Genomic DNA, 228228 nt, shown 5'->3' on the forward strand with positions numbered 1-228228 from the left:
CGTTGGCCTGCTGCTCGTTGTTGTCGCCGATGATCGCCCGGTCGACGTCGCCGTCGGCCACGATGCCGGTGTTGGTGCCGGTCACCACGGGCGCCTCGAGGTCGCCGTCGACGCTGACCGCGCCGTCGCTGTTGAAGAGGTTGTCGCCCTCGATGTCGCCGTCGACGACCTGCGAGTTGGCCCCGGTCGCGGCGTTCACGTCGTCGGCCTCGCCGACGGCCACGGCGCCGGCGCCGGACGCGTTGGCAGCGTTGCTGTCGACGTCGATGTCACCGTCGAAGTCGTCGCCGACCTCGACGTTGGTGCTCTGGTCGAGGATCTCGGTGATCACGTCGTTGTCGTTGTTGGTGACCTGGGTGACGTAGGTCAGGTGCTGCACGACCTGCTCCATCGACTGCGGCCCGGAGGTCACGTGCTGGGCCGGCGGGGAGTAGCCGCCGCCACCGCCACCGCCGCCGCTGGTGTAGCTCTGCAGCGCGCTGCGGGCGTCGGCCGGGAAGCCGGGGTCGCCGCAGGCCTGCTGCACGATCGCCGGCATGTCCAGACCGGACAGGTCGTGCTCGGTGATGCCCGAGGCGACCAGCTCGCCCTGCGGGTTCTGCGCGAACTGAAGTGCCTTGGTGGGGTCGCTCGCCAGCTGCTTGACGAAGTTGACCAGGAGGTTGGTGAGCTCGACGTTCTGCATTTCCGGTTCCTCCTTCTGAGGATGTCTCCCGGCCTGTCTGGCGGGTATGGAAATAGCGTCGCGGCTGGCCCACCCCCCGGACATCGGGAAGACCCCCCTGGCTAGGGGGAGGGGATAGGGGGATCGGCCGGTACACAGCAGACCGCGAAATCGACCTCTGATGACGCAGAGTGTCAGGAATTGAGCAGGGATTTCAGCGCGGCGACGAACTCGGCTCGATCGGTGGCGCCGACCTTGACGCGGATGCGGGCCACGTGGTGCTCGACGGTCTTCGGCGAGATGTAGAGCTGCGCCCCGATCTCCTTGTGCGTGCGGCCGTCCAGCACCAACCGGGCCACCTCGACCTCGCGCTCGGACAGCCCGGCCGAGTTGCTCTCGCCGGAGCCGGACCGGTCCTGCTCCACACCGGACAGTTCGCGGGCCACCTCCAGCAACCGGCGGGCGGCGGCCGGGTCGGCGGTGCGGATCGCGGCGTGTCCGGCCAACCGGGACGCCTCCCAGGGCAGCTCGGCGGCGGCCAGCCCGTCGACGGCCGCCACCACCGCGGCGACGTCGACCGCGCCCGCCATCGAGCGCTCCCAGACCACCGCGGCGGCCACCTGCGCGCGCTGGCGCGGCTGGGCGGCACCGGCGGCGGCGATCGCGGCGGCGGCGGTCGCGACCGCGGCCGGATCGTCGGCTGCCACCGCGAGCTGGAGCCGGATCCAGCCGACGGCTACCGCCCAGGCCGGTGGGCTGTCCAGGCCGGCGACCGCGGCGTCCAGTGTGGTCAGCATCGGCACGATCCGCGCGGGTCGGCGCAGCCGGATCGCCGCGACCGCGAGCTCCTCGACCTGCTCCGCCTGGAACAGGTCGAACGCCTGCCGGGCCAGCACCGGCTCGACGCTGGCCCACGCCTCGCGCAGCTTCGCGATGTCACCCGAGCGCCGGGCCAGGCCGGCGCGCAACGCCGCCGCCAACAACACCTCTCGACCGGGCAGCCCGCTGCCCAGCCGCCGCAGCTCCGCCGCCGCGGTGTCGTAGCGGCCCGCGCGCAGTCGCACCCAGGCCAGCAGGAGCCGGTGCCGCTGTGCGCCGACCGGTCCGCCGACGCCGCGCTCCAGCGCCCGGCCCAACAGGTGCTCGGCGGTGGCGGCATCACCCGCGGCGACGGCGACGACGGCACCCCAGGCGTGCGGCGTGTCCGGCAGCACCACGGCCGGCGGCGTCCGCTCGGCCGCCTCGGCCGCCTCGATCAGCAGAGGTACGGCCGCCGCCGGATCAGCGCCCGCAACGACGACCGCCTCGGCCAGGAGCAGCAGGGGTCCCCTGTTGGAAGGGTCCCCGGTCAGCAGGTCGCGGGCCGCGGCGGCCCGGCCGAGGGCGACCAGGGGTGGCACGGCCAGCAACGGGCCGGGTGGTGCGGCTGCCGCGAGCACCTCTGTCGCGCGGGTCGGCCGGCCGTCGTGCGTCGCGACGGCGCCGGCCACCAGGGCGAGGCGGTGGGTGTCGCCACGCGCGTGCGGGTCGACCGGCAGCCCGACCAGCGCCGCGGCCTCGGCCTGACCCGCGGCGACCAGGGCCGGTTCGGCGCCCGCGTCCACCGCGTCCGCGTACCAGCCGATCGCGGCGGCCGGGTCGGTGAAGCGCAGGCGGTCGCCGGCGGCGCGGAAGACCTCGGCCCCGGTGCGGATCCCGGCGGCCCGCAGCTGGGTCGCGGCCGCGACCGGATCGGCGCCCGAGGCGGCCAGGGCGGCGGCCACCCGGCCGTGCACCCGGCGGCGCTCGGCCGGCGCGAGGTCGTCGAGGAGTGCGGCCGCGACGGCGGGCACCGGCCGTTCCGAGCCGGGCACCAGGAACCCGAGGTCGCGCAGCGTGCGCAGGGCGTCCGCGAGGTCGTCGGGGCGCTGACCGGTCGCGTCGGCCAGCACGTCGTCGGCCAGGTCGAGACCGAGCGCGAGAGTACGGGCGACCTCGGCGACGCCGGCGGACGCCGTGGTGAGCCGCCGCTGCACGCGGGGGAGCAGACCGCCGCCGGCGAGCAGAGTGGCGATCGCCGGCCAGCCCCCCGACGGTTCGTGCAGGTCGGCGCGTCCGGTCAGGGCCGCGACACCGGCGGCGTCGAGCGGACCGAGCTGCTCGACGCCGTCGCGGGCGGCGAGCTCGTCCAGCTCGGCCAGCGCGGGCCGGTCGACGGTCGGGCGGCGGCCGAGCAGCACCGGAACCTGGCGACGGGCCACATCGGACAGCGCCCGGAGCGTCGCCTCGTCGAGCCGGTGCGGGTCGTCGACCACCACGGCCGCCGCGGACGGCGGGACGGTGGGCCGGTCGGGAGTCACCCAGACGGCGTCGGGCGGGGCCAGGGCGCGCAGCCGGTGCGTACGCCCGGCTCCGTCCACCCCGACCACGACCGCCATAAACCGTCAGCCTGCCAGAAGGTCCGTCGGCGCCGCGCTGACGGATACCTGACCTAGGTCTGCACCGCCGCCTCCCCGGTGCGGCGCAGCTTGTGCCAGCGCAGCCGGCCACCCGTCAGGGCGGTGACCAGCGACTGGATCAGCACGAGATACATGAGCTGCCGGTACGCGAACTGTTGCAGCGGCAGCGTCCAGAGTGGGGTGAGCCGCTCCTTGTCGAGCTTGAACGCGACCACGCCGGTCACCACCTGCATGCCGAGCATGGCGAGCCAGGCGAACACGGTCTCCAGTCGGCCGGCGAACAGCACGCCGTAGACGGCCAGCAGGTCGATCACCGGCGCGAGCAGCGGCAGGGCGATGCTGAACAGGGCCAGGAACGGCAGCCCGCGCCGGCCGAAGCGGCCCGACGGCCCGTCGTCGACCAGCGACCGGCGGTGCTTCCACATCGCCTGCATGGTGCCGTAGCTCCACCGGTAGCGCTGCCGCCACAGCTGGCTCAGCGACGCGGGGGCCTCGGTCCAGGCGCGGGCGCGGCCCTCGTACACCACCTTCCAACCGGCGCGGCAGAACGCGATCGTGACGTCGGTGTCCTCGGCGAGGGTGTCGTCGCTCATCCCGCCGATCGCCAGCAGCGCGCCCTTGCGCCACGCGCCGATCGCTCCCGGGACCGTGGGCATGCAGCGCAGCGACTCGTACAGCCGGCGGTCGAGGTTGAAGCCGATCACGTACTCGATGTGCTGCCAGCGGGCGACCAGGCTGGCCCGGTTGCCGACCTTGACGTTGCCGGCGACCGCGCCCACCTCGGGGTCGGCGAACGGCTGCACGAGCTGGCGCACCGAGTCGCTCTCGAACACCGTGTCCCCGTCGACCATCACGACGATGTCGGTGGTGGCCGCGGCGACGCCGGTGTTCAGCGCGCTCGACTTGCCGCCGTTGGGCTTGCGGATGACCCGCACGTTGGGCAGCTCGAGCGACTCGGCGATGTCGGCGGTGTCGTCGGTGGAGCCGTCGTCGACGACGATCACGTCGATGCCGCCCGGATGGTCGCCGCCGGCCAGCGACCGGACGGCCGACTCGATGCCCTCCCGCTCGTTGTAGGCGGGCACGATCACCGTGACCCGCTCGGTCACCGGCGGTCCCCACGACCAGTCGCCGCGGCGCCGCCGGGCCTGGGTGCCGGAGAGCACGAAGAGCAGCAGCGTGCGGATCATCGTCAGGGCGCCGACGACCAGGAACAGCACCGCGAAGAAGTCCAGGGACCAGTCCGCGATCCGGATCGCCGCGGCCAGGGCCAGGCCGCGCTGCTGGTCGGCGGCGGTGGCCGGCGGGTTGGGCAGCACCGTCGGCGCGGCGCCGGTCTCCGGGTCGGTCAGCGCGCGCCGCAGGCCGTCCGAGACCGTGACGAAGCTGTATCCCCGGGCCTGCATCATCGGGATGAACCGGTCGAGCGCCTGCACGGTCTGCTCGCGGTCACCACCGGCGTCGTGCAGCAGGATCACCGCGCCGTCGTCGCCCTGCGGCACCATGCTGGCGACGATCTTGTCGACGCCCGGGCGTTCCCAGTCGCGGCTGTCCAGGTCGTTGACGACGGTGACGTAGCCCATCCGGCCGGCGTTGGTGACCAGCTCCCACGCGGAGTCGTCGATCGCGTCGGCGCGCGACGAGTACGGGAACCGCAGCAGCGAGCTGCGCACCCCGGCCGCCTCGGCCAGCGCGAGCTGGGTCTGCGAGTACTCCATTCGCCGGCGCCACTCGGGGAGCGTCGCGACGTCCGGGTGGGTGAAGGTGTGCACGCCGAGCTCGTGGCCCTTGCCGACCAGGTCCCGGGCCAGCTCGGGATAGCGGACCACCTGGGACCCGATCACGAAGAACGTGCCGTCGGCGTGGTAGCGGTCCAGCGTGGCCATGACCTGCGGCGTCCACCGCGGGTCGGGGCCGTCGTCGAAGGTGAGCGCGATGGTCCTGGGCGGCAGCCGGTAGGAGCGGGCGTCCTCACCCGGCCGCGCGTTGATGATCGGGCCACCGCTGAGGATCTGCTCGGGCACCGACTGGCTCTCCCCCTCGGTGGTGAGGTGGTCGGGGGTGAAGCGGGCGTTCGCGTACGCCTCGACCAGCAGCAGGCTGACGAACACGAAGACCAGGACCGCGGCGACCACCCACTTGGGCTTGGGCACGACCCGGCGAGCGGTCCGCCTGGGTGGCGGCGGATCCGCGGGTACGACCGGAGCCGCGCTCGCCGGTGGTGGGGGCGGCGCCAGCATCACCGCGGTCGACGCCTCCTCGGGCCGACCGCCGGTGCGCTGGCTCGGCAGCACGCGGGTGGCCAGGTTGAGCGGCCAGCGCGGGGGCGGGCCGCCGGGCACGGAGGCGCGGCCGGTGGCCGGCGGCTCGGGGATCGGGATCGGCTGCGTGTCGGCGTCCGGGTCGGGGATCTCGTCCAGCGGCGGATACTCGGCGCGCGGTGGGCCGATCTTCATGCCGGCCGGGACGCTGGCCATCCCGCGGACGGGCTCGCCGGCAATGCCGGCGAGCCCGTCCGCGGGATCACGGGTCGGTGCGCTCATGCGGCGCTGACGGTCGCGGTGGATGCCGGCTCGGCCGTGGCGGTCGTCGCCTCGGTGGTCCGGGTCGCCTCGGGAGCGCTGTCACCACCGGAGCCGGTGCCGCCGGTCGGGTCGCCGGTGCCGTCGTCGCCGGTGCCGACGGGCGTGCCGGTGTCGGAGCCGCCGCCGTTCTCCGGGCCGCTGCCGGTGCCGCCGCCGGTGCCACCACCGGTGTCGCCGCCGCCCCCGGCACCGCCGCCGGACGAGCCGCCGCCGCTCTCGGAGCCGCCGCTGTTGTCGGGGCCGCTGCCCGTGCCGCCGCCGGATCCGCCGCCGGTCTCAGTGCCGCCGCCGTTCCCACCGCCACCCGTGTTGCCGCCGGTGTCGCCGCCACCGTTCCCGCCCGGGTTCTCGATGACCGGTGGTGTGGTCGGCGTCGGTGTGGGCTCCGGGGGCGGGGGCGTGGCCTCCGGCGGTCGGGTCGGTTCGCCCGTGGCCGGTGGCGGCGAGACCGGGGCGGTGCCCTTGGTCGGGCTCGGCGTCGGCCGGGACGCCACCGGGATCGTCGAGGTGCGCACGCCGGGGCCGCCCGGCGCGGTCGGTGGCGGCAGCGGCGCGACGAACGGGCCCGGGTTCGGCGGGCGGAAGGCGGTGCGCAGTGTGGTCTCCGCCGGGGTCCCTTCCCGATCGGGCTGCTGCACTCGGTCGGGGAACGGCATCAGCGCGTGCGGCAACGCGGGACCGCCGGCGATGCTGACCCCGACCAGCGCGGTGTAGCCGAGGCAGACGGCACCGATCCCGTACGCCGCCCAGCGCACGAGACGGCGTCGGCGGCCGGTCTCGTCGACGAAGATCGGCGGCGCGGCGTCCTGCCCGAGGGTCACACCGAGCGGGCCCGTCGGGTCTGCGGCGGTGACGATGATGTCGGTTTGGGGTTCCTGGTCCGGAATCACGCGGGGAAGCGTAGGAAGCACCCTCCGCGATGAGGAGAGGTGCGTCACTCGCCTGAGCGTCGTCGGCCCAGTTCGTAAAACTGCCCGAACCGGCCGTCACCATCACAAGTAACCCGCGCGGGGAGTGTCGCGGAGCGGCTTCTCGCCGCCGTGACCAGCATGGACGTCCAACGTCAACGTCGGTGACGGGCACCGGGTGCGATAGGCCCTGTCCAATAAGCGACACATGTGAGTCTTGTTCGGCGGTGCTCGCGTCGGGAATCCGACCGCACATCTACCCCGCATCACCCGTTGTGCCAGTGATCGCCGCTCGTTAAACTCCCATGTGCGCGCCCCTATCGCCCGCTTCCCCCGTGGCAGGCGATCGGGGCGCGCCCTTTCTTTTCCCCTCCGGCGGCCGGCTCGACGACGTGGGGCTCAGCTCAGCCGTGCTTTGGTGGACGTGCCGAAGCGCTCCGCGACCAATGATTTGAGACCTGCGGGGAATCGATCTTTGGATCGCAGGTGCGGCGCCAGCAAAGCGCGTTGGGCGGCTGCGTCGCCGGCGAAGGCGGCCACCGACTCGGCCGGGTGGGAGTTCGCGACCGCCAGGATGGCGCCCGCCGCGCCTACCGCGCCGGCCATCAGGACCAGGGCGCTCGAACCCACGTAGACCGCCCGATCCCAGACCGCCAGCTCTTGCAGCAGGCGCTCGGCGGAGCCGGTCGAGTCCTTGAGGCCGGCGATCGGCAGGTCCGGCAGCGCCGGCACGGGCACGTCGCCGCCCGCGGTGCCGGGGAAGTGGTACGCCAGCACCTGGGCGTCGCCGGCCGCCTTCGCCGCGGCGTCGTAGTAGGCGTGCAGGTCGCCGGGACGGCGGGGCGGAGCCACCAGCACCGCGTCGGCACCGGCGCCGACCGCGGCCTCGATGCGCGCCGCCGCCGCACCCCGCCAGGCACCGCTCGCGCCGGTCACCACCGGCACCGAGGCGGGCAGGGCGGCACGGACCGCGGCGGTGAGGCCGGCCAGCTCCGCGTCGGTCAGCGTGTCGGCCTCGCCGGTGCTGCCGCCGACCAGCACGGCGCGGACGCCCTCGCCGGCCAGCCGGGCGGCGTGTGCCGCGGTGGCGCGCTCGTCGATCGCGCCGTCGTCGTCGAACAGGGTCACCAGCGCCACCGCGACGCCGGTCCATAGCGGATCGGTCACGACCACCACGCTATATCCAGCGGGACCCCAGCCACATCCGTGCGGACCAGTCCGCGTACGGCATGACGTCGCCGACGAAGACCTTGAAGAAGTAGGCGAAACAGAGCACGACCAGCACGAGGTACGCGCCGGCGATCACGCCGCCGATCAGGCGCCGGTCGGCCAGTTTGCGCGCGGCCTCTGGCGTCGTCGCCACCGCTGGCCGGCCCGCCGGGTACATGATCGCGCCGAGCACGTAGACCACGGCCAGGACCATGAACGGCAGCGCGGGTGCGGTGTAGAAGGAGAACATCGTGCGGCCGTTGTCGATCGCGTACCAGAACCAGGGTGCGAGGCCGAAGAAGATCATCAGCAGGATCGCGCCGGCCCGCCAGTCGCGGCGGGCGATGCCCAGCCAGACCAGCGCGGCCAGGGCCGGAAGGAACGACCACCACAGCACCGGCGTGCCGAGCAGCAGGACCTCCGAGGCGCACGAGTCGGCGCCGCAGGTGCCGGTGTTCGACCAGTAGAACGCCACCGGCCGGCCCAGCAGCAACCATTGCCAGGGCCAGGACTGGTACGTGTGCTTGGTGTCGAGCCCTTCGTGGAACTTGAAGGCCTCGGAGTGGTAGTGCCACAGGTTGTGCAGCGCGCCGATGACCGGTGGCTCGGGCCGGCCGCTGTCGGCCAGCCAGTGCCGATAGAAGCCGTCGTCGGTGAGCAGCCAGCCGCTCCAGCTGGCCACGTAGACGAGGGCGCCGACCACGACGAACATGCCGACCCAGCCGAGCTCGTCGAGCAGCGTGTCGCGGATCGGGTGGCGGGCGCCGACGGTGCGTCGGGCGCCGTACTCCCACCAGAGGATAAGCAGCAGGAACGCCGGCAGGAAGAACAGCGCGCTCCACTTGACCGAGACCGCGCAGCCGAACAGGACGGCCGCCGCGAAGCGCCACCAGGGAAACGCGAACGGCAGGCGACCGGCGCGACCGAGGCGGGTCGGGTCCAGGCCGGCCTCCATCGCCGTCAGCCAGCGCCGCCGGCGGCTGTCGCGGTCGGCGACCAGGGCGCCGAACGCGGCGAGGATGAACAGCAGCAGGAAGATGTCGAGGATGGCGGTGCGGGACAGCACCAGGTGGAAGCCGTCGAGCGCGAGCAGCAGGCCGGCGGCGGCGCCGAGCACGGTTGAGCCGAACATCCGGCGGGCGACCCGCACCATGATCAGCACGGAGACGGTGCCGGCGACGGCGGCGGAGAAGCGCCAGCCGAGCTCAGGGGCGGCGGTCCACAGGTGGCCGGCCGCGCGCACGTTGCCGTCGGCGTCCTGGTAGCCGAACAGCCACTCGCCGATGGAGATCAGCCATTTGCCGAGCGGCGGGTGTACGACGTACGAGGCGACGTTGTCCTTGTAGTTCCACTCGACGCCCTTGCTCAGCAGGCCGTAGGCGTCCTTGGCGTAGTAGGTCTCGTCGAAGATCTTGCCCGGCGGGTTCGACAGGCCGACGAACCGCACCAGCGCGGCGACGGCGACGACGAAGCCCGTGACCGCCCACGACCACGGGTCGCGGCGCGCGTCGAACGGCAACAGCCGGCGCCGGACGGTGTCGGGGACCGCGCTGGTTCGGGCCGGTATGGCAGAGGGAGCCTCCGGTGCCTCGGCCTCGTCGGGCCCGGCCTCGGGGCTCGCTACGCTCGTCGCCGCCAGGGTCACCCCGCGATCGTAGGCTGCCAGGACCGAATTGGGGTGTTCGGCAGGCAGGCTTGGAGCAGGCCGGTTGGATACGAGGGGGAATGAGATGCCGGAAGACAGCCGGAATGGCCGGTTGATTCTGGTTGGTGCGCCGCTCGGAAACCCGGCCGACGCCTCCACCCGGATGCGTGACGCCCTGGCCGAAGCCGACGTGGTGGCGGCCGAGGACACCCGGCGGCTCGTCCGGCTGGCCCGTGATCTCGGCATCACCGTCGCCGGCCGGATCGTCTCCTACTTCGAGGGCAACGAGGAGCGGCGTACCCCGGAGCTCGTCGAGACCCTCCGTGACGGCGCTGTGGTCGCCCTGGTCACCGACGGCGGGATGCCGAGCGTCTCGGACCCCGGCTACCGGCTGGTCCGTGCGGCGCTCGACGCCGGCCTGCCGGTCACCGCAGCACCTGGCCCGAGTGCCGTGACCACGGCCCTGGCCCTCTCCGGTCTGCCCACCGACCGGTTCTGCTTCGAGGGCTTCCTGCCTCGCACCGGCGGCGCCCGCCGCGCCCGGCTGGCGGCGCTCGCGGCTGAGGAACGCACGCTTGTGCTGTTCGAGGCGCCGCACCGGCTCGCGGTGATGCTCGCCGACCTGGCCACCGCGTTCGGCGCCGACCGGCCGGCCGCGGTCTGCCGGGAGCTGACCAAGACCTACGAGGAAGTCGTGCGCCGGCCGCTGGGCGGGCTCGCCGCGTGGGCGGCTGAGGCCGGCCCGAAGGGTGAGATCACTCTGGTGGTCGCCGGTGCACCGCCGGCGTCGGCCACCCGACCGCCCGACGAGACGTTGCGGGCGGAGGTCGCCGAGGCCGAGGCCGCGGGCAGCTCACGGCGTGACGCGATCGCGGCCGTCGCCGAGCGCCACGGTGTCCGCAAACGCGAGGTCTACGCGATCGTCCACGCGCCGGGTCAGTAGGCAGCGGCCAGGAACCCGATCGTGACCAGCAGGGGCGCGGCCATGCCGAAGACGGCGGCCGTGCGCCGGGCACGCCGGTCCTCGAGCCGCAGCGCTCCGGTCGCGAATACGATGCCGAGGCCGCACAGCAGCACCAGCAGCAGTCCGAGCAGCCAGCGCAGCGTCATGACGGTGCCGTCGGTGAGGTAGGCCGTGGCGCTGCCGGCGTGCACCATCTCGGCCCGCACCTGGGTGCCGGGCGCGGCCTGGGCGCGGGTGGCGCCGACCACGCGGATGCCCTCGGTGGTGAACCGTCCGTCCGCCGAGGTGAACGAGCCCTTGCAGCGCTGGGTCAGGCCGGAGCCGACGCAGCCGGTGACGGTGGCCGTGCCGCTGTCGCCGCGCCCGACCGCGAGCCAGATCGGGTCGGCGGTGACCCACGCGAAGAACGTCCCGAACAGCGCGAGCACCACCAGCAGGGCGAGCGCGGCACGCAGGCGACGCGCCCTGCGCGGGCGGCGGGAGGGGCGCGCGGCGTGCCGGGTGGGCCGGGTGGCGGAACGGGCCTTGGCGGCCAGCCGCGCCGGCGACCAGGCGTCCCGGTCGACCTCCTGCGTGGTCAGCCCGTGCGCGGGTGGGGTCGAGTCCCGCACCGACGCCTCGATCACCCCGCCGCTGCGCGCGCGGGCGGCACCCTGCACGGCGGCGGCGAGGCCGTTGACCGCGGCGGGCTCGCGCGTGGGTGCCGGGATGGTCGCGCGTCCGACCGCGTCCCGTGCCGGGTCAGACTCGTTGGCGGGTACGGCGATCTCCACCTCGTACGCGAGCGGCTCAGGCTCGCCGGCGGTCTCAGGTCGTTCGGGCGTAGCGCTCACGAATCTCATTGGACAACGCCTCACGTCACCCTTCGTGCAGGTAAAGGGCGTGTCGGCGGATAAATCCGGACAATGCGGAAGAGGGTGCCTGGGCTCGCTGGCCGGGCTCCGTCGCGGCTTACTACCCTTGCGCCCATGAGTCACGTTCTCGCCGCGGTCGCCTGGCCCTACGCCAACGGCCCGCGTCACATCGGCCATGTTTCCGGCTTCGGCGTCCCCGCCGACGTGTTCAGCCGTTACATGCGCATGGCCGGGCACGACGTGCTCATGGTGTCGGGCACCGACGAACACGGCACGCCGATCCAGGTGCAGGCCGACAGCGAGGGGCTGACCCCCCGCGAGCTGGCCGACCGCTACAACCGGGTGATCGTCGAGGACCTGCACGGGCTGGGCCTCTCGTACGACCTGTTCACCCGCACCACCACCGGCAACCACTACCAGGTGGTGCAGGACCTGTTCGACGGGCTGTACCGCAACGGCTACATCATCGCGAAGACCACGCTCGGAGCGATCTCGCCGTCGACCGGCCGCACCCTGCCCGACCGCTACATCGAGGGCACCTGCCCGATCTGCGGGTACGGCAGCGCGCGCGGCGACCAGTGCGACAACTGCGGCAACCAGCTCGACCCCGAGCAGCTGATCAACCCCCGGTCGCGGATCAACGGCGAGACGCCGGAGTTCGTGGAGACCGAGCACTTCTTCCTCGACCTGCCCGCGGTGGCCGAGGCGCTGGCCGCCTGGCTGGACACCCGGGAGGGCTGGCGGCCCAACGTGCTGCGCTTCTCCCGCAACCTGCTCGACGACCTCCAGCCCCGGGCGATCACCCGTGACCTCGAGTGGGGCGTGCCGATCCCGCTGGACGGCTGGCGCGACCGCTCCGACAAGCGCATCTACGTCTGGTTCGACGCCGTCATCGGCTACCTGTCGGCCTCGATCGAATGGGCGCGCCGCACCGGCGACCCGTCGGCGTGGAAGAAGTGGTGGTCGGCCGACGGCGAGGGCAAGGACGCCGCCGCGTACTACTTCATGGGCAAGGACAACATCGTCTTCCACTCGGTGATCTGGCCGGCGATCCTGCTGGGCTACTCGGGCCAGGGCTCGCGCGGTGGCTCGCCCGGCGACCTCGGCGCGCTGAACCTGCCGACCGAGGTGGTCTCGAGCGAGTTCCTCACCATGGAGGGGCGCAAGTTCTCCTCGTCGCGGCAGGTCGTCATCTACGTGCGCGACTTCCTGGAGCGCTACGACGCCGACGCATTGCGCTATTTCATCGCCGTGGCCGGGCCGGAGAGCCAGGACACCGACTTCACCTGGGCCGAGTTCCTCCGCCGCAACAACGACGAGCTCGTCGCCGGCTGGGGCAACCTGGTCAACCGGTCGATCTCGATGGCGGCCAAGAACTTCGGCGCGATCCCGCCGGCGGTGGACCTGACCGAGGCGGACGAGGCGCTGCTCGCGGTGGCCAAGGCCGGCTTCGGCACGGTCGGCGGCCTGATCGAGAAGCACCGGCAGAAGCAGGCGATCGGCGAGGCGATGCGAGTGGTCGCCGAGGCCAACAAGTACCTGTCGGAGCAGGCGCCGTGGAAGCTCAAGGACGAGGCCGACAAGCCGCGGATGGGCACCATCCTGCACGTCGCGCTGCAGGTCGTCAGCGACGCCAACACGATGCTGACGCCGTTCCTGCCGCACTCCGCGCAGAAGGTGCACGAGCTGCTCGGCGGCACCGGCACGCACGCGCCGATGCCGTCGATCGAAGAGGTCTCCGACCTCGACGGCGGCCCGTCCTACCCCGTGCTGACCGGTGACTACACCGTCGGCGCGCGCTGGGAGTCGACGCCGATCGAGGCCGGCCGGCAGCTGGCCGCTCCCAAGCCGGTGTTCCGCAAGTTGGACGCGTCGATCGTCGAGGAAGAGCTGGCGAGACTCTCCTAGATCTCGTACCGGTTGTCGACCAGTTGGCGGTCGGTTACCTCGCTGAGCGGCGCCCAGGTCTCGTACACGCCGCGTTCGTAGCACTGGGCGCCGAGGCGGGCGACCGCCTCCGGGTCGGGGCGGCACAGCCGCAGCCGCAGCCAGCCCGACTCCTGGCGCAGCACCAGGCACGGGGAGTCGCGCCAGCGGCCGTACTCGTTGCGGCGGACCAGACTTTCCACCGGGTAGCGGGCCGCCCTGGTCATCGCCAGCACCCGGAACTCGCCCGGCGGGTCGGCCACCGCGACGCACTCCTCGCCGCGGTAGGTGCCGACCAGGTGCACCGCCGACTGCTGGTCGCCCAGCTGCACGTACTCCTGGTCGGGTGGAATGCCCGGAAGCTCCGAGAGCAGCGGACGCCAGCGCGGGCCGGCCATCCGCAGCCAGCCGCGCTGCTCCGGCTGGAAGGTGTAGAGGATCGCCTCGTCACCGTCGGCGGTGTAGGCCACCAGGGTCGCGCCGGCCGGCATGGGCAGGTCGGTGAAGTTGCTGGTCACGAACTCGGGGATGACGTGCCGGCCGCTGGGCGCGAAGCCGGTGCCGAGCACGGGCGCGCCCATGCGGTCGTGCGCCGGCATGCTGACCAGGCCGGGATACCGGTCGTACGAGGGCAGGTCGAAGTCGGACGGGTCGACCGCCCGCCACCGCAGGGCGAACGCGATGTCCTCGCGGTCGCGCCCGTTGTCGGCCTCCGTGCGCAACAGCGTCAGGTCGGCCGGGGTGCGCAGGTGCGCGACGTCGTACTCGCGGTAGCAGAACCCGTGCGGCAGCCGGCCACGCAGGTACGCGGCCACCTGCTGGGCCGAGAGGTGCTTGACCATCCGGGTGCCGCGCCGGATGTGCGCGCTGGCCCGCAGCGACACGAGGATCGGATCACCGGCCGCTGCCGGGTTCTGGCTGCGACTGTGGATCTCGTGCCAACCGACCGCCCGGCTCAGCGGGAGGGTCAGCGGGTCGTCCGGCTCCTCCGGACCGTCGTGGTGCGCCCGGTCGGGGTGGTGCGGATCGGCCGGCCGGCCGTTGACCGCGGTGACCTCGGTGACGTGGGTGTAGCGGTGGAAGGGGTGGCGCGCGCCGGGCCGGGTGTCGGGCTCGAAGCCCTCGTTGCGGTCGGTGCTGAACAGTTCGTACGCGGCACCCCTCGCGATCTCCACCGCCGGGTACGTCAGGTCGCCGAGGGTGACTCGCAGATCGGTAGTGGAGCCCGTGCGCTCCTGGGGGGTGACCGCCACCTGGCAGACCCTAAGTGCGCCGCCTGATCCAGCCATGAACAATTCGTGAACTTCTGCCGTGCGGCGTCGCACGCGGGCGCACACCGTCTATGTGTGATGCTGACCGGCGATGAGCGAGCAACGGAACGAGTCGCGCCAGGAACGTGCCGCCCGCCGTGCGGGGGAGTTCCCGCCGCCGCCACTGCCGTTGGCCGTGCCGGTGGCCGACAGCCACACGCACATCGATATTACGGTAAGCGAGGCCGGCGGCGGCGGGCGCGACGTCTTCGGTCCGGACCCGGTGTCGGGTGCGATCGCGGCGGCGGCCAACGCGGGCGTCGACCGGCTCGTCCAGGTCGGCGTCGACGTCGAGTCGTCCCGTTGGGGTCTGGCCGTGGCCCGGGAGCACACCGCGGTCGTGGCGACGGTGGCGTTGCACCCCAACGAGGCACCCCGGCTGACCAACCTCGACGAGGCGCTGCGGATCATCGAGGGCCTCGCGGCCGACGAGCGGGTCCGCGGCATCGGCGAGACCGGCCTCGACACCTTCCGCACCGGCGACGAGGGCCGGCCGGCGCAGGAGGCCAGCTTCCGGGCGCACATCGCGATCGCCAAGCGGTACGGCAAGACGCTGGTGATCCACGACCGGGACGCGCACGCCGACGTGCTCCGGGTGCTCGACGAGGAGGGTGCGCCCGAGACCGTCGTGTTGCACTGCTTCTCGGGCGACGAGGAGTTCGCCGCCGAGTGCGTCCGGCGCGGCTACCTGCTCTCCTTCGCGGGCACCGTGACCTTCGGCAGCGCGGCCGCCCTCCGCGCCGCCGCCGTGGTGACCCCGGCGGACCAGATGCTGGTGGAGACCGACGCGCCCTACCTGACCCCGATGCCCTATCGCGGCCGGCCGAACGCGTCCTATCTGATCCCGCTCACCGTGCGGGCGCTGGCCGAGGCCAAGGGTGCCGACGTCGACGAGCTGTGCACCGCGATCTCCGCTGCCACCGGGCGCGCCTTCGGGCACTGGTGACGATGACGCTCACGACGCTGGACCCGGGCACCGCGCTGGTGGTGATCGAAGGTGCTGGTGCGGCCGGCGACGCTGACCGACGCGTTCCGGGCGCACGGGCTGCCGGTCGTCCGGGTCCGGGTGTCGTACGCGCGTCGAGCGGATCTTCCCACGGCTCGGTGAGACCGGGACGACCGCGGAGATCATCGAGTTGCTGGACCGGACCCGGCCGTGGCGGCGGTCAGCGGTCGGAGAGCACCGAGAGCACGTTGCCGGCGGGGTCGGTGAACCACGCGATGTCCGGCCCCTCGCCGCGCACGATGCCCTTCTCGTCGTGCGCCATGCCCTCGTACCGCTCGAACCTGATGCCCCGGCTCGCCAGGTCGTCGACCGCGGAGTCGATGTTGGCCACGGGGAAGTTGAGGATCGTGAACGTCGCCGGCTGGTGGTTGGCCTTCGGATAGACCAGCACCTCGGCACCCGCGCCGATGTCGAGCATGAGCATCCCGTTGAGCTCGGAGACGGGGAGGCCGAGCGTGTCGCCGTAGAAGTGCTTGGCGGCGGGGATGTCGTCGACCGAGAAGCCGCTGAACGGTCGGGTTGGCGTGAATGACATGGATGGCCCTTCCGACGAGTCGTCACCCGATCGTCACACGCTCCGCCTGGACGCGCAGGCCTTCCTTATAGGCTCGGCGCCGTGACCGAACTGCTGGGGCCGGCCGAGATCCGTGCACTCGCCGGGCGGCTCGGAGTGGCGCCGACCAAGCGGCTCGGGCAGAACTTCGTGCACGACCCGAACACCGTGCGGCGGATCGTGGCGGCCGCCGACCTCGCGCCGGACGACGTGGTCGTCGAGGTGGGGCCGGGGCTGGGCTCGTTGACCCTCGGCCTGCTCGCGGCCGGAGCCCGGGTGCACGCCGTCGAGATCGACCCGGTGCTGGCCGGTGCATTGGCGGAGACCGCGGCCCAGCACGGCGCGCCCGACGGCGCCCTGACCGTGCACGCGGCCGACGCGTTGCGGATCACGGCCGGGCCGCTCGACCCCGCGCCGACCGCGCTGGTGGCCAACCTGCCGTACAACGTGGCGGTGCCGGTCGTGCTGCACCTGCTCGCCGAGCTGCCCACCCTGCGGCACGGCCTGGTCATGGTGCAGAAGGAGGTCGCCGATCGGCTGACCGCCGGCCCGGGCGGCAAGGTCTACGGCATTCCGTCGGTCAAGCTGGCCTGGTACGCGTCCTCCCGCGCCGCCGGCCGCGTCCCGCCGAGCGTGTTCTGGCCGGTTCCCAACGTCGACTCGGGCCTGGTCGCGTTCACCCGGCGGGAGCCGCCGCGGGCCGACGTACCCCGCGAGGATGTTTTCCGGGTCGTCGACGCCGCCTTCGCCCAGCGCCGCAAGACGCTGCGCGCCGCACTGGCCGGGTGGGCCGGTGGTGCCGAGCGCGCCGCGCAGGTGCTGGTGGCCGCCGGTGTCGATCCCGGCGTCCGGGGCGAGGCACTCGGCGTGGGGGCGTTCGCCGACATCGCGGCAGCGGCCAACGTGACCTCGGCGGCCCCCGAGTAGGCTGACGCCGTGCTGAGCCGGGACATCACTCCGTGACCGAAGCGTGGGAGCCGGAGGACGACGAACGCCCTCGGCTGGGAGCATCCGGCCCGGTCAAGGTCAGGGTCCCGGCAAAGATCAACTTGCACCTGGGTGTCGGCCCGGCGCGCCCGGACGGCTATCACGAGCTCAGCACCGTCTATCACGCGATCGCGCTGCACGACGAGCTGACCGCCCGCCGCGGTGACACGCTCACGCTGACCATGGAGGGTGTCGGCACCGGCGAGCTGGCGCTCGACGAGAGCAACCTGGCGATCCGGGCCGCCCGCGCGCTCGCCCGGCACGCCGGCGTTCCCGCCCATGCCCGCCTCCACCTGCGCAAACAGATCCCGCTCGCGGCCGGGCTGGCCGGTGGCAGCGCCGACGCCGCCGCCGCGCTGGTCGCCTGCGACACGCTCTGGGGCACCGGGATGAGCCGCGACGACCTCGCCTCGGTCGCGGCCGAGATCGGCTCCGACGTGCCCTTCCTGGTGTACGGCGGGACCGCGCTCGGCACCGGCCGCGGCGAGACGGTCAGCCCCGTGCTGGCCCGCCCGACCACCTGGCACTGGGTGGTCGCGATCGCCGACGGAGGCCTGTCCACCCCGGCCGTCTACGCCGAGCTCGACCGGCTGCGTGCGTTGCGGGCCGCCCCGCCGCCGCTGGGCAACGCCGACGACCTGCTCGCCGCGCTCCGCCAGCGCGACCCCGAGGTGCTGGCCGGCGCGCTCGGCAACGACCTCCAGGCCGCCGCCCTCTCCCTGCGCCCGCAGCTCGCGGACGTGCTCAAGGCCGGCCGCGCCGCGGGCGCGCTGGCCGGCATCGTCTCGGGCTCGGGCCCGACCTGCGTCTTCCTGGCCTACGACGCGTCGGAGGCCAACATGATCGCCACCTCGCTGGAGCAGGCCGGCGTCTGCAAAGAGGCCCGCACCGCCACCGGCCCCGTGGCAGGAGCCCGGGTCGTCTGATGGCCAACATCGTCAACTTGGACCGGGTGTCCAAGGGCTACGGCGCGGCCGGGCCGCTGCTGACCGGGGTGTCCGCCGGGATCGACGACGCCGATCGGATCGGCGTGGTCGGTCTCAACGGGGCCGGCAAGTCGACCCTGCTGCGGCTGATCACCCGGCAGGAGGAGCCCGACGACGGGCGGGTGACGCTGCGCCGCGACCTGCGGGTCGGTGCGCTGCCGCAGACCATGAGCTTCGTCGCGGACGCCACCGTGCGGGACGTCGTGATCGGCACCGCCTGGCTCGCCGAGAGCCTGGGCGCGGAGCACGAATGGGCCGGTGACGCCGGCGTACGGGCCATCCTCGACGGCCTCGGCATGGCCCACCTCGGCCTGGACCAGCCCGTCGGCCCGATGTCCGGCGGTGAGCGGCGCCGGGTGGCGCTGGCCGCGCTGCTGGTGCGCCCGGCCGACCTGCTGGTGCTCGACGAGCCGACCAACCACCTCGACGTCGCCGGCGTGGACTGGCTGGCCCGGCACCTGCTCGGCCGCAAGGGCGCGCTGGTCGTGGTCACCCACGACCGGTGGTTCCTCGACGCGGTCTGCACCAGCACGTGGGAGGTCGCCGACCGGACCATCCGGGCGTACGAGGGCGGCTTCGCCGCGTGGACCCTGGCCCGGGCGGAGCGCGAGCGGGTCGCCGCGGCGACCGAGGCCCGCCGGCAGAACCTGCTGCGCAAGGAGATCGCCTGGCTGCGCCGTGGCCCGCCGGCCCGCACCTCGAAGCCGCAGTTCCGGATCGACGCGGCCAACGCGCTGATCGCCGACGTGCCGCCGCCGCGCGACACGCTCTCGCTCCAGCGGCTGTCCACCGCCCGGCTCGGCAAGCAGGTCTACGACCTGGAGCAGGTCTTCCTGACGGCCGGCGACAAGCCGATCCTCGACGACCTGACCTGGCAGGTCGGCCCGGGTGACCGGGTCGCGCTGCTGGGCGCCAACGGGGCCGGCAAGACGACGCTGCTGCGCCTGCTGGCCGGCCGGTCCACGCCGCACGCCGGGCGGTTCACCGTCGGCGCCACGGTCAAGCCCGCGTTCCTCTCGCAGGAGCTGTCCGAGCTGCCGGGCGACCTGCGCGTGCTGGAAGCGGTCGAGGAGGTGGCGCGGCGGGTCAACCTGGGCGGCCGCGAGATCTCCGCCGCCCAGCTCGCCGAGGTGTTCGGCTTCGTCGATCGCCCGTCCGGCGGCGGCACCCGCACGTCGAGCCTGTGGACGCCGGTCAGCGACCTGTCCGGTGGCGAGCGGCGCCGGCTCCAGATGCTCCGGCTGCTGGCCGGCGAGCCGAACGTGCTGCTCTTCGACGAGCCGACCAACGACCTCGACACCGACACCCTGGCCTCGCTCGAGGACCTGCTCGACTCGTGGCCGGGCACGCTGGTCGTGGCCTCCCACGACCGCTACCTGGTCGAGCGCGTCACCGACGTGGTCTACGGGATGTTCGGCGACGGCCGGCTGGTGCACCTGCCCGGCGGCGTCGACGAGTACCTGGACCGGGTCACCGGCCCGGGAGCCGCACCGCCGCTGACCCCGCCGGCCGGTGCCGCGCCGGAGCGGTCCGGATTGTCGGCCGCCGAGGTCCGCGCGGCCCGCAAGGACCTGGTCCGGCTCGAGCGCGCGGTCAGCCGGCTGGAGGAGCGCGAGACCGCGCTGCACGACCAGCTGGCCGCCCACGCCACCGACTACGCCAAGGTCGCCGAGCTCGACGCCCAGCTGCGTGACCTGCGCGCCGAACGCGAGCGCACCGAGGAGGAATGGCTGGCGCTGGCCGAGCGGGTCGACGCCGGGTAGCCCCCGATTCGCAGGTGGCCAGCCGGTTGAGCCACAATCTCTTCGACCGACGACATCGGCGCTGGAGGCAGACGGACCATGCACAACCCCATCAACCACCCCGCGCGCTCGACCTACCGGGTGCTGGCCGGGCTGATCGGGCTCTACCTGGTCGTCTTCGGCGGCATCGGCGTGGCCACCACCGGCGGCGACGGCCTGTTCACCCAGGACGCCGGGCGGGTCCTCGGCCAGGGCAGCAACCTGGCCAACGCGCTGATCAGCCTGGTGGTCGGGGCGATCGTGGTGATCGGCGCCATCGTTGGCCGCAACATCGACGTGGTGGTCAACCGGGTCTTCGGCTGGGTGCTGATGGCGCTGGGCCTGGCCACGCTGGCGACCCTGCGCACCGACGCCAACTACCTCGGCCACACCCTGGCGACCAGCATCGTGATGATGTTGCTGGGCCAGATCCTGCTGCTGGCCGCGATGTACGGCAAGGTCGGCTCGGTGGACGAGCACCAGGCGTGGCAGCGGGCCCGTCTGGAGTTCTGAGCCCGAAGAAAGCGGCTTAGCCCCACAATTGGGGCATGGCGCACTTCCCGCTCAACCACCCGCTCCGGCCGCTCTACCGGACGCTGGCGGGGCTCACCGGCACGTACATCCTGATCTTCGGCTGCGTCTCGCTGACCAAGACGGTCGGCGAGACGCTGTTCGCTCGGGAGAGCAACTGGGCACTGGGGCTGCGTACCAACCTGGCGTTCGCGATCGCCTCGGTGGTCTGGGGTCTGATCGTAATGGTCGCCAACCTGATCGGCGGCAACGTCGGGCACTACACGAACCTCGCCGGCGCGGTCGTCTTCATGGTCACCGGGATCTACATGGTGGCCTTCATGCAGACCCCGGCGAACTTCCTGAACTTCTCGGTCTCGACCGCGGTCGTGTCGCTGATCTTCGGCCTGGTGCTGCTGCTGGCCGGCATGTACGACAAGACCGGGAGCCCGGAGCGGGCGCGGAGCGAACAGGCCTTCAAGACCACCTCGGCACCGCGGGCCGCGCCCCGGCGCTAGCGCTCCTTGACCACGAGGCCCGGCTTGGACTCCAGGTGCGACAGGCCGTTCCAGGCGAGGTTGACCAGGTGGCTGGCAACCACGTCCTTGCGGGGCTTGCGCACCTCCAGCCACCAGCGGCCGGTCAGCGCGACCATGCCCACCAGCGCCTGCGAGTAGAGCTCGGCCAGCTTCGGGTCGAAGCCTCGGGACTTGAACTCGGCACCCAGGATGTGCTCGGCCTGGTGCGCCAGGTCGTTGAGCACGCTGCTGAAGTTGCCGGTCGACGACATCAACGGCGACTCGCGCACCAGCACGCGGAAACCGTCGGTCTCCTGCTCGATGTAGTCCAGCAGGGCGAGAGCCGCCTGCTCGAGCAGCTCGCGCGGGTGCCCGGCGGTCAACGCGTTGGTGATCCGGTCCAGCAGGGAGCGCACCTCGCGGTCGACGACGACCGCGTAGAGGCCCTCCTTGCCACCGAAGTGCTCGTAGACAACTGGTTTGGAGACCTTGGCCCGTGCGGCCACCTCTTCGATCGAGGTGGCGTCGAAGCCACGCTCCGCGAAGAGCTGACGCCCGATCGTGATCAGTTGCTCACGACGCTGGGCCGCGGACATCCGGACACGGGACCGGCCGCCCGCCGGGTTGGTCGGGTCGGCTACCACTCGTGCATCCTGCCAGCCGCCCGGTGCGAGCCGCTGACCCGCACCGGGACGGCCATCAGATCAGGCGTTCGTCTTGACGAGCTTCGCGGCGATCCGCTCGGGCTTGGGCCAGCGCACGTCGTACGCGGCGCCGACCTTCTCGAAGAGCCAGATCGTGCGGGCCGAGATGTCGATCTGGCCCTTCAGGACGCCGTGGCGGGCCGAGGTCGGGTCGGCGTGGTGCAGGTTGTGCCAGCTCTCGCCGAAGGACAGGATCGCCAGCGGCCAGAAGTTGCTGGCCTTGTCGCCCTGGCGCACCTCGAACGGGCGCTCGCCGTAGACGTGGCAGACCGAGTTGATCGACCAGGTGACGTGGTGCAGGACCGCGATCCGGACCAGGCCGGCCCAGAAGAACGCGGTCAGGGCGCCCGTCCAGGACATGGTGACGAGGCCACCGACCAGCGCCGGCGAGAGCGTGGAGATCACGACGAGCAGCGGGAAGAGCCGGTCGACCCGGGCGATCGCCTTGTCGGCCATCAGGTCCGGCGCGAAGCGCGCCCGGTTGCCCAACTCGCGGGAGAACAGCCAACCCACGTGCGCGAAGAACAGGCCCTTGGTCAAGCCCCAGACGCCACCCCCGAAGCGCCACGGCGAGTGCGGATCGCCCTCCTGGTCGGAGAACGCGTGGTGCCGCCGGTGGTCGGCGACCCACTGGATCACGTTGCCCTCGATCGCGAACGAACCGGCCACCGCGAGGGTCACCCGCAGCCAGCGCTTCGCCTTGAACGAGCCGTGCGTGAAGTAGCGGTGGAAACCCACCGTGATGCCGAGTCCCGAGACGACGTAGAGGACCAGCGCGATCGCCGCGTCGGTCCACGACAGCCAACCGCCCACGGCGGCGACCGGGATGGCCGCCAGCACCGCGAGGAACGGCAGGACGACGAAGAACCAGAGTGCGACGAGCACTCCGATCGGCTGCTTGCCCTCGGTGAGTGGCTTCGGGCCGGTGGATGTCTTCGTCTGGTCGGGAGTAGTCGCGGTGATGGTGGTCATGGCACCTCGCAGCGGGTGGGGTGATCAAAAAGTTACGCTTACGTCACCGTAACTTACGGACCCGTAGTTAGCACCTGGTGCAACGCATTATTTAGGTTGGGCTAACTCCTGCGGGGGAACCTGTCACCGTGTGTCTGAAAGAGCGCGACAGGCTAGGCTTACCCGGCTTGATGGGACGTGGGGTAACGGCAGCCCGCCGGACTTTGAATCCGGAAGGTCCTGGTTCGAATCCAGGCGTCCCAGCTCTTCCCGGGTCGCGACGCCGACGGGCGCTCTTTCGGATGACCACGAATCCCCGAGCGTGTGCCCGACTACCATGAGGCCGCACGCTGACCGCCGTCCGACGGGAGCCCCCTCGTGACCGAAGCCCGCACCGTTGTCATCCTCGCCGCGGGTGAGGGAAAACGGATGAAATCGGCTCTGTCGAAGATGCTGCATCCGCTGCTCGGCCGCACCATCGTCGGCCACGTCCTGGAGGCGGCCGCGTCCGTCGGCGCCGAGCGCACGCTGGTCGTCGTCGGGCACGCCGCGGACCAGGTCGAGGCACACCTCGCCGAGGTCGCGCCGCACGCGACCGCGGTGCTCCAGGCGGAGCAGCACGGCACCGGCCACGCGGTGCGCATCGCGCTCGACGCGGTGCCCGACGCGACCGGCACGGTCGTGGTGCTCAACGGCGACGTGCCCCTGCTGCGCGGCGCGACGGTCGAGGCGCTGGTCGCCGCGCACGAGAGCGCCGGCGCCGCCGCGACCGTGCTCACCGCCGAGATCGCCGACCCGACCGGGCTTGGCCGGATCATCCGTGACGAGACCGGTGGCCTCGAGCGCATCGTCGAGGAGCGCGACGCGAGCCCGGCGGAGAAGGCGATCCGCGAGATCAACGCCGGCATCTACGCGTTCGACGCCCGCCTGCTGCGCGCCTCGCTGGCCAAGCTGACCAGCGACAACGACCAGGGCGAGGAATACCTGACCGACGTGCTCGGCCTGCTCGCCGCCGCCGGTGAACCGGTCGCGGTGCACATCGCGGACGACGCGCAGGAGACGTTGGGCTGCAACGACCGGGTCGAGCTGGCCGGCCTGCGGGCGCGCCTGCGCGACCGGGTCAACGCCGACCTGATGCGCTCCGGTGTCACCATCCTCGACCCGGCCACCACCTGGATCGACGTGACGGCGACGGTCGAGCGCGACGCGATGATCGACCAGAACACCCAGCTGCGCGGCGCGACCCGGGTCGGCCCCGGCGCCGTCGTCGGGCCGGACACGACGCTGATCGACACGATCGTGGAGGCCGGCGCCACCGTGCTCCGGGCGCACGCCGTGCAGGCCGAGGTCGGCCCGGGCGCGAGCGTCGGCCCGTACGCGTACCTGCGCCCCGGCAGCCGCCTCGCGGAGAAGTCGAAGGTCGGCACGTTCGTGGAGACCAAGAACTCCGAGATCGGCAAGGGCTCCAAGGTGCCGCACCTGTCGTACGTCGGCGACGCCACGATCGGCGAGCACAGCAACATCGGCGCGGCATCGGTGTTCGTCAACTACGACGGCGTCAAGAAGCACCGCACGGTCATCGGCAGCCACGCCCGCACCGGCTCCGACAACATGTTCGTGGCGCCGGTCGAGGTCGGCGACGGTGCCTACACCGGCGCCGGCACGGTGGTCCGTCGCGACGTACCTCCGGGTGCATTGTCCGTTTCCGGCGGTCAGCAGCGGATCTTCGAGGGATGGGTCGAATCCCGACGTCCGGGCACAGCTGCGGCCGAAGCGGCCAGGCAAGCACGTGACCAACTGCACGTGACCGAAGACGGTCATGCCGCCGCCGACGCTCCGGGTGATACTTCAAGCGAGTAAACATCCGCCGAACTCACGGAGCGCCTCACCCATGGGCAGCATCGTCGCCGAAAACCGCAAGAGCCTGATGCTCTTCTCCGGCCGGGGGTTTCCCGAGCTGGTCAACGAGATCGGCGAGGTGCTCGGCGTGGCGCCGACGCCGACCGACGCCTACGAGTTCGCCAACGGCGAGATCTTCGTCCGCTACCGCGAGTCCGTCCGGGGCTCCGACGCCTTCGTCGTGCAGTCCGCCGGTGAGGGCGTCAACAAGTGGGTGATGGAAACGCTGATCATGGTCGACGCGCTCAAGCGTGGCTCGGCCAAGCGGATCACCGTCGTCCTGCCCTTCTACCCGTACGCCCGGCAGGACAAGAAGCACCGCGGTCGCGAGCCGATCTCCGCGCGGCTGGTCGCCGACCTGCTCAAGCAGGCTGGCGCCAACCGGATCCTCACCGTCGACCTGCACACCGCCCAGATCCAGGGGTTCTTCGACGGCCCGGTCGACCACCTGTTCGCGATGGACATCCTGGCGGGTTACGTCGAGCGCAAGTACGCCGGCCGCCCGATGACCGTGGTCGCCCCGGACTCGGGCCGCGTCCGCGTGGCCGAGCGCTGGACCGACCGGCTGGGCGGCTGCCCGCTGGCCTTCATCCACAAGACCCGTGACCCGCTCAAGCCCAACCAGGTGGTCGCCAACCGGGTCGTCGGTGACGTCGAGGGCCGGGTCTGCCTGATCGTCGACGACATGATCGACACCGGCAGCACGATCTGCAAGGCCGCCGAGATCCTGCACGACAGCGGTGCCGCCGACGTGGTGGTCGCGGCCACCCACGCGCTGCTCTCCGACCCGGCGACCGAGCGGCTCAAGAACAGCCGGATCAGCGAGGTCGTGGTCACCAACACGCTGCCGCTCCCGCCGGAGAAGCGCCTCGACAAGATCACGTCGCTGTCGATCGCGCCGCTGCTGGCCCGCGCCATTCGCGAGGTCTTCGACGACGGGTCCGTTACGACATTGTTCGGCGGTCTTAGTTAGCAGAGCCGGGTTGAGCTAGGGCTCAACCCGCCTTCGGCGGGTTGAGCTAGATAGGGCGGCCCCGGCGGTAAGGTGCCCCGCCGGTCCGGTAGAGTATTGAGGTTGCCACGGCGAGGGTGACCCAGCTGGTTCTCAATTGCAGCCACGGGCGCCGTCATCGACGCGGTGTCCGGGCCAGCCCGCGCGCCTCCTTCGCCCGGCACCGCCGCCGCTTGCACGCAGCCCAGACCAAGATCCAGGAGTTTTCCCGTGTCCGAGGTAAAGATCGCCGCCGAGCCCCGCACCGAGTTCGGCAAGGGTGGTGCCCGCCGCACGCGCCGTGCCGGCCTGGTGCCCGCCGTCCTCTACGGCCACGGCGAGAAGCCCAAGCACATCGCGGTGCCCGCCCGTGAGTTCGCCGCGGCGATCCGCCACGGTGGCGCCAACCAGCTCTTCGCGCTGGAGATCAGCGACGGCACGCAGGCCCTGGCCCTGCCGAAGGCGATCCAGCGTGACCCGGTGAAGGACACCTTCGAGCACATCGACCTGCTGCTCGTCCGCCGTGGCGAGAAGGTCACCGTCGACATCCCGGTGCAGCTCCTCGGCGAGGCGGCGCCCGGCACCCTGGTCGTGCACGAGAGCGACACGCTGTCGGTCAGCGCCGACGCGACCCGCCTGCCGGACCACTTCGAGGTCTCCATCGAGGGCCTCGAGGCCGGCTCCAAGATCACTGCCGGCGACGTCACCCTGCCGGACGGCACCGAGCTCATCGCCGACCCGGAGACCACCATCGCCGTGATCAGCGTCGCGCCGAGCGCCGAGGCGCTCGAGGGCGAGACCGCTGAGGGCGAAGCGGCCGCCGAGGGCGAGGAAGCGGCCGAGGGTGAGGCCGCGGCCTCCGAGGAGCCGGCTGCCGCCGCCTCCTGAGCACGATTTGGTCTGCGCGACAAAGGCCCCTTCCGGCACGACCGGGAGGGGCCTTTCGCTAACTGGTTGTGTCCCTGGGGAGAATTGAGAGCGTGGAAGCGACAGCGCCCTTCCTCGTGGTCGGTCTTGGCAACCCTGGCAAGGAGTACGCCAAGAACCGGCACAACGTGGGCTTCATGGTCGTCGACCTGATCGCCGAGCGGATCGGCGCGAAGTTCGGCCGACACCGCCGCGCGGTCGCGGACGTCGCCGAGGGGCGGCTCGGCTTCGGCGGGCCTCGCCTCGTGCTGGTCAAGCCGCTGACCTACATGAACCTCTCCGGGGGGCCCGCGGTCGCGCTGGCCCAGTTCTACAAGGTGCCGCCGGAGCAGATCATCGCGGTGCACGACGAGCTGGACATCCCGTACGGGCAGATCCGGGCGAAGATCGGCGGCGGCGAGGGCGGCCACAACGGCCTGCGCTCGATGTCGAAGTCGCTGGGCACCAAGGACTACGCCCGGGTGCGGTTCGGCATCGGCCGGCCGCCGGGCCGGCAGGACCCGGCCGACTACGTGCTCAACGACTTCTCCGCCACCGAGCGCAAGGAGCTCGAGTTCCTGGTGGACCGGGCCGCGGACGTCGCGGAGGCGGTCTCCAGCAAGGGCGTTGAATGGGCACAAAACGCATATAACGGATCCTGATCAAGGGCGTATCGCCTGCCCGGTTCCGCCCGTTGTGTCTTAGGCGGCACAACCGGGGAGGCGCGGATGGAACGTGGGCGGTTCGATCCGGCGGCGGTGCGCGACCTGATGGAACGCGGCCTCGACGCCCGTGAGCGAGTCGCCGTCCAGCCGCAACGCCCGGTCCGGACCGGCACGCGCACCACGCCACGCGCCGCCGAGGTCGACCGAGACACGTACACCGCGTCGCGCGGCGCCGAGGTCAGCCCGAGCGCGACCCACCAGCCCGCGGCCGTCGACCGCGACACGCGCACCGCGCCGCGCCGCGGCGAGCTGGAGCGCGGCGCCGCCCGCGCCGCCGAGCTGGAGCGCGGCGCCGCCCCCGGCGGGGAGTTGGAGCGCCGCGCGCCGCACCCGCGTGCCCCCGCGGCTCCACCGCGCCGCTCCCTGCTGCGCCGGATCCCCGGCCGGCACGCCGCCCTGTCCCGCCGGGCCGCGTGGGAGTCGCGCTACCTGCGTACCCTGCTGGTCGCCGATCTCCTTGTCGGCGCCGCCGCCGGCGGGCTCGCCTTCAAGCTGCGCTTCGGTGACGGGGTCACGAGTTACAACCAGGACTATCTGGTGCTGTCCGCGGTGCTGCCGCTCGCGCTGGTGGCGTCGGTCGGGCTGGCCCGGGCGTACGAGGCGAGGTTCCTGTTCGTCGGCACCGACGAGTACCAGCGGGTGATCCGGGCGGGGCTCGGGCTGATCGCGGGCGTCGCGATGGTCTCCTACGCGCTGGAGATCCAGCTGGCCCGCTCGTACGTGCTGATCGCCCTGCCGGCCGCCACCTTCGCCACCGTCGCGGTCCGGTTCGGCCTGCGCAAACGCCTGCACCGCGCCCGCAAGCGGGGTGACTGCCTGCGGCGGGTGATCGTGGTCGGGCACGAGCTCGCCGTCATCCACCTCGCCCGCCAGCTGTGCCGCGAGCGCTACCACGGGCTCGAGGTGGTCGGCGCCTGCCTGCCGCCCCAGCACGACGGCGACATCGGCCTCCCGGTGCTCGGGACCTTCGACGACGTCGCGCACGCGGTCGACGCGTCGGGCGCCGACACCGTGATCGTGCTGTCCTGCCCCGAGATCGACGGGCAGACCCTCCGCCGGCTGGCCTGGCGGCTGGAGCGCGACGATATCGACCTGATCCTGGCCAACGCGCTGATCGACGTGGCCGGCGACCGCACCACGATCCGGCCGGTCGACGGCCTGCCGATGCTGCACGTGGAGCACCCCCGGCTGGAGGGCGCGGCCCGGCTCGTGAAGGAGGTCGTCGATCGGCTGGGCGCGGCGGTGCTGGTGGCGCTGCTGTCACCCGTGCTGTTGGTCGTCGCCCTCTGCATCCGAATCGACTCCAAAGGCCCGGTACTCTTCCGACAGGTACGCACCGGTCGCGACGGCCGGGAGTTCCTGATCTACAAGTTCCGCAGCATGTACCTCGACGCGGAGGCGCGGCTGGCGGAGCTGCGACACCTCAACGAGCACGACGGCGTCCTGTTCAAGATCCGCAACGACCCGCGGATCACCCCGGTGGGGCGCCGGCTGCGCCGGTTCTCGCTCGACGAGCTACCCCAGCTGTTCAACGTGCTGCTCGGCCAGATGTCGCTGGTGGGACCGCGGCCCCCGCTGCCGCACGAGGTCGCGCAGTACGCCGACGACGTGCGACGCCGGCTGGCGGTCAAGCCCGGGATGACCGGGCTGTGGCAGGTGTCGGGCCGGTCCGACCTGTCGTGGGAGGAGGCGGTCCGCTTGGACCTGCGCTATGTGGAGAACTGGTCGCTCTCCCTGGACCTGGTGATCCTGATGCGTACCCTGGCCGCCGTCGTGCGCCCGAGCGGCGCCTACTGACCGATCTAGGAGAGACCCCCTCATGACTCCGCCGGTGATTGACGGCGCGTTCGCCCGCTGGCTGGCCGGGCGCGCCGGGGACCTGCTGCTGCGCACCCGGGACGAGGTCGGCTTCGCTGATCCGCACGCCTTGAAGGCGGCCGGTGACAAGCTGTCACACGAGCTGATCCGCACGGAGCTCGCCCGTTGGCGGCCGGCGGACGCGGTGCTCTCCGAGGAGGACCGGGACGCTCGCGGCACCGGCACCGACCGGCTGGCCGCCGACCGGGTCTGGATCGTCGACCCGCTCGACGGCACGCGCGAGTTCAGCGAGGAGGGCCGCGACGACTGGGCGGTGCACATCGCGCTCTGGGGCCGGCGCGGCACGAGCCCGCACAAGCTGCTCGCCGGCGCGGTCGCGATCCCCGCCCAGCACCGGACGTTGGCGACCGACTTTCCGCCCGCGTACCCGCCGATGGGTCCGCACCCGCGGCTGCGGCTGGCCGCCAGCCGGAGCCGCCCGCCTGCCTTCCTGCACGGACTCGCCGAGGACCTGGACGCCGAGTTGGTGCCGATGGGCTCGGCCGGCGTGAAGATCGCCGCAGTGGTCGGTGGCGAGGTCGACGCCTACGTGCACGGCGGCGGTCAGTACGAGTGGGACTCCGCCGCGCCGGTAGCTGTGGCGACGGCCACTGGCCTGCACGCTTCCCGGATCGATGGATCCGCGCTGAAATACAACGAGACCGATCCCCGGCTCCCGGACGTGGTGGTCTGCCGGAAGGATCTCGCACCACGGTTGCTCGCGGCGCTGCGGCAGCACATCCCGGGGTAAGCTCGCTCGGGAAAAACCTAGTGAACTACTAGACAATCCGAAGGGGTTCCATGCCGCCGGCTTACCGGGTCTCCCACCTCGCGGCGCTCGAGGCGGAGAGCATCTTCGTCATGCGCGAGGTCGTCGCCGAGCTGGAGCGCCCCGTGCTGCTCTTCTCGGGCGGCAAGGACTCGATCGTGATGCTCCGGCTCGCCGAGAAGGCCTTCGCCCCGGCGCGCATCCCGTTCCCGGTCATGCACGTCGACACCGGCCACAACTTCCCCGAGGTGCTGACGTACCGCGACCGCCGGGTTGCCGAGCTCGGTCTGCACCTGGTGGTGGCCAGCGTGCCCGAGGCGCTCGAGTCGGGACTCGTGGTCGAGCCGAGCGACGGCACCCGCAACCGGATCCAGACGCCGGTGCTGCTCGACGCGGTCGAGAAGTACCGCTTCGACGCGCTCTTCGGCGGCGCCCGGCGTGACGAGGAGAAGGCCCGCGCCAAGGAGCGGGTGTTCAGCTTCCGCGACGAGTTCGGCCAGTGGGACCCCAAGAACCAGCGGCCCGAGCTCTGGTCGCTCTACAACGGCCGCCACCACACGGGCGAGTCGATCCGGGTGTTCCCGCTGTCCAACTGGACCGAGCTGGACGTCTGGCACTACATCGCGCAGGAGCGGCTCGACCTGCCGTCGATCTACTACGCGCACGAGCGCACGGTGATCTCCCGCGACGGCATGCTCTACGCGGTCAACGAGTTCATCGCACCGCGCGGCAACGAGCAGCCGTTCACCGCGAAGGTGCGCTACCGGACTGTCGGTGACGCCTCCTGCACCGCGGCGGTCGAGTCCAGCGCGGACACCGTCGAAAAGGTGATCGACGAAGTGGCCGCCACCCGGATCACCGAGCGCGGGGCGACCCGCGGCGACGACCGGGTCAGCGAGGCCGCGATGGAAGACCGCAAGCGGGAGGGCTACTTCTGATGTCGGCACCGACGATCGCTGCCAGCGAGCAGCGCGCCATGGACCTGCTCCGGTTCGCCACCGCGGGCAGCGTCGACGACGGCAAGTCGACCCTGATCGGCCGCCTGCTCTACGACACCAAGTCGCTGTTCACCGACCAGCTCGCGGCCGTCGAGGCGGTCAGCGCGGCTCGCGGCGACGAATACACCAACCTGGCGCTGCTCACCGACGGCCTGCGGGCCGAGCGCGAGCAGGGCATCACGATCGACGTCGCGTACCGCTACTTCGCGACGCCGCGGCGGAAGTTCATCATCGCCGACACGCCGGGGCACATCCAGTACACCCGCAACATGGTGACCGGAGCGTCCACCGCCGACCTCGCGCTGATCCTGGTCGACGCGCGCAAGGGCCTGGTCGAGCAGTCGCGCCGGCACGCGTTCCTCTGCTCCCTGCTGCGGGTGCCGCACCTGGTGCTGTGCGTCAACAAGATGGACCTGGTCGACTGGTCGCAGGAGGTCTTCGACCAGATCGCAGACGAGTTCACCGCGTTCGCCGCCAAGCTCGAGGCGCCCGACCTCTCGGTGATCCCGATCTCGGCGCTCAAGGGCGACAACATCGCTTCGCGCTCCGAGAACATGCCCTGGTACGAGGGCCCGTCGCTGCTGCACCACCTGGAGCACGTGCACATCGCCTCCGACCGCAACCTGGTCGACGTGCGCTTCCCGGTGCAGTACGTGATCCGGCCGCAGTCGACCACGGTCACCGACTACCGGGGATATGCGGGCCAGGTCGCCTCCGGCGTGCTCAAGCCCGGCGACGAGGTGATGGTGCTGCCGTCGGGCCTCACCAGCCGGATCGCCGGCATCGACACCGCCGACGGGCCCGTGGCCGAGGCGTTCCCGCCGATGTCGGTGACCGTGCGCCTGGAAGACGAGATCGACATCTCCCGCGGCGACCTGATCTGCCGACCCAACAACGCGCCGGCGGTAGCCCAGGACATCGAGGCCATGGTCTGCTGGCTCGACGAAAGCCGGCCGCTGCGGGTCGGTGGGAAGTATTCGTTGAAGCACACGACGCGGTCGGTGCGGGCGGTCGTTCGCGGCCTGCACTACCGGCTCGACGTCAACTCCCTGCACCGCGACGAGGAAGCCGGCGAGCTGAAGCTGAACGAGATCGGCCGGTTGAAGCTGCGCACCACAGCACCCCTGCTCGCCGACGAATACCGCCGCAACCGCACGACGGGTGGATTCATCCTCATTGACGAAACCACCAACCGCACCGTTGCCGCCGGCATGATCGTCGAAGCCAGCTGAGCGATCGATTCAAAGACGATCATTACTCGGGTTCGCGGTGGTGCGGACCGTTCCTCCCGCGAGGGACCGCTCCGCTTCGCTCCGCTGCCAGGTCCGCGTTGGCCAGTCCCGGCGGCGGGTGGTCGCGTGGGCTCGGGCCGCGGCCGGGGCGGCGGGTTGCCGCGTTGCTCGTGGTCGTGCGGGTTGGGCTAGGTGGTATGGGCGGTGCGGCCGCGAGCCCGTCGGCGGCTGGGCCCAGCGCGGCGACGGCACCGTCGAGGGTCTGCCGGACCACCCCGCGGTAGGCCGCCCGGCGGGCTCAGCCGGGGCGGCGGGTGGCCGCGACAGCGAGGATCGCGCCCAGCAGCAGCGGTGGGCCGTGGATGTTGCGTAGCGCCGTCAGAGCTGTGCCCACCCCCAACGCGGCCACCGCGACGATCTTGCCCAAGGTGCGGTTGCCGCGGCCCTGTTCGCCGCCCATGACCAGAGCGATCTGCACGGCCGCTCCTCCGGCGGCACCGATGTAGAGGGCTGTTTCCGAGGCCGTGCCGAGAATCGCGACCGACCACCAGGCCACGCCCGCCGGCAGCCAGAGGTGGCGCGGGCGGAGCTCCGGGTCGGTGGCGTCCGCCCGCCAGGCGGCGGACGGGCGCAAGGGGCGGGTAAGCAGCGCGACCGTCAGGGCGCCGGCCAGCCCGCAGATCGCGATGGAGTTGCCGCCGCCGAAAGGTTGCCAGGCCAGCGCGATGCCCTCGGCCGCCAGGCCGCAGCCGAAGTAGCACGTTGCCCAGAGCCAGCGGCGCACGGTGAGCTCGGCCAAGGCCCCGATCAGGAGCAGGAACAGCAGGTTCGAGATCGTGCCGAACCAGCCGCCGTCCTGCACCAGCAGCGACGTGAAAAGCCGCCACACCTGGCCGTCCCGGATCGCGGGCGTCCGTTGCAGCGTCGTCAGCACAGCCGGGAAGGCGAACTGCGACAGGCTGAACGCCGCCGTGACCGCGAGGACGGCCAAGGTGAGGGGGATCCGCCGCGCGGCGGTCACCCGACGCGTTCCGCCCCGGCACCCGGGCGGGCGGCGAACCAGACCGGCTCGGTGAAGCCCCGCCCGGCGTAGGCGGCGGCGACCGCGGCGGCCACCCGCTCCGTGTCGGCCGCGTCGACCAGCGCCAGCACGCAGCCGCCGAAGCCGCCACCGGTCATCCGGGCGCCGTACGCACCCGCGGTCAGCGCCGTCGACACCGCGAGGTCGACCTCCGGCACCGTGATCTCGAAGTCGTCGCGCATCGAGGCGTGCGAGGCCGTCAGCAGCGGGCCGATCTCGCGCACCCGGCCGGCCCGGAGCAGGGCGACCGTGTCCAGCACCCGCTGGTTCTCGGTGACCACGTGCCGCACCCGACGGCGCATCACCTCGTCGGACAGCGCGGCCAGCGCCGCGTCGAGGTCCTCGACGTCGCGCAGCGCGGGCACACCGAGCGTGGCAGCCGCCTCCTCGCAGGCGCGCCGCCGCGAGGCGTACTCTCCGCCGGCGTGCCGGTGCGGTGCCCGGGTGTCGACGACCAGCACGGCCAGCCCGGACGCGGCGACGTCGAACGGGATCTGTTCGATGGCCAGCGAACGGCAGTCGAGGAAGAGCGCGTGCCCGTCGACCGCGCGGATCGAGGCGGACTGGTCCATGATCCCGCAGGGCATGCCGACGTAGTCGTTCTCGGCCCGCTGCGCCAGCGCCGGCCGGTCCTCGACCGGCACGTCGAGGCCGCCTAGGTCGGCCAGGGCGGTCAGCACGGCCGACTCGAGCGCGGCCGACGACGAGAGCCCGGCGCCGGCCGGCACGTCGGAGGCGACGGCCAGGTCCGCGCCCGGCACCTCGTACCCCTTGGATCGCAGGGTCCACACCACGCCGGCGACGTAACCGGCCCAGCCCTCGACGCGCCCGGGATCGTCGGCCTCCGCCGCGCCGAACTCGACCGTCTCGCCGGTCTGCTCGGACCACACGCGCCACTGCGGCTCGGGCCGGGCCGCCGCCGCGACCACCACCCGGTGCGGGAGTGCGAAGGGGAGCACAAAACCGTCGTTGTAGTCGGTGTGCTCACCGATGAGGTTGACGCGTCCGGGCGCGGCCCACAGCCCGGCCGGTTCGGCGCCGAAAGCGGATGAGAAGCCCGCGGCCGCGCGGGAGGGGACGTCGCTCATGGCCTGCATCCCATCACAACCGTTCGGCGGGACGAGCAGGACGTGTCTACGATCGCTTCATGCAGGACCAACCCGGCACAGCCGGGCCCCGTCGGCGCTTTCCGACGGGGCGTCCCCAACGCAATCCCGGCCCGGTCGCCCGGCGTCTGGCCCGCCTCGTCGTGCGGACGGCCGATGGCCTGACCGCGGCGCTCGGCGCCGACCCGTCGGCGGGGCGTGAGCAGATCAGCGAGGCCGACCTGCGTGACCTGGTCGCCGCCAGCACCCGCCTGGACCCGGTCGAACGCCGGATCATCGACGAGGTGCTGGTGGCGCGCGACACCATGGTGCGCGAGGTGATGCGGCCCCGCACCGAGGTCACGTTCCTGTCCGCGCGGCAGACGCTGACCGAGGTCGCCGAACGCGTCCGGCTCGAGACCCACACCCGCTATCCCGTGGTCGACGGCACGCAGGACGACGTGGTCGGCTTCGTGCACCTGCGCGACCTGCTGATCCGCCCGGACGGCGACGGCCGCCTGACCATCGGCGAGCTGACCCGCGAGGTGAAGCGGATTCCGGCGAGCAAGCGGGTGCTGGTCGCGCTTACCGAGATGCGCCGCGAGCGGCACCACCTGGCGGTGGTGATCGACGAGTACGGCGGCACCGCCGGCATCGTCACCCTCGAGGACCTCATCGAAGAGGTGGTCGGCGAGATCCACGACGAGTACGACGTCGAGCCGGATCCCATGCCCGGCCGTCCGTCCGATCTCGACGGCCGCCTCAACCTCGCGGACTTCGCCGAGCGTGCTGGCTTCGACCTGCCGCCCGGCCCGTACGAGACGGTCGGCGGTTACGTGATGGCCAGCCTCGGCCGGGTGCCCGAGGTCGGCGACGAGGCCTATGTCCCCGGCGACGAGGGATGGGTGCTGCGGGTGCTCGAGCTCGACGGCCGCCGGGTCGCCCGGGTCGCCATCCACGCCGCCCCACCGCAACCGGCCGCCGAGCCCGCCCAGGTGATCGCCACCATCCCGATGCCGATGCTGCCCACCCGTGAGTCGGCCACCGCACGCGACTAGTTGACCTGGAGCTTCTGCCAGTTGGTGCCGTCGTGGGAGAACGCGGCCCAGCTGCCGCTGAAGAGCCCGTAGACGACATAGCCCGCGTACGTGCGCCGGATCGCACTGGCCTGCGGCAGGTCGTCGATCGGGTCGAAGGTCCGGCCCTCGTCGTCGCTTACCCACCACGAGCCCGGCTTCCCGTTGGGATGCAGGGCCAGCAGGCGGCCGTCGAGCAGCGGCACCAAGTCGCCGGTGAACGGTGCCGGCTCCCCGCCGGAGGCCAGCAACGTCGCGGTGAAGTGCTTGCCGTCGTCGGTCGAGTGGTAGATCCCGAGCACCTGGCCGGCCTCGTTGTGGGCCACCGCGTAGGCCTCGGTCCCCAGCGTGCTGACGGTCACCGAGTCCGTCGGGTCGGCCGGGGCCGGCAGCGTCGTCGTCGTCCAACTGCGGCCGGAGTCCCGGCTGACCGACACGGCGGGGCTGGTGCCGACCAGACCGCCGACCCACCAGGCTCCGTCGGCGGTCGGTGCCGGCGCGACCCAGCGGGCCGTCGACAGCTGGGGCTGGTTGCGCAGGTCCCCGAGCCGCCCACGGTCCCAGCTCCACACGACCACCTGGCCGCCCGGCTGCTCGACCCTGGGCAGTTGGTCCGGCCCGATCTCGGCCTGCTCCGACTCCACCGGGTTGTTGACGATCTGCCAGCTGGACCCGTCCGCGGACGACCGGTCAAGGTCGCCGTCCAGCAGCCAGTGGCCGCCCGGGAAGGCGACCAGGTCGACGGGTCCACTGCCCGTCGGTGTGACGGTGGCCCGCTGCCAGGACAGCCCACCGTCGGTGGTCCGGGCTAGCTCCGGGCAGCGCGGCACGCAGCCGGCGGCCGCGAAGCCGTTGTCCCGGTCGGCGAACTCCACCTCGGCGATCTCGCCGTCCAGGCCGTAGACCGGTGCGGGGGAGAGGCCGACGATCTCGATGCCGCCGCCCCGGTAGACCGGCGCGATGGGCGGCGGGTCCGTCGCGGTGACACTGGGTGGGCCGTCGTGCTGCCAGGGCCGGGCGGCCAGGCCGACGACGCCGAGCACGGCGAGCGCGGTGGCGCCGGCGGCCGCGGCCCGTCGGCGGCGGATCCGGGTCGCGCGCCGGCGGACGACCGCCAGCGGTGGCTGCTCGATTTCGTCGAGCAGGGCCGAGCGGGACCGGGCGAGCTTGGTTTCAAGATCGGGCACGGGTCACCTCCGTCCGATAGCCGTCCAGCAGGCCGGCCAGCGCCGTGCGCGCCCGGGACAGGCGTGACTTGACCGTGCCGGTGGGCACGCCGAGCACGGCGGCCACCTCCTCGACCGGCAGGTCGGCGTAGTAGTGCAGCACCACCACCTCGCGGAAGCTGGCCGGCAGCGCGGCCAGGGCGGCGCGCAGGTCCGCGCGCTCGGGGCCGGGTGCCGCCTCCACCATCCGCGCGATCGGGCGGTCGCGGAGCAGGATCGCGTCCAACAGCTTGCGCCGCCGCCAGCGGCGCCGGACCACGTTGACCGCGACCGTGCGCAGCCACGCCTCCGGGTTGTCCACGTCGGCGAGACCCCGCGGCCGGGCCAGCGCCCGGGCGAATGCCTCCTGCACCACGTCCTGTGCCTCCGTCAGGTCGGTGGTGAACGCGTAGACCTGCGCGACCAGGCGGCGATAGCAGGCGTGGTAGAGCTCCTCCATCGCCTGCTCGCCCCGGTCGCGGGTCACCCGTGCACCCTCGTCGTGCGCCAATCGCCGTCCTTCCGGTTCTGGCCACACCGTACGAGTTCCGAGGGGCTGCCGGGGTTCCCCGAGAGGGCTGGCAGAATTGCCGGCATGTCCGACGCCACCCCGAACGCCGCCCGGCCCCGGGTCCTTTCCGGGATCCAGCCGACCGCCGACTCCTTCCACATGGGGAACTACCTCGGCGCGATCCGGCAGTGGGTGGCGTTGCAGGAGACGCACGACGCCTTCTACTGCGTGGTCGACCTGCACGCGATCACGGCGGGCCACGACCCGGCGGTGCTGCGGGCACGCACCCGGGCCTCCGCCGCGCAGCTCCTCGCGCTCGGCCTCGACCCCGAGCGCTGCACCCTGTTCGTGCAGTCGCAGGTGCCCGAGCACCCGATGCTGGCCTGGGTGCTGAGCTGCATCACGGGCTTCGGCGAGGCCAGCCGGATGGTGCAGTTCAAGGACAAGTCGGCGAAGCAGGGCGCGGACCGGGCCAGCGTCGGCCTGTTCACGTACCCGATCCTCCAGGCCGCGGACATCCTGCTCTACCAGGCCGACGCGGTGCCGGTCGGCGAGGACCAGCGCCAGCACCTCGAGCTGACCCGCGACCTGGCCGGGCGGTTCAACACCCAGTTCGGCAAGACCTTCACGCTGCCGGCGCCGTTCATCGTGCGCGACACCGCGAAGATCACCGACCTGCAGGAGCCGACCGCGAAGATGTCGAAGTCGTCGTCCTCGCCCGCCGGCATCATCGAGCTGCTCGACGACCCGGCCAGGTCGGCGAAGAAGATCCGCTCGGCGGTCACCGACACCGGCCGGGAGATCGTCTACGACCCGGCCACCAAGCCGGGCGTCTCCAACCTGCTCACCATGTACTCGGTGCTGGCCGGCAAGTCGATCGACGAGCTGGTGGCGGCGTTCGAGGGCCGGGGCTACGGCGATCTGAAGAAGGAGCTCGGCGAGGTGGTGGCCGAGTTCGTCAAGCCGATCCAGGAGCGCACGAAGGCCTACCTGGACGATCCGGCTCAGCTCGACAAGCTCCTCGCCATGGGCGCCGACAAGGCCCGGGTGGTGGCCTCGGCGACGCTGGCCACGGCGTACGAGCGGGTGGGCTTCTTCCCGAGCCGCGGCGCCTGACGCCTGCCACCGCGGATCGGCTAGATCCGCAAGAATGTCCCGTGTGAACGTCTTCGCACGGCTCGAGGCCAGCATCAACCGGGGCCTCGACCGTGCGCGAGCCCGCTCGGGTGCGTTCGACCACTTCTACCGCACCGCCGACCGCTTCGGCTACGTGCTGGGCGGCCGGCTGGCCGCGGCGATCGCGTACTACGGCTTCTTCGCGATCTTCGCCTTCGCCCTGGTCGGCTACGCGGTCTTCGGCTTCGTGCTCAACAACGGCCAGGTCAACGAGGCGGTCGTCAGCTTCCTCACCGACAACCTGCCGTTCCTCGACATCAACAACGTCGAGGACGCGGTATCCGGCGTGCAGACCACCGGGCGCCCGATCGGCATCGTCGGCCTGGTCGGCCTGGTCTTCACCGGCATCGGCTGGGTCGAGGCGATCCGGTCCTCGCAGCGACTGGTGCACGGCTTCCAGCAGCAACCCGGCAACCTGGTCGTCCGCCGGATCATCGACGTCGGCGTGCTGATCATCGTCCTGGTCATGTTGATCGTCTCGGTCGGTGCCGTCGACGGGCTCAAGACCCTGCTCGTCTGGGGGATCGGCGACGGTGGCACCTGGTTGATGGCGCTCACGTACTTCCTGACCGTGCTGGTCAACCTGGTGATCGCCTTCGCCCTGCTGTGCGCGATCCCGCGGATCCGGATGAGCCCACGCCGCCTGGTGATCCCGCTGATCATGGTCGGCGGCGGCCTGACCGTGCTCAACTCGGTCGGTCGGCTCTACGTGAACTGGGTGCGCGACAACGCGGCGTACGCCCTGGTCGGTCCGGTCGGGTTGTTGATCTACCTGTACCTCTACAACCAGATCCTGATCTGGGCCGCCGCCGTGGCCGCCACCGACACCCACGGCACCGTGCGCGATCTGGGTGCCGCCCCGCCGGAGCCGTTCCCGCCGCACACGGTCTCGCCGGTCGACCATGACGAAGATGACCCGGAGAACGGACACCCAGGAGCGGCCGGCAGCGCATGATGGTCGGATGGGTGCACTGGTGACCTTGCGGCTGCCCGACGACTCGCCGCTACACGAGCTGCCATGGATCATCACGTTCGGCCCGCTGGGCGACGACGAGGAGTGGGAGCCGGTGGTGAGCGGGCCGTACGAGCGCCCGCACGCGCTGGCCCTGGCCCAGTCGATAGTCGCCGACGAGGAGCTCATGGCCGTCGTCGAGCCCTGCATGCCGCACATCTCGGCGGAGGAGATCCGCGGTGAGATCGAGGCCGCCCGAATCTCGGCCTTCCGCGACGACCGCCCGGCCGACGGATCGCTGGACGACCTGGACCTCGAGGACGAGGACGGCGACGCCTTCGGTGAGGACGAGGAGGGCTACGCGGCCGCTCCGCCCACCCCGGACCAGGTGATGGCCGGCTGGGGCCGGATCGCCGCCAAGCTCACGGCACCCAGGGCCGACAACCCCTGAACGCGGTGGTGCCCCGGCGGACCGAAGTCGACGCCGGGGCACCGTACCCACCACACCCCCACCACAGGGGCCTCGTACGTAACGGGTTACCCCAACGCCACCGGTTTCAACCATGCCGCCGCGTCAACGGGCAGAAAATCTCCGTCGAAGGGCTCGCTGGCGACGATGGGCGTGCCGTAGCGGCGCACGTCGACCGGCTCGCCGCCGAGGTTGACCACGCAGGCCAGCTCGCCCCGGCGGAACGCGAGCACGCCCGGTTCGGCCTCGGTCCACGTCAGCTCGCCGCCGCCCAGCGCGGGCTCGGACCGGCGCAGCCGCAGGGCCGCCCGGTAGAGCTCCAGCGTCGAGCCGGGGTCGCCCTCCTGCGTGGCCACGGTGTGCGCGGTCCAGGTGGCGGGCGCCGGCAGCCACGCGCCGGCCGGGCCGAACCCGAACGGGGCCGCCTCGCCGGACCAGGGCAGCGGCACCCGGCAGCCGTCGCGGCTCTCCCCGGTGCGCCGGAACGCCGGATCCTGGCGCAGCTCGTCGGGTAGGTCGAGGACCTCGTCCAGGCCGAGCTCCTCACCCTGGTAGAGGTAGGCGACGCCGGGCAGGGCGAGCATCAGTAGGGCCGCGGCCCGAGCCCGGCGCAGGCCGAGCGCGCCGCCGCCGTACCGCGTGACGTGCCGTTGCTTGTCGTGGTTGGACAGCACCCAGGTCGTGGGCGCGCCGACCAGCGTCGCCTCGGCCAGCGCGGTGTCGATCACCTTGCGGAACGAGTCGACGGACCAGGTGGCGTGCAGGAAGTCGAAGTTGAAGACCTGGTGCAGCTCGTCGGGGCCGACGTAGCGGGCCAGCCGTTCTGGGCTGGACGCCCAGGCCTCGGCGACCGCCATGCGGCCGCCGGGGTAGCTGTCGAGGATCCGCCGCCAGACGCGGTAGATCTCGTGCACGCCGTCCTGGTCGAAGTACGGGAGCCGGGTGCCCTCGAGCAGCCGGCTCTGACGCTGGTTGCGGCCGGTCTTGCTGCTGTAGCCGACGTCGGGCAGGCCGGGTGCCTTGATGTTGCCGTGCGCCACGTCGACCCGGAAGCCGTCGACACCCCGGTCGAGCCAGAACCGCAGGATGTCCTCGAACTCGGCGCGCACCTCGGGCAGCTCCCAGTTCAGGTCGGGCTGCTCGGGGTCGAAGATGTGCAGGTACCACTGGCCGTCGGGCAGCCGGGTCCAGGCGTCGCCGCCGAAGATGGACTCCCAGTCGTTGGGTGGCTCGGCGCCGTCCGGGCCGCGGCCGTCGCGGAAGATGTAGCGCTCGCGCTCGGGCGAGCCCGGCCCGGCCGCGAGGGCCGCCTGGAACCAGCGGTGCGCGCTGGAGGTGTGGTTGGGAACGACATCGATGATCACGCGCAGGCCGTACGCGTGCGCGTCGGTCAGCATCGCGTCGAAGTCGGCGAGGTCGCCGAACATCGGGTCGACCTCGCGATAGTCGGTCACGTCGTAGCCGCCGTCGACCATCGGCGACCGGTAGAACGGCGTCAGCCAGACGGCGTCGACGCCGAGGTCGCGAAGGTAGGGCAGACGGTCGCGAAGGCCGGCCAGGTCGCCGATGCCGTCGCCGTCCGAGTCGGCGAAGCTGCGCACGTAGACCTGGTAGACGACCGCGTCGCGCCACCAGGTTGCGCCCGTTTCATCCGCATAAGTCGCCGGTTCTGTTGGCACCGGAGAAGCATGCCGGATCAAAGGCTGACTCTGCAAGGACCCGTCAGGGCTTGCGCAAGCTTCGCAAGGGAACCGGGTCAGGCCGTTCTGGCGATCGCGGTCGACGACCGGACGACCAGCTCAGGGCGGAACAGGTACTCCGAATGGGGTGCCGCGTGCCCTTCGATCTCGTCGACGAGCGCTCGTACCGCCGCGACCGCCATCGCCTCGACCGGCTGACGGACCGTGGTCAGCGGGGGATCGGTGAACGCCATCAGCGGCGAGCCGTCGTAGCCGACCACCGAGACGTCGTCCGGGACCCGCAGCCCGCGGCGTCGCACGCTGCGGATCGCGCCGAGCGCCATCATGTCGGAACCGCAGACGATGCCGGTGACGCCTGCGTCGAGCAGCCGGTGGGTGGCCGCCTCGCCGCCCTCGACGCCGAACAGGGACAACGAGATCAGGCCGTCGAGCTCAGCGTCGTCGGCGCTCACCAGGGTCCGCATCGCGGCTCGGTAGCCGGCGATCTTGCGTCGCACCGGGAGGAACCGGTCCGGCCCGCTGATCAGCCCGATCCGCCGGTGGCCGAGGCTGGTGAGATAGGACACCGCGAGCTCCGCGGCCGCCTGCTCGTCGGGTGAGACGAACGGCGCGGCCAGCCCGTCGACGAAGCCGTTGACCAGCACGATGGGCAGCTCACGGGCGACCAGCCGGCGATAGCGCTCGGGGTCGCCGGTGGCGTCGGCGTGCAGGCCGGAGACGAACACGATGCCGCTGACCTGGCGGTCGAGCAGGATCTCGACGTACTCGTCCTCGGTCGCGCCGCCCGGGGTCTGGGTGCAGAGCAGGAGCGTGTAGCCGCGCTGGGCCAGTGCCGACTCGATGGTCTGCGCGAACTCCGGGAAGATCGGGTTGTTCAGCTCGGGCACCACCAGGCCGACCAGGCCCGCGCTGCGTCTGCGCAGCCGGGCCGGGCGCTCCAGGCCGAGCGCGTCGAGGGCCGCGAGGACGGACTCCCGGGTGTCCGGGGAGACGCCCGGCTTGTCGTTGAGCACGCGGGAGACGGTGGCCTCGCTGACCCGTGCGCGGAGCGCGATGTCGGACAGGCGGGCACGCATGGCTGCACGATATCCGCTGGTCTTTCGCGTCTTGCGCAAGCCCTTGCCGTCAAGCAACAAACTCGAAACAAACTCGGCTACGGGATGAGCGTGCGTACGCCGTCCATGTAGGCGCCCGGGCCGGGGCCGCCGGTCAGCACGCGTTGCAGGGCGTAGCCCGGAACCATGCCGAACAGGGCGGCGCCGACCGCCTCCACGTCGGTGTCGGGCGGCAGTTGGCCGGCATCGCGGGACCGGGTGGCCAGCAGCACGAAGTGGCCGCGCATCCGGCCGTAAGTGTCGGCGACGAACTCGGCCAGCGTCGGGTCGTGCATCGCTTCGGCCCAGACCTGCAGGGCGATCCGGATCAGCCCGTCCGGGCCGGTTCGCCGGTCGACGAACAGGATCGCCCGTTCGACCGCCTCGACGGGCGACAGCGGTGGCTCTTCGGTCGCGAGCTCCTCGAACATCGCCGACGCCTCGCTGAGCACGGATTCGGCGATCGCGGTGATCAGCTCGTTCTTGCTCTTGAAGTAGCGGTAGACCGCGCCGACCGACAGGCCGGCCTCGTCGATGACGTGCACCATCGTCGTGCCGTGGAAGCCCTGCTCGCTGAAGCACCGCTGGGCGGCGTCGAGGATCTGCTGGCGCCGTCCGGCGAGGTGGGCGGCTGAGACGCGTGGCATGGCGCACATCCTAAAACGAACGCTCGTTCATTGACGGCGGGGAACCGTCGATGGGATGCTCGACGCATAAAAGAACGAGCGTTCGTTTTAAGAAAAGGGGATGTCATGCTTCGCCAGGCTCGCCCGCCACTCGTGACCGCCGTCCTGATCGGGGTCGGGATCGTGGTCGCGCAAGCTCTGCTCGTCCCGCTCTTCGCCGGACCCGCCGCCAACCTCGGCCCGCGGGACCTGCCGGTGGTGGTCGCCGGCCCGGCGCCCGCCGCCGACGCGCTCGCCGCCCACCTGCCGCCGGGCGCGTTCGAGATCACCCGCGTGCCGGACGCGGCCGCCGCCGACGCGCTCCTGCGTGACAACCAGGCCTACGCGGCCTTCGTGGTCGGCCCGTCCGGACCGGCCGTGCACACCGCCAGCGGGGCCGGCCCGACCGTGGCCCAGCTGGTCGGCCAGGCCGCCGCGGGGATGAACGCACCGGTCACCGACGTCGTGCCCGGCTCGCCGGACGACCCGCGCGGCGCCGGCTTCGCGTCCGGGTTCCTGCCGTTCGCGCTCACCGCGCTGGCCGCCGGCGCTGCGCTGGCCCTGCTCGTCCGCGACCGCTGGGCGCGGTTCACCGGCGTGCTGGTGTTCGGCGTGCTCGCGGGGCTGGTCGGCCCGCTCGTGCTCCAGCAGTGGCTGGGCGTGCTGACCGGTGACTACCTGCTCAACGCCGCCGCCATCGGGCTCTTCGCCACCGCGGTCGCCGGCATCGTGGCCGGGCTCGGTGCGGTGCTCGGCCGGCCCGGCATCGCGCTCGGCATGCTGACCGTGTTCCTCGTCGGCAACCCGCTGTCGGCGGTCAGCGCGGCGCCCGAGCTCCTGCCGCAGCCATGGGGCGCCATCGGCCAGTTCCTTCCCGTCGGGGCCGGCGGATCGCTGCTGCGGGCGACCGCGTTCTTCGACGGCGCGGGTGCCGCGGGGCCGGCCTGGGTGCTCGGCACGTACGCCCTCGTCGGTTCGCTGCTGGCGGTGGTCGGCGGCGTACGCCCGAAGCGGACAGCACCCGCCCGGGAGCCGGCCGACAGCGTGGCGGTCGCGGCCTGAGCGACAAGCGTCAACAAGGGTCCCTTCCCATGCGGAAAGCGTTGGGAAGGGGCCCTTCCTGACTGCCCGGGCGATTTCGTTCACTTGGAAGTCACGCCTGCGTAACGGCCATCCAACAGTTGATTCTGGATTTTCGTTCCGCGCGGTAGCTGGGGCTACGCTCCCGAGACGTGAACTCACCGCGCATCCCTTGCGGTGTGAAATGGGAAGGGAGACCGTCTTGCGCTCTATGCGTGGGATGCGGATCGTCTCGATACTCGCGGTGGGTGGCCTCATGGCTGGCCTCGCCGCGTGTGGTGACGCTCCGGAAAGCAGCAGCGGCACCGGCGACAGCAGCGCCGCGCCCGCCGCGGGCACCTATAAGGCGTGCATGGTCACCGACATCGGCGGCATCGACGACCGGTCGTTCAACGCGTCGGCCTGGAAGGGTCTCGAAGAGGCCAAGGCCGAAAGCGACAAGCTGGCCGAGCCCAAGAACGTTTCGTCCAAGGCCGAGGCCGACTACGTGCCGAACCTGACGCAGTTCGCCCAGCAGGACTGCAACTTCACCCTGGCCGTCGGCGGTCTGATGGGTGACGCCACCAAGCAGGTCGCGGCGGCCAACGCCGACAAGCAGTTCGCGATCGTCGACTCGGCGATCCCGGGCGCGACCAACGTCTACTCGATGCAGTTCGACACCGCACAGGCCGCGTTCCTCGCCGGCTACCTGTCGGCGGGCTACTCGAAGACCAAGAAGGTCGCGACGTACGGCGGCCTTCCGATTCCCCCGGTCACGATCTTCATGGACGGGTTCGCGGACGGCGTCGCCTACTGGAACCAGCAGAAGAACGACAAGGTCCAGGTGCTCGGCTGGGACAAGGCCGCGCAGAAGGGCCAGTTCGCCCAGAGCTTCACCGACCAGGGCAAGGGCAAGGCGCTCTCGGACGGCTTCGTGGCGCAGGGCGCCGACGTGATCATGCCGGTCGCGGGTGGCACGGGCCTCGGCACCGCCGCCGGTGCGGGCACCAAGTACGCGGTGGTCTGGGTCGACGTCGACGGTTGCGAGAGCGCGCAGCAGTACTGCTCCTCGTTCCTGACCACCGTCGTCAAGAACATCCCCGAGGCGGTCAAGGAGGCGGCGGTCAAGGGTGCGGACAGCACCGGCATGCTGACCGGCTCCTACCTCGGCACCCTCGAGAACAACGGCGTCTCCATCGCGCCGTACCACGAGTTCGACAGCAAGGTCAGCCCCGAGCTCAAGGGCGAGGTCGACAAGCTGAAGGCCGACATCATCGCGGGCACCGTCAAGGTGACCTCGCCGGCCCAGCCGAAGTGAACTAAGTCCGGCCGAACAGCCGGTCCCACCACGGTGGGACCGGCTGTTCCCCGGCCGGTCCCGATCGTGAACAATTCTCCGCACCACACCGTCTGAAGGAGGTCACGCTGAGACTCGAACTGCGCGGCATCACCAAGCGCTTCGGCGACCTCGTGGCCAACGACGACATATCCCTGACCGTCGAGCCCGGCGAGATCCATGCCCTGCTCGGCGAGAACGGCGCCGGCAAGTCGACCCTGATGAACGTCCTCTACGGGCTGCTCCAGCCCGACGAGGGCGAGATCCTGGTCGACGACAAGCCGGTGCGGATCCGCGGTCCGCGCGACGCGATCGCGGCCGGCATCGGCATGGTGCACCAGCACTTCATGCTCGTGCCGGTGTTCACCGTCGCCGAGAACGTGATGCTCGGCGCCGAGCAGACCACCGGTGGCCCGATCGGCTTCCTCGACCGGCGGCGCGCCCGCAAGCTGGTCCGAGAGGTGTCCGACCGCTACCGCCTCGAAGTCGACCCCGACCGCACGGTCGAGGACCTCGCGGTCGGCGTGCAGCAGCGCGTCGAGATCGTCAAGGCTTTGACCCGCGACGTCGACCTGCTGATCCTCGACGAGCCGACCGCCGTGCTGACTCCGCAGGAGACCGCGGACCTGCTCGAGATCATGCGGACGCTCAAGGCCGCCGGCAAGTCGATCGTCTTCATCACGCACAAGCTCAAAGAGGTCCAGGCGATCGCCGACCGGATCACCGTGATCCGGCGTGGTCGGACCGTCGGCACCGCGACGCCCGACACCAGCGAAGAGGAGCTCGCCTCGCTGATGGTCGGCCGGTCCGTGCTGCTCCGGGTCGAGAAGGGTGCCGCCGAGCCCGGCCCGGCCGTGCTCGAGGTCGCCGGCCTCGCCGTCAACGACGACCGGGGCCACCGCGCGGTCGACGGCGTCGACCTGACCGTGCACGCCGGTGAGGTGCTCGGCATCGCCGGTGTCCAGGGCAACGGCCAGACCGAGCTGGTCGAGGCGATCATGGGCTTGCGCCCGGTGGTCGCCGGCAGCACCACGATCGAGGGCCGTCCCACGCTGGGTCTCTCGACGCGCGACATCCTGCGGGCCGGCGTCGGCTACGTGCCCGAGGACCGCAGCGTCGACGGTCTGGTCAAGGACTTCACCGTCGCCGAGAACCTGGTTCTCGACATCTACAACACCGAGCCGTTCGGCACCCGCTGGGTGGTGCGCCCGGAGGCCATCGCCGAGAACGCCCGCGCCCGGATCGAAGAGTTCGACGTGCGCACCGACGCGGCCGGCAACGCCGCCGTGGGCACGCTCTCCGGTGGCAACCAGCAGAAGGTGATCGTCGCCCGGGAGTTCTCCCGCCCGCTCAAGCTGTTCATCGCCGCCCAGCCGACGCGCGGCGTCGACGTCGGGTCGATCGAGTTCATCCACCGGCAGATCGTCCACGAGCGCACGGAGGGCACGGCGGTGCTGCTGGTCTCCAGCGAGCTCGACGAGGTGCTGGCGCTCGCCGACCGGGTCGCCGTCATGTACCGGGGGCGGGTGATCGCCGTGGTGTCGCCGGACACCCCGCGCGAGGAGATCGGTCTGCTGATGGCCGGCGTCACGACGGAAGGCGCCGGCATGGTGAAGGACGGGCACCCCGATGACTGAGCAGACGACGGCGACCGCGGAGGACCTCGCCGCCGCCGGTGCCGACCAGCTGCCGCCACCCAAGACGTTCGCCGGGCGCTACCTGCGCTCGCTGTGGACCGCGAACACGTTCACCGTGACCGTCCTCGCCGTGTTGCTGGCGCTGGTCATCGGCGGCATCCTGATCGCGATCTCCGACGAGAACGTCCGGGCCACCACCTCTTACTTCTTCAGCCGGCCCTCCGACTTCTTCAGCCTTTCCTGGGACAAGGTCAGCGACGCGTACGCCCAGTTGTTCAAGGGCTCGATCGTCGACCCGGCGGCGGTGCAGGCCGCGGCCAACGGCACCGGCAAGTGGGAGCGGGTGTTCTTCCCGATCTCGGAGACGCTGACCTACGCGGCGCCGCTGGCGCTGACCGGTCTCGCGTTCGCGCTGGCGTTCCGCGGCGGCCTCTTCAACATCGGCGTGCAGGGCCAGGCGATCATGGGTGCCGTCGGCGCCGCGCTCGCCGGGTTCCTGCTGCCGCTGCCGGTGGGCATCCACCTGGTCGTCGCGCTGATCTTCGGTGCCGCGGTCGGTGGCGCCTGGGGCTTCGTGCCCGGCTTCCTCAAGGCCCGCACCGGCGCGCACGAGGTCATCACGACCATCATGCTCAACTACGTCGCGCTGTTCTTCCTGGGCTGGCTGATCGTCCAGAAGGGCATCCAGGACCCGGAGCGCTCCGACGCCATCAGCAAGCCGGTCGACGACTCGGCCCAGCTGACCCACCTCCTCGGCTTCGTCGGCCCCAGCCTGCGGGTCAACCTCGGCATCGTGGTCGCGGTCCTGGTGGTCGCCGCGGTCGCCTGGATGCTGCGCCGCTCGACGTTCGGCTTCGAGCTGCGCGCGGTGGGCCTCAACCCCGAGGCGTCGCGCACCGCCGGCATCGGCGTCGGCTCGACGTACGTCCTGGTGATGACGGCCGCCGGCGCGCTGGCCGGGCTCGGTGGCGCGACCATCGTGATGGGCACGGCGGTCAGCCTGACCGGAGCGGTGATCGGCAGCGTCGGCTTCGACGGTCTGCTGGTCGGCCTGCTCGGTCGGGCCAAGCCGTGGGGCGTCTTCTTCGCGGCGCTGCTCTTCGGCGCGCTCCAGGCCGGTGGCAACCGCATGCAGTCGTTCTCCGGGATCTCGCTCGAGCTGGTCGGCGTGATCCAGGCGCTGATCGTGATCTTCGTGGCCGCGCCCGCGCTGGTGAAGACCGTGTTCCGGCTCAAGCCGGCCAAGGTCAGCGGGCTCGGCACCGGCATGTCCAAGGGATGGTGAGACCGTGACGGCCAGCACCGTCGACGCGGCCCAGGCGGTCGTCGAACCGACCCAGTACTGGACCCGGCAACGCAAGGTCGGTGTCGGCCTGGCGGTCGCCGGCGTCCTCGCCGCTGTGCTCTTCGGCGCGCTCGCGACCGGGCGCAGCGCCGAGTTCACGCTGGCCGAGACCATCAGCGGCAGCGCGGTCGGGATCGACGGCCGGATCGGCGCGATCCTGTTCGGCGCGATCGCCGCGCTGGCCGGCGCCGCGATGCTGGTCACCACCCGCCGCCTCTTCAGCTGGCTGTTGGCCCTCGGCATCGTGGCCACGCTGGTCTCGTTCCTCTGCTGGCAGCTCTCGCAGGCGCCGGACAACCTCAACACGATCCCGCTGGGCAGCGTCGCGCGTAGCTCCGTGACCCTGGCCCTGCCGCTGGTCCTCGGCGCGTTGGCCGGTGTCCTCTGCGAGCGCTCCGCGGTGATCAACGTGGCCATCGAGGGACAGTTCCTGATGGGCGCGTTCGCGGCGGCGATGTTCACGACGCTGGCCGGCAGCGTGTGGATCGGCATCCTGGCCGCCGGGGTCGGTGGTCTGATCATCGCGCTGCTGCTGGCCGTGCTGGCGATCCGCTTCCTGGTCGACCAGGTCGTGCTGGGTGTCGTGCTCAACGTGTTCGCGCTCGGCCTGACCGGCTTCCTCTACGAGCAGCTGATGGCCAAGGACCAGGCGCGCTACAACCAGCCGACCTTCGTGCCGGAGTGGGACATCCCGGGCCTGTCGAAGATCCCGCTGCTCGGGCCGGCCCTCTTCAAGGGCAACATCTTCCTGTACGGCGCGATCGTGCTGGTGATCCTGATCCACGTCGGGCTCTTCTACACCCGATGGGGCCTGCGCACGCGGGCGGTCGGCGAGCACCCGGCGGCGGCCGACACCCTCGGCGTGAAGGTGCTCGCCCTGCGCTACCGCAACGTGCTGGTCGGCGGCCTGGTGGCCGGCTTCGGCGGCGCGTACTTCACGCTGCTGTCCACCACCAACTTCAACAAGAACATGACGTCCGGACTCGGCTTCGTCGCGCTGGCCGCGCTGATCTTCGGCCGGTGGAGCCCGATCGGCTCGATGCTGGCGGCACTGTTCTTCGGCTTCTGCAGCGCGCTGGCGGTCAGCCTGGGCTCGATCAACAGCCCGATCCCGAGCGGCTTCCTCAACATGCTGCCGTACCTGGCCACGATCGTCGCGGTCGCCGGTCTCGTCGGCCGGGTCCGCGCGCCCGCCGCGGACGGGACGCCCTATATCAAGGGTTAGGGTCTGCTCATGGAGATCGACTGGGTGGCGCTGCGAGCCGCTGCCGTCGAGGTGATGGGCAACGCGTACGCGCCGTACTCGGACTTTCCGGTCGGCGTCGCGGGTCTCGTCGACGACGGCCGGGTCGTGGTCGGCTGCAACGTGGAGAACGCGTCCTACGGGGTGACCCTGTGCGCCGAGTGCGGCATGGTCTCCGCCCTGCACGCCTCCGGTGGTGGCCGGCTGGTCGCGGTCTCGTGCGTCGACGGCGCCGGCCAGCCCCTGATGCCCTGCGGCCGCTGCCGCCAGCTCCTCTTCGAGCACGGCGGCCCGGACTGCCTGGTCGAGGCACTGCCCGAGCCCCTGCGCGTCGGCGAGCTGCTGCCGCACGCGTTCGGCCCGGCCAACCTCGACCGCGGCCGCGGCGCGATCCCCGAGGTCCCCGAGCGGCTGGCCCGCTGGCGGGGCCGGGGCACGGTGTTCGTGCACACCGACAGCGCCGGCGGCGAGCTGGTCTGGACCGGCTACTGGGAGCGGTCGGCCGGCGAGGGCGAGGAGAAGGGCATCCTCGAGGAGGCGCCGACGTGGTCGGCCGCCCGCGAGGGCATCGAGTGGGCCCGCGCCCGCACGGCCCGCATCGTGATCGTCGACGAGGCCGGCGACACCTGGTGGGCCGGCGAGGGCGAGCCGCCCTCCGAGATCGGAAAGCGGTGGGAGCAGGCGTGAGCGAGCGAAGCGAGCGAACCATTTGGCTCAGCACGCCGGGCGAATGCCCGACCGCGCGAAGCGCGGTCGGAGCATGAGCTTTGCTGCGGTTGACGTCATCCGGACCAAGCGGGATGGCGGGGTGCTCTCCGACGACGCGATCGACTGGGTGGTCGACGCGTACACCAAGGGTGTGGTCGCCGACGAGCAGATGTCGGCGCTCGCCATGGCCATCCTGCTGCGCGGCATGACGCCCGCCGAGATCGCGCGGTGGACCGCCGCGATGATCGCGAGCGGTGAGCGGCTCGACCTCTCCGCGGTGGACCGCCCGACCGCCGACAAGCACAGCACCGGTGGCGTCGGCGACAAGATCACGCTGCCGCTCACCCCGCTGGTCGCCGCCTGCGGCGTCGCCGTGCCGCAGCTCTCCGGCCGCGGCCTGGGGCACACCGGCGGCACGCTCGACAAGCTGGAGTCGATCCCCGGCTGGCGTGCCCGCCTCGACAACGCCGAGTTCATCGCGCAGCTGCGCGACGTGGGCGCGGTGATCTGCGCGGCCGGCGACGGGCTCGCACCCGCCGACCGCAAGCTGTACGCCCTACGCGACGTCACCGGCACGGTCGAGGCCATCCCGCTGATCGCCAGCTCGATCATGAGCAAGAAGATCGCCGAGGGCACCGGCGCGCTGGTGCTCGACGTGAAGGTCGGCTCCGGCGCCTTCATGAAGTCCCTCGACGACGCGCGCGAGCTCGCCCGCACGATGGTCGACCTCGGCACCGCGCACGGGGTGCGCACCGTCGCGCTGCTCACCGACATGTCCACCCCGCTGGGTCTGGCCGTCGGCAACGCCGTGGAGGTCACGGAGTCGGTCGAGGTGCTGGCCGGCGGCGGCCCGGCGGACGTGGTCGAGCTGACCCTGGCCCTGGCCCGCGAGATGCTCGACGCGGCGGGGCGGCCCGACGCCGACCCGGCCGCGGCGCTCGCCGACGGGCGCGCGATGGACGCCTGGCGGTCGATGATCCGGGCGCAGGGCGGCGACCCCGACGCGGCGTTGCCGACCGCGCGCGAGACGCACACGGTCACCGCGACGGCCGACGGGTTCGTGTCGGCGGTCGACGCGTACGCGATCGGCATCGCGGCCTGGCGGCTCGGTGCCGGCCGGGCGCGCAAGGAGGACCCGGTCTCCGCGGCGGCCGGTGTGGTGCTGCACCGGCGGCCGGGCGACCCGGTGCGCGCGGGCGAGCCGCTCTACGAGCTGCGTACCGACGATCCGAGCCGGTTCGAGGCGGCACTTTCGGCCGCCGCCGAGGCGGTGTCGATCTCGGCCGAGCCGCCGGCAGCGGCGCCGCTGGTCATCGATCGCCTCGCCTGACATTCCGCTGGGCGCTCGAAACGGCTATCCTCGCTGGCCAGGGGGATCACCGACGCCAGAGGAACGAACGCCGTGTCCGTGTCTGCTCCCGACCCACGACCCATCAGGGCCGCCAGCGTCGATGAGCTGCGCCGACTCCGGCTGCCGACGCCGCCGGCCGGCTTCCCGTTGGTGTGGGAACCCGGCGACGAGGTCGAGCTGCGGCACACCGGTGACATCGAGGCGCGCACAGCGATCCTGCATCTCGTGCTGGCCCGCTGCTTCGGCATGCCGCCGCAGGCGGCGATGAGCTGGCTGCTCACCTCGCACCTGGTCGAGCTGGTCACGCCTCCGGAATGGCAGTTCGTGGTGGCCGAACGCGGTGACCGCCGGTCGTTCGTGCTGCACCACGACGCCATCTTCGCGCTCGCCTGGCTGCTCGGAATGAGCAAGCACCTGGACCCGACGGCGCCGACCGACGAGCGGCTGATGGATGCGTTGCCGCACCTTCCGGAAGGCGAGACATTCCGGGCATGGCGCTCGCGGATCCTGGCCGCGCCACGGGATGCCGCCGAGGCCGCGGCGATGCTCGACTTCTACTACTGCCTCGACTGGAGCTATCTGGAGGCGGAGCGCCGGGGGATGAACCTGCCCGGGGTGATCGACGCCAACGCGATCGGGCAGCGGCGCTGGGCACTGGAGTGGGCGGTGGTCTTCCGCGGCCCGTACCACGACCCACCGGGCGGCTGGGAAGAAGTGGATCTCTCTACCTAGGTGTCCACACATCCAGCTTGACCGCTGCGGTCACGTCGACCGGGGTGGGCAGCTCGATCGTCGCGGGGTCGCGGTGCCAGGCGCTCGGGCCCATCCCGACCACCGTGGCAACCTCGTCCTGGTCCAGCCGCATGGTCGAGCGCAGCGAGCGCCGCCGGCTCAGCGTGAAGTGCGCGTCGAGGCTGGCCGCCAGCCGTTCCTCCTTGGCCGGGTCGACACTCAGCAGACCGAGCGCCGTGACGAGCTCGGCCAGGTGGTCCGGCTCCGGCGTGACCACCAGCAGCCGGCCGTCCGGGCGCAGGACCCGATGGAACTCCGCGCCGTTGCGGGGCGCGAACACGTCCAGCAGCACGGCGGTGTCGTGGTCGGCCAGCGGCAGCCGGCCCCAGGCGTCGGTGCGCACCGCGCCCGCGCGCTCGTGCGCCCGGGCCGCCCGACGCAGCGCCGGCTTCGACGCGTCCAACACCAGGCCGTGCAGGGCGGGGTTTTCGTCGAGGACGGCCGCCAGGTGCGCTCCGGTGCCCCCGCCGACGTCCACGGCGATCCCCGCGGTCCCACCGGCCGCCTCCGCCAGGGCGGTCGAGACGAACGCGTAGTGCCCCTTGGCGAGGAACGCGGCGCGTGCGGCGACCATCTCCGGCGTGTCACCGGTGTGCGGCGAGCGGCCGGCGCTCAGGTCCGCGTACCCCTGCCGGGCCAGGTCGAAGCTGTGCCCACGGGGACAGCGCAGCGTCCGCTCGTGCGGGCTCAGTGGTTCGCGGCACACCGGACAACGCAGGTACGCCACAACGTCGCGGTTCATCCATCCTCAGCCACTAGGGTCTTTCCATGGTCCCAATCGGCATGGAAGAGATCGTCAAGGCCCCCAAGGCGCTGCTGCACGACCACCTCGACGGCGGGCTGCGCCCGGCGACGATCGTCGAGCTGGCCGCCGAGGTCGACCACACCCTGCCGACCACCGATCCCGGGGAGCTCGGCCGGTGGTTCGTCGAGTCGGCCGACTCCGGGTCGCTCGAACGCTACCTGCAGACGTTCGACCACACCGTCGCCGTGATGCAGACCGCGTCGGCGCTGCACCGGGTCGCCGCCGAGTGCGCGCTCGACCTGGCCGCCGACGGCGTGGTCTACGCCGAGGTCCGGTTCGCACCCGAACAGCACCTGGAGCGCGGTCTTACGCTCGACGGGGTCGTCGAGGCGGTGCTCGGAGGTTTCGCGGCCGGCACCGAGCAGGCGGCGGCCAAGGGCCAGCAGATCCGGGTCGGCACGCTGCTCACCGCGATGCGGCACGCCGCCCGGTCGCAGGAGATCGCCGAGCTCGCCGTCCGCTACCGCGACACCGGTGTGGTCGGCTTCGACATCGCCGGCGCCGAGGCGGGGTTTCCGCCCACCCGGCACCTGGACGCGTTCGAATACCTCCAGCGCGAGAACTTCCACTTCACCATCCACGCCGGCGAGGCGTTCGGGCTGCCCTCGATCTGGCAGGCGATCCAGTGGTGCGGTGCCGACCGGCTGGGGCACGGCGTGCGCCTGGTCGACGACATCACCCCCGGTGGTGACCCGGTGCTCGGCCGGCTGTCCGCGTACGTGCGTGACAAGCGGATCCCGCTGGAGCTGTGCCCGTCGTCCAACGTGCAGACCGGTGCGGCGCCGTCGATCGAGCAGCACCCGATCGGGCTGCTCCGCGACCTGCGCTTCCGGGTCACCGTCAACACCGACAACCGGCTGATGAGCGGCACGTCCATGTCCCGCGAGATGGCGCTGCTCGTCGACGCGTTCGGTTACGGCTGGAGCGAGCTGCAGTGGTTCACCATCAACGCGATGAAGAGCGCCTTCATCCCGTTCGACGAACGGCTCAGCATCATCAATGAGGTGATCAAGCCCGCGTACGCCAAATTGGCCTGACAGCCGTCTTCGCCACACGCGTATTCCGGCGTTTCGGAAGTCCAATCCAGACTTAACGGCTTTTTCTCATCGTCCCTTCGTACTAATCCACCGTGCGCTTCCCCTATAAGGGGCATTGCGCCATGGTCGGTCCTTGGCCGGATCATCGGAAGAAGTACCGACGGCCGGAGATCGACGCTCACCTAGGGTGACGCGGGGCGAACGCGTTGCTGACAAACGGACTGAACATCGCATCAGTACGGCGATCACGGACAGGGTGGGCTTTCTCTTTCCCCGGCCGACGTGATGGAATGCCGGGGGTCCGACCCGCCCGGGTCGGCCGATCGGCGGTGCCCGTGCGCAATTTCCTACGGCGCCGAACCGGAGGGCGGTGACGTGAGCAAGCGGCCGAAGACGGCGAATTCCTTCATGTCGCGTCTCCGCCGGCCAGCCGGCCGGCTTCGTGATCTGCCGATCTGGTCGAAGCTCGGCCTCATCATGATCGTCCCGACCCTGGCGACGATCGTGGTTGGCACCAACGGCCTGATCGACCACATCGACACGTCGGAGAACGCGGACCAGGCACGTGACCTCGCCGTTGTGGTGGAGGCGTCTGGGGATCTCGTCCAGAATCTGCAGAACGAGCGGGCCGCGGCGGCGATGCTGCTCGGTGCCGAGGGCAAGACCGCCATCACGAAATACAAGACGGCGTTCGAGAGCTCGCAGCAGGCGGTCGACCGGGTGGTCAACAGCTACTCGACTCAGCGCGCCTCGCTCAACGACCTGCCGACGAACTTCACCACCACGCTGGCGCAGATCGACGACGGCCTCCAGGGCCTGCCGGGCGTGCGCAGCCAGGTGACGAGCAACAAGTTCGCGTTCACGGACGCGGCCCGGGCCTACAACGCCCTCGTCGACAACCTGCTCAACCTCCGCGACGGCGCCGCCCAGCTGGCTGCCAACACCTCGCTGAGCGAGCGGATGCGTGCGGTCGCGGCCGTCGCGCGGCAGAAGGAGTTCCTCTCCCAGGAGCGCCTCGTCGTGCTGCAGGCCTACAGCGCCGGCGGCATGAACCAGAACCTCAAGAAAGAGTTCATCGCCTCGCAGACCGGCCAGCTCCAGGCCGCCGAGACGTTCATCTCGGTCGCGACGGTGACCGAGGAAGAGCAGTACAACCAGACCGTGGCCGGCTCGGACCTGCGGTCGTCGACCGCGTTCGCCGGCTGGATCACCGGCGTCATGCCCGCGAACGGCGCTCTCGGTGAGGCGCCATTCAAGATCGACTCGTGGGACAGCGCGCTGCTCGGCCACAGCCGGTTGATCCGCAGCGTCGAGCGCCGCCTCGACAACACCGTGGTCGACACCGCCACGACCCTGCGTGACGACGTGCAGCGCCAGGTCCTCATCGAGACCGGCCTGCTGCTCGCCATGCTGCTGCTGGCCATCCTGTTCGCGTGGTTGGTCGCCCGGTCGATGGCGCGGTCGCTGCGCGAGCTGCGGCACGGCGCTCTCGCGGTCGCCCAGTACGGCCTCCCGCAAGCCGTGTCCCGACTACGTGACCCGGCGCTGTCGACCCAGATGTCGCCGGCCCAGCTGGCCAACCAGATCGCCGAGCCGCTGCCGGTCCGCAGCAAGGACGAGTTCGGCCAGGTGACCGAGGCGTTCAACGCGGTCCACCTCGAAGCCGTCCGCACCGCGGCCGAGCAGGCCGCCCTGCGTGCCTCCGTCGCGACGATGTTCGTCAACCTCGCCCGCCGTTCGCAGATCCTGGTCGACCGTCTGATCGGTCACCTCGACCGGCTCGAGCGCGGTGAGGAAGACCCGGACCGCCTGGCCGAGCTCTTCCAGCTCGACCACCTGGCCACCCGGATGCGCCGCAACGACGAAAACCTCCTGGTGCTCGCCGGCGCAGACTCGACGCGTATCCAGCGCGAGCCGGCCGCGCTGATCGACGTGCTGCGCGCCGCGCAGTCCGAGGTCGAGCACTACACCCGGATCGAGTTCGGGGTCATCGACCGGGACATCGAGGTCGCCGCGCACGCGGTCAACGACCTCGTCCACCTGGTCGCGGAGCTGTTCGACAACGCGACCGCGTTCTCCCCGCCCGACTCGAGCGTCATGGTCGAGGCCCGGCGGATCGGTGAGCACGCGGTGCTCTACGTCGAGGACCGTGGCATCGGCATCACCGCCGACCAGCTCAACGACCTCAACGAGCGGCTCGCCACGCCTCCGATGGTCGACGTGGCGGTCTCCCGGATGATGGGCCTGGTCGTGGTCGCGCGGCTGGCCGCACGGCACGGCGTCAAGGTCGAGCTGCGTCCGGCCTCCGACCGCGGCACCGTCGCGGACGTCGCCCTGCCCACCTCGGTGCTGGTACCCCGCGGCCTCACCGGCCGCTCGGGTTCGGGTGCGTTCGAGCTGCCGGTGCAGCAGCCGGCGCAGCCGCAGCAGCCGTCGCGTTCGCCGTTCCCGGCGCCGCTGGCGCTGGAGAGCGGGCCGATGACGCGGTCCGACCGGGAGCTGGCCGGCGCGAGTGGCGGGCTCGCCAGCGCGTTCGGTGGCCGCCCCGGCGACGCGCCGTCCAACGGCTCCAACGGCTTCGGCTCCAACGGCAACGGCAACGGCCGCTCGGGCGGCACGATGCCCGCCTGGTCCGACCTCACCGGTGCCGGTCCGCAGGGCGGAGGTCGTCCCAGCGACCCGTTCGGCGGCCCGCGCGACGAGTCGCTGCCGAACCGCCGTCCGACCGATGGCTGGGCGATGGAGGGCGAGGTGACCGCGGGGCCGCAGTCGCCCGCGATCCCGCGCCAGACGCCGCGCGACAACGGCACGTCTCCCGTGTTCTCGGCTCCGCCGATGATCTCGGTGCCGCCGGTCATCTCCGTGCCCCCGTCGTCGCCCGGGCCCGCGGCCGCGCCGCGTCAGCCCGAGCCGTGGGAGCAGGGTGGCCCGACGCTGCCGCCGAGCGCGCCGGCCGGCCCGCCGATCGCCATGCCGGACAGCCCGGTCGTTCCTGGTCGGTCCGGTGGTCTGCCCGGGCGTCCGACCGGCCAGCCGGAGAGCCCGAGCACGCCGTTCGCGCAGCCGCCGGCGGCTGTTCCGCCGCCCGCCGCGGCACCCCAGCCGGCAGCTCCGTTCGCCGGAGGCAGTGGCTTCGCGGGCTCGCCCGCGGGTGGTCAGGCGCCGCCGGCGTGGCCGCCGGTCGCGGCCGAGCCGCAGCCGGCCGTCGACCACCTCGCGGCCGCCGTCGACATGACCGCCGAGCTGCCCCGGGTCGAGCGCCCGGCAGCGGCTCAGGCGGCCCCGGCCGCTCCCGCGGCCCAGCAGCAGCCCGCCGTCCCGCCGATCATTCCGGCCGCCAACAAGGCCCGGTTCGCCGACGAGACGATGGAACTGCCGATCTTCCGCGAGCTCGAGTCGGCGTGGTTCCGCACGCGCCGGGCCGCAGCGGAAGAGAGCTCGCTGACCACCTCGGCTCCGAGCACCGCGGCAGCCGCCCCGGCGGCCACCGCGGCGCCGTCGACGGCCGACGCGAGGGTGGGCGGCGGTGGAGCCACCGCGGCACCGACGCAGCAGTTCGCCACCGTCGAGGCCACCCAACGGCTCACCAGCTCGCCGCAGTCGCGGGTGGCGCCGGCCGGAGGCAGCGCGACGGGCAGCGGCCTGCCGACCCGTCCGTCGGCGCCGAGCGGACCTCCGCCGCAGCAGCCGCACTCGAACGGCCTCTCCGACGCGGCCAACGGCAACGGTGCCGCCCGTCGGCCCGAGCCGCAGGAGTCGTGGCAGACGGCTGCCGACGACGGATGGCGGGCAGCTTCCGCCATCTCGGAGATGGAAGTGAACGAAACCACGACGGCGGGCCTGCCCAAGCGGGTTCCGATGGCGCAGCTGGTGCCGGGCGGGGTCGACAAGTCCGCCACCTCGGTGCAGAAGCGCACGCCGGAAGCTGTCCGCGGGTTGCTCTCGGCATACCACCGAGGTGTGCAGCGCGGTCGCACCCAGCCCAAGGACGAAACTTCGGATACGACTCCGGCCGGGCAGCCCTCCCAAGCTGGCCACGGTCCGGGTGCCGGGAGCGGTCAGAAGGAGCACGAACGATGACAACCACGCAAGATCTCGGGTGGCTGCTCGCCAACTTCGCCGACCGCGTGCCGGGTGTCGCACACGCGATCGCGGTTTCCGCGGACGGTCTGCTCCTCGCCTCGTCGCGGGACCTCCCGCGCGACCGGGCCGACCAGCTGGCCGCGATCTCGTCGGGTCTGGTCAGCCTGACCCAGGGCGCCGCGCGCTGCTTCGAGGGCGGTGCGGTGCTGCAGAACGTGGTCGAGATGGACAACGGGTTCCTCTTCCTGATGTCGATCTCCGACGGCTCCTCGTTCGCGGTTCTGGCCGCTCGCAGCTGCGACGTCGGCCAGGTCGGCTACGAGATGGCGTTGCTGGTCGACCGGGTCGGTGACGCACTGACCCCGGCGCCGCGCACCGCCGCAGGAATGCTCGGCTAGTCGTTCCGGCGACGGAACGGCGCACCACAACAACACACATACACGACGGGTCCCGACCGATCGGGCCCGCGGCACGGATGCGAAGGGGGTGAGTGGCGATGACCGACCGGGACGAGCCAACCGGCGCGTTGGTGCGGCCGTACGCCGTCACCCGCGGACGCACCAGGCCGCGGCTCGAGATCGCGCTCGAGGCACTCGTCGAAACAACGGTCCGCGGCCGAACCGCCAACTCCACCAAGGGTGGGGGAGGCCGCGAGCACCAATACATCGCCGCGTTGTGCGACGGCCGGTTGCAGTCGCTCGCGGAGATCGCGGCCCGGATGCAGCTCCCGCTGGGTGTTGCCCGGGTCCTGATCGCCGACATGGCCGCCGACGGGCTCGTCGCGGTCTACGAACCGACCTCACTGGAAGACACGAACGATGCGGTGGGCACTGAACTGCTGGAGAGGGTGCTGAGTGGACTTCGCAGGCTCTGACGTGACGCACCGCCCGAGCGCTGGCCGTGTGACGTCGGCGAAGATTGTCATCGCCGGCGGGTTCGGCGTCGGCAAGACCACGCTGGTCGGGTCGGTGTCGGAGATCACGCCGCTGACGACCGAGGCGATCATGACCTCGGCCGGCGTCGGCGTCGACGACACCCGGCAGGTGCCGGGCAAGACGACGACGACCGTCGCCATGGACTTCGGCCGGATCACGATCGACCGTGACCTGATCCTCTACCTGTTCGGCACGCCTGGCCAGACGCGGTTCTGGTTCATGTGGGACGAGCTGGTGCGAGGTGCGATCGGGGCGATCGTGCTGGTCGACACGCGCCGACTAGCCGACTGCTTCGCGGCTATCGACTTCTTTGAGCATCGCCGCCTTCCCTACCTGGTGGCGATCAACTGTTTCGACGGGGTGCAGTACCACGACCCCCAGGACGTCCGCGACGCGCTCGCGATCTCCAGCGACGTCCCGGTCGTGGCCTGCGACGCCCGCAACCGCGAGTCGACCAAGCACGTGCTGATCAGCCTGGTCGAGTACGTGCTCAGCATGCGCCGCTCCCGCGCGGTCGCCCCGGCCTGATCCGGGCCACCCTCACCCACACACAGCAGCAGAAAGCCCCACCGCCTCGGCGGTGGGGCTTTCTGGCGTGTCGGGGAGGGTCAGCTGACGCGGATCCAGGCGCCGCCGGTGACCTGGAAGACGGCCAGCGAGTCATCCGCCATGCCGCCGTGGTTGATCGGCTGGAACTCGTAGGAGCCGGCGATGCCCTCGGTGATGAGGTTCTCCAGGTAGACGCGGATGCGGCCGCGGTCGACACTGCGGCCCAGGCGGGCGGCGTTGGCGATCAGGCGCACCGCGTCGGAGCTGTAGGGCGCGAAGCCGCGGAACGCGCCGTGCTTCTGGATGTAGCGGTAGATGAAGTCGCGCCGGTCGAGGTCGGCCATGGTGGTGTCGGTCAGCGACGTGCCCGCCAGCGACGCGGGGTGCACGGCCAGCGCGCCCTCGGCCTGGTCCTGCTTGTCGGCGTCGGAGAGCGTGTCGTCGGCGACGCCGCCCGGGTCGAAGATGATCTGGCCGCCGTAACTGGCGTTGCGCAGCGAGGACATGGCCGCACCGGAGTCGGGCGCCTGCGCCCAGATGATGACGACTTTCGGGTTCTTCTCGACCACCTTGGCGACGGCCGAGTCGACATTGCTGCCCGTGGGCGGAAGCTCGGACTCGACCTTGATTTTGCCGGCAAGTTTGCTTCGCAGGGCGGCGACGCCGGTCTTGCCGTAGGCGCCACCGGAGTAGATGACACCCACTGTGCTGAGATTTTGGGCGTCGAGCAGGTCGCTCATCATGTCCGCGACGTCTTTGGCGTTGGGCTGGAGCTTGTAGATGTAGGTGCGCGCGGTCAGCGGCGTGACGAGGTTGTCGGCCGATCCGAGGGAGATGAACGGCACCTGCTCGGTCTGCGCCACTGTCAGCATCGCCAGCGAGGTCTCGGCCAGCACGCCGCCGAGCAACGCGTGGACGCCCTCTTTCTGGATGAGCTCCGTCGTCTGCTGCGCTGCGGTGTCGGGCCGGCTGCCGTTGTCGCGGTAGATCATCTTGACCTTGCGGCGCAGGTTACCGACCGGCACGCCCTCTTCGTTGAGCGTGTCGACGGTGATGCGTAGAGCCCGCTCCTGCAGCACGCCGTGCGCCGCGCCAGGGCCTGTCAGCTCGAGGCTGGCGCCGATGATGAGCTCTTCGGAGCCTCGGGTCGTGGGGCCGGGACTGTTGGTGTCATCGGACCCGCAGGCGGCGGTGAAGAGGGTCCCAGCGGTGCCGACGAGGAGGCCCCGTCGGGTCAGCTGGGTCCGGCCGATCGCCGGCTTCGCCATCTGGTGCCGCCTTTCAACAGACCGGCGACGCCCGTCGCCAGATACCACGCGGGTATGCTCCCGGGCCGCTAGGCCCGCAGTCAAATCACAGTCGTCCCTGTCAGGAACTCACGACCGCGCCGACCGGTACTCGTATTCCTGGCTCTCGTCGCGTCCACCGTGGTCACGGCTGAAGTCCCAGCCACCGGCCGCCTCGCGACCCGGACGACCGCCGACCGCGTAGCCGCCGATCTCCTGGCCGCGGCGCCAGCCACGGAAGTAGCCGGTGGTGTGCGCCGCGATGCTCGCGGCGTCGCGCACGATCCGCAGCGGTCGCTCGTCACGCAACGGCGAGCCAGGCACCAGGTTGGCCTGGGGGACGCGCTTCGGCAGGCCCGACTGCGTCTCGAGGCCCACCGACGGCGAGGAGGCCTTCTCGGCCGCGCGCCAGCCGGTGTCGGCGACCGAGGCCCAGGCGAGGTCTTCGCTCTCGTCGGGGTGACCGGTGAACCAGGCGGACCGGGCCGCGGCGAAGATCAGCAGACCCTCGTCGCCCTCGTCGTCGGAGACCGGCGGTGCACTGATGCCGACCGGGAGCTGCGGGTGGCTCCCGGTGTCCATCGGGCTCTCCACCAGACGCAGCGAAGGCGTCTCGTAGCGCGCGGCGTAGTCGTCGCGGTTGCGCCGGTCGTCGCGACCGCGCGACCGGTTCTCCCGCGGGCTGTCGTCACGCAGGGCGCGGTCAGCCAGCGGTGGCGGCTCGACCAGGCGCAGGATCGGCGGCTCCGGCGGCATGTCGTCGGCCAGCCACGGCGGCGGCACCCGGTCGTCGCCGATGGACGAGTAGGTGGGCCGGTCGAGCTCGCTCGGGGGCAGCTCGCTCAGGTCCGGGAAGCCGTTGGCCCGGTCGTCCGCGGTGTTGTCGACGAGCGGCCAGTTGGCCCGCGCGCCCGGCTCAGGGCGCGGTGCGGGCACCGGGACGCTGAGGTCGGTGGCCTGGAAGCCGGTGACCGGCGGCTCTGGCGGTGGCGGCGGCGTGGCGGCCGGACGGCCGTTGGCCCGCGGCGGGATCACGGTCGGGCGCTTGCGCTCGGCGCGGGCCGAGTTGATCGCCGCGTTGGTCAGTGTCGCGCGGAACGGCTCGCCGGCCTCGGCCGGGGGCACGGTCGGTCGCTGCGCGGGGATCGGCGTCATGCCGGGCGGTGGTGGCGGCGAGGAGATGGGCTTGTTGGCCGGGCCGGCCGAGACCGGGCGGCCCGGCAGCGGCACCCGGGTCGCGGCCGGCGACTGTGGTGCGGGCGGCAGATGCGGAGCCGGGGGCTGGTGGGTTTCCGGCAGGTGCGGCGTGCCGGGCAGGCGCGGCGCACTCGGGAATCGGGTCGCGGCCGGCGACTGCGGCGCGGCCGGCAGATGCGGCGCGCTCGAGAACCGCGACGCCGCCGGCGACAGCGGTGCGACGGGCAGGTCGTCGGATGCGGCCGGCTGCGCGCTGCGCCGGCGTGACGCGGCCGGCAGTCGCGGCGCGGCGGGCGACGACGGTGCGGCCGTCGGTCGCTGCAGGGTCGCCGGGGTCGGCGGGTCCGGCAGCTGTGTCGCGCCGGTGTCGTCCGTCGCGCTGGTGGGCTGGTAGCGGCTGGTGCCGTCGAAACCGGTGGACCAGGCGTGGCCCGGGCTGCGCGACGGCATCGGGGTGCCACCCGCCGGCGTGGGCGCGTTCAGCGCCGCCGCGGGCGGCTCGGCCGAACGGGCGGCGCCGCGGGCCGCGCGCGACTCGCTCGAGCGGCTCGTGCCGCGAGTCTCGCCGGCGCGACGCGGCGCGTTCGGCGGCCGCGACGGGCTGGCGGCACGCGCGGGCTCGGCCGGCTGCGAGGGCTCGGCGAACGGCGCGGAGGCCGTCGTGGAAAGCGGAGTCGGTGCGGTCGGCGGCGGCGCGACGGGGGCCGGAGCGACCGGCGGGGTGGTCAGCGCGCGCGGCGTGGTGGCCGCCGCGGCCGGTTCGGGGCGGTGCCGGCGGCCGGTGCCGCGTTCGGGCAAGGGCAACGGCAGCGCGTGCAGCCCGGCCGGCGTCTGCGCGGCGGACTCGGTCGGCTCGGCCTCAACGGCGCGGCGCATGGGCCGGCGCGGCACGGCGACGATCGGGGTCGTGCGGGCGGCCAGCGTGGCCACCAGCGCCGCGCAGCCCTCGTCGCACGAACGCACGGCGGCGACGGCTTGTCGCACCGCGTCGGCCGAGGCGCTGGCGAGGCTCTTGTTGACGGTGCCGCGGCGCGGTGTCTCGGCGATGGCGACCCGCAGCGCGGTGATCGCCTCGGTGACGGTCGTCGCGTCGCCGACGCCTTCGGCGGTCAGCCGTTTGACGACGGCCTCGGCGGCTGGCGGCAGGTCGCGACCACGAGCGGCGGTGCCGGAGACCATGCCGGGCTCGGGCAGCGCGTCGAGGACCGCGAGCGTCAGCGGCTCGGCCGGGTCGGAGTAGGCGCGCAGGGCCGCGGGATAAAGCTCGCGGAGCACCTCGCGCAGGGTCGCGGCGGCGGAGTGCCGGCCGCCGGCGAGCGCGGAGTGCGCGGCCAGGATCGGCCGGTAGGGAACGAGGTCGCGGGAGACCGGGAGGCCGACGGCGAAGATGGCGCCCGCTTGCAGCGCCCGGGCCAGCCCCACCGCGCGGCGCTCGGCCGGGGGGGACTCCATCTCTTCGATCGACTCGTCATCGGCGAACCGCTCGGCGAAATCGTCGACCGCGTCGTCGTCGGCGATGGCCAAGGGGCGACCCGCCGCGCTGAGCAGCGACGTCACCTCGTGGTCGTCGCTGTCGGCCGCGATCGCGGCCGAGCCCGGGCCGTTGGCCCGCTCCGCGAGCAGGGCACCAAGCTGGGCGTAACCCGCCGGGTCGTCGGTGATCTCGCAGACGTCGAGCAACCGCCCGGCGTCGTCGACAACAGCAGCCGTCAGGCCGGTGCCGGCACCCGCCGGCCGACCCGATGATTCCGCCGATGCGAGACCGCAGTACACCCGCACGAGCGCCACGTTGTCGTCCTCCTCCCCGGGCACATCTCGTGTGCCAAGGACTGATGGTCCCTGGTTAGGGGTCAGTCGCGCCAGTCCACAGCGGCAGAGATCTTGCCGATAATCGTGCGCCAGCCCAAACTTGCCGTTTGTGCCCCGATTTTCCGGAGTCGGCGCCGTGCCATGAAGCCGCTGATTCCGCCGTTGACCACGCCACGCAGTGCTTCGTCGAGGTCGTCGAGGCTGTTGCCAGGAGACAGCATGTCGAGTACGGAGGGCAGGCGCAACGCGTACGAGAGGTCCCGTGCGACCTCGCCGGCCTCGATGATGAGCGGCGGGTCCCAGCTGTCGTGGCCGCCGCGCAGGTTCTCCACCACGAGGTCGAGCTCGTAGGAGTCCTCGTCGAGCGGGGCGATGTTGACCGGCTCGACCCGCTCGGCCACGGTCGCCCAGGTGTCGACCTGGGCCAGGTCGTGCGGCGCGCCGGAGCGGATGAAGCTGACCAGGCCCTCGGCGCTGCGGAACAGCAGGAGCTTGCCGCGGTGGGTCAGGAAGACGGGGACCTCTTCGGCCTCCTCCTCTTCTTCCTCTTCCTCCTCGGCGGCCTCGTCGGCTTCGGCGGTCTCTTCCTCGTCGGCCGAGTCCGCGTCGTCCAGGTCCTCGTCCTCGTCGGCGTCGTCACCGCGGGCCTTGCGGCGCTCTTCGCGGCCGGCCGCCTCCGCCTGCTCGGCAAGCTCCTCGTCGGTGAAGAGGTCGGCGTCGTCGTCCTCTTCCTCCCGACGGGCCCGCGCGGAGAACGGGTCGTCCTCTTCGCGGTCCGAGGTGTCGGTCGGCGTCAGCTCGTTGGACATGCGGTAGGCGCGCAGGGTGTATCCGGTGCCCGAGGGCAGCGCGATCTCGATCGGGTCGATCCGCAGCTCGTCCCAGAACGCGCGCTGGTCGGCCGGATCGACGCCGTCATCGGTGTCGGCGGCGCTCTCCACCTCGACCGGCTCGTCGGCCGCGGCGGGCTCAGGCGCCTCGGGCGCGTCGCCGCCGGCCGTGGTCTCCTCGACCTCGGCCGCTGGCTCGTCCTGGGACGGCGACTTGGCCTTGGACCGGTTGGACTGGCGCGCCACGCTGACCTCCGGGAGTGGTGTGTTTCGGGCGTGCGTTGGTGACTTCGCGCACGAACACCTTAGTGTGCGCCCGTGGGATCCGACGCCCGCACCCCGGGTGGTGATCCTGGCGCCGCCGCGTCTCTACGAGTAGGCTTCCTACCTATGAAGGCGCAGGCGCTGCACGGCCACCTCGACGCGCTGCTGCTCTCGGTCCTCGAGGGCGGTCCGTTGCACGGCTACGCCGTCATCGAGGCACTCAAGGCCCGCAGCGGGGGCTCCCTGAACCTGCCGACCGGCACCGTCTATCCGGCGCTGCGCCGGCTGGAGCGGGCGGGTTTCGTCGACAGCACCTGGAGCACGGTCAACGGCCGCGAGCGCCGCACCTACGAGCTGACGAGCCCGGGCCGTCGAGCACTGGCCGGAGAGCGGGCCAGCTGGACCGAGTTCAGCTCGACCGTCGGCCGTTTCCTGGGCGTGGAACCCACCTAACGAGACCGGGCCGCGTCGAGGCCCGTCGCGGCCGAACGGCCGATCCAAGTGGCCGCGATCGCCATCACGCCGCCGCCGACGATCATGGGCGGCCAGGTGAGCGCGCCGGTCCACATGCCGGCCGACCAGCCGAACAGCGCCAGCGCTCCCGACCCGAGCAGGGTGAGCACCGCGACCAGGCCGGCCATCACACCGCGCAGCACGTGGGTCGGCACCGTGCGGCCGCGGCGGGTGGCCAGCCACAGGGCGAGGCTGCCGAGCACCGCGACGGCGACCGCGACCCGGGCCAGAGCGTCGACGCTGTCCGACAGCAGAAGATAGGCCTCCGGGGGCCGCGGACCCGACCACGGCGCCCCCCGCCACATCAGGTCGCTGCAGAAGGCCGACACCCCGAACACCGCGATGACGCGCAGCCCGAGCACCCGGGCGGCCGACGCGGCAAGCTCCGCCTGGAACGCGGGCGCCACGTCGTCGACCCCGCCGAACTCGGCGATCGCCTGGCGTTGCGCCGCCGTCGCCGGCTGGCCGGCCGCGCGTAGGTCCGCCACCGCGTCGTCGAGGCCGTCGCGAGCCTCGGCCAGCATCCGGCGCTTGAGGCCGCGCGGCCCGGAGAGGGCGCGGTCAAGCCGCTGGAGGTGTTGGTCGACAAGGCTGGCGGAGCCGGAGTGCATGGCACCCACTTTCGCATCGGGTCGCCCCGACGTGCCTCCGGTGGTTGCCCCTAAGTCGCGACCGCGAGGTAGCCCTGTTCGTCCGCCTGCTGCGTCGACCACTGGTCGCGGTACCAGCCCGGCCGGGCGACCAGGTCCGCGTGGCGGCCGCGTTGGGTCACGCGACCCGCGTCCAGCACCAGGATCTCGTCGAAGCCCTCGAGCCCGCTCAGGCGGTGGGTGACGAGGACGATCGCGCCCGCGGTGGCGGCCAGCACGGCGGCCAGCACCGCGTCGGCCGCGGCGGGGTCCAGTCCTTCGGTCGGCTCGTCGAGCACCAGCACCTCGGGCCGCAGCAGCAGCGCCCGGGCCAGCGCGAGCCGTTGGCGCTGGCCGCCGGAGAGCTGGCCGCCGTCCTCGCCGACCTCGGTCTCCCAGCCCAGCGGTTGGTCGCGTACCCAGTCGAGAAAGCCGGCCGCGGTGGCCGCTGCGGCGAGGTCGTCGTCGCTCGCGTCGGGACGGGCCAGCAGGAGGTTGTCGCGCACCGGCGCGTGGAAGAGGTGTGCGTCCGCGAACAGCCCGCCCACCCGCTGCGGGTCACCCGCACCGACCACCGTGCCGCTGTCGGGTCGAACCGCACCGGCCAGGACCCCCAACAATGTGCTCTTGCCGGCGCCGCTCGGACCGACCACGGCCACCCGCCGCCCGGCCGGCAGCCGCAGCGTGACGTCGCTCAGCGCCGGCGCTGCGCCCGCCCGGTAGGTGACCGACACCTGGTCGAGGCCGGGAACACCCGCCGGCCGTGGGCCGGCGTCGAGGGACGGGGCGGTCAGCAGCGCGGAGACCCGAGACAACGCGGTGCCGAGTTGGGTCCGCTGGCGGGCCGCGCCAACCAGCGCCAGCGCTGACTCGACCGCGGCGATGCTGCCGACGGCGAGCACGCCGACCAAGGTTCCGGACGTCCCGGCGTGCAGCGCGGTGAGCACCACTCCCGCCGCGGTGGCGCCGGCGAGCAGGACCCCGGCTCCGTCGACGGCCCAGCCGACCAGGGCCAGCCGCCGTTCCAGCCGGGCCAGTTCGGCGGCTCGCCCCGCGGCCTTCGCCAGCGCCGCGTCAGTCGCGCCGAACGCCGTCAGGTCGGCCGCGCCGGCGGTCAGGTCCACCGCGTCGACCGCCAGCGCGCCGCGCAGCGGCGCCACCTCGGCGGCCGTGCGCCGGGTCAGCGCCGACGCCAGCCACGGCAGGACCACGCCGGCGAGCAACAGCCCGGCGGCCAGCGGCAGGGCGGCCAGCGGGCTCAGCACCCCGGCGCCGAGCACTGCCAGCACCGCGACCAGGCCGGCAGCGGCGCCCGGCACGAGCACGCGGAGCAGGAGGTCCTGCACCGCGTCCACATCGGACACCAGTCGGCTGAGCGCGTCGCCGGAGCGGTCGGTGGCCCGCGCCGGGCGGGTGGACAGGGTCGCGAAGATGCGGGCGCGTACCTCGGTGATGATCCGCAGAACCGCGTCGTGGCCGGCTAGCCGCTCGGTGTAGCGCAGCACGCCGCGCGCGATCGCCAGCGTCCGGACCGCCACGATCGCCACCGTGAGGGCGGCGACCGGCGGTTGCCCGGCGGCGGTGATCAGCAGCCAGGTCGCGGTGGCCATCAGGGCCAGCCCGGCTAGCTCGGTGCCAGCGGCCAGGAGCCCGGCACCGACCAGGCGGCTGAGCCAGGGGCGGGCGATCCGGAGCACGGCCCGTTCGGCGGGGGTCACGTCAACCACCGACCCCGGTCGGCAGGGCCGGCACCGGGCGGACGATCTCGGTCACCTTGCCGTCCTCCACCCGCAGCACGCGGTCGGCGACCGTGAGCAGCGCCGGGCGGTGCGCGACGAAGACGCCTGTGCGCCCGGCGAGCAGGTTGATCGTGGCTTCGACCACGGCGCCCTCGGACGCCGCGTCGAGCCGGGCCGTCGGCTCGTCGAGGAGCACCAGCGCGGCCTGGTCACGCAGGAACGCCCGGGCCAACGCGATCCGCTGCCGTTGGCCGCTGGACAGCCCGTACCCCCGCTCGCCCAGCATGGTCTGCCAACCCTCGGGCAGCGCGTCGACGACCTCGTCGAGCGCCGCGGCGGTGGCCGCCTTGGCCAGGTCCGCGTCGGCCGGTGCGCCGAGCCGGACGTTGTCGGCCACGGTCCCCGCGAACAGGTGCGCGCGTTGCGGCACCCAGGCCACGGTGCGGCGCCAGGCGTCGAGGTCGGCGGCGGCCAGGTCGACGCCGGAAACCAGCACCTGGCCGGTGGTCGGTCGCACGAAGCCGAGCAGCAGGCCGAGCAGCGTGCTCTTGCCCGCGCCGGAGGGGCCGACGATCGCCACCCGCTCACCGGGCTGGATGGTCAGGGTGACGTCGCGCAGGGCGGTCGTGCGGTCGTACTCGACGGTCACGCCGGACAGCACGATCGGCCCGGGGCGCGCGACCGCCGTGCCCACCGCGGGCGCCGGCTCGTTCGGCAGCGCGGAGAGCGCGTCGTCGAGGGCGGTCAGCCCTTCGAGGCTCGCGTGGAACTTGCTGCCGGCGGCGCGCAGCGGCAGGTACGCCTCGGGGGTCAGCAGCAGCACGAGCAGCGCGACCTCGAGCGTCATGCCGCCGGACAGCAGCCGCAGTCCCACGGGCACGGCGACCAGGGCCACCGAGATGGTCGCCACCAGCTCGAGCACCAGGGCGGAGAGGAACGCGATGCGCAGGGTGCGCATGGTGGCCCCCCGGTGTGCGTCGGCCATCCGGCGGACCACGTCGACCTGCGCCTGAGCCCGGCCGAACGCGCGCAGCGTGGGCAGCCCGCTGAGCATGTCGAGGAAGTGGCCCCCGAGCCGGGACAGCCGCCGCCACTGGCGCTCGGTGGCGACCTGCGCCTGCCAGCCGACCAGAGCGCCGAAGATCGGGATGAGGGGGATGGTCACCGCGACGATCACCGCGGAGGTCCAGTCGGCGAACACCAGCCGGGCGAGGACCGCGATCGGAATGGTGACGCCGAGTACGAGCTGGGGCAGGTAACCGGTGAAGTACGCGTCCAGCCCGTCGAGGCCGCGGCCCGCCAGCGTCGCCAGCGACCCGCCGCGCTGGCCGGCGAGCCACGCCGGGTCGCGTCGGGTGACCGAGCCGAGCAGCTCGACCCGCAGCGCCTGCTTGACCGCGGCGGCGCTCCAGGCGGTGACCGCGCCCTGTGCCCAGGACAGGCCCGCCCGGGCGGCGACCAGCCCGACGAAGAGGCCGAGGGCGGTGCGGTCGAGCCGTCCGCCGGCGGCCGCGGCGAGCACCGCCGCCAACGCGGTGGCCTGGAGCACGACGACGACCGCGGTCGCCACACCGCACAACCCGAGCACGGCGAAGTGGCGTCGGGTGGCAGGCACCCGACGCAACAGTCGCGGGTCGAACGGTCGGCGGCGGCTCACCAGTAGACCGGGGCCTTGCCGTCGATCCGCCCGCGGAAAACCCACCAGGACATCGCCTGGAAGCCTATAAGCACCGGAACGAACGGCACCGCCACCCAGGCAAGCAGCCGCAACGTCGCAGGTGCGGCGGCGGCTTCGGCCACGGTCAGCGTCGCCGCCGGGTCGACCGTCGACACCAACGCGGCCGGATAGCGGCCCAGGCCGACCAGCAACACCGGTGCCACCAGGGCCAGCGAGCTCGCGACGAACGCCCAGCCGGGCCGGCGCTCAGCCAGCAGACGGGCCGCGAGCAGGGCAAACACCAGGAGCAGCAGGGGTACGAGCGCGCCTGGGTGCACCGCCGCCCGGACGTCGGCCGACAGCGAGCCGAGCAGCGTGGCCAGCGCCACGGCGCCGAGCGCGACCGGAACGAGCCGCCGGACCAGCCGCGCCCGGTCCGCCGCCTGCCCCTTCGGCATCCGCAGCAGCAGGAAGGTGGCGCCCTGCACTGCGACGAGGGTCACCAGTGTGATCGCCGTCGCGGCGACGAACGGGGTCGCCAGATGGCCGATGCCGGCGACGTGCCCCGAGGCGTCCAGCGGCAGTCCCTGGAGCAGCCCGCCGAACAGCGCACCCCAGCCGAGGGCGGCGAGCGCACTGCCGGCCACCACGACCCGGTCCCACCTCGCGCGGGCCGCCGGCTCGGCCGGACGGCCGCGTAGCTGCACGCCGACGGTCACCAGGAGCACGCCGACCAGCGCCGCGACCACCGCAGGGTAGTAGCCCGACAGCAACTCGCCCTCCAGCCGGGGGAACGCACCGAAGAGGATGCCGAGGGACGCGACGAGCCAGACCTCGTTGCCGAGGAAGAACGGGCCGACCGCGGTGAGGGCGGCCCGCCGTTGCCCGTCGTCGCGGATGCCGGACAGCAGCAGGCCGACACCGTAGTCGTAGCCGCCGAGCACCAGGTAGCCGGCGAAGACCAGCCCGAGGGTGGCGTACCAGGCGAGTTCCATCTCTTTCCCCTAGCGGGCCAGGGCCGGCTCGGGCCGGCGCTCGTCGTCGTCTTCGGCGGTGACGTCGGCCAGCGAGCGGCCGAGGGCGGGATCGGCGGCGCCGCGGGCGGCCCGCTTGGCGATCAGCACCCAGTTGGTCACGGCGAGGGTCAGCAGCAGGGCGGTGAAGCCGAGGAAGGACGCCAGCATCACGCCTCCGCTGATCGGGCTGACGGCGTCGTCGACCTTGAGCAGCCCGTACGCCGCCCAGGGTTGCCGACCCCCCTCGCGGGTGAGCCAGCCGAGGATGGCGGCGACGAACGGCAACGGCAGGGAGAGGCCGACGATGACCAGCGGGAACTTCAGCCGGACGATCCAGTCGCGATAGAAGAGGGGCAGCATCACGAAGGCCCAGGCCAGGGTGAACCCGATCAGGATCATGAAACCGAGACTCGCGTTGGCGTACGCCGGTGGCAGGTAGTCGCCGGGTCCGAATCGCGCTGTGAAGTCGGCGACCGCCTGCGCCTTGGCCGCGTCGTCGCCGAACTTGGTCGGCTGGACCTCGCCCACGGCGCCGAACTGGGCGAAGCCGAAGCCCATCAGCGGCACGCCGGCGATGGTCACCGTGACGAGGCCGATCCACAGCGACTTGCGCAGCAACTCGTAGTCGGGGCTGCGGCGCAGCATCAGCCAGGCGCTGATGCCGGCGAGCACCATCCCGCCGGTGAGGACCGCCGCGGACGTGACGTGACCGAGGGCCATCGTGAAGGTCGGGTTGGTCAGCAGGGCGGTGAAGTCGGTCAGGTGGGCGACGCCGTCGCGGACCTCGTATCCGACCGGGTGCTGCAGCCAGGCGTTGGCGGCCATGATGAAGAACGCCGAGAGGTACGCCGTGATCGCCACGCCGTAGAGCAGAGCCAGGTGCACGCCGCGGCGCAGCCGGTGCCAACCGAAGATCCACATGCCGAGCAGCGTCGACTCGAGGAAGAACGCGAGCAGGGTCTCCAGCGCGATCGGCGCCCCGAACACGTTGCCGGTGTAGCGCGAGAGGCCGCTCCAGTTCAGGCCGAACTGGAACTCCATCACGATGCCGGTCGCGATGCCGAGCACGTAGTTGATCAAGTAGATGGTGCCCCAGAAGCGGACCATCCGCTCGTAGACGGGTTTGCGGGTGACGAACGAGGTGGTCTGGAGATAGACGAGCAGCGTCACCAGCCCCAGCGTCACGAGGACGAACAGGAAGTGGATCGAGGTCGTGGTGGCGAACTGCAGGCGGGCGAGCGGCAAGGGGTCCATGGCCACCCCTCCGAGGGGGATAGTGATGTTCGCTTGTTATAGCGACTCTACACGTAGCATCACTACCTATCAGTCCTACGTCCTGTAGTAGTCATGGATATGACTCTACTACAGGATGTCGTAGGTTAATTCACCCGTTCAGGAGAGGAAGAGCGCGACCGGCAGCGCGGCCAGGGCCGTGGTGCCGGTCAGGGAGACCAGGGCTGCCAGCGGGGTGGGGCCGAGCGGCGCGCGAAGCCGGCGCACGCGGGCGACGATGTCGTGGTCGGCGGCGGCGAGCATGCCCGCGGGCGTGACCCGCGACGGCGCGGTCGCGAACCGGGCGAGCGCGGCCGCCAGCAGCTCGTCGGTGTGCAGGCGGCGGGCGCGGTCGTCGGCGCGCATCTCGACCAGCAGCGCGACGGCGGCCATGGCGCGGACCATCCAGCTCACCCCGGGCAGCGCGCGGACCAGTGCGGAGAACGGGAGCAGGACGAGGTCGTGCCGCTCCTTGGCGTGCGCCTGTTCGTGGCTGAGCACCGCGGCGAGCTCGTCGCGGGGCAGCAGGCTGAGCGCGCCGGCGCTGATCACGACGCGCGGGCGGAGCCCCGGCACGCAGTAGGCCGCGGCACCCGGGTGGTCGAGCACCAGCGCGCCGGGTGCGGCCGGGTCGGCCCGGGCGACCAGGGCGAGGAGGTCACGCTGGCGTTGCCGCGCCTTGGCGGCGTGCCGAAGGCTGGAGCCGGTCGACCAGAAGAGCACCACACCGATGCCGAGCCCGACGCTGATCAGAGCGAGGTGGCCGACGCCCAGCTCAGCCGGGAGACGGCCGCCGGCCAGGTCGTGCGCCAGCATCCGGATGGCGGTGCCCGGCGGTCGGCCGTAGGGAGCGAGGCCCAATGAGATCGGAATGCCGATCGCGGACAGCCCAACCGCGAGGCCGATGCCCTGCCAGCAGAGGATGGCGACCGTCGGGCTGGTGGCCGGCCAGCGGGACTTGAGCATTACCCAGGCCGCGAGATAGCAGCCCAGCACCGCCGCGCCGAAGTGTGCGGTGTAAGACATCGGTCAAGCCTTGTCTTTGTCCAGGGCGGCGCGCAGCACCTCGGCCTCGTCGCCGGTCACCGACCGGGCGAACCGCACGAGCGCCGCGTCTTTCTCTCCGGCCATCTCGAGCGCGTCGAGCATGAGCTGCGCGATGTAGGCGTCGCGCCCAGCGGCCGGGCGGTAGCTCCAGGCCCGGCCGGTGCGCTCGCGCTCGACCATGCCCTTGCCGGCGAGCCGGTCCAGCACGGTCATGACCGTGGTGTATGCCAGGTCACGCCCGTCGAGCGCGTCGACGACTTCACGGACCGTGGCAGGGCCGGACCGATCCCACAGGACGTCCATCACCGCCCGCTCGAGATCTCCCAACCGCGTCACGCGTCGATCCTACCCTGCGTAGTAGCAAACCGGCGGACCGCGGTGCCGGCCACGGCCGCGACCAGTCCCACCGCCAGCGCGATCACCGGCAGGTCGGTCGGGATGCCGAGATAGACCGTGATGCCGAGGATCCGCGACAGACCCCATGGGAGCAGGGCGAGCTGGTCGTTCCAGATCGTCAGGGCGCGTTCGAGACCGATGGCGGCGATGCCCGCGGCGACGACGGTCAGGGCGCCGCCGGCCGCCGCGACGGTGTTGCCGATCGCCCGCAGGCGGCTGCCGGCTGTGCTGGCGGTTCGTGCGTCCTGGGCCAGCGTGACCGCGACGAAGAGCCAGCCGAACCCGGCGAAGGCGACGGTGATGTACGCCGCCCGCGCGGTGGGCGCGGTCCAGAACTCGAGCCAGTAGTGACCGGGGCCACGGACCGCCAGCACGGCCGAGAGCAGGGCGGTCCGGAGCAGGATCACTCCGCCGATGACCGCCCAGATCCGGTTGTCGGTCAGCGCGCGGGCGATCAGGGCGAACACGACCCAGGCGGTCAGCACCAGGACCAGGTGGGCCGGTGCGGCGAACCAGGTGTGGACCAAGCGGCTGGTCAGGAGTATCACGGCGGCGATGGTGATGACGATCGCGGTCGTCACGGGTGGTTGCGGTCGTAGCCGCCATGGGTGGGTGGCGCCGACCCAGAGGGCGCGGCAGGCGGCGTTGCGGTTCGTCGCGCCGGCGATCAGGACCAGCAGGATCAGCACGAGCAGGACGCGGGCCAGCCAGGCCATCGCGGGGTCGCGGCTGGCCCGGTCGGTGCCGAGGTCGGCCGCGGTGAACTGGTAGGCAGGCAGGTCCCGGTCGCCGCCGTAGCGGGCCAGGTGCGCGGCCCTGCGGGTCTCGTACGTGGCCTGCGCCGCCTGCCACTGCCGGCGGGCGGTGGCGTCGCCGGTGTCGAGCCACTGGGCATGGCGCAGCGCGGTCGCGCGGTAGGCCGCCAGCGTCTCGAAGAGGTCGACCTGGAAGTCGAGGGTGTCGGTCAACCGTTGCCGCAACGCGGGGTCGCGATAGGTGGCCGGATCCGTGCCGGCGACCAGGTCGCGCATCTCGACGGCGAGCGCCACGGCCCGGTCTCCGCCGTTTATCGCCTCGTCGAGCCGATCCCGGCTGACGGCGTAGATGCTGTCGAGCGCGGCCGAGTCGCCGGTGACGATGTCCCACTCGAAGATCCACATCATCGGCGGTGGTTCGAGGCCGAGGGCCTTCACCTGCTTGTCGGCGTACGGTCCGATGTAGAGGCCGGTGGTCACCGCCGTGCGGGACAGGGCCAGCATGCCCGTGATCGCGCGCTCGGTTGCCGGGTCGGTGCTGAAGGTCTGCCTGACCCAGTCGCGGGTGATCTCCTCGGCGGGCGTCTCCGGACCCCAGGCCAGCCGGGCGGCCGCATAGGTGTTGAGGTCGTACAACTGCCAGAAGCCCTCGCGCAGGTAGAGCGAGGTCGGACCGGCCCGCAGCGGGCCGCCGTCCTGGGTCCAGGTCCACATGCCCTCGACACGTGGGTTGGCGGCCAGGAAGGTGCGCAGCGCCTGCTGATGCAGCGCCGTGAGGTCGTTGGGCAGCGAGCCGAACCCCTCGAACTCGCGGCGCGACTGGAACTCGACGATGCGGCGCTGGCTGCCCGTCAGCAGGGTCGGGTTGAGCGGCAGGTGGCTGTAGAAGTCGCCTGCCGCGTATTTGGTGGAGACGACCAGGTGCGGATCGTCGATCGTGCCGAGCACGTCGGCGTAGGACGCCGGATCGGTGTGCAGGTCGCCGACGGCGCCGACGCCCACGGTCCAGCTGCGGAAGATGATGTCGCGGCCGCCCCGGCCCGCGGTCTCGAGCAGCGCGGTCAGCATCGCCCGCACCGCCTCGGGTGTGGTGACGGCGAGCCGCGACTCGTAGTCCCAGCCCCGCTGCCGGTAGACGGCCCCGCCTTCGCCGATCCGGATCATCAGGCCGCTGGCATAGGGCATCCGCTCGAAGAGCTCGGCCAGCCCGGCCTGGTAGACCGCCCACAGCTTCGGATCGGTCGTGTCGAGGCCGCCGGTGGTGCGCGTCAGGAAGCGCTCCAGGGGCGGGGACAGGGCGAGCATGTCGGTGAGCAGGTAGACCTTCATGCCGCTGTCGGCCGCGTACCGGAAGATCGGTGCGAAGGCCGCCACCAACGCCTCGTTGCGTCCAATGTGGTCATCGCTGTCGTCGTAGACGCCGAGACCTTCGAACGTCACGTATTCCAGGAAGCCCGGGATGACGATGCCGTTGTAGCCCTGGCTCAGCGAATGGTCGACGAACTGCCGGAACTGGGCGCCGATCCGCTCGGCGGCGGCCTTGTCCACCCACGGTGCCTCGGGCAGCAGCGCCGAGCCCACGACGTCGGTGTTGAGCGAGTAGTCGGTCGCGTCGGGCGCCGCCTCCCGGCCGACCGCGCCGGCGTCGGTGAGGCGCAGCCCGAGCCGGGGTGTCGTCACCGTGTCGCCGACGATCGCCGCACCGGACCGGATGCGGTCCGCGACCGCGTAGAGGCCGGCGGCGGTGCCGGCCGGGGACCCGCCCGTGACGGTGATGCCGCCTGCGCCGCTCGTCAGCCGATAGGTCTCGGGCGAGTCGACGCCGGGAACGACGGCGATCCGCGCCGTCAACTGGGCTGATCCCTTGCCTTCCCGGCGGATTGTCGGTCGTGGCCGGCCACGGGCCGCCATCGCGTCGGCGACGACACTGGCGGCGCGGGTGACCAACGGGTCGTCGGGGACCTCGATGGCTTCGATCAATGGCGGCGCGGCGAGCTGCTCCCGCGCGGTGCCGGTCGTGACCCGCTCGACCGGGACGTCGGCATCGGCGTAGCTCAGGCCGAGCGCGCCGTCGACTCCATAGGCCACCAGGCCACCGGCGGCGAGCAGGATCGCGACGGCGGCCCCGACCACCCTCCGCGCCCACCACCGATCGCCTGTCATGCCGGTGATACTAGGAAGAGGGTCTGACGTTTTCTCGCCCTCGATCCTGTTGGTAATCATCGATTACCGTTGTCCCGTGGCTGGCGACGGCGTGCGGTTGGGCATCGATTACGGCACGTCCAACACGGTCGCCGCGTTGGCCCAGGCGGGGCGGGAGCCCCGGACCGTGTTGTTCGACGGTTCGCCGCTGCTGCCCAGCGGGGTTTGCCTGGACGGCACCGGCCGGCTGCTGGTCGGCCGCGACGCGTGGCACACGGCGTTGTCCGTACCGGCGGCGTTCGAGCCCTTTCCCAAGCAGCGCATCGGCGACGGCGCCGTCCTGCTCGGCGATCGCGAGGTGCCGGTTGCCGAACTGATCGCGGCCACCCTGGCGCGCGTCGGCCAGGAGGCGGCGCGGATAGCGGGCGAGCCCGTGACGTCGGTGACGCTGAGCTTTCCGGCGGCCTGGGGCAGCGAACGGCGGCGCGTGCTGGCGGAAGCCGCCGAGCGGGTGTTCTCGCTCGTCGAGCTGGTCGCGGAGCCGGTGGCGGCGGCCAACCTGTTCGCCGGTGTGGCCAGTCAGGCCGTGCCGGCGGGGCGGTGCGCGGTCGTCTACGACTTCGGCGCCGGGACGTTCGACGTGTCGGTGGTGCGCCACGGGGTCGGTGGTTTCGAGGTTCTGGCCACCGAGGGCCGGGACGACTGCGGCGGCCTCGACCTCGACGCCGCCATCGTGCGGCGACTCGGTGAGACGGTCGGCCGGTCCTCGCCCGAGGTCTGGGAGCGGCTGGTCAATCCTTCGTCCGCCGCTGATCGGCGAGCCGGCCGTCAGTTGTGGGAGAACGCGCGTACGGCCAAGGAGATGTTGTCCCGGGCCACCTCCGCGCTGCTGCACGTGCCGTTGCTCGACGCCGACGTGACGCTGGGCCGGGAAGAGCTCGACGAGCTGGCGGCACCGTTGTTGGCCGGCACTGTCGAGTCGACGCGGGCCGCGATCGAGACCGCCGGGGTCGTCGCTTCGGATGTCGCCGCCATCTACCTGACGGGTGGGTCGAGCCGGATGCCGGCCGTGAGTACCGCGCTGCACCGGGCCTTCTCGGTCGTGCCGATTCTGGTCGAGCAGCCGGAGCTGGTGGTCGCGGAGGGCAGCGTACGGGCGGCGTCCGTCCCAGCTTCGACCGGGACAGAGCCGTCAGGCGTCGTCCGACCGGGCGCCCGTCGCCACCGGGTCGCGCTGCTTTCGGGTCTGGTGGTCCTGGCGGCCGCGGCGGCGGTGGCCGTCGTTCCATTGTCGGGTTCGAACGAGCCCAGCGTCGGCCGCAACGTCGCGGCGGTGTCGCCCTCGTCGTCCAGCCGCGATGAGCGGCCTCCGACACCTACGCCCTCGGCCGCGCCCGTCGATCCCTGCGTCGTGGGCCGCTGGCGGTCCACCCGCAGCCAGCAGACGTTGAAGATCAACGGAAATGACACGCTCTTCACGGGCGGTGCCGGTGTGATCATGACGTACCAGGCCGACGGGAGCGTCACGGTCGAATGGAAGAACGCCGTCTGGACGGCGACCGTCGACGGTGCGAAGTGGACAGAGCGCATCACTGGCACGGTGACGGCCAACATCTACCACAGAGGCGGGCAGGAGTACGTCAGCGGCAGCAAGGGCACGGGCAAGGTCAAGCTCTACCGCGGCAGCAGCTTGCGTGACTCCGTCGATCTGGACCTCGTCAACGGACACGATCCGTACGTCTGCTTCGGTGACACCCTGCGCTTCGTCGACGACGACTACTCCTCGGAGTGGACGAGGCTCTGATCCTCTTCCTCCGTGGACCGGTCGAAGGTGTCGAGCTTCGCCCGGTAGCCGACGCCGGTGCCGGGGTCGGGGTTGACTAGCACCACGAAGTCCGGCAGGGCGCCCGGTTTGGGCTCGCCGTCGTCGTCCTGCGCACCCGGTTCGGCGGTCCAGTCGACCAGGGCGACGGTCACCTGCCAGCGGCCCGGCTCGAGCGGGATCCGCAGGCCGATGTCCGGGTCGTCACCCACGTGCTCGAGGCCGCTGATGACCGCGCCGGCGGTGGCGACGAAGAGATAAGGATCCGAGACCACGAGGGAGTACGCGCTCTCCCGCTCCGTCAATCTCGCCGGCACCGACGCGGAACCGACCCGGGCGACGAACTGGTAGGCGCCGTCACCGCCGATGTTGATCGGAACGAAGGCCCCGGCGACGACGTGCCGGAGGATGTCCTCGTCCTCCAGGAGCGCGTCTTCCCAGGTCTCGTAGTCCACGACGTCGTGGAAGGCCGTGGGCGACCACATCCCCCACATGCCCGCGTCCGTCGCCAACGCCTCGGTGATCTCCATGTGTTTCCGCCTTCCCTGTCGCGCCCGGGAAAGCTACACCCCTGACGCCAGGTCCGTGAGGACGGCTTCGAGGCGTGCCGCCGCCGCGGGATCGAACTCGGCGCGCGCCAACGACACCGGCTTTCCGCGGCGCAGCGCGGTCAGGGGTGCGTCGGGAGGATCGGCCAGCAGGTCGACCAAGGGCTTCGCGGCGTTGTCCACTGTGGCTCCGAAGCTCGCGGCTGCCGCGCCCACCAACGTGCGGAGGGGTTGCCGGAGCTGGCGGTGCATGCCGCTGTTGACGAGCAGCGGGTTGTAGAGCACGTACCGGATGCGACTTCGTTTGGCCGCGAAGGCGATGCCGAGCAGGTCGTTGGCCCGGGCGCCCTGCATGGTCGCCTTGAACATCGTGTAGCCCTGGGTGAGTTGGAGGTCGTCCCAGTGGATCCGGCCGGCCCTGATCCCGCCCGTGCCGCTCAGGTTGATGACAACCGGCTTCGCCGAGGCCGCCAGCGCTGGCCGCAGTCGCTCGGCCAGCAGGTAACGGCTCAGCACGCCGATCGCGAAGGTCTGCTCCAATCCTTCGGCGGTCACCACCCGCCGCTGGTCGAAGCGGCCCGCCGACAGCACCAGCGCGTCGACCCGGTCGGGGAGGCGCGTGATCAGGTCTGTTGTCTGACGGACCGAGGTCAGGTCGGCGTCGGCGCTGCCGAGCGCGATCACCCGGTCGCCGGCCGCCCGGAGCCGGGCCGCGAGAGCCCCGCCGATGCCACGTGTCCCACCCGCGATCACCACTGTGCGCATACTCGATCCTGGGCATCGTCCGCGGTCGTCGGAAAGAAGGCACATTGATGTCACCGCTACTGCCGCTTCCCGTCACACCGACCGACCGCGGCGCCTGCGCGGCGACAGAGGTGCTGCGTCGGGTAGGCGAGAAATGGAGCGTGCTGGTCCTGGCGCTGCTGCGCGAGCGTCCGTACGGCTTCAACGAGCTAGACCGCGCCATCCACGGCCTGAGCCGGCGGATCCTGACCCGCACGCTGCGAGCTCTGGTGAGCGACGGCCTGGTGAGCCGTCGCGAGACTCCACAACGGGTGGAGTATGCCCTGACCGACCTCGGCCGCTCACTGTTGCCCTTGGTCATCGCCCTCGGCGAGTGGGCGGTAGAACACGCACCCGAGATCAATGCGGCCCGAGAACGCGCGGTTTCTGTCGGTGGCAGCCGATAGCTTCCGGGTGACCCGGGAGGTGGTTGTTGATGGCAGCCAAGGATTGGATGGTCCTCTACGCGGACGGCGACGTGGCGCCAACCGTCGTCCGGCACCGACTACGTCGCCTACGAACAAGACGACGACCCAAAACGGACGACCACCGTGCGCGAGGGCTTCCGACGGAATCGCCGGAGCCTTGACGGGGTGTCGCCCGACCGGCGGGTCCTAGCGCAGGCCGGCGGGGCATGCGCCCGGCTGGTGGGTGTTGGCGCATGTCGCGGGACGTGCGCCTGGGCGGTGGGTCTTGGCGTATGCCGTGGAACGTGCGCCTGGGCGGTGAGTCTTGGCGCATGCCGCCGGACGTGCGCCCGACCGGCGCGTCTTGGCGCATGCGCCGGACCATGGGATGTGGTGAGGCGGCGCAGCTCGTGGGCGCTCTCCACGTGGAGCGGGAGCGACTTGACCAGCGCGCGGCGTGCCCGCGGCATGGAAAGGACTTAGTCGTGGCGACCAACCCCCGGATGTGGCAGGTCGCCACATCCGGGTGCGGGCGATGCCGATCCCGTCAGATGCCCTTCGGGTGCCAGACCGTCTTGGTTTCCAGGAAGGCCGTCATGCGGGCCAGGCCTGGGTCGTCGGACCAGTTGGGGGTCGACGCGGGTGGGCGGATGACGCGCTTGAGGTTGCCGGCGGCGGCTTCCTCCAGCGACGTGGCCAAGGCCTGGTCGGTGACGCCGGCCAGGTCGATGGCGTTGACGTCCATGTGGGCGGCCAGCCACGGCGCGGTTTCGGCCGGGTCGCCGGTCAGGACGTTGACGACGCCGCCCGGCAGGTCGGAGGTGGCCAGGACCTCGGCGAGTGTCACCGCTGCCAGCGGGGCGTCGTGTGCGGCCAGGGCGATCACCGTGTTGCCGGTGACGATGGCCGGGGCGATGACGCTGACCAGGCCGAGGAACGACGGCGGCGTGACCAGGCCGACGACGCCGGTCGGCTCGGGCGACGACAGGTTGAAGTACGGGCCGGCGACGGGGTTCGCGCCGCCGTAGACCTGGCTGATCTTGTCGGACCAGCCCGCGTACCAGACCCAGCGGTCGATCGCCTCGTCCACCTCGGCGGCGGGCAGGCCCAGGCCGATGAACTGGTCGCGGCGGCCTTCGAGCATCTCGGCCACGCGGTAGAGGATCTGGCCGCGGTTGTAGGCGGTCGCTCCCGACCAGCCCTTCACCGCGGCCCGGGCGGCGACGACCGCGTCGCGGACGTCCTTGCGGGAGGCCAGGGCCACGTTGGCGTCCTGTGCGATGTAGGAGCGGCCCGACTCGCTGCGCGGGAACTTGCCGCCGATGAACAGTTTGTAGGTCTTGCGGACCGCCACGCGTGCGTCAGACATCGAGGTATGCCTCCAGCCCGTGGCGGCCGCCCTCGCGACCGTAGCCGGACTCCTTGTAGCCGCCGAACGGCGACGTCGGGTCGAACTTGTTGAAGGTGTTGGCCCAGACCACCCCGGCGCGCAGCCGGTCGGCCATCCAGAGGATCCGGGAGCCCTTGTCGGTCCAGACGCCGGCGGACAGACCGTAAGGCGTGTTGTTGGCCTTCTCGACCGCCTCGGCGGGCGTGCGGAACGTCAGCACCGACAGCACCGGGCCGAAGATCTCCTCGCGGGCGATGCGGTGGGCCTGGGTGACGCCGGTGAAGATGGTCGGCGCGAACCAGAAGCCGTGCTCGGGCAGGTCGCACGGCGGGGACCAGCGCTCGGCACCCTCTTCGCCGCCGATGTCGGACAGCGTGCGGATCCGCTCGAGCTGCGCGGCCGAGTTGATCGCGCCGATGTCGGTGTTCTTGTCGAGCGGGTCACCGACCCGCAGCCGCGCCATCCGCCGCTTGAGCGAGGCGAGCACGGGCTCGTAGACCGACTCCTGGACCAGCAGCCGCGAACCCGCGCAGCACACGTGACCCTGGTTGAAGAAGATGCCGTTGACGATGCCCTCGACGGCCTGGTCGATGGGCGCGTCTTCGAAGACCACGTTGGCGGCCTTGCCACCGAGCTCGAGCGTGACCTTCTTGCGGGAGCCGGCCACCGAACGCGCGATCGCCTTGCCGACCTCGGTCGAGCCGGTGAACGCGATCTTGTCGACGCCCGCGTGCTCGACCAGGGCGCGGCCCGTCTCGCCGGCGCCGGTGACGATGTTGACGACGCCCGGCGGCAGGTCGGCCTGCTGACAGATCTCGGCGAACAGCAACGCGGTCAGCGGTGTGGTCTCCGCCGGCTTGAGCACCACCGTGTTGCCGGCCGCGAGCGCGGGCGCGATCTTCCACGCGAGCATGAGCAACGGGAAGTTCCAGGGGATGACCTGAGCGGCGACGCCGAGCGGACGCGGCGCCGGGCCGAACCCGGCGTGCGAGAGCTTGTCCGCCCAGCCGGCGTAGTAGAAGAAGTGCGCCGCGACCAGCGGGATGTCGACGTCGCGGGACTCGCGGATCGGCTTGCCGTTGTCGAGCGACTCCAGCACGGCCAGCTCGCGGCCGCGCTCCTGGATGATCCGGGCGATCCGGTAGAGGTATTTGGCGCGGTCACGACCCGGCATCCGGGACCAGACCTTGTCGTAGGCCTCCCGCGCGGCTGCGACCGCGCGGTCGACGTCGGCGGGACCGGCCTCGGCGACCTCGGAGAGGACCTCTTCGGAGGCCGGGTTGATCGTCTTGAAGGACGCACCGTCGGCGGGGTCGACGAAGGCGCCGTCGACGAACAGGCCGTAGGACGGCTTGATGTCGACGACCGCGCGGGATTCGGGGGCGGGGGCGTATTCGAACATCGTCAGTCCAGCGTGAAGTAGTCGGGACCGGCGTAGACGCCGGTCGTGAGCTTGGTGCGCTGCATGAGCAGGTCGTTGAGCAGCGTCGAGGCGCCGAACCGGAACCAGTCGGGATCGAGCCAGTCGTCACCGGCGGTCTCGTTGACCAGCACCAGGTATTTGATCGCGTCCTTGGTGGTGCGGATGCCACCGGCCGGCTTGACGCCGACCTGGCGCCCGGTCAGGTCACGGAAGTCGCGCACCGCCTCGAGCATCACGAGCGTCACGGGCAGCGTCGCCGCGACTGGGACCTTGCCGGTCGAGGTCTTGATGAAGTCGCCACCGGCCAGCATGCCGATCCAGGAGGCGCGGCGGACGTTGTCGTAGGTCGACAGCTCGCCGGTCTCGAGGATGACCTTGAGGTGAGCCGGGCCGCAGGCCTGCTTGACCGCCGCGATCTCCTCGTAGACCTCGAGGTAGCGACCGGACAGGAAGGCACCCCGGTTGATCACCATGTCGATCTCGTCGGCGCCGGCCGCGACGGCGGCCTTGGTGTCGGCGAGCTTGACCTCGAGCGGCGCCTGGCCGGAGGGGAAGGCCGTCGCCACGCTCGCCGTGTGGATGCCGGAGCCGGCCAGTGCCTCCGTGGCCACCGGGACCATCGCCGGGTAGACGCAGATCGCGGCCACCGGCGGGCAGGTCGGGTCGGCCGGGTCGGGCCGCCGGGCCTTCGCGCAGAGCGCGCGCACCTTGCCGGGGGTGTCGGCGCCCTCCAGCGTGGTCAGGTCGACCATGCGGATCGCCAGATCGATCGCCCATGCCTTGGCGGTCGTCTTGATCGACCGGGTGCCGAGCATCGCGGCGCGTTGTTCCGCGCCAACCTGATCGACCCCGGGCAGACCGTGCAAAAATGCCCGAAGGGCCGCGTCGGAGCTTGTTACCGAGGACAGGTCCGACGCCGTCGTCGCTGTCATGCGGACGAGTGTACGGGTGCGGTGCGGGCGCGATGAGTTATCCACAGGTGGGGCGCTATCCACAGGCCTGCCCACAGATCACGAGCGACCGGTACCTTGACCAACCGTGGACGTACAAGTTGTGAATCATCCCCTCGCGCAGAGCCGCCTGACGGCGATGCGGGAAGTGGGCACCGAGCCCGGCAGCTTCCGGGCAGCGCTGCACGAGCTCACCACCATGCTGGTGTACGAGGCCGCGCGCGCCTTCCCGATCGAGCAGTACCCCATCGAGACCCCGGTCGCCCCGACCCAGGGCACCCGGCTGGCCAACCCGCCGCTGCTGGTGCCGGTCCTACGCGCCGGTCTGGGCATGGCCGACTCCGCCCTGGCGCTGCTACCGGAGTCGTCGATGGGCTTCGTCGGCCTGGCCCGCGACGAGGAGACCTTCGAGCCCCGCGCCTACCTGGAGTCGTTGCCGGCCGACCTGAGCGGCATCCCGGTGCTCGTGCTCGACCCGATGCTGGCCACCGGCGGCTCGCTGGAGCACTGCTGCCGGCTGCTCGCCGACCGCGGCTGCACCGACATCACGGTGATCTGCGTCCTAGCCGCCCCCGAGGGCATTGCCCGCCTGGAGCGCTCCGGGTTGCCGCTGCGCCTCGTCACGGCGTCGATCGACGACGAGCTCAACCACAAGAAGTACATCGTCCCTGGCCTAGGTGACGCGGGTGACCGCCAGTTCGGCGGAATGCCCCGTTTTTGACGCATGGGCGACCGGTGAGTGCGGCGCGGGCGCGAAGCGGCTACCGTTCCGGGCCATGACCACTGTTCCGATCGCCGAGGAGCTTCTGCTGCTCGCCTACGACAACGAGTCCGGGAAGGCGACCGGTTCGCGGATCGGGCTCGACCTCGGCATGGCCGCGGCAGTGCTGGTGGAGTTGGCCCTCGCGGGCCGGATCGCGTACGCGGACGGCAACATCGTGGTGGTCGACGCGACACCGACAGGCGTGCCGGTGGCCGACGAAGTCCTTGCCAAGATCGAGTCGAACGTGCCGCACACCCCGGCCTCCTGGGTCCAGCGGCTCCGCCACGGCCTGCGCGACCGGGTCCTTTCCGACCTGGTCGGCCGGGGCGTGATCCGCGACGTCGACGAGGTCGAGCTCGAGTTCATCCACGTCCACCGCTACCCGTCGGTCGACGCGACCGTGGAGAACGAGACGCGCGCCCGCCTCGCCGCCGCGCTGTCCGGCGAGGGCGCCCCCGACGAGCGCACCGCCGCCCTGGCGACGCTGATCGCGGCCAGCCGCATGGAGGCCGCCCTGGGCCTGACCGGCGACGAGGCCGCGACGGCTCACGAAAAGCTCGAGCGCATCGCCAGCGGCGCCGGCTTCTCGGGCGGCGTCGGCCTCGACCAGTCGACGGTCCGCCCGTCGGTCGCCCTCGTCGTGATCGCCCTGGGCAAGGCCATCCAGGCGGCCCTGGGCACCCCCCGCCCGGTCACCCACTAGTCCGCACCGGGCGGCTCCTGACGACCCGCCGCGGGGGTAGTCCCATTTCCAGGCTCGTGCGGTCCGCGACTGGTGGCCGCGTCGCGCCGAGCCCGGGCGGCCTGGGGCAGACGGCCGCATTTCGCGGTTCGCGGTCCGTGGCGGGCAGCCGCGTCGCGCGGGGCATGGGTGGGGCTGCGGGTGCGGACCGTCAGGTTCGTGCGCGGCAACTCCGGTAGCCGCCGCACCATGCTGACCCTGGCCGCCTGGGGTGAGGGGAGCCGCCGACGGCGGCAGGGATGCGCGGCAACCGGGGCTGCCAACTCGCTGTGTGCAGCGGCGAAGATGGCGTCGTAGCGCTACCGCGCCACTACGCTGTGAAACCGTGGCCTCTGCCGTCAGCGATCAGACCGGACCGTCGGCTGGGGCGCAGCGGTTCGAGCGGCCCACCTGGGTCGCCCTGGTCGTCACCGTCGGCGCGGCTGTGCTCTATCTCGGCGCCGCCTTCGCGGTCACCGGGCAGTTCTGGGGAGATCTCAGCACCGCCACCCCCGCCGTCAATCCGCAGGACCACGTCTTCTTCCAGTGGGTCCTGGCGCACGGTGCGCAGGTGGCTGAGCACGGGATCTACCCCTTCACCACCAAGTCGCTCAACATGCCCGACGGCGTCAATCTCATGGCCAACACCTCCGTGCTCGGGCTCGGTATTCCCATGTCGCCGATCACCCTGCTCTGGGGGCCGCAGACCGCCTTCGCGGTGCTCCTCGTGATCGGGCTCGCCGGCACGGCGTTCGGCTGGTACTGGGTGTTCAGCCGCCACCTCGTCGACAACCGGCTCGTGGCGTTCGCGGCCGGTGCCCTCTGTGGGTTCGCTCCTGGGCTGATCAGCCACGCCCAAGGGCACGTCAACTGGACCGCCCAGTTCGTCGTCCCCTGGCTCGTCGTCGCCGTCATCAGGATGGGGAGACCGGGTCGCGCGGTAAGGCGCGGGATCTGGCTCGGCCTCCTCGTCACCTACCAGGCCTTCGTGAACGAGGAGGTCCTGCTCTACACCGCCCTCGGGCTGTTCGTCTTCGTCCTCTGCTACGTCGCCTTCAAGCCCCGCGAGAGCAAGCCCAAGATCCCCAGCTTCCTCGGCGGCCTCGCCGTCGCGGTCGTCACCGCCGGCGCCCTGCTCGCGTACCCCCTCTGGGTGCAGTTCTTCGGCCCGCAGAGCTACCGGGGCGTGCCCACCGCGGTCAAGGACGTCAGCACCGACCTCGCCGCCTACCCGGCCTTCGCCCGGCTCTCGATCGCCGGCAGCACCGAGACCGCCGAGCGGCTCACCCAGGGCCCGGCCGAGGAGAACAGCTTCCTCGGCTGGCCCCTGCTGATCACCTGCGTGGTCGCCGTCGCGCTCACCTGGAAGAGGAGGACGACCTGGGCGCTGGTCGTCACCGCCTTCGTCTTCGGTGCCCTCTCCCTCGGCCCGGAGATCATGATCGACCAGGACGGCACCGGCGTCGAAGGCCCGTGGCGCTGGCTGGAGAACCTGCCCGTCTTCAACTCGGTCGTGCCGACGCGGCTCTCGCTGATCGTGGTGCCGGTCGCCGCCGGTCTCCTCGCGCTCGGCGCCGACAAAGCCCTAAGAATCGCCCGAAAAACCACAAAACCCAAAGCGATCGCCATCCAAGGCCTGACCGTCGCCGCGATGCTGGGCGCGCTGGTCCCGTTGGCGCCGCGGCAGATCCCGACGGTCGACGTCCCGAGGACCCCGGCGTTCGTCACCCAGGACCTCTGGCGCGGCTACGCCGCCGACGACCGCAGCCTGGTCTTCGTGCCGGTCACCGACAACATCTACCTCGACGGCATGCGCTGGGCCGCGCAGGCGCAGATCGGGTTCGCCATCGCCGGCGGGTACTTCCTCGGCCCGGCCACCGAGGGCAGCGACAACCGGGCCATCTTCAACGCGCCCACCCGGTTCACCGGCGCCCTGTTCGACCAGACCAGCCGCACCGGCGACCTGCCGTCGGTCACCGACGAGACCCGCGCCAAGTTCGAGGACGACCTGGCCTTCTGGCGCGCCGACGCGCTGGTGCTGCCCCAGACCGAGGCCAACGCCGGCCAGCTGAGGCAACTGGTGATCGAGCTGACCGGCGAGATTCCCGACGACGTCGGCGGAGCCTGGGTCTGGCGCACCAAGTAACAGTCACCAGATCCCGAGGGACGCCGCCGTCTCCGTGCGCAGGGCGCGGACCGAGGCCGACGCCCGCTCGCGCGCCGCCGCCACGTCGCCGTCGACGACGGGCTCGACCACCTCCAGGTACGCCTTCAGCTTGGGCTCGGTGCCCGACGGCCGGACCACCACCCGGGCGGACTCGGTGCGCAGAATCAGCACGTCGTTCGCGGGCGCCAGGTCCTCGACCGAGATCACCGGATCGTCGAGCAACGAGCCGGGGGTCTTGGTGCGGATGTAGGCCATCGCCGTGTCGATCTCCGACAGGTCGTCGACCCGGACGGAGAGCTGGTCGGTGGCGTAGACCCCGAACTCGGCGGCGAGTTCGTCGAGCCGGTCGCCGATCGTCCGCAGCGAGGCCTTCAACCCCGCCGCGAGCTCGGCCACCAGCAGCGCCGCGGTGATGCCGTCCTTGTCCCGGACCAGCGAGGGCGCCACGCAGTAACCGAGCGCCTCCTCGTAGCCGAACGCCAGATCGTCCCCGGCCCGCACGATCCATTTGAAGCCCGTCAGCGTCGCACCGTAGGGCACCTCCCGCCGCGCGCACAGCTGCGACAGCAGCGACGACGAGACGATCGTGGTGGCATAGCGCCCGGTCACCCCGCGCCGCTGCAGGTGGTCGGCGAGCAGCACCCCCACCTCGTCACCACGCAGCATCCGCCAGCCGTTCGGGCCGGGGATCGCGACCGCGCACCGGTCGGCGTCGGGGTCGTTGGCGATGGCGATGTCCGCGCCGGTCACCGTCGCGAGCTCGATCACGCGGTCGATCGCCCCGGGCTCCTCCGGGTTGGGGAACGCGACGGTCGGAAAGAGCGGGTCGGGCTCGGCCTGCTCGGCCACCTCGTGCGGCCGCGCGAACCCGGCCCGCGCGAACGCCGCCGCGAGCACCCGGGCACCGACGCCGTGCAGCGGGGTGTAGGCCACCGCGAGGTCACGCGGCCCGTCCGGGTCGACGACCTGGGCGGCGGCTTCCACATAGGACTCGACGATGTCCTCGTCGAGAACCACACCGAGCGAGCCCAGGGGTACGGAGGACAGCGCGCCCACCGAAGCGATGGCGGCCGAGATCTCGGCGTCGGCGGGCGGCACGATCTGCGCACCGGCGCCGAGCGAACCACCCAGCGAGGCACCCAGGTAGACCTTGTAGCCGTTGTCCTGCGGCGGGTTGTGGCTGGCGGTCACCATCACGCCCGCCGCCGCGCCCAGCTTGCGCACCGCGTACGCCAGCACCGGCGTCGGCAGGGGATGCGGCAGCAGCAGCGCCTCCCGCCCGGCACCGGTCGCGACCCGGGCGGTCCGCTCGGCGAAGTCCCGCGAGCCGTGCCGTGCGTCGTACCCGATGACCAGCGGACCCGACGCACCGCGGGCGGCGAGCCAGGCGACGAGGCCGGCCGCCGCCTGGGTGACGACGGCGAGGTTCATCCCGTTCGGTCCGGCCCGCAGCGGGCCGCGCAGCCCGGCGGTGCCGAAGGTCAGCGGCCCGGCGAACCGGTCGGCCAGATCGGCGGCGGTGCCGGGCAGCCCGTCGAGCACCCGGGCCAGCTCGGCGCGGCTCGTCTCGTCGGGGTCGTCGGCCAGCCACGCCCGCGCACGGGCCTCCAGGTCGTCGAGCTCAGTCATCCCGTTTTGATAGCACGTGTCGCCCCGCGTGGCACCGACGGGATCAGGTGAGCTCGAACGACCGGACCATCTCGTCGAAGATCGGCTTGCTCGCGGCGAACCGGTCTTCGGTGCTGGTCAGGAAGAACGAGTACGCCTTCCCGTCCTTGACCACCGCGCCCCAGACGCCGTGCCGGTTCGAGTCGCCGCCGCAGGTGTATTCCAGCTCACTGGAGACCCGCCCGCCGATCTCGCCGTCACGCAGGTCGACCCGCTCGTAAGGCTTCGGGCACGACTTGCTGTTGCCCTTGAGCCCGCGCTCCGCGGCCTGGAGGAAGCCGGTCGGCGTGGCCTTCGTGCTGACCGTTTCGACGAGGATGCGCACCTTGCGGCCAGAGTCGTCCGGATCGACGTAGTCGAAGTAGACCGACTTCCCGCCGCCGGCCTTCTTCCAGCCCTTCGGCACGTTGACGGAGACCCCACGCTCGGAGTGCTTCTGGGTGGGGAAGTCCGCCGCGGCCGGCGCCCCGGTCGACCCGCCGGCCTGGACGGGTGTGGTGTCGCCGGTCGACTCGTCGCCGCCGCCGTTGAACGCGACGAACCCAATCAGGATCAGCACGACCGCGAGGCCGCCGGCGACACCGAGCTGGACCTTGCGCGGCCAGCCCTTGACGGTCTCGACCAGGTCGCCACCGCGGCGCTTGAGACCGCCGAGCGACCCGCCGGACGGCGGTGCCGGAGGCGGACCCCAGGTCGGCGCGGGCATCTGGCCGGTCGGAGCCTGGAGCGGAGCGTGGGACGGCGGCACCGGGCCGCCCGGGCCGGCTCCCAGCCGGTCGGTCAGCGACTCGCCCGGCGCCAGCATCGCCCGGCCGCCGATCTGCCCGCTCGGGCGATCCTGAGCGGGCACCGGAGCGGGTGGCTGCCAGGGAGACCGCTGAGCCGGCACGACCGCGTACGGGTCGGTCATCATGTGCACCGGCGCCTTGCTGACCAACGGGCCGGCCAGCAGCTCGCGGAGCATGCCGCGCGAGGTGTTGGCGTCGAACCGGCGGGCCGGGTCCTTCTCCAACAGACCCATCAGCACGTCGTTGAGCACGCCGGCGCGGCTGGTCGGTGCCGGCGGGTCCTCGACGACCGCGTGCATCGTCTCGATCGGGTCGCCCCGGTCGAACGGCGGGCGACCCTCGATCGCGGTGTAGAGCGTCACGCCGAGCGAGAACAGGTCGCTGGGCGGGCCGAAGTCCTGGCCCATGGCCCGCTCGGGCGAGATGAAGTGCGGCGAGCCGAGCACCATGCCCGGCGTCGTGAGCTGCACGTCGGTGGGCATCCGGGCGACACCGAAGTCGGTGAGCACGCAGCGACCGTCGGAACAGATGAGCACGTTGGCCGGCTTGACGTCACGGTGCAGCACGCCGTTGGCGTGGGCGATCTCCAGCGCGCCGAGCAGCGCGATGCCGATCTTCGCGACCGCGCGGGGTGCGACCGGGCCGTCCTCGATCACCATGTCGGCGAGGCTGCGCGCGTCGAGCAGCTCCATGACGATCCACGGTCGACCGTTCTCCTGGACGACGTCGTAGACCTGCACGACCGACGGATGTTGGAGCGCCGCCGCGGCGCGGGCCTCGCGCATCGTCCGCTCGTACATGGAGTCGCGGTCGCTGGGCGCGAGGCCCGGCGGGAGCACGACCTCCTTGACGGCCACGTCGCGGCGCAGCAGGACGTCGTTGGCACGCCAGACGGTGCCCATGCCGCCGTGGCCGACGGCCGCGCGGAGGGAGTAGCGACCACCGATCATCGTGCCGGGAGCGGCGCGGCCGCCCGAGACCGCCGTACCCGCGGGGCCGTTGTTGTTGGATCCGGAGGTGGCGGAGCCGCTCCACGTCGGAATCTGAGTCACTGAAAAGCCGCCGGGGGGTCGAGGGCCAGTTACCAACCTCCCTATCTTGGGGGAGGCGGCCCGATAAGGGAAACCGCATCACCTGTTGTGATGGATCATCGACGTTGGGTGCTAAAGACCCGAACCGTCTGTGCCCGATGCCTCACGGTGGCGGAAGTCCGCGAGCCTTAGGATTCGTTAATGGCGCAGCGAAAGACCGAGTCGGGTTTTCCGGTCAAGCCGGTCTACGACCAGTCAGACCTTCCCGGCGATATCGACAAGCGGACGGGCCGTCCGGGCGAGTACCCGTATACGCGCGGCGTCTATCCGACGATGTACACGTCGCGCCCGTGGACGATGCGCCAGTACGCGGGCTTCGGCACCGCGACCGAGTCCAACGCCCGCTATCACCAGCTGCTCGAGCACGGCACGATGGGCCTGTCGGTGGCGTTCGACCTGCCGACCCAGATGGGCTACGACTCCGACGACCCGGTCGCGCACGGCGAGGTCGGCAAGGTCGGCGTCGCGATCGACTCGCTGGCCGACATGAAGACCCTGTTCGACGGCATCCCGCTCGACAAGGTGTCGACGTCCATGACGATCAACGCGCCGGGTTCGGTGCTGTTGCTGCTCTACCAGCTCGTCGCGGAAGAAGCCGGCATTCCTGGGAGCGCGCTCAACGGCACGATCCAGAACGACATCCTGAAGGAATATATCGCGCGGGGCACGTACATCTTCCCTCCGAAGCCGTCGTTGCGGCTGGTCGCGGACACCTTCGCGTACTGCCGGGCCGAGGTGCCGAAATGGAACACCATTTCCATCTCGGGCTACCACATGGCGGAGGCCGGCGCGACGCCCACGCAGGAGATCGCGTTCACGCTGGCCAACGGCGTCGACTACGTACGCGCCGCGATCGCTGCCGGCCTCGCGGTCGACGACTTCGCGCCCCGCCTGTCGTTCTTCTTCGTCGCCCGCACCACGCTGCTCGAGGAGGTCGCGAAGTTCCGTGCGGCCCGCCGGATCTGGGCCAGACTGATGCGCGAGGAGTTCGGCGCGCGGGACCCGAAGTCGATGATGCTGCGGTTCCACACGCAGACGGCCGGCGTGCAGCTCACCGCCCAGCAGCCCGAGGTCAACCTGGTCCGGGTAGCCGTGCAGGGGCTGGGCGCGGTGTTGGGCGGCACGCAGTCGCTGCACACCAACTCGTACGACGAGGCGATCGCCCTGCCGACCGAGAAGGCGGCGCGGCTGGCCCTGCGCACCCAGCAGGTGCTCGCCTACGAGACCGACCTGACCGCGACCGTCGACCCGTTCGCCGGCTCGTACGTCGTCGAGGCGATGACCGACGAGATCGAGGCCGGCGCGCTGGCCCTGATGGAGCAGGTCGCGGGCTACGGCTCCTCGGTCGACGCGATCGAGGCGGGCTTCCAGAAGAACGAGATCGAGACCTCGGCGTACCGGGTCGCGCAGGAGATCGACAGCGGCGAGCGGGTCGTGGTCGGGCTCAACCGCTTCAAGATCGCCGAGGAGGAGCCGTACGAGCCGCTGCGGGTCGACCCGGCGATCGAGGCGGCCCAGGCGAAGCGGCTGGCCGCGATCCGGGAGTCCCGGGACGGCGCCGCGGTCGAGGCGGCGTTGGCCCAGCTCAAGCGCGCGGCGCAGGGCACCGACAACGTGCTTTACCCGATGCGGGAGGCGTTGCGCGCGTACGCCACAGTGGGGGAGGTTTGCAACGCCCTTCGCGAGGTATGGGGGGTCTACCACCCGGTCGAGCGGTTCTGACCCCAAGTCTTGTTACGGTGCGTTAACCTCGCAGGGACAGCGTGCGGTTACGCACAGCAATGAAGATCTGGCGCACCCGCTGTGCGGCTCCGAGTCCCCGGAACGTGTCAGCGTAAGTCGCCTCACCCGGCAAGGTGACCATCCGGCGGGTAGATTGACGTCAGATAACCGGATTTCCTGAGCGATCCAGCGGCGTGGCCGTGTCCGCCGCCACCATCACGCGTTGTAGGAGGTGTGGGACAGTTGGCAGGTTTCAAGGCGACCGCCGACTCATCCCCACCGCTCGACGAGGGCTCCTACCAGGGCATTCGTGACACTGCGCGATCTGATCATCACCATAATGATGTTGCGCAGCGTCACCGTCGGAGGTCTAGGCTAGCCAAGTCCCATTCCGCCCAGAGTGATCGAGATTTTCACGTGACGAGTGCGTTAACGCTGCCTTCCAACAGCAGCCCGATGGCGTCCTCATGGCCTGAAACACCGCCTGGCGCCGACCCCCTCCCAGGTCAGCTGGACCGCTGGCTGGCTGCCCGGGGCGCCGAGCTCGTAGCCGTACGTCGTCACATCCACTCCCACCCGGAGCTCTCCCACCAGGAGTTCGAGACGGCGTCCCTGGTCGCGCGGGAGCTGGCCGTCGCCGGCCTGACGCCGCGCCTGCTGCCCAAGGGCAACGGCGTGATCTGCGACGTGGGCGAGGGTGACCGGGTGATCGCGCTGCGCGCGGACCTCGACGCGCTGCCCCTGCCGGACGGCAAGGACGTGCCCTACCGGTCCACCGTCGACGGTGTCGCGCACGCCTGCGGACACGACGTGCACACCACCATCCTGCTCGGCACCGGTCTCGCGCTGGCCCAGCTCGCCGAGCGCGACGAGCTGCCCGGCCGGGTCCGGCTGCTGTTCCAGCCCGGCGAGGAGTGCATCCCGTCGGGTGCGCCCGAGGTGATCTCGGCCGGCGGGCTCAAGGACGTCGCGGCGATCTACGCGCTCCACTGCGCCCCGCAGCTTCCGGTCGGCCTGGTCGGCGTGCGCTCCGGCCCGTTCACCGCCGCCGCCGACACGATCGAGGTCAACCTGCGCGGCCGGGGTGGCCACACCGCCCGCCCGCACCTGACCACCGACCTGGTGCACGCGATGGGCCGCGTGATCGTCGACGTGCCGTCGCTGCTCGACCGCCGGGTGGACGCCCGCGCGGGAGTCTCCATGGTCTGGGGCCGCGCACACTCCGGCGAGGCCTACAACGCGATCCCCGCGGTCGCCAACCTCAAGGGCACCGTCCGGATCCTCAACCGCGAGGCCTGGCGCGAGGCGCCCGAGCTGATCACCAAGCTGATCCACGACGTGGTCGCCGCGACCGGCGCCGAGGTCGAGGTGAAATACACGCGCGGCGTGCCACCGGTGATCAACGACCGGATGGCCACCGCGGTGGTCGCCGGGGCGGCCGGTGCCGCGCTCGGCCCCGACCGGGTGGTCGAGGCCGAGATCAGCATGGGTGGCGAAGACTTCGCCTTCTATCTCGAGCAGGTGCCCGGCGCGATGATCCGGCTCGGCACCACGCCGCAGGGCGCGGAGGTCAAGCCCGACATCCACCAGTCGACCTTCGACGTCGACGAGAAGGCCATCGGCTACGGCGTGCGCGTCATGGTGCACACCGCCCTGGCCGCCCTCGCCGCCGGCACGTTCTAGATCTTTTCCGTTTCCTCGGCCGCCGTGGCCTGGGTCGGTATCGCCGGCCCGGCCAGCGCCGCCGCGGGCCGGGGACGCCGGCGACGCACGTAGACGAAGACCAGCAGGCCCAGCCCGGCCAGGACGAGCCACGGCACCAGCGCGCCCAGGACGGTCAGTGCGACACCCAGGGTGGCGGTGAACGCGTCCCAGCCACCGCGCAGGCCGGCCAGGAAGCCGGTGTTGTCGTCGTCCGGCGGCGGTGGTGGCGCCTGCGCCTCCGGGCCGAGCAAGGTCGCCGTGATCGTCGACAGCGCGGTCAGGTCGGACAGCCGGCGCTTCTTCCCCTCCAGCGACGCCAGGTCCGCCTCGCGCCGGCCGAGCTCGTTCTCCAGCGAGACCAGGTCGTTGATCGTCTTCGCCTGGCCGAGCAGCCGCCGGGCACTCTCGACCCTCGCGCGCTGGGTGGTGATCCGGGCGTCGAGGTCGACGACCTCCTCGGTGACGTCCTGGGTGCTGATCTCGCGCCGGTCGTCGGTGCCCTTCTTGGCGATCTCGTCGACGACGGAGGTGAACCGGGGTGCCGGCACCCGCAGGGTCAGCACCGCCTCGGACCGGCCGCCGTCGTCGGTGCGCTTGTCACCACCGATGAAGCCACCCGCGCCGGCGACCAGCGAGGTGATCTCGGCCGCGGTGCGCTCCACGTTCTCCACCCGGACCATGATCGAACCGGTGTAGATGATCTGGCGCTGGTCGACGGCGAGATCCACATCGCCGGCTCCGGCCTGTGCCTGGTTGGGTGCCCCCGCCGCCGGCGCCTCCGCGGCCGCCTTCTCCTGGTTCGGCGCCCCGCCGCCGCCGTCGGACTGCGCCTGATCGCGGGCGACGTCCCCGCCGCTAGCGGTCATCGGCTCCGCGACGTTGCTGCTGGTGCCCGAATCGGCCCCGCCGCCGCAGCCGGCCAACGCCAAACCGGCCGCGAGCCCACCGGCCGCCAGCGCGGCCAGTGTCCGCCTCCGTCGTACGCTGCCCATATCTGTCCCCTCCGAGTCGTGTCCGAGTTCGTCGGTCAGACGCGCAGCGTGCGCGCGCCGGTTCCGGCAGACTCGCCAGGGGACATCACGATTCGGCAGCCAGGGGGTCACGAGATGCGACTGACCAAATTTGGCCATTCCTGTGTACGCATCGAGCAGGACGGTGCCGTGCTGGTCATCGATCCGGGAGGGTTCAGCGAACGGGCCGCGCTCGACGGAGTCGACGCCGTGCTCATCACCCACGAGCACCCCGACCACCTCGACGTCGACGCGGTGTCCGACGCCCTGGCCAAGCGTCCGAACGCGACGATCCACACCAACGCCGACGTCGCCGGCAAGCTCGCGGCGCTGGGCGACATGGTCATGGCCGTCGAGACTGGACAGTCGTTCACGGCCGCCGGTGTGCCGGTGCGCGCGGTCGGTGGCATGCACGCCGAGATCCACCCGGACATCCCGCGGATCGCCAACCTCGGCTTCCTGGTCAACGAGTCGGTCTACCACCCCGGCGACTCGTTCGACGTGCCCGAGGGCGTCCGCGTCGAGACGCTCTTCGTGCCGGTGTCGGCGCCCTGGCTCAAGATCAGCGAGTCGGTCGACTTCGTCCGGGCCGTCGCGCCCCGCCACGCGTACGCCCTGCACGACGGGATCGTCAACGACGCCGGCGGCAAGCTCGTCGACGGTGTCCTCGGACGCCTACTGAAGATCGACTACCAGCGCCTGGCCCCGGGTACGAGCGTCGATGCCTGACCCGGTCGCCGAGCTCTACTCCGCACCACCGGACGGCTTCGTCGCCGCCCGTGACGAACTGGTCGCCGAGGCGAAAGCAGCGGGGCAGACCGACCGCGCCAAGCAGCTGGGCAAGTTGCGCAAGCCCACGGTCGCCGCCTGGGTGGTCAACCTCCTCGCGATCCGCCGCCCCGAGCTCGTCGACCAGCTCGTCGAGCTGTCCGCCGCGTTGCGCTCGGCCCAGCGCCAGCTCAAGGGCGACGCGCTCCGCGAGCTCACCAAGCAGCGGCGCGAGGCGGTCGGCGCGTTGGTCAAAGAGGCGCTGTCGCTGGCCGCCAAGGCCGACCCCGGCAGCCGCGGCAAGCTGCCGGCGGCCGAGGTCGAGGCGACGCTGACCGCCGCCGTGTCCGACGCCGAGGTCGCCGAGCAGGTCCGCTCGGGCCGCCTGGTCCGGGCGGCCAGCTACGCCGGCTTCGGCGAGGTGCCCCGGCCCAACCTGCGCCTCGTCACAGACGAGCAGCCCGAGCCCGTCGAGGAGGGTGAGGAACCCGGCTCCAGACGCGCGGCCGACGCCGAGCGGGCGGCGCGCCGGCGGGCGATCGAGCGGGAGCTCGGTGCGGCCCGGGCCGCGGAGAAGAGCACCGCGAAGGACCTGGACAAGGCCGGCAAGGCCGAGACCGACGGCGAGGCCGCGGTCGAGCGGGCCGAAGCGGCGTTGCAGGAGGCGGAACGTGCCCGCGCCGAAGCGGACGCCGCCCTGGGCCAACTCCGGGCTGCCCGCAAGGCCGCCGAACGCGCCGCCGCACAGGCCCGCCGCCGCGTCGGCGACGTCGAGGCGGCCCTCGAAGCCCTGGACGAAGACTCATGAGCGAGCGCGGTCAGCTCAGCACCCCGAGTGGCCGGGACCCGCGGAGCGAGGCACGGGCATGACTCCGGAGCAGACGGCTCAGGCGTCGCGGGACGCCGTCGTGGAGCTGGGTGGGGCGTACGCCGAGTGTCCGCGGACCCTGCGCCGGGCTCGCCAGCTCGGCCTCTCCGGCTGGGCGTTCTACGTGGCCGGCCGGGGCGGTGCGCTGGGCGACGTGCGGTCCGACACGGTGGCGGCGGCGCTCGGCTTCATCGCGCCCGAGGCCGTCGCCGACGGCTGGGACGGTGCCCGACGGGTGCTGCCACCCACCGAGGTCGCGGCCGTGCACCTGGCCGAGTGCTGCCGGTGGGGTGTCGAACAGCTCGGCGGCTTCCCACGGGTGGAACGGCTGGTCGACCTGACGCAGCGGGTCGTGCTCGCCGCCGACGCGTCCGCGCTGCCGCTGTTCGCGGCCTGGCGGGCCATGCCGGTGCCCGACGACGACCTGGGCGCGCAGGCGGCCGTGCTGCTGCACCTGTTGCGCGAGCACCGGGCCGGCGCGCACCTGCTGGCCGTGCGGGCCAGTGGGCTCAGCCCGCTCGAGGCGATCATCTCCGGCCCGGAGGGCGAGGCGGGCGCGGTGGCGTGGGGCTGGCAGCCGCCGTACCCGGGTGTCGGTCCGCTGCTCCGGCGCCGGGTCTGGGCGGAGGCCGTGACCGATCGGATCACCTCGTCGGCGTACGCGACGCTGACCATCGAGGAGCGGATCGAGCTGCTCGGGCTGCTGGACAGCGCGCGCAAGGGCCTCCGCCCGCCCGGCAGCGAGCCCGCACGCGCCGCGCTCGACTAATTCGTTGGCATCGCTGCCACCGGGTGTGAGACAAATCCAGCGTGGCGTTCCCTGACGGCTGGACCACGCGCCGGCCCACCCTCGACGACCTGCCGGCGATCCTCGACCTGATGCGGGCGAGCGACATCGCCGCGACGGGCGAGCCGGAGACCGGCGCCGACGACATCAAGGCGGCCCTGACCTCGCCGCACGTCGACCCGGCGCGCGACTTCTGGTTGGCCTACCAGCCCGACGGCGCTCTGGGCGGCTGGGCCTACATCGACAACGACAACGGCGGCGACAACGAGTTCGTCGAGGTCTACGTGCACCCCGACGGCGGTGCGCCGAGCCGGGCGCCGTTGATCGACCTGCTGGTGCGCCGGGTCGCCGAGCGGGCCACCGAGCGCGGCTTCGCCGAGGTGACCGCCAAGGCCGGCGCGCTGCCGGCGGAGACCGACTACATCGCCGAGCTACAGGCGGCCGGGTTCCAGTTCGTCAAGCGCTTCGCCCGCATGCGGCGCGCACTCGACGGCGTCACCCCGACGCCCCTGCCGCCAGGCGTGACGATCCGCCTGGTCCGGCCCGACGACGACGAAGACCTGCGGCTGTTCCACCGGATCTACGACACGGGCTTCCGCGACGCCTACGACTACCACCCGCGCGACTACGACTCCTGGCGCACCTACGTCGCCGGGCTGACCTCGGTCTCCTGGGACGAGTGGTTCGTCGCCGAGGTCGACGGCGTGCCCGCGGGCGTGCTCATGTCGGCCGACCAGCAGCTCGAGCAGAACGAGGGCTGGATCAAGAACCTCGCCGTGCTGCGCGAGTTCCGCCGGCGCGGCGTGGGCGGCGCCCTGCTGCGCCACGCGTTCACCGTCTACGCGGCGAAGGGGCGCACCCAGGCCGGGCTCGGGGTCGACCTGTCCAGCCCGACCGGTGCCGCCAACGTCTACCTGGCCGCCGGGATGACCGCGATCTACGAGGCGGACATCTTCGAGCAGCGGATAAAGAGCGCCTAGACCTCGGGCGACGAGGTCTTGGTCGGGCGGCTGCGTAGCTCCGTCACGTAGTCGTCCGGGGCGCCGGCCTTCTCGGCCGCGTTGGCGATCTCCGAGAGATACCACGCGGTCGGCAGGCCGCCCTCGTAGCCGTTGAAGATGTACACCCAGACCGTCTCCTCGCCGTCCAGGGTGACCGCCCGCATGTGCAGCTTGCGATAGGTCTCCCCGGCAGCCCCCTCGACCTCGTCGAGCTGGGAGGCGTCCCACGGGTGCACGTCGTAGAGCGCGACGAAGACCCGGTCGCCCGGTGATTCGACGATCGTGGTGACCGCACCCTCCCAGCCGATGACGTCTTCACCGGCAAAGGTGAGTCGCCAGCCTTCCAGCCAGCCGGTGCCCACCATCGGCGAATGCGGACAGTAAGCACGCATTCGGGCGGGATCAAGGTTTGAGCCGTACGCGGCGTAATGACGCACGGCGATGACGATAGCCCGGTTGGCGGGTCGTGGAGAATACGACACGTGACACGAATCGTTATCGTGGGTGGCGGCCCGGCTGGTTACGAAGCAGCACTGGTCGCCGCGCAGCTCGACGCCGACGTGACGGTGGTCGAGGCGGACGGCGCCGGCGGCGCCTGCGTGCTGTCGGACTGCGTACCCTCAAAGACCTTTATTGCCAGCTCAGACGTGGTGACCGGCTACCGGGACACCGACCGCTTCGGCGTCCACTCCGGTGGCCTCGACGCGGTCACCGTCGATGCCAGGGCCGTCAACGAGCGGGTGAAGAATCTCGCACAGGCCCAGTCGAATGACATCCACAACAAGCTCCTCAAGGCGGGCGTCACCTTCGTCGCCGGCACCGCCCGGCTGGGTGCTGACACGTTGGGTCACACCCACCGTGTCGAGATCACTCCGGGCAGCGGTGACACCCCGTACTCGGTCGATGCGAGCACTGTGCTGATCGCCACTGGGGCGACCCCCCGGGTGCTGCCCAGCGCGGTGCCGGACGGGGAGCGGATCCTCGACTGGCGTCAGCTCTACGACCTGCCCGAGCTGCCCGAGCACCTGATCGTGATCGGCTCCGGGGTGACCGGCGCCGAGTTCGCCAGCGCGTACCTGGCGATGGGTGTGCGGGTGACCCTCGTCTCCAGCCGGGACCGGGTGATGCCGCACGAGGACGCCGACGCGGCTCAGGCGATCGAGCGGGTCTTCCGCTCGCGGGGGATGACCATACTCAACAACTCCCGGGGCAACGCCGTCCGCCGCACCGCCGACGGAGTCGAGGTCGAGCTCAGCGGCGGCGGCACGGTCACCGGCTCACACGCCCTGATCGCGGTCGGCTCGGTGCCGAACACCGAGGGTCTTGGCCTCGAGGAGTACGGCGTGGAGGTCGGCAAAGGCGGCTACGTCACCGTCGACCGGGTCTCCCGCACCAACGTCCCGGGCATCTACGCGGCCGGCGACTGCACCGGCGTGCTGGCCCTCGCCAGTGTCGCGGCGATGCAGGGCCGGATCGCGATGTGGCACGCGCTCGGCGAGGCCGTCCAGCCGCTGCGGCTGCGCACCGTGGCCGCGAACGCGTTCACCGACCCGGAGCTCGCGACCGTCGGCGTCAGCCAGAACGACGTCGACGCGGGCCGGGTGCCGGCCCGCGAGGTGATGCTCACGCTCGCCGGCAACGCCCGCGCCAAGATGGCCGACCTGGGCGACGGCTTCGTCAAGCTGTTCTGCCGGCCCGCCAGCGGTCAGGTGGTCGGTGGCGTCGTGGTGTCGCCGAAGGCGTCGGAGCTGATCCTGCCGATCGCCCTGGCGGTGGAGAACAACATGACCGTCGACCAGCTCGCCCACACCATCACGATCTATCCCTCGCTGTCGGGATCGATCACTGAGGCGGCGCGTCAGCTGATGCTGCACGAACCGGAGTGACCTCGAGCGGCGCCGGTTCGGTCTGGCCGGCGCCGCGGAGCGCGGCCGGTCCCCACATGGCCAGGCCCCAGCCGGCGCCGGCGAACACCGCCGCCGCGACGACGGCCACGACGATCAGGCGCCAGCCCGACGACGTGAGCGCCGCGCCGCCGAGGTGGCCGACCAGCGTGCCGTAGGTGGCCCAGCCCACCGCCGCCAGCGCCTGGTAGAGCAGGAAGTGCTTGTAGGGGTAGCGGGCGCGGCCGGCGGAGAAGCAGGCGGCCATCCGCCCACCGGGGACGAACCGACAGATCAGGATGACCAGCGGGCCGGGCTCGCGCAGCCCGCGGGTCAGCTTGCGGGCGGCCTGCCGGGCGCGGCCGGTGCGCGCGGCCGCCTTGGCGACGTCGTCGGTCTGCATGCCGCACCGCTTGCGCAGCCGGGCGATCAGCCCGGTGCGGTGATGGGTGGAGCGGCCCAACAGGTAGCACGCCCAGTCGCCGACGATCACGCCCACGGTGCCGACCACGATGGTGGTCGGCAGGCTGAGATGGCCGTAGGCGGTCAACGCGCCGCCCGTGATCATGATGGCCTGGGTCGGGATGACGGGCACGAACGCGTCGACGATCAGCAGGCCGAGCAGCAGCAGATAAGCGGACACGGGCGATGTCACCGTGCCTAGCACGTCGGCCATCCGCCCCAACCTCCATCCGCCGGGCTCAGGATAGTTTCCAGAAAGCCCTGATGGGGGACACTTCGGCGGCGGCCCCCTACCGCTGTCCGGCATTCGACCCTACAGACGTCAAGGGGCTGGCGGCGTACCGTGGAAATGTGCGGTCCGGCACGTCGGGTCCCCCGTTCCCGGTGTGCCGGGCCGCCACCTCTGGGCCGTCGGCAGGTCCCGTGCCGACGGCCCCCTCGCGTGTTACGAGCACGCAACGAGTGCGGCGTAGCGTGCGCGCATGGCGGACCTGTTCGAGAACTATCGGCTGGGCCCGGGTTGGGACGAGATGTTCGCCGCGGCGGGCATGCCGCGCGACACCTACGAATCGCTGCACGCGACCCTTCAGCCACTTTCCAGTGCGGACCTCGGCGTGCGGGCCGACGTGCTCGCCCGGGCCTTCCTCGACCAGGGCATCACGTTCGCGCTCAAAGGCATCGAGCGACCGTTCCCACTCGACATCGTGCCGCGGATCATCGCCGCGGCGCAGTGGGCGGTCGTGGAGACCGGCGTCGCGCAGCGGATCCGCGCCTTGGAGGCCTTTCTCTCCGACGTGTACGGCGCCGGCGAGGTGCTGGCCGCGGGTGTGGTGCCGCGCTCGGTCGTGGTGACCAGCGCGCACTTCCACCGTGAGGCGGCCGGGATCGTCCCCCACAACGGCGTCCGGGTGCACGTCGCCGGCGTCGACCTGGTGCGCGACGAGGAAGGCACCTTCCGGGTGCTCGAAGACAACGTGCGGGTGCCGTCCGGGGTCAGCTACGTCATGGAGAACCGGCGCGCGATGAGCCATGTGCTGCCGGAGGTGTTCGCCTCGACCCGGATCCGGCCGGTGGAGTCGTACCCCAGCCAGCTCCTCGGCGCCCTGCGGGCGGCGGCGCCGGCCGGCGCGAGCGACGAGCCGACCGTGGTGGTGCTGACCCCGGGCGTGCACAACTCCGCCTATTTCGAACACGCGCTGCTGGCCCGGGAGATGGGCGTCGAGCTCGTCGAGGGGCGCGACCTGATCTGCGCCGGCAACCGGGTGGCCATGCGCACGACGGCCGGCGAGCAGCGGGTCGACGTGATCTACCGGCGGATCGACGACGAGTTCCTCGACCCGGTGCAGTTCCGGACCGACTCGATCCTCGGCGTGGCCGGGCTGCTCAACGCGGCGCGGGCCGGCCAGGTGACGATCGCCAACGCCGTCGGCAACGGGGTCGCCGACGACAAGCTGCTCTACACGTACGTCCCCGACCTGATCCGGTTCTATCTCGGTCAGGATCCGGTGCTGCCCAACGTCGAGACCTACCGGCTGGCCGACCCCGACGTGCTGGCCCACGTCCTGGACCGGCTCGACACCCTGGTGCTCAAGCCGGTCGACGGCTCGGGCGGTGCCGGCATCGTGATCGGCTCGCAGGCCACCGACGCCGAGCTCGCCGACGTCCGGGCGCGACTGCTCCGCGACCCGCGCGGCTGGATCGCCCAGCGCGAGGTGAAGCTGTCGATGGTGCCCACGCTGATCGGCAACCGGCTCCGGCCGCGGCACGTCGACCTGCGGCCGTTCGCCGTCAACGACGGCAGCCGCATCTCGGTGCTGCCCGGCGGGCTCACCCGGGTCGCGCTGCCGGAGGGAGCGCTGGTCGTCAACTCCAGCCAGGGCGGCGGGTCGAAGGACACCTGGGTGCTCGCCGCGCCGATGGGACCGGCCGAGTCCGTGCCCGAGCTCCGCCCCGCCGCGCCGCATGCCGAGCCGGCACCCCGTCCCGATCCCGGCCCGGGCACGACCTCGACCCAGCAGCAACAACAACAGCAGCAGGTAGGTGGTGTGCGGTGTTGAGTCGGATCGCCGAGTCGCTCTACTGGATCGGCCGCTACGTCGAGCGGGCCGAGGACACCGCGCGCATCCTCGACGTGCACCTGCACCAGATGCTCGCGGACCCGTGGGTCGGCGAGGACGCCGCCTGCCGCTCCCTGCTGTCCGTGATGGGTGCGCCCATCCCGGACGACATGCCGCTGTCCGCGGGCCGGGTCGTCACGCTGCTCGGGCTCGACGCCGGCAACCCGAGCTCGGTGGTCGGCGCGTTGGCCGCCGCCCGCGAGAACGCCCGCGGTGCCCGCGAGACGGTGTCGTCGGAGATGTGGGAGTGCCTCAACGCCACCTGGCTCGGCCTGCCGGACGCCCGGGTGCGGGTCGAGCAGCAGGGCGTGCACGCGTTCTTCGCCTGGGTACGCGAACGCTGCGCCGTGCTGGCCGGCCTGGCCGACGCGACGATGAGCCGGGACGAGGGCTGGCTGTTCCTGGTGCTCGGGCGCAGCGTCGAACGCGTCGACATGTCGGCCCGGCTGCTGTCCACCCACGCCCGGGCCGGCGGCTCGATCCCGTCGTGGCTGACCCTGCTGCGCTCCTGCGGCGCCTGGGAGACGTTCCTGCGCACCTATCGCGGCTCGCTGGACGACCGGCACGCGGCCGAGTTCCTGTTGCTGGACCGGCTCTTCCCCCGATCGGTGTTCGCGGCGCTGTCCATCGCCGAGTCCTGCCTCGCCGAGCTCGCGCCGGGTCCCGGGCGGGCCGGCGTCGCGACCGACGCGCAACGGATCGTCGGCCGGTCCCGCACCAACCTCGAGTTCCGGGGGGCGGACGAGCTGCTCGACGACCTGGCCGGCGTGCTGGCGGGGCTCGAACGCACCTGCTCGCAGGTCAACGACGCGGTGTCCCGCCGCTACTTCCGGGCGACCTCCGCGGTGACGTGGGTGTCGGAGGCGGTGGCGTGAACAGCTGGCGGTTGGAGATCCTGCACGAGACCGGGTTCAGCTACGACGGCCAGGTCGGGGCGTCCTACAACGAGGCCCGGATGACGCCGCGCGACGAGCCGCACCAGGCGGTGCTCGACGCCCGGGTGGCGGTGTGGCCGGCGGCCTCCACACATCGGTACGTGGACTACTGGGGCACCGTGGTGACGGCGTTCGACGTGCACACCCCGCACGAGCGGTTGGCGGTCACCGCGTCCGCCACGGTCGAGACCCTGCCGCCGGGCGACCTGCTGGCCCCGGCGACGTGGGCCGACCTCGCCTCGCCGGACACCGTCGACCGTTGGCACGAGCTGTTGTTGCCGACTCCGCGGACCGCGCTCGACGAGGAGCTGACCGCGCTGGCCGACGAGATCCGCGCCGCGCACCGCACCCCGCACGCGGCCGCCCTCGCGGTGTGCGAGCGGGTGCACGCCGATGTCGCGTACGTGGCCGGCTCGACCGGGGTGCAGACCGACGCCGTGCAGGCGTGGCGGCAGCGCAGCGGGGTCTGCCAGGACCTCAGCCACCTGACCGTCGGGCTGCTGCGGGCGATGGGCGTGCCCGCCCGTTACGTGTCCGGCTATCTGCATCCGACGCCCGACGCGCCGGTCGGCGAGACGGTCGTCGGCCAGAGCCACGCGTGGGTCGAGTGGTGGGGCGGCCGGTGGAGTGGCTTCGACCCGACCAACGGCATCGCGATCGGCGAACGGCACGTCATCGTCGGGCGCGGCCGCGAATATGGCGACGTGCCGCCGCTCAAGGGCGTCTACGCCGGGCCGCCGAACACCGGCCAGGGCGTCGAAGTCAAGATCACTCGCCGCCGCTAACGGTCGATCGCGTCCTGCGCCGCCATCACTCGCAGGGCGTTGGCGGCCAGGCCGATCCGCAGCGGGGTGTAGCCCCGCGGCTCGCCGTCGACCTCGATCGGCATCGGCCGGTCGGTCTCGAGCCAGATCTCGTCGGTGGCCAGGAACGGCTCGTCGCCGTGGGACCGCAGATGGCCGGTCGCCGCGTTGCGCGCCGTCTCGCGCAACAGCCGCACCCGGTTGGCGTCGCCGACGGGGTACGCCACCAGCAGCCGGTCGTCGGCGTCGGAGTCCGCGGTGATCGGGCGTCCGGCGTGGAACCCGCCGTTGGCGACGTAGAGCTGGTGGGTGACGTAGTCGTGCGACCGCCCGTCGGCCCGCACCGTGACCCGCATCGGCCGGTGCCGGGTCAACAGCGCCAGCGCCGTCGCCGGATAGGCGAGCCGGCCGACCACCTTCTTCAGCCGGGGCGGTGCCTTCGCGAAGATCTCCGCGGACATCCCGACACCGACGTGGTTGGCGAACGGCATGTCGCCGGCCAGCCCGAGGTCGACGTCGATCACCTTGCCGCCGGTCAGGATCCCCACCGAGGCGTCGAGGTCCAAGGGGATGCTGAGCGTACGGGCGAAGTTGTTGGTCGTGCCGAGCGGCAGCAGCCCGAGCGCGACGTCCCGGTGTGCCAGGTGCCGGGCGGCGGCGCCGATCGTGCCGTCACCGCCGCCGACGATCAGCACGTCGGGGCCGAGCTCGGTGGCCGACTCCAGGCTGCCGCGCAGTTCGCGCGGGTCCTCGACGGGGAACCGGCCGAGCAGGTCGAAACCGGCCGCCTCGACGCGGCGCAGCACCTCCGGGTAGAGCCGCCGGCCGCGGCGGGAGTGTGCGTTGACCAGCAGCACGGCCCGGCGTCCCTCCCGGATCGCCGTGGTCAGCTCCGGCTTCGTACGCATGGGAGTCCCTCGGGGTCTTATTGGGGTGCGGCCCGGGCGGCGTCCTCGCTAGCCTGGCGGCATGGTTGGGCCTGCACGCACGACGACGCCGGGATGTCCCGGCGTGCTGCGCTGACCCTACCGTCATCGATCCAGCCCCGGGCGACTCCGCTCGGGGCTTTGTGCTGCTCGCCGATGGGGTCGCCGCCGCATCCGACAGGAGCGCGACCATGATTGACCATCGCAAGCTCGGGCGTGAGCTCGGGATCTTCCACACCGACCCGCGGGCCGGCGCGGGCCTGCCGATCTGGCTGCCCGCCGGCGCCGCCGCCCGGCACGCCGTCGAGGAATACCTGCGCGACCTCGAGGTGCGCAACGGCTACCAGCACGTCTACTCACCACCGTTGGGCCGGCGCGAGCTGTTCGAGCTGTCCGGGCACCTCGGCTACTTCGAGGACGACATGTTCCCGCCGATGCGGGTGTCCGAGGACGACGAGCTGCTGCTGCGGCCGGCGCTGTGTCCACATCACGCTCTGGTCTATCTCGCGCGCGGGCGTTCGTACCGGGAGCTGCCGTTGCGGGTCGCGGAGATCGGTGGCATGTACCGCAGCGAGCGGTCCGGAGTGCTGGGCGGCCTGAGCCGGGTCCGCGCGATCCACCTGAACGACGCGCACATCTTCTGTGCGTTGGCCGACGTCGGTGCCGAGGTGGCGGCGGTGCTCCGGCTGGTCGACGTGGCCCATGCCGCGCTCGGGGTGCGGGTCAGCGGCCTGCGGCTGGCGCTGCGCGGGCCGGGCTCGAAGTATGTGGGCTCTTCGTCGTCGTGGGAGCTGGCCGAGTCGTTGTTGCGTTCGGCGCTCGGCGACCGGTCCTATGTCGAGGCGCCGGGCGAGGCCGCGTTCTACGGGCCGAAGATCGACATCCAGGTGGCGGACGCGGCCGGGCGGGAATGGACCCTGTCGACCGTGCAGCTCGACTTCGACAAGCCGGCCCGCTTCGACTTGTCCTATGTGGATGCCGGTGGTGCACGCGAGCGGCCGGTGCTGATCCACCGCAGCCTGGTCGGCAGCATGGAGCGGCTCTTCGGCTATCTCATCGAGGCGCACGAGGGAGCGTTCCCGGCCTGGTACGCGCCGTTGCAGCTGCGGGTGCTGCCGGTGTCGGCCGAGTCCGCCGACGCGGCCGCGGCTTTCGCGGCCGCCGCCGGCGCTGCCGGGCTGCGCGCCGACGTCGCGGTCGAGGGCGGTTCGCTGGGTGCCCGCGTACGCGATGCCGCCGCGCTGCGGGTGCCGTACGTGGCGGTGATCGGCGCGCGGGAGGCAGCGGCGGGTCTCGTGGCACTGCGCGAGCGCGGCGGTCGCGAGCTCGCGCCCATGCCGTCAGCGGACGCGCTGCGGTTGATCGCCGCCGCCGTGGCCGAAGGTCAGTCCTCGCGCTGATAGACGTCGGGGATGCCGTCGGCGTCGTCGTCGCGGCTCTCCTCCTCGACGAGCGTGCGGTAGTGGCGGTTGCGGGTCCGCAGCAGCACGGTCGCGGCCGCCGCGGCCAGCACCGAGCCGACCAGGATGCCGAGCTTGGCGTCGGCGTCCCGGTCGGTGCCGGCGCCGAAGGCGAGCTCGCCGATCAGCAGCGAGACGGTGAAGCCGACACCGGCGAGCATCGACAGCCCGAGCACGTCCCACCAGGACAGGCCCTTGGCGAGCTCGGCCCGGGTGAGGCGCTGCACGAGCCAGGTCGACCCGAGCACGCCGACGGTCTTGCCGACGACGAGGCCGGCGACGACGCCGAGGGCGACCGGCGCGGCGAGGTCGGCGTCGGCCACGGTGACACCGGCGGCGAAGAAGGCGAACAGCGGCACCGCTATGCCCGCGGACGCCGGGCGCCAGCGGTGCTCGAAGTGCTCGGCCAGGCCGGGTCCGTTGCCAGGCGCGCGTCGCCGCACCGGCACGGTGAAGGCGAGCAGCACACCGGCGACGGTCGCGTGCACCCCGGAGGCGTGCACGAGGGCCCAGGCCGTCAGCGCGAGGGGCAGGAGCAACCACCAGGCGCGTACGCGGCGCTGCACCAACACCCCGAACGCGGCGATCGGTATCAGCGCCAGCAGCAGCGGCAGCAGGTGGAGACTGCTCGTGTAGAACGCGGCGATGATGGTGATTGCCAGCAGGTCGTCGACCACGGCCAGGGTGAGCAGGAAGGTACGCAACGCGGCCGGCAGGTGCGTGTTGATCAGCCCGAGCACGGCGAGCGCGAAGGCGATGTCGGTGGCGGTCGGAATCGCCCAACCGCGCGGCGCCCCGTCGGCCATGACGGCGTTGACCGCGACGTAGATGACGGCCGGCGCGATCATCCCACCGACCGCGGCTGCCACCGGCAGGGCGGCCCGGCGCGGGTCACGCAGGTCGCCGGCGACGAACTCGCGCTTGAGCTCGAGCCCGGCGACGAAGAAGAAGATGGCGAGGAGCCCGTCGGCGGCCCATTCGGCGACTGACAGGTCGAGGTGGAGCACGCTTGGCCCGAACGTGGCGTCGGAGATCGTCTCGTACGCGCTGGACCAGGGCGAGTTGGCCCAGACGAGGGCGATCACCGCCGCTCCGACCAGAAGAAGCCCGCCGGCGGTCTCGGTGCGCAGAATCTCGGCGATGCGGGTGGTCTCGACCAGGCTGCCGCGGCCGAAGAGCTTGTTCTTGTCGACCACGGGCGGCTCCTCCGGGACGGGCGGCAGTAGATCGCCGACCAGACTTCCCGGCACACCTTGAAGGCCACTCTACAGAGCAAGGGGAGATCATCACGCGGCGCCGGCGAGTGCGGCGGCTAGGCCGACCCAGAGCAGCTGGAGGGCGGTGCGGGGTCCGATCGACGGGACTGGGCGGCCGCCGAGGGACAGCTTGCGCCGGGCCGCGGAGACGTTGGCCGGGAACATCGCGATCATGAGCAGGGCCAGGGCGCCGGCGGCGAGTCGGGAGGTCGCCGGGATCAGCAGGCCGACCGCGCCGGCCAGCTCCAGGACGCCCGTCATGGTGACCAGCAGGTCGGGGCGGGGGAGTCGCGGCGGGACCATCGCGATCATGTCGGCCCGCATCCTGGGTGCGAAGTGGGCCAGGCCGGTGACGACGAACATGAGCGCGAGGCCGACCCGCAGCGCGGGCTGCCAGCCGTCGAGGGCGTCGACTCCGGCGAGGCCGGTCAGGCGGGCGAGGACGAAACCGATGACGAGGAAAACGAGAGGCGTCATGGCGACACTCCAATCTTGTCGGTGTCAAGTTAGCAGCAGAACTTGTCACTGGCAAGTTAGAGTGGACCGATGAGAGACACGCGGCCGTATCACCACGGCGACCTACGACGGACCCTGTTGGCCGCGGCGGCTGAGGCGATCACCGAGAGCGGGCCGGCCGCGCTGAGCCTGCGCGACCTGGCCCGGCGGGCCGGTGTCTCGCACGCCGCACCGGCGCACCACTTCGGTGACAAGGCCGGGCTGCTCACGGCGCTCGCCGCCGAGGGCTTCGGGCTGCTCGCCGACGAGCTCGACCGCACCCGCGCCGCCGGCGGGGGAGTGCTGGAAGCGGGCGTGGGATACGTGCGGTTCGCCGTCGGGCACCGCGCGCACTTCTCCGTGATGTTCCAGCCGGAGCTGCTCAACCGCACCGACCCGGGGCTGGGGGCGGCCCAGGACCGGGCCTCGGACGCGCTGCGCGCCGCCGTCGCGAGCGTCCAGGAACCACAGCGGCGGGGCGCCGACACCCGGATCGCCGGCCTGTCCGCCTGGTCGATCGTCCACGGCTTCGCGACGCTGTGGGTCAGCGGAGCACTGCCGGACGACCTCGGCTCCGATCCCGAGGCGGCGGCCCGCCAGGTGATCCGCCCGTTGTTCGCCCCGGGCTAGGCCTTACCCGGCTCGGCTACCAGCTCGTCGGCAGGGGCTTGCCTTCGGCGTAGCCGGCCGTCGACTGGATGCCGACCACCGCCCGCTCGTGGAACTCGGGGATCGAGGCCGCACCGGCGTACGTGAACGCGCTCCGCACGCCGGCCACGATCTCGTCGATCAGGTCCTCGACACCGGGGCGCTGCGGGTCCAGGTACATCCGGGCCGAGGAGATGCCCTCCTCGAACACGGCCTTGCGGGCGCGGTCGAACGGGCTGTCCTCGGCCGTGCGGGCGCTGACCGCGCGGGCCGACGCCATGCCGAAGCTCTCCTTGTAGCGCCGCCCGTCCGGGTCGGTGTAGAGGTCCCCGGGCGACTCGTAGGTGCCGGCGAACCACGACCCGATCATCACGTTGGACGCGCCCGCGGCCAGGGCCAGAGCCACGTCACGAGGATGGCGTACGCCGCCGTCGGCCCAGACGTGCCGGCCCAGCGCACGGGCCGCGGTCGCGCAGTCGAGCACGGCCGAGAACTGTGGCCGGCCGACCCCGGTCATCATCCGGGTGGTGCACATCGCGCCCGGCCCGACGCCGACCTTGATGATGTCCGCGCCCGCGTCGACCAGGTCCCGCACGCCGGCCGCGGTCACCACGTTGCCGGCGACGATCGGGACGCCCGGGTCCAGCGCGCGGACGGATCGCAGTGCGGTCAGCATCCGCTCCTGGTGGCCGTGTGCCGTGTCCACGACCAGGGTGTCGACGCCGGCCTCGATCAGCGCCGCCGCCTTGCCGGCCACGTCGCCGTTGATGCCGATCGCGGCCGCGATCCGCAGGCGGCCCTTGGCGTCGAGTGCGGGCCGGTAGAGGGTGGCGCGCAGTGCGGCGGCGCGGGTCAGGACGCCGACCAGGCGGCCCTCGACGTCGACCACCGGGGCGATCCGGCGCCGGTTGGCGTGGAGCGCGTCGAAACCGCGTCGTGGGTCGGCCTCGGCCGGCACGGTCAGCAGCGCGGTGGACATCACGTGCCGCACCTGTGCGAAGCGGTCGACTCCGACCAGATCCGCCTCGGTGACCAGGCCGACCGGGCGCTGCTCGTCGTCGACCACGACGACCGCGCCGTGTGCCCGCTTCGGCAGCAGGTGGATGGCCTCGCCGACGGTGTCGGTCGGGCCGAGGGTGATCGCGGTGTCGTGCACCAGGTGCCGCTGCTTGACCCAGGCGACCACGTCGGCGACCACGTCGATCGGGATGTCCTGCGGGATGACCACCATCCCGCCGCGCCGCGAGACCGTCTCGGCCATGCGGCGGCCGGCGACGGCGGTCATGTTGGCCACCACGAGCGGGATCGTGGTGCCGCTGCCGTCGGTCGTCGCCAGGTCGACGTCGAGCCGGGACACCAGCTCCGACCGGTTGGGCGTCATGAAGACGTCGCTGTACGTCAGGTCGTGGCTGGGCACGTTGCCGTCGAGAAATCTCACCCGAACATCTTTTCTGCTGGTACGTGGAGTCGCTAAGCGATCGTGCAGATCGGGGCGCCGGCGGTCACCGTCGCGCCGACCGTCGCCTCGAGCCCCGACACCGTACCCGCCTTGTGCGCGTTGATCGGCTGCTCCATCTTCATCGCCTCGAGCACCACGATCAGGTCGCCCTCGGCCACCTCGTCACCGTCAGCGACCGCGACCTTGACGATCGTCCCCTGCATGGGAGAGGTCAAGGTGTCGCCTCCGGCCGCCCCCGTGCCGCCGCGGGTCGCCGCCCGCCGACCCGGGCGCACATTTGGAGCGCTGCCCGAGTTGGCGTTCGTACCCTGGGAGAAGCCTGTCGGAAGGGTGACCTCGAGCCGCTTTCCGCCCACCTCGACCACGACGGTCTCGCGTGGCGCCGTAGGCGTTGCCGGTTCGGCAGCGCCGTAGGGCTCGACGGTGTTGGTCCACTCGGTCTCGATCCACCGGGTGTGCACGCTGAACGGCTCCTCGGTGAACGCGGCGTCGCGCACCACCAGGCGATGGAACGGCAGCGCGGTGGCCATCCCGTCGACCACCATCTCGTCGAGCGCGCGCCGGGACCGTTCGAGGGCCTCGGTGCGGGTCTCGCCGGTGACGATGACCTTGGCGAGCAGCGAGTCGAAGTTGCCGCCGATGACGTCACCCTCGGTGATGCCCGCGTCGACCCGGACGCCCGGACCGCTCGGCATGCGCAGTTTCGTGACCACGCCGGGAGCGGGCAGGAAGTTGCGGCCCGGGTCCTCGCCGTTGATCCGGAACTCGAACGAGTGGCCGCGCGGGGTCGGGTCCTCGGTGTGGCGCAGCGGCTCGCCGGCCGCGATCCGGAACTGCTCGCGCACCAGGTCGATGCCGGAGGTCTCCTCGGACACCGGGTGCTCGACCTGGAGCCGCGTGTTGACCTCCAGGAACGAGATCGTGCCGTCGGCGCCGACCAGGTATTCGACGGTGCCGGCACCCTCGTACGCGGCCTCGCGGCAGATCGCCTTGGCACTCTCGTGGATCTGCTTGCGCTGGTCGTCGCTCAGGAAGGGTGCGGGTGCCTCCTCGACCAGCTTCTGGTGACGGCGTTGGAGAGAGCAGTCGCGGGTGCCGACGACGACCACGTTGCCGTGCCGGTCGGCGAGGACCTGCGCCTCGACGTGCCGTGGGTGGTCCAGGTAGCGCTCGACGAAGCACTCGCCCCGGCCGAACGCGGCGACCGCCTCGCGGGTGGCGCTCTCGAACAGGGCCGGGATCTCCTCGATCGTCCTCGCTACTTTCAGGCCTCTTCCACCGCCGCCGAAGGCTGCCTTGATCGCTACCGGGAGACCGTTGGTTTCGGCGAACGCGACGATCTCGTCGGCGTCCTTGACCGGGTCGGGAGTGCCGGGGACGAGGGGCGCGCCGGCGCGTTGGGCGATGTGCCGGGCGGTGACCTTGTCGCCCAGGTCGCGGATGGCCTGCGGGGACGGGCCGATCCAGGTCAGACCCGCCTCGATCACCGCCGTCGCGAAATCCGCGTTTTCCGACAAAAACCCATAGCCGGGGTGTACGGCGTCGGCGCCCGCCTGCTTCGCGACGTTGATCAACTTGTCGATGCGCAGGTAGGTGTCCGTGGCGGTCTCGCCGTCGAGTGCGTAGGCCTCGTCGGCCAGCACCGCGTGCGGGGCGTCGCGGTCGGAGGCGGCGTAGACGGCCACGCTGCCCAGACCGGCGTCCCGGCAGGCGCGGATGACCCGCACCGCGATCTCCCCGCGGTTGGCGATCAGAACCTTGCGCATATTCGGGAGTGTATCGGCGCGGATGATCAACTTACCCGGCAGTCGCTGTGGGATGTGCAACGCTTGTGGCGTGTCGGCAACCCGGATGATGATCCTCGGCGCGGTGCGCTTGATGCAGCCCGTCCACGGCTACGACGTGCGGCGTGAGCTGCTGAGTTGGGGCGCGGACCGCTGGGCGAACGTACAACCTGGATCGATCTATCACGGCCTGCGCAAGCTGACCGAGGAAGAGATGCTGCGCGAGGTCGGCACGGACCAGGTGGGTGGGCGGCCGGCCCGGACGTCGTACGAGATCACGTCCAAGGGCTTGGCGGAGTTCGAGACGTTGCTACGTGATTTCTGGTGGAACGTCGCTGCGCCGACCGACCCCTTCTTCGCGGCCCTCTCCTTCCTTCCTTCTCTGCCTCGCTCCGAGGCGTCTTCCGCGTTGCGGCACCGGGCGACCGTGCTGCGGGCGACGGTCGACGGCATGCGGGCCTCGCTGGACTCGCGGTGGATCAGCGAGCTCAAGCCGACGCACGTCGCGTGGATGTTCGAGCTCAGCATCGCCCGGATGACCGGCGAGATCGACTGGTGTGAGCGCATCGCTGACTTGATCGACTCAGGAGTGTCGTACACCCCCGATAGCCTCCGTGAGTCTCCGGAGTTCGCCGAATATCTCGAGAGGTCAAGCAATACTCAACGTTGACCAGTCGAGTTATATCGCGTTAGAGTCCCGGGTGACATCAGTCGATCCGGGGGTGCTTCGTGATCATCGAGACCAGCGGGCTGCGGAAGTCGTTCCGCTCCCGCCAGGGCAGAGAGAAGAAGACGGTCGAGGCCGTGCGCGGCGTCGACCTGCGCGTCAACGAGGGCGAGATCTTCGGGTTCCTCGGCCCTAACGGCGCGGGCAAGACCACCACGCTGCGCATGCTCGCCACGCTGATCGTCCCCGACGGCGGCGTGGCCACGGTCGCGGGGGTCGACCTCATGCGCGACCCGGGCGAGGTGCGCCGCCGCATCGGCTACGTGGCGCAGGGCGGCAGCACGTGGGACGACTCGACGGCGCGCGAAGAGCTGGTGCTCCAGGCGCGGCTCTACGGCATCGGCAAATCGGCTGCTCTGGAGCGCGCGGCGCGGGCTCTCGACGCCTTCCAGCTCTCGGAATACGCCGATCGCAAGTGCAAGACCTACTCGGGTGGCCAGCGGCGCCGGGTCGACATCGCGCTGGGCATCATCCACGAGCCCCGCATCGTCTTCCTCGACGAGCCGACCACCGGGCTCGACCCGCAGAGCCGGGCACACATGTGGGACGAGATCCGGCGGCTGCGCACCGAGGGCATGACGGTCTTCATCACCACCCACTACCTCGAAGAGGCCGACGCGCTCTGTGACCGCATCGCGATCATGGACAACGGCGAGGTGGTCGCCGAGGGCACGCCGGCGGCGCTCAAGCGCGAGATCTCCCACGACGTCATCACCGTCGGCCTCAACGGCGCGACCGCCGAGGCCGCCACGCTGCTCGACTCGGCCGCGTTCGTGTCCCGGCTCGAAAAGCTCGACACCGGCGACGGCCTGCGCCTCTTCGTCGACGACGGAGCCACCGCGATGCCGCAGGTGCTGCGCGAGCTCGAGCGCAACGGCGTCACCCTCAAGTCGATCGAGCTGCACCGTCCGAGCCTCGACGACGTCTTCCTGACCAAGACCGGCCGTTCGCTGCGGGAGAAGTGACTCTGATGAAGTTCCTCCGAGACACCTGGCTGATCTTCTCGCGGCAGATGCAGCTGCTGCTCCGCAACCCGGTCTGGGTCTTCGTCGGCGTCTTCCAGCCGGTGATGTACCTGCTGTTGTTCGCTCCTCTGCTCAAGCCGGCTCTCTCGCCTTTGGGCGTCACCAGCGACGCCGAGGCCTACCGGGTGTTCGTGCCCGGCCTGCTGGTCCTGCTCGCCATCTTCGGCGGGCTGTTCCAGGGCTTCGGCCTGATCGCCGAGCTGCGGGCGGGCGTGATCGAGCGGTCCCGGGTGACTCCGGTCAGCCGGTTCGCGCTGCTGCTCGGGCGGTCGCTGCGCGACGTGGTCTCGCTGATCGCCCAGGCCGGCATCATCACGATCCTGGCGCTCTTCTTCGACCTGCGGGTGTTCATCGGCGACCTGCTGCTGGCCTACCTGATGCTGGCGCTGATCGCGCTGATGACCTCGGCGGTCTCCTACGGCGTGGCGCTCGCGGTCAAGAGCGAAGACGCCTTGGCGCCGCTGATGAACACGGTCGCCCAGCCGGTGCTGCTGCTGTCCGGCATCCTGCTACCCCTGCAGTTCGCGCCGGGCTGGCTCGAAGACGTCGCCAAATGGAACCCGTTCTCGTGGGCGGTCGACGGCACGCGGGCGCTGTTCGCCGGCGACATCGGCAACGACCGCGTCTGGCAGGGGCTGCTGATCGTGGCCGTGCTGACCGTGCTGGCGGTCTGGTGGGCGGCGCGGGAGTTCGCCCGCAGCGTGCGCTGACGTTCTGGTTCTGTGGTGCCCGCGAACCACGGGGTCGCGGGCATCACGCAGAGCGGGGCCACGCGCGTTCTCCGCGTAACGTGAGCCTGTGCCGCGTCTCGTCCACGACCGCCTGACCCTGCTGCTCTACGGGCAGTTGGGTGTCTGGGGCTTTTTCCTCTACGGCTTCGGCCCGGTCGTGCCGTTGCTCCGCGACGAGCAGGGTGTCAGCGCGGCCCTGGCCAGCCTGCACGGCACCGGCCTCGCGGTCGGCACCGTCATCGCGGGCTTCGTCTTCTCGCCGTTGTCCCGCCGCATCGGCCGCGGCGCCACCATCTGGACGGGCCTCGTCGGTGTGGCGCTCGTGATCGGCGTCCTGTGGCTGGCCCGCCCGCTGCCGTTGACGGTCGGCGCCGCGGTGCTGGCCTCGATCTTCGGCTCGTTCGTGGTCAACGGCGTCAACGCCGCGCTCTCCGACCACCAGGGCGCCGCCGCACCGGCGGCCCTCAGCGAGGCGAACGCGACGGCCGCTTTCACCGGCGTCGTGTCACCGCTGGTGGTGGGCGCCTCCGTCGCGGCGGGCCTGGGTTGGCGTCCGGCCCTGTCGCTGGTGGTGGCGCTCATCGCGGGCGTGGTGCTGCTCGCGACCCTGTGGCGGGTGCCCATCCCGGTCCGCTCGGCTCAGCCGCACGCCGTCGACGCCGTGGACCGCCGCCTGCCCCGGCCGTACTGGATCACCCTTGGCCTGCTCGCCGCCACCTCGTCGATCGAGGTGTGCTTCTCGCTGTGGGCGGTGGACGTGCTGCGTACGCACGCGGGCATGAGCTCTGGCCCGGCCGCCGCGGGCTTCTCAGCCGTTCTGGCCGGCATGTTCGTGGGCCGCCTGGCCGCGGGCCGGATCGCGTTGCACGTGCCGGCGATCCGCCTGCTGCTGCTGTCGCTGGGCGTGACCCTGGCCGGCTTCGCCCTGTTCTGGGTGGGAACCGCACCGTGGTTGGCGGTGAGCGGACTGCTGGTCGTGGGCCTGGGCATAGCGGTCCAGTACCCGCTGGTCATCTCCCTGGCCCTGGCCGCGGCCCCGGGCCAGTCGGACCGAGCGGCTGGCCTGACCAGCTACCCGGTCGCACTGGGCTTCGGCGCGGCGCCGGTGCTGCTGGGAGCGCTGGCCGACCGCTCCGGAACCCACGAGGCGTTCCTGGTGCTGCCGGCCTTCATCGCGACCGCGGTGGGGTTGACGGTGTGGCTGTCCCGGTCGCTAGCTCTTCCAGAGGTCGGTGAGCCGAACACCGAGGTCGTCGAGCAGGTGGCGTAGCAGCGGAAGCGAAAGCCCCACGACGTTCCCGTGGTCACCCTCGATCCGCTCGACGAACGGCCCACCAAGCCCGTCGATCGTGAACGCCCCGGCGACGTGCAAGGGCTCACCCGTCGCGACGTAAGCGGCGATCTCCTCATCGGAAAGCTCGGCGAACTCGACGGTGGTCGACCCCACCGCGCCGACGGTGACGCCCGCGAGATCGATCAGGTAGTGCCCGGTGTGCAGCACCCCGGTCCGCCCACGCATGTTCCGCCAACGCTGAACCGCATCGTCGGCGTCGGTGGGCTTGCCGAGAACCCGCCCGTCGAACTCGAGCACGGAGTCGCACCCGAGCACGAGAAGCCGCCCGCCAGGGCTGACCACGATCCCTTCGCTCCCCAGCCGCCTGGCGACTTCGGTGGCCTTCATCCTGGCGAGGGTCAGACAAAGCTCCTGAGCCGTAGGCTCTTGAACCGCCGCTTCATCGACCCCGCTGACCACCACTTCCACGTCGATCCCAGCCGAGTTGAGCAAAGCCCGCCGGGCTGGGCTCGCCGACGCCAACACCAAAGTTGTAGATCCAGCCGTCCGCACGGGGAGCTACGGTACCCGCCGCCTCCTGCCGCGATGCCGACGGGCAAGCACGATGAGTATGAAGCCGCCAATAAGGACCCCAGCCCCAACCAAAGCCACAATCCCGATGGCCGATCGCTGCGGCGGCTGACCACCATCGGGCGCTGCGGCTGCGCTAGTCGTGGTGGCGGGAGCTGAGGGAGAGAGCGGCGGAACGTCTGCGGTAAGCGCGGCCACGATGTTGAGCACGCCGTAGCCATACGCCTCATCCCGCCCAGGCGTCGCTTTATCTGTTGCGGTAGCAGTGAGGCGATGGATCACCTCGACGGCCGACAGGTGTGGGAATCGACTACGAACCAATGCAACAGCGCCCGACACAATGGCAGCTGAATCCGAAGTACCGGTTCCGGCTCCATAAGCAGATTGCAATCTGGTCGTCATGATGTCGACGCCGGGTGCCAGAAGAACCATGCCAGCGCCTCGCACCGACACGCCAGCCACCGCACCGTCGCGGTCAGATGCGCCGACTGCCAACACCCCCGGATAGTTTGCAGGGAATCCGATGATTGGCGAGGGCGCGTTTCCCGCTGCTGCGACAACTACGACATTCTCACGCAACGCACGTTCTACCGCTCTCTGCAGCTTGATCGTGGGGCCGCCGCTGGCGGAAACGTTAACGACAGTTGCGCCGTGATCGATGGCCCAGTTGATACCGTCGGCGGTCAAGTTGGGGCTCGTCAGGTCACCAGAGGCCGTGTCGACAATGGGAAGGACCTTTGACGCTGGGGCAATGCCCAATACTCCATGGGAGCCCCTGCCGTGGCCGGCGATCAAGCCGGCCATCGCAGTGCCATGGCCGCTCTGGTCGGTCGTTCCGTCTCCGCGACCAGATGGGTCGATAACGATACCCGGAAGAACGCTCCGTTGTAGATCAGGGTGTGTGCCATCAACCCCGGTGTCCACCAGGCCCACTATGACGCCAGTACCCCTCGTAACTTGGTGTGCGCGGCCTACGTCTAGAAATTTCAAGTGCCATTGGCTGGAGCGGACCGCATCCGCGTTCGCATCGGACGGAGCAGCTGTAATCGCAACTGCCATGAACGCCACCACAAGATAGTGGAGCGTCCTCATCGGTCTAGCCCAATTGCTGGTCCGGGGTCGATTTGAATGGGCGCAGTGGGCGGCGTGAGGACGGGGGGTACTCCCTCTGCCGTTTCCCAGTAGGTATCTGGCTCAGTTCGTCGAATTGTGGATGCTCCGTCTTCGCGAGACCGAGATGGAGAAGGACCGATGGGTGCTGTGGCCGGATAGTTCTCATGGCGAGGGACGATGACCCCGCCGTGAAGCCCCAGTGGCCGAGAGCTTCCGGGATTTGTCGTAGATCCCGCAGGCGTGATCAGCCCCCCACTTGGCGGCGTCCGCACCGCTCCATGGCCAACCGCCGGGGCTAACGGCCGTGAGCTGCCTATGGACGTCGGCCGATTTTCCCTCGCCCACGCCGTAGTGCGGCGGTGCTCAAGCACACCTGGTCCTTGCCGGCGCTGGCCGCCGATTACCGGCGGTTGCCCCTGAGGCGTGAAACCTGGCGTGGTCGTCAACCCTGAGGAGGGCGACCGACTTAAGGCGGGCTGCGTCACCGCTCGGCCCTTGACCGGCGGAGGTAGACCCACGAGCCTCGAAGACGTTGGCAGGTGTGGGCGAGTGACGCCGCGTTCGCGGCGTCCCATCTCTAGAGGAAGTGGGCTACGAAGCTGGCTTTGAGATTGGACTAGGGCGCGGCTTAGGTCGGACATGATGGTCCGGGCTCTGATGTTCAGGCGTTCCAGGTCCGCAGCGGTTACCGGAGGTGGACCGATGGTCGTGCCGGGGAGTTGGGAAGCCTTCGTTTGCGCTACCAGGGACTCGTAGGTTTTTTGTGTCTGGAGCTTCTCGGCATATTCGGCTTGGATTGAGGCGACCTTGGTCCGCGCGGAGTCGATCGTGGTGGTTGCTGTCGTTAGGGCTGTGTAGTTCGTGGCGGCTACTTCGTGAGTGCTCCGGACGTGCTCGATCAAGTAGTCCAGCCGAGCGATGAACGCCCGTGCAGCCGTGCTTTTCTCCGGCGGCCAGGCCGCTGCGAGCTCGTCCCGATAGACCTGCAGCCTCGCCATGTGGGTTGCGGTCAGCTCCGTGAGCTTTCGAAGGCCTGTCGCATGCCGCCAGTACGGCTCGGTTTCTTGGGGCGCGAGCATCCGCCACATGGAGGGCGCGTCGTGGCGTGACCAGTCCGTGGTGGTTTGCGGTGTGTTGCCGGCTGCGGCGTCATGCATCGGGAGCGCCTGAGCCCGCAGCGGTCCTGTCCAATGCCGCCTGGACGTCGTCGACCTGGGCCAGCGCGAAAGCGTCCGAACCCCGGTAGTTGCGGCTCACCTCGCCTGCCGCTACCGCGAAGCCGCCCGTTACGTCCTGGTAGTAGTACACCGTGTAGGCCGTGTCCTCTGCCGACGCCGCATGGTTTTCCAGGAACGCCAACAGCTCCGGGAAATCTGTGTAGGCCGGCGGCAACTCCGAGAGGATGTCGTCGAAGATCGGTGCCAGGTGCGGCGCGAAGTTGTCGCGGACCTCGGCGTCCAGTTTTGTCGCGAACTCTTCCATCCGGGCTATGTCCGCTTCGATCGTGGCGTAGTCGCGTAGCCACGCGGGTGGGAGGTCCTCGTTGGACAGAGCCACGCGTCACCCCTCCTCGCGGTCACCGAGTCGTTGCTGACCGTGAGGCTAACGCCGTCGTGCCGAAGTGCGCAGCCCTGATTGTGCGATTTAGCGCGGCAAGCCCGACGCCCGCCATGCGCCAGGGCCGGCGGACAAAACACCAGGTCGCGCCGATCGGGTCCAATGTGATGAAACGGGCGTCGGAGGCGAGACAGCCGGGCGGAGGCGGACCGACAGCACGCCTACCAGGGCGGCCAGCTCTTCGGCGGTCGGCGTTCCGCGGGTGACCTTGAACAGGGGTTCCTCCGACATCCCACCAGCGTACGGCCGGTCTGCGTCACACGAGTAACTGCCGCCCGTGTGGCTGTCAGGGGGCACAGGTACGGTTTTGGGTGATGTCGATGACTCAGCCCCAGCTCGTCGCCGACCGGTATCGGCTTCTCGAACCGCTCGGTCAAGGCGGCATGGGCCGGGTTTGGCGGGCCCTCGACGAAGTGCTGCACCGCGAGGTGGCGATCAAGGAACTTGTCCCGCCGCCGGGACTTACCGACGACGAGCGTCGGGAGATGCGCGAACGATCATTGCGCGAGGCTCGCGCGATCGCGCGGCTCAACCACATCAACGTGGTACGCATCTTCGACGTCCTGCGCACCGACGGCGATCCCTGGATCGTCATGGAGTACGTGGCCTCCCGCTCGCTCCAGGACGTGATCGCCAACGACGGGCCGCTTCCACCCGCTCGGGTCGCGGAGATCGGGCTCGGCATGCTGGCCGCCCTCCGCACCGCGCACCGGGCCGGGGTCGTGCACCGCGACATCAAGCCCGCCAACGTTCTGCTGGCCGACGACGGCCGGGTCGTTCTCACCGACTGGGGGCTGGCCACCATTCCGGGCGATCCCACGGTCACCCGCACCGGGCTGGTCCTGGGATCTCCGGCCTACATCGCGCCCGAGCGGGCACGGGACGGCACCTCCGGACCCCGCACCGACATGTGGTCGTTCGGCGCCACCCTCTACGCCGCGGTCGAAGGGCAGTCGCCGTTCGCGCGGCCGTCCGCGCTGGCCACCCTGGCCGCGCTGGCCACCGAGCCGCCGGCGCCCGCCCGTCGGGCCGGGCCGCTTCGGCCCGTCCTCAGTGGACTGCTGCGCAAGGATCCGGCTGACCGGATCGACCCGGAAGAGGCCGACCGGCTGTTGCGCCGCGCGTCCGGCCGCAAGACCGTCGCTCGTCGCCCTCTTCTCGACGGTGTACGCCGGCCCACCGCTTTCCGCGACCGCCAAGGCTTCCCGGCCCTCCCCGCGGCACCCGCCTCCCCGGCCGCGCCGACTCCCCAGAGCCCGGCCGCACCGGGGAACCCGGCACCGCGCCAACGCACCCCGCACAACCCACCCGGCGCCGGCGTCTGGCCGATCTCACCCGCCCCCGCACCCACGAGCCCGGCCGCACCCACGAGCCCGGCCGCACCCACGAGCCCGGCCACGAACCCGGCCGCACCCACGAGCCCGGCCACGAACCCGGCCGCACCCACGAGCCCCGCCGCACCCACGAGCCCGGCCACATCCGCAAGCCCGGCCGCGCCTACCAGCCCGGCCGCACCCACCAGCCCCGCGGCGCCGGTCTCACCCGCCGCCGCAGGCAAGGCGCTAGCACCCGCGCCGACCCCGACCTCCCCAGCCGCGCCGACCCCGGCCCCGACCTCGCCCGCCCCACCGGCGGACGCGACGCGCCCGGCAGTCGTACCCGGCGACGTGCCGGCCCGCCCGACGTCCCCGGCATCCCGCCCGACCTCGCCCGGCGGCCCCGTCGCCCGCCCGATCTCACCGGCCGGCCGCGCCTCGGTCCCGCCCCCGCCCGCCACCCAGGCCCGCACAGACCAGAGCGACAACCCCCGGGCAGACAAGCGGACCAAGCCGCTGGCCATCGCGGGCGCGGCGCTGGCGGCCGTCGTACTCATGATGGCCGTCGTCCTGCTCCTCCTCCGCGACGATCCGGACACCAAGAAGAGCCAGAACCCGCCGGCCGGCACCACCCAGGCCGCCCCGCCGCCGACCGGCGAGGCGACGACGACGACCAAGCCAGCACCGACGACCAACCCACCGGCACCGACCACGCCCGTGGAGCCGCCGGCGTTCACGCTCCCCGCGGGCTGGCGCATGCGCGACAACGGCACCGGATTCAAGGTGCCCGTCCCCGAGGGCTGGACCTACAGCGAAGACAGCGGCGGCCGGGCCAGGTGGACCGAGCCCAACGGCAGCCGGTTCCTGCTGATCGACCAGACCCGCGACCCGAAGCCCGACCCGCGCCAGGACTGGCTCAACAACGAGGCGGCCCGGCGAAGCGGCTACGACAACTACCAGCGGGTCAAAATCAAGACCGTCGACTACTGGCGCGAAGCTGCCGACTGGGAGTTCACCTACACCTCCAACAGCGGCACCCGGCTGCACGTGCTCAATCGCGGCTTCGTCACCGCACGCGACCAGGCGTACTCGATCTACTTCAGCACTCCCGACAGCCGGTGGCAGGCGAGCAAGCCGATGCTCAACGTCATCATCGAAGGGTTCCAGCCGGCCAGGCGCTAAAAAGCCGGATTGCCTCTCGTCCCGTTGGGTAATGACACCCGCGGAACGGAAGGAGGTGACGAGATGGTTCACCGGCGACACGGGACGATTCCGAGCTATCTGCTCTGGGCGCTGGTCGCGATCGGCGACCTCATGCTCGTCGTGGTCAACGCGGGACTCACCGTGCTGATCACCCTTCTGTGCCTGGCCACCGGCGGCGCCGTGGCGGGCTGCGCCGCCCGGATGCGGCGTCCGCAGGCGACCGTCAGGCGCGACGCGTAGTACTGTCGCGGGCCATGCGGCTCGACGAGGTGACGGACATCTGGGATCGCCTGTTCGGCGCCCAACCCGACCCACCCTCCTGGCTGGTCGTGGTGACCGCCCTGCTGGCCCTCGCGGTGGTCGTCGTGCGCGGCCCGTGGCGGGTGGCGGGTGGCGCGATCACCATCGCCCACGAAGGCGGCCACGCCTTGGCGGCACTGCTCACGGGCCGCAGGCTGCGCGGCGTGCGGCTGCACTCCGACACCTCCGGGCTGACCCTGTCCGCAGGCCGGCCGACCGGTCCGGGGATGGCCATAACCCTGTTCAGCGGGTACGTCGCACCGTCGCTGCTCGGGCTCGGCGGTGCGGTGCTGCTCGGCGGCAACCACATCACCCTGCTGCTCTGGGTCACCGTCGTGCTGCTGCTGGCGATGCTCATGCTGATCCGCAACCCGTACGGCGTCTTCTCGGTCGTGGTGACCGGCGCCGTGGTGTTCGCGGTCTCCTGGTTCGGCTCGCCGCAGGTGCAGGCCATCTTCGCGTACCTCGCGGTCTGGTTCCTGCTGGTCGGTGGCGTGCGCCCGGTCGGCGAGCTGCAGACGCTGCGCAGCCGGGGCCGGCTGCCCGACTCGGACGCCGACCAGCTCGCAAGGGTCACCCACGTGCCGGCGCTCCTCTGGGTCACGCTCTTCGGCGCGGTCGCCCTCGTCGCCCTGCTGGTCGGCGGCTACCTACTGGCCGAGCCGATTCTGCGAGCCGCGGGAATCGCCACCTAGGGGGCGGCAACCAACCGAGCCGCCCGTGCGTGTTGGTCTTCGTGGACGGCGCTGACTTCGACGAGTTCTACCGGGCCAGCCGGCAACGGCTGCTCGGATTCGTCTACGTGCTGACCGGTGACCTGTCCGAGGCACAGGACGCGGTCCAGGAGGCCTACATCAAGGCCTGGCAGCGCTGGTCGACGGTGCGGGACTACGACGACCCCGAGGCGTGGATGCGGGTGGTGGCCGCGCGGATCGCGGTCAGCCGCTGGCGGAGCCTGCGCAGCCGGGCGCGCGCCTATCTGCGGCACGGTGCGGTCGAGTCGGTGCCGCCGCCGAACACCGACACCGTCGAGGTGGTGGCGGCGCTGCGGCGGCTGCCGGAGGAGCAGCGCACCGCGATCGCGCTCTACTACCTGGTGGGCATGCCGGTGGCCGAGGTGGCCCGGGAGACCGGCGCGCCGGAGGGCACGGTCAAGGCCCGCCTGGCCCGGGGACGCGCCGCGCTGGCCGGGCTGCTCACCGTCGAGCTGGGGGAGGTGGCCGATGCGTGACCCGGACCTGACCCAACGCCTGGCCACCGAGCTCGGTCAGGTCGAGTGGCCGGAGGGCGAGGAGCTGCGCCGGACCGCCCGTCGTCGCGCCCGGCGGTCCGCGCTGGCCGCCTCGCTGTCCGTACTCGTGCTGCTCTCCGGTGTGTGGGTGGCGTCCACGCGCCCGTCCCAGCCACGCGCCGAGCAGGCGGACCTCTTCGGCGCGGCGGCGGCCCCGCCCATGCTGACCTCGGCACCGGCGACCGACGGCCCGAGCGACCCGGCCTGGATCCCGCCCGAGGCGCTGCTGAGCCCTGAGGACGTCGGCCCAGGACTGGTCGCGGGGCGAGCCTCCGTCGACCAGGACCGGCCCGTCGGCAACTGGGCGTTCACGCTCGCGCCCTGCCCGACGTACCCGAAGGTGCGCGCCTATGAAGGGGTCTTGGAGTTCCGGCGGCAGCAGACGGTGGAGTACCCGCCGAAGATCGAGGGCCGCCCCGAGACGTCGGTGCCGGTGCTGCACCAGACGGTGATGCGGCTGCCCGGCACCGGCGCGCGGCAGCTCGTGGACGAGGCCGCCGAAGCCGTCACGGCGTGCCCGAAGTACCTCGCCACGGTCGGCGACCAGGTGGCCGAGCGGACGAAGGTCCGCACCTCCCACGTCTGGGTGCTGGTCGGCCGGGACTTCGCGGGTGACGACTCGCTGCTGTTCGAGCACCGGATGACCGCTTTCACCGGCGAGCGGGACACCGACCTCGGCTCGGCGGCCGTGCTGGTCGTCCGGGTCGGCGACCTGGTGGCGACCGTCGAGAAGGTCGACATCGACAGCGACGATCCCGCCGCGACCAGGAAGCTGGGCGTGCGCGCCGCCGCCCGGCTCTGCGCCGCCGCGCCGCGCGGCTGCTAGACGCCGCGGGCCAGTTCCGCGACCGCGCGCCGGTGCGGGTCGTCCTGGGCCAGCCGCGCCAGCACCGCCCCGCTGATCTCCGTCAGCGCGTCGAGCTGTTCCGGGGTGAGCAGGTCGAGCAGGTACGTTCGGACGGCGGCGACCCGGTCGTCGGTGGCGGCCTCGACCGCCTCCCGGCCGGCCTCCGTCAGCTGGAACACGGCGCCGCGCGAGTCCTCGACGCAGTCCTCCCGCAGCACCAGGCCGCGGGCCTGCATCCGGCCGAGGTGATGGGAGAGCCGGCTCTTCTCCCACTGCACCTCACAGCGCAGGGCCAGCCCGCGCAGGCGGTGGCCGGGCGCGGCGAGCAGCGCGGACAGGATCGCGTAGTCCGCGTCGGAGAGCCCGGTCTCCTGGATCAGCTGCCGGTTGAGCTGGCTGGAGAGCAACGACTGCATCCGGCGGTAGCCGTCCCAGGCCCGCTCCTCGCGCGCGCTGAGAGCCCCGGCCCGGGTTGCGTTGGTGGCCATCCTGTGACGATAGCCATTGGTTGACGTATCAGCCAGTTGCGTTATGGTTGACGCGTCAACCGTGTCTTCGGAGGTACCCCCAGTGGCCGACTACGGGCATGAGCTCTTGTTCGGAACGTTCGTCACCCCGCGCGCCGACGCGCCCGAGCGGATTGTCGCGCTCGCCCAGATCGCCGACCAGGCCGGCCTCGACCTGGTGACCGCGCAGGATCACCCGTACCAGGCCGGGTTCCTCGACACCTGGACGCTGCTGTCGATGATCGTCGGCCGCACCGAGCGGATCCGGGTCTCGCCCAACGTGGCCAACCTGCCGCTGCGCCCGCCGGCCGTGCTGGCCCGGTCCGCCGCCAGCCTCGACCTGCTCAGCGGCGGCCGGGTCGAGCTCGGCCTCGGTGCCGGCGCCTTCTGGGACGCGATCGCGGCCAACGGCGGCCCGCGCCGCACCCCGGCCGAGTCGGTCGAGGCGCTCGAGGAGGGCATCGCGGTGATCCGCGGGATCTGGGGCCAGACCGGGCCGTCGGTACGCGTCGACGGCCGGCACTACCAGGTGCGCGGCGCCAAGGTCGGTCCGGAGCCGGCGCACGACATCGGCATCTGGGTCGGCGCCTACAAGCCGCGGATGCTGCGCCTGGTCGGCCGGCTCGCCGACGGCTGGCTGCCGTCGCTCGGCTACGTGCAGGCCGACCAACTGCCGGAGCTGAACAAGCTGATCGACGACGCGGCGGTCAAGGCCGGTCGCGCGCCCGAGGCGATCCGCCGGCTGGTCAACGTCAGCGGCGTGTTCGGCCAGGCGGCCGGCGGTGGCAACGGGCTCTCCGGTTCGCCGGCCGACTGGGCCGAGCAGCTCGCCGAGCTCGCGCTGACCCACGGCTTCAGCGCGTTCATCCTGGCCACCGACGACGCCACGCAGACGCAGCGGTTCGCGGTCGAGGTCGCGCCGGCGGTCCGTGAGCTGGTCGCCGCCGAACGCAGTCGCCCGGCCGAGCCGAAGACGCCGCTGCCACCGGCGAAAGCCGCGAGCCCGATCGTCGTTTCCGGCGAGATCCCCGGCCTCGGCCTGACCCCGACTCCGGACGACGGCACGCGCCTCTCCGACCGGACGCTCTGGGACGAGAGCGAGCGCCCGGTCGCACCGCGGATCGACGAGGACCGGAAGTACAGCCGGCACGAGCGTGCTCGCGGCCAGCAGCTGATCGACATCCACGACCACCTCCGGCAGGAGCTGGCCCAGGTGCGCGACCTGATCGACCAGGTCGAGGCCGGCATGCTCGGGATCGGCGAGGCGCGTTCGGCGATCAACGAGATGACGCTGCGGCAGAACAACTGGACGCTCGGCACCTACTGCGAGTCCTACTGCCGGCTGGTCACCACGCACCACACCATCGAGGACGCCTCGATGCTGCCCAACCTCCGTCGGGCCGACGCGCGGCTGGGGCCGGTGACCCTGCGCCTGGAGGAGGAGCACAAGGTCATCCACGAGGTGATCGAGAGCGTGGACCGGGCGCTGGTCGCGCTCGTCGGCGGGGAGGGCGACCTCAAGGGCCTGCGCTCGGAAGTCGACCTGCTCACCGACACGCTACTGAGCCATCTGTCCTATGAGGAGCGTTCGCTGGTCGAGCCGTTGGCGAAGTACGGAGCGCACTGAGAAAAGGTCACAGCGGGATGTTGCCGTGCTTCTTCGGCGGCAACGTCTCGCGCTTGGTGCGCAACGCCCGCAGCCCGCGGACGATCTGGACGCGGGTCTCGTGCGGCGGGATGACCGCGTCGACATAACCCCGCTCCGCCGCGATGTACGGGTTGGCGAGCGTGTCCTCGTACTCCTGGATCTTCGCGGCGCGCACCGCGGCCGGGTCCTCCGCCTCGGCAAGCTCGCTCCGGTAGAGGATGTTGACCGCACCCTGCGCGCCCATCACGGCGATCTGCGCGGTCGGCCAGGCGAAGTTGAGGTCCGCGCCGAGGTGCTTCGAGCCCATCACGTCGTACGCGCCGCCGTAGGCCTTGCGGGTGATGACGGTGAGCTTGGGGACGGTCGCCTCGGCGTACGCGTAGATGAGCTTGGCGCCGCGGCGGATGATGCCGTCCCACTCCTGGCCGGTGCCGGGCAGGAACCCGGGAACGTCCACAAAGGTCAGCACGGGGACGTTGAACGCGTCGCAGGTGCGCACGAACCGGGCCGCCTTCTCGGACGCGGCGATGTCGAGCGTGCCGGCGAAGTGCAGCGGCTGGTTGGCGACCACACCGACCGGCCGGCCCTCGACCCGGCCGTAGCCGACCACGATGTTCTGCGCGTAGAGCGGCATCACCTCGAGGAACTCGCCGTCGTCGAGCACGTGGGCGATGACGGTCTGCATGTCGTACGGCTGGTTCGCGGAGTCCGGCACCAGCGTGTCGAGCTCGCGGTCCTCGTCGGTGATCTCCAACGTCGCGGGCGCGGCGACGACGGGCGGCTCGTCGAGGTTGTTCGACGGCAGGTAGGACAGCAGCGCCTTGACGTAGTCGATCGCGTCGTCCTCGTCGCTGGCGAGGTAGTGCGCGTTGCCGCTGCGGGTGTTGTGGGTGCGCGCCCCACCCAGCTCCTCCATGCCCACGTCCTCGCCGGTGACCGTCTTGATCACGTCGGGGCCGGTGATGAACATGTGCGACGTCTGGTCGACCATCACGGTGAAGTCGGTGACCGCCGGCGAGTAGACCGCGCCACCCGCGCACGGACCCATGACCAGCGAGATCTGGGGTACGACGCCGCTGGCCCGGACGTTGCGGAAGAAGATCTCGCCGTACAGGCCCAGGGAGACGACGCCCTCCTGGATCCGCGCGCCGCCCGAGTCGTTGATGCCGATCACCGGGCAGCCGGTCTTCATCGCGAGGTCCATCACCTTGACGATCTTCTGGCCGAAGACCTCGCCGAGCGAGCCGCCGAAGACGGTGAAGTCCTGGGCGAACACGCAGACCGGGCGGCCGTCGACCGTGCCGTAGCCGGTGATCACGCCGTCGCCGTACGGGCGGGTCCGCTCGAGTCCGAACGCGACCGACCGGTGCCGAGCGAGCTCGTCGAGCTCCACGAAGCTGCCCTCGTCGAGCAGCATCTCGATCCGTTCGCGAGCGGTCTTCTTGCCCCGCGCGTGCTGCTTCTCGACCGCGCGCGCCGAGCCCGCGTGGGTGGCCTCATCGCTCCTGGCCGCGAGGTCGGCGAGCCGACCGGCGGTGGTGTGGATGTCGACCTCGGCGCTGCGTTGATCTGTCACGGCCCGATCGTAACGACGGTTCAGGTCGTGGAGGTTGTGCGGTTCGTCTCGACACTTCAGTAGCGTTTCGCGTCGAATGCCCCATTCGTTATAGCTCACGTGATGATGGTCGTCGGGCTGCTGTTCCTGATCGGAGGCGTCGGCGTCCTCCTCACGATGAACCGGCTGTTGTGGCCGCTCGGCGAGAGCGCCCCGGCCGGTGGCCCGGGTGAGCAGCCCGGGCGCACGCCGGTGGCGGGCGGCCGGCCGGGGCCGGCCCGCCACCCGCGCGACCGCACCTGGACCGCGCCGGCGGCCAACGGGGACAACAACGCGCCACCACCGGCGCGACAGGTGCCGCCACCCGCAAGACGCCGCGCCCGCGCTGCGGAGCCGGTTGGGGGCCGCGGCCGCGGGGCGGAGTCGGCTGGGGGCCGCGCCCGCGCGGCCGAGCCGGCAGGACGCCGTGCGCGTGCGACGGAGGCCGAACAGGCCAGGCAGCAACGCGGCGCACAGAGCCAGCAGGCATCGTCCGGGCCTGCGCAGGGCACGTCCCGGGCGTGGGTCAAGGTCGTCACCGTGCCCGACCGGACGCCGGCCCGCCGCGCGGCCGGTGGGCAGGTCTACGGCGGCGCCCGGCGTGCGTGATCACGAGTCGTAGGCTTGTCGGGTGCCTGGCTCGCCCTACTCCGACCTCGACCGTCCGCCGCTCAACGCCCGGTCGCTCGAGCGGGCGCTGACCGGGCCGGGCGAGCTGTGGACCAGCCTCGACGTGCGCGTCGAGACCGCGTCCACCAACGCCGACGTCGTCGAAGCCGCGCGGGCCGGCGCCCCCGAGGGGTTGATCGAGGTCGCCGAACGGCAGACCGCCGGCCGTGGCCGGTTGGGCCGGGAATGGCAGTCACCCGCCCGCGCCGGGATCGCCGTGAGCGTGCTGCTGCGACCGGGTGCCGCCGACCCCGAGCGTGGGTGGCCGCCGTTGCCGGCGAAGGCGTACGCCTGGCTGCCGTTGCTCGCCGGTGTCGCGGTCGCCGAGGCGGTGATCCGCCTGGCCGAGCTGCCGGACGGCGTGGTGCCGGCTCTCAAGTGGCCCAACGACCTGCTGGTCGGCGACGCGAAGTGTGCCGGCATCCTGGCCGAGGGCGTGCCGGACGCCGGCGGTGGTCCGGCGGTGGTGCTCGGCATCGGGCTCAACGTGACACTCCGCGCCGACGAGCTGCCCGAGCGCTCGACCGGCCTGCCGGCCACGTCGTTGCGGCTGGCCGGGGCCGAGGTGACCGACCGCGACCCGCTGCTGCGGGCCACGCTGCGCGGGCTGGCGAGCTGGTACGAACGCTGGCGCGCGGCGGACGGCGACGCGGCCGCCAGTGGCCTGCGCGGTGCCTACCTCAGCCGCTGCGACACGATCGGCCGCGAGGTGCGGGTCCTGCTGCCGGGCGGCGCCGAGTTCACCGGCGACGCGACCGGCGTCGACGACAGCGGCCGGCTGGTCGTGCGTACACCGGAAGGCGAGCGCACCGTCGCCGCCGGTGACGTGCTGCACCTGCGCTGACACCCGACAGCGGCCGGGCCTACGCGGCGCTCCGGCGAGGCAGTAGGTTCACCCCGACAAAGGCGTGTGCGGAGGTGTGCGGTGGCTTTTCCCGAGGACGTGCTGACGAGCGAGGAACGCGTGGTGCTGCACGTGCACCCGCACTGGAAGACGCTCGCCCGCCCGATCCTGCTGGCCCTCCTCGTGGTCGCCGCGGCCGTGGTGGCGCTGGTCTTCGTGCCCAGCGGCATCGGGCAGCTCATCATCGGTGCGGCCGCGCTGGTCGTGCTGGTCTGGTTGCTGCTGCGCCCGGTGCTGGTCCGGCAGAGCACGCACTACGTCTTCACCGACCAGCGGATCCTGCTCCAGGTCGGCATCTTCAACCGCGACCGGCGCGACATCCCGCTGAGCCGGGTCAACGACCATTCGATGAACCAGCACTTCCTCGAGCGGCTGCTGGGCACCGGCACGCTGGTCATCGAGTCGGCGGGGGAGCGCGGCCAGCAGGTCCTGCACGACATCCCGCAGGTCGAGAAGGTGCAGACGCTGCTCTACGAGCTCGTCGAGGCCGACCACGACAAGGGCACCCTCGACGAAGGCGAGATGCGCGACATCATGCGCGAACACCGCGAAGCCACCGCCGACGGCGGTAAGACCCTAGAACTCCGCGAAGACGTACGGCGGGCGCGGCGGGAAGAGGGCGCGGAGCGCCTCGGCGGCTTCTAGCGGGATGGTGCCGAGGCCGCGCAGGCCGACCTCGATCGGGTCGAGGACGCCGTAGACCAGCGCCGACAGGCCGGCGGCCGACAACGAGGCGGCGGCCGGTGCGTCCGTGCGGTCGACGAGCAGCGAGCCGCCGGTGCCGTCCAGGTGGTAGCGGCCCGCCAGCAGCGCGTCGTCGACCACGTCGACGGTGATCGCCACCGGGCCGGCCGCGATGCCCTCCAAGCCCTCCAGCGACAGCACCCGGGCCATCGGGGCGGACGAACTCGGCGGCCGCGCGTCGGCCGTCGTCTCGACGCCGAAGTCGTCGGCCCACAGCTCGGGCGTGTCGCCGGGCAGCAGCGCCAGCTTGACGCGATCGACCTGGTCGGTGTGCCGGGCCAGGAAGCTGAGGATCAGCGTTCGACCGAGCGGCCCGGTGTGCAGCAGCGTGTCGCCGGACAGCTCACCGAGGTGGTCGTCGATCCGGTACGGCAGCGACCCCACCACCTCGCCGTCGACGTGCGCGGTGACCACCCACTTGCGGTCGTCGCGCAGGGAGACGGCCCGGAAGTCGGGGAACGTCGCGAAGCCGTGGAGCTGGTCCCGCAGGCGCAGGGTCAGCGCACGGTGGTCCGCGTAGCCGTCGGCGATCCGGCGCCAGCGCAGCTCACCGGGCAGGTCGGCGCGGAGGAGGTCGGTCAGGCCGCCCGGTGAGAACGTGGCGGTGCGGTGCTGCGGCAGGGTCACGTAGCCGAACCGCGCGTAGAACGACGGCCGGAACGGGTACAGCGTGGAGACCGGGTTGCCGTCGTCGCGCATGTCTTCGAGCAACTGGTTGAGCAACGTGCGGACGAGGCCGCGGCGGCGAGCCAGCGGGTGCGTCGCGATGCTGGCGACACCGGCCATGGGCACGACCGCGCCCCGTACGTTCTGCTGCATCGGAATAGCCGCCACGGTCGCCAGGGTGGCGCCGTCCTCCTCGGCGACCAGGGTGTGGTTGCCCGAGTGGTACGGCAGGTAGTCCCGGTAGTGCTGGGAGACGGCCTGCTCGCTCGGCGACTTGTCGAAGGCGTACGACTGGAGCGGGAACGACGTGGTCAGCCGCTCGTCGCCGCTGATCCGGCGGACTCTCAACGGTGGCGGCGCGCGGAGCCGGCCGACTCGAACTCTTCGACGACTTCGGCGAGCTCGGCCACCGGGTCGAAGGTCGCGATCACGTCACCGTCGAGGTGGTGGCCGTTCTGCCTGACCGTCGCCACCGAGTTGGGCTGGCCAGTCTTGGCGACCTCTGGCGCGGGCCGGAACACGAAGGTCCGGTAGGTGTAGAACCGGAAGATCGTGGCCAGGCCGAGGCCGAGGAACTTGAAGACGTTGAGCCACAGCAGGCTGTGCATGTCCAGGCCGTACTTGGCGATGCCCAGCACGCCGAGCTCGATCACCAGGCCGGTGGCGTTGAAGAGCACGAACAACGTCGTCTCGCGCCGGATGGCCGACTTCGGGCGATCGCGGTAGGTCCAGTGGCGGTTCATGAAGTACGACGTGACGGTCGCGAAGACCGTAGCGATCACGTTCGCCTTGAGCTGCCCGTTGTGGAAGATCGTGAGCGCGAGGGCGTTGAACACCACGAAGTTGATCACGGTGTTGATGCCACCGACGATGCCGAACTTCAGCGCCTCGCGGAGGAGCTTGTTCCACCGCTCGGGCATGATTCGGTCCACGCGCATTGGGCCACCTTACGGGAGACGGGCGATTCAGTTCGTGCCAACGGCGGGCGCTGGGTGCGAAGTCACGTCCTCAGTCACCCTTGGTGACCCGGTACGACGCGGACGGTGTTCGAGGTGCCGCCGCATCGACGAAGACGAACCGCCGATAGGACCAGAAACGGAAAAGCGTGCCGAAGGCCGTGCCGATGAACTGGCCGGAAATGTTGTCAGCCAGCGTGGTCTGGAAGACGGCGGGCCACATCGCGCCTAGGACGTAATGACTGATACCCAGGCACGCCAGGCCTATGCCGAGACCGACGGCGTTGAAGAAGAAATAGAGCAGGTATTCGCGACGCAGGCCGCTGCGCTCGCGATGCCGCCAGGTCCAGAACCGGTTGCCGACGAAGGCGAGCGTCGCCGCGATCACCGTGGAGATCGTCTTCGCGAGCAGCGGCGGGGTGCCGTCGCCGGAGATCAGCAGGTTGAAGATCAGCAGATCGACGAGGAACGCGATGCCGCCGACCGTGCCGAACTTGCCCAGTTCCTTGACCAGATGACCGAAGCGTTCGCGCAACCTTGCCACCGTCCCCGAAGGGGCGGCCGAAGATGACGACTCGTCGTCGGCAACGGTTGCGGACACGGCCCGAGACTACCGTCTGTGTGCACGCCCCGTTCGCGACGTACGAAACGTGTAACCAGACGGTGATCGTCCCGGAGGCTGGCCGGCGCGGTCGGTAACCACACCGGCATCGCCCGTCATGATCGGTCAGCCGGCGGCTGGGAGATCCGCTAGCTCGTCGAGCGCCGCCCGGCAGTCCGCGCACGTGGCCAGGTGGCCGTCGACCGTGCTGCGGACCCGCCGGGCCAGCCGTCCGCGCAGGTAACCGGCCAGCCGTGCGGCGACCTGGCGGCAGGCCGGCGCGTCGGCGGGAGTCACGTGCTCCTGCAGGTAGATCTGCCGCAGGCGCTCCCGGGCTCGGAAGGCCAGCGCGGCGACCCCGCCCGGCGTCAGGCCGAGCCGTCCGGCCACCTGGGCCGGCGACTCACCCTGCACCGCGGTGTGCCAGAGCACGGCTCGCCAGCGTTCCGGCAGCCGGGCGAAGGCACGGGCGGCGTAGAGCCGGTCGAGTTGCGCCACGGTGGGATCGGCGAACGGCACGCCGGCCTCGTACCGGCTGAGGTCATCCGTGAACTCCACCCGCTGCTCGGAGCGCAGCCGGTCGTACCGCAGGTGCTTGAGCGTCGTGTAGAGGTAGGGCCGGAAGGCACGGGCCGGGCCGCGGCCGGCACGGAGCGTGGCGAGCACCTTGGCGAACGTCTCGGCGACGAGATCGTCGGCGTCGGCGCGGTCCCGGGTGAGCGTGCCGGCGAGGCGGCGGGCCCCTCCGGCATGTCGGACGTAGAGGGTTCCGTACGCCCCGGTGTCTCCGGAGCGGACGGCCTCGACGAGATCCGCGTCGGACGGCTCGTCGTCGCCGTCGGTGGGTTCCGGTCGCTGGTCGGTTGTGGTCGTCGGGCTGGTCATGCCGCCTCCAGGGGGAGGAATGGGGCGGAAATGCCTATAGGGAACGTGAGGGAGAAAACCCTCGTTATGAGGAAAAGCGTAGGTCACTCCGTAGCGTGAGGGAAGAGGCGTTTTGGCAGCCCGGGGCGCCGATGGGTGGGTCCGCGTCCTGCCGAGCGCCCAGGTGTCACCGACCCGGAAGAGGGATGTCGATGGACGAGATGCGCGAATGTGCGCGGGAGAGCGTGACATCCATCGGGGAATGCCAAACCCACCGTCCCTTGTGCAGATTTTCACAACCGGCCGCGCTGCCCTTAACGGTCATTCGGTTTAGTCTGAGTTGAACCCCGAGATGCACTGGCGTGGCGCGAGCCCGCCCTGGTTTGTGCACCCATAGGTCAGCGTCGACCGCGAGGAGTTCACAATGACTGCAAGTCCGGCCACCCTTCCCGGCGCCGACGAAGCGCCCACTTCGCACTCCAGACTTTTGGCCTGGGTCAACGAGGTCGCCGAGCTCACCACACCCGAGCGCGTGGTGTGGGTCGACGGGTCCGATGAGGAATGGACCCGCCTGACCGACGAACTAGTCGAGGCCGGCACGCTCGTGCGTCTCAACGAGTCGAAGCGCCCGAACTCCTTCTGGGCGCGCACCGATCCCACCGATGTCGCGCGGGTCGAGGAGCGCACCTTCATCTGCTCGGTCGACGAGGCCGACGCCGGGCCGACCAACAACTGGATGGCGCCCGCGGAGATGAAGCGGGAGATGACCGCGCTCTACCGCGGCTCGATGCGCGGTCGGACGATGTACGTCATTCCGTTCTGCATGGGCCCGATCGAGGCCGAGAACCCGATGTTCGGTGTCGAGATCACCGACAGCGCGTACGTGGTCGCCTCGATGCGCATCATGACCCGGATGGGCACCACGGTGCTGCGCGCGATGGGCGACGACGCCGACTTCGTGCCGGCATTGCACTCGCTCGGCGCGCCGCTCACGTCAGGCGAAGCCGACGTGCCCTGGCCGTGCAGCGACACCAAGTACATCTCGCACTTCCCGGAGACCCGCGAGATCTGGTCGTACGGCTCGGGCTACGGCGGCAATTCGCTGCTTGGCAAGAAGTGCTACTCGTTGCGCATCGCCAGCGTGATGGCCCGCGACGAGGGCTGGCTCGCCGAGCACATGCTCATCATGAAGCTGACCTCGCCCGAGGGAGTGGTCAAGTACGTCGCGGGCGCCTTCCCGTCGGCCTGCGGCAAGACCAACCTCGCGATGCTGGAGCCGACCATCCCGGGCTGGAAGGTCGAGACGATCGGCGACGACATCGCGTGGATGCGGTTCGGCGAGGACGGCCGGCTCTACGCGGTCAACCCCGAGTTCGGCCTGTTCGGCGTCGCGCCGGGCACCGACTACCGGACCAACCCCAACGCGATGCGTACCCTCGCCCGAGGCAACTCGGTGTTCACCAACGTCGCGCTGACCGACGACGGCGACATCTGGTGGGAGGGCATGGGCGAGCCGCCCGCGCACCTCACCGACTGGAAGGGCCAGTCGTGGACCCCGGAGAGCGGCGAGCTGTCGTCGCACCCGAACAGCCGGTTCTGCACGCCGATCGCGCAGTGCCCGATCATCGCGCCGGAGTACACCGACCCGGCGGGTGTGCCGATCGACGCGATCCTGTTCGGCGGGCGGCGCAAGACCACGATCCCGCTGGTGACCGAGGCACGCGACTGGGTGCACGGGGTCTACCTGGGCGCGACGCTCTCCTCGGAGACCACCGCCGCCGCGGCCGGCCAGGTCGGCGTGGTGCGCCGGGACCCGATGGCGATGCTGCCGTTCATCGGCTACAACGCCGGCGACTACTTCGCGCACTGGATCGAGATGGGCAAGGGCGCGGGCGCCGACACGGCCCAGCTGCCGAAGATCTTCTACGTCAACTGGTTCCGGCGCGACGCCGACGGTGGCTTCCTCTGGCCGGGCTTCGGCGAGAACTCGCGGGTTCTCAAGTGGATCGTCGAGCGGCTCGACGGCCGGGCCGACGCCGTGGAGACCGCGATCGGGCATGTGCCCACGCCGGAGGCGCTCGACCTGTCCGGCCTCGATGTCTCGCCGGAATCGGTGGCGGCCGCCCTGCGGGTGGACGCCGAGGAGTGGCGCGCGGAGATCCCGCAGGTCACGGAGTGGTTCGAGAAGTTCGGCGACAAGCTGCCGGGCGTGCTGTGGGCGGAGCTCGACGCGCTCAAGGCCCGCTTGAGCTGACGCTCGCTTTCGGGAGGCCCTTTCCGCGGGGCCTCCCTACACTCACGGCATGCCCCCGACCGTGCGCGCGTTGGTAGCGCTCCTCTACGCGACGGCCGCCGCCACGGTCGCGGTCGAGCTGGTCAACTGGGCGTACGCGCCGGAGCAGGGCTTCGGGCTGGCGGTGCGCACCGGTTGGGCGCTGCTGCGGGCGTTCGGTTTCCTGATCCTGGTCTGGCACGTGCGCCGCGGCCGCGCCGGCGCCAAGCCGCTCGGGCTGATCCTGGCCGTCACCACCGTGTTCGCCGTCGGGCGGCTGGTCGTGCCCCGCTCAGGGGTGCCGCCGCTGCCCGGCGCGATCGGCTTCGTGCTGCTCACCGCGCTCTGCGTCGCGGTGGTCGTGCTGCTCTACCGGGTGCCGACCGTGGGCGCGCACCTCGTGCGGCATCCCAACCGGCTCGTGCTCGACCGCCGCGGCATCGGCTGGCAGGAGGGCGTGCCGCGCCGGCCACCGATAGCCGCCTGGACGCTGACCGCCCGGGTTGCCGCGTTCACGTTTCCGGCACTGATGGTGGTGCCGGCGCTGGTGGCACTGGGCGACGCCGGCCTGCGCCGGCTGCCGCTGGTGCTCGGCTGGCTGCTGTTCGCCGTCGTCGTCGGCAACGTGCTGCTGCCGATCGCCATCTTCCTGCTGCGCGACCGCGCCTGGGCGCGGGTCTCGCTGGTCGTCCTCACGATCGCGGTGCTGCTCGTCGACCTGCCGCTCTGTTTCGTGCTGCTCGGCGTCGACGGCCTGGTCCGCGACGGTGGCCCGCTGCTCGTCGCCGCCGCGCTGACGCTGTGGGGCGTCGCGCGCTCGCGCACCTCGGCCCGTGCCCACGTGCCGACACCGCGCGCCGAGGCCTCTGTCCCGGATACGGTTCGCTGATGATCGATTACGACGTGCTCGTCGTCGGTGCCGGCCCCGCCGGAGCGACGGCGGCGGTGGCCGCACGCCGGGCCGGCGCCAGCGTGCTGCTGCTCGACCGGTCCAGCTTCCCGCGCGACAAGACCTGCGGTGACGGCATCGCGCCGCACGTGCTCGACGTGCTGGCCGGGCTCGGCGTCGACGACATCGCGGCGGGCTACGCGCCGGTGCGCTCGCTGCGCCTGGAGACACCTGACGGCACGGCCGGGGGAGAGCTGCGCCGACCCGACTACACCATTCCCCGGTACGTGCTCGACGCGCGCATCGTCGACGCGGCCGTCGGAGCCGGTGCGGAGCTTCGCCGGCACACGGTCCGGTCGGTGCGGGTGGAGGCCGACCGCGTCGTGGTCGACGACACGATCGCGGCCAAGGTGCTGATCGGTGCCGACGGCGCCGGCTCGGTGGTCCGCCGGGCGCTCGGACACCGGCCCAACCAGGGGCGGCACCTCGCCGTCGCGATGCGTGGCTACGTGGCCTTTCCCGGGTTGACCGATCAGCGGATCGTGACGTCGGGGCCGCGGTGGCCCGCGTACGCCTGGGCGTTCCCGATCGGCGACGGCACGGCGAACGTGGGCTACGGCGAGGTGATGCGGGGTCGGCCGCTCAGCCGTGCACACCTGCTCGACCGGATGGCCGACCTGCTGCCCGAGATCGATCTCGCCGACGTCACGCGGCTGCGCGCCCATCACCTGCCGTTGTCGACCTCGCGGCCGCCGCACGGCGCCGGGCGCGTGGTGCTGGTCGGCGACGCCCAGTCGCTGATCAACCCGTTCACCGGTGAGGGCATCTTCTACGCGGTGCTCTCCGGGTCGCTGGCCGGCCACGCGGCCGCGGTCACCCCGGCCCACGCGGCGCGTTCCTATGCCGTGGCGCTCCGTCGTCGGCTCGGCCGGCACCTCCGGCACAGCGCCGCCGCGGCCTGGCTGGCTCGCACGCCGGCCGTGATCCAGGCCGCTGTCCGGGCCGCCGGGACCGACCGCCGGGTCTTCGACTCGATCGTCGAACTCGGTCTCGGCGACGGTCTGCTACAGCCCCGTACGCTGGGGCGCATCGCTCGCGAGTTGACCGTTCGGACAGAACAAGCTCGTCCGTTCGTCCATGGCGGAGGTCGCTAGTCTGCAAGTGATGAATCTGCGTGATCTCGTCTATTCGATCTACGAACGGCGGCTGACTGCTCGGCTGGCCGGCAAGGCCGTGCCCCGCCACGTCGGGGTGATGTGCGACGGCAACCGCCGGTGGGCCAAGGAGATGGGATACGTCGATCCCAACGACGGCCATCGGGTCGGTGCGGCGAAGATCAAGCATCTGCTCGGCTGGTGTGACGAGGCGGGCGTCGAGCACGTGACGCTCTACCTGCTGGCCACCGACAACCTGCGCCGGCCGGCGGCCGAGCTCGACCCGCTGCTGCAGATCATCGAAGACCTGGTCGTCGAGCTCGCCGAGGACGCCAACCCCTGGCGGCTGCGCATCGTCGGCGCGCTCGACCTGCTGCCGGCCCAGACCGCGGCCGCGCTCAAGGCGGCCCAGGAGCGCACCCGCGACCGGGTGGGCGGGGCCGAGGTCAACATCGCGGTCGGCTACGGCGGCCGCCGGGAGATCGCCGACGCGGTCCGCTCGCTGCTCCAGGAGCACGCGTCCCGCGGTGGCACCCTGGAGGAGCTGGCCGAGGTGCTCGACGTGGACCACATCGCCGAGCACCTCTACACCCGCGGCCAGCCGGACCCCGACCTGGTCATCCGCACGAGCGGCGAGCAGCGGTTGTCTGGCTTCCTGCTGTGGCAGTCGGCGCACTCCGAGTTCTACTTCTGCGACGCCAACTGGCCGGACTTCCGCCGGGTCGACTTCCTGCGCGCCCTGCGCTCCTACGCGAGCCGCCAACGCCGTTACGGCGCCTAGCGCCACCCTCAGATCCTGGCGGCCCAACGGGCTGGCCGCCGCCTTGCGGCCTGGCGGGCTGGCCGCCGCCTTGCGGCCTGGCGGGCTGGCCGCTGCCTTGCGGCCTGGCGGGCTGGCCGCTGCCTTGCCGCCTGATGGGCCGGCTGCCGCCTTGCGGTCTGATGGGCTGGCGCTGCCTTGCGGCCCGACGGGCCGCCGTCCGGCGGCAGACCGATCCGTAGTCCCAGCCGCGCTGGGGTGGCAGTCCGAGCCGGGGATCTGGCGGCCGTCCGACGGTCGCTATGCGACCAGCACGACGACCTTGCCGGCCGGTGGGGTGGTCTGCTCCGCGATCATGTCCGGGACCTGGTCGAAGGACCACACCTTGCCCACCGGAGTGGTGAGCGCGCCCTGCCGGGCCAGCTCCGCCAGGCGACCCCAGGCCGCCCGCTCGCCCTCGGCCGAGTGGGCGTCGGCCAGCACTCCAACCGCGGAGTAGTTGCGCAGCAGCATGTCGACCGGGTCCAGGGTCACCGGCGTGCCCGAGGCGAAGCCGACGATCGCGAGCCGGCCACCCCGGCCCAGTGCCTTGGCCGCGGCGGCCGCGGTCTCACCGCCGACGACGTCGTAGACCACGTCAGCGCCTTTGCCCCCGGTCGCCTCCAGCAGTTCCTTCGTGAGGTCGGCGCTGTGGCGGCTCACCGCCTGGTCGGCGCCGACCGACCGGCAGAACGCGAGCTTCTCCGGGCTGCCGGCTACCGCGGTCACCGTCGCGCCGATCGCTTTGCCCAGCTGGATCGCGGCCACGCCCGAGCTTCCGGCGGCGCCCAGGACGACCAGGTGCTCACCGGACCGCAGGGCCGCGCGCTCGACGAGACCGGCGTAGCCCGTGCGGTAGGCGATCGGGAAGCCGCCCGCCTGCTCGTCGGTGAACGCTGCCGGGACCGCGACGGCCGAGCCGGACCGGACGTACGCGTACTCGGCGTAGCCGCCCCAGCCGCGCAGGAACGCGGTGATGCCCATGATCCGCTCGCCGACCGCGAACGGCTCGTCGGGGCCGGCCGCGACCACGTCGCCGCAGACCTCCTCACCGAGGCCGAACGGTGGCGAGCCCAGCAGGGGGAACGCGCCGGCCGCCATCATCGCGTCCGGATAGCCGGCGCCGGCCGTGCGGACCCGTACGAGCACCTCGCCGGCCGATGGCTCCTCGTAGCGGAGGCGTTCCCGGCGCACCACCTCCCGTGGGTCGCCAAAAGCCGTCAACCGCCACGCCACACCCTCGGTCACCACGTCGTCTCCTGCCAGACATGTTGTCGGACACGTTGTCCGGCAGAAACGTACACCCCCTGCCTAAGATCTGACCGTGGCCTCGATCACCCGCCGCCCGGCGGCCGACCCCAGCCGACGAGCCGCCGTCGAAGCGGACGTCCTCGCCGCGACCGAGCGGCTGCTCGCCGGCGGCGCAACCTACACCGAGCTCGGGGTGCAGCGGATCGCCGCGGAGGCGGGTGTCGCGCGCTCGACCTTCTACCTCTACTTCCGGGACAAGACCGAGCTCCTGCTGCGGCTCGCGGCCCAGCTCGGCGACGTGTCCTTCGCGTTGGTCGGCGACTGGACGCCCACCGGGCCGGCGGCGCTCGACGACCTGGCCGCGAGCCTGCTGCGGGTCATCCGCTTCTACCGGGACCGCCGGCACGTGCTGGCCGCCGTGCTCGAGGTCGCCGGCTACGAGCGCACGATCGGGGAGTTCTGGGAGGACCAGCTCCGGATGTTCATCGACCGGGCGCACGAGCTGCTCGTCGCCGAGCAGGCCGCCGGCCGCGCACCGGCCGACCTCAACGCCCCGACCGCCAGCCGGGTGATGATCTGGGGCGGGATGCGCGTCATCGCGGACCACGTCGTCAACCGGCCCGCCGAGGAAGACGAGTCGGTCGCCCGCGAGCTGGCCGCCAACGAGTGGTTCGGCGCGTTCCGCCGCCCGTCCGCCTGAGCGCCGGCGCGGGTGGCGGTCGGTCGATGTCGCACGGCACACTTCGTGCCATGAGGCTGCGTCGCGTCTTCCAGGTCGGGCTCGTCATCGCCGCCGGGGCGCTCGCCCTCGGCTGCACGTCCACGGTGGATCGGCAGGTGGCCGGGCCGCCGTCCTCGTCCGGCGTGCCGACCTCGCCGGGCTCGACCGCGCAGCCCGGTGTCCCGACCACCCCGAGCGCGCCCGCCGCCACGAACGTGCCCGGCACCGAGATGACTCCGCCGGCGGACCGCAACGTCTGCGGCCGGGTCCGCACCGCGACCAACGACTACTCGCGGTCCTATGAGAACGCGGTGCAGGCCGACAAGGCGATGGTCGGCAAGAAGTGGTCGGGCTTCATCCGCGACCGGGCCAAGGAGGCGACCGACCAGAAGCTCAAGAGCGACCTGACACGGGTCGCCGACGAGGTCGCGCGGTGGCGGCCGGGCCAGCCCGACCTGCGCGCGTACACCAGCCTGCTCAACACGGCCTGCGCCCGCTGGGGAGTCTGAGCGCCTCAGCGCACCGAAGCAGCGGCGTCCCCCAGGAAGTCGCCCAGGGCCTCGGGGGAGTCGAAGGTCAGGTCGGCGGCGCCCGCCACGGCCTGGCCGGTCTCCGGGTTGGCCACCGCGACGCAGACCCCGAAGAAGGACGGGTCGCGCTCCTCGCGGTCGCGCAGCGCCGCGAAGGCCTTGAGGTCGGAGACGTCGTCGCCGAAGTACCAGGCGCAACCGGCCGAGGCGACGGCCTCGCCGATCACCAGGCCCTTGTCGCGGTCGACGGGCGGCTTGAGCTCGAGCACCATGCGGCCGACCTGCACTCGCAGCCCCAGCCGCTCGGCCTCGGCGTTGCCCCAGCGCTCGACCTCGCCGGCCAGCTCCGGCGCCGTGCGGTAGTGCAGGGCCACCGACAGGCGCTTGTATTCGACCAGGATCTCGGCGGGTAGCTCGGTGCGGGCGCGGTCGGCCAGGTCGGCCATCGCCGGCACCCAGGGCAGCGCTGCGGGCTCGGTGACGGTCGGGCCGGCGCCGTGGCTGTGCTCGAGCCCGTAGAGGCCGTAGAGGTCGACGTCGGCGGTGCCGAGCCGGTCACGAAGGAAGTCGACCGGGCGGGCCGAGACGATCGCGACGCGTCGGACGACCCGGGCGAGCGCGGCGATCGCCGACAGCGCCCGGGGCACCGGGCGCACAGCGGTCGGATCGTCCGCCACCGGCGCCAAGGTGCCGTCGAAGTCGAAGAACAGCACGCACTCGTCAGCCCTGTCCGCGGTCAAGCGCCATGCGCTCTCCGCGTTCAGCGGGCGGTCGTCGCGCCCGTGGCCGTGATCTGACCCCCGCACAGCGCAAAGCCTACCGGGTGTCAGCCGCCCTCGGACCTGACGGATCACCCGGTTGACAACCCCCGCCCCGATTAGCGATCGTGCTGGCGCCCGGTCCGCTGCTGGGTGAACGGGACGATGGCGCCCGCTTCCTCGCCGTGGCTGAGCAGATAACCCTCGACGAATCCGGCGTTGCGGTCGCCCGTGTGCGCGTCGAGCTCGTTCAGCCGCACGGCCACGAACTCGGCCAGTGCGGTGATCCTCCCGTTGACCCGCGCGTACAACTCGGCGAGCACAGCGACGACGGTGCCCACCGACGCCATCGCGATGGTCGCCATGTTGAACGCCGTCGGAACTTCGCTCGTGTCTAGCACCCCGACAATAATGTTGGCAGTCGTGAACAGCGTGACCGAGACGGCCGAGACGACGACCGCCCCCCATTTCAGGGCCATCGACGACCCCTCCTTTGTTGTCCCGCAGGGCTTTGGCTGACCTCCGGTGCTCCCCACCCGACCCGAGCCCAAGCAGTACAAACGCGCACGCTACTGCGCTACGCGCGTTAAGATCGTGCCATTCGCCACACGACTCACGGCTTCTTTCGCCATTTGCGTAACGAGACGGCCACTTAGAGGTTTAAACGGCTCTACGACGTTTCGACGGCCGGTCAGACGGCAACAACGGCCGGTACGCGAGATAGCGAATCGTCTCTCGAATGTGGAACTTCTCCGCGTCGGAAACGTTGGGGTCCACGAGCCGGCGCAGCAGCGCCTCGACGTCAGGGTCCATCGGGGGAGCCGTCGGCGCGGGCCGGCCGGGGGTGGCCGCGTCCCAGCCGAGCACGCCGAACGCGGTGGAGGGGTTGAGGCCCAGGCCGGCGCAGAAGGCGACCACGCGTTCGGCCTCTGGGTCGCTGGCCCAGTCGGCGCGCACCCATCGGTTGATCGTCTGTCGGGACACGCCCGTGCGACGGGACACCTCGGAACCGCTCCAGGCGCGGGTCGTCCGCGCGTCCTCGAGCGCCTTACGAACGAATGCGGCGAACGCGATCTTGCGTCCGGCTGAGGTGTCCGGCACCGGCTGACGGTACGGCCAGTTCTCGATCTTCCCGGCCGGCGAACGCCTTGTGTATCGCGTGCGTGACGGGTCCGAACGATCGCCGGTAAACGATCGAGCGGGCCGTTCGGGCAGCGTCACGTGGTCAGACTAGGCCGACACAGGTTCCGCGCTAATCGCCCGAAAAGCCGATGCTGTCACGCGCGCGATACGCATTACGTTGTGTCACGTGAACGAGACGAACAGTGTCGAAACGCGTCACGGCTACGTGACATCAGGGGGTTCCGGGCGATGACCGAGCTGGCCACCCGGGAGCAGGCGTTCGGGCTGATCGCGGCGGGAGTCGCGGCCGGCATCACCGCACCGTGGCGGCTCTACCTCGCCCGCGGTGCCAGATACGTATCGCTGCAAGTCGCCGACATGACCGAGTGGGACGCGTGGCGCCTGCACCTCGGCTGCCCCGACCTGCGGATCAGGGTCTACGACACCGGCGCCGAGCTGCGCCGCACCTCGGTCGCCGAGGTGGTCATCGACCAGTGCCGGGTCGCCGTCGAGCTGGTCGAGGAGGTAGGTGTGGACGACATCGACCACCTGCTCGCCGGCCATCCGCGGATCGACCGCGCACCGCGCTACCCGGACGAGCGGTGAGAGGCAGCGCGTACCGATGACCGTGTATTTCGCGATCTTCCTCGTCCTCATGCTCGGTTCTTCCAGTTACGCGGCCGGACGACTGCACGGGCGGGTCGGCTACCGGACCGGCTACAGACAGGGCTTTTTCGATGGCGACCGGGGCGTAGGGCTTCGCCGGCGCCAGGGGGTGCGAGCGGTGGCGGCAACCGCCCGGGCGGAACCGCGGCAACGGTTCGCACCGGACGTCCCGACCACCATGATCGGTTCGGGAACCACCTATCTGAGCGCCTCCTTCGTGGGGACCACAACCGACGGCGGACGGCACGCCGCGGAGGTTCGCGAGATCGCGAGCCAGTCCGTGGCGTGAGTGGTCACCCGCGAGCGCTGACCGCCCGGTGGCAGGGCGGTCGCGCGCACCAGGGATCGGGCCAGTCCGGTGGCCCCGATCCCGACGGCGGCGACGCGTGAGGGGCGCGCGTCGCCGCCGGTGGCCGGCCCGGCTAGCGCCAGCCGGGCCGGCCAACCCCAACGAAAATCCCGGTAAACGAGTAGGTCTTACTTCGGCGTGTACTTCCCCCGGATGGCAGATGCCAGTTAGCGTCTAGCCATGGCGAGGGGTCATCCCACGCCAGCCGGCCGGCCTGGACCTGCGACGACATCGCCACGGGGCCCGCATCCGACCCCGTGCTCCCGGGCACCGGACGAGGCGGAAACACGCGGACGGTCCGGGTGCACGCTCGCCGGAGCAGGCCTGTGACAACTGCGCGCACCACTTCCCGGGCCACCCAGGACACCAACGCGACCGGCCGCGCCCCCCGCGGGCGCAAGGCCGCCGCGAAGGAGGACGGGCCACTTAGGCCGGTCTACGTCCTGGACACCTCGGTCCTGCTGTCGGACCCCGCCGCCTTTCGCCGCTTCGACGAGCACGAGGTCGTGCTCCCGTTGGTGGTGATCACCGAACTGGAGGGCAAGCGTCACCATCCCGAGCTCGGCTGGTTCGCGCGGCAGTCGCTGCGCATGCTCGACGAGCTGCGGATCAAGCACGGTCGGCTGGACCAGCCGGTGCCCATCAACGACCTCGGCGGCACGCTGCGCGTCGAGCTCAACCACTCCGATGACGGTGTGCTGCCGCCCGGCTTCCGCAACGAGTCCAACGACGCGCGGATCCTGTCGGTAGCCCTCAACCTCGCCGGCGAGGGTCGTCAGGTCACGCTGGTCAGCAAGGACATGCCGCTGCGGGTCAAGGCCGCCGCGGTCGGGCTCGCCGCCGACGAATACCGGCACGGCCAGGCCAGCGACCCGACGTGGACCGGCATGGCCGAGATCGAGGTGGGCGACGACGTCGTCAACGAGCTGTACGGCGGTGCCGACCTGGCCCTGGACGCGGCGGCCGAGCTGCCCTGCCACACCGGCCTGGTGCTGCACTCGTCGCGCGGCTCGGCGCTGGCCCGGGTGCTGCCGGACAAGGTGGTCAAGCTGGTCAGGGGCGACCGCGAGGCGTTCGGCCTGCGGGGCCGATCGGCCGAGCAGCGGATCGCGCTCGACCTGCTGCTCGACGAGTCGATCGGGATCGTGTCGCTGGGCGGCCGGGCGGGCACCGGCAAGTCGGCGCTGGCGCTGTGCGCGGGGCTCGAAGCGGTCATGGAGCGCCGCCGGCACAAGAAGGTGATCGTGTTCCGCCCGCTCTACGCGGTCGGCGGCCAGGAGCTCGGCTACCTGCCCGGCAGCGAGACCGAGAAGATGTCGCCGTGGGCCCAGGCGGTCTTCGACACGCTCGGTGCGGTGGTGCACGAGAACGTCCGGGAAGAGGTGCTGGGCCGCGGCATGCTCGAGGTGCTGCCCCTGACCCACATCCGGGGCCGGAGCCTGCACGACGCGTTCGTCATCGTCGACGAGGCGCAGTCGCTGGAGCGCGGGGTCCTGCTCACCGTGCTGTCCCGGATCGGCCAGGGCTCGCGGGTCGTGCTCACCCACGACGTCGCCCAGCGCGACAACCTGCGGGTGGGCCGCCACGACGGCGTCACGGCGGTCATAGAGGCGCTCAAGGGGCATCCGTTGTTCGCCCACGTGACGCTGACCCGCTCGGAGCGCTCCGCGATCGCCGAGGTGGTCACCGACCTGCTGGAGGACATCCCCACCTGAGCCACGCGGAAAGGGGGCCTCCCAACCGAGGCCCCCTTTCTCGCTCATTTGCGCACGGCGTACCGCAGATGGGTGACGCGGTTGCCCTGGATCGTCTCCAGCGGACCGTCGAGCAGGACCGGCTTGGTGGCGAGCTGGTCGAAGAACGGCGTGCCGCCGCCGAGCAGCACCGGCACCAGGTCGATCCAGATCTCGTCGACCAGTCCCGCGTCGAGGGCCTGGCTGGCGATCCGCCCGGCGTTGAGGCCGACGCCCTTGCCGCCGGCGAGCTCACCTGCCCGCGCGATGGCCGCCTCGATGCCGCCAGTCTCGAACGCGAACCACTTGTTGTCCTCGTACCCGGTGGGCGGGTTGTGGGTGAGCACCACGGTCGGCACCTCCATCGGGTGCTTTCCGCCCCACCCGTTCGTGAAGTCGAAGAGCTTGCGGCCGACGACCAGGGCACCGAGCTCGTTCAACCAGCGCTCGTTGCGGTCGGCACTGGCCCGGGTCATGTGCCAGGTCATCTCCGGGTGACCGGTGGGCACCTCGACATCGCCGTTGTCGTACCAGGCGAACAGGTGCTCGAACCCGGTCTCGCCGGGACCCGAGACGAAGCCGTCGATCGACACGCTGGCACCAGTGCTGACCTTCATCGCAGTGCTCCTTTTTGAAGTTCTGACTCTGTCTGCCCATGCGTCGTCCAAGGGGGCCGCGGATCGACAGGTTACGGAAACCTTTTTTCTGGCGTAGCGCTTTGCCTGACTTACCCAGCTTTAACCCGTGACCCAGATCACACAATGGTCTCCCTATTTCCCTCCCGGCTCACTGTGCGCAATGGTGTCTGGCGAGCGAACGAGGCCCCGAGCGCCGGGGCTGTCCATGTCCCCGACGAAGGGAACGACTTCGTGACTCGGCTGTGGAGCCGGTTCGGGGTTCGGGCGTTGGCGGTCGGCATCCTGGTCACCGGGGTGGGCGGCGGCTACTACCTGGGCCAGGACCGCAGGGTCCAAGAGCAGGGGATCGATTCGCAATTCGCCGCGGAGGCCCAGCAGGCCGAGAACGCGCTGCTCAAGGAGCATCACCTCGAGCACGAGTCGATGATGGCCCAGCGCCGGGACGCCGAGGCGATTGCTGCCCAGCGTGCCCAGGCCGCGGCCAAGGCGGCCGCCGCGCGCGCCAAGCGGGCCGAGGAGGCCAGCCGCAAGAAGCGCGAAGCGGCCAAGGAGCCGGTGAAGGCGCGGCCGTACACGGGTCCGATCCCGGAGTCCTGCAACGAGTACAGCGGCAACCGCAAGATCGGCTGCGCGCTGATGCTCGAAGAGGGCTTCAAGATCGACCAGATGCCGTGCCTCGACAAGCTCTGGACACGCGAGAGCGGCTGGAACCCGCTGGCGCACAACTCGAGCTCCGGTGCGCACGGCATCCCGCAGGCCAAGCCCGGCAACAAGATGGCGACGGTCGGCGACGACTGGGAGACCGGCGCGGCCACTCAGATCAAGTGGGGGCTGGGCTACATCGAGGGCCGCTACGACGACCCCTGCGGTGCGTGGGCGCACTCGGAGGCCGAGGGCTGGTACTGAACCACAAACATGAGGCAGAGGGTACGAACACTCGCGTTCGTGCCCTCTGCGGCTTTTGTGCGCTCTAGTGTCTGAGCCATGCGGGGGCGGCGCCTCGGAGGCGCGACACTAGTGATGGCGGCGGTCCTGAGCCTGCTGGCCGGGCCGGCCCGGGCGGACGACGGCACCGGCCGGGAGCGGATCGTCGGCGGCAGTCGCGTCGACGAGGGCTCGTTCCCCTGGGTCGTCCGGCTCTCGGTCGGCTGCGGCGGCTCGCTGATCGAGTCCCAGGTCGTGCTGACCGCGGGCCACTGCGTCAAGGGCAGCGGCGCGGACACCTCGATCCGGGTCACCGGTGGTTCGGTCGACCTCCAGTCGAGCCGGGCGCGGACCATCCGCTCGACGTACGTCTACCGGTCACCGGGCTACACCGACGCGGCCGCCGGCGACGACTGGGCGCTGATCCAGCTCGAGAAGCCCTTCGACCTGCCGACGCTGACCTTGGCCGCCGACTCCACGTACGACAGGGGCCGGTTCACGGTCATGGGTTGGGGTGCGACGTCGGAAGGCTCGCTCACCCAGCAGCGCCGGCTGCGCTCCGCGGAGGTCGACTTCGTCTCCGACTCCTCGTGCGACCGCAAGTACGGCAAGATTGACATGGGCATCGTCGACTCCGACATGATCTGTGCCGGCAAGGGCGGCAAGGACTCGTGCCAAGGCGACTCGGGTGGCCCGATGGTCCGGCTCGACATCAACGGATCGTGGCTGCAGATCGGCATCGTGAGCTGGGGCTACGGATGCGCGCGCAAGGACTTCCCGGGCGTCTACAGCCAGGTGTCGGCCTTCGGGCCTGAGATCGCGGTCGGTCTCGCGGTGCTCCGCTCCCGTCTGGCGTGAACGGTCCTCGCCTGGTACCCCTAGTGCGTGGCCCAGGACTGGACGACCGAGCCCGACCGGCTGCGCTTCGGCACCGAGCCCTTCTACGCCGCCGTCGGACGGGCCTTCGTGGCGATGTGCGCGGTGGTCCCGGTGCTGTTCGCGATCGAGGCCCTGGACTACTGGCTGGGCCTCGGACTCGACCCTCGGGGCGGCATCATCCCGCGCAGCCCGTACGGCCTCGACGGGATCATCTTCTCTCCGCTGTTGCACGACGGCTTCGACCACCTCTACGGCAACAGCGTCCCGCTGATCCTGCTGGGCACGTTCGTACTCGCCGCAGGCTCCCGCCGGTTCATCTGGTCGACGGCCTTGATCATGCTGATCGGCGGCCTGGGCGTGTGGATCTTCGGCGCACCCGGGACGGTGGTGGTCGGTGCCAGTGGGGTGATCTTCGGCTACTTCGGTCTCCTGTTGGCGCGGGGGATCGTGGAACGCACGTGGTGGAACCTGGGCGTGGTGGTGCTGGTCGGGCTGTTGTACTGGTGGCAGCTCTTCGGCATCCTGCCCTCCGACCCGCACGTCTCCTGGCAGGGCCATCTCTTCGGTTTCCTGGGCGGGGCGGTCGCGGCCATCGTGTTCCGCCGCTGACGCCCGAACCTCGTGGCGATGCTTGCCGGCATGGCATGGCTGTGCCTAACGTCGATGTCGACCGGGCCAGGTCGCCTGAAGGGCATTGGTGAGCCATGCGGGAAATCGACGTCGCCATCATCGGGGCGGGACCATCCGGACTCTTCGCGGCCTACTACGCAGGTTTCCGGGGGCTCTCGGTCGCGCTGATCGACAACCTGCCCGAGCCCGGCGGCCAGGTCACCGCCATGTACCCCGAGAAGCAGATCTACGACATCGGCGGCTTCCCGAGCATCAAGGGCCGAGAGCTGGTCGCCAACCTGGTCGAGCAGGCGGCGCCGTTCCGCCCCGAATACCTGTTGGGCACCCGGGCCGACGCCCTGACCTATGCCGACGGCCAGCCGGTGCTGCGCCTGTCCAGTGGCGAGGACGTCCGCTGCGGCGCGGTCATCATCACAGGCGGCATGGGCAGCTTCAAGCCCCGCCCGCTGCCGGCCGCGGAGGCCTTCACCGGCACCGGCATCGTGTTCTTCGTGCCACACCTGGCCGACCTGGCGGGCCAGGACGTGCTGATCGTCGGCGGCGGCGACTCGGCCTTCGACTGGGCGCTGGCCCTGGAGCCGCTGGCCAAGTCGGTCACCCTGGTGCACCGCCGAGACCGCTTCCGCGCCCACGCGGCGACGGTCGCGCGCGTGCAGGACCTGAGCGTCCGCATCGTGGTCAACGCCGAGATCGCGAAGATCCACGGCGAGGAGGCGGTCACCCACGCCGACATAGCGGTCAAGGGCGGCGAGACCGAGACCATCCCGGTCGACACAGTGGTGGCGGCGCTGGGCTTCACCGCCGACCTTGGCCCCCTGGCCGAGTGGGGTCTCGATCTGGACAAGCGGCACGTGAAGGTCGACAGCACGATGGCCACGAACCTGCCCCGGGTGTTCGCGGCGGGCGACATCACCGAATACCCGGGCAAGGTGCGGCTGATCGCCACGGGGTTCGGCGAGGCCGCTACCGCGGTCAACAACGCCGCGGTAGCCATCGACCCGGACGCCCACCTCTTCCCCGGCCACTCGAGCGACAACGGCTGATCCACATCAAGGTCAGCTCTGTTCCGCCAGGGGGCGGCCGTCGAAGTCGACCGAGGAGTAGAGGGCCAGCTTTTCCAGGCGGTGGTACGAGTCGATGATTCGGATCGTGCCGCTCTTCGAGCGCATCACGATCGACTGGGTGTACGCGCCGCCTGCTCGGTAGTGCACCCCGCGTAGGAGGTCGCCGCTGGTTACTCCCGTCGCTACGAAGAACGCGTTGTCGCCTGAGACCAGGTCGTCCGTGTGCAGCACCCGGTCCAGGTCGTGGCCGCCGGCCAGGGCCTTCTCGCGCTCGGCTTCGTCGCGCGGCCAGAGCTTGGCCTGCATCGCGCCGCCCATGCACTTGAGGGCGCAGGCCGCGGTGATGCCCTCCGGCGTACCCCCGATGCCCATCAGCACGTCGACCTCGGACGTGTCGCGGGCCGCGTAGATCGCGCCCGCGATGTCGCCGTCCGAGATGAACCTGATCATGGCCCCGGCCTGCCGCACCTCCCGGACCAACTGCTCGTGCCGGGGGCGGTCGAGGATGCAGACCGTGACGTCGGAGACGCTCGACTTCTTGACCTTGGCGATCCGGCGGAGGTTCTCCGTCACCCCGGCGTTGATGTCGATCACGTCGGCGCAGTCCGGGCCGACGACCAGCTTCTCCATGTAGAAGACGGCGCTCGGGTCGAACATCGCACCCCGCTCGGCGACCGCGAGCACGGCCAGGGCGTTGGGCATGCCCTTGCTCATCAGCGTGGTGCCGTCGATCGGGTCGACCGCCACGTCGACCTCGGGGCCGGTGCCGTCGCCGACCTCCTCGCCGTTGAACAGCATCGGGGCGTTGTCCTTCTCGCCCTCGCCGATCACCACGACGCCGCGCATCTGGATCGAGTTGATCAGCTTGCGCATCGCATCGACGGCGGCGCCGTCGCCGCCCTCCTTGTCGCCCCGGCCTACCCATCGACCGGCGGCCATGGCCGCCGCCTCGGTGACCCGTACCAGGTCGAGGGCCAGGTTGCGGTCGAGATCTTGCGGAATCTTGGCGCTCATCGGGCGGCCTCCTCGCGTCGCGACGCTGCAGTGTGAGGATCGGTCGTTACCTGAGATCCTGGCATGAACATCCGCTGAACGTCCGTTCGGGTCGCGGTATCGACCCGGTGTGGTCGCAACGGCCGACGCTCGGCACAATTGCCCCGTGGAGCAGGAGGCCAGCACCAAGGAGATCGTCGAGTCGGCCCAGCGCAGTGAGCGCCGGCCGCGCGACATGGTGATCTCCATGCTCGTGCTGCTCGTACCGATTCTCCTTGCCTTCGGGGTCTACCGGGTGTTCTTCGACGGCAACGACCCCATCGCGGTCGACCCGGCCGTGGCGATCGACGACGCCCGGCACGCCAACGCCTTCCCGGTCCTCGTGCCGACCGGGCTGTCCGACGAGTGGACCACGGTCACCGCCCGGTGGCAGCAGATCGACGGTGGCAAGGCGCTGCGCCTGGGGCTGGTCAGCCCCGACGGCAAGGGCGCCCAGGTCCTCCAGACCGACGCCGAGCCGACCAAGGTCATCCCGGCCGAGCTCACCGCCGAGGCCCAGCCGCAGGGCACGACCGACATCGCCGGCGCCGCGTGGCAGTCCTACACGACGCGGCCGGGCGAGCGCGCCCTGGTCAAGCTCGACCCGGGCCGCACCGTGATCGTAGTGGGCGAGGCCGCTGACGCGGATCTACGTACGCTCGCCGGCTCCCTCAAGTGATCTAGGGATCCAGCCAACGCTCAGCCAACGCCCAGCCGGGTACGCTACGGCGCCTCTTCCAAGAATCCATTGGAGTAAACCCTTGCGTACGCCCAAGCTGGCGGTCGCCGCCGCGGCCGTCCTCTTTGTCCTGGCAGGTTGCGGCCAGGCTGCCGACTCCGGCACCGGTTCGCCGGCCGCCGCGACCACCACCGCTCCCGCCGACCCCGCCGCGCAGATCGCCGCCGCTGGCAAGAAGGTCGACGAGAGCAGCTTCAAGTTCAGCTACGAGACGACCGGCATGAAGGCCGAAGGCGTCCGGCACCAGCCTTCGAAGAGCGTGCAGATGGCCATGACCGGCGTGTCCGAAGGCCAGGAGATCAAGATCGAAGTGGTCGCGATCGCCGAAGACGTCTGGACCAAGATGGACCTCGGCCTCGACCCGGGCGACGACCCGTCGATGCAGGGGCTCGCCGAGGGTCTCGGCAAGTGGCAGAAGTCCACTGCCGCCGAGGAGGAGGGCATGCCGTTCGCCGGGGCCGGCGGGCAGGCCATGGGCAGCGGCATGACCAAGGGCCTGGCCGACCTCAAGGAGACGGCGCCCGGCACCTTCACCGGCACTGTCGACGTCACGGTCAACACCGACCTCGACCTCACCGAAGACGAGGCGACGCTCAAGGCGCTCGGCGACAAGGCCAAGGCACTCCCGGTCACCATCACGCTCGACAGCGAGGGTCGCTTCAGCTCCATCGTGATCGAGATCCCGGCCACCGGCTCGGTCAAGGCGCAGAAGGGGACGGTCAAGTTCTTCGAGTACGGCGACGTCCCGCAGCCCAAGGCACCCCCGGCCGACGAGGTCGCGTAACCGCACGACGGAGTGGGCGGTCGTCTCGGCGACCGCCCACGCTCCGTGCGATCAAGGTGAAAGAAGAACGATGCGCGCACCAAGGTGGGCTGTCGCCTCGACGGCCGCCGTCCTCGTGCTGGCGGGCTGCGGCCAGCCGGCCGACAACGGCGTCGCGCCGTCCGCCACGCCGGCCCCCACCGCCAGCCCGACCGCCACCGCCCCGCCCGATCCGCTCGACGTACTCAACGCCGCGCGGCGGGAGATCTCCAAGGGCAACTACCGCTTCACGGTCAAGCGGTCCGGCGCCACGGTCGTCGGCTACCGGCACAAACCGACCGGGACCGCGCGGCTCAAGCTGACCCTTCCGAAGTCCGACAACTACACCGTGGAGGTGTTGGTCGTCGGCAAGACGCACCTCGCGCATTTCTCGGTCAAGAACGAGCCGTTCTACGGCGACGGTGAGTGGCTGAAGTACGACCGGAAGAAGGCCGGCAAAAACGTGTCGATCTCGCACTTCTTCGATGACGTCGACCTGCCAGGGGGTGGCGAGATACTCGCCGCCGCGCGTGACGTCCGGCTCGAGAACGGTGATCTGACCGGACTGGTCGACCTCATGCAGACCCAGTTCCTCCCGGCGCTGGACAGCAAGGCCCGCGATCTGATCGGTGACGAGGTCAGCAAGATTCCGTTCGTCGCCGATCTCGACGACCAGGGCCGGCTGACCAAGCTCGTGCTCAAGACCGGCGGCAAGCTGGGCCAGGTTGAGATCACCTACAGCGAGTACGGCACGGTCAAGCCGGACCGGATGCCGCCCGCTTCCGACGTCAGCACCGCTCCTACCGGCCTGTACCGCTACGTCTAGCGGCCGCTACGCCTCGGCGCCGGCCTGTTGGCGGGCGGCGTCCAGGCGTTCGCGGGCGCCGTCGAGCCAGTGCTGGCAGATGTCGGCCAGCCGCTCGCCGCGCTCCCAGAGCGCCAGCGACTCCTCCAGCGAGATGCCGCCCGCCTCGAGCTTCTCGACCACCATCGCCAGCTCGGCGCGGGCCTGCTCGTAGCTCAACTTCTCGTCGGTCACCGGTTCTCCTCGCTCGTGCTCGCCTCGTCGACCGTCGCCGACAGTTCACCGTGGGCCAGGCGGACCCGCAAGACGTCGCCCTTGGCGACCTCGGTGGCCGCGCGTACGACGTGGCCCGAGCGGCCCTGGACGATCGCGTAGCCGCGGTCGAGGGTGGCCGCCGGCGACAGGGCGCGCAGCCGGGCCACCGTGTGCCGCAGGTCGGCGCCCGCCGCGCTGATCCGGTGGTCCAGCGAACGCCCGGCGCGGTCGCGCAGCGCGGTCACCTCGGCGGCCCGGGAATCGATCATCACGTGCGGCCGGGCCAGCACCGGGCGGGACCGCACCGCGTCGAGCCGGTGCTGCTCGCGGTCGAGCAGGCCGCGCACCGCCCGGTCGAGGCGCTGCCGGGCCTGCCCGATGATCCGGATCTCCTCGCCCAGGTCGGGCACGATCCGCTTGGCGGCGTCGGTCGGCGTCGAGGCGCGCACGTCGGCGACGTAGTCGAGCAGCGGCGCGTCGGTCTCGTGGCCGATCGCGCTGACGACGGGGGTGCGGCAGGCGAACACCGCGCGGCAGAGCGCCTCGTCCGAGAACGGCAGCAGGTCTTCCACCCCACCGCCGCCGCGGGCGATCACGATCACGTCGATCGACTCGTCGGCGTCGAGCACCTTGAGCGCGTCGATGATCTGCGGCACCGCGGTCGGACCCTGCACCGCGACGTTGATCGTCCGGAACTCCACCGACGGCCACCGCCGCCGCGCGTTGGTGAGCACGTCGCGCTCCGCCGCGGAGGCGCGCCCGGTGAGCAGCCCGATCCGGCCCGGCAGGAACGGCAGCCGCCGCTTGCGGCGGGAGTCGAACAAGCCTTCGGCGGCCAGCGCCTTCTTCAGCCGTTCGAGGCGGGCCAGCAACTCGCCCAGGCCGACCTGGCGGATCTCGTCGGCGCGCAGGCTTAGCGTGCCCCGGGCGGGGAAGAAGTCCGGCTTGGCGTGCAGGGTGACCCGGGCGCCTTCTTCGAGGTTGGGCGCGCCGAGGTCGAGCACGTCGCGGTTGGTCGTGACGGTCAGGCTCAGGTCGGCGGACGGGTCACGCAGAGTGAGGAACACGGTGCTGGCGCCGGGCCGGCGGCTGATCTGGGCGACCTGGCCGTCGACCCACACCCAGCCGAGCTTGGCGATCCAGGTGCTGATCTTCTGGCTCACCACCCGCACCGGCCACGGCTCCTCCGCGGTGCTCTTGGGGATGCCGTTGGGCTCGGGGGAGGTCACCGCACCACCCTACGGCGAGCGGGCCGCCGGTCGGTGGCGGTGCGCACTCCGGGCGCACGACATTCTGCCGGGCGCGGTCCCGCCACGTACCATTGGCGGGTGATTGAGGAACCCGCCCGTAAGCGTGTGCTCCTGGCCAACCCGCGCGGCTACTGCGCCGGCGTCGACCGTGCCGTGCAGACGGTGGAGGAGGCCCTCAACCTCTACGGCGCGCCGATCTACGTGCGCAAGCAGATCGTGCACAACAAGCACGTGGTGGCCACGCTCGAGCGCCGCGGTGCGATCTTCGTCGAGGAGAACGCGGAGGTGCCCGAGGGTGCCACGGTGGTCTTCTCGGCCCACGGCGTCGCGCCCGAGGTGCACGAGCAGGCCAAGGCCCGCCAGCTCCGGGCGATCGACGCGACCTGCCCGCTGGTGACCAAGGTCCACCAGGAGGCCAAGCGGTTCGCCGCCGACGACTACGACATCCTGCTCATCGGCCACGAAGGCCATGAAGAGGTGATCGGCACCGCCGGCGAGGCGCCCGCGCACGTCCAACTCGTCGACGGGCCGGAGGGCGTCGACAAGGTGACCGTGCGCGACCCTTCCAAGGTCGTCTGGCTGTCGCAGACCACCCTGTCGGTCGACGAGACGCTGGAGACGGTCGAGCGGCTCAAGGTGCGCCTGCCGCTGCTCCAGTCGCCGCCGAGCGACGACATCTGCTACGCCACCCAGAACCGCCAGCAGGTCGTCAAGCAGATCGCGCCCGACTGCGACGTGCTGATCGTGGTGGGCTCGCGCAACTCGTCCAACTCGGTGCGCCTGGTCGAGGTCGCCCTCGACGCCGGTGCCCGGGCCTCCTACCTGGTCGACTACGCCAGCGAGATCGACGACGCCTGGCTGGCCGGCGCCAACACGGTCGGCGTCACCTCCGGCGCGAGCGTGCCGGAGGACCTGGTCGACCAGCTTCTCGACCACCTCGTCGAGCGGGGCTTCGAAGACGTTTCCGAGGTGACCACGGTCGACGAGCGCCTCGCCTTCTCGCTGCCGCAGGAGCTCAAGCGCGACATGAAGGCCGCCGCCGCGGCCAGGGCCGGCTCAGCCTCAGCCGACTAGGACCCGGGTCGCCGAGGTCAGCTCCGCGGGGTCGTCGGCCCAGAAGTGCAGCTCGGTCAGCGGCCCGCGGGGCAGGCCGACCTCGATCGGCGACGTGAACACGAGCTCGACGTTGGTCTGTCCGAGCACCACGACCTTGCCGATCAAACCGTCGGCGGTCTCCTCGAACTGCACGCCCTTGCTCTTCTCCAGCGGCCGGTTGCGGGTGCGCACGGCGGCGACCGACGACCACGGCACGAACGCGTCCACCGTGAACCCTGAGCGGATCCGGATGCCCTCCGGCTGCACCAGGTGCGGGTGGATCCGCACCGCGCCCAGCAGGCCGACCATCCAGAGCAGCCCCCAGATGCTCACCGCGAACGCGATGATCTGCACCGTGCGCCAGGGCAGCAGGAAGTGCAGGATCGGGATCTCCACGATCGAGACACCGATGAAGGCCAGCAGCACGGGCGTCGTCATGGCGCTGTAGCCGAAGCGGGCACCCGGGCCGGCCGGGTCGGGACGGCGGAAGATCCAGCGGAAGAGGCTGACCCAGACGCCGCGCTCGTACGTCGTGGCGGTGCGAAGGAGGCTCACCCTTCGCAGTTTACATTACAGTCGCAATGTCATAGGCGCTGTGCCGACGTGATCGTCGCCGGTGTGCCCTGCTGACACGTGGTGACCAGGTCGGAGCGGACCTCCAGGGTCGCCTTCACGCGTACGCCCTCGTAGACCAGGCTCGTCGGCGCGTTGGTGAGCAGGTAGCCCTCGAGCAGCAGGCAACCCGGCTCGACGCCGGCGGTCACGGTGCCGGTGACATTGACCACCTTCGGCGTCTTCGCACCGGACGGGCGAGGGCTGGCCGGCCGGGGCGACGGGTCACGGCCCGGCGGCTGCGCGGTCGTGGTGGGCGCCGGCGGCACGGCCGGCACGGTCGACGGCGTCGGGCCGGATGCGGTCGTCGACGTCGAGGGCGCCGGGATCGGGTCGCCCTCCCGGGAGGTCGCCGAGCAGCCCGCGAGGGCCACCACCATCACTGCCACCAGTGGACCGGTCAACCTGCGCATGACGTCGAAGTGTGTCATTGGAATGGGACGCACGCCACCGCTGCGGCGGTTCCCTCAGATGAGCTCAGGAGCCTGGAGCTGGCGCGGCATGCTCTCCACCTGCGGCGGCGCCACCAGGTCGTCGCCGGAGACGCCCAGGTCGGCCAGCTTGCGCGCGCTCACCAGGACGCGGGCCTCCAACGAGCCGACCGCGCGGTTGTACGACGTGACCGCCGTGCCGAGCGACGAGCCCAGCTTGCCCACGTGGTCGCCGAGGGTGGCCAGCCGGCCGTAGAGCTCCCGCGCGAGCTCGTGCACCGCGACCGCGTTGCGGGCCAGCGCCTCCTGGCGCCACGAGTACGCGACCGTGCGCAGCAGAGCGATCAGCGTCGCCGGGGTGGCCAGCACGACATTGCGGGCGAACGCGTGCTCCAGCAGCGTCGGGTCGCGCTGCAGCGCCACGTCGAGGAACGGGTCGGCCGGCACGAACAGCACCACGAACTCGGGCGACTGGGCGAACGCCGACCAGTAGGACTTGGCCGCCAGGTTGTCGACGTGTGCGCGCAGCGCCCGGGCGTGCCCGTCGAGGTGCTGGTCGCGGGTGCGCTCGTCGCGCGCCTCCATCGCGGTCAGGTAGGCGTCGAACGGCGCCTTGGCGTCGACCACCACCGACCGCCCGCCGTGCAGCCGGACCACCAGGTCGGGTCGTACGCCCTGGTGGTCGGTCGACGCCGTCACCTGCTCGGCGAAGTCGCAGTGCTCCAGCAGGCCGGCCGCCTCGACGATCCGGCGCAGCTGGTGCTCGCCCCAGCGGCCCCGGACCTGCGGGGCGCGCAGCGCCGCCACCAGTTGCTTGGTCTCGGTGCGCAGCTCGCCGGAGACGGTCGACATGGCCCGGACCTGCTCGCGCAGCTCGGCGTAGGCGTCGACGCGCTCCCGCTCCAGCTCGGCGACCCGGATCTCGTAGCGGCGCAGCGTCTCGTGCAGCGGCGCGACCGCCCGGGCGACCGCCTCCTGCGACTGCACCGTCGCCTCGAAGGACAGCGCCCGCATCGACTGCTCCAGGCGCCCCTCGCCCTCGCGGCCGGCATCGATCGTGGCTTCGAGCCGGGCGATCCGGGACGCTGAGCGCGAAACCGCCGCAAACCACCCGGCCACCGCCCCGAGCGCCAGGCAGAGGACCACCACGGCCACCGTCGAAAGGTCCATCCGGTAAGACTGCCAAACCGGTGCGACATGACAAGGCGACGTACCGTCGTGTCATGGGTTGGTTGTGGTTGATCGCGCTGCTGGTGATCGTCATCGCGCTGGTGTTCTACTACCAGCGCGGCGTGGCCGGCCGGCGCGAACGGGAGTTGACCGACGCGCGTGCCGAGGCGCAGCGCTGGTACGAGCGACTCGGCGGGCAGGTGATGAACCTGCACGGGTCGGAGCCGGCGGTCCAACAGGCGCTGTCCGACGCCGGTGAGCGCTACAACGCGGCCGGCGGCCAGTTGCAGCAGGCCCGGTCCGTGCGGCAGTACGAGCTGGCCCGGGAGACCTCGCTGGAGGGCCTCACCTACATCCGGGCGGCCCGCACCGCCATGGGCATCGACCCGGGTCCGGAGCTGCCCCAGCTCGCGTCGGCCCGGGGCGTCGGCACGCTCACCAAGGAGCGCACGGTCGACGTGCAGGGCCAGCAGTTCACGGCCGGTCCGCAGCCGAGCAACCAGACGCCGTACTACTACCCCGGCGGGCGCTACCAGGGCCGGCCCGTGCCGTCCGGTTGGTACTCCCAGCCGTGGTGGCGTCCGGCGCTCGGCGGCGCCGCGGGTGTCGTCGGCGGCCTGCTGATCGCCGACGCGCTGTTCTCGCCGGCGTTCGCGGACCCGGGCTACGGCTACGACGCCGGCTACCAGGAGGGCTTCCAGGACGGCACCGGTTACGACGGCGGTGACGGTGGCGACGGTGGCGGCTACGACGGGGGCGACGGCGGCGGCGACTTCGGGGGCGGCGACTTCGGCGGCGGCGACTTCGGGGGCGGCGACTTCGGGGGCGGCGACTTCTGATCCACCCGCCGGCCTGACCCACCCAGGTAGGGCTAGCCGGATGGTGTCCGGGGCTCGCGGTCGGCACAGTAGGTGACGTGACCACGACGTATCCGCAGACCTCGACCGAGACGCCCACGCCGAGCCGGTCGTCCGGTCGGTCGGCACCCTGGCTGGCCGGCGGCGGCATCGCGTTGTTGGCCTGCGCGCTGGTCAGCGGCCTGGCCCAGGCCGCCCACGACTTCCGCTGGTGGTCGTTGTTCGTGGTGATTCCCACGTCGTTGATCAGCGCGGCCGGGTTCGTGGCGCTTCGCCGGGGCGGGGGCATCCTCGGGTACGCGGTCGGCAACCTCGGCCTGATCGCGTTCGCGGTCGGCGTGATGCTGATGTTCGGCGACGTGCCCCGGTTCTGGCCGCTGCTCATCTCCCTCCCGGCGGCGGCGATCGCGGGCAGTTACTGGTGGCGCCCGCAGGACCCGCTGGGCCGCTCGTTCCACCGCACCCTCGCGATGCTGGCCACCATCGCGGTCGTCCTGGGTCTCGCCTTCCAGGCGCTGCGTTTCGACCTGTTCCACCTGGAGCCCCGCTGGTGGGCCTGGTACATGGTCGCGGCCGGCCTGGTCGTGGTGGGCAACGGAGCCGAACTGGTCCGCCACCGCATGGTCTACCGGGTGTCGGCCGCGGCCCTCGCGGCCGGCCCCGGCATCATCACGATCCTGCTCGGCATCCGCTTCCTCCGCGGTTGGTGGTTCTAGAAAGCCGAAGCGACGACCAGTTCGGTGGTGCGATCGGGCAGGAAGTCCAGCTTTCCGATGTGGCCGGCTGCGCGGAGGTCGTCGGCGGCCAGAGCCAACGTCTCCAGCATCGCGGCCGGACCGAGGACCTCGGCCAGCGGCACCGGGGTGCGCATCGAGACCTTGCGCGTTGACTTGGCCCGGCGCACCTGGGTCAGCGCGTCGCCGGCCAGTCGCAGCAGTTCGGGCGTCGCGTCGCCGGCCAGCTCGTGCACGGTCGGCCACGGCGCCTTGTGCACCGAGCCGTAGCGCCACCAGGACCAGACCTCCTCGGTGACGTAAGGCAGGAAGGGCGCGAACAACCGCAGTTGCACCGAGAGGGCGGTGGCCAGCGCCGCCCGGGCGGACCCGGACGCGGTCGTGTCGCCGTAGGCGCGTTCCTTGACCAGCTCGATGTAGTCGTCGCAGAACCGCCAGAAGAACGACTCGGCGGCCTGCAGCGCGGTCGTGTGGTCGTACGCCTCGAATGCCGTGGTGGCCGTGCCGACCACCTCGCGCAGCCCGGCGAGCATGGCCCTGTCGAGTGGCTCGGTGACGTCGCCCGCCGCCGCGCCGAAGCTCAGCGCGAACTTGGACGCGTTGAGGATCTTCGTCGCGAGCCGCCGCCCGATCCGGATCTGTGCGGGGTCGAAGGCGAGGTCGGTGCCCGGCCGGCCGCTGGCCGCCCAGTAGCGCACCGCGTCGGAGCCGTTGTCGACCAGCAGGTCCATCGGCGTGACCACGTTGCCCTTGGACTTCGACATCTTCTTGCGGTCGGGGTCGAGGATCCAGCCGGAGAGCACCGCGTCGCGCCACGGCAGGGTGCCGTGCTCGAAGTGCGCCCGCACGACCGACGCGAACAGCCAGGTGCGGATGATCTCCTGCCCCTGCGGGCGCAGGTCCATCGGGAACACCCGGGCGAACAGGTCGGGGTCGGTCTCCCAGCCGGCGACGATCTGCGGGCTCAGCGACGAGGTGGCCCAGGTGTCGAGCACGTCGGGATCGCCGGCGAACCCGCCCGGCACGCCGCGCTGCTCCTCGGCGTAGCCCACCGGCACGTCGGACGTCGGATCGACCGGGAGCCGGTCTTCGGTCGGCACCAACGGGTTGTCGTAGTCGGGCCGGCCGTCCGCGTCCAGCGGGTACCAGACGGGGACCGGCACGCCGAAGAACCGTTGCCGGCTGACCAGCCAGTCGCCGGTGAGCCCGCCCACCCAGTGCTCGTAACGGTGCCGCATGTGGGTCGGCACCCAGTGCAGCTCGCGACCCCGGTCGAGCAGCGTGGCGCGCAGGTCGGCGTCGCGGCCGCCGTTGCGGATGTACCACTGTCGCGTCGAGACGATCTCCAGCGGCGAGTCGCCCCGCTCGTAGAACTTCACCGGGTGGGTGACCGGGCGCGGCTCGCCGATGAGGTCGAGCGTCTCGGAGAGCATCCCGACGATCTCGCGGCGGGCCTGGTTGACGGTGCGGCCGGCCAGCTTCGCGTATTTCTCCGGGTCGACGCCGTGCGGCGGCTCGGGCAGCAGCCGCCCGTCGCGACCGATCACCACGCGGGTGTCCAGCCGCAGCTCGCGCCACCAGGTCACGTCGGCGAGATCGCCGAACGTGCAGACCATCGCGATGCCGCTGCCCTTGTCTTTCTCCGCCTGCGGGTGCGCGTGCACCGGCACCTCGACCCCGAAGACGGGGGTACGCACGGTGCTGCCGAACAGGTGCGCGTAGCGCTCGTCGTCGGGGTGGGCCACCAGCGCCACGCACGCGGGCAGCAGCTCGGGCCGGGTGGTCTCGATGTAGACGGGCTCGTCGCCCGGGCCGTGGAAGCGCAGCCGGTGGTAGGCGCCCGGCCGCTCTCGGTCTTCGAGCTCGGCCTGGGCGACCGCCGTGCCGAAGCCGACGTCCCACAGCGTCGGTGCCTCGGCCGTGTAGGCCTCGCCCCGGGTCAGGTTGCGCAGGAAGGCCCGCTGCGAGGTGGTGCGCGCGTGCCGGCCGATCGTCGTGTAGGTCAGCGACCAGTCGACGGAGAGCCCCAGCCGGCGCCAGAGCGCTTCGAACGCGCGCTCGTCGTCGGCCGTGAGCCGCTCGCACAGCTCGATGAAGTTGCGCCGGGAGATGGCCGTGGGGTTCTTCCGCGCGGCGTCGTCGACCGGTGCCGCGGGCGGCGTCCAGGCCGGGTCATAGGGCAGAGCGGCGTCGCCGCGCACGCCGTAGACGTTCTGCACGCGGCGTTCCGTGGGTAGGCCGTTGTCGTCCCAGCCCATCGGATAGAACACCATCTTGCCGCGCATGCGCTGGAACCGGGCCACGGTGTCGGTGTGGGTGTAGGAGAACACGTGGCCCATGTGCAGCTCGCCGGATACGGTCGGCGGAGGCGTGTCGATGGCGTATACGTCAGACCGGGCCTTCGACCGGTCGAACGCGTACGTTCCCGCCTCCTGCCACCGGTGCGACCAGGTCTCCTCGATGCCGTCCAGCGACGGCTTCTCAGGGATCCCGGCGCGACCTTTCGCCGTATCCGTCATAGCGCCAGGGTACCGCCGGGTTCGAGCCATTTTCGAAGGCCAGCGCCTGGCTCGGCGGGGTGAAACCGTGCTCCGGCGATCCGCTGACGGCTTCTCCTAGAACATCGGACACGGCCTTGATGACCTCGGTCTGCACCGCGCCGCCGACCCCGTCGGAGGGGTGCGCCGGGTTGGCCGCGATGCCGGCGGCCGCGACCTGCGGGGTGAAGCCGACGAACGACTCGGTGGCGTTGCCCTCCGCGCTGCCCGTCTTGCCGGCGACCGGCCGACCGCCGAGCATTGTGGACACCTGGGTGGCCGTGCCCCCGTCGCACTGGCCGTAGGCGCCGCCCTGACCGACCGGGCAGCGGGCGGCGTCCACCGCGGCACGGGCGACGTCGGGTTCGAGCACCTTCTTGCATTCGGGCTCGCCGGCCTGGACCGGCTTTCCGGCGGCGTCGCTGATGCCCTTGACCGGCAACGGCTTGCAGTACGTGCCGTCGGCGGCGATCGTCGCGTACGCGTTGGCCAGGTCCAAGGGGGTGGTGTCGGCGACGCCGAGCGTGAACGAGCCCCAGTCGCCGGCGTCGTTCTCGGCCCGTTCGGCGTCGGACTTCGCGCGGAACTGGATGCCGAGCCGCTGCGCCATCTCCACGACCTTCTCGGCGCCGACCTGTTCCTCGAGGTGCACGAAGTAGGTGTTGACGGAGCGGCCGAAGCCGGTCCACATGTTGCGGTAGCCGTCCATCCACGATGGATTGTCGTTGGCCGGGCAGTAGTAGCCGTCGCAGGACGCCGGGCCGCTGTCCGGCCAGCCGGTCCTGAGCCGGGAGGGCGCGTTGAAGCCGGAGTCCAGCGTGTAGCCGTTCTCCAGCGCGGCCAGCATCGTGAACAGCTTGAAGGTCGAGCCGGCCTGGTAGCCGGTCACCGAGTCGCCGCCGGCGACCAGTTGGTCGACGGTGTTGCCGGCGCCCTTGGCGACGCTGTAGTGCCGGTTGACGGCGAGGGCGAGGACTCGACCGGTGCCCGGCTGCACGGCGGCGATCGGCAGGGCCTTCGCGGAGTCGTAGCCGTAGACGCTGGTGGCGGCCTCGGTGGCGGTCTGCTGCACCTCGCTGTCCATCGACAGCGTGATCCGGTAGCCGCCGTCGCGCAGGGCGGCCAGGCGCTTCTGCGGCGTGTCGCCGAACGCCGCCTGTCGCTGCCACCACGAGACGAAGTAGTCGCAGAAGAACCGGCTGTCGGCCGGGCTGGCCGCGGTGCACCCGTTGGGCACGGTGCCGGGCTTGAGCCCGAGCGGCTGCTGTTTCGCGTGGTCGGCGTCGGCCTGGCTGATGTCGCCGGCCTTGACCAGCGCGCCGAGCACGTAGTCGCGCCGGCTCTTCGCGGCGTCCTTGTCGCCGTGGATCGGGTCGTACGCGTCGGGCGACTGGACGAGGCCCGCGAGCGTGGCGGCCTGGGTGAGGGTCAGGTTGGCCGGCGTCGTGCTGAAGTAGGTCTGCGCGGCGGCCCCGATGCCGTACGCGCCGGCGCCGAAGTAGACGATGTTGAGGTAGTTGCCGAGGATCTGGTCCTTGCTGAGCGCGTGCTCGACCGCGACGGCGTACCGCATCTCCTGGATCTTGCGCCCCACGGTCTCCTCGGTGGCGGCGTCGCGTTGCTCCTGGGTGGCCTTGGGATCGGTCTTGAGCACATTCCGGACATATTGCATGGTCAAGGTGGAGGCGCCCTGCTCGGTCTCGCCGCTGCGCCCGTTGGCCACCAGCGCCCGAGCCACACTGCGCGGATCAACGGCGCCGTGCTCGTAGAACCGCGTGTCCTCGGCGGCGACGATGGCCTGGCGCATCACAGGCGCGACCGCGTCCAGCGCGACATCGGTGCGGTTGAGATCGGCGAAGGTCGTGATCAGCGTCTTGCCGTCGGCGGCGTAGAGCCGGGACGCCTGCGGGACGCTGGGGTGGGCCAGGGCGTCCGGAAGGTCGGTCGTCGCCACTGCGACCTTGGTGGCGACGAACCCGGCCAGCAGCCCGGCCGGCAACGCGCCGGCGGCAACCAACAGACCCACCACGCCGGCACCGATCGCCAGCCGTGTCCATCTCGCCATCGACGCCTCCCCGAGTGACCTGCACTCAGGCTGTCCCAGCCTCGAGTGATCCTCACTCAGGATCCGCATGTTCTACGGAAATGCCCAGCTACCGGGCCAAATTCACACACCCCTGCCAGCAAGCGTTCAGCCGGCTGCCAGCGGTGAGTCACGCAGCGCGGTCGGGTCAGAGCAGCGAGTCCTGCCACTGGGTGTGGAGCCTCGCGTAGCGGCCTCCGCCGGTGATCAGGCGGCTCGGTGGGCCGTCCTCGACCACCCGGCCGTCGTCGACGACCAGGACGCGGTCGGCGATCTCGACCGTGGACAGGCGGTGGGCGATCACCAGGGCCGTGCGTTGGCGCAGGATCGTGCGCAGCGCCCGTTGGACGAGCCGTTCCGTCGGCACGTCCAGCGACGACGTGGCCTCGTCGAGGATCAGCACGCCCGGGTCGGCCAGGAACGCCCGTGCGAAGGCCACCAGCTGTCGTTGGCCGGCCGACAACCGACCACCCCGCCGGTGTACGTCGGTGTCGTAGCCCTCCGGCAGCGCGGCGACGAACTCGTGCGCCCCGATCGCCCGGGCCGCCGCCACCACCTCGGCATCCGTCGCGTCGGGGCGGCCGAAGCGCAGGTTGTCGCCGACCGTACCCGCGAAAAGATGGTTCTCCTGGGTGACCATGACGACGGCCCGGCGCAGGTCGGTGTCGCTCACGTCCCGCAGGTCGACGCCGTCGAGCCGGACGGTGCCCGAGTCCGGGTCGTAGAACCGCGCCACCAGTTTGGCCACCGTCGACTTGCCCGCCCCGGTGGCGCCGACCAGCGCGACGATCTGGCCCGCCGGTATCTCGATGGTGAAGTCGCTCAGCACCGCCGGCCCGTCGCGGTAGCCGAAGGTGACGTTCTCGAACGTGATCGCCCGGCCGCCGTCGGCGGTCGGCAGCGGCACCGCGCGGGCCGGCTCCGGCACCGCCGGCCGCTCGTCGAGCACCCCGGCCAGCTTCTCCAGCGCCGCCGTCGCCGACTGCAACGCGTTGTAGAACTGGCTCAGCTCCTGCATCGGCTCGAAGAACCGGCGCAGGTAGAGCAGGAACGCGGCCAGCACGCCGATCGGCGTGCGGCCGTGCAGCACCTGCCAGCCACCGAACGTCAGCACGCCGGCGATCGCCACGTTGCCGATCAGCTTGATGCTGGGCGAGTACACCGCGATCAGCCGGAACGCGCGCAGCGACGCCACCCGGTAGTCGTCGTTGAGCTGGTCGAAGATCTGCTGGTTGCGGGGCTCGCGGCGGAACGCGTGCACCGCCCGGATGCCGCCCAGCGACTCGACGAAGTGGACGATCACCAGAGCGACGGCTTCCCTCGTACGCCGGTAGGCGATCGCGGACGCACGGGCGAACCAGCGCGACAGGAACAGCAGGAACGGGAACGTCAGCAGCGTCACCAGGGCCAGCGGCGCGTCGAGGTAGAGCAGCACCCCGGCCACCGAGACGACCGACAGCCCGGCCAGCACCAGGTCGTCGATGCCGCCGTCGACGAGCTCGCTGATCGAGTCCATGTCGCTGGTCAGCCGGGCCACCATCCGGCCGGAGGTGTAGCGCTCGTGGAACCCGATCGACAGCCGCTGGAAGTGGTCGTAGACCCGTTGCCGCAGGTCGCGCAGCACGTCCTGGCCGATCCGGGCCGACAGGCGCAGGAAGCCGCGCTTGCCGAAGTACTCCGTCAGGGCGGCCGCCACGAACGCCAGGCCGACTTCGATCAGGATGGTCGGGTCGCCCTGGCGCAGTGGCGGGATGCCCTTGTCGATGGCCAGCATCACCAGGAACGGACCGGCCATCCCCGCGGCGCTCTGCAACAACAGCAGGGCGACGGTCGCGGCCAGCGCGCGCCGGTGCGGGCGCACCAGCGAACCCAACAGCATCCGGCTGCGGACCCGCAGGCGCGCGACCGCCGCGGGGTCACTGGCCTCTGCGGCGGTCCGGTCGGCATCGAGGTCGGCGGCCCGGCCGCGCCAGGCGTGCGCCGTCATGCGGCGTCCGCGATCGCCGCCGCCTCGGAGAGCACCGCCCGGTACGCCGGCACGGTCGCGAGAAGCTCCGAGTGCGTGCCGGTCGCGACGATCACCCCACCGGCGAGCAGCGCCACCCGGTCGGCCAGGGCGACCGTCGACGGGCGGTGCACCACGAGCAGCGCGGTGGTGTCCGCCAGGACCCCGGCCAACGCCTTCTCGACCAGCGCCTCGGTGTGCACGTCGAGGGCCGACAGCGGGTCGTCGAGGACCAGCACCCGGGGCCGGCTGAGGATCGCCCGGGCCAGCGCGAGCCGTTGCCGCTGGCCGCCGGAGAGCGAAAGGCCCTGCTCGCCGACCCGGGTGTCCAGACCCCATGGCAGGTCCTCGACGAAGTCGGCCTGTGCCAGCGCGAGCGCCTCGTGGATCTCGTCGTCGGTGGCGTCGGCCCGGCCGAGCGCGAGGTTCTCCCGGACCGACATGGAGAACAGCGTCGGCTCCTCGAACGCGACCCCGACCACCTCGCGCAGCGAGCACATGCGCAGGTCGCGGATGTCGTGGCCGTCGAGGGTGATCCGGCCCGAGGTCACGTCGTACAGCCGGGGCACCAGGGAGACCAGCGTGGTCTTGCCGCAGCCGGTGGTGCCGACCACCGCGAGGGTCTCGCCCGGCCGCACGGTCAGCGAGATGCCCCGCAGCACGGGCACGTCGCTGCCGGGATAGCTGAACCAGACGTCGTCGAAGCGCACCTCGCCTCTCACCTGCCCGGCGGGTCGGGCGTCAGGTCGGTCCACGATGGATGGTGGGGCGTCGAGCACCTCGTAGATGCGGTCCGAGGCGGTCATCGCCTCCTGCGCGTTGCCGATGATCCAGCCCAGCGACTCGATCGGCCAGATCAGCATGAGCTGGAGCGTGACGAAGGCGACGAGCTCGCCGATCGTGAGCCGGCCGGCGGCGACCTCCATCGCGCCGGCCACCAGCACCGCGGCCAGCGTCAGGTTAGGCACCAGGTCGAACTGGGCGGACGTGCCGGCGAGCTGGCGGCCCTTGTCGACGGCGGTGTCCCGCAGCCGGTCGGCGCCGCTGCCGAACTGGTCGCTCATGAACGCCTGCCGGCCGAACGACTTCACCGTGCGCAGGCCGCGGGCCGTCTCCTCGACCTGCGTGGCCAGGTCGCCCTGCTCGTCCTGCATGCGCCGCGACGTGCGCAGGTAGGTGCGGGTGAACCGGCGGCTGACCACGACCAGCGGCACGGAGCTCGCCGCCACGAGCAGGCCGAGCGGCCAGTGCAGTTGGATCAGAAGCCCGACCACCACGGCGTACGTGGCCAGGTTGACGATCAGGAACAGCAGCCCGAAGGAGAGGAAGCGCCGGATCACGGACAGGTCGGCGGTGACCCGGGCGAGCAGTTGGCCGCTCTGCCAGCGATCGTGGAACGCGACCGGCAACCGCTGGAGATGTGCGTAGATCTCCTGCCGGATGGTGGCCTCCATGCCGAGCGCCTGACTCGACTGCGACCAGCGGCGGATGAAGGTGAGCGTGGCCTCGGCGACGCCGAACAGAAGGGCCAGCGCGCCGAGCGCGAACAGGCCGCCGGCGTCGTGGTGGGCGATCGGTCCGTCCACCACGCGGCGGACGACCAGTGGCACCGCGATGCCGACGGCGGTGCCGGCCAGTGCGGCGAGGATCAGGCCGGCGAACTGGAGGCGGTAGGGGCGGAGGTAGCGGCGAAGCCGCCACAGGTTGCGTACCCCTGACTGATGGTCACCTTTGGTACGCACCCCGTGACGGTAAACGCTGCCGGTGTCCTAGCGCATCTCGTGCCCGAGAAGCCACTTTTTCACGTGGAGTCCGTAGCGGTAGCCGCCGAGGGTGCCATCGGTGCGGAGCACCCGGTGGCAGGGCACGAACGGCGCGATGGCGTTTCGGGCGCAGGCTTGCGCGGCCGCCCGGACCGCCGTGGGCCGGCCGGCCAGTTCGGCGAGCTCGGTGTACGTGACGGGCTCGCCGGGCTTGACCTGTCGGAGCGTCTCCCAGGCGTGGCCGAGGAAACCGCCGCCGGTGACCTGCTCGACCGGCACCGTGTCGAGCGCCGTGAGATCACCGTCCAGGTAGGACTGAACCGCTTCGGTGATCGGGCCGAGCTGTGGTCGGGGCGTCGGCTGACCACGCAGACTCGGGTGTACGAGGGCCATCAGCTCGTCGACGCTGTCGGTGAAGCCGGCGGCGCGCACGACACCCGCGTCGGTCGCGATGATGGTAAGCGGGCCGGTCGGGGTGGACATGGTGGTGGTGTTCACGCGTTCCTCCAGAGACGGATCAGGGCGTACGAGCGCCACGGCCGCCAGTTCGCGGCGTGCGCTTCCAGTGCTTTCGGGTCGTCCGGCAGGCCGAGGTTCTTCGCGCCGCGGCGGACGGCCAGGTCGGTGGGCAGGAAGACGTCGGGGTCGCCGGCGGCGCGCATCGCGACGTAGCCGGCTGTCCAGGCGCCGATGCCCGGCAGCGCGACCAGGCTGCTGACCAGTTCCTCGCGGTCGGCACCGAGGTCGAGGTCGACGGTGCCGTCGACCACCGCGCGGGCCAGGCCCCGGATCGTTTCCCGGCGGGCGGCCGGCATCGGCAGCGCCTCGTCCGGGAGTTCCGCGACGGTGGCGGGGTCCGGGAAGCCGGGCTGGCCGGCCGCGGCCGCGATTCGGCCCAGGAGCGTGCGCGTCGCCGGCACCGAGATCTGCTGGCCGACGATCGCCCGGACGGCGGTCTCGAATCCGTCGACCGCTCGTGGGACGCGTACCCCCGGCTCCTTTTCGATGATCTTGGTTAGTTTCGGGTCGGCCGCCAGGGTGGCGTCGATCGCCTCTGGGTCGGCATCGAGGTCGAGCAGCCTTCTGCAGCGCGCGACCGCGGGCGCCAGGTCGCGGACGTCCTTGAGCTTCAGGGTCGCGGCGACGTGCGCGCCGGTGCCGTGGCCGGGGATCGGCGTCAGGGCCACCTCGCCCGCGCCGTGGGGGAGGGCCATCGTGCGGCGGTAGGTGCCGTCGGTGACCTCCTCGACGTCGGGGATGGCGCGGGCGGCGAGGAACTCGAGGAGCGCGGTGGCGTGCAGCGGGGGGCGGTAGGCGAGGCGCAGGTTGACCACGCCGGCTTCCTTCGCTCTGGCCTTCGTCTCGCGCAGGGTCGACGGCGGGCCGCCATACACCTCCTTGATCGTGTCGTTGAACTGCCGCACCGAGCCGAAACCCGCCGCGAACGCGATCTCCGCGAGGCCGAGGTCGGTGGTCTCTACCAGGATCCGGGCGGTCTGGGCGCGTTGTGCCCGCGCCAGCGCCAGCGGGCCGGCGCCGAGCTCCTCGGTGAGCATCCGGTGCAGGTGGCGCTCGGTGTAGCCGAGCCTCGAGGCGAGCCCGGGCACGCCCTCGCGGTCGACCACGCCGTCGCCGATGAGCCGCATCGCGCGCCCGACGGTGTCGGCGCGGACGTCCCATTCGGGTGAACCCGGGGCGGCGTCGGGGCGGCAGCGGCGGCAGGCCCGGAAGCCCGCTCGCTGTGCTGCGGCGGCACTGGGGTAGAAGCGGACGTTTGCCCGTTTTGGCGTGATGGCCGGGCAGGAGGGCTTGCAGTAGATGCCGGTCGACGTCACGGCTGTGTAGAACCAGCCGTCGAACCGCTGGTCGCGGCTGTCGACTGCCCGGTAGCAGCGCTCGAACTCCAGTTCCATGCCCTCGATCCTGCCTTGCTTTCTGTCGTCCAGCTCGCGGGATTCGGACATGGCCGTTGGCTGTGTGGACGCTCAGGTTTTTGTCGGTGCGTTGTTGCACACTTGTGGTCATGGCGAAGAAGTCGACTTTGGCGTTGGGTCTCCTGGGCGCCGCCGCGGCGGCGCTGGCGTGGGCGGCACGTGACGTGCCCCGGGCCATGGGCGCCAGCCCCGAGGAGCGCCGGGTCGCCCCGTCGCCGCAGTGGCGCGACGGCAAGTTCCACAACCGGGTCCCGGCCCGCACGCTGACGCAGCCGGGTGGCTCGATGCTGAGCTCCTTCCTGCGCGACCGCGAGCGCCGCAAGCCCCGCCTGCCGATCCCGCTGTCGGCGCCGTCGCACGCCACGACCCAGGGCCTGCACATCACCTGGTACGGGCACTCGTCCGCGCTGGTGGAGATCAACGGCGACCGGGTCCTGTTCGATCCGGTGTGGAGCGACCGCTGCTCACCCTCGCACCTGGTCGGCCCGCGCCGGCTGCACGAGCCGCCGGTGGAGCTCTACGAGCTACCGGCGCTGTCCGCGATCGTGATCTCCCACGACCACTACGACCACCTGGACCTGCCCACGATCCAGGAGCTGGCCCGCACGTCGATGGCCCCGTTCGTGGTCCCCCTGGGCGTCGGAGCCCACTTCGCCCGCTGGGGCATCCCGCCGGAGCGGGTGATCGAGCTCGACTGGGACGAGTCGATCACGGTCGCGGGCCTGACCCTGACGGCAACGGAAGCCCGCCACTTCTCGGGCCGGGGCTTGGCTCGCGACGAGACGTTGTGGGCGTCGTGGGTGATAGCGGGCCACGGCCGCAAGGTCTTCTACACGGGCGACTCAGGCTATTTCGACGGCTACGCCGAGATCGGCGCCGCACACGGCCCCTTCGACGCGACGCTGATGCAGATCGGCGCCTACGGCGAAGGCTGGCCGGACATCCACATGACGCCGGAAGAGGCGGTCAGAGCTCACCAGGCGGTCCGGGGTGAGCTTTTGATCCCGCTGCACTGGGGGACGTTCGTGCTGGCCTTCCATGACTGGTCAGAGCCGGCGGACCGCCTGTGGTCGGAGGCCAAGGCCGAGGGGGTGACGCTCGCGGTCCCACGCCCGGGGGAGCGGGTCGACGTGGACTCTCCGCCGGCGGTCGACGGCTGGTGGCAGGCGATCGCCTAACCGACGACGCAACCCTGCCGCGGTGTGGTCTGGCGGGTCTGCCTGGGTTGGGCTGTGGCCTGCCCTGGTGTGACCTGCGCCGCGGTCCGATAGACCGGTCCGACCTGCGCCGCGGTCCGATGCGCCGGTCTGACCTCCGCCGCGGTGTGGTGTGGCGGGTCTGACCTGGTTGCGGTGCGGTCGGATTGCGGGGGTCTGGCCTGGGTTGCGGTGTGGTCTGGTTGGTCTGACCGGGTCGGGTGTGGTCTGCCGGGGTCTGATCTGTGCTGCGGTCCGTCACTGGGTCTGGCCTGTTGCTGCGGTCCGGTCACCTGGGTCTGGCCTGTTGCTGCGACCCGGGTCTGATCTGCGCTGCGGTCCGGTCACCCGGGTCTGGCCTGTGCTGCGGTCCGGTCACCCGGGTCTGGCCTGTGCTGCGGTCCGATGCGCCGGGTCTGGCCTGTGCTGCGGTCCGATGCGCCGGGTCTGGCCTGTGCTGCGGTCCGATGCGCCGGGTCTGATCTGCGGTGTGGTCGGGTGCGCCGGTCTGGCCTGGGTTGCGGTGTGGTGTGGCGGGTTTGACCTGGCTCACGGTGCGGTCCGATCCGTTAGGTCTCCTTCAACGCGGGTGCTGGGTCTGGCCAACCGCACCAGGGTCCACCTTCCCCGGCGCGGAAGACCCGGTTCGGCTGAGCGCCTTTGCGATCGCCACGTCCCCGCCGCCCCTTGAGGTCTGCCGGCGAAATGTGGCCGAGGTGATCGTGTGCACGCCATCAAGTGGCTCAGGTGCTCGCGTCATGATCAGGTGCATCTGATCTGGGGTTCTTGCGGCGTGTCACCCAGATGCAGCGCACCCGATCATGAAGTGGGTGCGGAGTGCTCTCGATGAGATGCACACGATCATGGGATCGGATCCGGCGCGGCGCGGGTCTGAGCTTTTGACCCCTACCCAAGGCGGACCTGGCAGCGCAGCGCAGCGGAGCGGTCCCCGGCGGGAGCGACGGTCGTGCCCCCGACGAACCCGGGACCAGATCTGATCTTCAAGGGTGTTTGATCTTCTCCTGCGGACGCCCATCCCAAGCCGGCCACGACCCGCTTCGCTTCGCTGCGTAAGCTGGTCTGTTGTGAGTCTGACCATCGGGATCGTCGGCCTGCCCAACGTCGGCAAGAGCACGCTGTTCAATGCACTGACGAAGAATGACGTGCTTGCGGCGAACTACCCATTCGCAACTATCGAGCCGAATGTCGGTGTTGTGGGGTTGCCGGATGAGCGGCTCCCCAAGTTGGGCGCTCTGTACGACTCGCAGAAGATCGTGCCCGCTCCCGTTTCGTTCGTTGACATCGCCGGGCTTGTTCGCGGGGCCTCCAAGGGGCAGGGGCGGGGCAACGCGTTCCTCGCCAACATCCGCGACGCTTCGGCGATCTGCCAGGTCGTGCGGGCCTTCTCGGACCCGAACGTGGTCCACGTCGACGGCAAGGTGTCCCCGGCCGACGACATCGAGACGATCAACACCGAGCTGATCCTGGCCGACCTCCAGACGATCGAGAAGGCTCTGCCGCGGCTCGAGAAGGAGGCGAAGCTTCGCAAGGAGCGCGCCGCGATGGCCGCCGCCGCCAAGGCCGCCGGCGAGCTGCTCGACACCGGCGTGACGCTCTACGCGGGCGCCAAGGCCGCCGGCATCGATGTCGAAGAGCTCCGTGAGCTGCACCTGCTAACGACCAAGCCCTTCCTGTACGTCTTCAACGTCGACGAGGAAGAGCTCAACAACGCGGCGTTCCTCGACGAGCTGCGCGCCCTGGTCGCTCCCGCCGAGGCCGTGTTCATGGACGCCAAGGTCGAGTCCGAGCTGATCGACCTGCCCGAGGACGAGGCGCGCGAGCTGCTGGAGTCGATCGGCCAGCCCGAGCCGGGCCTGAACCAGCTCATCCGGGTGGGGTTCCGGACGCTGGGCCTGCAGACCTACCTGACTGCCGGCCCGAAGGAAGCGCGCGCCTGGACGATCCCGGTCGGCGCGACCGCTCCGGAGGCGGCCGGCGTGATCCACTCCGACTTCCAGCGCGGCTTCATCAAGGCCGAGATCGTCTCCTACGACGACCTGATGGCAGCGGGCTCGATGAGCGCAGCCAAGGCAGCGGGCAAGGTCCGCATCGAAGGCAAGGAATACACGATGCAGGACGGCGACGTGGTCGAGTTCCGGTTCAACGTCTGATCCGGTACTGCCTGGCGGCGAGGTCCGGGCGTCGGCCGACCAGCCCGGCTGGATCGAGGTCCTGGTCCGCGACGCCGGCGGGCGCAGCCATCGCATCGTGGAGAACACGGACCTCGGCGTCGCGGCCGACGCACCGTTTCCGATCGAGTTGTGGCTTGACGCGGAGGTGGCGAACGGCCGTAAGGGCCGGTGCCCTGCGAACGGGTCGACGCTGGTTACGCTGTCGACCCGACGACAGCTAGGGGATCACCGATGTATCTGCTCGAGCTCGCCTTCGACGACAACCCCGAGCGGCTGCAGCACCGGCCCGCGCACCGGGAGTTGCTCGCGGCCCTCAAGGAGCGCGGGAAGGTCGCGATGGCTGGTCCGTACGCCGACGAGTCCGGGGCGCTCCTGATCTTCGACGTTGACACCGTCGAGGAGTTCGAGGAGCTCGTCGGCGCCGATCCCTACTACCGTGCGCCCGGTGTCACCATCGCCGCCAAGCGTGAGTGGAACCCCGTCATCCGCTGATGTAGTGCAGCACCACGTTGTGGACGTGGTGGGCCTTGTCGGAACCGCGGAACTCCACCTCGTACGTGTGCGCACCGACATGAATGGCGATCGAGCCCGTCGAGAAGAACGCTCCGCCCCACGACTTGTTGCTCACCACGCTCACGCTGGTGATCTTCGCGTACGGGATGCTCGTGATGGCGACCTTCTTGCCGATGAACGACTTGTCCTGCACGATCACGCGGCGGTTCGTGACTCCGATGAAACCCGTCCCGGCGCCGATCGCGTCGTACACCGCGATGACCTCCTCGCCCTGCAACAGGCCGCTTTCGATCTGCCGCAGCTGCTCTTTCCGGTCGTACTTGGCGTTCGTGGTCGTCATACGAACGACGCTAAGGGCCACGGTCAAGCACGTCAGATTTCTCACGCTAGGCAGCACGGGTACGGCCCGGCATGCTGTCGCCATGGCTCTCGACGGTGTGGTGGCGTTGGTGACTGGCGGTTCGCGGGGGATCGGGCGTGCTGCGGCGCAGCGGCTCGCGGAGAGCGGCGCGACCGTGATCGTGCACTACGCGACCAACAAGGCCGCCGCACAGGAGACATTGGACAGTCTCGGCGCGGGCGACCACGAGATGCTGCCGGCGGACCTCAAGGACCCCGCCCAGATCAAGGAGCTCGTCGAGCAGGTCGTCGCCCGTCACGGGACGATCGGGGTCCTGGTCAACAACGCCGGGACGTACGAGCCGCACCCGGTTCTCGAAACCTCCTACGACGAGTGGCAGGACGTCTGGCGGCGGACGATGGACACGAACCTCACCGGGCCGGCGAACCTGATCCACGAGGTGGTGCCGCACATGGTCGCCGGCGGCGGCGGGCGGATCGTCAACATCACCTCGCGCGGCGCGTTCCGGGGTGAGCCGACCCATCCCGCCTACGGCGCCAGCAAGGCGGGCCTCAACAGCCTCAGCCAGTCGCTGGCCAAGGCGCTCGGTCCGCACAACGTCTACGTCACCGCGATCGCTCCCGGGTACGTCGACACCGACATGGCCGCTCCGTATCTGAACGGGCCGCGGGGCGAGGCGATCCGCGACGAGACCGCCATCGGGCGCATCGCGGACGTCGACGAGGTGGCGAAGCTGGTGGTCTTCCTGGCCACCCCGGGCACGGAGTCGATGACCGGCGGGGTCATCGACATCAACGGCGCTTCCTACCTGCGTACGTGACGGCGACCGCGGCGACCAACGCGCACAGGGAACCGCACAGCAGTGCTGTGCCGATGGCGGAGTCCGTGGCTTCGTAACCGTCCGTGACGAGGAAGGGCCACACCGCACCGGCTAGGCAACCGAGGAGAGTGGCTCCGGACACCCACAGCAGCGAACGGCGGTAGGTCACCGCCCGGCTACGCCTCGTTGAGGACGAGACGGTAGGCGTCTTCGATCCGGGCCGCGAGCGTTACCTCGCGTTCCGTGATCGACACCCCGTCGGCGGCGGCGAGCTTGACCTGTGTGTAACCATCGAGGCGACGGATTTCAGCCCTCAGGTGCAGCGCGTCCGCGCAGACCTTCACCCGTTCGGTGAGATCGCTGTGCTGCGAGTTGTCGAGCTGGAACACCCGCTTGAGCTGCTTGTCCTCGCGCGACCAGCCGGCCAGCAGGGCGAGCGCGTCTGACAGATAGTCGCCTCGGGCCCGACCGTTCCACAGGGCTCGCATCCACACCTCCCAGGCGTCGTTGCCGGCTTGTGGCCAAATCGCCGCCATCTCGTCATGGTTCGGTGCCCTCAGTCTTTCGCTGACCGGCCCTGGTGTCCACGCCCACATTTACCCCTTGTGGTGACCTAGGGGACGGCTCCGGCACCCGAAACGACATTTCATCTGGCACGCTGGTTGGTCGTGCACGCCGAACGTCCAAGTCAGTCCGTCAGCCGGGGGAGCGCGGCCATCCTCGTCATCGTCGGTGCCGCCATCGTTGCTGAGCGTAAAGTTTTGGCCTGTGCCCGGGCACATCCTCCGGAATTAGCCGGCATGTGGGAGTTTCCCGGCGGGAAGGTCGAGCCGGGTGAGTCCGAGACCGGGGCACTCGTGCGGGAATGCCAGGAAGAACTGGGTGTGCGGATCGCGGTCGGTGATCGCATCGGCGACGATATCCCGTTGGGGCACCGCCGTACCGTATTGAAGATTTTCGCCGCACGACTGGTTGACGGCGACCCACGACCGTTGGAACATGCCGCCCTGCGCTGGCTGAGCCGAGACGAACTCGACGACGTGGCCTGGCTCCCGGCCGACGCCCCGATCGTGGAAGCCCTCCGCGCCGGCCCCTGGCTGACCTGAACCCAACGCAACGGACCCTTGCTGGCGCTCTCCGCTTAGGAAGCGACTGCTGGTGCCGCAGCGCCCGCCCGACTCGGCTTCTGCGTGAGACGGCGCTGCGTGGGGTGGTGGCTGCGCGATGCGGCGCGCCCGTGGGGTGGCCGCGTGGGTGGGTGGCCGCGTGGGTGGTGATGCGCGATGCGGCGCCCGCCTCGGACGGCGCCCGCGTGGGACGGCGCCCGCGTGGGACGGCGCCCGCGTGGGACGGCGCCCGCGTGGGACGGCGCCCGCGTGGGACGGCGCCCGCGTGGGGGGGGGCGCCGCCTGGAACGGCGTCTGCGTGAGGCGGCCCGCGTGAGACGGCGTCCCCGTGAGACGGCGTCCCCGTGAGACGACAAAGGGCCCCCGGCCGAAGCCGAGGGCCCTTCGAAGCTGAACGCTCAGTCCTGGTCCGGGTGCGCGTAGTTCAGGTCGCGCGGACGAAGCGGGAACTCCACGTCGTCGCCGAACGGGGACGCGGCACCAGAGCGGTCGAACGCGGCCTCGCTCACGCCCAAGCGGCCGTTGGCTCCGACCGCCGGCAACTGCGCCGGCGAGACCCGCCGGTGCCAGTTGACGCCCCGTTCCACTTCCTGCTCCTCGGTGCGCTCGTGCGCATCCGGCAGGTCGACTCCGCTCAACGCTGGTCCTCCCGTCACGGCATGACTCGAACCGGACTGTACCAACTCGTCGTCGTCGGGGTGCCGGCGGAAGATCTTGCTGCCCAGCCACACCAGCGGATCGTATTTACGGTCCACCACGCGCTCCTTCATCGGAATGATCGCGTTGTCGGTGATCTTGATGTGCTCGGGGCACACCTCGGTGCAGCACTTGGTGATGTTGCAGTATCCAAGCCCCTGCTGCTGCTGAGCGTACGTCTTCCGGTCCTCCCGCGCGTCCAATGGATGCATATCCAGCTCGGCGGCGCGGATGAAGTAGCGCGGACCCGAGAACGCCTTCTTGTTCTCGTCGTGGTCGCGTACCACGTGGCATGTGTTCTGGCACAGGAAGCACTCGATGCACTTGCGGAACTCCTGCGAGCGCTCGACGTCGACTTGCTGCATCCGGTATTCGCCGGGCGCGACACCGGCCGGCGGTGCGAACGCGGGCGTCTCGCGGGCCTTCTCGTAGTTGAACGAGACGTCCGTGACCAGGTCCCGGATCACCGGGAAGGTACGCAGCGGCGTCACCGTGATGGTCTCGTCCTCGGAGAACGTCGACATCCGGGTCATGCAGCCCAGCCGCGGCATGCCGTTGATCTCCATCGAGCACGAGCCGCACTTGCCGGCCTTGCAGTTCCAGCGGCACGCCAGGTCGGGCGCTTCGGTGGCCTGGAGCCGGTGGATGATGTCGAGGACGACCTCACCCTCGTTGACCTCGACCTGGTAGTCCTGCAGGTCGCCGCCGGTCTCGTCACCCCGCCAGACCTTGAATTGGCGCTTCTCTCCCATTACTTGCCCGACCCTTCAGCAGACACGTCGAAGTCCGCCAGCTCTTCCTCGGTGAGGTACTTCGAAAGCTCGGTCCGGTCGAAGAGCCCCATCAGCTCGGGGCGGATCTTCGGCAGCGGCTTGTGCTCGAGCCGCACCTTGTCGCCGTCGAGCGAGCAGACGAGGTTGACCGTGCGCCACTTCGCGGACATCGCGGGGAAGTCCTCGCGGGTGTGGCCGCCCCGCGACTCCTCCCGCTCCAGCGCCGCCTTCGCGGTGCACTCGGAGACCACCAGCATGTTGCGCAGGTCCAGGGCCAGGTGCCAGCCCGGGTTGTAGCGGCGGCCGCCGGTCGCGCTGACCTTGGCGACCCGCTCGCGCAGCTCCGCCAGCCGGGTCAGGGCGTCCTCGAGCTCGCCCTTGCGCCGGATGATGCCGACCAGGTCGCCCATCACGGCCTGAAGATCCTGCTGCAGCTTGTACGGGTTCTCGCCGGTGTCCCGCGACAGCGGGGCGAGCGCCGTGTCGACGGCCGCCTCCACGTCGGCCGCGGGCACGGTCGGGCGCTTTTCGAGGCCGTCGACGTACGTGGCGGCGTATTCGCCCGCCCGCTTGCCGAACACCAGGAGGTCGGAGAGCGAGTTGCCGCCGAGCCGATTGGAGCCGTGCATGCCGCCGGACACCTCGCCGGCCGCGAACAGGCCCTGCACGTGACCCATCGCCGCGCCGGAGTCGGGGTCGACCTCGACGCCGCCCATCACGTAGTGGCACGTCGGGCCGATCTCCATCGGCTCCTTGGTGATGTCGACGTCCGCCAGCTCCTTGAACTGGTGGTACATCGACGGCAGGCGCTTCTGGATGTACTCGGCCGAGCGGCGCGACGCGATGTCGAGGTAGATGCCGCCGGCCGGGGTGCCGCGACCCTCCTTGACCTCGTTGTTGATCGCGCGGGCGACCTCGTCACGGGGCAGCAGCTCCGGCGGGCGCCGGTTGTTGTCCGGGTCGGTGTACCAGCGGTCCGCCTCTTCCTCGGTCTCCGCGTACTGCTTGCGGAAGACGTCGGGGACGTACTCGAACATGAACCGCTTGCCCTCGGAGTTCTTGAGGACGCCGCCGTCGCCGCGGACCGACTCGGTGACCAGGATGCCCTTGACCGAGGGCGGCCAGACCATGCCGGTCGGGTGGAACTGCAGGAACTCCATGTTGATCAGCGTCGCGCCGGCGCGCAGGGCGAGCGCGTGGCCGTCACCGGTGTATTCCCAGGAGTTCGACGTGACCTTGTAGGAACGGCCGACGCCGCCCGTCGCCAGCACCACCGCCGGCGCCTGGAGCAGCAGGAAGTCGCCGGACTCGCGGTAGTAGCCGAACGCGCCGGCGACCCGGTCGCCGTCGAGCAGCAGCTCGGTGATCGTGGTCTCGGCGAACACCCGGATGCGGGCGTCGTAGTCGCCGAACTCGCGCTTGTCCTCCTGCTGGAGCGACACGATCTTCTGCTGGAGCGTGCGGATCAGCTCCAGGCCGGTGCGGTCGCCGACGTGCGCGAGGCGAGGGTACTCGTGACCACCGAAGTTGCGCTGCGAGATCTTGCCGTCCGGCGTGCGGTCGAACAGCGCGCCGTAGGTCTCCAGCTCCCAGATCCGCTGCGGCGCCTCCTTGGCGTGCAGCTCGGCCATCCGGAAGTTGTTGAGGAACTTGCCGCCGCGCATGGTGTCGCGGAAGTGCACCTGCCAGTTGTCGCGCGAGTTCGCGTTGCCCATCGCCGCGGCGGCGCCGCCCTCGGCCATGACCGTGTGGGCCTTGCCGAACAGCGACTTGGAGATGATGGCGACCCGCTTGCCGGCCAGCCGTGCCTCGATCGCCGCGCGGAGGCCGGCGCCGCCGGCGCCGATCACGACGACGTCGTAGTGGTGTCGTTCGATTCGCTCAGTCATGTCAGTCGCCTCAGTTGATGAACCGCACGTCGCCGAACCAACCCGCCGAGACCGCCATGATGTAGAAGTCCGTGATGGCGAGCGTCGCGAGCGTGATCCAGGCCAGCTGCATGTGCCGGGTGTTCAGCTTGGACACGAACGTCCAGAAGCGGTAACGCACCGGGTGCTTGGAGAAGTGCTTGAGCCGTCCGCCGGCGATGTGCCGGCACGAGTGGCAGGAGAGCGTATAGGCCCAGAGCATGACCACATTCACAATAAGAATGAGGTTGCCGAGCCCGAAGCCGAATCCCTCGGGGCTGTGGAACGCCTTGATGGCATCCCAGGTGTTGATGACCGAGATGATGCCGGCGGCGTAGAACGCGTACCGGTGGGCGTTCTGGAAAATCAGCGGGAAGCGCGTCTCGCCGGAGTAGGTCTGGTGACCGTCGGGCACCGCGCACGCCGGCGGGGAAAGCCAGAACGAACGGTAGTACGCCTTGCGGTAGTAGTAGCACGTCAGCCGGAAGAGCAGCAGGAACGGCAGCGTGAGGGCCGCCTCCGGGATGATCCACCAGCTCGGCAGGAAGGTGCCGAACTCTGCCGCCTCACCACACCTGTCGGTAAGACATGGCGAATAGAACGGCGTCAGGTAGTGGTAGTCCTCCACGAAGAACCACTTGTGCATGTAGACCCGGACGGTCGCGTAGGCGATCCAGGCACTGAGGCCGATCACGGTGATGAGGGGCGCTATCCACCATCGATCCGTACGCAACGTCCGAGCCGAAATCGAGGCGCGCGCCTGCGCCCCGACCGGCCTCGTCGCCGTTGTCGTCATGAAGTCTCCCGCAAGGTTCTTTAGCCGCTGGCCGGCGCGTGACGGTGCACACGTTACGCCGGTGAAATCGAGCGGCTCGCAGAGGTGCCAGCGGGTGTGATCAATCCGCTCGACGCGCTTACAGATCAGGAGCACCCAGCCGGCGTACGGATGGTGCACAGTCCCGGTGGCGGTCTTCGAGGCGCTCGAGCACCGGTCGGTCGCGGTTGCCGCTCGGCGCGACGAAGAACGCGGGAGCACCCGAGGAGGCCTGCCGGTCTAGCGCGTTCGCGTACGCGGTGCGGGCCTCGACGAGCTCCGTCCACATGTTCACGGTCCGGTCGTCGCGGTCGCGCTCGGCGACCCGGCGCAGCTCGTCGAGGAACGGTTGCAGAGCGGCGTTCTCGTTGCGGATCGCGGCGGCGCGCTGGCGCGGGCCGGTCGCGGAGCCCGGCGGCGCCACCCGGTTGAGGCGCACCTCGAGCGCGCGACAGGCGTCGTAGACCCGCACCCGGTCGCGGCCGGCGGCGCCGGCCTCGTCGACGGCGCCGACGAACCGCGCGACACCGATCGAGACGCCCGTGCAGGCACCGAGCACGACGACCACGACGGCGGCGACCACGATCCCGATGACCATCCGCCGCCGACGCCGATTGTCCTTATTGTCCGAAGCTGGAGCCAGGGCGGGCTCGGGATCGGGCGCCGGCCCGGGCTCTTTGTCCAAATTATCCGGCTCGGGCGCGTCGGGCGACCTCGGATACGGCGGGGGTGGCGGGGTCGTCATACAGACGAATCTATCCCGACGCGCCACCCGTGAAGTTCCACGAAGCCAGCCGCAGCGACGGACCCGTGAAGCCGAACATGTCCCAGCTGTCCGCCGGCGTGATCGCGTTGCCGCCGACCCCGAGCACGGCGCCCGGCCCCAGGGCCAACGGGTAGGACTGGGTGAACCGGAAGTTGCGGACCGGTCTGGTGATCTCCCCGTCCTCGACCAGCCACACGCCGTTGCGGGTCAGCCCGGTCACGACCAGGGTCTTCGGGTCGAGCACCCGGGTGTACCAGAAGTCGGTGACCAGCAGCCCACGCTCCATCGTGGACAGCAGCGCGGCGGTGTGCCCGTCGGCCGCCGGGCCGGCCACGGCCGCGGTCGGGGCGCCGTCGTCGGGCAACAGCCGCAGGTTGGCCGGCACCGGGCCGAACGCGCTGCCGCCGGGCCAGCCGTGCCCGGTCGAGACGGTGCCGGCCTCGGCCGCGGACCGCCGGTCGTACGCGACACCGGTGGTGATGCCCGCGTCGACGAACGTGACCGGTCGCTTGGGCGTGCCCTCGCCGTCGAACGGGATGCCGACACCCGCGGTCGCGGTCACGTCGTCGACGATGGTCACGGCCGGGTCGAACTGCGGTGCCCCGATCTCGGCGAACGACTGCCGCTCGGTGTGCAGCTTTCCGTTGAAGCCGTACAGCGCGAAGTTGGTCAGCAGGTCGGCCACCGCGGTCGGCTCGAGCACCACCTCGTAGCGGCCCGGCGGAAGCTCGATCGCGTCGGCACCGGCCCGGGCCTTGAGGGCGGCCCGGCCGCCGAGCATCGCGCCGTCGAGGTCGGCGAGCCGGCGGGAGCCGAGCCGCGCGACGCCGTCGGAGCCCGGCACGCGCGCGATGCCGTCCATCGCCGCCTCGGCAGCCCGGCCCGCGACGGCCTGGCCCGCGCTGTTGGCGAACGCGCCCGACCAGTGCACGGTGCGGCAGTAGCCGGCCGTCTCCAGGCCCTCGGCGGCGTCGACGAACGCGCGCACACGGGCGGCGCGCTCGTCGGGGGAGGCCTGCGCGGTCGCCTCGTCCCAGGCGCCGTCCGTGACCAGCGGCGCGGCCGGCGCGAGACCCGGCCAGCCGGGGTCGACCGGGGTCAGCGGGACCGCCGCGACGGTCCGCTCGACCAGCGCGATCAGGCCGTTCTCGTCGACCACCGTGGTCGAGCCGCCGACGGTACGGCCGTCGAGGTGGATCCGCAGCCGGACCGCGGTGGTCGCGTCGGCCACGTTCTGGTGGATCCCCGAGTTGGCGAACCGCGTCAGCGCGAGCGCGGTGTGGTCGACCAGCACCTCCGCCTGCGCGCCGCTGCCGGCCAGCCGCCGGACCAGGTCGACGACCCGGCCCGCGAGATCGAGCTCCGCGGACATCAGCCCGTCACCCCCACGCGTACGCCGGTGAACCGGGCCGGAGCCGCGGGATGGCCGGTGTGCCCGGTCTGGCCCGGCTGGCCCTTGCCGCAGTTCGGAATGCCCCAGGCCGTGACCTCCGACGAGAGCATGTCCATCGACTGCCAGAAGGTCGGTCCGATCCCGGTGTAGGTCGGGTTGCGCAGCATCCGACCGATCTTGCCGTTCTTGATCTCCCAGCCGATCTCGCAGCCGAACTGGAAGTTGAGCCGCCGGTCGTCGATCGACCAGGACCGGTTGGTGTCCATGAAGATCCCGTCGTCGGTGCTGGCGATGATCTCTTCGAGCGTGTGCGGACCGGGCTCCAGCCCGACGTTGGTCATCCGCACCATCGGCAGCCGCGCCCAGCCGTCGGAGCGCACGCTGCCGGCGTAGTCCAGGCCGGCCACCGACGCGGAGTCGCGCCCGGAGAGCACGCCGACCCAGAGGCCCTCGTGCACCGCGTACCGGGCGGCGGCCGGGGTGCCCTCGTCGTCGAAGCCGAAGCTGCCCAGCGCGCCCGGGATGGTCGGGTCGATCGCGATGTTCATCAGCGACGAGCCGTAGCGCATCGAGCCGAGCTGGCTCAGATCGAGCCAGGAGGTGCCGGCGTACGCGGCCTCCCAGCCGAGGATGCGGTCGAGCTCGATCGCGTGCCCCACCGACTCGTGGATCTGCAGCGCCATCTGCTCGCTGCCGAGGATGAGCGAGGTCTGGCCGGCCGGGCAGGGTGCGGCGGTCAGCAGCTCGCGCGACTCGATCGCGACCCGGGCCGCGTTGCCGGGCAGGTCGAGCCCGGTGACCAACTCCCAGCCCCGGGTGCCGTACTGGTTGCCGTAGGACCGCCGCTGCGTCTCGCCGTCGCCGATCGAGGTCGCCGCGATGCCGCCGCCGCATTCGCGGAACCGCTGGTCGATGCGGTGCCCTTCGCTGGAGACGAACCACTTGGCGGTGTCCCAGATGCGGTAGTGGCTCTCCGCGAGGTCGGCCCCGTGCTCGCGCATCGTGGTGGTGAGGCCGACCATCAGCTCGGCCTTGTCGGAGAGCGGCACGCTCAGCGGGTCGACCTCGCAGGGCGACGACCACGAGCCGGTCGCCGCGGGCAGGGGGATCAGACCGGTGGCGGGGCCGGGCACGCTCGCGCTCGCGGCGGCGATCTTCGCGGCACGGGTGCCGGCCGCACGGGCGGCGGGGTCGGACATGTCGGGTACGGCGTAGAAGCCCCAACCGGATCCGACCAGTGCGCGCACGCCGACACCGGCGTCCTCGTCCTGGCTGAGCTCTTCGATCTCACCGTTGCGGGCCGACATGGACTCGGTGCGGCGATGCATCACCCGCGCGTCCGCGTAGCGCGCCCCGGCATCGAGAGCGGCCTGGACCGCGGCGGCCGCCGCGTCGAAATGGGTCACCCGCACGAGCCTAGGTCACGATTCCGCGACTTGCGCGAACCCGACGGGAGACATAACGCGTCCTCGATGCAGAGTCGTTACCAACCACCAGGCTGACAGTTCGATGGCCGTAGCTTACTTTCAGCGCCAGCGGGCGGATGCAACTTCCTTTCGCACTCGAAGCGTTCACTGCACAGTGCACGACCCGGAAGGAGGTGACCGAGGTCCATGACGGATGGCGCCACCGGACCCGTCGGCCTCAAGGTCACGACGGCCGACGAGCCCGCCGCCGACGTGTCGGCCACCGACGCCGAGAAGAGCGTCCTCGGCCGTTCGCCCGGACAGCTCGCCTGGATGCGGTTGAAGCGCGACCGCACCGCCTGGGCCAGCGGCAGCGCGCTGGTGTTCTTCGCGCTCGTCGCGATCGCCGCGCCGTTGATCGAGCGCCTCTACGGCAAGGGACCCCTCGACCGGTTCTCCGACAAGCTCGACGGCAACGGCAACCCGCTGGGCTATCTGGGTGGCGTCAGCAGTGAGCACTGGTTGGGCGTCCAGCCCCGGCTCGGCCGCGACATCCTCATCCAGATCGTCTACGGAATGCGCACGTCGCTGCTCGTCGCGCTGAGCGCGGCGCTGCTGACCATCGTGCTCGGCGTCGTGATCGGCATCCTCGCCGGTTACCTCGGCGGCAAGGTCGACGCGGTGCTGAGCTGGCTGACCGACCTGACGCTGGCGTTCCCGTTCTACATCTTCTGCTTCGCGTTCGTGCCGATCGCGGTCGCCCAGCGCTACGGGCCGACAGACCAGGAGGCGTCCTGGTTCCGGCCACTGCTCCTGATCGTCGTGTTCGTGCTGTTCAACTGGACCTACAGCGCTCGCCTGGTCCGCGGCCAGGTGCTGACCCTGCGCGAGCGGGAGTTCGTCGAGGCGGCCCGCGCCTCCGGAGCCGGTCTCGGGCACGTGCTGTTCCGCCAGCTGCTGCCCAACCTCTGGGCGCCGATCCTGGTCACCTTCTCGCTCAACGTGCCCGCGCTGATCACGGCCGAGGCGGCGCTGTCGTTCCTGGGCATCGGCATCCTCGAGCCGACACCGGACCTCGGCCGGCTGATCGCCGACAGTGTCAACTACGTCCGGGACGACCCCGCGTTCACCCTCACCGGCGGCATCACGCTCTTCGTGCTGGTGCTGGCGTTCAACCTGTTCGGTGACTCGATGCGCGACGCCCTCGACCCGAAGTCCGACCGGTAGGGGGCGCGACGATGCTGCGGTTCTTCATCAAGAAGCTGCTCCTCGCGGCCACGACGCTGATCACCGTCAGTGTGATCACCTTCGGCCTGTTCTTCGCGGCGCCCAACAACCCGGCCGAGCTCATGTGCGGCAACCGCAAGACCTGCACTCCCGCGCAGCAGGAGAGCATCGCCCGGCGGATGGGCCTCGACAAGCCGGTCGCCCAGCAGTACGCCGACTTCATGGCCGGCATCGTCAAGGGGCGCACGTTCGGCGAGGGCGACGCGATGCGCGAGTGCCCGGCGCCCTGCCTGGGCTACTCGTTCCGCAACGACGAGCCGGTCACCGACATCATCGGGCGCACGCTGCCCGTGACGCTGTCCATCGTGTTCGGCGCCGCGGTGGTCTGGCTGCTCATCGGCGTCTCGGTCGGCATGGTCTCGGCGCTGCGCAAGGGCACCATCTTCGACCGGGGCGCGGTCGGCTTCTCGCTCGCCGGCGCCTCGATGCCGATCCTGCTGTTCGGGCCGTTGCTGCTGATCATCTTCGTGTACGAGACGGGCTGGCTGGCCTATCCCAGCTACACGCCGATCACCGAGAACCCCGCCAAGTGGGCGGCCGCGATGCTGCTGCCGTGGCTGGCTCTCGGTTTCATCAACTCCGCCCTCTACGCGCGGCTGTCCCGGGCGCAGATGGTCGAGACGCTGTCCGAGGACTTCGTGCGCACCGCGCGGGCCAAGGGCATGACCAAGTTCCGCGTGTACGGGAAGCACGCGTTGCGCGCCGCGATCACCCCGATCGTGACCATCGCGGGTCTGGACCTGGGCACCTACCTCGGCGGCACGGTGGTGACCGAGACCATCTTCGGCTTCACCGGGCTGGGCAAGGCATCGCTCAACGCGGCGATCAACCTCGATATGCCGCTGGTAATGGCGACGGTGCTGCTCGCCGCGTTGTTCATCGTCGCGGCCAACGTCATCGTCGACGTCCTGTATTCGTTCATCGACCCGAGAGTTCGTCTCGCCTAGACCCACGGGCGCGTGTCGGTGTGGGCCGTGCCGACACGCGCCCGTGATCTGAAAGAAATGTTCGGTGTAGAGGCTGAGGTCGGAGGATTTCTGCAATCCTCCGCCGGGATAGGGAGGGAGTGACCGATGCGTTCATCACGGACGTCGCGGCGGCTGACCGCGGCTGCCGGGGTCGCGTTGCTGCTGACAGCGACGCTGGCCGCTTGTTCGAAGAACACCGGCGAGGGCACGCAGCAGGGCAACGAGGTCGTCGAGAGGACCGGTGCGATCTCGACCGACCCCAAGGAGTCGCAGGGTCCGGCACCGGAGGTGGAGGGTGCCACCAAGGGCGGCATCCTGAAGGTCATCCAGCAGACCGACTTCGAGCACATGGACCCGCAGCGCACCTACGTCGTGGGCGCGATGGCCGTGCAGCACATGCTGGTCCGCAACCTGACCCAGTTCCGGGAAGACGGCAAGGGCAAGCTGACGCTGGTCGGTGACCTCGCCGAAGACCCGGGCAAGGACGTCAACAAGGACTGCAAGACCTGGGAGTACACCCTCAAGAAGGGCGTCAAGTACGAGGACGGCACGGAGGTCAAGGCCGCCGACGTCGCGTACGGCATCGCCCGGTCGTTCGAGGAGACCATCGACGGCGGCCCCACGTACGTGCAGGAGTGGCTGGCCGACAACCCGACCTACAACGCGGAATACAAAGGCCCCTACACCTCCGGCAACACCAACGTGCCGGGCCTGACCGTCAACGGCGACTACGGCCTCAAGTTCGAGTTCAAGAACCCGCACTGCGACCTGCCGTTCGCCCTGTCCATGGGCACCTCGGCGCCGCTGCCGGCCGCCAAGGACACCAAGCTCGAGTACGACCGGCACGTCTTCTCGTCCGGACCGTACAAGATCAAGGAGTACGTCAAGGACAGCAAGCTGGTGCTGGAGCGCAACCCGAACTGGGACCCCAACACCGACCCGATCCGGCACAACTACCTCGACGGCCTCGAGGTCGAGATGGGTCCGGACGACGCCGCGCAGACCGAGCGGGCCATCGCCGGCGGGGCGGACGCCAACGCGATCGCCTGGGACGGCGTGCCGCAGTCGCTGGTGAGCAAGGTGCAGGGTGACCCGTCGCTCAAGGAGCGCACGATCGACACCCCGAGCCTGTTCGTCTGGTACCTCGCGATCAACAACCAGAAGGTCACCGACATGAACGTCCGGCGCGCGATCGGTTGCGCGCTCGACAAGCAGGGCATCCTGCTGACCCAGGGCGGCGACGCGGCCGGCCGGCTGACCAACAACCTGCAGGCCGACACCACGATCGGCTACCAGGAGATCGCGGACCCGACCGGTTGCGGCCCCACGGGCAACCCGGAGAAGGCCAAGGAGATGGTCGGCGGCAAGAAGATCAAGCTCGCCTTCATGTCGCGTGACACCGCTTTCGGCCAGCAGACCGCGCCGGTGCTCAAGGACAGCCTGGAGAAGGCCGGCTTCGAGGTCGTCGTCTCCTACATCGCGCAGCCGAACCACAACCCGACCGCGCGTACGAAGGACAACCCGTACGACATCTACATCAGCAACTGGGGCGCGGACTGGCCGAGCGGCGCGTCGACGATCCCGGTGCTCTACGACGGCCGCAAGATCGGCCCGCAGGGCAACTCGAACGTGTCCTACTTCAACGCTGACGACGTCAATACCGCGATCGACAAGGCGTCGGCGCTGCCGGCCGGCGAGGCGGGCGACGACTGGTCCGCGATCGAGAAGACCATCATCGACAAGTACTACCCGGTCGTCCCGATCTACCAGTCCAAGACCTTCGTGGTCATGGGCGACAAGGTCGGCGGTGTCTTCCACTCCGACTCGATCGGCACGATGGTCTACTACAACGCGTTCATCAAGCAGTAAGGACGAATGAAAGAGGGGCCTCCGGTGGGAGGCCCCTCTTTCACAGTCTCTGGTCGACCGGGCAGAACCAGGTGCTGCGGCCGCCGTACGTGCCGTGTGACATCGGGGTGCCGTCCCGCGGGCAGCGGGCGTCCGGGCCGCGCATGTTCACGATCTCCAGCGTGTGCACGCCGCCCCCGTTCACCGAGGTGCGGATCGCGTAGCGGGTGGCCCGCAGCAACGCCGCCACCTCGTCCGCGGACAGCGCGTCGACCGGCTTGCCCGGATGCACCCGAGCCCGCCACAGGATGTCGTCGGCGAGCAGGTTGCCGATGCCGGCGACGGCGTGCTGGTCGAGCAGCCGGGCCTTCACCGGTGCCGTGCCGCGGCCGAGCATCGCCCGGAACTGCGCCGGCGTAATCGCCGTGGCGTCCGGCCCGAGCAGCTCGATCGGCGGGTCCAGCCGGATCCGGCCCAGCCGGCGCGGGTCGACCAGCATCAGCCGGCCGCCGTCGGCGAACGTCAGCGCGAACCGCGAGTAGCGGAAGTCGCCCGGTGCCCGGCCGCGCTCCCAGTAGTCGCCGCCGTCGACCTCCGTGCCGTCCGGGTCGGCCACCACGATCTTGCCGGACATGCCGAGGTGGATGCCGAGGACCGGCCCGTCCCCGGACGTCTCGCACCACATGCTCTTCCCACGCCGGTGCGCCACGGTCAGCCGTCGGCCGACCAACGCGGCGCGGATCTCGCCCGGCGGATGCGGCCGGCAGACCCACGTGTCGTGGTCGTCGACGTCGACGATCTCCCGGTCGAGCCCGGCCCGCGCGATCACCGAGCGGGCGTTCTCGACCTCGGGAAGCTCCGGCACGTGCTAAACGGTACGGCGCAGGAAGTCGCGTTCGGCCGGCAGGCGGCGGGCCAGGTCGGACTCCCGGAGCAGCTCGTGCGGGCGGTTGGTGCGGGTGAGCACCGTGGACAGCCGGGACACGTGCGCCGACTCCTCCGCGTCGGTCGGGTCGGCCACGATCAGCAGCGGGCGCACCGCCGACCGGCTCAGCACCGGCTCGGCCGCCAGCTCCAGCAGCGAGTGGTGCGCGTAGATGTCCGGGCCGTCGACCGGCTGGCCGAGATAGCGCTCGGCGTAGGCGGTGCCGCACCGCGCCCAGTCGACGATCGGGCCCTCGGCCACCGCGCACCGGAACATCTCCGGGCGGCGCAGCACGGCGAGCGCGGCGAGCCAGCCACCGAACCGCCGGCCGCGTACGGCCACCCGGGCGAGATCGAGGTCGGGGTGCTTGCCGCTGAGCGCGGCGAGCGCGTCGACCTGGTCGGTGAGCATCACGTCGGCGAGCCGGCGGTGCACCACCTTCTCGAACGACGGTGCCACGCCGGGCGTGCCCCGGTTGTCGACGGTGACCACGGCGAACCCGTTGTCGGCCCACCACGCTCGCTCGAGCCAGGCGGCCCGCTCGGCCCGCACCTCCTGGTGCCCCGGCCCGCCGTCGATGTCCAGCAGCACCGGCAGCCGGCGACCGTCGACGTGTCCGGCCGGGTAGACCACCGCGGCCGGCAGGCGCCGGTCGGTGACCCGCTCCAGCGCGGGACGCGGCGCGACCGGCGGCTCCGCCGAGAGCATTTCCAGCTTGGCCACCTGGGCGTCGCCCTTCCAGACCGTCCAGCGGGTGCCGGTGTGGTCGAGCGAGCGGGCGCCGATCACCAGCACGTCGCCGCCGACCGCACCCGTGTGCCAGCCGGGCGCGGTGGTCAGCCGGCGCGACTCGACGCCGCCACCGCCGATCGCCGTGCGTACGCGGAAGAGGTGTTGCTCGCTCGGCTCGCCGTCGCTGGCCTCGACCAGCAGGTCGGGGGAGCCGCCCGGGCCGGGCATCCGGCCGACGACCCGGCGCAGGTAGAGCGACGGCGGCGTGAGCAGCGTGCCGTCGGCGAACAGGCAGCGCGCGTCGTAGCCGTCGTGCGCGAGCTCGCCGCCGACCAGCACTCTGCCGTCGGGGAGGTGGCAGGGCGTGCCGGCGACGGGCTCGACCCAGCGCGGGTCGGCGAGCTCGGCGTGCACCTGGGTCTCCCCGGTGCGCGGGTCGACCGCCAGCACGAGGCCGTGCTGCTGCATCCGGCGCAGCACGGTGATCAGCGGCCCGCCCTCGACCCAGTCGACGGCCACCAGGTAGGGATAGGTCTCCCGGTCCCAGTGCACGTCGACCCAGCCGCCGTCGAGGTCGAGCAGATGCAGGCTGACCTCGGCGTTCACGCCCCCGGCGAGGGAGCGGGCGATGCTCTTCGGCGGCTCGCCGACCTCGATGCGGGCCACTCGCGCGTCGTCGACCCGGGTGGCGAGCAGCGTCTGCCCGTCGGGCGACCACCAGTAGCCGCGGTGGCGGTCGAAATCCCGGGCGGCCACCTCGTCGGCGCGGCCCCAGCTCACGTGGTTGCCCTCGCCGGCCAGCAGCACGTCGGCGCCGTCCGGCTCGATCACCCGCAGCTCACCGGTGGCGCTCAGGTAGGCGATCCGGGTCCCGGTCGGGTCCGGGCGGGCGTCGGTGACCGGACCGGCCGCGGCGACCTCGGTGACCGTGCCCGTGCCCAGGTCGACCTGGCGCAGCCGGCCGTCGGTGACCAGGGCCACGACCTTGGCCAACGGATCGGTGGCGTACGCGTCGATCGGGCCCTCGGCGACGAGTCGCTCGATCCCGGGTTCGCCGTCGCCGGCCGGCAGGTCCAGCGTCCATAGCGCGTCCGTGGGATCTTCCGGGCCGGCTGAGCGCAGGAACAGCACCCGCGAGCCGTCAGCGGCCACGGTGACCTGGTGCGGGGCGCCGCGGGTGAACCCGTGGGTCCGCGCGGCCAGCTCGGGAAACTCCACATCCGGATCGTATGGGGTACAAGGGGCCGGTGAGAGTCGTTCCGAAAGGCCCCCGCCGGACACGCGTAGAGTGGCCCGGTGGTTCGACGACTACTGCTGGTGCATGCCCATCCGGACGACGAGTCGATCAGCACCGGCGCGACGATGGCGCACTACGCGGCGCTGGGTGACCAGGTCACGCTCGTGACCTGCACCCTCGGCGAAGAGGGCGAGATCTACGTCCCCGAGCTCGCCAAGCTGGCCGCGGCCGACGCCGACCAGCTCGGCGGCTACCGGATCGCCGAGCTGCGCGCCGCCTGTGCCGCGCTGGGCGTCAGCGACGTGCGCTTCCTCGGCGGCGCCGGGCGCTACCGCGACTCCGGGATGATGGGGCTCGACACCAACGACAACCCGCGGTCGTTCTGGAGCGCGGACCTCGACGAGGCCGCCGCCTACCTGGTCGAGGTGATGCGGGAGACCCGGCCGCAGGTCATGATCACGTACGACGAGAACGGCTTCTACGGGCACCCCGACCACATCCAGGCCCACCGGGTGGCGATGCGGGCGGCGGAGCTCGCCCGGGCCGAGGGCGTCGGTCCCGAGAAGATCTACTGGATGGCGATGCCCCGCAGCGTGCTCGAGGCGGGTCTGCACGCCTTCGCCGACACGGTGGGCAACCCGTTCGAGGGCGTCGAGAGCGCCGAGGACTTCCCGTTCGGCACCCCGGACGAGGAGATCGCCGCCCGGATCGACGCGACCGACCTGCACGACGCGAAGGTCGCCGCGCTCAAGGCGCACGCGACCCAGATCCCCGACTCCTCGTGGCTCTACGCGCTGGCCGGCGACTTCGGCAACGAGTTCATGGGCGTCGAGTACTACACGCTCGCTGCCGGCGAGCGCGGCCCCGGCGATGGCCCGAACGGCTGGGAGACCGACCTGTTCGCCGGCATCGCCGCCGCTGAGCCCGCGCCGGCGGAGGCCGGTTCGAGGTGACCAGCGTGTCCAGCCCCACCGACCACGTGCCGCCGCCGGAGCCGCCGGAGCCGTCCGAGCCCGGGCGGTCGCCGGCCCCCGAGCCGAGGCCGAGCCGCGACCGCGGTGCCGTCGCCGTGCTGCTGACCACCGCGGGCGCACTGCTCGCGGTGCTGATGGCAGCGCTGTCGGCGGTGCTGGAGCTCCAGCTGATCAGCTTGCGGGTCGGCGGCCAGCTGATCGGCGTCTCGGCGGTGCTGGCACTGGTCGGCAACCTGTTCATCGGCGCCTTCGCATACCGGGCGACCCGGCGCAAATGGGCTGTCTTTCCGCCTGCCCTGATCTGGCTCGCCGTCACCCTTATCGCCGCCGGAAGAACTACGGAGGGTGACTACCTGATCGCATCCAATAACTGGGTGGGCTGGGCCATGATCGGGCTCGGATCCCTCGCCTGGACGATCGTCGGCATCCGGCTTGTCTCTTCTCCACCTGCGAAAACGTCCGCGAGGACGCTGTACTGAACGACCGGCGCCGCCGGGCGCCGAAGGTGAGCGCGGCCACGCAGCCGTGTCAGAGCTGAGATCTTCTCGTTACACTTCGTGCGGTCTACTAAATCCCGACTTAAGGTATTTGATGCAGACCGCCCTCTGGAGCAACAAGCGCCGACGCCGGTACGCCGTCGGTGGCGCCGTCCTCGCCGTGCTGCTGGTCCTGATCGGTGTCCTGGCCGGGTTCACGAACCGAGGTGAGAAGGGCGACTTCGCCCGCGGCACCTCCGTGCTCGGCATCGACATCAGCGGCCTCGACCGCGCGGACGCGGCCGCCCGCCTGCACGCGGGTCTCGACGGCAGGGCTGAGCTCGACAAGCCGATCACGGTGCACATCACCGGCGACTCCGCCAAGGCGGCCGACGCCCAGGTCACCCCCGACCAGGTCGGTCTCGCGGTCGACGTCGACGCGACGGTGGCCGCGGCCGCCGCGCACGGCGGCGACCCGGTCAAGCCTCAGGTCACCCTCGACGCCACGAAGCTCGACGCCGCGCTGCGCCCCACGGTCGAGCAGGTCACCGGCGACGCCGCCACCCCCGGCTCGGTGACCTTCGACGGCGTCACCCCCCACGTCACGTACCCGTCGCCGGGTAAGGCAGTTGACCTGCCGAAGGCCACGGACGCCGTGAAGACCGGCTGGGTCGACGCGATCTCGGCGGCCGGTGTGACCACCGGCGGGACCGTGCCCAGCCCGGGCCAGCCCGGCGCCCCGACCGTGTCGGTGCCGCTGGTCGAGGTCGACAACACCAAGGCGCGCGCCGCCGTCGACCAGCTGATGGACACGCTGGTCAAGCCGGCGGTGGCCGCTCCGGTGACCGTGCACTCGGCGAAGGGCGACGTCACCATCACGCCCGACATGATCGCCAAGAGCCTGAAGATCGACGGCGCCGCCGACGGCACCGTCACGCCGTCGGTCGACGCCGGCGCGCTGCGGACCGCCATGGGTCCGGCCATCTCCAAGATCGAGTCGTCGCCGCCGAGCGCGGTGAAGGGCGAGGGCGCCACCCAGCAGGTGCTGGTCAGCGCCGCGGGCGGCCAGTACGTGGACGGCGGCAAGCTGGCCACCGACGTGCTCGGCGTGCTGCCGCACACCGGCCCCCGCAGCGTGGACGCCACGCTGAACCCGGCCCCGGCCCAGGTCAACGACGCCAACCTGAGCAAGCTCGGCGTCAAGGAGAAGGTCTCCTCGTTCACCACGAAGTTCACCGGCGGGCTGACCGAGCCGCGGGTCAAGAACATCGTGACCGTGGCCAAGAAGGTCGACGGCGCCGTGGTGAAGCCCGGTGAGACCTTCTCGCTGAACGGCTTCACCGGCTGGCGGGGCTACGAGCAGGGCTACGTCGACGCACCCGTGATCGACAACAACAAGCTCGTGCCCGCGGTCGGCGGCGGCATCTCGCAGTTCACGACCACGCTGTTCAACGCGAGCTACTACGCCGGCCTCAAGGACGTCGAGCACAAGCCGCACTCGTTCTACATCTCGCGGTACCCGTCGGTGATCGAGTCGACGATCTACTGGCCGAACCTGGACCTCAAGTTCCAGAACACCACGCCGTACGGGATGTTGATCGACACGTCGTACACCAAGGACTCGATCACGGTGTCGATGTGGAGCACCAAGGTCTACGACAGCGTCAAGACCGAGTGGCAGCCCAAGCACGACATCACCAAGCCGGAGAACAAGACGCTGCCGGCCGGCCCGGACTGCATCGCGACGACGGGCACCGATGGGTTCACGCAGGACGCCTACCGCATCATCACCAAGGATGGCAAAGAGGTGCAGCGCGAGAAGTTCACCTGGCGCTACGATGCGGAACCGCGTTACGTCTGCGAAAAGCCCACCGACGACAAGCCCGCGAGCGACCAGGGCGCGACCGACCAGGCCACGACCGACTCGCCCGACATCCAGCCGGAGCAGCCGAACGACGTGCCGGTCGCACCGGTGACGCCGCCGGCCAACTCCGGCGGTGGCTGGAGGCGGTGAGCCCACGCCGACTGACGCCGGCTGAGCGTTGGAGGCGTGCGTGACAAACCGTTGGCTACGGATCGGCGTTCTCGCCGGCGCGTTGTTCGCGATCAACCTGGTTGCCCGGGGGGTCGCGAACTTCGCGTTCGGCGACGACACGGACATGCAGGACCGGGTCTCGCTGGTCTTCTTCGGCGTCGTCGCGCTGACGCTGGCGGTCGTCGCCTTCCGCTGGGGGCGCGACCGCCCGGTCGGCATCCTGATCGCCGACATCGCGGGTGCCGCACTGGTCGCCTGCCTGGCCACGGTGCTGATCGGGCCGGCGGTGTTCGGCGGCAACCCGTTCGGCGGCGGCGCGGGCGAGTTCTTCGCGCAGATCTGGCTCTACGCGGCCTGCACCGCCGGCGGGTTCCTGGTCGGCTACCTACTGCTCGTGGTGCTCGGCCGGGACTTCCGCTCGCGCCAGCTCGCCGCGTACTCCAAGGCCAAGCTCAGCAAGCCGCGTCGGGTCGTCCGGCGCTGAGGGGCTGCTCGCGGGTCAGGTAGCTGTGGTGGGTGGTGAAGCCCATCGTCCCGTAGAGCGCGACCGCGGCCGAGTTGCGCTCCTCCACCTGGAGGAACGCGTGGGTCGCGCCGAGCTCCAGAGCCCAGCCGGCGAGCGCCGCGGTGACCTTGCGGGCCAGGCCGCGCCGCCGGTGCGCCGGCACGACCTCGATCGAGGCCAGGTGCAGCCAGCGCCGTTCGTCGCCGACCACCGCGCCCCGACCCGCCGCGATGAGCGTGTCGCCGTCGTAGACGCCCGCGAACCGGACCTCGGGTGGCCCGGTCAGCACGTGCAGCGCCGAGGGCGGCAGGCTCCGCTTGCGGGCCTCGTAGATGGCGAGCCAGTCGTCGCTGGGCGCCTTGGCCAGCGACACGCCCGAGGGCTCAGCCGTTTCGGCCAGCGGCGGCAACGGCGCGGTCTGGAGCAGCGTGAGCGGGCGGGCGGTCCAACCGCGGGCGTCCAGCGCCGCTCCGACCGGCGCCGCGAGCGGCAACGGCGTGTTCACCAGGGCGGGCTGGCCGCGCTCGGCGTACCAGGCCTCGATCGCGTCGATCGCCGCTTCCAGCGGCCGGTCCGGGTCGCCGATCGGCAGCGCGGAGTTGGCCCGGCCGGTCCATCCTTCGGCGCTGCGCAGCAGCCAGTCGCCCAGCTTGCCGCGGATCGGCGCAGGCCAGGCGGCGTCGGCCGCCAGCTCCAGCGCGATCACGTCGGCGGCGGTCGGGCGGCGCTGCGGCGGCACCCGCTTGGCCCGGTGCACCTCCGCCAGGGGAATCACGATCGTGCCCTTGGCGGTGGCCACGGTGAGATTGCTCTCGTCGACCGCGACGAGCTCGCCGAGGGCGTCGGAGTAGATCGGGCGACCGTGGCGAACACCGACAATCCGCCGGATCACCACACGGTGTCCCACATCCTGCCGTCGGAGCACGATCGACCCCCCTCCACGCGAGATACTAGGCTCTTGACCGTCGCGGGTGATCGCGGCGTGGCTACGGAGGAGAGAAAACCCGTGACCTACATCATCGCGGAGCCGTGCGTCGATGTGCTCGACAAGGCGTGCATCGAGGAGTGCCCCGTCGACTGCATCTACGAGGGCAACCGGATGCTCTACATCCACCCCGATGAGTGCGTTGACTGCGGGGCCTGTGAACCGGTCTGCCCGGTCGAGGCGATCTTCTACGAGGACGACGTGCCGGAGCAGTGGAAGGACTACACCACTGCCAACTACGAGTTCTTCGAAGACCTCGGCTCCCCGGGTGGCGCGTCCAAGGTCGGCAAGATCGAGAAGGATCACGCCGTCGTGGCAGCCCAGCCCCCGCGGGAAGGCGAGCACTGAGCGGCGTGCGGGTCTCGGCCACCCTGCCGGACTTCCCGTGGGACCTGCTGGAGCCGGCCAAGGCGGTCGCGGCAGGGCACCCGGACGGCATCGTCGACCTGTCGATCGGCACGCCGGTCGACCCGGTCCCGGCTGTCGTCCGCGAGGCGCTGTGCGCGGCCGCTGACGCGCCCGGCTACCCGCTGACCGCGGGCACGCCGGCCGTGCGGTCGGCGATCCGTCGGTGGGTGGCCCGCGCCTGCGGCGCCACCTCCGACGACATCGGCGTGCTCCCGACGATCGGCTCCAAGGAGCTGGTCGCCGGATTGCCGGCCCAGCTCGGGCTGGGCGACGGCGACGTCGTGGTGATCCCGCCGGTCTGCTACCCGACGTACGAGGTGGGTGCGCGGCTGGCCGGCGCCAAGGTCATGCGCGCCGACTCGCTGGTCTCGCTCGGCCCGGCGACCGACGTCAAGCTGATCTGGGTCAACTCGCCCGCCAACCCGAGCGGCCGCGTGCTGCCCCCGGCCCATCTGCGCAAGGTGGTCGACTGGGCGCGCGAGCGCGGTGCGGTCGTGGCCAGCGACGAGTGCTATCTGACCCTCGGCTGGGAGGTCGAGCCGACCTCGATCCTGTCGCCGTCGGTCAACGGCGGCTCGCTCGACGGCCTGCTCGCGGTGCACTCGCTGTCGAAGCGCTCCAACCTGGCCGGCTACCGGGCCGGCTTCGTGGCCGGCGACCCGGCGCTGGTGGGTGAGTTGCTGGCGGTGCGCAAGCACGCCGGCCTGATCGTGCCGCAGCCGGTGCAGGCCGCGATGGTGGCCGCGCTCGACGACGAGACGTCCGCGACCGAGCAGCGCACGCGCTACGCCGCCCGGCGCGGCGTGCTGCGCGAAGCGCTGGAGAAGGCCGGCTTCGCGATCTCCCACTCGGAGGCGGGCCTCTACCTGTGGGCGTCCCGCGACGAGGACTGCTGGTCGACCGTGGAAGCGCTGGCCCAGCTGGGCATCCTGGTGGCGCCCGGAGCGTTCTACGGACCCACCGGCGAACGTCACGTCCGGGTCGCCCTGACCGCCACCGACGAGCGGATCGCCGCCGCCGCCGAACGCCTCACCGCGGCCTGACCATGGCGGATCCGGTGGTGGCCGTGCGGGGCGAGGCGGTGCGCGAGGTGCCGCCGGAGCTCGCCCGGTTCGCCGTCACCGTCTCGGCGCGCGACAAGGACCGGCAGGCCACCCTGCGCCGGCTGGCCGAGCGGGCGGAGCGGACCCGGGCGGTGATCGACGGCTACGGCGACGCCGTGGAGCGCCGCGAGTCCGGCGGCCTGCAGGTCTACCCCGAGCGCAAGCGATCCGGTGAGAAGGTCGCGGCCTACCACGGCAGCGTCACCACGACCGTCACGCTGACCGACTTCGAGGTGCTAGGTGAGCTGATGCTGCGGCTGGCCGACCAGGACCAGACCGAGGTCGGCGGGCCGTGGTGGGAGCTGCGGCCCGACAGCCCGGCCCATCGCGAGGTGCGGCGGGCCGCGATCGACGACGCGATCTCGGTGGCCCGCGACTACGCGGCTGCGCTCGGTGCCCGGATCACCGCGCTGGTCGAGGTCGCCGACGCCGGCCTGCGCCCACCGGGACCGCAGCCGATGTTCGCCCGCGCGGCGGTCGATGCGGGCGGCGCCGGGCCGGTTGTTGACCTCGACCCGCAGATGCAGACCGTGCACGCGGCGATCGAGGCCCGCTTCACCATCAGCGAGCCGACGGTCCTAGCGCAGGTCGACTGACGTGTCGCCGGGCTCCCGCGCGGCCGCGGCCCAGCAGTAGCGGGCCACCACCGTCCGGTACGGCCGGAACCGCTCACCCTCCGGCTCGAGTTGCTTGGGCGTCGGCAGGTCGTCCCGGTGCCAGATGCGCGCGAAGCCCTGCCGCACGCCGAGGTCGTCGACCGGCCACACGTCGAGGCGCCGCAGCTCGAAGATCAGGAACATCTCGGCGGTCCAGGGGCCGATGCCGCGTACGCTGACCAGCCGTTCGATGATCTCCTCGTCCGGCATCCGCGCGTTCGCCCCCAGGACCACGGTGCCGTCGATGACCTTGGCCGCCAGGTCCCGCAGCGCGGCCATCTTGTTGTGTGAGAGCCCCGCGCCCAGCAGCTGCTCGTCGGAGAGGCCGGCCAGCGCCTCGGGGGTGAACGGGCCGTCGACCAGCGCCCGCAGCCGGCCGTGGATGGCCATCGCGGAATGCCCGGAGAGCTGCTGGAACGTGATCGCCCGGACCAGCGCGGCGAACGGCCCGTCAGGGTCCCGCTCGCGGTGGTGGATCGGCCCGGCTCGGCGGATCACCCGCGCCAGGGCCGGGTCGATCGCGGCCACCCGGTCGGTCGCCTGGGCGAGCCCGACCGTCAAGAGTCCCGCACCTCGACCGCCACGTCGACGCCCGGGTAGTACGCGGTCACGTCGGACGCGCCGTACTTGCTGGTGAACCCTTCGATCACGTGCTCGACCGTGGGCCGGTCCGTGATCAGGCGGGCCTTGGCCGAGGTCGGCCCGAGCTTGATCGTCGGGTTCTTGCGGAGGTTCCGGTACCACTGGCTGCGCGCGCCGCCGACCGGCAGCAGGAAGGTGGACTTGCCCTCACGGACGAACCAGACGGGGATCGAGTGACCCTGTCCGGTCCGCCGGCCGATGGTGGTGAGTTCGATCTCCGTCTCTTCGCGTGCCATCGCACACCCCCTCCTGACCACGGTAGGCATGGCGGCCGAGCAGCCGCGCAGTAACGGCCGATCCGGCGTGCGATAGTTCCACGCGTGACGTCGTACCCCCTCGATGTGCTCGTGGCCCGGGCGGCGGCGCTGGCCGACCTCGGTCCCCGCCGCGTGCTGGGCATCGTCGGCGCACCCGGCGCCGGCAAGTCCACCCTGGCCGCCCGGATCGTCGACGGGGTCGGGCCGGCGGCCGCGCTGGTCCCGATGGACGGCTACCACCTGGCCGAGGCTGAGCTCCACCGGCTCGGGCGGCACGACCGCAAGGGCGCGATCGACACGTTCGACGCCGGCGGCTACGTCTCGATGCTCGGCCGGCTGGCCGCCGGCGGACCCGAGACCGTCTACGCGCCGCAGTTCCACCGGGAGATCGAGGAACCGATCGCGGGATCGATCCCGGTGCCGCAGGAGGTGCGGCTGGTGGTGACCGAAGGCAACTACCTGCTCGTGCCCGACGAGCCGTGGTCGGGCGTGCGGCTGCTGCTCGACGAGGTCTGGTACCTGGACCTCGACGAGGAGGAGCGGCTGCGCCGGCTGGTCGACCGGCACATGGCGTACGGGCGCAGCCGGGCCGAGGCCAAGGCCCGGTCCTACGGCAGCGACCAGGTCAACGCCGAGCTGATCGCGACGACCCGCTCGCGCGCCGACCTGGTCGTCCGCCTGGTCGACTAGTCGTTGGCGTGCAGGGCCGCGTTGAGCTCGATGCCGCGGCCCGAGCGTGGCCGGGCCTCGAGCGCGCCGGTCACGGAGTTGCGCCAGAACAGCAGGTTGGGCAGGCCCGCGAGCTCGCGTGCCTTGACCACGCGGCCGTCCGGCAGCGTGATCTTCGAGCCGGCGGTGATGTAGCAGCCCGCCTCGACCACGCAGTCGTCGCCGAGCGTGATGCCGATGCCGGCGTTCGCGCCCAGCAGGCAGCGCTCGCCGATCCGCAGCTTGTCCTTGCCGCCCCCGGACAGAGTGCCGAGGATGGACGCGCCGCCGCCGATGTCGGAGCCGTCGCCGACCACGACCCCGGCCACGATCCGGCCCTCCACCATCGAGGTGCCGAGCGTGCCGGCGTTGAAGTTGACGAAGCCCTCGTGCATCACGGTCGTGCCGCTGGCCAGGTGGGCACCGAGGCGCACCCGGTCCGCGTCGGCGATCCGGACACCCGCCGGCACCACGTAGTCGGTCATGCGCGGGAACTTGTCGACACCGTAGACGGCGAGCTGGCGGCCGGCCAGCCGCTCGCGGACGCGCAGCTCGTCGACCCTGTCCGGCGGGCACGGCCCGGCCGAGGTCCAGGCGACGTTGGCCAGCATGCCGAAGATGCCGTCGAGGTTGAGCTCGTTGGGCCGGACGATGCGGTGGGAGAGCAGGTGCAGCCGCAGGTACGCGTCCGCGGTGTCCTTGATCGGGTCGGCCAGCGAGCCGAGCTCCACGACCACGATCTCGGCGCGCAGCCCGGGCAGGGCGCGCTCACCGACGGCGCCGGCGGCGGCGCCGAGCAGGTCGGCCGGGTCACCGGCTGGCCGCTCGCCGAGCCCTAGGTTGTCCGCCGGGAACCAGGCGTCGAGCACCTGGCCTTCCGCGGTGCTGGTCGACAGTCCGATTCCCCAGGCAGGCTGCTCGCTCGTCACGGTTCAAACGGTAGCGTGCGAGTCATGACCAACCCGCTTACCCCCGCCGTCCTGTCGGATCCGGTCGAGCTGACCCGCGTGCTGGTCGACATCGAGTCGGTGTCGCTGCACGAGAAGGACATCGCGGACTGCGTGGAGCAGGTCCTGCGGGCAGCCCCGCACCTGCGGGTGGAGCGGCTGGGCAACACGGTCATGGCCCGCACCGAGCTCGGCCGGGCGCAGCGGGTGGTGCTCGCCGGCCACCTCGACACGGTGCCGATCGCCGACAACCTGCCGGCCAGGGTCGACGGCGAGATCATGTACGGCTGCGGCACCTCGGACATGAAGTCCGGCGTCGCGCTGGCCCTCCAGCTCGCCGTGGCGCTGCCGGAGCCGCGCTACGACCTGACCTACTTCTTCTACGAGGCCGAGGAGATCGACTCCGCGTACAACGGGCTCACTCTGGTCTCCAAGAGCCACCCGGAGTGGCTCGCGGCCGACTTCGCCGTGCTGCTCGAACCCACCCACGGCGTGGTCGAGGCGGGTTGTCAGGGCACGATGCGAGTGCTGGTGTCGACCACCGGCAAGCGGGCGCACTCGGCCCGTTCGTGGCGGGGCGTCAACGCGATCCACGCGGCCGCGGGCGTGCTCGACCGGCTGGCCGCCTACGAGGCGCGGCAGGTCACCATCGACGGCTGCGCCTATCGCGAAGGCCTCAACGCGGTGCGGATCAACGGCGGCATCGCCGGCAACGTGATCCCGGACCGGTGCGAGATCGAGGTCAACTACCGGTTCGCGCCCGACCGTACCGTCGAGGACGCGGAGGCCCACCTTCGCGAGCTTTTCGAGGGGTACGAGGTGACGATGGTCGACGCGGCCCCCGGAGCGCTGCCTGGGCTGACCGCGGCGCCGGCGCAGGAGTTCCTGGAGGCGGTCGGCGCGGACCCGATCGGCAAGCTGGGTTGGACCGACGTGTCACGCTTCGCCGCGATGGGCATCCCGGCGCTCAACTTCGGCCCGGGCGACCCGAACGTGGCCCACGCGGTCGACGAGCGCGTCGAGATCCCGCTGATCAGGCAGGGAGCGGCCACCCTGCACCGCTGGCTCGCCTAACTGCTGGAGACCGCGTCGTCGATGGGGTGGATCTCCATCGTCGGCTCGTCGTCCTCGTCGGCGATCGGCGCGATGCGGTCGAGCCGCCGCTCGGCCACGACCGCTCGGATGCGGCGGTGCATTTCGCGGCGCTGGCGGAGCTGATCGAAGCGGGTCATCGTGGCTTCCTCCCCCCAAGGTGCCCGGCGGTGCCCGGGCGAAGCTGCATACCCGGTATTCGAAAGATAAGACGCCCGACAAGCGAATTCGGTTGCGGCTACATCCGTGTGAATTTCTTGTTGTTCCGAATTCTGGCCGGACGGTGGAATCGTCCTGAGTTACCCCGTGCTCTCTTTCGGCGTTGTTCGCGGGCGGGCCGGAACCTGGTGTCCCGGTCCGTTTTGGCTACCGTGGTGACCATGACTCACGGATACGGCCGCGACCCCGACCGGCTGCGGGGACCGGAACGCCACCGCGGCGCCGTCACGTTGCGCCGCGACGCGGTCCCTAACAGCACCGCTGACCAGCGCCTGCTGGACTCGCGTACGCGGGCGGACTGGAAGACCAAGGACGCCTGGCGCGCGTTGCGCATCCTCAGTGAGTTCGTCGAGGGTTTCGACACGCTCGCCGACCTGCCGCCGGCGGTCAGCGTGTTCGGCTCGGCCCGCAGTAAGCCGCAGAGCCCGGAATGCGTCATGGCCGAGCAGGTCGGCGCCGCGTTGGCCCGGGCCGGCTACGCGGTGATCACCGGCGGCGGCCCGGGCGTGATGGAAGCCGCGAACCGGGGCGCCACCGAGGCCGGCGGACTCTCCGTCGGGCTGGGCATCGAGCTTCCGTTCGAGCAGGGCATCAACGACTGGGTCGACATGGGCATCGACTTCCGCTATTTCTTCGCGCGCAAGACGATGTTCGTCAAGTACGCGCAGGCGTTCGTGGTGCTCCCCGGCGGCTTCGGCACGATGGACGAGCTCTTCGAGGCGCTGACCCTGGTGCAGACCGGCAAGGTCACCCGGTTCCCGGTGGTCCTGATGGGCGAGGCGTACTGGCGCGGCCTGCTCGAATGGATGCGCAACACGCTGGTCGTCGACGGCAAGATCGGCGAGGCCGACCTGGACCTGGTCTGCGTCACCGACGACGTCGACGCCGCCGTCCGCTACATCGTGGACGCCGACGCGGCCCTCGCGGCCGAGCGGGAAGCCCTGCACGAGGCCGCGGTGGCCAGCCACAACGGCGCCTGAGCCGTGGCCGCCATCTGCGTGTTCTGCGCGTCGTCCCGGACCCTCGACCAGCGCTGGCTCGATCTCGCCACCGAGGTCGGCGCGGCGCTGGCCCGGCACGGCCACGTGCTGGTCTCGGGCGGCGGCCGGGCCGGCATGATGGGCGCGGTCGCCGCGGGCGCCCGGGCCGAGGGCGGTCACACCATCGGCGTGATCCCGCAGTCCCTGGTCGACCGCGAGATCGCCGACACCCGCTCGGGCGAGCTCGTGGTCACCGACGGCCTGGCCAGCCGCAAGAACCTGATGATCGAGAAGTCGGACGCCTTCCTGACCCTGCCGGGTGGCATCGGCTCGCTCGACGAGCTGTTCGAGGTCTGGACCACGGCCTCGTTGCAGGTCCACGACAAGCCGGTGGTCGTGCTGGACGTCGACGGCTTCTACGGCGGCCTGCTGGGCTGGCTTTCGTCGCTGGTCCCGACCGGTTTCGTCCGCCGCGAGTCGATCGACCGCCTGATCGTCGTGACCAGCATCGACGAGGCCCTGGCCGCCCTGCCCGGCTAGCTTCGCCCGTTCGGGGCCGGTGGTGCCGGTGTGGCTTGTCGGACCCGCGTGGTTCGATGGGCGGATGCAGGCGTACCGGCTGGTTCGCCGGGCGCCCGCGCCGGAGGAGCCTCGGGCTGCCCGGCTCGACCCGTTGCAGGCCAATGTCGTCGCGCACGGCGACGGGCCGTTGCTCGTGCTCGGCGGGCCCGGCACCGGCAAGACCAACACGCTGGTCGAGGCCGTGGCCGCCCGGGTCGCGTCCGGCGTCGACCCCGAGCGCGTGCTCGTGCTCACGTTCAGCCGGCGCGGTGCCGGCGCGTTGCGTGACCGGATCGAGGCACGGATCGCGGCCGGCGACGGGCGGGTGGTGCACGAGCCGTTGGTCCGCACCTTCCCGGCGTACGCGTTCGGCATGCTCCGGCGGGCCGCGGCGTTGCGTGGTGAGCCTTCGCCCCGGCTGCTCACCGGTCCCGAGCAGGATCTGGTGATCCGCGAGCTGCTCGACGTCGTCGGACCGGACGGCGAGGGCGACGACCCGATCGGCTGGCCCGAGCACCTGCGGCCGGCGCTGCGCACCCGGGCTTTCGCCGAGCAGCTGCGCGACCTGCTCATGCGGGCCGCCGAGCGGGGGATCGGGCCGGTCGAGCTGGCCCGACTGGGCGAGCGGCTGGGTCGCGACGACTGGCCGGCGGCGGCGCGGTTCCTGCGCGAATACGTGGCCGTCCTGGCGCTGCGCGACGTGACCACGCGCGGCTCGGTCGCCTACGACGCCGCCGAGCTCGTGCGGGCCGCCAGCGGCCTGCTCGACGACGACCCCGAGCTGCTCGCCGCCGAGCGGGCGCGGCTCGCCATCGTCTACGTCGACGAGCTGGCCGACACCGACCCGGCGCAGCTCGACCTGCTGCACCGCGTCGCGGGTGGTGGCCTTCCGCTGGTGGCGTTCGCCGACCCCGACTCGTCGACGTTCGCGTTCCGCGGTGCCGACCCGGCCGGGGTGACCACGTTCCCGCACCGGTTCCGCACCGCGTCCGGGGCCGTCGCGCGCACCGTCACGCTGCGCACCGACTACCGGTCCAGCGGTCCGCTGTTCGAGGCCACCGGCCGGGTGGCGCGCCGGCTGCGCGGGCCGGTCGGGCACCGCCGCGCGTTGCCCGCTCCCGACGCGGCGCCGGGTCGCGTCGAGGTGCGCACCTTCCGCTCCCGCACCAGCGAGGCCGCCTTCCTCGCCCACGCGCTGCGCGAGGCGCACCTGCTCGACGGGGTGCCCTGGTCGCGCATGGCGGTGCTGATGCGGTCGACCACCCTCCAGCTCCCCGCGCTCCAGCGGGCCCTGCACTCGTCCGGCGTGCCGACCGTGGTGCACGCCGAAGACCTGCCGCTGCACCAGCAGCCCGCGGTGGCACCGCTGCTGTTGCTGCTGCGCTGCGCGCTCGAGCCGGAGCGGCTCGACGAGGAGGCGGCGGTCGCGCTGCTGCACTCGCCGCTCGGCGGTGCCGACCCCCTGGCAGAGCGCCGGCTGCGGCAGGGGCTGCGCACGCTCGCTCTCGCCGCGGGTGACCGGCGGCCGTCCGGCGAGCTGCTGGTCGAGGCGCTGCGTGACCCGGCCGAGCTGGCCGCGGTCGAGCGCCGGTGGGCGGCGCCGGCCAAGTCGGTCGCCCGGCTGCTGGCCGTCGCCCGCGAGGCCGCGGCCGAGCCGGCGAGCACCGCCGAAGACGTGCTCTGGGCGCTCTGGCGGGCGACCGGGCTCGGCGAGCGGTGGTACGGAGCGATCGTCCGCGCCGGCCGGGCCACCGGGGAGCCCGACAACGGTCCGCGCTGGCGGGCCGCCGCCGCCGACCGTGACCTCGACGCGGCCGTGGTGCTGTTCGACGCGGCCGCCCGATTCGTCGACCGGCTGCCGGGCGCGCGCACCGAGGTGTTCCTCGACCACGTGCTCGGCCAGCAGCTGCCGGCCGACACGATCGCGCCGAGCGCCGACCGGGGCGAGGCCGTCCGGCTGCTGACCGCGCACGCGGCCAAGGGTCTCGAGTGGGATCTGGTCGCGGTGGCAGGCGTGCAGGAGGGTGTCTGGCCCGACCTGCGGCTGCGCGGCACGCTGCTCGGCTCGGAGCGGCTGGTCGACGTGGTGTCCGGGCGCGCCGACAGCACCGGCGTGGCGGCGTCGCTGGTCGGCCAGGCGTCGGCGCTGCTCGACGAGGAGCGCCGGCTGTTCTACGTGGCGGTCACCCGCGCGCGCCAGCGGCTGCTGGTCTCGGCGGTCAACTCGTCCGCGGTCGGTGGCGCCGACCACGAGGAGCAGCCCAGCCGCTTCCTGCACGAGCTGCTCGGGCCGAGTGGCTCCACGCCGTCCGACGGCGACGAGTCGGACCCGGACGGACCGGATGGTCCGGACGTGCAGGGGCCGGACGGGCCGGACCTGCACGGGCCTGACTCGCACGGGCCGGGCGGGTCGGACTCACCCGGGCCGGAGCCCGACGAGCCGCACGACCCTGACGACGGCGGCGGTGAGCTGCCGCCCGATCCCGATGACCTGCCGGTTGACGACGACGGGCGGGTGATCTGGCCCGACGAGGAGTGGCCCGAGGTCGCGGCGCCGGGTGGGGGAGCGCCGACCCCGGTGGTGGTCCGGCCGCGCGCGGCCGAGACGACCGACGACGACGAGCTGCCGCTGGCCCGGCCGCCACGCGCGATGACCCTGCCCGCGCTGGTGGCCGAGTTGCGCACCGCGGCCACCGACCCGGCCGCCTCGGCGACCCGCCGGCACGCCGCCGCGGCCGAGCTGGCCCGGCTGGCCGCCGCCGGCGTGCCGGGCGCACACCCCGACGACTGGTGGGGGCTGCGTCCGCTCTCCGACGACCGGCCGCTCGCCGACGAAGGCGAGACCGTCCGGGTCACCCCGTCCACGATGGAGAGCGCGCTGCGGTGCAGCCTGCGATGGCTGCTCGAACGGCACGGCGGCGCGGCGCCGGCCACCGCCGCCCAGGGCATCGGCAACCTCGTGCACGCGGCGGCCATGCTGGCCGAGGACGCGGCCGCCGACCGCGAACGGCTGATCGAATACGTCGCCGCCCGGTTCGACGCGATCGACCTCGCCGCCCGCTGGCTGGCCGGCCCCGAGCGCGAGCGGGCCGAGGCGATGGTCGACAAGCTGCTGGTCTGGCTGGCCGCCAACCCGCGCCGGCTGCTCGCCATCGAGCAGGAGTTCGCGGTCCGGCTCAATGACCCGACCCGCGACATCGAGCTGCGCGGCCGGGTCGACCGGCTCGAGGTCGACGCTGACGGGCGGATCGTCGTGGTCGACCTCAAGACCGGCCGCAGCTCGTCGACCGCCGAAGACCTGGCCGAGCATCCGCAGCTCGCCGCCTACCAGGCGGCCGTCCAGGCGGGCGCGTTCGACGAGCACGGCGCCGAACCCGGCGGCGCGGCCCTGGTGCAGCTCGGCACCACCGCCAAGGCGGCCAAGGAGCAGGTCCAGCCGTCGCTGGCGGAGCACGAGGACCCGGACTGGGCGCAGGCACTGGTGCGCCGCACCGCCGACACGATGGCCGCGTCGACGTTCCACGCCATCGCCAACAGCCGCTGCCGGGTCTGCCCGGTGCGCACGAGCTGCCCGATCTCGGGCAAGGGACGCCAGGTCGTGGAGCCCACATCATGACCGAGCCTTGGCGAGGGCATCATCGGCAGAGCCCGCCCGGGCAGGGCGGGTCACCACGAAGTGGGGACCCGTCATGACCGAGCCTTGGCGAGGGCATCATCGGCAGAGCCCGCCCGGGCAGGGCGGGTCACCACGAAGTGGGGACCCGTCATGACCCAACCGTCGCTTTTCACTACGGCGCCGGCCCCGCGCAAGGTGGCCTCCGCCGGGCCGCGTTACACGCCCGTCGAGCTGGCGAAGCTGCTCGGGATGCGCTACGCGCCGACCGCCGAGCAGTCCGCGATCATCGCCGCTCCGGTCGAGCCGCTGCTGGTCGTCGCCGGTGCCGGCTCGGGCAAGACCGAGACCATGGCGGCCCGGGTGGTCTGGCTGGTGGCCAACGGCTACGCCACGCCCGACCAGATCCTCGGCCTCACCTTCACCCGCAAGGCGGCCGGCGAGCTGGCCCACCGGGTGCGGATGCGGTTGGGCCAACTGGTCCGCCGGCTCGGCCGGGCCGGTGACCTGTCCGGCGAGGCGACGATCTCGACGTATCACTCGTACGCCGCCCGCGTGGTCACCGAGCACGGCCTGCGCTCGGGCTACGAGCCGGCGACCCGCCTGCTCACCGAAGCGTCCCGGTGGCAGATCGTCGACCTGATCGTGCGCAACTACGACGGCGACATGTCCGATGTGGAGCGCGCGGCCAGCACGGTCACCGACGCGGTCCTGGCCCTCTCCGGCGAGCTGGCCGAGCACCTGGTCACTCCCGACGAGCTGGCCGGCTGGACGGGCCGGTTCTTCGCCGAGGTGCAGGGCCGGCCGGGCCGGGTCTACGCCGACGTGAAGAAGGCCCTGGCCACCCAACAGGCGCGGCTGGCGCTGCTGCCGATGGTCCGCGCGTACGACAAACGCAAGATCGATTTTGAGGCGATGGACTTCGGCGACCAGATGGCCCGTGCGGCCCGGGTGGCCCGCGACCACGCCGACGTGGGCGCCGTCGAGCGCGCCCGCTATCCGATCGTGCTGCTCGACGAGTTCCAGGACACCAGCCACGCCCAGGTGGTGCTGCTGCGCTCGCTGTTCGGCGGCGGCCACCCGGTGACCGCGGTCGGCGACCCGTGCCAGTCCATCTACGGCTGGCGCGGGGCCAGCGCCGGCACGCTGGAGCGGTTCCCCAACGAGTTCGCGCGCGCTGACGGCAAGCCGGCCCGGTCGCTCACCCTGACCACGAGCTGGCGCAACCGGCCGGAGATCCTCCGGGTCGCCAACCAGCTGTCGGCGCCGCTGCGGGCGGCCGGCGCCCAGGTGGCCGAGCTCGCCCCGGCGTTCAGCGTCGACGAGCCCATCCGCGGCCGGGAGACCGTCCACTGTGCGCTGCTGCCGACCGTCGGCGACGAGGCCGCGTGGATCGCCGACAGCGTCCTTTCCGCCTGGCGCGGTGCGGCCCGGATGGCCGACGCGCTGCCCGAGCACATCCCGCTGGAGCGCCGCCCGACCACCGCGGTGCTGGTCCGGGTCCGCTCGCAGATCCCCGCGATCGAGAACGCGCTGCGCTCCCGCGGCCTGCCGGTCGAGGTGGTCGGCCTCGGCGGCCTGCTGGACACGCCCGAGGTCCGCGACGTGGTCTGCACGCTGCGGGTGCTCGCCGACCCGACCGACGGCGCCTCGCTGCTGCGGCTGCTCACCGGCGCCCGCTGGCGGATCGGCCCGCGTGACCTGGTGGCGCTGCACCGGCGGTCCCGCTCGATCGCGGCCGCCCGGCGCGACCTGGCCCAGCCGGACGAGGAAGACCTCGTGCCGGACGCGCTCGACGAAGCCACCCTGGTCGAGGCGCTGGCCGACCTCGGCCCCGCCCAGCTCTACTCGGCCGAGGGTTTCGCCCGGCTGCGCGCGTACGGCAACGAACTGGCCCTGCTCCGCCTCCGCATCGACCAGCCGCTGCCCGACCTGATCGCCGACGTCGAGCGCACCATCGGGCTCGACGTCGAGGTCGCGGTGCGCGCCGGCACCGGCGGCCGGGGCGGCGACGCCGGTCTGGCCCGCGGCCATCTCGACGCGCTCGGCGACGTGGCCGCCCGGTTCGCCCGCGACAGCGACAACGGCGCGCTGCCCGGCTTCCTCGCCTATCTCGCCGCCGCCGAAGACGAGGAGCGCGGGCTGGAGCCCGGGGAGGTCGAGGTGGTCGAGGGCGCGGTCCAGGTGCTCACCGCGCACGCCGCCAAGGGCCTCGAGTGGGACGTGGTCGCGGTCGCCGGCCTGACCCGCGGCGTCTGGCCCGGCACCGCCCGCGCGTCCGACCACTACCTGCACGGCCTGGGCGTGCTGCCGTTCCCGCTGCGCGGCGACGCCGGCGGGCTGCCCCGGTTCCCGCTCGACGACACCGGCGACCAGCGCGAGGTGATGACCGCGCTGAGCGAGTTCAACGAGGAGTGGAAAGCGCACGACGAGCGCGAGGAGCGCCGGCTGGCCTACGTCGCCGTGACCCGACCGCGACGACTGCTGCTCTGCTCGGGGTACTGGTGGGGCGAGGGCGTCAAGCGCCCGCGCGGACCGTCGCGGTTCCTGGTCGAGGTGCACGACGCCTGCCTCGCGGGCAGCGGGACGGTCGACGAGTGGGCACCGGAGCCCGCCGGCGAGTCCAACCCGATGGTCGAGGAGACGCCCAGCGCGGAGTGGCCCGGCGATCCGCTCGGTCCGCGCCGGGCGGGGATGACCGAGGCCGCGACCCTCGTGCGCCGCCTGATGACCGAGCCCGACGCCGACGCGCTGCTCGATCCGGCGGCCGCCGACGACGCCGCGCGCTGGCGGCGCGAGGTCGACCTGCTGATCGCCGAGCGCGACAAGTTGGTCCGCGGCCCCGGCCCGCTCGAGGTCGTGCTGCCCGACCACCTGACCGTCTCGCAGCTCGTGCTGCTGCAACGCGACCCGCAGGCGTTGGCCCGCTCGCTGCGCCGGCCGATGCCCTCCCGGCCCGACCCGTACGCCCGCCGGGGCACCGCCTTCCACACCTGGCTGGAGCAGCGGTTCGGCGCGGTCCGGCTGCTCGACGTCGACGAGCTGCCCGGTGCCGCCGACGAGGACGCCGCGCCCGACGAGGCGCTGGCCGAGCTCCAGGAGCTCTTCCTGGCCAGCGAGTGGGCCGACCGCACGCCGATCGAGGTCGAGGTGCCGTTCGCGACCGCGGTCGGCGGCGTCGTGCTGCGCGGCCGGATGGACGCGGTGTTCGCCGAGCCCGGCGACCGGTTCGACGTGGTCGACTGGAAGACCGGCCGCCGCCCGGCCGGTGCCGACGAGCGCGCTGCCGCGATCCAGCTCGCCGCGTACCGCCTGGCCTGGGCTCACCTGGCCGGCGTCCCGGTGGAGCGGGTCCGGGCGGCGTTCCACTACGTCCGCGACGGCGAGACCGTCCGCCCGGTCGACCTGCTCGACGCCGACGGGCTAGCGGCCCTGGTCACCGCCCTGCCCACGGTCTAGCCGGCGGAACGCGAGCTCGGCCAGCAGGGCGCTGCCGTCGGCGACGACCGCGTCGTCGAACATCGCGTCGGCCGAGTGGTTGGATGGTGCCGTGGCCGGGTCCAGCTCCGGCGGGCACGCGCCGAGGTTGAGGTAGGCGCCGGGCACCTTCTCCAGCACGAACGACATGTCCTCGGAGCCGGTCTTCGGGTTGACCAGCCACTGGTAGCGCTGCTGGCCGAACACCTCGGACGCGGTGGCGGCGGCGAACTCGGCCTCGGCGACGTCGTTGACCACCGCCGGGTAGCCGCGCTCGAAGTCCACCTCGACGTCGAGGCCGTGGGCCGTGGCGATGCCTCGGACGACCTCGGTCGTGCGGCGGACCAGCTTCTCGCGGGCCGGCGCCCCGAACGAGCGCAGCGAGGCGGAGAACTCGGCCGTCGACGGGATGACGTTGTCGACCGTGCCGGCGTGGAACTGGCCGACGGTGAGCACGACCGGGTCGAAGACGTCGAAGCCGCGGGTCACCATGGTCTGCAACGCCAGCACCATCTCGCAGGCCGCCGGGATCGGGTCGCGCGTGCGGAACGGCGTCGAGCCGTGGCCGCCGGAGCCGAGCACGCGCACCTTGCAGGTGTCGTGGGCGGCACCGAAGACGCCACGCCGGCCGAAGAACATCCCGCGCGGAAAGACCGCCGACACATGGAGGGCGTACGCGGCCACGGGTGGGTCGCCGGCCGCCGAGAGCAGCCCTTCGGCGAGCATCGGCTCGGCGCCGCCGGGACCCTCCTCGCCCGGCTGGAACATGAAGACGACGTCGCCCGCCAACTCGTCGCGCACCGCGCTGAGCAGCCGCACCGCTCCGACCAGGATCGCCATGTGCAGGTCGTGGCCGCAGGCGTGCATCGCGCCCGGGATCGTCGACGAATACGGCAGGCCGGTCCGTTCGGTCACCGGCAGCGCGTCCATGTCGCCGCGCAGCAGCACCGCCGGGCCGGGCCGGCCGCCCCGCAGCACCGCGACGACCGAGCTGAGCGCGCGCCCGGTGGTGACCTCGAGCGGCAGGTCGGCCAGCTCGGCGAGCACCGTCGCCTGCGTCTCCGGCAGCCGCAGGCCGATCTCGGGCCGCCGGTGCAAACGGCGACGCAGGTCCACCAGCTCCGGGCTGATCGTCTCCGCGGACTTCCGGAACTTCATCGCGCTCCTTCTCAGTCGACGCCCAACCTGATCAGGTCCAGCAACGCCGCGCCGTACGCCTCCTCGGCCGTGTCCGCCTCGAAGTCCAGCCGCCGGTCGCCGACTTCGAGCGCCACCCGCCAACCGCCGCCTGTGTGTTCCAGCATGTGGAACGTCCCACCCAGCAGCTCACGGAGCTGATCCTCGCGCGGCAGCCAGATCGCCTCGCTCTGCTCGAGGTCGTCCATCGCCCACTCGGTCGTGCCGTTGAAGCCGATCACCGGGCCGTCAGGCAGCTCGTGCACCGCGATGACCATGTCGCTCAGCACGAAGACCTCGTCGTCGAGGTCGCGGTCGGGAATGGCGAAGCGGTCGCCCGGCGCGGGCTTCCAGCGCAGGCCGGCGTCGCGGAGGCGGAGGGCGAGCGGCACGGGCAACACGCCCTCCATGGTGCCTCGGATGCTTCACTAGGTGTATGCCGAACGCCGAACGCTTCCCCGCCGGGGCAGTGACGCGGCTCGGCCCGCCGCCCTCCGACCTGCCACCACCACCACCACCACCGCCGTCGGAGGAGCCGCGTGGTCCCCGCAGGCTGTGGTGGTTCGCCGGCGCGGCGGCGTTGATCGTGCTGACCGGGCTCGTCGTGGTGATCGCGGCCCGCCCGGGAGTGAGCCGCCGGCCCGAGGCGCCGGTCGACGCGCGTCCGCCGCTGGCCCGGGCGTGTCCGCCGCCGCCGGACCTGCCCGGCACGGCCGCGCCCGCGACACCCCCGCCGACACCCGCGGGCACCCGGACGGTCGACGAGACGGCCGGGATCTCGTACCCGGCTTACGGGCCGCCGTGGGAGCGGTGGAACACGGTGTGGAACGCCGGTGACCTCCAGGTGCCCTACCGGGTCGGGCAACACTTCGTCACCGAAGCGGCGTACGACGGCCGCAGCGACTACCACGCCTCGGTGCTGTCCGGCGCGGTGCCGGCCGCGACAAACGACGCGTTCACCTTCGACCTGGAGTGCGTCGGTCGCCAGGTGGCCGCCGACGCGCGCGCCAACTACTACCCGCAACCTAACGAACAGGAGCTGATCCGCGACGAGCGGACCGTCCTGGGTGGACGACCGGCCTGGGTGACGGTGTTCCGCCTGCGGTTCAGCACGCCGGGACTGCGGGCCAAGAGCGAGCTCGTGGCGCTGGCCTGCATCGATGTGGGCAAGCCGACGGCGGCGGTGCTCTACGTGTCGGTGCCGGAGACCCATCACCAGTGGGACTGGGTGGCGAACGACGCATTGGCTGGAATGCGGCCGGTCTGAGCGTCAGGTTCGCGTGAGAGCGCGCTAACCTCGGCCCTGTGGCCCGCAGAATAAAGATCCCGGCGACCAAATATCCGGTCGAGCGGTTCACGCTCGACAACGGCCTGCGCGTGGTGTTGGCGCCCGATCGCAGCGCGCCGGTGGTCGGCGTCGCGGTGGTCTACGACGTCGGCATCCGCAGCGAGCCCGAGGGGCGCACCGGATTCGCGCACCTCTTCGAGCACCTGATGTTCCAGGGCTCGGAGAACCTCGAGAAGCTCGCCCACTTCCGGCACGTCCAGGGCGCCGGCGGCACCTTCAACGGCTCGACCCACCTCGACTACACCGACTACTTCGAGACGCTGCCGTCCGGCGCGCTGGAGCGGGCGCTTTTCCTCGAGGCCGACCGGATGCGCGGTCCCCGCCTGACCGAGGAGAACCTGCGCAACCAGGTCGACGTGGTCAAGGAGGAGATCCGGGTCAACGTCCTCAACCGGCCGTACGGCGGGTTCCCGTGGCTGACCCTGCCGCCGGTCATGTTCGACACGTTCCCGAACGCGCACGACGGGTACGGGTCGTTCGAGGACCTGGAGAGCGCCACGGTCGCCGACGCGGCCGAGTTCTTCGAGCGCTACTACGCCTGCGGCAACGCGGTGCTCTCGGTCGCCGGTGACCTCGATGTCGCCGAGGCCACCGAGATGATCAAGCGGCACTTCGGCGACGTGCCGGCCCGGCCCGCGCCGGCCCGCCCGGACTTCGACGAGCCCGACCTGACCAGCGAGCGGCGCGAGTCGTACACGGACCGGCTGGCTCCGCTGCCCGCGGTCGCCTCCGCCTGGCGCGTGCCGAGCCCGATCGACGACTTCGCCGGCTACCTGCCCTTCGTGGTGCTGGCCGAGGTGCTCACCGACGGCGACGCGTCGCGGCTGGTCGAGCGCCTGGTGCTGCGCGACCGCACGGTCACCAGCCTCGGCGGCTACATCGGGTTCATGGGCGAGCCGTTCGAGGTGCGCGACCCCACCGCCGCGCTCCTGCAATATCACCTGCCGCCCGGCGGCGACGTCGACAAGGTGCTGCGCGCCGCCGACGAGGAGCTCGAGCGGCTGGCCACCGACGGTCTGACCGCGGCCGAGCTCGGCCGGGTGCAGGCCCGCATGGCGACCCACCTGCTGCGCGACACCGACGCGGTGCTCGGCCGGGCGCTGCGGATCGCGGTGCTCGAGGAGCAGCGCGGCGAACCTGAGCTGATCAACGACCTGCCGCGCCTGATCGGCGAGGTCACGCCGGAGCAGGTCCGCGCGGCCGCGGCCACCCTGACCCCGCAGCGCCGGGCGTCGATCGAGGTCATCCCCGGAGGCGGAAAGTGAGCGACACGAAGCGCACGTTGCCGGCCCTCCTGCCGGCGGCGCCGATCAAGCTGCCGACCGAGTCCGAGCGGCGGCTGACCAACGGGCTGACCGTGATCGCGATCCGCCGGCCGGCGGTGCCGCTGGTCGAGGTCCGGCTGCGGCTGCCGTTCGCGAAGGCCAACCTCGCCCGCGGTGCGATGCTGTCGCACACGCTGTTCTCCGGCACGGCCGAGCTGTCCACCGTGGAGATCGCCGCCGAGCTCCAGTCGGTCGGCGGCGGCCTGTCCGCGTCGGTCGACCCGGACCGGCTGATGATCAGCGGCAACAGCCTGGCCGCCGGGCTCACCCGGATCCTGGAGATCCTCGGCGAGGTGCTGGACGGGGCGGCGTACCCCAGCGACGAGGTCGGCACCGAGCGGGACCGGCTGGTCGACCACATCCAGGTCGCCAAGAGCCAGCCCGCGCACCTGGCCCGCGAGGCGCTGCTGCGGCGGCTCTACGGGCGGCACCCGTACGCCGTGCAGACCCCGGAGCCGGAGCAGGTGCGCGCGGTCCGGCCGGCCCAGCTGCGGGCGCTGCACGCCGAACGGGTGCACCCGGCCGGCGCGACGCTCGTGCTCGTCGGCGACTTCCAGCCCAAGCGGGCACTCGACACCGCCGAGGCGGTGCTCGGCTCGTGGAACGGCGGCGGCAAGGACGTCTCGTTGCCGAACGCGCCGCAGCCCGAGCCCGGCCCGGTGCTGCTGGTCGACCGGCCCGACTCCGTGCAGTCGTCGCTGCGCATGGCGCTGCCCGCCGTGCCCCGGACCCACCCGGACCACGCCGCGCTCCAGTTGGCCAACCTGGTGTTCGGCGGCTACTTCTCGTCCCGCTGGGTCGAGAACATCCGCGAGGACAAGGGTTACACGTACGGGCCGCACTCGGTGATCGACCACTCGGCCGCGGGGTCGGTCGTGCTGCTCTCGGCCGAGGTCGCCACCGACGTGACCGGCCCGGCGCTGCTGGAGACGGTCTACGAGCTCGGCCGGATGGCCACCCTGCCGCCCGGTGAGGAAGAGCTGGAGCAGGCGCGGCAATACCTGCTCGGCACGCTGATGCTCGGTGTCTCGACCCAGAGCGGGATCGCCGCGCTGGCCACGACGTACGCCGGGGCGGGTCTGCGGTTGGACTTCCTCTCCGACTACACCGAGCAGGTGCGCACCGTGACGCGCGACGACGTCGCCGCCGCGGCCGCGAAGTACCTGGCACCGTCCGGCGCCGTGACCGTGATCCTCGGGGACGCGTCGAAGATCGAGGCGCCGGTGGCCACGCTGCGTGAGATCGAGGTGGAATGACCGCTGTCCCGCCCCTTGCCCGGGCCACGCTGGACCGGGCGGGGCACCGGCGGTCGGACCCGCATTGGCTCGAGTCGGTGTGGCCGTCCGCCCGGCTGCTGCGGGTCGACTCGACGACCGGCACGGCGCTGTTCCGCGACCTGGTCACCGGCGACGCGGCCGACGCCGCGGTAGGTGCCGTGCTGTCGCTGGTCGTCGGTGACACGTCCGATGTGGACCCGTCGACGGCGGTCCTGCTGGGTGTGGAGCCGGACGGGGTGGCGGTCTTCGCGGTCGACGGCACGCTGCCGGCGATCGAGGGGACGCGCCCGGCGAACCTGCGCGACGTCGGGCATCAGCTCAGCGACCGCGACGCGGGCCTGCTCACCACGGCGCTGGCGATTCTCAACTGGCACGCCCGCAGCCGCTACTCGGAACGGACGGGCCAGCCGACCACGATCGGCGACGCGGGTTGGTCGCGGGCGGACGCTTCAGGCAACCAGACCTGGCCGCGCACCGACCCCGCCATGATCGTGCTGGTCACCGACGGCGTTGCCGGCCCCGAGGGCCGTTGCCTGCTCGGCAACAACGCGACGTGGCCGAAGCAGCCGGGCTTCCGGCGCTTCTCGTGTCTCGCGGGTTACGTCGAGCCGGGCGAGTCCGCCGAGGCTGCGGTGACCCGTGAGGTCTCCGAGGAGGTCGGCATCGCGCTGGACCGGATCGACTACGTGGCCAGCCAGGCGTGGCCGTTCCCGGGCTCACTGATGCTGGCCTATACGGCGGTGGCGGATCCGGCGCAGCCGCTCAAGGTCGACCCGGCGGAGATCACCGAGGCCCGCTGGTTCACCCGGGCGGAGGTCCGCGAGTTGCTCGCGGGCGCGCGGGTGGACCTCGGCACCGCCGACGAGCCGGCACTCATGACGCTGCCGATGGAAGTCTCGATCGCGCACTACCTGATCGCGACCTGGGCCGGGGTCGGGTAACGCGGACCCGGCTGGTCAGGGGCCCGGGTTGTGGGTCCCTGACCATTGCGCGCGGGAGCAAACGGTCGTGCGCCCGACGGACGCGCGTAGATCCGCTTCTGCTTTATGCCGTTTCAAGCGAAGCGAGATGTGTCTTCACCTGGGTGATCGACGGGTTGGTGAGGGCGGTGCCGTCGTCGAACCGAAGTGTCGGAACTGTCTGGTTGCCGCCGTTGACGCTCATGACGTAGTCGGCCGAGGCCGGGTCGCGCTCGATGTCGATCACTTCGTACGCGATGCCCTCGCGGTCGAGCTGGGACTTCAGGCGGTGGCAGTAGCCGCACCACGAGGTGGAGTACATCGTCAACATCGAGCTTCCTCCGGGGGTTGGGGGGTCCTCCGTTGGAGAGAACGTCGGACCTGGCTGTCATGATTCCTGACTGTGGCGGTTGACTCTCCGGCGGAGCAGGTCCTCTCGGGCCTTGACCCCGAGCAGCGCACCGCTGTGACCGCGGCCGCCGGGCCGGTCTGCATCCTGGCCGGTGCCGGCACCGGTAAGACGCGGGCGATCACGCACCGCATCGCCTATCGCACGCTGCGTGGTGACATCGCGGGGCGGCATCTGTTGGCCGTCACGTTCACCGCGCGCGCCGCTGCCGAGATGCGCTCTCGGCTGGCGGCGCTGGGGGTCGGTGGGGTGCAGGCGCGCACGTTCCACGCGGCGGCCCTGCGACAGGTTCGCTACTTCGCGCCGCGCCTGCTCGCCGGGCGTGAGCTGCCCGAGCTCGTCGACAGCAAGGCGCGGCTGGTCGGGCTGGCCGCGGCCCGGGTGGGTGTGCGCACCGACCGCACCGGCGCGCGCGACCTGGCCGGTGAGATCGAGTGGGCCAAGTCGTCGCTGGTCGAGCCCGGTGAATACGTGGTCGCGGCGGCCAAGGCGACGCGCGAGACGCCGTTCGAGGCGGCCAAGGTGGCCGAGGTGTTCGCGGCCTACGAGCAGCTCAAGCGGGGCAACGGGGTGATCGACTTCGAAGACCTGCTGCGGGCCGCGGTGTGGGGGATCGAGGAGCACTCCGACGTCGCGGAGCAGGTGCGGGCGCAGTACCGGCATTTCGTGGTCGACGAGTACCAGGACGTCAACCCGTTGCAGCAACGGTTGCTCGACGCCTGGCTCGGCGGGCGCGACGACCTGACCGTGGTCGGCGACGCGTCGCAGACGATCTACTCGTTCACGGGCGCGACGTCCGCTTATCTGATCGACTTCCCGCGCAAGCGGCGTGACGCGGTGGTGGTCCGGCTGGTCCGCGACTACCGGTCGACGCCGCAGGTGGTCGGGCTGGCCAACGCGGTGATCCGGCAGGCCCGCGGCTCCGAGGCGCGGCTGCGGCTCGAGCTGATCGGCCAGCGGCCCTCGGGTGCCGAGCCGGAGCTGCGGATCTTCCAGGACGAGCCGGGGGAGGCGGCGGCGGTCGCGGCGCGCTGCCGTGCGCTTGTCGCCGCCGGCACTCCGGCCCGGGAGATCGCGGTGCTGTTCCGCACCAACGCGCAGTCCGAGACCTACGAGAAGGCGTTGGCCGAGGCCGAGGTGCCCTACGTGGTGCAGGGAGCCGAGCGGTTCTTCGAGCGCACCGAGATCCGACAGGCGGTGGTGGCGCTGCGGGCGGCCACCCGGTCGACCGACCCGGCCGAGCCGCTGGTGCGGTCGGTGGCCGCCGCGCTGGAGGCGGTCGGCTGGGCGCCTGAGCAGCGGCCACCCGGTGGCGCGGCACGCGAGCGGTGGGAGGCGCTGGCCGCGCTGGTGCAGGTCGCCGAGGAGTTCGCGGCCACGCCGGTGCTGCTGCCGATCGGCGAGGGCGCGGTGTCGTCGCGTACGCCCTCCCTCGCGGACTTCGTCGACGAGCTCGCGCGGCGGGCCGCGGCGCAGCACGCTCCGACCGTCGACGGCGTGACCCTGGCGTCGCTGCACTCGGCCAAGGGGCTCGAATGGGACGCCGTGTTCGTGGTCGGGCTTTCGGACGGCACCCTGCCCACGACCTACGCGAAGACTCCGGAGCAGGTCGAGGAGGAGCGCCGGCTGCTCTATGTCGGGGTGACTCGGGCGCGGGAGTGGCTCTGGCTGTCCTACGCGATCTCGCGCTCGCCGGGTGGGCGGCCCCGTCGGCCGTGTCGGTTCCTGCCGCAGTTCGACGGGCGGTCGGGTGGGTCCGGTGCCGGTGCTGGCTCCGGTTCTGGCGTGGCGCGGCTCAGTCGCAAAACTGACAGCAGGCCACCACGGATCGTGTCGTGCCGGGTCTGCGGTGCCACCCTGCTCGGCGGCGCCGACCGCAAGCTCGGCCGGTGCGCGACCTGTCCGTCCGATCTGGACGAAGAGCTGCTGGAGCGGCTCCAGGCCTGGCGGGCGCGCGTTTCCGCAGGTCAGCGCGTTCCGGCATACGTCGTCTTCACTGACGCGACGCTTGTGGCGATCGCCGAGCGCAAGCCCGCGCAGCGATCCGACCTGATCGCCATCGCCGGGATCGGGCCGCGGAAGCTGGGTCTCTACGGCGACGCGGCGCTGGCCCTGGTGGCCGGTGCGGCCGTTGATGATCTTGAGCCAGAAAAAACTTCTGCGAATGACCCGTAAAACCGTTTGCCCTCCCTCGGAGGGGAGGCATAGCCTCAGAGCACATCAGGAGAGAGCGCTGCTCAAACCTGGTTAGGCAGAGATATTCCGTTCGCATGACGAGTCAGCAGAGGGAGGTGGCCCCGGTGGCAAGCATCACGATGACCCGACCGTGGTCGCTGAGCGATGCCCCGTGCCCGGCTGAGGCTACGCGCCTCGCCGCGCCGGCTTTGGCTCCGATCGCGCCGGCCTATCTGGTCCAGGCTCAGGCCGAGCTGCTCCTGGTGCCGACTGCCGGCACGTTCCACGGGACCAATGTGTCCACGGTCAAGGGCATTCAGGTCAAGGGCGGCATGGATGTCCGCGGCGTTCCACCTCGAAGTAGGCCGGTCTAGCATCTAGACCTCCGGCTCGCTTCGAGGCCGCGGAACCCGCAACCCGGGATCCGCGGCCTCAGTTTTTTTGCTCCATCAGTTTTGCCGAAGCGGTCCATGAGACCGAACGCGAGAGAGAGGTGACCGGGCGATGAGCCTGGCCTTGGCCAACCCCGACGCGAAGAGCGTCGAGTTGGACGCGGAACTGCCTTGTCGGAAGTTCGACCCGGACCTGTGGTTCGCCGACGCACCGACCGAGCTCGAGCTGGCCAAGTCGCTCTGCGGGGACTGCCCGCTGCGCGTCGAGTGCCTGTCGGGTGCGGTCGAGCGTGCCGAGCCCTGGGGCGTCTGGGGCGGCGAGATCTTCGAGCGCGGCGCGGTCGTCCCCCGCAAGCGGCCCCGTGGCCGTCCGCGTAAGGAAGACGTCGCCCGCGACGCGGTCCTCCGAGTCGAGGTCGAGGCGCGGATGGCAGCCGAAGGGCTCGCCGAGCAGCCGCGCGTCGCGGTCCGACTGGCGGCCTGACATGTCAACGGTCCGCGTAAACCACACCAACACCAACGTCGAGAAACCGAGAACCAACGCCATGAACAGTGTGAACGGAGCCACGGAGATGAATCTCATCCAAGAAGCGTTGTCCCGAGCGCGAATGCGACTGCCTCAGACCGGCAGGAAGACGCGCTCTGAGGCCACCCGATCCGCCCGCAACATCGCCATGTCTGCCCGCCGCGAGTCGGCGCGCCAGATGGGTGGCTGGTAGATCACCGCTTTCCCACAAACGGCCCGCTCCCTTTCGGGGGCGGGCCGTTCTTTTCGGGTCATAACATCAAGATCAAGATCGGGTCCCGGGTTCGCGGTGGTCCGGACCGTTGCTCCCGCCGGGGACCGCTCGCTTCGCTTCGCTGCCAGCTTCGTCGTGGGTTCTTTGATGTCGGTGCCGCTCAGCGGGACGGCTTCCTCTTCGCCGGCGACTGGCTCGAGGGCGGCAACGCGTCGGTCGGGGCCGTCGTGCCCGCCAGTTCGTTAGCGGCTATCCCGTGGGCGCTACACCTCGACAGCACGTAGCGGGGCTTCCCGCCGGCGCCGGCGCGCCGATGTTGAGACCGCGCCGCTGGCCTGTGCCGTCGTCTGCCAGGTTGTGTCTTGGTGGCCGGTTACGGCGGTCAGACCGGCCGCCGTGACCACTATCGGCCGGCCGCCGCGCGCTGGCTTCGCGCCCTCGGCCGAATGTGCTTTTCAGCCGATGTCCCACGAGGCCAGGTGCGTGGTGCAGTGCAGGCAGCGGAACAGGTAGGCGGTGGGCTCGCCGGTGCGGTCGAAGCGCCGCATGAAGTTGTCGGCCTCCTCGGCCGGCCAGCCGCGTTCGAGGAGGTCGGTGCGAATAATGTCGTAGGCGTCCGGGTGTCGTTGCAGTTCCGCGTGGCCTGCCGGGCCCAGGTAGGCGGCGCCGTCGGCGCAGTGGTAGAGCCAGGACTCCTGTTGCCATCCGACGAAGCCCGGCGTGCGTTGGGTGATCTCTGTGACGACGTCGCGGGGCACGTCGTCCGGGACGCCGACCGCGTCGCTGAACTCAGCCGGCATCTCCAGCGTCTCGCCGTCGTGCAGCGGGACCGCGACGGTGCCGAGCGCCCGGGACGCCTCACCCGAGTGGATGCAGTCCAGGCAGAGGTTCTCCGCCCGCCGGCCGTAGATCGGTCCCGTGTAGCGGACCTCCCGGTGCTGTCCGCAGACGTGGCACACGAACTCCGCGCGCTCGGCCGAGCCGGTCGCGATCGGGTCGGGGTGGTAGCGGAACATCAGCCCGACAGACCGCCGCCGGTGAGCAGGGCTCGGGTGGCGTCCCAGCCTTCGACCGCCTGGTCCAGGGTGGCCAGGTCGGCCGGGCCGCGCAGGCGGCGCCACGGTGGTGCGGTCGCCACCTCGGCCGGGTTCGGCGCGTGCGGGCGGATGCTCGTCGCGGTCACATCGCCGTCGAGGTCGAGGTCCGGCAGCCAGCTCGGCGCCGGCAGACGGGACGCGACGCCGAGCAGGCCCGGTCCCTCGTTCGGGGCAATCGCGAGCGTCTTGGTGGTCAGCGGGCGAAACAGTTTGCCCAGGATGAGGCCGGGCAGGTCGGGCGCGTCGGCGGCGATCACCGCGGCCTGGTCGTACCCGTCCGCCTCGGCCGCCGCGAACGTGGCGTTGACGGTGGTCGACGGCACCTCGTACACCTGCATCGAAGGCCAGGCCACCGCCTCGGCGAGGGACCGATCAGCCGGCGTGGCGGCGATCGCCGGGTCGACCTCGTTGAGGGTCGCCAGCAGGTCGACGACGTCCTCGGCCAGCGCGTGGCGCCACTTCTCGAGTTCGATGCCGGGGGGTGCCCAGGTCACCTGGGTGAGCAGTACGACGATCACACGGCGGGTCACGGACCCAAGGTTATTTCAGTCCGCCAGGACCAGCCCCGTCGTGGCGGCCACGCCCTCGAGATAGCCCCGCGCCCGCTCCGTCTTGGGGTAGCGACCCACGAGGGCCCAGAAACGGGCGTTGTGGCTGGGGACGACGAGGTGCGCGAGCTCATGGAGCAGCACGTAGTCGATCACCCAGTCGGGCATCTCCTGGATCCGGTGCGAGATGCGAATCGACCGGTCAGCGGGCGTGCACGAGCCCCAGCGGCCGTTCTGGTTGGTCACCCAACGGACGCTCGCCGGTTGGGCGGCACGGGCGAACTCAGCGAGGTAGAGACCGATCAGGCGCTGGGAGCGGGCCTGCAGCTCGGCGTCGCTGCGGCTGAGGCGCTGCTCACGGGCCGCGAGACGGGCGAGCATCTTGTCAACCCACTCGGTCTCCTCGGCCCGGGAGAACTGGTCGGGTATGAGCACGACCACGCGCTCGCCGTCACGGTAGGCGGACACCGTCCGGCGCCGGCGCTGTGAGCGCCGTACCTCGACGACCGGCTTCCGTGTGGCGGCCATTACCGCACCCCGGAGCCCCGGGTTCCGTTCACGAAGGCACGCTAACCGGTAGGTGCCATGCCGCCGCAAGGGCCAACACACACGGTCACGCCGGGAAAGTGCTAGTTCACGCCGTGTCGTCCGGAAAAAATTTCGCGCGTACGCCGTTGGCGGTGGGTCCGCTGCGCCCCGAGGGACCCTACGGCACACGGTAAGGGATCCCACGCTCGGATGTGCCGTAAACGGCGTGATCCAGCTCGCACGAGCGCTTTGGTCGGCGTGTCTCGACCGAATCTGACTTATCCGGCCGAGTCCGACATGCACACTCGTCCCCGTCAGGTGTCGCATCGCACTACCAGCGGAGCCCCGTCCCTGGTGATGATCGGGTTCCTGACATGGAACCGCCCGCTTGTGGGTAGGGTCCGCGGACCGGCGGTCACACGTGTGACCGCGGAGAAGCCCCGACGTCGGCGCTCTTGTGCCGCACCCGGGCATTCGCCGGTGCGAAACCGGCGAACAAGACTAGGAGGGCATCGTGGCCGACAAGGCCCAGACCTACAACGGGTACTGCGTCAAGTGCAAGGAGAAGCGGGACTTCACGGGCACCGTCGAGGTGTCGAAGACCGGTATGAACATGGCCAAGGGCAAGTGCCCGGTTTGTGGCACCACTGTCAACCGGATCCTCGGCAAGGCGAAGGTCTGACCGGAAGTTCGCTCCGGCCCGAGGCCGGCGTGCTGACGCAACGACGGGAGAGGGCGGCCACGCGGCCGCCCTCTCCGGCGTCTCGGTACGAATACGGAGCGTCATCAAGATCGGGCGGTCACGTTACCGGCTGGTTGTGGATAACCCGCCGGAAGCTGTGGATAACCCCGTGTACATGACCCGCCACCTGTGGACAACGAGCCGACCGCCGCTAGGTGACGGTGACATTCTGTTACGCCGTGACGACGATTGGGTTGCTCCGGCCGACCCTCCTGCCAGGCCTGACCCGCATCCGCCGCGGCGACCGCACGCTGCAGTTCGGGGTGGATCCGGCGTTCGCGGTGCTGGTGGAGCTGGCCGACGAACGCACCGCGGGGGTCCTCGACCTGCTGGACGGATCGCACACCGAACGACAGATCCTGGCCGGCGCGCAGCGGCTCGGGGTGCGTCCGGGTGAGGTGCGCGACCTACTGACGACGCTCGCGGCCCACGGCCTGGTGGTCGCCGCTCACAGCCTGACACCACCGAGCGCCGCGCTTCACCTGCGCGCCGAGGCGGCCGCACTCGCGCTGCGCCAGGCGGAGCGAAGGGTCGCGGGGCGGTGGGCGCTACGCGGCCCCCTGAGCGCGCCAACCCCTGGCCCGCCCCGCCCCGTCCAGCCGCAAGGCCAGGCCGGGGTGTCGAGGCGAGGACGCGCGGCCTCTGCCGAGCGGTCATCGAATGAGCCGTTGCCCGGCGAAGCCGGCACAACGGAGCAGGCTTATCCCGGCCCGGCACCAGAAGGCCCGCGAGCGGCTGTGAGCGGCAACGAAGCGGTCGGGCCTTGCTGGACCTCGGGAGGTCCTTCTGACGCTCGGGATAGCGGCGAGCTGGTCGGGCCTGGTCGGACCTCGGGAGGCCCCTCCGGCGCACCGGGCGCCAGCGAGGTCACTGTCGCTGGCTCTGAGCCGGGAGGTCGGAATGGCCTTACCGCCGGGACCGAGACCGTAGGGCCGGACCGCGAGGCGGGAGGCTCGACCGGCACCTCCGCACGCGAAAGGTGGAGTTCCGCCCGCCGATCAGGGCGGACCGGCGCGTCCCGGCCCCGGACTGTGGCGAACACCACCGTTGGGTTGGTCACGCCCGCTCAGGTTCTGCGGCTGCGGGCCGCTGCTCGGGTTGTGGTCACCGGGCGTGGGCGGTTGGCGACCCCGATCGCGATCGCGCTGGCGCGGTCCGGTGTCGGTCACGTGCGGCCGGATCTGCCGGGGGTGGTCCGGCCTGAGGAGGCGGTACTCGGGCTCGAGCCGAGCGCCGTCGGCCAGCCGCGGTTCGCGGCTGTGGCCGCCGCCGTGAGCGCCGCGGGTGCGCGGCCGGGTCGGGCCAGAGCGCAGCTCGTCATCCAGGTCGGCGCTCAGCAGCCCGCCGACCTGGCCGCCGCCGCGTTGCGTCGCCGTGGGCAGGCCGTGCTCGCTGTCGAGCTTCGCGACGGCGCTCCCGTGATCGGGCCGTTCGTCGGGCCAGCCGGCTCGCCCTGCCTGAGCTGCCTCGACCACCACCGGGCGGAGCGTGACGACGCCTGGGCCGCCATCGCCGCCGGGTTGGCCACCGGGCCGCCGTCCGACGAGGCCGGTGACCTGGTCACGATCATGACCGCCGCCGCTCTCGGCGCGGCCGAGGCGTTGGCATACATCGACGGCGGTCGGCCTCGGACCTCCGGTGGCGCCGTGACGGTCGTCTCTCCCGGTGACCTGCGGTGGCGTCATTGGCCGCCACATCCGCGATGTTCCTGCGTACCCACCTAATTATGATCTTGGGTGTCCGGAAACTGTCAGTCACAATGATCTGGTGAGCGACATCCCGCGCCAGGCCGTTACCCGGACTGCCAAGCTCGCTTCCCTGCCACTCGGCTTCGCCGGGCGGGCCATGTTGGGCTTCGGCAAGCGGATGACCGGCATGGCGTCCGATGCGATCTCCGCCGAACTGCAGCAGCGCACCGCTGACCAGGTGTTCGCCGTGCTGGGCCAGCTCAAGGGCGGAGCGATGAAGTTCGGGCAGGCCCTGTCCGTCTTCGAGGCCGCGCTGCCCGAGGAGATGGCCGGGCCGTACCGCCAGGCCCTGACGAAGCTCCAGGAGTCCGCGCCGCCGCTGCCGGCCGCCAGTGTCCACCGGGTGCTCGCCGACCAGCTCGGCCCCGAGTGGCGCAAGCACTTCCTCGAGTTCGACGACCAGCCGGCCGCCGCCGCGAGCATCGGGCAGGTGCACAAGGCGCTCTGGAAGGGCCGCGCGAAGGGTGGCCGGCCGGTCGCGGTGAAGATCCAGTACCCAGGCGCCGGTGACGCCCTTCTGTCCGACCTCAAGCAGCTGTCGCGGCTCGGCGCGATGTTCAAGGCGATCCAGCCCGGGCTCGACATCAAGCCGCTGCTGGTCGAGCTGCGGGCGCGGATCAGCGAAGAGCTCGACTACGAGCTCGAGGCGAAGGCGCAGCGGGCGTTCGCGGCCGCGTACGCCGGTGACGACGAGATCCTCATCCCCAAGGTCGTGGCCCAGGCGCCGCGCGTGCTGGTCACCGAGTGGATCGAGGGCATGCCGCTCTCGAAGATCATCGCGAGCGGCGAGCAGGAGGAGCGCGACCTCGCTGGCGCCCGCATGGCGACCCTGCACTTCTCGGCGCCGGCCCGTGCCCGGATGCTGCACGCCGACCCGCACCCCGGCAACTTCCGGCTGATGCCCGACGGGAGGCTCGGCGTGGTCGACTTCGGTGCCGTCGCGCGGTTGCCCGAGGGACTGCCGGAGCCGGTCGGCCGGTTGACCCGGCTGGCGCTGGCGCACGAGGCCGACGCGGTCGTCGAAGGGCTGCGGGAAGAGGGCTTCCTGCGTCTCGAACAGGACATCGACGCCGAAGCCGTGCTCAACTTCCTGCTGCCGATGCTGGACCCGCTCGCGGCCGACGAGTTCCAGTTCACCCGGGCCTGGCTGCGCGGCGAGGCGGCCCGGCTGGCGAGCCCGAAGTCACCGGCGTTCCAGCTCAGCCGCCAGCTCAACCTGCCGCCGTCGTACCTGCTGATCCACCGGGTCACCCTCGGCTCGATCGGCGTCCTCTGCCAGCTCGAGGCGAAAGCGCCCTACCGCGCGATCGTGGAGGAGTGGGTGCCGGGGTTCGCCCCGGTCCCGTAAACGGCACTTGCCAGGCCCACGACGGGCCTGGCAAGCGGAGCGCAGCGGAGCGGTCTCTCGCGGGAGGAACGGTCCGGACCACCGCGAGCCCGAGTAATGGCTATTCGTCGTTCTTAGGTGGGTTCTCCTTCGGTCCCTCGGCGTCGCCGAAGTCGATGTCGCCCAGGTCGTCGAAGTCGCCGAGCCCGCCGTTGTCGAACTGGGACCGGGCGAACGCCTCCGGGTCCGCGAAGTCCTCGCCCGACGGCAGCAGGTCGGGGTGGTCCCACAGCCCGTCGCGTCCCTGCACGCCTCGGTGCTCGGTGACCGCGGCCCACAGCGCCGCCGCCTCGCGCAGCCGGCGTGGACGCAGCTCCAGGCCCACCAGCGCGGCGAAGGTCTGCTCGGCCGGGCCACCGGCCGCCCGGCGGCGCCGGAACGCCTCGGCCAGCCGGACCACGTTGGGCAGCCGGTCACCGACCGCCATGTCGACCACGTGCCCGACCCAGCCCTCGACCAGCGCCAGTGTGGTCTCCAGACGGGCCAGCGAGGCCTGCTGTGCCGGCGTGTCCTCCGGGGCGAAGATGCCCTCCAGAGCCAGTTCCTGCATCGACTCCGGGTTGGTCGGGTCGATGCGGCCCATCGCCTCCTCGATCGCCTCGCGGTTGACCGTGATGCCGTTGGCGTAGGTCTCGACCGAGTTGAGGATGTGGCCACGGAGCCAGGGGACGTGCTCGAACAGCCGTTGGTGCGCGGCCTCGCGCAGGGCGACGTAGAGCCGCACCTCGTCTTCCGGCAGCTCCAGGCCCGTGGCGAACTCACGGATGTTGGCCGGGATCAGCGCGCCCGTGCCGGCGGGGCCGAGCGGCAGGCCGATGTCGCCCGCCGAGAGCACCTCGGCGGCGAGCGAGCCGAGCGCCTGGCCGAGCTGGCCGCCGAACAGCGCGCCGCCCAGCGTGGTGACCATCGACTGCATCGGGCCGAGCTGGGCGCGGGCCTCCGGCGGCACCAGGTCGCCCATCGCGTTGACCATGCGCTCGGCGACGGGGTTGCAGAGCTTCTGCCAGACGTCGAGCGTCCGGTAGATCCACTCGTTGCGGTTCCAGGCGACCGCGGTCTTGACGCCCGAGGGCAGGGCCACGGCCTGCTCGAGCCAGAGATCAGCCAGGCGGAGGACCTCTTCCACGGCGTTTCGCTCGTACGGCGACACGGCGGGATCACCGGCCTGGGCGAGCTGT

General features: G+C 71.5%; 204 protein-coding genes, 1 tRNA gene and 4 pseudogenes (2 of these 209 only partly in view). 115 read left to right on the plus strand and 94 right to left on the minus strand.

Translation table 11 applies throughout. From position 1 onward, the window contains the following. The 6 genes from AB0J88_RS02350 to AB0J88_RS02375 all read right to left on the minus strand — a co-directional run. Positions 1–685: the 5' portion of a hypothetical protein gene (locus tag AB0J88_RS02350; RefSeq protein ID WP_364355904.1), read on the minus strand. The gene continues 383 nt to the left of window position 1, outside the view; only the first 685 of its 1068 coding nucleotides appear in the window; the start codon lies at positions 683–685; the stop codon falls past the left edge of the window. Between the two features lie 173 nt (positions 686–858). Next, positions 859–3081, minus strand: coding sequence for a helix-turn-helix transcriptional regulator (locus tag AB0J88_RS02355; RefSeq protein WP_364355901.1), 2223 nt, complete (start codon positions 3079–3081; stop codon positions 859–861). A 53-nt stretch (positions 3082–3134) separates the two neighbouring features. Further along, positions 3135–5645: a glycosyltransferase gene (locus AB0J88_RS02360; RefSeq protein ID WP_364355898.1), complete on the minus strand. Its 2511-nt coding sequence runs from the start codon at positions 5643–5645 to the stop codon at positions 3135–3137. Further along, entirely contained in the window at positions 5642–6577 is a 936-nt protein-coding gene (locus tag AB0J88_RS02365) for a hypothetical protein (protein WP_364355895.1), read from the minus strand. Before AB0J88_RS02365 ends, AB0J88_RS02360 begins: the two co-directional genes overlap by 4 nt. 417 nt (positions 6578–6994) lie before the next feature. Then, entirely contained in the window at positions 6995–7762 is a 768-nt protein-coding gene (locus AB0J88_RS02370; protein ID WP_364355892.1) for a dihydrodipicolinate synthase family protein, read from the minus strand. 10 nt (positions 7763–7772) lie between these two features. Next, a complete protein-coding gene (locus AB0J88_RS02375; RefSeq protein ID WP_364355889.1) occupies positions 7773–9449 on the minus strand; it encodes a phospholipid carrier-dependent glycosyltransferase in 1677 nt (558 codons plus the stop codon). An 85-nt stretch (positions 9450–9534) separates the two neighbouring features. Here AB0J88_RS02375 and rsmI point away from each other — a divergent pair, with 85 nt between their 5' ends. Beyond that, entirely contained in the window at positions 9535–10392 is an 858-nt protein-coding gene (gene rsmI, locus AB0J88_RS02380) for a 16S rRNA (cytidine(1402)-2'-O)-methyltransferase (protein ID WP_364355886.1), read from the plus strand. Here rsmI and AB0J88_RS02385 read toward each other — a convergent pair. After that, entirely contained in the window at positions 10386–11246 is an 861-nt protein-coding gene (locus AB0J88_RS02385) for a hypothetical protein (RefSeq protein WP_364355883.1), read from the minus strand. The genes rsmI and AB0J88_RS02385 overlap by 7 nt on opposite strands. A gap of 135 nt (positions 11247–11381) precedes the next feature. On the opposite strand from AB0J88_RS02385, the gene metG reads away from it, so the two are divergent. Then, positions 11382–13175, plus strand: coding sequence for a methionine--tRNA ligase (metG, locus tag AB0J88_RS02390; RefSeq protein WP_364355881.1), 1794 nt, complete (start codon positions 11382–11384; stop codon positions 13173–13175). Here metG and AB0J88_RS02395 read toward each other — a convergent pair. Beyond that, positions 13172–14446, minus strand: coding sequence for a hypothetical protein (locus AB0J88_RS02395; protein ID WP_364355878.1), 1275 nt, complete (start codon positions 14444–14446; stop codon positions 13172–13174). The genes metG and AB0J88_RS02395 overlap by 4 nt on opposite strands. A 109-nt stretch (positions 14447–14555) precedes the next feature. Here AB0J88_RS02395 and AB0J88_RS02400 point away from each other — a divergent pair, with 109 nt between their 5' ends. Then, positions 14556–15449, plus strand: coding sequence for a TatD family hydrolase (locus tag AB0J88_RS02400; protein ID WP_364355875.1), 894 nt, complete (start codon positions 14556–14558; stop codon positions 15447–15449). Positions 15450–15669: 220 nt separating this feature from the next. Here AB0J88_RS02400 and AB0J88_RS02405 read toward each other — a convergent pair whose 3' ends face one another. Further along, complete coding sequence (locus AB0J88_RS02405; protein WP_364355872.1) at positions 15670–16044, minus strand: VOC family protein; 375 nt, start codon at positions 16042–16044, stop codon at positions 15670–15672. An 81-nt stretch (positions 16045–16125) separates the two neighbouring features. On the opposite strand from AB0J88_RS02405, the gene rsmA reads away from it, so the two are divergent. The 5 genes from rsmA (at position 16126) to AB0J88_RS02430 (ending at position 20844) form a co-directional block, all read left to right on the plus strand. Continuing rightward, positions 16126–16989 carry a 16S rRNA (adenine(1518)-N(6)/adenine(1519)-N(6))-dimethyltransferase RsmA gene (gene rsmA / locus AB0J88_RS02410; protein ID WP_364355869.1) on the plus strand — a complete coding sequence of 288 codons (864 nt, stop codon included), beginning with the start codon at positions 16126–16128 and terminating at the stop codon, positions 16987–16989. Positions 16990–17021: 32 nt separating this feature from the next. Continuing rightward, positions 17022–17975, plus strand: a complete 954-nt coding sequence (locus tag AB0J88_RS02415) for a 4-(cytidine 5'-diphospho)-2-C-methyl-D-erythritol kinase (RefSeq protein WP_364355867.1) — start codon at positions 17022–17024, stop codon at positions 17973–17975. Next, entirely contained in the window at positions 17975–19798 is a 1824-nt protein-coding gene (locus AB0J88_RS02420; RefSeq protein WP_364355865.1) for an ABC-F family ATP-binding cassette domain-containing protein, read from the plus strand. The genes AB0J88_RS02415 and AB0J88_RS02420 overlap by 1 nt, the downstream gene beginning before the upstream one ends. Before the next feature lie 78 nt (positions 19799–19876). Next, positions 19877–20329, plus strand: a complete 453-nt coding sequence (locus tag AB0J88_RS02425) for a DUF4383 domain-containing protein (RefSeq protein WP_364355862.1) — start codon at positions 19877–19879, stop codon at positions 20327–20329. A 35-nt stretch (positions 20330–20364) separates the two neighbouring features. Further along, positions 20365–20844: a DUF4383 domain-containing protein gene (locus AB0J88_RS02430; RefSeq protein ID WP_364355859.1), complete on the plus strand. Its 480-nt coding sequence runs from the start codon at positions 20365–20367 to the stop codon at positions 20842–20844. Here the strand turns inward: AB0J88_RS02430 and AB0J88_RS02435 are convergent. Together AB0J88_RS02435 and AB0J88_RS02440 are read right to left on the minus strand one after the other, a co-directional pair. Beyond that, a complete protein-coding gene (locus AB0J88_RS02435; protein ID WP_364355973.1) occupies positions 20841–21440 on the minus strand; it encodes a TetR/AcrR family transcriptional regulator in 600 nt (199 codons plus the stop codon). The two genes, AB0J88_RS02430 and AB0J88_RS02435, sit on opposite strands and share 4 nt — an antisense overlap. Positions 21441–21548: 108 nt before the next feature. Next, complete coding sequence (locus AB0J88_RS02440; RefSeq protein WP_364355856.1) at positions 21549–22520, minus strand: acyl-CoA desaturase; 972 nt, start codon at positions 22518–22520, stop codon at positions 21549–21551. A 171-nt stretch (positions 22521–22691) separates the two neighbouring features. Between AB0J88_RS02440 and AB0J88_RS02445 the strand changes: the two genes are divergently transcribed. From AB0J88_RS02445 to AB0J88_RS02485, 9 genes are all read left to right on the plus strand, one after another. After that, a tRNA-Gln gene (locus AB0J88_RS02445) sits at positions 22692–22763 on the plus strand. 114 nt (positions 22764–22877) lie between these two features. Further along, entirely contained in the window at positions 22878–24359 is a 1482-nt protein-coding gene (glmU, locus tag AB0J88_RS02450; RefSeq protein ID WP_364355853.1) for a bifunctional UDP-N-acetylglucosamine diphosphorylase/glucosamine-1-phosphate N-acetyltransferase GlmU, read from the plus strand. 31 nt (positions 24360–24390) lie between these two features. Next, entirely contained in the window at positions 24391–25371 is a 981-nt protein-coding gene (locus tag AB0J88_RS02455; protein WP_089247354.1) for a ribose-phosphate diphosphokinase, read from the plus strand. A gap of 249 nt (positions 25372–25620) precedes the next feature. Further along, positions 25621–26277: a 50S ribosomal protein L25/general stress protein Ctc gene (locus AB0J88_RS02460; RefSeq protein ID WP_364355850.1), complete on the plus strand. Its 657-nt coding sequence runs from the start codon at positions 25621–25623 to the stop codon at positions 26275–26277. A gap of 92 nt (positions 26278–26369) precedes the next feature. Continuing rightward, positions 26370–26957: an aminoacyl-tRNA hydrolase gene (gene pth, locus AB0J88_RS02465; RefSeq protein WP_364355847.1), complete on the plus strand. Its 588-nt coding sequence runs from the start codon at positions 26370–26372 to the stop codon at positions 26955–26957. A gap of 66 nt (positions 26958–27023) precedes the next feature. Continuing rightward, complete coding sequence (locus tag AB0J88_RS02470; protein ID WP_364355844.1) at positions 27024–28817, plus strand: sugar transferase; 1794 nt, start codon at positions 27024–27026, stop codon at positions 28815–28817. A gap of 22 nt (positions 28818–28839) precedes the next feature. Further along, positions 28840–29628, plus strand: coding sequence for an inositol monophosphatase family protein (locus AB0J88_RS02475; protein WP_364355841.1), 789 nt, complete (start codon positions 28840–28842; stop codon positions 29626–29628). Positions 29629–29678: 50 nt separating this feature from the next. Next, complete coding sequence (gene cysD / locus AB0J88_RS02480; RefSeq protein WP_364355838.1) at positions 29679–30584, plus strand: sulfate adenylyltransferase subunit CysD; 906 nt, start codon at positions 29679–29681, stop codon at positions 30582–30584. After that, complete coding sequence (locus AB0J88_RS02485; RefSeq protein ID WP_364355835.1) at positions 30584–31876, plus strand: GTP-binding protein; 1293 nt, start codon at positions 30584–30586, stop codon at positions 31874–31876. Before cysD ends, AB0J88_RS02485 begins: the two co-directional genes overlap by 1 nt. Positions 31877–32174: 298 nt before the next feature. Here the strand turns inward: AB0J88_RS02485 and AB0J88_RS02490 are convergent, their stop codons facing one another. Then, positions 32175–32897: a rhomboid family intramembrane serine protease gene (locus AB0J88_RS02490; RefSeq protein WP_364355832.1), complete on the minus strand. Its 723-nt coding sequence runs from the start codon at positions 32895–32897 to the stop codon at positions 32175–32177. Beyond that, complete coding sequence (gene galK / locus AB0J88_RS02495; RefSeq protein ID WP_364355829.1) at positions 32894–34054, minus strand: galactokinase; 1161 nt, start codon at positions 34052–34054, stop codon at positions 32894–32896. Before galK ends, AB0J88_RS02490 begins: the two co-directional genes overlap by 4 nt. 50 nt (positions 34055–34104) lie before the next feature. Here galK and AB0J88_RS02500 point away from each other — a divergent pair, with 50 nt between their 5' ends. Beyond that, positions 34105–35100, plus strand: coding sequence for a hemolysin family protein (locus tag AB0J88_RS02500; protein WP_364355826.1), 996 nt, complete (start codon positions 34105–34107; stop codon positions 35098–35100). Here AB0J88_RS02500 and AB0J88_RS02505 read toward each other — a convergent pair. Beyond that, a complete protein-coding gene (locus AB0J88_RS02505; protein ID WP_364355823.1) occupies positions 35097–36305 on the minus strand; it encodes a sialidase family protein in 1209 nt (402 codons plus the stop codon). The two genes, AB0J88_RS02500 and AB0J88_RS02505, sit on opposite strands and share 4 nt — an antisense overlap. Beyond that, on the minus strand, positions 36292–36810 hold the full coding sequence (locus AB0J88_RS02510; RefSeq protein ID WP_364355820.1) for a SigE family RNA polymerase sigma factor: 519 nt from the start codon (positions 36808–36810) through the stop codon (positions 36292–36294). The genes AB0J88_RS02505 and AB0J88_RS02510 overlap by 14 nt, the downstream gene beginning before the upstream one ends. Positions 36811–36918: 108 nt before the next feature. Between AB0J88_RS02510 and trpS the strand changes: the two genes are divergently transcribed. Genes trpS through AB0J88_RS02525 form a run of 3 tightly spaced genes read left to right on the plus strand, consistent with a single transcriptional unit; the run spans position 36919 to position 39413 of the window. Further along, the gene (trpS, locus tag AB0J88_RS02515; protein ID WP_364355817.1) at positions 36919–37950 is read left to right on the plus strand and encodes a tryptophan--tRNA ligase; all 1032 of its coding nucleotides are present in this window, start codon (positions 36919–36921) and stop codon (positions 37948–37950) included. Between the two features lie 43 nt (positions 37951–37993). Next, entirely contained in the window at positions 37994–38965 is a 972-nt protein-coding gene (locus tag AB0J88_RS02520) for a YihY/virulence factor BrkB family protein (protein ID WP_364355814.1), read from the plus strand. 7 nt (positions 38966–38972) lie between these two features. Then, positions 38973–39413 (plus strand): hypothetical protein, encoded by a 441-nt coding sequence (locus tag AB0J88_RS02525; protein ID WP_364355811.1) that lies wholly within the window; start codon positions 38973–38975, stop codon positions 39411–39413. An 86-nt stretch (positions 39414–39499) separates the two neighbouring features. Here AB0J88_RS02525 and AB0J88_RS02530 read toward each other — a convergent pair whose 3' ends face one another. The 3 genes from AB0J88_RS02530 to AB0J88_RS02540 form a co-directional block, all read right to left on the minus strand. Then, positions 39500–41110, minus strand: a complete 1611-nt coding sequence (locus tag AB0J88_RS02530; RefSeq protein ID WP_364355808.1) for a glycoside hydrolase family 13 protein — start codon at positions 41108–41110, stop codon at positions 39500–39502. 77 nt (positions 41111–41187) lie between these two features. Beyond that, the gene (locus tag AB0J88_RS02535; protein ID WP_364355805.1) at positions 41188–42207 is read right to left on the minus strand and encodes a LacI family DNA-binding transcriptional regulator; all 1020 of its coding nucleotides are present in this window, start codon (positions 42205–42207) and stop codon (positions 41188–41190) included. 77 nt (positions 42208–42284) lie between these two features. Next, positions 42285–42872 carry a TetR/AcrR family transcriptional regulator gene (locus tag AB0J88_RS02540; RefSeq protein ID WP_364355802.1) on the minus strand — a complete coding sequence of 196 codons (588 nt, stop codon included), beginning with the start codon at positions 42870–42872 and terminating at the stop codon, positions 42285–42287. A 105-nt stretch (positions 42873–42977) separates the two neighbouring features. Between AB0J88_RS02540 and AB0J88_RS02545 the strand changes: the two genes are divergently transcribed. The 8 genes from AB0J88_RS02545 to AB0J88_RS02580 all read left to right on the plus strand — a co-directional run bounded on the left by AB0J88_RS02545 (position 42978) and on the right by AB0J88_RS02580 (position 52301). Continuing rightward, entirely contained in the window at positions 42978–43952 is a 975-nt protein-coding gene (locus tag AB0J88_RS02545) for a hypothetical protein (RefSeq protein ID WP_364355799.1), read from the plus strand. Between the two features lie 238 nt (positions 43953–44190). Then, complete coding sequence (locus AB0J88_RS02550) at positions 44191–45267, plus strand: BMP family ABC transporter substrate-binding protein (protein WP_364355970.1); 1077 nt, start codon at positions 44191–44193, stop codon at positions 45265–45267. Positions 45268–45419: 152 nt separating this feature from the next. After that, a complete protein-coding gene (locus tag AB0J88_RS02555; RefSeq protein WP_364355796.1) occupies positions 45420–46922 on the plus strand; it encodes an ABC transporter ATP-binding protein in 1503 nt (500 codons plus the stop codon). Continuing rightward, positions 46915–48207, plus strand: a complete 1293-nt coding sequence (locus AB0J88_RS02560) for an ABC transporter permease (protein ID WP_364355793.1) — start codon at positions 46915–46917, stop codon at positions 48205–48207. Before AB0J88_RS02555 ends, AB0J88_RS02560 begins: the two co-directional genes overlap by 8 nt. 4 nt (positions 48208–48211) lie before the next feature. Continuing rightward, positions 48212–49492: an ABC transporter permease gene (locus AB0J88_RS02565; RefSeq protein ID WP_364355790.1), complete on the plus strand. Its 1281-nt coding sequence runs from the start codon at positions 48212–48214 to the stop codon at positions 49490–49492. A gap of 9 nt (positions 49493–49501) precedes the next feature. Continuing rightward, positions 49502–50197, plus strand: coding sequence for a cytidine deaminase (locus AB0J88_RS02570; protein ID WP_364355787.1), 696 nt, complete (start codon positions 49502–49504; stop codon positions 50195–50197). 73 nt (positions 50198–50270) lie between these two features. Beyond that, positions 50271–51548, plus strand: a complete 1278-nt coding sequence (locus tag AB0J88_RS02575; protein WP_364355784.1) for a thymidine phosphorylase — start codon at positions 50271–50273, stop codon at positions 51546–51548. A 72-nt stretch (positions 51549–51620) separates the two neighbouring features. Beyond that, the gene (locus tag AB0J88_RS02580; protein WP_364355781.1) at positions 51621–52301 is read left to right on the plus strand and encodes a DUF4272 domain-containing protein; all 681 of its coding nucleotides are present in this window, start codon (positions 51621–51623) and stop codon (positions 52299–52301) included. On the opposite strand, the gene AB0J88_RS02585 is transcribed toward AB0J88_RS02580, so the two are convergent. Next, on the minus strand, positions 52294–53103 hold the full coding sequence (locus AB0J88_RS02585) for a putative RNA methyltransferase (protein ID WP_364355778.1): 810 nt from the start codon (positions 53101–53103) through the stop codon (positions 52294–52296). The two genes, AB0J88_RS02580 and AB0J88_RS02585, sit on opposite strands and share 8 nt — an antisense overlap. A 26-nt stretch (positions 53104–53129) precedes the next feature. Between AB0J88_RS02585 and AB0J88_RS02590 the strand changes: the two genes are divergently transcribed. From AB0J88_RS02590 to AB0J88_RS02610, 5 genes are all read left to right on the plus strand, one after another. Then, the gene (locus tag AB0J88_RS02590) at positions 53130–54203 is read left to right on the plus strand and encodes an adenosine deaminase (protein ID WP_364355775.1); all 1074 of its coding nucleotides are present in this window, start codon (positions 53130–53132) and stop codon (positions 54201–54203) included. Positions 54204–54578: 375 nt separating this feature from the next. Beyond that, positions 54579–58283 (plus strand): nitrate- and nitrite sensing domain-containing protein, encoded by a 3705-nt coding sequence (locus AB0J88_RS02595; protein WP_364355772.1) that lies wholly within the window; start codon positions 54579–54581, stop codon positions 58281–58283. Beyond that, entirely contained in the window at positions 58280–58684 is a 405-nt protein-coding gene (locus AB0J88_RS02600; protein WP_089247307.1) for a roadblock/LC7 domain-containing protein, read from the plus strand. The genes AB0J88_RS02595 and AB0J88_RS02600 overlap by 4 nt, the downstream gene beginning before the upstream one ends. Positions 58685–58782: 98 nt before the next feature. Further along, a complete protein-coding gene (locus tag AB0J88_RS02605) occupies positions 58783–59160 on the plus strand; it encodes a DUF742 domain-containing protein (protein WP_089247557.1) in 378 nt (125 codons plus the stop codon). After that, positions 59141–59749 carry an ATP/GTP-binding protein gene (locus AB0J88_RS02610; RefSeq protein WP_203709990.1) on the plus strand — a complete coding sequence of 203 codons (609 nt, stop codon included), beginning with the start codon at positions 59141–59143 and terminating at the stop codon, positions 59747–59749. The genes AB0J88_RS02605 and AB0J88_RS02610 overlap by 20 nt, the downstream gene beginning before the upstream one ends. Positions 59750–59829: 80 nt before the next feature. Here the strand turns inward: AB0J88_RS02610 and AB0J88_RS02615 are convergent, their stop codons facing one another. The 3 genes and pseudogenes from AB0J88_RS02615 to AB0J88_RS02625 all read right to left on the minus strand — a co-directional run bounded on the left by AB0J88_RS02615 (position 59830) and on the right by AB0J88_RS02625 (position 65003). Further along, on the minus strand, positions 59830–61038 hold the full coding sequence (locus tag AB0J88_RS02615) for an ABC transporter substrate-binding protein (protein WP_364355767.1): 1209 nt from the start codon (positions 61036–61038) through the stop codon (positions 59830–59832). A 1878-nt stretch (positions 61039–62916) separates the two neighbouring features. Next, a pseudogene (locus AB0J88_RS02620) lies at positions 62917–64065 on the minus strand (transposase); the annotation flags it as partial. Positions 64066–64103: 38 nt separating this feature from the next. Further along, the gene (locus tag AB0J88_RS02625; protein ID WP_364355967.1) at positions 64104–65003 is read right to left on the minus strand and encodes a DNA primase; all 900 of its coding nucleotides are present in this window, start codon (positions 65001–65003) and stop codon (positions 64104–64106) included. Positions 65004–65282: 279 nt separating this feature from the next. Here AB0J88_RS02625 and AB0J88_RS02630 point away from each other — a divergent pair, with 279 nt between their 5' ends. After that, a complete protein-coding gene (locus AB0J88_RS02630) occupies positions 65283–65609 on the plus strand; it encodes a helix-turn-helix transcriptional regulator (RefSeq protein WP_364355764.1) in 327 nt (108 codons plus the stop codon). Here AB0J88_RS02630 and AB0J88_RS02635 read toward each other — a convergent pair. The 8 genes and pseudogenes from AB0J88_RS02635 to AB0J88_RS02670 form a co-directional block, all read right to left on the minus strand. Further along, the gene (locus AB0J88_RS02635; RefSeq protein WP_364355761.1) at positions 65606–66280 is read right to left on the minus strand and encodes a permease prefix domain 1-containing protein; all 675 of its coding nucleotides are present in this window, start codon (positions 66278–66280) and stop codon (positions 65606–65608) included. The genes AB0J88_RS02630 and AB0J88_RS02635 overlap by 4 nt on opposite strands. A 50-nt stretch (positions 66281–66330) precedes the next feature. Then, positions 66331–67995, minus strand: a pseudogene (cydC, locus tag AB0J88_RS02640) (thiol reductant ABC exporter subunit CydC); the annotation flags it as partial. Positions 67996–68017: 22 nt separating this feature from the next. Further along, complete coding sequence (gene cydD, locus AB0J88_RS02645; RefSeq protein WP_364355758.1) at positions 68018–69694, minus strand: thiol reductant ABC exporter subunit CydD; 1677 nt, start codon at positions 69692–69694, stop codon at positions 68018–68020. Beyond that, a complete protein-coding gene (locus AB0J88_RS02650) occupies positions 69691–70689 on the minus strand; it encodes a cytochrome d ubiquinol oxidase subunit II (RefSeq protein ID WP_364355755.1) in 999 nt (332 codons plus the stop codon). Before AB0J88_RS02650 ends, cydD begins: the two co-directional genes overlap by 4 nt. A 9-nt stretch (positions 70690–70698) precedes the next feature. Beyond that, positions 70699–71964 carry a cytochrome ubiquinol oxidase subunit I gene (locus AB0J88_RS02655; RefSeq protein WP_364355752.1) on the minus strand — a complete coding sequence of 422 codons (1266 nt, stop codon included), beginning with the start codon at positions 71962–71964 and terminating at the stop codon, positions 70699–70701. Between the two features lie 138 nt (positions 71965–72102). Beyond that, entirely contained in the window at positions 72103–73008 is a 906-nt protein-coding gene (locus AB0J88_RS02660) for a M56 family metallopeptidase (RefSeq protein WP_364355749.1), read from the minus strand. A gap of 21 nt (positions 73009–73029) precedes the next feature. Continuing rightward, positions 73030–73365: pseudogene (locus tag AB0J88_RS02665) on the minus strand (BlaI/MecI/CopY family transcriptional regulator); the annotation flags it as partial. Continuing rightward, the gene (locus tag AB0J88_RS02670) at positions 73362–76343 is read right to left on the minus strand and encodes a hypothetical protein (RefSeq protein ID WP_364355746.1); all 2982 of its coding nucleotides are present in this window, start codon (positions 76341–76343) and stop codon (positions 73362–73364) included. The gene AB0J88_RS02670 and the pseudogene AB0J88_RS02665, both read right to left, overlap by 4 nt. Before the next feature lie 76 nt (positions 76344–76419). Between AB0J88_RS02670 and AB0J88_RS02675 the strand changes: the two genes are divergently transcribed. Then, positions 76420–78126 carry an Hsp70 family protein gene (locus AB0J88_RS02675; RefSeq protein ID WP_364355743.1) on the plus strand — a complete coding sequence of 569 codons (1707 nt, stop codon included), beginning with the start codon at positions 76420–76422 and terminating at the stop codon, positions 78124–78126. Here AB0J88_RS02675 and AB0J88_RS02680 read toward each other — a convergent pair. Then, on the minus strand, positions 78099–78674 hold the full coding sequence (locus AB0J88_RS02680) for a hypothetical protein (RefSeq protein WP_364355740.1): 576 nt from the start codon (positions 78672–78674) through the stop codon (positions 78099–78101). The genes AB0J88_RS02675 and AB0J88_RS02680 overlap by 28 nt on opposite strands. Positions 78675–78707: 33 nt before the next feature. Further along, on the minus strand, positions 78708–79457 hold the full coding sequence (locus AB0J88_RS02685) for a short-chain dehydrogenase (RefSeq protein WP_364355737.1): 750 nt from the start codon (positions 79455–79457) through the stop codon (positions 78708–78710). A 47-nt stretch (positions 79458–79504) separates the two neighbouring features. Here AB0J88_RS02685 and AB0J88_RS02690 point away from each other — a divergent pair, with 47 nt between their 5' ends. Continuing rightward, complete coding sequence (locus tag AB0J88_RS02690; protein ID WP_364355734.1) at positions 79505–79882, plus strand: helix-turn-helix domain-containing protein; 378 nt, start codon at positions 79505–79507, stop codon at positions 79880–79882. Between the two features lie 547 nt (positions 79883–80429). On the opposite strand, the gene AB0J88_RS02695 is transcribed toward AB0J88_RS02690, so the two are convergent. Genes AB0J88_RS02695 through deoC form a run of 3 tightly spaced genes read right to left on the minus strand, consistent with a single transcriptional unit; the run spans position 80430 to position 83627 of the window. Beyond that, positions 80430–81251 carry an aldehyde dehydrogenase family protein gene (locus tag AB0J88_RS02695; protein WP_364355731.1) on the minus strand — a complete coding sequence of 274 codons (822 nt, stop codon included), beginning with the start codon at positions 81249–81251 and terminating at the stop codon, positions 80430–80432. Then, entirely contained in the window at positions 81244–82674 is a 1431-nt protein-coding gene (locus AB0J88_RS02700) for an aldehyde dehydrogenase family protein (RefSeq protein ID WP_364355728.1), read from the minus strand. The genes AB0J88_RS02695 and AB0J88_RS02700 overlap by 8 nt, the downstream gene beginning before the upstream one ends. 2 nt (positions 82675–82676) lie before the next feature. After that, positions 82677–83627 carry a deoxyribose-phosphate aldolase gene (deoC, locus tag AB0J88_RS02705; RefSeq protein WP_364355725.1) on the minus strand — a complete coding sequence of 317 codons (951 nt, stop codon included), beginning with the start codon at positions 83625–83627 and terminating at the stop codon, positions 82677–82679. 106 nt (positions 83628–83733) lie between these two features. On the opposite strand from deoC, the gene upp reads away from it, so the two are divergent. The 3 genes from upp (at position 83734) to AB0J88_RS02720 (ending at position 87275) form a co-directional block, all read left to right on the plus strand. After that, positions 83734–84366 carry a uracil phosphoribosyltransferase gene (upp, locus tag AB0J88_RS02710; RefSeq protein WP_364355722.1) on the plus strand — a complete coding sequence of 211 codons (633 nt, stop codon included), beginning with the start codon at positions 83734–83736 and terminating at the stop codon, positions 84364–84366. A 55-nt stretch (positions 84367–84421) separates the two neighbouring features. Then, a complete protein-coding gene (locus AB0J88_RS02715) occupies positions 84422–85111 on the plus strand; it encodes a GPP34 family phosphoprotein (RefSeq protein WP_364355719.1) in 690 nt (229 codons plus the stop codon). Positions 85112–85475: 364 nt separating this feature from the next. Next, positions 85476–87275 carry a hypothetical protein gene (locus tag AB0J88_RS02720; protein ID WP_364355716.1) on the plus strand — a complete coding sequence of 600 codons (1800 nt, stop codon included), beginning with the start codon at positions 85476–85478 and terminating at the stop codon, positions 87273–87275. Positions 87276–87278: 3 nt separating this feature from the next. Here the strand turns inward: AB0J88_RS02720 and AB0J88_RS02725 are convergent, their stop codons facing one another. Further along, entirely contained in the window at positions 87279–88925 is a 1647-nt protein-coding gene (locus tag AB0J88_RS02725) for a phospho-sugar mutase (protein ID WP_364355713.1), read from the minus strand. 43 nt (positions 88926–88968) lie between these two features. Next, on the minus strand, positions 88969–90804 hold the full coding sequence (locus AB0J88_RS02730) for a serine/threonine-protein kinase (protein WP_364355710.1): 1836 nt from the start codon (positions 90802–90804) through the stop codon (positions 88969–88971). 180 nt (positions 90805–90984) lie between these two features. Between AB0J88_RS02730 and AB0J88_RS02735 the strand changes: the two genes are divergently transcribed. Together AB0J88_RS02735 and AB0J88_RS02740 are read left to right on the plus strand one after the other, a co-directional pair. Continuing rightward, on the plus strand, positions 90985–92565 hold the full coding sequence (locus AB0J88_RS02735) for a methylmalonyl-CoA mutase family protein (RefSeq protein ID WP_364355707.1): 1581 nt from the start codon (positions 90985–90987) through the stop codon (positions 92563–92565). A gap of 417 nt (positions 92566–92982) precedes the next feature. Further along, a complete protein-coding gene (locus tag AB0J88_RS02740; protein ID WP_364355704.1) occupies positions 92983–94248 on the plus strand; it encodes an amidohydrolase in 1266 nt (421 codons plus the stop codon). Here the strand turns inward: AB0J88_RS02740 and AB0J88_RS02745 are convergent. Beyond that, on the minus strand, positions 94245–95261 hold the full coding sequence (locus AB0J88_RS02745) for a DUF4349 domain-containing protein (RefSeq protein ID WP_364355701.1): 1017 nt from the start codon (positions 95259–95261) through the stop codon (positions 94245–94247). The genes AB0J88_RS02740 and AB0J88_RS02745 overlap by 4 nt on opposite strands. A gap of 114 nt (positions 95262–95375) precedes the next feature. Here AB0J88_RS02745 and AB0J88_RS02750 point away from each other — a divergent pair, with 114 nt between their 5' ends. Genes AB0J88_RS02750 through AB0J88_RS02765 form a run of 4 tightly spaced genes read left to right on the plus strand, consistent with a single transcriptional unit; the run spans position 95376 to position 98682 of the window. Further along, positions 95376–96008, plus strand: coding sequence for an MBL fold metallo-hydrolase (locus AB0J88_RS02750; protein ID WP_364355698.1), 633 nt, complete (start codon positions 95376–95378; stop codon positions 96006–96008). Next, a complete protein-coding gene (locus AB0J88_RS02755) occupies positions 96001–96855 on the plus strand; it encodes a hypothetical protein (RefSeq protein ID WP_364355695.1) in 855 nt (284 codons plus the stop codon). Before AB0J88_RS02750 ends, AB0J88_RS02755 begins: the two co-directional genes overlap by 8 nt. A 58-nt stretch (positions 96856–96913) precedes the next feature. Further along, entirely contained in the window at positions 96914–97684 is a 771-nt protein-coding gene (locus AB0J88_RS02760) for a hypothetical protein (RefSeq protein ID WP_364355692.1), read from the plus strand. Positions 97685–97725: 41 nt separating this feature from the next. Continuing rightward, positions 97726–98682, plus strand: coding sequence for a GNAT family N-acetyltransferase (locus tag AB0J88_RS02765; protein WP_364355689.1), 957 nt, complete (start codon positions 97726–97728; stop codon positions 98680–98682). On the opposite strand, the gene AB0J88_RS02770 is transcribed toward AB0J88_RS02765, so the two are convergent. Beyond that, positions 98679–99140 carry a gamma-glutamylcyclotransferase family protein gene (locus AB0J88_RS02770; RefSeq protein ID WP_364355686.1) on the minus strand — a complete coding sequence of 154 codons (462 nt, stop codon included), beginning with the start codon at positions 99138–99140 and terminating at the stop codon, positions 98679–98681. The two genes, AB0J88_RS02765 and AB0J88_RS02770, sit on opposite strands and share 4 nt — an antisense overlap. A gap of 45 nt (positions 99141–99185) precedes the next feature. Between AB0J88_RS02770 and AB0J88_RS02775 the strand changes: the two genes are divergently transcribed. Further along, on the plus strand, positions 99186–100589 hold the full coding sequence (locus AB0J88_RS02775; RefSeq protein ID WP_364355683.1) for an NAD(P)H-quinone dehydrogenase: 1404 nt from the start codon (positions 99186–99188) through the stop codon (positions 100587–100589). On the opposite strand, the gene AB0J88_RS02780 is transcribed toward AB0J88_RS02775, so the two are convergent. Then, positions 100546–101262 carry a VTT domain-containing protein gene (locus tag AB0J88_RS02780; RefSeq protein WP_364355680.1) on the minus strand — a complete coding sequence of 239 codons (717 nt, stop codon included), beginning with the start codon at positions 101260–101262 and terminating at the stop codon, positions 100546–100548. The two genes, AB0J88_RS02775 and AB0J88_RS02780, sit on opposite strands and share 44 nt — an antisense overlap. Positions 101263–101530: 268 nt before the next feature. On the opposite strand from AB0J88_RS02780, the gene AB0J88_RS02785 reads away from it, so the two are divergent. From AB0J88_RS02785 to AB0J88_RS02795, 3 genes are read left to right on the plus strand one after another with little or no spacing between them, the layout of a single operon-like run. Further along, positions 101531–103105, plus strand: coding sequence for a circularly permuted type 2 ATP-grasp protein (locus tag AB0J88_RS02785; RefSeq protein WP_364355677.1), 1575 nt, complete (start codon positions 101531–101533; stop codon positions 103103–103105). Next, positions 103099–104040 (plus strand): alpha-E domain-containing protein, encoded by a 942-nt coding sequence (locus tag AB0J88_RS02790; RefSeq protein ID WP_364355674.1) that lies wholly within the window; start codon positions 103099–103101, stop codon positions 104038–104040. The genes AB0J88_RS02785 and AB0J88_RS02790 overlap by 7 nt, the downstream gene beginning before the upstream one ends. Then, positions 104037–104885, plus strand: a complete 849-nt coding sequence (locus AB0J88_RS02795; RefSeq protein ID WP_364355671.1) for a transglutaminase family protein — start codon at positions 104037–104039, stop codon at positions 104883–104885. Before AB0J88_RS02790 ends, AB0J88_RS02795 begins: the two co-directional genes overlap by 4 nt. On the opposite strand, the gene AB0J88_RS02800 is transcribed toward AB0J88_RS02795, so the two are convergent. Further along, positions 104882–105811, minus strand: coding sequence for a diacylglycerol kinase family protein (locus tag AB0J88_RS02800; protein ID WP_364355668.1), 930 nt, complete (start codon positions 105809–105811; stop codon positions 104882–104884). The two genes, AB0J88_RS02795 and AB0J88_RS02800, sit on opposite strands and share 4 nt — an antisense overlap. A 209-nt stretch (positions 105812–106020) precedes the next feature. On the opposite strand from AB0J88_RS02800, the gene thrS reads away from it, so the two are divergent. Continuing rightward, entirely contained in the window at positions 106021–107229 is a 1209-nt protein-coding gene (gene thrS, locus AB0J88_RS02805) for a threonine--tRNA ligase (protein WP_364355665.1), read from the plus strand. Here thrS and nhaA read toward each other — a convergent pair. Next, positions 107214–108485: a Na+/H+ antiporter NhaA gene (gene nhaA / locus AB0J88_RS02810; protein WP_364355662.1), complete on the minus strand. Its 1272-nt coding sequence runs from the start codon at positions 108483–108485 to the stop codon at positions 107214–107216. The two genes, thrS and nhaA, sit on opposite strands and share 16 nt — an antisense overlap. A 90-nt stretch (positions 108486–108575) precedes the next feature. Then, positions 108576–109022: a DoxX family protein gene (locus tag AB0J88_RS02815; RefSeq protein ID WP_364355659.1), complete on the minus strand. Its 447-nt coding sequence runs from the start codon at positions 109020–109022 to the stop codon at positions 108576–108578. 69 nt (positions 109023–109091) lie between these two features. Between AB0J88_RS02815 and AB0J88_RS02820 the strand changes: the two genes are divergently transcribed. After that, positions 109092–109670 (plus strand): TetR/AcrR family transcriptional regulator, encoded by a 579-nt coding sequence (locus AB0J88_RS02820; RefSeq protein WP_364355656.1) that lies wholly within the window; start codon positions 109092–109094, stop codon positions 109668–109670. Positions 109671–109686: 16 nt separating this feature from the next. Here the strand turns inward: AB0J88_RS02820 and AB0J88_RS02825 are convergent, their stop codons facing one another. Together AB0J88_RS02825 and AB0J88_RS02830 are read right to left on the minus strand one after the other, a co-directional pair. Next, on the minus strand, positions 109687–111126 hold the full coding sequence (locus AB0J88_RS02825; protein ID WP_364355653.1) for a GuaB1 family IMP dehydrogenase-related protein: 1440 nt from the start codon (positions 111124–111126) through the stop codon (positions 109687–109689). Positions 111127–111158: 32 nt separating this feature from the next. After that, on the minus strand, positions 111159–112913 hold the full coding sequence (locus tag AB0J88_RS02830; RefSeq protein ID WP_364355650.1) for a biotin carboxylase N-terminal domain-containing protein: 1755 nt from the start codon (positions 112911–112913) through the stop codon (positions 111159–111161). Here AB0J88_RS02830 and AB0J88_RS02835 point away from each other — a divergent pair. The 4 genes from AB0J88_RS02835 (at position 112864) to AB0J88_RS02850 (ending at position 116684) form a co-directional block, all read left to right on the plus strand. After that, positions 112864–113601: a PadR family transcriptional regulator gene (locus AB0J88_RS02835; RefSeq protein ID WP_364355647.1), complete on the plus strand. Its 738-nt coding sequence runs from the start codon at positions 112864–112866 to the stop codon at positions 113599–113601. The genes AB0J88_RS02830 and AB0J88_RS02835 overlap by 50 nt on opposite strands. A 62-nt stretch (positions 113602–113663) precedes the next feature. Next, the gene (locus tag AB0J88_RS02840; protein WP_364355964.1) at positions 113664–114623 is read left to right on the plus strand and encodes an ATP-binding cassette domain-containing protein; all 960 of its coding nucleotides are present in this window, start codon (positions 113664–113666) and stop codon (positions 114621–114623) included. Positions 114624–114628: 5 nt separating this feature from the next. Continuing rightward, complete coding sequence (locus AB0J88_RS02845) at positions 114629–115393, plus strand: ABC transporter permease (protein ID WP_364355644.1); 765 nt, start codon at positions 114629–114631, stop codon at positions 115391–115393. Between the two features lie 88 nt (positions 115394–115481). Further along, positions 115482–116684, plus strand: coding sequence for an MFS transporter (locus tag AB0J88_RS02850; RefSeq protein ID WP_364355641.1), 1203 nt, complete (start codon positions 115482–115484; stop codon positions 116682–116684). Here the strand turns inward: AB0J88_RS02850 and AB0J88_RS02855 are convergent. The 4 genes from AB0J88_RS02855 to AB0J88_RS02870 form a co-directional block, all read right to left on the minus strand. Then, positions 116628–117260, minus strand: coding sequence for a nucleoside triphosphate pyrophosphatase (locus tag AB0J88_RS02855; RefSeq protein ID WP_364355638.1), 633 nt, complete (start codon positions 117258–117260; stop codon positions 116628–116630). The genes AB0J88_RS02850 and AB0J88_RS02855 overlap by 57 nt on opposite strands. 6 nt (positions 117261–117266) lie before the next feature. Next, complete coding sequence (locus AB0J88_RS02860; RefSeq protein ID WP_364737782.1) at positions 117267–118370, minus strand: S8 family serine peptidase; 1104 nt, start codon at positions 118368–118370, stop codon at positions 117267–117269. Between the two features lie 1170 nt (positions 118371–119540). After that, complete coding sequence (locus AB0J88_RS02865) at positions 119541–119948, minus strand: hypothetical protein (RefSeq protein WP_364355635.1); 408 nt, start codon at positions 119946–119948, stop codon at positions 119541–119543. 87 nt (positions 119949–120035) lie between these two features. Then, positions 120036–120239 (minus strand): acyl-CoA carboxylase subunit epsilon, encoded by a 204-nt coding sequence (locus AB0J88_RS02870; RefSeq protein ID WP_364355632.1) that lies wholly within the window; start codon positions 120237–120239, stop codon positions 120036–120038. Between the two features lie 83 nt (positions 120240–120322). Here AB0J88_RS02870 and AB0J88_RS02875 point away from each other — a divergent pair, with 83 nt between their 5' ends. The 5 genes from AB0J88_RS02875 to AB0J88_RS02895 all read left to right on the plus strand — a co-directional run bounded on the left by AB0J88_RS02875 (position 120323) and on the right by AB0J88_RS02895 (position 124944). Beyond that, positions 120323–122506 (plus strand): serine/threonine-protein kinase, encoded by a 2184-nt coding sequence (locus tag AB0J88_RS02875; protein ID WP_364355629.1) that lies wholly within the window; start codon positions 120323–120325, stop codon positions 122504–122506. Positions 122507–122569: 63 nt separating this feature from the next. Continuing rightward, positions 122570–122767, plus strand: a complete 198-nt coding sequence (locus AB0J88_RS02880; RefSeq protein ID WP_364355627.1) for a hypothetical protein — start codon at positions 122570–122572, stop codon at positions 122765–122767. A 14-nt stretch (positions 122768–122781) separates the two neighbouring features. Beyond that, positions 122782–123522 carry a M50 family metallopeptidase gene (locus AB0J88_RS02885; RefSeq protein WP_364355625.1) on the plus strand — a complete coding sequence of 247 codons (741 nt, stop codon included), beginning with the start codon at positions 122782–122784 and terminating at the stop codon, positions 123520–123522. Positions 123523–123563: 41 nt separating this feature from the next. Continuing rightward, positions 123564–124058, plus strand: coding sequence for a SigE family RNA polymerase sigma factor (locus AB0J88_RS02890; RefSeq protein ID WP_364355958.1), 495 nt, complete (start codon positions 123564–123566; stop codon positions 124056–124058). Further along, positions 124051–124944, plus strand: a complete 894-nt coding sequence (locus AB0J88_RS02895) for a hypothetical protein (RefSeq protein ID WP_364355622.1) — start codon at positions 124051–124053, stop codon at positions 124942–124944. Before AB0J88_RS02890 ends, AB0J88_RS02895 begins: the two co-directional genes overlap by 8 nt. Here the strand turns inward: AB0J88_RS02895 and AB0J88_RS02900 are convergent. Next, positions 124941–125453, minus strand: coding sequence for a MarR family transcriptional regulator (locus tag AB0J88_RS02900; RefSeq protein WP_364355619.1), 513 nt, complete (start codon positions 125451–125453; stop codon positions 124941–124943). The genes AB0J88_RS02895 and AB0J88_RS02900 overlap by 4 nt on opposite strands. A gap of 82 nt (positions 125454–125535) precedes the next feature. On the opposite strand from AB0J88_RS02900, the gene AB0J88_RS02905 reads away from it, so the two are divergent. After that, positions 125536–127098: an LLM class flavin-dependent oxidoreductase gene (locus tag AB0J88_RS02905; RefSeq protein ID WP_364355616.1), complete on the plus strand. Its 1563-nt coding sequence runs from the start codon at positions 125536–125538 to the stop codon at positions 127096–127098. Between the two features lie 7 nt (positions 127099–127105). Here AB0J88_RS02905 and AB0J88_RS02910 read toward each other — a convergent pair whose 3' ends face one another. Further along, complete coding sequence (locus AB0J88_RS02910; RefSeq protein WP_364355613.1) at positions 127106–128695, minus strand: acyl-CoA carboxylase subunit beta; 1590 nt, start codon at positions 128693–128695, stop codon at positions 127106–127108. Between the two features lie 102 nt (positions 128696–128797). On the opposite strand from AB0J88_RS02910, the gene AB0J88_RS02915 reads away from it, so the two are divergent. The 3 genes from AB0J88_RS02915 (at position 128798) to AB0J88_RS02925 (ending at position 130931) form a co-directional block, all read left to right on the plus strand. Beyond that, complete coding sequence (locus AB0J88_RS02915; RefSeq protein WP_364355610.1) at positions 128798–129322, plus strand: hypothetical protein; 525 nt, start codon at positions 128798–128800, stop codon at positions 129320–129322. A gap of 22 nt (positions 129323–129344) precedes the next feature. Then, the gene (locus AB0J88_RS02920; RefSeq protein WP_364355607.1) at positions 129345–130226 is read left to right on the plus strand and encodes a biotin--[acetyl-CoA-carboxylase] ligase; all 882 of its coding nucleotides are present in this window, start codon (positions 129345–129347) and stop codon (positions 130224–130226) included. Between the two features lie 81 nt (positions 130227–130307). Beyond that, positions 130308–130931 carry a PH domain-containing protein gene (locus AB0J88_RS02925; RefSeq protein WP_364355604.1) on the plus strand — a complete coding sequence of 208 codons (624 nt, stop codon included), beginning with the start codon at positions 130308–130310 and terminating at the stop codon, positions 130929–130931. Here the strand turns inward: AB0J88_RS02925 and AB0J88_RS02930 are convergent. The 4 genes and pseudogenes from AB0J88_RS02930 to AB0J88_RS02945 all read right to left on the minus strand — a co-directional run bounded on the left by AB0J88_RS02930 (position 130863) and on the right by AB0J88_RS02945 (position 134138). Continuing rightward, a complete protein-coding gene (locus AB0J88_RS02930; protein WP_364355601.1) occupies positions 130863–132044 on the minus strand; it encodes a GNAT family N-acetyltransferase in 1182 nt (393 codons plus the stop codon). The genes AB0J88_RS02925 and AB0J88_RS02930 overlap by 69 nt on opposite strands. A gap of 20 nt (positions 132045–132064) precedes the next feature. After that, positions 132065–132634, minus strand: a pseudogene (locus tag AB0J88_RS02935) (GtrA family protein); the annotation flags it as partial. 70 nt (positions 132635–132704) lie between these two features. Beyond that, a complete protein-coding gene (locus AB0J88_RS02940) occupies positions 132705–133253 on the minus strand; it encodes a GtrA family protein (RefSeq protein ID WP_364355598.1) in 549 nt (182 codons plus the stop codon). Positions 133254–133379: 126 nt separating this feature from the next. Then, positions 133380–134138 (minus strand): sigma-70 family RNA polymerase sigma factor, encoded by a 759-nt coding sequence (locus AB0J88_RS02945; protein ID WP_364355595.1) that lies wholly within the window; start codon positions 134136–134138, stop codon positions 133380–133382. A gap of 403 nt (positions 134139–134541) precedes the next feature. Here AB0J88_RS02945 and AB0J88_RS02950 point away from each other — a divergent pair, with 403 nt between their 5' ends. From AB0J88_RS02950 to AB0J88_RS02965, 4 genes are read left to right on the plus strand one after another with little or no spacing between them, the layout of a single operon-like run. After that, positions 134542–136371, plus strand: a complete 1830-nt coding sequence (locus tag AB0J88_RS02950; RefSeq protein ID WP_364355592.1) for a phosphoenolpyruvate carboxykinase (GTP) — start codon at positions 134542–134544, stop codon at positions 136369–136371. A 49-nt stretch (positions 136372–136420) separates the two neighbouring features. Continuing rightward, positions 136421–137278 (plus strand): hypothetical protein, encoded by an 858-nt coding sequence (locus AB0J88_RS02955; protein WP_364355589.1) that lies wholly within the window; start codon positions 136421–136423, stop codon positions 137276–137278. After that, positions 137278–138432, plus strand: a complete 1155-nt coding sequence (locus AB0J88_RS02960; protein ID WP_364355586.1) for a geranylgeranyl reductase family protein — start codon at positions 137278–137280, stop codon at positions 138430–138432. Before AB0J88_RS02955 ends, AB0J88_RS02960 begins: the two co-directional genes overlap by 1 nt. Positions 138433–138442: 10 nt before the next feature. Continuing rightward, a complete protein-coding gene (locus tag AB0J88_RS02965; RefSeq protein WP_364355583.1) occupies positions 138443–139213 on the plus strand; it encodes an isoprenyl transferase in 771 nt (256 codons plus the stop codon). 279 nt (positions 139214–139492) lie between these two features. On the opposite strand, the gene AB0J88_RS02970 is transcribed toward AB0J88_RS02965, so the two are convergent. Continuing rightward, positions 139493–140479, minus strand: coding sequence for a zinc-binding dehydrogenase (locus tag AB0J88_RS02970; RefSeq protein ID WP_364355580.1), 987 nt, complete (start codon positions 140477–140479; stop codon positions 139493–139495). Positions 140480–140555: 76 nt separating this feature from the next. On the opposite strand from AB0J88_RS02970, the gene AB0J88_RS02975 reads away from it, so the two are divergent. Together AB0J88_RS02975 and AB0J88_RS02980 are read left to right on the plus strand one after the other, a co-directional pair. Continuing rightward, positions 140556–141182 carry a helix-turn-helix domain-containing protein gene (locus AB0J88_RS02975; RefSeq protein ID WP_364355577.1) on the plus strand — a complete coding sequence of 209 codons (627 nt, stop codon included), beginning with the start codon at positions 140556–140558 and terminating at the stop codon, positions 141180–141182. Positions 141183–141232: 50 nt separating this feature from the next. Further along, positions 141233–141712, plus strand: a complete 480-nt coding sequence (locus AB0J88_RS02980) for a hypothetical protein (RefSeq protein ID WP_364355574.1) — start codon at positions 141233–141235, stop codon at positions 141710–141712. A 5-nt stretch (positions 141713–141717) separates the two neighbouring features. On the opposite strand, the gene otsB is transcribed toward AB0J88_RS02980, so the two are convergent. From otsB to AB0J88_RS02995, 3 genes are all read right to left on the minus strand, one after another. Further along, entirely contained in the window at positions 141718–142539 is an 822-nt protein-coding gene (gene otsB, locus AB0J88_RS02985) for a trehalose-phosphatase (RefSeq protein ID WP_364355571.1), read from the minus strand. Positions 142540–142610: 71 nt separating this feature from the next. Then, a complete protein-coding gene (locus AB0J88_RS02990) occupies positions 142611–142970 on the minus strand; it encodes a hypothetical protein (RefSeq protein ID WP_364355569.1) in 360 nt (119 codons plus the stop codon). Positions 142971–143151: 181 nt separating this feature from the next. Continuing rightward, positions 143152–143592 carry a helix-turn-helix domain-containing protein gene (locus AB0J88_RS02995; protein ID WP_364355955.1) on the minus strand — a complete coding sequence of 147 codons (441 nt, stop codon included), beginning with the start codon at positions 143590–143592 and terminating at the stop codon, positions 143152–143154. A 270-nt stretch (positions 143593–143862) separates the two neighbouring features. Between AB0J88_RS02995 and AB0J88_RS03000 the strand changes: the two genes are divergently transcribed. From AB0J88_RS03000 to AB0J88_RS03010, 3 genes are all read left to right on the plus strand, one after another. Beyond that, positions 143863–144219: a hypothetical protein gene (locus tag AB0J88_RS03000; protein WP_089247163.1), complete on the plus strand. Its 357-nt coding sequence runs from the start codon at positions 143863–143865 to the stop codon at positions 144217–144219. A 16-nt stretch (positions 144220–144235) separates the two neighbouring features. Continuing rightward, positions 144236–144568 (plus strand): hypothetical protein, encoded by a 333-nt coding sequence (locus tag AB0J88_RS03005; protein ID WP_364355566.1) that lies wholly within the window; start codon positions 144236–144238, stop codon positions 144566–144568. Between the two features lie 503 nt (positions 144569–145071). Continuing rightward, the gene (locus AB0J88_RS03010) at positions 145072–146343 is read left to right on the plus strand and encodes a PhoH family protein (protein WP_364355952.1); all 1272 of its coding nucleotides are present in this window, start codon (positions 145072–145074) and stop codon (positions 146341–146343) included. A gap of 44 nt (positions 146344–146387) precedes the next feature. Here AB0J88_RS03010 and AB0J88_RS03015 read toward each other — a convergent pair whose 3' ends face one another. Further along, the gene (locus AB0J88_RS03015; RefSeq protein ID WP_364355563.1) at positions 146388–146978 is read right to left on the minus strand and encodes a deaminase; all 591 of its coding nucleotides are present in this window, start codon (positions 146976–146978) and stop codon (positions 146388–146390) included. 252 nt (positions 146979–147230) lie between these two features. On the opposite strand from AB0J88_RS03015, the gene AB0J88_RS03020 reads away from it, so the two are divergent. The 4 genes from AB0J88_RS03020 to AB0J88_RS03035 all read left to right on the plus strand — a co-directional run bounded on the left by AB0J88_RS03020 (position 147231) and on the right by AB0J88_RS03035 (position 150475). Then, complete coding sequence (locus AB0J88_RS03020) at positions 147231–147905, plus strand: lytic transglycosylase domain-containing protein (RefSeq protein WP_364355560.1); 675 nt, start codon at positions 147231–147233, stop codon at positions 147903–147905. 78 nt (positions 147906–147983) lie between these two features. Further along, a complete protein-coding gene (locus AB0J88_RS03025) occupies positions 147984–148781 on the plus strand; it encodes a serine protease (RefSeq protein WP_364355558.1) in 798 nt (265 codons plus the stop codon). Between the two features lie 27 nt (positions 148782–148808). After that, on the plus strand, positions 148809–149411 hold the full coding sequence (locus AB0J88_RS03030) for a rhomboid family intramembrane serine protease (RefSeq protein ID WP_364355556.1): 603 nt from the start codon (positions 148809–148811) through the stop codon (positions 149409–149411). Between the two features lie 95 nt (positions 149412–149506). After that, positions 149507–150475, plus strand: coding sequence for an NAD(P)/FAD-dependent oxidoreductase (locus AB0J88_RS03035; RefSeq protein ID WP_364355553.1), 969 nt, complete (start codon positions 149507–149509; stop codon positions 150473–150475). Positions 150476–150487: 12 nt separating this feature from the next. On the opposite strand, the gene glpX is transcribed toward AB0J88_RS03035, so the two are convergent. Further along, positions 150488–151510, minus strand: coding sequence for a class II fructose-bisphosphatase (glpX, locus tag AB0J88_RS03040; RefSeq protein WP_364355550.1), 1023 nt, complete (start codon positions 151508–151510; stop codon positions 150488–150490). A 145-nt stretch (positions 151511–151655) separates the two neighbouring features. Here glpX and AB0J88_RS03045 point away from each other — a divergent pair, with 145 nt between their 5' ends. The 3 genes from AB0J88_RS03045 (at position 151656) to AB0J88_RS03055 (ending at position 153895) form a co-directional block, all read left to right on the plus strand. Next, positions 151656–152207, plus strand: a complete 552-nt coding sequence (locus tag AB0J88_RS03045) for a DUF4245 domain-containing protein (RefSeq protein WP_364355547.1) — start codon at positions 151656–151658, stop codon at positions 152205–152207. An 82-nt stretch (positions 152208–152289) separates the two neighbouring features. Next, positions 152290–153051, plus strand: a complete 762-nt coding sequence (locus AB0J88_RS03050; RefSeq protein ID WP_364355544.1) for a hypothetical protein — start codon at positions 152290–152292, stop codon at positions 153049–153051. Positions 153052–153121: 70 nt separating this feature from the next. Beyond that, positions 153122–153895: a hypothetical protein gene (locus AB0J88_RS03055; RefSeq protein ID WP_364355541.1), complete on the plus strand. Its 774-nt coding sequence runs from the start codon at positions 153122–153124 to the stop codon at positions 153893–153895. A gap of 6 nt (positions 153896–153901) precedes the next feature. Here AB0J88_RS03055 and AB0J88_RS03060 read toward each other — a convergent pair whose 3' ends face one another. Both AB0J88_RS03060 and xseA read right to left on the minus strand, forming a co-directional pair. Beyond that, the gene (locus tag AB0J88_RS03060) at positions 153902–154108 is read right to left on the minus strand and encodes an exodeoxyribonuclease VII small subunit (RefSeq protein WP_364355538.1); all 207 of its coding nucleotides are present in this window, start codon (positions 154106–154108) and stop codon (positions 153902–153904) included. Further along, positions 154105–155358, minus strand: coding sequence for an exodeoxyribonuclease VII large subunit (xseA, locus tag AB0J88_RS03065; RefSeq protein WP_364355535.1), 1254 nt, complete (start codon positions 155356–155358; stop codon positions 154105–154107). Before xseA ends, AB0J88_RS03060 begins: the two co-directional genes overlap by 4 nt. A 102-nt stretch (positions 155359–155460) precedes the next feature. Here xseA and AB0J88_RS03070 point away from each other — a divergent pair, with 102 nt between their 5' ends. After that, positions 155461–156453, plus strand: a complete 993-nt coding sequence (locus AB0J88_RS03070) for a 4-hydroxy-3-methylbut-2-enyl diphosphate reductase (RefSeq protein WP_364355949.1) — start codon at positions 155461–155463, stop codon at positions 156451–156453. Here the strand turns inward: AB0J88_RS03070 and AB0J88_RS03075 are convergent. Genes AB0J88_RS03075 through AB0J88_RS03085 form a run of 3 tightly spaced genes read right to left on the minus strand, consistent with a single transcriptional unit; the run spans position 156442 to position 158687 of the window. After that, positions 156442–157029 (minus strand): hypothetical protein, encoded by a 588-nt coding sequence (locus AB0J88_RS03075; RefSeq protein WP_364355532.1) that lies wholly within the window; start codon positions 157027–157029, stop codon positions 156442–156444. The genes AB0J88_RS03070 and AB0J88_RS03075 overlap by 12 nt on opposite strands. A 29-nt stretch (positions 157030–157058) precedes the next feature. After that, positions 157059–157499 carry a hypothetical protein gene (locus AB0J88_RS03080; RefSeq protein WP_364355529.1) on the minus strand — a complete coding sequence of 147 codons (441 nt, stop codon included), beginning with the start codon at positions 157497–157499 and terminating at the stop codon, positions 157059–157061. 54 nt (positions 157500–157553) lie between these two features. Further along, positions 157554–158687, minus strand: a complete 1134-nt coding sequence (locus AB0J88_RS03085) for a DNA recombination protein RmuC (protein WP_364355526.1) — start codon at positions 158685–158687, stop codon at positions 157554–157556. 53 nt (positions 158688–158740) lie between these two features. Here AB0J88_RS03085 and AB0J88_RS03090 point away from each other — a divergent pair, with 53 nt between their 5' ends. Then, the gene (locus AB0J88_RS03090) at positions 158741–159526 is read left to right on the plus strand and encodes a hypothetical protein (protein WP_364355523.1); all 786 of its coding nucleotides are present in this window, start codon (positions 158741–158743) and stop codon (positions 159524–159526) included. Between the two features lie 77 nt (positions 159527–159603). Further along, positions 159604–160260, plus strand: coding sequence for a hypothetical protein (locus AB0J88_RS03095; protein WP_364355520.1), 657 nt, complete (start codon positions 159604–159606; stop codon positions 160258–160260). Here AB0J88_RS03095 and valS read toward each other — a convergent pair. From valS to AB0J88_RS03125, 6 genes are all read right to left on the minus strand, one after another. After that, positions 160257–162797, minus strand: a complete 2541-nt coding sequence (gene valS / locus AB0J88_RS03100) for a valine--tRNA ligase (RefSeq protein ID WP_364355517.1) — start codon at positions 162795–162797, stop codon at positions 160257–160259. The genes AB0J88_RS03095 and valS overlap by 4 nt on opposite strands. Continuing rightward, positions 162760–164880 carry a transglycosylase domain-containing protein gene (locus tag AB0J88_RS03105; protein ID WP_364355514.1) on the minus strand — a complete coding sequence of 707 codons (2121 nt, stop codon included), beginning with the start codon at positions 164878–164880 and terminating at the stop codon, positions 162760–162762. The genes valS and AB0J88_RS03105 overlap by 38 nt, the downstream gene beginning before the upstream one ends. A 166-nt stretch (positions 164881–165046) precedes the next feature. Next, positions 165047–166885, minus strand: a complete 1839-nt coding sequence (locus tag AB0J88_RS03110) for an ABC transporter ATP-binding protein (RefSeq protein WP_364355511.1) — start codon at positions 166883–166885, stop codon at positions 165047–165049. Next, positions 166882–168645, minus strand: coding sequence for an ABC transporter ATP-binding protein (locus AB0J88_RS03115; protein ID WP_364355508.1), 1764 nt, complete (start codon positions 168643–168645; stop codon positions 166882–166884). The genes AB0J88_RS03110 and AB0J88_RS03115 overlap by 4 nt, the downstream gene beginning before the upstream one ends. A 27-nt stretch (positions 168646–168672) precedes the next feature. After that, positions 168673–169149: a methylated-DNA--[protein]-cysteine S-methyltransferase gene (locus AB0J88_RS03120; protein WP_364355946.1), complete on the minus strand. Its 477-nt coding sequence runs from the start codon at positions 169147–169149 to the stop codon at positions 168673–168675. A gap of 11 nt (positions 169150–169160) precedes the next feature. Further along, positions 169161–170579, minus strand: a complete 1419-nt coding sequence (locus tag AB0J88_RS03125) for an AlkA N-terminal domain-containing protein (protein ID WP_364355505.1) — start codon at positions 170577–170579, stop codon at positions 169161–169163. Positions 170580–170689: 110 nt separating this feature from the next. Here AB0J88_RS03125 and AB0J88_RS03130 point away from each other — a divergent pair, with 110 nt between their 5' ends. The 3 genes from AB0J88_RS03130 (at position 170690) to AB0J88_RS03140 (ending at position 174480) form a co-directional block, all read left to right on the plus strand. Beyond that, positions 170690–171778 carry an MBL fold metallo-hydrolase gene (locus tag AB0J88_RS03130; RefSeq protein ID WP_364355502.1) on the plus strand — a complete coding sequence of 363 codons (1089 nt, stop codon included), beginning with the start codon at positions 170690–170692 and terminating at the stop codon, positions 171776–171778. A 1103-nt stretch (positions 171779–172881) separates the two neighbouring features. Next, positions 172882–173967 carry a redox-regulated ATPase YchF gene (gene ychF / locus AB0J88_RS03135; RefSeq protein WP_364355499.1) on the plus strand — a complete coding sequence of 362 codons (1086 nt, stop codon included), beginning with the start codon at positions 172882–172884 and terminating at the stop codon, positions 173965–173967. A gap of 252 nt (positions 173968–174219) precedes the next feature. Continuing rightward, the gene (locus AB0J88_RS03140; RefSeq protein ID WP_364355496.1) at positions 174220–174480 is read left to right on the plus strand and encodes a YciI family protein; all 261 of its coding nucleotides are present in this window, start codon (positions 174220–174222) and stop codon (positions 174478–174480) included. On the opposite strand, the gene AB0J88_RS03145 is transcribed toward AB0J88_RS03140, so the two are convergent. Further along, positions 174470–174841, minus strand: coding sequence for a PH domain-containing protein (locus tag AB0J88_RS03145; RefSeq protein WP_089247116.1), 372 nt, complete (start codon positions 174839–174841; stop codon positions 174470–174472). The two genes, AB0J88_RS03140 and AB0J88_RS03145, sit on opposite strands and share 11 nt — an antisense overlap. Positions 174842–174923: 82 nt before the next feature. On the opposite strand from AB0J88_RS03145, the gene AB0J88_RS03150 reads away from it, so the two are divergent. Next, positions 174924–175682, plus strand: a complete 759-nt coding sequence (locus tag AB0J88_RS03150) for an SDR family oxidoreductase (RefSeq protein WP_364355492.1) — start codon at positions 174924–174926, stop codon at positions 175680–175682. Between the two features lie 176 nt (positions 175683–175858). Here AB0J88_RS03150 and AB0J88_RS03155 read toward each other — a convergent pair whose 3' ends face one another. Next, positions 175859–176170 carry a 4a-hydroxytetrahydrobiopterin dehydratase gene (locus AB0J88_RS03155; RefSeq protein ID WP_364355943.1) on the minus strand — a complete coding sequence of 104 codons (312 nt, stop codon included), beginning with the start codon at positions 176168–176170 and terminating at the stop codon, positions 175859–175861. A gap of 180 nt (positions 176171–176350) precedes the next feature. On the opposite strand from AB0J88_RS03155, the gene AB0J88_RS03160 reads away from it, so the two are divergent. Further along, on the plus strand, positions 176351–176788 hold the full coding sequence (locus tag AB0J88_RS03160; protein ID WP_364355489.1) for a (deoxy)nucleoside triphosphate pyrophosphohydrolase: 438 nt from the start codon (positions 176351–176353) through the stop codon (positions 176786–176788). A 419-nt stretch (positions 176789–177207) separates the two neighbouring features. Here AB0J88_RS03160 and AB0J88_RS03165 read toward each other — a convergent pair whose 3' ends face one another. The 6 genes from AB0J88_RS03165 to AB0J88_RS03190 all read right to left on the minus strand — a co-directional run bounded on the left by AB0J88_RS03165 (position 177208) and on the right by AB0J88_RS03190 (position 184564). After that, positions 177208–178257 (minus strand): succinate dehydrogenase/fumarate reductase iron-sulfur subunit, encoded by a 1050-nt coding sequence (locus AB0J88_RS03165; protein ID WP_364355486.1) that lies wholly within the window; start codon positions 178255–178257, stop codon positions 177208–177210. Then, complete coding sequence (locus AB0J88_RS03170; protein WP_364355483.1) at positions 178257–180167, minus strand: fumarate reductase/succinate dehydrogenase flavoprotein subunit; 1911 nt, start codon at positions 180165–180167, stop codon at positions 178257–178259. Before AB0J88_RS03170 ends, AB0J88_RS03165 begins: the two co-directional genes overlap by 1 nt. 10 nt (positions 180168–180177) lie before the next feature. Further along, positions 180178–180981 (minus strand): hypothetical protein, encoded by an 804-nt coding sequence (locus tag AB0J88_RS03175; protein WP_364355940.1) that lies wholly within the window; start codon positions 180979–180981, stop codon positions 180178–180180. A gap of 118 nt (positions 180982–181099) precedes the next feature. Beyond that, complete coding sequence (locus AB0J88_RS03180; protein ID WP_364355480.1) at positions 181100–181597, minus strand: hypothetical protein; 498 nt, start codon at positions 181595–181597, stop codon at positions 181100–181102. A 157-nt stretch (positions 181598–181754) separates the two neighbouring features. Further along, positions 181755–183137: a metallopeptidase TldD-related protein gene (locus AB0J88_RS03185; RefSeq protein WP_364355477.1), complete on the minus strand. Its 1383-nt coding sequence runs from the start codon at positions 183135–183137 to the stop codon at positions 181755–181757. Beyond that, positions 183137–184564, minus strand: a complete 1428-nt coding sequence (locus AB0J88_RS03190; RefSeq protein WP_364355474.1) for a TldD/PmbA family protein — start codon at positions 184562–184564, stop codon at positions 183137–183139. The genes AB0J88_RS03185 and AB0J88_RS03190 overlap by 1 nt, the downstream gene beginning before the upstream one ends. Positions 184565–184771: 207 nt before the next feature. Here AB0J88_RS03190 and AB0J88_RS03195 point away from each other — a divergent pair, with 207 nt between their 5' ends. The 3 genes from AB0J88_RS03195 to AB0J88_RS03205 all read left to right on the plus strand — a co-directional run bounded on the left by AB0J88_RS03195 (position 184772) and on the right by AB0J88_RS03205 (position 188688). After that, entirely contained in the window at positions 184772–185791 is a 1020-nt protein-coding gene (locus AB0J88_RS03195; protein ID WP_364355471.1) for an ABC transporter permease, read from the plus strand. Positions 185792–185802: 11 nt separating this feature from the next. Further along, entirely contained in the window at positions 185803–186798 is a 996-nt protein-coding gene (locus AB0J88_RS03200) for an ABC transporter permease (protein WP_364355468.1), read from the plus strand. Positions 186799–186924: 126 nt separating this feature from the next. Further along, on the plus strand, positions 186925–188688 hold the full coding sequence (locus AB0J88_RS03205; protein ID WP_364355465.1) for an ABC transporter substrate-binding protein: 1764 nt from the start codon (positions 186925–186927) through the stop codon (positions 188686–188688). 40 nt (positions 188689–188728) lie between these two features. Here AB0J88_RS03205 and AB0J88_RS03210 read toward each other — a convergent pair whose 3' ends face one another. Both AB0J88_RS03210 and AB0J88_RS03215 read right to left on the minus strand, forming a co-directional pair. Then, a complete protein-coding gene (locus AB0J88_RS03210; protein ID WP_364355462.1) occupies positions 188729–189532 on the minus strand; it encodes a DNA-formamidopyrimidine glycosylase family protein in 804 nt (267 codons plus the stop codon). Positions 189533–189535: 3 nt separating this feature from the next. Then, positions 189536–191542: a prolyl oligopeptidase family serine peptidase gene (locus AB0J88_RS03215; protein WP_364355459.1), complete on the minus strand. Its 2007-nt coding sequence runs from the start codon at positions 191540–191542 to the stop codon at positions 189536–189538. 78 nt (positions 191543–191620) lie between these two features. On the opposite strand from AB0J88_RS03215, the gene mshB reads away from it, so the two are divergent. The 4 genes from mshB to AB0J88_RS03235 all read left to right on the plus strand — a co-directional run bounded on the left by mshB (position 191621) and on the right by AB0J88_RS03235 (position 195530). Then, positions 191621–192514, plus strand: a complete 894-nt coding sequence (gene mshB / locus AB0J88_RS03220) for an N-acetyl-1-D-myo-inositol-2-amino-2-deoxy-alpha-D-glucopyranoside deacetylase (protein ID WP_364355456.1) — start codon at positions 191621–191623, stop codon at positions 192512–192514. A 116-nt stretch (positions 192515–192630) separates the two neighbouring features. Next, positions 192631–193014: a hypothetical protein gene (locus AB0J88_RS03225; RefSeq protein WP_364355453.1), complete on the plus strand. Its 384-nt coding sequence runs from the start codon at positions 192631–192633 to the stop codon at positions 193012–193014. Positions 193015–193126: 112 nt separating this feature from the next. Then, a complete protein-coding gene (locus AB0J88_RS03230; protein ID WP_364355450.1) occupies positions 193127–195025 on the plus strand; it encodes a VanW family protein in 1899 nt (632 codons plus the stop codon). Positions 195026–195065: 40 nt separating this feature from the next. Continuing rightward, the gene (locus AB0J88_RS03235) at positions 195066–195530 is read left to right on the plus strand and encodes a hypothetical protein (RefSeq protein WP_364355448.1); all 465 of its coding nucleotides are present in this window, start codon (positions 195066–195068) and stop codon (positions 195528–195530) included. On the opposite strand, the gene AB0J88_RS03240 is transcribed toward AB0J88_RS03235, so the two are convergent. Then, positions 195499–196476: a GNAT family N-acetyltransferase gene (locus AB0J88_RS03240; protein WP_364355446.1), complete on the minus strand. Its 978-nt coding sequence runs from the start codon at positions 196474–196476 to the stop codon at positions 195499–195501. The genes AB0J88_RS03235 and AB0J88_RS03240 overlap by 32 nt on opposite strands. 81 nt (positions 196477–196557) lie before the next feature. On the opposite strand from AB0J88_RS03240, the gene fdxA reads away from it, so the two are divergent. From fdxA to AB0J88_RS03255, 3 genes are read left to right on the plus strand one after another with little or no spacing between them, the layout of a single operon-like run. Then, positions 196558–196884 (plus strand): ferredoxin, encoded by a 327-nt coding sequence (fdxA, locus tag AB0J88_RS03245; RefSeq protein WP_239126749.1) that lies wholly within the window; start codon positions 196558–196560, stop codon positions 196882–196884. 5 nt (positions 196885–196889) lie between these two features. Beyond that, on the plus strand, positions 196890–197987 hold the full coding sequence (gene dapC, locus AB0J88_RS03250) for a succinyldiaminopimelate transaminase (protein ID WP_364355443.1): 1098 nt from the start codon (positions 196890–196892) through the stop codon (positions 197985–197987). A gap of 2 nt (positions 197988–197989) precedes the next feature. Next, positions 197990–198643 (plus strand): SIMPL domain-containing protein, encoded by a 654-nt coding sequence (locus AB0J88_RS03255; protein ID WP_364355440.1) that lies wholly within the window; start codon positions 197990–197992, stop codon positions 198641–198643. Here AB0J88_RS03255 and AB0J88_RS03260 read toward each other — a convergent pair. Both AB0J88_RS03260 and AB0J88_RS03265 read right to left on the minus strand, forming a co-directional pair. Continuing rightward, positions 198626–199264: a DNA-3-methyladenine glycosylase 2 family protein gene (locus tag AB0J88_RS03260; protein WP_364355437.1), complete on the minus strand. Its 639-nt coding sequence runs from the start codon at positions 199262–199264 to the stop codon at positions 198626–198628. The two genes, AB0J88_RS03255 and AB0J88_RS03260, sit on opposite strands and share 18 nt — an antisense overlap. Next, entirely contained in the window at positions 199261–199581 is a 321-nt protein-coding gene (locus tag AB0J88_RS03265; protein WP_364355434.1) for a nitroreductase/quinone reductase family protein, read from the minus strand. Before AB0J88_RS03265 ends, AB0J88_RS03260 begins: the two co-directional genes overlap by 4 nt. 84 nt (positions 199582–199665) lie before the next feature. Between AB0J88_RS03265 and AB0J88_RS03270 the strand changes: the two genes are divergently transcribed. Further along, entirely contained in the window at positions 199666–200292 is a 627-nt protein-coding gene (locus AB0J88_RS03270) for a nucleoside/nucleotide kinase family protein (protein ID WP_364355432.1), read from the plus strand. Here AB0J88_RS03270 and dapD read toward each other — a convergent pair. Then, entirely contained in the window at positions 200289–201239 is a 951-nt protein-coding gene (gene dapD / locus AB0J88_RS03275) for a 2,3,4,5-tetrahydropyridine-2,6-dicarboxylate N-succinyltransferase (RefSeq protein WP_364355429.1), read from the minus strand. The genes AB0J88_RS03270 and dapD overlap by 4 nt on opposite strands. A gap of 24 nt (positions 201240–201263) precedes the next feature. Here dapD and dapE point away from each other — a divergent pair, with 24 nt between their 5' ends. After that, the gene (gene dapE / locus AB0J88_RS03280) at positions 201264–202331 is read left to right on the plus strand and encodes a succinyl-diaminopimelate desuccinylase (protein WP_364355426.1); all 1068 of its coding nucleotides are present in this window, start codon (positions 201264–201266) and stop codon (positions 202329–202331) included. Here the strand turns inward: dapE and AB0J88_RS03285 are convergent. Further along, complete coding sequence (locus tag AB0J88_RS03285; protein WP_364355423.1) at positions 202328–202489, minus strand: hypothetical protein; 162 nt, start codon at positions 202487–202489, stop codon at positions 202328–202330. The genes dapE and AB0J88_RS03285 overlap by 4 nt on opposite strands. Before the next feature lie 240 nt (positions 202490–202729). Here AB0J88_RS03285 and AB0J88_RS03290 point away from each other — a divergent pair, with 240 nt between their 5' ends. The 4 genes from AB0J88_RS03290 to AB0J88_RS03305 all read left to right on the plus strand — a co-directional run bounded on the left by AB0J88_RS03290 (position 202730) and on the right by AB0J88_RS03305 (position 211181). After that, positions 202730–203548, plus strand: a complete 819-nt coding sequence (locus AB0J88_RS03290) for a TIGR00730 family Rossman fold protein (protein WP_364355420.1) — start codon at positions 202730–202732, stop codon at positions 203546–203548. A gap of 3 nt (positions 203549–203551) precedes the next feature. Then, the gene (locus AB0J88_RS03295; RefSeq protein WP_364355417.1) at positions 203552–204088 is read left to right on the plus strand and encodes a TIGR00730 family Rossman fold protein; all 537 of its coding nucleotides are present in this window, start codon (positions 203552–203554) and stop codon (positions 204086–204088) included. A 64-nt stretch (positions 204089–204152) separates the two neighbouring features. Further along, positions 204153–207725 (plus strand): ATP-dependent DNA helicase, encoded by a 3573-nt coding sequence (locus tag AB0J88_RS03300; RefSeq protein ID WP_364355414.1) that lies wholly within the window; start codon positions 204153–204155, stop codon positions 207723–207725. 150 nt (positions 207726–207875) lie between these two features. Further along, positions 207876–211181 carry a UvrD-helicase domain-containing protein gene (locus AB0J88_RS03305; protein ID WP_364355412.1) on the plus strand — a complete coding sequence of 1102 codons (3306 nt, stop codon included), beginning with the start codon at positions 207876–207878 and terminating at the stop codon, positions 211179–211181. On the opposite strand, the gene AB0J88_RS03310 is transcribed toward AB0J88_RS03305, so the two are convergent. Further along, positions 211146–212357: a M20 family metallopeptidase gene (locus AB0J88_RS03310; RefSeq protein WP_364355410.1), complete on the minus strand. Its 1212-nt coding sequence runs from the start codon at positions 212355–212357 to the stop codon at positions 211146–211148. The genes AB0J88_RS03305 and AB0J88_RS03310 overlap by 36 nt on opposite strands. An 11-nt stretch (positions 212358–212368) precedes the next feature. Then, positions 212369–212776 (minus strand): pilus assembly protein CpaE, encoded by a 408-nt coding sequence (locus AB0J88_RS03315; protein ID WP_364355407.1) that lies wholly within the window; start codon positions 212774–212776, stop codon positions 212369–212371. A 35-nt stretch (positions 212777–212811) separates the two neighbouring features. On the opposite strand from AB0J88_RS03315, the gene AB0J88_RS03320 reads away from it, so the two are divergent. From AB0J88_RS03320 to nudC, 4 genes are read left to right on the plus strand one after another with little or no spacing between them, the layout of a single operon-like run. Further along, the gene (locus AB0J88_RS03320) at positions 212812–213642 is read left to right on the plus strand and encodes a hypothetical protein (protein ID WP_364355404.1); all 831 of its coding nucleotides are present in this window, start codon (positions 212812–212814) and stop codon (positions 213640–213642) included. A 38-nt stretch (positions 213643–213680) separates the two neighbouring features. After that, entirely contained in the window at positions 213681–214988 is a 1308-nt protein-coding gene (locus AB0J88_RS03325; RefSeq protein WP_364355401.1) for a pitrilysin family protein, read from the plus strand. After that, entirely contained in the window at positions 214985–216304 is a 1320-nt protein-coding gene (locus AB0J88_RS03330) for a pitrilysin family protein (RefSeq protein ID WP_364355398.1), read from the plus strand. The genes AB0J88_RS03325 and AB0J88_RS03330 overlap by 4 nt, the downstream gene beginning before the upstream one ends. Further along, positions 216301–217266 (plus strand): NAD(+) diphosphatase, encoded by a 966-nt coding sequence (gene nudC, locus AB0J88_RS03335; protein ID WP_364355395.1) that lies wholly within the window; start codon positions 216301–216303, stop codon positions 217264–217266. The genes AB0J88_RS03330 and nudC overlap by 4 nt, the downstream gene beginning before the upstream one ends. Positions 217267–217369: 103 nt before the next feature. Here the strand turns inward: nudC and AB0J88_RS03340 are convergent, their stop codons facing one another. Further along, entirely contained in the window at positions 217370–217615 is a 246-nt protein-coding gene (locus AB0J88_RS03340; protein ID WP_364355392.1) for a mycoredoxin, read from the minus strand. Positions 217616–217687: 72 nt separating this feature from the next. Between AB0J88_RS03340 and AB0J88_RS03345 the strand changes: the two genes are divergently transcribed. The 3 genes from AB0J88_RS03345 to AB0J88_RS03355 all read left to right on the plus strand — a co-directional run bounded on the left by AB0J88_RS03345 (position 217688) and on the right by AB0J88_RS03355 (position 220744). Next, a complete protein-coding gene (locus tag AB0J88_RS03345; RefSeq protein ID WP_364355389.1) occupies positions 217688–219868 on the plus strand; it encodes an ATP-dependent DNA helicase UvrD2 in 2181 nt (726 codons plus the stop codon). Positions 219869–219993: 125 nt separating this feature from the next. Beyond that, positions 219994–220242, plus strand: a complete 249-nt coding sequence (locus AB0J88_RS03350; protein ID WP_364355386.1) for a hypothetical protein — start codon at positions 219994–219996, stop codon at positions 220240–220242. A gap of 130 nt (positions 220243–220372) precedes the next feature. Beyond that, the gene (locus tag AB0J88_RS03355; RefSeq protein ID WP_090792512.1) at positions 220373–220744 is read left to right on the plus strand and encodes a WhiB family transcriptional regulator; all 372 of its coding nucleotides are present in this window, start codon (positions 220373–220375) and stop codon (positions 220742–220744) included. Between the two features lie 711 nt (positions 220745–221455). Here AB0J88_RS03355 and AB0J88_RS03360 read toward each other — a convergent pair. The 3 genes from AB0J88_RS03360 to AB0J88_RS03370 are packed head-to-tail and all read right to left on the minus strand — an operon-like array spanning position 221456 to position 223173. Continuing rightward, on the minus strand, positions 221456–222016 hold the full coding sequence (locus tag AB0J88_RS03360; protein WP_364355383.1) for a CbrC family protein: 561 nt from the start codon (positions 222014–222016) through the stop codon (positions 221456–221458). Beyond that, complete coding sequence (locus AB0J88_RS03365; RefSeq protein ID WP_364355380.1) at positions 222016–222627, minus strand: hypothetical protein; 612 nt, start codon at positions 222625–222627, stop codon at positions 222016–222018. The genes AB0J88_RS03360 and AB0J88_RS03365 overlap by 1 nt, the downstream gene beginning before the upstream one ends. 15 nt (positions 222628–222642) lie before the next feature. Next, the gene (locus AB0J88_RS03370) at positions 222643–223173 is read right to left on the minus strand and encodes a M48 family metallopeptidase (RefSeq protein WP_364355377.1); all 531 of its coding nucleotides are present in this window, start codon (positions 223171–223173) and stop codon (positions 222643–222645) included. A gap of 514 nt (positions 223174–223687) precedes the next feature. On the opposite strand from AB0J88_RS03370, the gene AB0J88_RS03375 reads away from it, so the two are divergent. From AB0J88_RS03375 to AB0J88_RS03385, 3 genes are all read left to right on the plus strand, one after another. After that, the gene (locus AB0J88_RS03375) at positions 223688–223855 is read left to right on the plus strand and encodes a DUF5679 domain-containing protein (protein WP_170215861.1); all 168 of its coding nucleotides are present in this window, start codon (positions 223688–223690) and stop codon (positions 223853–223855) included. A 1181-nt stretch (positions 223856–225036) separates the two neighbouring features. Next, positions 225037–225639: a TOMM precursor leader peptide-binding protein gene (locus tag AB0J88_RS03380; protein ID WP_364355374.1), complete on the plus strand. Its 603-nt coding sequence runs from the start codon at positions 225037–225039 to the stop codon at positions 225637–225639. A gap of 43 nt (positions 225640–225682) precedes the next feature. Further along, positions 225683–227011, plus strand: coding sequence for an AarF/ABC1/UbiB kinase family protein (locus tag AB0J88_RS03385; RefSeq protein ID WP_364355372.1), 1329 nt, complete (start codon positions 225683–225685; stop codon positions 227009–227011). A 100-nt stretch (positions 227012–227111) separates the two neighbouring features. Here AB0J88_RS03385 and AB0J88_RS03390 read toward each other — a convergent pair whose 3' ends face one another. Continuing rightward, positions 227112–228228: the 3' portion of a zinc-dependent metalloprotease gene (locus tag AB0J88_RS03390; RefSeq protein ID WP_364355370.1), read on the minus strand. Its footprint extends 161 nt past the window's final position; 1117 of the gene's 1278 nt are visible here — the last part of the coding sequence; its start codon lies off the right edge, out of view — the gene reads right to left on this strand; the stop codon is at positions 227112–227114.

Source organism: Asanoa sp. NPDC049475 (assembly GCF_040676915.1).
Classification (GTDB): Bacteria; Actinomycetota; Actinomycetes; order Mycobacteriales; family Micromonosporaceae; genus Asanoa.

Coding starts and splice junctions, on each gene's coding strand:
- AB0J88_RS02400 (WP_364355875.1), top strand. CDS start 14,556: ATGAGCGAGCAACGGAACGAGTCGCGCCAGGAACGTGCCGCCCGCCGT.
- AB0J88_RS03080 (WP_364355529.1), bottom strand. CDS start 157,499: ATGCGCAGGTTGACCGGTCCACTGGTGGCAGTGATGGTGGTGGCCCTC.
- AB0J88_RS02470 (WP_364355844.1), top strand. CDS start 27,024: ATGGAACGTGGGCGGTTCGATCCGGCGGCGGTGCGCGACCTGATGGAA.
- glpX (WP_364355550.1), bottom strand. CDS start 151,510: ATGAGCGCCAAGATTCCGCAAGATCTCGACCGCAACCTGGCCCTCGAC.
- AB0J88_RS02695 (WP_364355731.1), bottom strand. CDS start 81,251: ATGTCTGACGCACGCGTGGCGGTCCGCAAGACCTACAAACTGTTCATC.
- AB0J88_RS02360 (WP_364355898.1), bottom strand. CDS start 5,645: ATGAGCGCACCGACCCGTGATCCCGCGGACGGGCTCGCCGGCATTGCC.
- AB0J88_RS02965 (WP_364355583.1), top strand. CDS start 138,443: ATGAATCTGCGTGATCTCGTCTATTCGATCTACGAACGGCGGCTGACT.
- AB0J88_RS02560 (WP_364355793.1), top strand. CDS start 46,915: ATGACTGAGCAGACGACGGCGACCGCGGAGGACCTCGCCGCCGCCGGT.
- AB0J88_RS02455 (WP_089247354.1), top strand. CDS start 24,391: ATGGGCAGCATCGTCGCCGAAAACCGCAAGAGCCTGATGCTCTTCTCC.
- AB0J88_RS03205 (WP_364355465.1), top strand. CDS start 186,925: ATGCGTTCATCACGGACGTCGCGGCGGCTGACCGCGGCTGCCGGGGTC.
- AB0J88_RS02780 (WP_364355680.1), bottom strand. CDS start 101,262: ATGGCCGACGTGCTAGGCACGGTGACATCGCCCGTGTCCGCTTATCTG.
- AB0J88_RS02430 (WP_364355859.1), top strand. CDS start 20,365: ATGGCGCACTTCCCGCTCAACCACCCGCTCCGGCCGCTCTACCGGACG.
- AB0J88_RS02605 (WP_089247557.1), top strand. CDS start 58,783: ATGACCGACCGGGACGAGCCAACCGGCGCGTTGGTGCGGCCGTACGCC.
- AB0J88_RS02950 (WP_364355592.1), top strand. CDS start 134,542: ATGACTGCAAGTCCGGCCACCCTTCCCGGCGCCGACGAAGCGCCCACT.
- AB0J88_RS03145 (WP_089247116.1), bottom strand. CDS start 174,841: ATGACGACCACGAACGCCAAGTACGACCGGAAAGAGCAGCTGCGGCAG.
- AB0J88_RS02820 (WP_364355656.1), top strand. CDS start 109,092: ATGAGAGACACGCGGCCGTATCACCACGGCGACCTACGACGGACCCTG.
- AB0J88_RS02630 (WP_364355764.1), top strand. CDS start 65,283: ATGAAGGCGCAGGCGCTGCACGGCCACCTCGACGCGCTGCTGCTCTCG.
- AB0J88_RS03360 (WP_364355383.1), bottom strand. CDS start 222,016: ATGTTCCGCTACCACCCCGACCCGATCGCGACCGGCTCGGCCGAGCGC.
- AB0J88_RS03105 (WP_364355514.1), bottom strand. CDS start 164,880: ATGGCGAGATGGACACGGCTGGCGATCGGTGCCGGCGTGGTGGGTCTG.
- AB0J88_RS02900 (WP_364355619.1), bottom strand. CDS start 125,453: ATGGCCACCAACGCAACCCGGGCCGGGGCTCTCAGCGCGCGCGAGGAG.
- AB0J88_RS02435 (WP_364355973.1), bottom strand. CDS start 21,440: ATGTCCGCGGCCCAGCGTCGTGAGCAACTGATCACGATCGGGCGTCAG.
- valS (WP_364355517.1), bottom strand. CDS start 162,797: ATGACGGATACGGCGAAAGGTCGCGCCGGGATCCCTGAGAAGCCGTCG.
- AB0J88_RS03025 (WP_364355558.1), top strand. CDS start 147,984: ATGCGGGGGCGGCGCCTCGGAGGCGCGACACTAGTGATGGCGGCGGTC.
- AB0J88_RS02355 (WP_364355901.1), bottom strand. CDS start 3,081: ATGGCGGTCGTGGTCGGGGTGGACGGAGCCGGGCGTACGCACCGGCTG.
- AB0J88_RS03180 (WP_364355480.1), bottom strand. CDS start 181,597: ATGGTCATCGGGATCGTGGTCGCCGCCGTCGTGGTCGTCGTGCTCGGT.
- AB0J88_RS02680 (WP_364355740.1), bottom strand. CDS start 78,674: ATGGAGATCACCGAGGCGTTGGCGACGGACGCGGGCATGTGGGGGATG.
- AB0J88_RS02945 (WP_364355595.1), bottom strand. CDS start 134,138: ATGACCAGCCCGACGACCACAACCGACCAGCGACCGGAACCCACCGAC.
- AB0J88_RS02835 (WP_364355647.1), top strand. CDS start 112,864: ATGACCCGCACCGCGATCTCCCCGCGGTTGGCGATCAGAACCTTGCGC.
- cysD (WP_364355838.1), top strand. CDS start 29,679: ATGCCGCCGGCTTACCGGGTCTCCCACCTCGCGGCGCTCGAGGCGGAG.
- AB0J88_RS03195 (WP_364355471.1), top strand. CDS start 184,772: ATGACGGATGGCGCCACCGGACCCGTCGGCCTCAAGGTCACGACGGCC.
- AB0J88_RS03165 (WP_364355486.1), bottom strand. CDS start 178,257: ATGGGAGAGAAGCGCCAATTCAAGGTCTGGCGGGGTGACGAGACCGGC.
- AB0J88_RS02845 (WP_364355644.1), top strand. CDS start 114,629: ATGAAGTTCCTCCGAGACACCTGGCTGATCTTCTCGCGGCAGATGCAG.
- AB0J88_RS02960 (WP_364355586.1), top strand. CDS start 137,278: ATGATCGATTACGACGTGCTCGTCGTCGGTGCCGGCCCCGCCGGAGCG.
- AB0J88_RS02670 (WP_364355746.1), bottom strand. CDS start 76,343: ATGACAGGCGATCGGTGGTGGGCGCGGAGGGTGGTCGGGGCCGCCGTC.
- AB0J88_RS02875 (WP_364355629.1), top strand. CDS start 120,323: ATGTCGATGACTCAGCCCCAGCTCGTCGCCGACCGGTATCGGCTTCTC.
- AB0J88_RS03085 (WP_364355526.1), bottom strand. CDS start 158,687: ATGGACCTTTCGACGGTGGCCGTGGTGGTCCTCTGCCTGGCGCTCGGG.
- AB0J88_RS02815 (WP_364355659.1), bottom strand. CDS start 109,022: ATGACGCCTCTCGTTTTCCTCGTCATCGGTTTCGTCCTCGCCCGCCTG.
- AB0J88_RS03305 (WP_364355412.1), top strand. CDS start 207,876: ATGACCCAACCGTCGCTTTTCACTACGGCGCCGGCCCCGCGCAAGGTG.
- AB0J88_RS03110 (WP_364355511.1), bottom strand. CDS start 166,885: ATGACGGCGCACGCCTGGCGCGGCCGGGCCGCCGACCTCGATGCCGAC.
- AB0J88_RS03120 (WP_364355946.1), bottom strand. CDS start 169,149: ATGTCCACCCCGACCGGCCCGCTTACCATCATCGCGACCGACGCGGGT.
- AB0J88_RS03185 (WP_364355477.1), bottom strand. CDS start 183,137: ATGTCCGCGGAGCTCGATCTCGCGGGCCGGGTCGTCGACCTGGTCCGG.
- AB0J88_RS02540 (WP_364355802.1), bottom strand. CDS start 42,872: ATGCCACGCGTCTCAGCCGCCCACCTCGCCGGACGGCGCCAGCAGATC.
- AB0J88_RS02860 (WP_364737782.1), bottom strand. CDS start 118,370: ATGAGGACGCTCCACTATCTTGTGGTGGCGTTCATGGCAGTTGCGATT.
- AB0J88_RS02715 (WP_364355719.1), top strand. CDS start 84,422: ATGACCACTGTTCCGATCGCCGAGGAGCTTCTGCTGCTCGCCTACGAC.
- AB0J88_RS02535 (WP_364355805.1), bottom strand. CDS start 42,207: ATGCGTGCCCGCCTGTCCGACATCGCGCTCCGCGCACGGGTCAGCGAG.
- AB0J88_RS03290 (WP_364355420.1), top strand. CDS start 202,730: ATGACTCACGGATACGGCCGCGACCCCGACCGGCTGCGGGGACCGGAA.
- AB0J88_RS02800 (WP_364355668.1), bottom strand. CDS start 105,811: ATGCGTACGAAGCCGGAGCTGACCACGGCGATCCGGGAGGGACGCCGG.
- AB0J88_RS03300 (WP_364355414.1), top strand. CDS start 204,153: ATGCAGGCGTACCGGCTGGTTCGCCGGGCGCCCGCGCCGGAGGAGCCT.
- AB0J88_RS02575 (WP_364355784.1), top strand. CDS start 50,271: ATGAGCTTTGCTGCGGTTGACGTCATCCGGACCAAGCGGGATGGCGGG.
- AB0J88_RS02590 (WP_364355775.1), top strand. CDS start 53,130: ATGGTCCCAATCGGCATGGAAGAGATCGTCAAGGCCCCCAAGGCGCTG.
- metG (WP_364355881.1), top strand. CDS start 11,382: ATGAGTCACGTTCTCGCCGCGGTCGCCTGGCCCTACGCCAACGGCCCG.
- AB0J88_RS02475 (WP_364355841.1), top strand. CDS start 28,840: ATGACTCCGCCGGTGATTGACGGCGCGTTCGCCCGCTGGCTGGCCGGG.
- AB0J88_RS02755 (WP_364355695.1), top strand. CDS start 96,001: ATGCCTGACCCGGTCGCCGAGCTCTACTCCGCACCACCGGACGGCTTC.
- AB0J88_RS03355 (WP_090792512.1), top strand. CDS start 220,373: ATGAGCCTGGCCTTGGCCAACCCCGACGCGAAGAGCGTCGAGTTGGAC.
- AB0J88_RS03005 (WP_364355566.1), top strand. CDS start 144,236: ATGACCGTGTATTTCGCGATCTTCCTCGTCCTCATGCTCGGTTCTTCC.
- AB0J88_RS02500 (WP_364355826.1), top strand. CDS start 34,105: ATGCAGGACCAACCCGGCACAGCCGGGCCCCGTCGGCGCTTTCCGACG.
- AB0J88_RS02650 (WP_364355755.1), bottom strand. CDS start 70,689: ATGGAACTCGCCTGGTACGCCACCCTCGGGCTGGTCTTCGCCGGCTAC.
- AB0J88_RS02685 (WP_364355737.1), bottom strand. CDS start 79,457: ATGCGCACAGTGGTGATCGCGGGTGGGACACGTGGCATCGGCGGGGCT.
- AB0J88_RS02545 (WP_364355799.1), top strand. CDS start 42,978: ATGCTTCGCCAGGCTCGCCCGCCACTCGTGACCGCCGTCCTGATCGGG.
- galK (WP_364355829.1), bottom strand. CDS start 34,054: ATGCAGGCCATGAGCGACGTCCCCTCCCGCGCGGCCGCGGGCTTCTCA.
- AB0J88_RS03265 (WP_364355434.1), bottom strand. CDS start 199,581: ATGGCACGCGAAGAGACGGAGATCGAACTCACCACCATCGGCCGGCGG.
- AB0J88_RS02525 (WP_364355811.1), top strand. CDS start 38,973: ATGGGTGCACTGGTGACCTTGCGGCTGCCCGACGACTCGCCGCTACAC.
- AB0J88_RS03230 (WP_364355450.1), top strand. CDS start 193,127: ATGCAGACCGCCCTCTGGAGCAACAAGCGCCGACGCCGGTACGCCGTC.
- AB0J88_RS02635 (WP_364355761.1), bottom strand. CDS start 66,280: ATGCACTCCGGCTCCGCCAGCCTTGTCGACCAACACCTCCAGCGGCTT.
- AB0J88_RS03155 (WP_364355943.1), bottom strand. CDS start 176,170: ATGCGAGCCCTGTGGAACGGTCGGGCCCGAGGCGACTATCTGTCAGAC.
- AB0J88_RS02990 (WP_364355569.1), bottom strand. CDS start 142,970: ATGGCCCTGAAATGGGGGGCGGTCGTCGTCTCGGCCGTCTCGGTCACG.
- AB0J88_RS03285 (WP_364355423.1), bottom strand. CDS start 202,489: ATGACCCGCTTCGATCAGCTCCGCCAGCGCCGCGAAATGCACCGCCGC.
- AB0J88_RS02915 (WP_364355610.1), top strand. CDS start 128,798: ATGATGGTCGTCGGGCTGCTGTTCCTGATCGGAGGCGTCGGCGTCCTC.
- AB0J88_RS02750 (WP_364355698.1), top strand. CDS start 95,376: ATGCGACTGACCAAATTTGGCCATTCCTGTGTACGCATCGAGCAGGAC.
- AB0J88_RS02655 (WP_364355752.1), bottom strand. CDS start 71,964: ATGGACCCCTTGCCGCTCGCCCGCCTGCAGTTCGCCACCACGACCTCG.
- AB0J88_RS02550 (WP_364355970.1), top strand. CDS start 44,191: ATGCGGATCGTCTCGATACTCGCGGTGGGTGGCCTCATGGCTGGCCTC.
- AB0J88_RS03140 (WP_364355496.1), top strand. CDS start 174,220: ATGTATCTGCTCGAGCTCGCCTTCGACGACAACCCCGAGCGGCTGCAG.
- AB0J88_RS03035 (WP_364355553.1), top strand. CDS start 149,507: ATGCGGGAAATCGACGTCGCCATCATCGGGGCGGGACCATCCGGACTC.
- AB0J88_RS02880 (WP_364355627.1), top strand. CDS start 122,570: ATGGTTCACCGGCGACACGGGACGATTCCGAGCTATCTGCTCTGGGCG.
- dapE (WP_364355426.1), top strand. CDS start 201,264: ATGACCAACCCGCTTACCCCCGCCGTCCTGTCGGATCCGGTCGAGCTG.
- AB0J88_RS03090 (WP_364355523.1), top strand. CDS start 158,741: ATGGGTTGGTTGTGGTTGATCGCGCTGCTGGTGATCGTCATCGCGCTG.
- AB0J88_RS02660 (WP_364355749.1), bottom strand. CDS start 73,008: ATGTCTTACACCGCACACTTCGGCGCGGCGGTGCTGGGCTGCTATCTC.
- AB0J88_RS02700 (WP_364355728.1), bottom strand. CDS start 82,674: ATGTTCGAATACGCCCCCGCCCCCGAATCCCGCGCGGTCGTCGACATC.
- AB0J88_RS02955 (WP_364355589.1), top strand. CDS start 136,421: ATGCCCCCGACCGTGCGCGCGTTGGTAGCGCTCCTCTACGCGACGGCC.
- AB0J88_RS03150 (WP_364355492.1), top strand. CDS start 174,924: ATGGCTCTCGACGGTGTGGTGGCGTTGGTGACTGGCGGTTCGCGGGGG.
- AB0J88_RS03125 (WP_364355505.1), bottom strand. CDS start 170,579: ATGGAACTGGAGTTCGAGCGCTGCTACCGGGCAGTCGACAGCCGCGAC.
- AB0J88_RS02420 (WP_364355865.1), top strand. CDS start 17,975: ATGGCCAACATCGTCAACTTGGACCGGGTGTCCAAGGGCTACGGCGCG.
- AB0J88_RS02760 (WP_364355692.1), top strand. CDS start 96,914: ATGACTCCGGAGCAGACGGCTCAGGCGTCGCGGGACGCCGTCGTGGAG.
- AB0J88_RS02980 (WP_364355574.1), top strand. CDS start 141,233: ATGAGGCTGCGTCGCGTCTTCCAGGTCGGGCTCGTCATCGCCGCCGGG.
- AB0J88_RS02745 (WP_364355701.1), bottom strand. CDS start 95,261: ATGGGCAGCGTACGACGGAGGCGGACACTGGCCGCGCTGGCGGCCGGT.
- AB0J88_RS03255 (WP_364355440.1), top strand. CDS start 197,990: ATGGCGGATCCGGTGGTGGCCGTGCGGGGCGAGGCGGTGCGCGAGGTG.
- AB0J88_RS03370 (WP_364355377.1), bottom strand. CDS start 223,173: ATGGCCGCCACACGGAAGCCGGTCGTCGAGGTACGGCGCTCACAGCGC.
- deoC (WP_364355725.1), bottom strand. CDS start 83,627: ATGACAGCGACGACGGCGTCGGACCTGTCCTCGGTAACAAGCTCCGAC.
- AB0J88_RS03000 (WP_089247163.1), top strand. CDS start 143,863: ATGACCGAGCTGGCCACCCGGGAGCAGGCGTTCGGGCTGATCGCGGCG.
- AB0J88_RS03310 (WP_364355410.1), bottom strand. CDS start 212,357: ATGAAGTTCCGGAAGTCCGCGGAGACGATCAGCCCGGAGCTGGTGGAC.
- AB0J88_RS02405 (WP_364355872.1), bottom strand. CDS start 16,044: ATGTCATTCACGCCAACCCGACCGTTCAGCGGCTTCTCGGTCGACGAC.
- AB0J88_RS02425 (WP_364355862.1), top strand. CDS start 19,877: ATGCACAACCCCATCAACCACCCCGCGCGCTCGACCTACCGGGTGCTG.
- trpS (WP_364355817.1), top strand. CDS start 36,919: ATGTCCGACGCCACCCCGAACGCCGCCCGGCCCCGGGTCCTTTCCGGG.
- AB0J88_RS02785 (WP_364355677.1), top strand. CDS start 101,531: ATGGCGGACCTGTTCGAGAACTATCGGCTGGGCCCGGGTTGGGACGAG.
- AB0J88_RS03340 (WP_364355392.1), bottom strand. CDS start 217,615: ATGTTGACGATGTACTCCACCTCGTGGTGCGGCTACTGCCACCGCCTG.
- AB0J88_RS02615 (WP_364355767.1), bottom strand. CDS start 61,038: ATGGCGAAGCCGGCGATCGGCCGGACCCAGCTGACCCGACGGGGCCTC.
- AB0J88_RS02830 (WP_364355650.1), bottom strand. CDS start 112,913: ATGCGCAAGGTTCTGATCGCCAACCGCGGGGAGATCGCGGTGCGGGTC.
- AB0J88_RS02485 (WP_364355835.1), top strand. CDS start 30,584: ATGTCGGCACCGACGATCGCTGCCAGCGAGCAGCGCGCCATGGACCTG.
- AB0J88_RS03320 (WP_364355404.1), top strand. CDS start 212,812: ATGCCGAACGCCGAACGCTTCCCCGCCGGGGCAGTGACGCGGCTCGGC.
- thrS (WP_364355665.1), top strand. CDS start 106,021: ATGATTGACCATCGCAAGCTCGGGCGTGAGCTCGGGATCTTCCACACC.
- rsmI (WP_364355886.1), top strand. CDS start 9,535: ATGCCGGAAGACAGCCGGAATGGCCGGTTGATTCTGGTTGGTGCGCCG.
- AB0J88_RS02885 (WP_364355625.1), top strand. CDS start 122,782: ATGCGGCTCGACGAGGTGACGGACATCTGGGATCGCCTGTTCGGCGCC.
- AB0J88_RS03130 (WP_364355502.1), top strand. CDS start 170,690: ATGGCGAAGAAGTCGACTTTGGCGTTGGGTCTCCTGGGCGCCGCCGCG.
- AB0J88_RS03175 (WP_364355940.1), bottom strand. CDS start 180,981: ATGACGACAACGGCGACGAGGCCGGTCGGGGCGCAGGCGCGCGCCTCG.
- AB0J88_RS03200 (WP_364355468.1), top strand. CDS start 185,803: ATGCTGCGGTTCTTCATCAAGAAGCTGCTCCTCGCGGCCACGACGCTG.
- AB0J88_RS03055 (WP_364355541.1), top strand. CDS start 153,122: ATGCGCGCACCAAGGTGGGCTGTCGCCTCGACGGCCGCCGTCCTCGTG.
- AB0J88_RS02690 (WP_364355734.1), top strand. CDS start 79,505: ATGTCACCGCTACTGCCGCTTCCCGTCACACCGACCGACCGCGGCGCC.
- nudC (WP_364355395.1), top strand. CDS start 216,301: ATGACCGCTGTCCCGCCCCTTGCCCGGGCCACGCTGGACCGGGCGGGG.
- AB0J88_RS02440 (WP_364355856.1), bottom strand. CDS start 22,520: ATGACCACCATCACCGCGACTACTCCCGACCAGACGAAGACATCCACC.
- AB0J88_RS02870 (WP_364355632.1), bottom strand. CDS start 120,239: ATGTCGGAGGAACCCCTGTTCAAGGTCACCCGCGGAACGCCGACCGCC.
- AB0J88_RS02600 (WP_089247307.1), top strand. CDS start 58,280: ATGACAACCACGCAAGATCTCGGGTGGCTGCTCGCCAACTTCGCCGAC.
- AB0J88_RS02735 (WP_364355707.1), top strand. CDS start 90,985: ATGGCGCAGCGAAAGACCGAGTCGGGTTTTCCGGTCAAGCCGGTCTAC.
- AB0J88_RS03015 (WP_364355563.1), bottom strand. CDS start 146,978: ATGAAGGTCAGCACTGGTGCCAGCGTGTCGATCGACGGCTTCGTCTCG.
- AB0J88_RS02725 (WP_364355713.1), bottom strand. CDS start 88,925: ATGACTGAGCTCGACGACCTGGAGGCCCGTGCGCGGGCGTGGCTGGCC.
- AB0J88_RS03170 (WP_364355483.1), bottom strand. CDS start 180,167: ATGACTGAGCGAATCGAACGACACCACTACGACGTCGTCGTGATCGGC.
- AB0J88_RS02570 (WP_364355787.1), top strand. CDS start 49,502: ATGGAGATCGACTGGGTGGCGCTGCGAGCCGCTGCCGTCGAGGTGATG.
- AB0J88_RS02585 (WP_364355778.1), bottom strand. CDS start 53,103: ATGAACCGCGACGTTGTGGCGTACCTGCGTTGTCCGGTGTGCCGCGAA.
- AB0J88_RS02895 (WP_364355622.1), top strand. CDS start 124,051: ATGCGTGACCCGGACCTGACCCAACGCCTGGCCACCGAGCTCGGTCAG.